The organism is Ruegeria sp. AD11(2025), from assembly GCF_056542405.1.
Map to the genome: position 1 here is coordinate 1 of NZ_JBQFZU010000004.1, position 222,962 is coordinate 222,962.

Here is a 222,962-nt window from a genome sequence, read left to right on the forward strand (position 1 = left end):
GCACCTGAAGGGCACTTCATATGAAGTCACACAGTCTCTGGATGAATTTGCGTTGGACGTGCCGGAAAACTTCCAGTCAAGATATCTAATGGATGACCCGTGGGTGAGCATTGACAATATGTTGAAGAGATTCACGGTGTTTCCGATTGAAAACTCAATCCACGGAGTCTCGAGCGTTCTTGAAAAGGAATTTGGATGTCCTCCCGTGGAAACGGAGATTAGGAATCGGACATCAGACTTAGTGGGTGACCAGCGCCTTAAGACAAAACAAGACCTTTCGAGGGCTACACATGCCAAACTGGTCGAAAGGCACTGTGCTGACCGTGAATTGTATGAGAGGGCAGGTGGAAAGGTTGATCTCGACCCGGTGAAATCGACACTATGGTCGCGGTTCCAGAAGCGCTTTGCCGGCTGAGTTACCCTTTTGGGCATTTGCCAGCGAGTTCGGAGAAAAACGTCGAGAAATATCTGACCTGTTGAGGTTAAAAGAAAGAACGGCTGATCGTTTCCCCTGAGACTGGTTGTAATTTGTCTGACTGTACAGCCATCCCACCCATTTCATTGCGCTAGCGTGGCCGACGTCAGACTGATCGTGTGATGCCTCCGTCGACGCGGATGTTTTGGCCGGTGATGTATCCGCCACCCTCCGAGGCAAGAAAGGCGACGGTGGCGGCGATCTCGTCATAGGCCTTGCCATAGCGCTCCATCGGGATGCGGGCCTTCCATTCCGGGTTTTCGGGCAGACTGTCGATGAAACCCGGAAGCACATTGTTCATCCGCACGTTGTCGGGGGCGTATTTGTCGGCAAACAGCTTGGTATAGGCTGCAAGTCCCGCGCGCATCACGCCCGAGGTTGGGAAGACCGGGTCCGGCTCGAACGCGGCGAAGGTAGAGATGTTGATGATCGCGCCGGATTTCTGACCAATCATGATGGGCGCAACGATCCGCGTGGCGCGTACGGCGTTCAGGAAATAGACCTCCATCCCCTCGTGCCAATCTTCGTCGCTGATTTCCAGAACTGGCGCGCGGGGACCGTGCCCGGCCGAGTTTACCAACACATCCACGCGGCCCCATTTGTCCAGGACCGCATCCACCAGTATTTGCATATCTGCGCTGGACCGGTTGGTGCCGGTTACGCCAATGCCACCAAGATTGGCAGCCAGGGCTTCTCCTTTTCCTGAGGACGACAGGATCGCGACGTTGAACCCTTCGGCCGCCAGTCGCTGCGCGCTTTCCGCCCCCATGCCGCTACCGCCGCCCATGATGATCGCGACTTTCCTCTCAGACATGTTTCACCTCCGTTCGATTAATGCAAATGCTCAGGAACCAACATGGTGTGAGGCGCGACGTTTGACCAATCAGTAATTCTGCCTTAATCCTGTAGAAAATCTATTGAATAGGATGTTCGGGTAGTGCGCAAATTACCGCCCTTGAATGCGCTCAAGGCTTTTGAGGCCTCTGGGCGCCATCTGAATTTCAGCCGTGCTGCCGAGGAGCTTGGCGTCACGCAGGGTGCTGTTGCTCAACATGTTCGGTCGTTAGAGGAACTGTTGAATATCAAACTCTTCGACCGAAAGCCCAGGGGTTTATCCCTGACGGATGAAGGTCGGAAATACCTTGCTCCGATCCGCCGGGCCTTTGACGTGATGACCGAGGCAACAGCCAATCTGTCGCCGCAGAGCGCCGTTGCTACAATCAGTACGACACCATCTTTTGCTACACGCTGGCTGGTGCCAAGACTGGGAGCGTTTTCGCAGGATCATCCGGACATCCGGCTCCGTCTGGACGCGTCAAACGCGCTGGCAAACTTTCAAACGGATGGGGTGGATATCGCGGTGCGGCAAGGGAAGCCTCCGTTTGGGCCGGGGCTGATCTCTGAGCCTTTGTTTGCCGCCGACCTGATTACAGTGTGCCATCCCGATCTGGCTTCGGGAGGCAGTCCAATCCGGTCACCCGCAGATTTGCTCGACCATATCCTGCTGGAAGATACGCATGGCCAGTGGCCCCTGTTTCTGGAGGCCGCACTGGGCGAAGTGCCGCCAGCCGGTTTGAAAACCATGGTGTTCAGCCAGACCTCTCTGGCCATCGATGCCGCGATTGCCGGGCAGGGTGTGGCGTTGGCCAACCGTGAATTTGTTGAGGGTGATCTCCGGGCAAAGCGACTGTGCCAGCCCGTCTCGTTTTCGACCGAGGTGCAGGAGGGGTATCACGTCGTTATCCCGCGTGCCCCCAGAAATCTACGGATCGTTGCCGCCGTACGTGCATGGCTGCGTGCGCAGGTCTGACACACCTTGGATTAATCAGGCATCACGACGTGCGAACACCCGATCAATGACGCAAGAAAGGCCTATTGCTGCCATATCCCCGGTGCAAAACAGTGGCAGAATAAAGTGCGGTCACCTTCATCGCAGGTTTTCGGGCCGGGTTTATGTGTCGCGACGGTAACGACCCCCCGAAATCTCGCGCCAACCAATTAGCGAAAGCCGATTGTTGGGATATCAAGAGCCGCAACTAAAAGTGAAACAAAAAATACGAGCAGCCAGTTCCGAAAAAAATGCGATCTTATCGCGCGAATTCGGACGAAAAACTCGGTCGGAGGTTCAATGTTATTGTCCGTTGTCGTCCCCTGCATGAACGAGGAGGCCTCGATCCCCATGCTGGTCGAACGGTTGATCGCTGCAACCGAAGCTTGGCAGGGCGACTCCGAGATCGTGCTGGTCGATGACGGATCGACCGATGATACGTGGAACGCGATCTGCGCGCAGTGCAAGGACCACGCCGCGATCCGTGGTCTGAAACTGTCGATGAATCGCGGCCATCAGGTAGCCCTGACAGCGGGTCTGATGGCAGCCAAGGGCGAGCGGATCTTCATGCTCGACGCCGATTTGCAGGACCCGCCCGAGTTGTTGTCGGACATGATGGCGATGATGGATCGCGGCTATGACGTTGTTTACGGGCGCCGCAGTGAACGGAAGGGTGAAAGCTGGTTCAAGAAGGTGACAGCCCACGGGTTTTATCGTGTACTGAACAGGCTGTCCGATGTGCCGATTCCCAACGATACTGGCGATTTTCGTCTGGTCACCCGTCGGGCGTTGGACGCGGTGCTGCAAATGCCTGAACGCGCGCGTTTCATCCGTGGGATGTTCGCCTGGGCCGGGTTCCGGCAGATCGGCATCGAATATATCCGCGATCCGCGTGTGGCCGGCGAAACCAAATACCCGCTCTCCAAGATGATCCGGTTCGCCTTTGACGCGTTGGCAAGCTTCTCGATCAAGCCGCTTCAGATCGCGACGCGAATGGCCTTTCTTACCCTCATTGTTGCCGCCCTTATGGCCGTCTACGTGTTCGGATCACTCATTATGTACAATACGGTCGCCGGCTGGGCATCGACCGTTCTGATCATCAGCTTTTTCTCGGGCATCCAGTTGCTGACTCTTGGCATCATGGGGGAATATCTGGGACGTCTTTATGTCGAAGCCAAGGGTCGACCGCTGTTCTTTGTCGACGAGCAAGCCGGGGATTCGGTCGAGCCCGTCGTAGAACACATAGCCAGACAACAATGACCGAACGCCGCCGCATATTTCGTTTTGCGGTCGTCGGGACCGGGGTGGCTGCCTATTACATGGTGGTTTATCTGGGGTTGCTTCACCTGTTGCGTTCACCCTGGATCGCCAACCTGATTGCCTTTGGGTCTGCCATCCTGATCCAGTATGTCGGCCAGACCGCCTGGACCTTTGGCAAGCCTTTGGCGATCCCGGCACAGTTCGGGCGCTTCCTTTGCATGATCGGGGTCGGGCTGGTCGTGTCTTCGGCAATTACCGGGATCATCGGGCCACGTATGGGGTTGCCCGAGACCGTCTCGGCCGCCTCGGTTGTCGTGGTCCTGCCAATCCTCAACTTTGTGATCCTTCGCCTTTGGGTCTATCGCGAGCGAAATTCAATCTAGAGATCAGTCATGTCGCATATCTATTCCAACGAGTTCTTTGACTATATCGATCAGGGCGCGCGGCGTTCCGCCAACAGCCTGATCCGCTGTCTTCAGGCGTGGATCAAACCGGAAAGCGTTATCGATTTCGGATGCGGTCGGGGGGTCTGGCTGTCGGAATGGTCGGCGGCTGGCTGCACCGATATCGCAGGTGTCGATGGTGACTACGTGGACCGCGAAAGGCTGGCCATCCCCACAGATGCTTTTTTCGGTAAAGACCTAGTTCAACCGATTGATCTTGGGCGGCGGTTCGATCTGGCCCAGTCGCTGGAAGTTGGAGAGCACCTGCCGAATGAGGCCTCGGTCAGTCTGGTCCAAAGCCTGACGACTCATGCCGATCTGGTGTTGTTTTCGGCAGCGGTGCCGGGACAGGGGGGCGAGTTCCATATCAATGAGCAACCGCTTTCATTCTGGCAGAACCTGTTCGCCGACCGTGGGTACACGGCCTATGACTGCCTGCGCCCGGTGCTGTTCGGCGACACCAGCATCGAGCCCTGGTATCGTTATAATTCTGTGCTCTACGCCAACGAATCCGGTGCAGCAAAGCTGCCGTCCGAGGTGCTGAAGACCAAAACTGACGGGGCGCTGAAAGAGGTGGGCTCTTTAGGCTGGAACCTGCGGAAGATGGTCGTACGCCGTTTGCCGCGCACGACAGTCACGGCGATCGCACAGGCTCGGGCGTCGATCATTGCACGATCCTACGGGGGCAAGGAATGAACACCCGCCCCCTGGAGAATGAGTTCGCACGTCTGTTCGTGCTGTGCTTTTCTTTGCTGGTCCTGGTGTATCTGCCGTTGATCGAGGATCCTTTCGTTCGGCATGATGACTTTCCTGCGCTGCTTGGCACGCGCAAGGCAGCGTTGTTGAAGACGCTGGATGAGGGGCGGTGGTTGAACTACTGGTGGCAATTCCGCCCGGTTTTCCTGCCATCACCGGTCCATTTTATCCTCTATCTGACAGGATGGTCGCTTTTTTCTGCGGCAACAGCGCTGAGCCTTTTGGATCGTGAAGTTGATGGCTGGTACAAGGGGTTTCTTGCCATTTTCGTGGCTCTTTCGATCCCTGCCTATCTGATGTCGTTCTGGTTCAATACGCTGTTGCCGGGTGTTTGGGTGGTCGCGCTTTTTGCGGTGGCGGTCGTCTTTCTTCCGCATCGCACGGTGCTTGCTCTATTGGTTGTGGCAGTGCCGTTGTCCTTTATGGCCTATACGACCTATCCGTTTCTGTTGCTTACCCTGGTTCTGTTGTCCCGCAAGGCGCCCAAAACCTATAAAAGCATGGCGATCACGCTGGGAGTGTTCGTTGTCAGCCTCGCCCTGGGTGTTTTGGCGGTTTATTCGCTGAACTACATCTATCACGGGGTGTTCGGCATTCCGGTCGCCCAATGGCGCGAACCGACCGAAGTGCATTCCTTTGCCGATCTACTGGCAAACATCGAAAAACAGAAGGATTACCTCCACAAAGCTCTCCAACAGATGGGTGGGGGCGTCGCGAAGCACGGTGTCGTCATTCCGCTTATGTTCCTGGCCGCTTGGCTGGCCTTGTTCATTTGGAACCGGTTTGTTGCCGTTGCTGTTCTTGCCGCCGTTCTGGCGGGGCTGGCACCGCTTGTAGGCAAAGCCCTGATGTCAGGCGTTCAGGTGCCGCTGCGAACGCTGGGCTGGGTGTGGATTTTATTTGGGTTCTGTATTGTCTCGGTTGCTGTTCATCTGTCGAAGTCCGGCGGCAGGTGGTTGAGTCTTGCCCGCATCGCGATCCTGTGCGTGCTGTTGTTCAACATGCTGGCGATTGCGAAGACCTCGTACTTTGCTTTGCCGCCGTGGCAGTACACCACCAAGGAAATGGCCAACGCTGTACCGGAAGGTACTGAAACCATATATGTCTATGGCGACTACATGGCTATTCACGGTGCGCGGAAGGCGGCAATTCAGCAAACCCGAGGGTTGCGGCTCAGGCTGGCCTATCTGACGGGGGCCACGGTGGTCCTCTGTGACGAAATGCCAAAGGGTTGCATGGATGTTGAGCCGCCTTTCGACGCGAAAGGTTCGGAAGACGCCCCGGTCGTCCAACCCGAGGGACAAGATGTGTTCATTCTGTTGCCCGCGCCCGAGGCCGTTTCCTGAAACTGTTCGATCAGTGTCCCGTTTGTCGGGCCGGTAAAAGGCCAATTGTAACGGATTTAAGAACGATTTATGTAGAGGGCTGATTTCAGAACCATCGCCCTGACAGGCGTGCGTTTTTGGTTAACAGGACCCGGTAAATATGATTGACCTGAGTGGCCTAACTCCCTTACGGGAAAGCCGCAATTACAAGATTTTCCAGCACCCTGAGATCGAGGGAGCGTTGTTGAAGGTTCGCGTTGATGAGCCGGAACGCAGGCACCCGTTGCCGCGCTATTCGGAATGGCGCTACGGTAATCTCAGGCAATGGAACCGCGAGGCGAATGAATACCTCGCCGCGCTGAACCGGGGGTGTCCTGAAATCGAACGTCTGGCGCGGTTCGCGGGCTATGCTCCGACTTCATTGGGGCCAGCTATCGCGGTGGAAAAGCTGACCGGACCGGACGGGGGACTTGCGCCGACTCTGCAATCTGAACTGGTGAAGTTCAATAAAGACCGGGAGGGGCGTCAACGGTTGCACCAAGAGTTCATGGAGTTACTGGACGATCTTGAACGGGGCCAGATCGTCGTTGGCGATATGGGGTTTGAAAACATCGTGCGCGCGCAAGAGCGTGGTGGAAAGCTGGTCATCATCGACGGACTGGGTGAAAGGGTGATGTTCCCGCTGGCCCTGTTCAGCAATTGGGCTTTCCGCAAATCGATCCAACGCCGCCGGGAGCGCATGACCAAGGGGTTCAGGCTGGACGTCCCGTGACAAAACGCCGGGCTCAGCCTGCGATGCGCAAAGGTACGGCACTTTCAACCTCTTTGCGGATTTCTTCGATCAGTGCCGTCGCCGCAGGGTTTCGCCTTTTCAGGTGCGTCCGCGCGACATAGGCAATCCTGGGCGGGTTGGGGAACAGGCCGTCAATGATCTCCATATCCGGGGTGACGTGCAGGCCGTTCAGCAGAGCCACGCCCAGCCCCGAGCGCACCGCCGATTGGATGCCGGCTGCGCTGGGGCATTCCAGAACATTGTCGAACCTATGCGGTCCGTGACCCATGCCCCAATGCCGATAAAAGCACTGACTGTCAAAGGACAGGAACGGAACAGGGGCGGTTAGGTCGACACGAAACTCCGGCGATTTGACCCAATGCAGGTTATCTTCGAACAGGATCAAGTCGTCGGGCGTTACGTCCTGACGAAAGATCTGCATGACCGCCACATCCAGTTCACCGGCCTTGAGCCAGGCTTGCACGTTTAGGCTTTGACTGGTTCGCGTGCGAACGTGCACTTCGGGGTACAGCCGTGTGAAACGGCCCAGGATGCGGGCGATACCGCTGGTGGTGGTGTCTTCGGTCATGCCCAGACGGATGGTGCCGGACAAGGGTTTCCTGCCCAGGGCTGCCAGGGCTTCGTCATGCAGTTCAGTGATCCGGCGGGCGTATTCGCACAGCCGCTGACCGGCGTCGGTGAACAGCGGGCCACCGGCGCGGCGGGCCAGAAGATCGCAGTCCAACGCGTGTTCCAGCCTCCGTATCTTGTGGCTGACCGCCGATTGCGACAGTGCCAGATGTTCCGCCGCCCGCGTCACGCCGCCGTGGGCCGAGATGGCGAGCAGTGCGCGAAGGGCATCGATTTCCAGACGTTCATTCATGTTATTAACCATGACATATTCTAATTGAAAAATGACAATCATTCATATGAGTCACATACTAACGGCGGTCTATTCACGGGGAAAGACTAATTACCGGAGACCAACCATGTCACACCTCGTCACCGACCACGCTTTGATCAACAACACCCGCATCTCGCATGGAACCTATGGCGCGGGCGAACCCGTCGTGCTGATCCACGGTACGCCATCCTCGTCCTATATCTGGCGAAACGTGCTGCCTGAACTGGTTGCCGCTGGCTACAAGGTTCATGTCTACGACCTGTTGGGCTTTGGTTTGTCCGAACGCCCCTGGGATCCGTCAGTTGATACTTCGGTTACCGCACAAGTTCCGATCCTCGAGGGGCTGCTGGATCTGTGGGGGCTGGATGACCTGCACGTGATCTCGCACGATATCGGTGGCGCGGTTGCTCCTCGATTTGCCGTCCAGTCGCCTGACCGGATACGGTCGCTGACCATGATCGATGTCGTCAGCTTTGACAGCTGGCCCTCGAAACGGACCAAAGAGCAGATGCAAGCGGGCCTGCAACACCTGATCGATTCACCCGATACCCAGCACCGGTCGCATTTTCGCGAGTGGCTTTCCTCGGCCGTTGTAAACAAACAGCGCCTGGCCGATACGGCGTTAGAGACGTATCTGGACTTTATCAGCGGACCCATCGGGCAGGGTAGCCTGTTCCAGCATCAGGTTCGCCACTATGACCCCAAACACACCAACAGCATCGATTATGCAAAACTCGGCGCCTTGCCGGTTCAGCTGATCTGGGGGGTGAATGATGCGTGGCAGGTGGTCGACTGGGCGTACAAGCTACATGACGCCATTCCTGGCTCTGAACTGCATATTCTAGAAAACTGCGGACACTTTGCGATGGAAGACCAGCCAGAGAAGATATCGACCCTGCTGGTCGACTTCCTTAAGCGAAAGGGGTGAGTCATGACCAAGATCGAAACCCCTCGCCGCAGTCTGACGACCGTGTTTGAAGTTACCGGGTCGGTTCTGGCGATGACCTACGCACTGCTGATCGCGTCGAATACTGGGGCGGAACTGCTGGGCTTTGCACTGTTGCTTTTGTCTGCTGGCCTGTTTGCCGCTTGGGCCGTGATCGACCGGCGTTGGACCTTTCTGCTGCTTCAGGGGTTCTACGCGACCTCGGCCGTTATCGGGCTGATCCGCTGGGCATAAACTTCGCATAGGGCTACCGTGCGTTTCCTGCTAGGACAGCCCTATGCGCATGGAAAAAAGAATCGAGATAGGCTTTCTACTTTTTGACGGCTTTCCCATGGCCTGCCTCACCTCGGTGATCGAACCGTTGCGGGCGGCCAACGAAATCGCCGGGCAAGAAGCGTTTTGCTGGTCGCTGATCTCGGAACACGGTCAAAAGGTTCTATCCAGCGCCGGCGTCGGCTTTGAGGCCGAACGATCGCTGGCGGAATACAAGGACATCGACATTCTGTTCCTGCTCAGCAGTCCGACCTCGGTTTTCGACAACTCGACGTCCGGAAATGGCATGTTGCGCAGCCTTGGCCGACACGGGACGGTTCTTGGTGGCATCAGCGCAGGCGTTTTCCCCTTGGTGCGATCCGGGGTCATGCAGGGTCATCCTGTATCAGTCCATTGGTGTTATGAAGCCGCGTTCGAGGCCGAATTCCCTGACATGGATGCTCGTAGCGAAGTGATTGTCAGGACCGCCAGCCGTTGCACCGTGTCCGGTGCCGCAGCGGGTTTTGATCTGGCGCTGCATCTGATTCAGGACCGGCTGGGCGGAGATGTCGCCCATGAGGTCGCCTGTTGGTTCCAACACCCGATGATGCGCGGGGCGGGGGTCCGGCAGCAGGTGCCTAGCGCAAATGCGCCTGGTACGGGTGACAGTTTGCCGCCGCTTGTGTCGCGCAGTGTTGCGCTTTTTGCTGCTCATATGAGTCAGCCGATTTCGATTGCAGACGTGGCGCGGCAGGCGGGTGTGACACCCCGCCAGATCGAGCGCGCCTTTAAGCAGGCGACGGGGCAAAGTCCAACCCACTATTACCGCGCCATGCGTATGAAAGCGGCCCGGCAGATGGTGGTTTATACCAAGGACCCGATCCCCGAGATCGCCGAGGCTGTTGGATACAGCTCGGTCTCGCCGCTGGTAACTCATTACCGCGCGGCATTCGGGCTGAGCCCCAGCGAGGACAGGCGCCGCATAAACCGGTTTCGGGTCGAGGACAACGCGCCACTTCCCTCGGTTTGATAGTTACTTTATAGCGCCGCGCGCATTGCTGTTACGATGGCGTGGTACAGCGATCCGGCCGAGGATCGCGGACCGTATATGCTGACCATTTCGGGCGACCGGCACAGTACGAAGCAGCCCACATGATGGATCGAACAGCGCGCGGCGCTACCCTCATCAAACTTGCGCAGGTCGAGTTGGCACAACAGTTCCAGCACCGTTGGAATGCCGTCGCCGCTCAGATCAAACCGTGTCCACGCGTCCGTCTGTTCCGTGACCGAAGCCGTATTCCCGACGGTCGCCTTAACCTGATCTGCAAGCTCTTCATGGCTGTCAAATGGGGCCTCTATCATCCATTGGTCCGATCCAGCCCAAAACGCTTTGACCGTCGTTCCGGCCCAGCGGCCAATATCCGGCGTTGGCGCGTCAACCAGCTTGGCAAGCGCCTGGGCAGCGTTGGGTTCCTGTCCCATGCGCGCGGCGACCGACGCCAGCGCCACCTCGGGAACTTCGGTGCATGTGACACCCCCTACGGTGTCCACACGCGGCTCAGCTCCGCCCAGGGCGGTTATCGCAATAAGATCATGCACGCAGACGCTCTCCTTCAGGGTCGACGAAATGGGCCGAGACAATCTCGACCTCAACCGTCAGATTGGTCAGGGGAGAGACCAGACGCATTTTCTCGCCCAGCCGTGCCGAACCGTTTTTGACCAGACCCAGCCCAATATTGCTGTTCAGGATGGGCGAGTAGACAGCCGAGGTAACATAACCCTGATCATGCGCCGCATCGACCGGGCCATCGGCATTCATCAAGTGTCCGCCCGCAGTGACCTTATCCTCTGACTGTAATGGTTTGATCCCCACAAGCCGCAGGCCATCCGGTTCGACCAGAGCTTCACGTTCCGACAGGACCGAGCCGATGCTGTCCTTCTTTTTGGACACCATTTTACCTAAGCCAAGGTTCAATGCCGTGGTAGTGCCGTTCAGCTCGTTCCCGGCGGCGTGGCCTTTTTCAACCCGCATCACACCCAACGCTTCGGTGCCATAGGGGATAACGTCGAACTCTTCGCCCTCGGCCATCAGACGTCGCATCAGCGCATCGCCATAACGTGAGGGTACTGCGATTTCATATGCCAACTCGCCCGAGAACGAGATCCGGAACAGCCGTGCCCGAAGCCCGCCGCACACGGTGATGTTGCCGCAAGCCATGAAGGGGAAGGCCACGTTCGAGATGTCAAACTCCGGGTCCACGATCTTTTGCAACAGCTTGCGCGCGTTGGGTCCGGCCACCGCGTATTGGGCCCAAGCTTCGGTGGTCGAGATCAGCTGGACGTCCATGTCCGGACACAGGCATTGGCGCACAAATTCCATGTGACGATAGACACTGACGGCGTTTGCGGTGGTCGTTGTAACAACGAAGTGATCCTCGGCCAGCCGCGCCGCGGTGCCGTCATCCATAACCATGCCATCTTCGCGCAGCATCAGGCCATAGCGGGCCTTGCCCACGGCCAGTTTGGCGAAACCGTTAGCGTAGATGCGGTTCAGAAACTCGGCTGCATCGGTGCCCTGCACGTCGATCTTGCCCAGCGTGGTGCAGTCGCACACCCCGACCGAGGCGCGGGTCTGGCGCACTTCGCGATCCACCGATTGCCGCCAGTGCGTCTCACCGGGCAGAGGGAACCACTGCGCGCGCAGCCAGTTGCCGGCCTCGACAAACACCGCGCCGCGCTCCTTGGCCCAATAATGCGAGGGTGTCAGGCGGGTCGGATGGAATTCCTTTCCCTTCATCCGGCCCGCAAAGGTGCCAATCGGGACCGGTGTGTAAGGCGGGCGGAAGATGGTTGTCCCAACTTCGGGGATCGACTTTCCGGCCACTTCGGCCATGATCGCAAGCCCGGTGATATTCGAGGTCTTGCCCTGATCGGTGGCCATGCCCAGCGTGGTATAGCGTTTAAGGTGCTCGACTGAACGGAAACCCTCTTGGTAGCTCAGCTTCACATCCTTGACCGTCACGTCGTTCTGCTGATCCACCCAGGCGCGCTTGCATCCCTGAACGTACCAGAAGGGCGCCTGCGCGACCGGGGTGTCCTCGACCTCGGGTAGGGCGGGCAGGGCACCTGTCAGGTCGAGAGCTTTGGCTGCGCCTTCCGCGCCGGACAGCAAGGCGCCGTGGGTCGACATGATCCCGTTCGCCGCGCCTGCGACCGACATGCCGACAGGCAGTTCGGCGCCGGGGACAAAGGCAGCCAAGAGTTCGTTCCAGACCGGGCGCCCACGTTGATGGCAGGTCAAGTGAACATTCGGGTTCCATCCCCCGGACACGCCCAGCGCGCCGCAATCCAGCATGCGGGTCGATCCGTCCGGCATCGCAACGTCGACGAAGCTCAGCCCGAGGCGACCCCTGGTGTTGACGACTTTTGCGCCTTTAAGGACTTCGTAATCATAGCTGGAGGGTGCATCCTCGCGCACGTCCACCACAGCAGCAACCTTGACGCCCTTGGCGTGCAAATCCGATGCAGTGCGGTGGCCGTCATCATTGTTGGTGAAAATCGCCACGCGCTGCGACGCCGTAACCGCGAAACGGTTGGCATAGGTCCGCAAGGCGCTGGCCATCATGATACCGGGGCGGTCGTTGTTTTCGAACGCGATGGGGCGTTCCGTCGCCCCGGCACAAAGCAGCGCCTTTTGCGTATAGATGCGCCACAGAATCTGACGGGGTTTGCCTGCGGGCAGGGTGGACAGGTGATCCCCGGTCCGTTCCACTGCGCCATAAATGCCGTGATCAAACGCGCCGATCACGGTGGTGCGCGGCATCAGCCGGACGTTGGGCAAAGACGATAGCTCTGCAACCGCTTGAGCCGCCCAATCCGAAGCGCTGTGATCTCCCAGCGCAAAGGTTTCGCTGTTCAGACGGCCACCAAGGGCGAAATCCTCATCTGCCAGAATGACGTCAGCTCCGGCACGCCCAGCGGTCAGAGCAGCCATCAAGCCGGCAGGTCCGGCACCGATGATCAGCAGATCGCAATGACGGAACCCTTTGTCATATTCGTCCGGGTCGTCCTCTTGCGACAATGATCCCAAGCCGGCGGCACGACGGATCATCGGCTCGTACAGCTTTTCCCAGAATGCGGCGGGCCACATAAAAGTTTTGTAGTAGAATCCAGCAGACAGAAAATTCGAGAACATATCGTTCACGGCCAGCGCGTCGAATTTCAGGCTGGGCCAACGGTTCTGCGACTTCGCCTCAAGCCCGTCGAACATCTCAATCGTTGTGGCACGGGTGTTGGGTTCCTTCCGCGCACCGGTGCGCAGTTCGACCATGCCGTTGGGTTCCTCGGACCCGGCGGTCAGCAACCCGCGCGGGCGGTGATATTTGAATGAGCGTCCGATCAAGCGCATGTCGTTCGCCAGAAGGGCCGAGGCCAGAGTATCGCCGGGATGCGCGGTATAGCTGCGCCCGTCGAACCGGAAGGAGAGAGAGGTGTTGCGGTCGATCTGGCCGCCATTAAGCCGGTTTTTTTGGGTCATTTGGATCGCCCCCGTGCGCGGGCCACGTCACGGGCCAGTTCCACCTTTGAGATCTCATGTGTCAGCGTATTGCGCGTGACGACCAGCCAGGATCGGTCTCCGGCCTCGTGATACCACAACTCTTGGTGCTCACCAGCCGGGTTGTCGCGCAAATAGCCGTATTCATAAAACGCCTCAGCTGCATTCTCGGCCTGCCAGTCGGGACGGCCGATCAGCGAGGCATCACCCAGATAGGTGAACTCCGATGCATCGCGTGGGCCCAGAAGGGGATGGTTGATTATCATTGAATGGTCCCCCTCAATGCAGGTTGGGCTGGTTGCCCACGCCTTTTTCGTCGATCATTCGGCCCGTTTGGAACCGGTCGAGGCGATAAGCGGTGGCGACCGGGTGCGGCTCGTCCTTGGCCAGAAGATGCGCGAAACAATGGCCCGAGGCCGGGGTCGCCTTGAACCCGCCGTAGCACCATCCACCGTTGAAATAGAGCCCTTCGACCGGGGTGCGGTCTATAATTGGCGAGCCGTCCATAGACATGTCCATCACACCACCCCACATCCGCAGCAGACGGGCGCGACCGATCATTGGCATCAGGGCCATGCCGCCTTCACAAACATCCTCGACCACGGGCAGGTTGCCGCGTTGGGCGTAGGTGTTATAGCCGTCAAGATCGCCGCCAAAAACCAACCCGCCCTTGTCGGATTGACTGACATAGAAATGCCCAGCTCCAAAGGTGATGACGCTGGGCAGGACCGGTTTCAGGCCCTCGGAAACAAAGGCCTGCAGGACGTGGCTTTCGATGGGCAGGCGTATCCCGGCCATTCCCATCACGCGGCTGGAACTGCCGGCAACCGCGCAACCCACTTTGTTCGCGCCGATGAAGCCCTTGGTGGTCTCGACCCCCAGACATTTTCCGTTCTCGATTCGCAGACCGGTGACCTCGCAATTTTGGATGATGTCGACGCCGTGCAGGTCAGCCGACCGCGCAAAACCCCAGGCCACCGCATCGTGGCGGGCAGTTCCTGCGCGACGCTGAACCAGGCCGCCCTTGATCGGAAAGCGGGCATCGTCAAAATTCAGGTAGGGATGCTCCTTTCGCACCTGGTCGGCATCCAGCAACTCGGCATCTGCCCCATTCAGGATCATCGCGTTGCCGCGCCTTGTATAGGCATCGCGCTGTCCGTCGGTGTGGAACAGGTTGAGGATCCCGCGCTGGCTCATCATTGCGTTGTAGTTCAGGTCCTGTTCGAGACCTTCCCACAGCTTCATCGAGAACTCGTAGAACGGTTCATTCCCGTCCAGCATATAGTTCGAACGCACAATCGTCGTGTTCCGCCCCACATTGCCGCCGCCGATCCAACCTTTTTCGACAACAGCAACGTTACGCTGACCATAGACCTTGGACAGGTAGTGTGCCGTCGCCAGCCCATGACCACCGCCACCTATGACGATGATGTCGTAATGCGCCTTGGGTTCGGGCTCGCGCCAGACCGGTTTCCACCCTTTGTGGCCAGTAAGCGCCTCTTTAATAACTCGAAAGCCGGAATATCGCATGAATCGGACCTTTTTCGCCAGAATTCACTATTTCGCGGCGCTTGGATATCCTCAGATGCGACATTAACGTGGTTGAATCAGACTTGGCTGCGTGTCTCTTTCCGCTGAATTTTGGTAAACCACTGCGCAAAGGCATCAACCTCGGGCGAGCGGCGCTGAACCGCCAGAAAGTACCCTTCACTGGCCGGGGCGGAGGCTTCGGATGCAAGTACCACCTGACCGGAGTGCAGAGCGTGGTCGGCGATCAGGGCGTTGACCAGAGCAACACCATTGCCGGTCGTGGCCAGTTGCAACGCAAGCCCATAGGAATCGACATTTAACACAGGGGCACCAACTTGCAGGCCGGTCGCTTCGGCCCAAGACCCCCAATTGTCCGAAGTGCCGACAGTTCCGATAAGTGGCAAGTCTTGCAAGCCGCCCAAAAGCTTCGGTGCTTTCACCGCAATCAGGTGGTTGGGCCACAATGCCGTTGCATCCCGGCCAACCTGCTTTTCCGAGCCGAACCGGATCTCGACATCCGCGCGCGATGCGGCAAATTCATCAGGCCAGATCGTACTGACGAACCGCACAGAGGTATCGGGATTCTGTTGCTGAAATCGCGGAAGGGCTGGGGATATCACCCATTCTAGCACACTGACCGAGGCCGCAACGGTAATATGCCGCGCCCGTTCCTCGGCCAGATAAGGCGAGGCGGCGGAATGCAACATCTCAAGCGCGGCTTCGACCTGTGGCAACAGCTTGCGACCTTCGTCGGTCAGGGACAACCCACGCGCGTGGCGGTGGAAAAGCACCACCCCCAGCCGCGTTTCCAGTGATCGGATCTGCTGGCTGACGGCGGATTGCGTAAGCCCGATTTCCTCGGCCGCGGCGGTCGAACTCAGGCGTCGGGCTGCGGCTTCGAAGGATCTGAACCATGTCAGAGGGGGCAGGGATTTCGACATTGGTAACCTATATATTAGAGTCACTAATACCTAAGACCAAAGTTCTTTCGTTTGTCAAAGCGGCCCTCGGGCGTGGATAATTTGCCAACGACAGAAAAGGGGGCGTTCGTGAAGCCAAGTATTCGGAAAATCGTGACCTATGACGAAGAGGTTCTGGTCGAAGGGTTTCGCAAGGCCGAGCGTCCGTGGCGCATGTTCGCAGTGGCCGCCGTTGTGTCGAACCCCTGGGCGGGCCGCTATGTCGAAGATTTGCGGCCCGAGATTTTGAGCTTTGCCCCGATCCTGGGCGAAGAGCTGACCCGCCGGATGATCACCTTGGCGGGAAGCGGTGATGCCATCGAAGCCTATGGCAAGGCCGCAGTTGTGGGGCTGGATGGTGAAGTCGAGCACGCCTCGGGCCTGATCCATACGCTGCATTTCGGTAATCACTTCCGCCAGGCGGTGGCGGCGAAATCCTATCTGTCCTTTACCAATACAAGGGGTCCGGCAAATGCACCGATCATGGTGCCGCTGATGGACAAGAATGACGCCGGTCGCCGGTCTCACTACCTGACGCTGCAATTCGCCATTCCAGACGCCCCGCGCGCGGATGAGGTCGTGATAGTGCTGGGTGGCGCGACCTCGGGGCGCCCTCACCATCGGATCGGGGATCGCTATCAGGATTTGAAGGATCTGGGTCATGACGTGGACAACCCGGCTTCGGTCTGAGTTCAACGGTCTGGCCGCGGTAGAATTGGGCACGGGGCCGCTGGTGGTTCTGCTGCACGGCGTCGGTTTGCGGGCCGAGGCATGGGGCGGACAGATCGGACCGCTGGTCTCTGCCGGGTATCGCGTGCTGTGTCCGGATATGCCCGGGCATGGCGAAACCCCGTTCGCGGCGGTCAGAGGATTGGACAGCTATACCGCGCCAGTTGCTGCGTTGATACAGGAACCTGCCGTGGTAATCGGGCATTCGATGGGAGCATTGATTGCGACCCAGATTGCAGCCTCGGGCAATCCGAATCTCAAAGGTATTGCCGCCCTGAACGCTATATTTCAGCGATCGGAAACAGCTCGGCAGGCCGTCCTGTCGCGGGCGCATTCCCTGGATGAGCAACAACCGAATGATCCAACGGCAACTTTGCAACGGTGGTTTGGCAAGGATGCATCGGCTGAGCGCGACGCCTGCGCGCGCTGGCTGCAAGAGGTTGATCCGCGCGCCTACAAGGCCGCTTACACAGTGTTCGCCGAAAGCGATGGTCCGACCAAGGCGCAGCTGGCTGCAATTGCCTGCCCGGCCTTGTTTGTGACTGGCGCGGATGAGCCTAACTCAACCCCTCGGATGTCGCGCGACATGGCTGAGTTGGCAACACAGGGTCAGGAGGAAATCATCCCAAACGCGGCGCATATGATGCCGATGACACATGCGGCTGAGGTCAACGATATCCTGTTGCGCTTTCTGCAGGAGTGCTTGCCATGACGATGCTTGATCCTCGCGCCCTGCGCGATGCCTTTGGCAGCTTCATGACCGGTGTGACGGTGGTGACAACACGCGACACAGCCGGCACCCCGGTTGGATTCACGGCGAATTCCTTTTCCTCCGTGTCTCTCGATCCGCCGTTGTTACTGGTCTGTCCGGGGAAGTTCCTGTCCAGCTACGAGGTCTTTACAGGCTGTCGATATTTTGCAGCCAACATTCTTGCCGAGGGTCAGCAGGAGGTCTCGAATACCTTTGCGGGATACAAGGGAGATCGGTTCGCCAAGGTACCGCATCGGAATGGTACCCATGATCTGCCGCTGATCGACGGGGCGCTGGCGCAGTTCTGCTGTGAAACGCACCAAGCAATCCCAGCGGGCGACCACACCGTCCTGATGGGCCGGGTGCTTGAGTTCTCGCACGTTGCGGGTGACGGCCTCGGTTACGTGTGTGGCTCGTACTTCAGTCTTGGACTGGAACGAGAAATGGACTCGAAGGTGCCGACGCTGTGCGGGGCCATCATAACGTCAAAGGACAAAGTGCTGCTGGAACATCACGACGGCCGCTTTCGTCCGGTTCAGGTCGAAGGGGCCGAACCCGGAGGCCAGCGGAACAGGCTGGCGCAAGGGTTAGCCGAACGGGGCATCCACGCGCGGATCGATCAGGTCTATTCCGCGTTCAACGATGCGGACACCAAGCTGCACTACACTTACTTTCTGGCATCTGCCGATCAGGCCGCGCTATCCGAAAACACCCGCTGGATTGCGGTCAAAGACCTTCCCAACCTGACCTATGCCACCCCCGGCATTCACCACATGATGACCCGCTTCGCGCGTGAAGCCCAGACCGGCGATTTCGCCTTGTATCTTGGCGACGCCGAACGGGGTGACATTCACAGTTTTCGCTAAAGGAGCCGGATGATGGAGTTTTCCCTGTTTGCCCATATGGAGCGTCTGACGCCCGACCAGCCTCATGATGTGCTCTACGACGAATTTGTGGGTTTGGCGAAGATGGCCGACGAAGGGGGCATGCGTGCGATCTGGACCGGTGAACATCACGGAATGGAGTTTACCATTGCGCCCAACCCGTTCCTGCCTCTGGTCGATCTTGCGCATCATACCAAAAATGTGCGGCTGGGTACCGGCACAGTGATCGCGCCGTTCTGGCACCCGATCAAACTGGCCGGGGAGGCTGCGGCAGCGGACCAGATCACCAAAGGTCGCATAGAGTTGGGGGTGGCGCGCGGGGCGTATTCGTTTGAATACGAGCGGCTGGCGCCGGGTATGGACGCATGGGAGGCCGGGCAAAAAATGCGCGAGTCCACGCCTCTGTTGCCGAAGATCTGGCAAGGGGATTGCGCGCATGAAGGCGAGTATTATTCGTTTCCTGCGACGACGTCGGCCCCTAAACCGCTGCAGGCCGGTGGCCCACCGATCTGGATCGCGGCGCGTGACCCCAACAGTCACGAGTTCGGCGTTCACAACGGCTTTAACATTCAGGTCACCCCGTTGTGGCAGGGGATGGAAGAGATCGAAACGTTGATAGGCCGTTTCAATGATGCCTGCGACAGCTATTCCGGGCCGCGCCCCAAGATCATGCTTTTGCATCATACCTATGTCGGCAACGATGATGCAGATGTTGCGCAGGGCGTCGAGGATTTACGGCGCTACTATAACTATTTCGGCGCGTGGTTCCTGAATAAGCGACCCATTCAGCAAGGACTGATCGAACCGATCTCGCCCGAGGAAATGGACGCAAATCCGATGTACACTACCGAGAAACTGGGCCGAGACCTGACTGTCGGGACTGCGCAGCAGGTGATTGACCGGATCAAACGTTACGAGGATCTGGGCTATGATGAGTTTTCGTTCTGGGTTGACAGTGGCATGACCAACGACCGCAAACGCGCCTCTCTGGCGCGGTTCATCGACGATGTCATGCCAGCCTTTCAGTGAGGATCACTATGGGAAACCTTCCGCATTTTCAGCTGTTCATTGATGGCGAATGGACCGAGGGGTCAGATGCTCAGGTCATGACATCCGAAAACCCGGCGACCGGACAGGGGTGGGCAACATTTGCCTGCGCCTCGGCCGCCGACGTAAATCGCGCTGTCGCTGCTGCCAGACGGGTTCTGGATGATCCGGCGTGGCGCGACATGACTCAAACCGCGCGGGGAAAGCTGCTCTATCGTCTGGCCGATCTGGTGGCGGAAAACGCTGCACGATTGGGAGAGTTGGAGACCACCGACAGCGGCAAGCTGCTGGCAGAAACCTCGGCGCAGACGGGCTATGTGTCTGACTACTACAGATATTTTGCCGGGCTGGCGGACAAGGTGGAGGGTACAGTTCTGCCCATCGACAAGCCCGACATGCACGTCTTCACCACGCGCGAACCGATCGGCGTTGTTGCGGCCATCGTTCCGTGGAATGCACAGATGTTCCTGACGGCCACCAAGCTGGGCCCGGCCTTGGCGGCGGGGTGTTCGGTGGTTCTGAAAGCCTCGGAAATCGCGCCAGCGCCGATGTTGGAGTTTGCCCGGTTGGTCGAACAGGCCGGGTTCCCACCCGGTGTCGTCTCGGTCATCACCGGCGACGCCGAGAATTGCGCGATTCCACTGACCCGCCATCCAGGTATCGACCGGATCGCCTTTACCGGTGGGCCAGAGACCGCACGGCATGTGGTGCGCAACTCGGCTGAAAACTTTGCGGTCACTTCGCTGGAACTGGGTGGCAAGTCGCCGATTCTTGTGTTTGATGACGCCGATCTGGATGGCGCGGCGAACGGGTTGATTGCCGGAAACTTTGGTGCGTCCGGTCAAAGCTGCGTGGCGGGAACGCGCGGGTTGGTGCATCGATCCATTCTGGAGCCGTTGATTGAACGGATCGAACAGAAAGCCAGCGCCATTCGGCTGGGCGATCCGCTGCAACCCGATACGCATGTCGGTCCGCTCTGTACCGCCGCACAGGTGCGCAAGATCGAGGCCACATTGGCCACAGTGCAGGGTCAGGGCGCGGTGATCCGCTTTGGTGGTGCGCCTGCGGATCGTCCGGGGAATTACATGACACCAACACTGGTTCAATGCGCTTCACCCGAGAACGAAACGCTTAAGGTTGAGATGTTCGGGCCGGTCATGTCTTTGCTGCCGTTCGACACTGAGGAAGAGGCCATCGCGTTGGCAAACAGTACACCTTACGGGTTGGGTTCTGGCGTCTTCACGCAGAATCTGGCGAGGGCGCATCGGGTGTCGAAACGGATCAGGGCGGGGATTTGCTGGGTGAATACCTACCGCGCGATCTCTCCGATTGCGCCTTTTGGTGGGTTCAATCAGTCGGGTTATGGACGAGAGGCCGGGGTCGAGGCGATCCTCGACTATACCCGGACCAAAACCACCTGGATCAGCACCGCGCAAGAGCCGATGGCGAACCCGTTTATAATGCGCTAAGCCTGTGTAAACGCAGGGGAGGGCGCTAATGAAACTGGAAGAACCGAACTTCAAGGCACCTGTGGACGCGGATGAGCGCAAAGCCATTCCTCCGGTCATCTGCTACCCGCCAGAAACGTTGGATCAGCCGGATTTGGCGACACTGGCCAAACTGCGAAAGGGCGCATCCAAGACTGCCGAAGCCACCGCCACCCCTCGGGACGCCACCTGCATCGACGTGCCCGCCGGGGCGTTTGTTCGGGTGTTGTCGGTCGATGGTCCACAGGTCGGCGATCTGAACATGTGGAACAAACACGACCTGACCGAGCGGTTCTATTCCGGCAAAACCCGGGCGCTGCATGGCACGCACCTATCGACCGGAGACCGCATGTGGTCAAGCTTTCCCAACATGCGCCCCATGGCGACCATAGTTGACGACACGTTGGATTGGTACGGGTTTGATGCCTTTGGCGGCTCGGTCCATGACGTGATCGGTACGCGCTGCGATCCCTATACCGGGCGGTTGCTGTCTGGCGACGACTACCACTATTGCTGCCATTCGAACCTGACACGCGCGCTGGCCAGTCATTGTGACCTGCCACTGCACGAGGCCGAGATGCTGGTGCATGATGTGCTCAATGTCTTCATGTGCACCGGCTTTACCCGCGATACCGGTCAATACTTTATGAAGGCCAGTCCGGTGCGTCCGGGGGATTATCTTGAATTCTACGCCGAGATCGACCTGATCGTCGGGCTCTCGGCCTGTCCCGGCGGCGATTGTTCGTCCGAGCATTCGTCGGACGTCGCCGCCTGTTACCCATTGGTGATGGAGGTCTATGATCCGGATGAAGACGCCCGCGCGGCGCATGTTCAGCCGCCGCGATCCGCCTATGACCGGACACATGGAACGGGTTAAGACGTTAGGCGACGCCCCAAACGGTTCAACATCCGGCAGCACAGATCGAGCTGTTCGATCTCGACATACTCATCGGCCTTGTGTGCCTGTGTGATCGAACCCGGCCCGCAGACAATTGCGTGCACACCCAGTTGCTGGAACAACCCGGCCTCGGTAGCGAAGGCAACGACACCTGTGCCATTGGCGCCGGTCAATTCAGCAACAAGGTCTCGGGCTGCGTTGACGTCCATGGGTTCCAACCCTTCGACCTCGGCCACAGCCTCTTGCGTGATGCCGGTGTCCGGGTGAACCGCCTGCATTTCCGGCAGGAGAGTGTGCTGCACATAGTCGGACAGGGTATTGCGCACCAGTTCTGCATCGCTGGATTGAACCGGGCGCATTTCCCACGCAACTTCGGCCTTGCTGGCGATGACGTTATGGGCGACGCCGCCCGAGATGCGACCGACGTTGACCGTGGTCCATGGTGGCTCGAACGGGCTGCCCTTTGGCGCGCGGGATTTCAGGATGTGGCGTAATTCCAGCAGCTTGCCGATATAGCGCGCCGCGTATTCGGCAGCGTTGACACCGTCATCGGGGGCCGAGCTGTGCCCTTCGAGGCCGACAAAGCTGGTGGTGTATTCGAAGCACCCCTTGTGCCCCTCGATCACCCGCATCTCGGTGGGTTCGCCGATGATTGCAATGTCTGGAACAATGCCGCGTTCAGAGAGGTCATTGACGAGGTTTTGAGCGCCCAAACAGCCGGTCTCCTCATCATAGGTGAATGCGAAGTGTAGCGGTTGGGTTAGCCTGCCGGGATCCAGTGTCTCGGCAAAGGCCAACGCGGCAGCAATGAACCCCTTCATGTCGCAGGTGCCGCGACCATACAGCCGACCGTCCCGTTCAGTCATCTGGAACGGGTCTTTGGTCCAGTCCTGATCGGCCACGGGAACCACATCCGTATGGCCGGACAGCAGAATGCCGCCTTGCATGTCGGGCCCCAGCGTGGCGAAGACGTTGGCCTTGGTCCCGGTGGCATCCCGCGTTTCGATGCACCTAGCGCCGAGCGCCTCAAGCCGATCAGTTAGATATCGAATGATCTCAAGGTTGCTATCGGCGGACACCGTTTCAAAGGCAATCAGGTCGGCGAGGATTTCGGTGGTTCTGTCCAGGGTCATGGTTTTACGAATAATTTTCGGGACCGATCGCAGAAACATTCGGCAGGTCCGGTTTCGGTGATCAGGATCGTCTCTGTAATCTCAAGGCCCCAATCGTCCATCCAAAGGCCGGGCATGAAGTGAAAGGTCATGCCGGGTTCCAGAACGGTCTCATCCTCGGGGCGTAGGGAAATAGTGCGCTCTCCCCAGTCCGGCGGATAGCTGAGCCCCACCGGATAGCCGCAGCGTGCACCTCGTTCGATCCCGGCGCGTTCTAGTGGTGCGGCAAGTGCCAGGGCTATGTCGCGCGCTTGGTTGCCTGCGCGGGCAGCGTCTAAACCGGCCTCAAGACCTTCGACCAACGCCGCCTCGGCCCGCAACAAATGGTCTGGCGGCTGGCCCAGAAAAACTGACCGGCAGAACGGTGTGTGATAGCGACGGTAACAGCCGGACAGTTCGAAAAATGTGCACTCTCCGCGTTTGAAGGGCGCGCCATCCCATGTCAGATGCGGGGCTGCGGCATCCGGACCCGAAGGCAACAGAGGTACGATAGCAGCATAATCCCCCCAGTCGTTCCCAACTCCCGAGATGGCATCATGGTAAATCTGCGCGACCAACTCATTCTTGCGTAGTCCTGGTTCGACCCGCTCCAGCACCCCGTCGATTACGTGTTCCGAGATGCGGGCAGCCTTGCGCATCAGAGCGATCTCTTCACCGGATTTCACAGCTCTTTGCCAATTTACCAGCGCATTCGCATCGACCAACTCAGCCTGTGGAAGTTCCGCCAGCAAGGTTAGATGTGCTTTGGCCGAGTAATAGTAGTTGTCCAGTTCAACCCCGATCCGCCCCAAGCCCAGGCCGCAGGCTCGGATCAGCGCTGCGAGGTCCTGCATCGGGTGTCGGACAGTCGATTGCACGTAGTGGTCCGCATAACCGTATATCCGTTCATCTGACATCCAGACCGTCCGCCGCGCGCCGTTGGCATCCTGATTGCGGCCCCACCAAATAGGGTCTTGGTCATGCAGGACCAGCACGCCCTGGTGTACGTAAAAGGACCAGCCCTCATACCCCGTCAGCCACGCCATGTTCGACGGGTCCTCGACAAACAGCGCATCCAGCCCTGCCTTTGCCATGGCCGCGCGCGTCTTTGACAGCCGACGGTCGTATTCGGCCTGGCTGAAGGCCGGATCGGCATGGGCCATGGGCTGCTTCCTTCGGTGACTGAGTTTTGTTGACAGAACTAGACGAATCCGATCACGTCAATGGGCAACACAGGGAAGACGCTCAGTTGAAAATCACATCCAACCCGTATCGCGCCGGTCAGAAACTGATCGAGGGCGCACCGTTTCCGTCCACGAATGTGGCGCGCGCCTCGGAATTGATCACGCGTTGCCTGTCGGCTGACGAAACCCCTTTAACCGATGTGCACGGGTTGGCGGATGTGGCAAACCTGTGGGTGAAAGATGAACGTGGACGGATGGGGCTGGGGTCGTTCAAGGCATTGGGGGCCGCCTATGTCATCGCGCGCCATGCGGCAGAGATTGCTGAGACGCCCGACGCCACAACGCTGTCGGGTCGCACCTATGTCACGGCCAGCGCAGGCAATCACGGGCTCAGCGTGGCCTCGGGCGCGCGCAGGTTCGGAGCTGACGCAGTGGTCTATATCGCCGATACCGTGCCCGAGAGTTTTGCAGATCGCCTGCGCGAACAAGGTGCAAAGGTTGTGCGGGAAGGCACAGATTACGCCGCCAGCATGAACGCCGCCAGCAAAGCGGCGCAGGACAACAACTGGATACTGCTCTCCGACAGTTCGTGGGAGGGGTATTTCGACCTGCCGCATACTCTGATGGAGGGGTACTTGCAGATGGCGGCCGAGGCCGTTCGACAATGCCCTCAGGTGCCGACCCATATCATACTGCAGGCCGGTGTTGGTGGGATGGCTGGAGCGGTTGCGGCCTACGCGCGAACCGTCTGGGGGGATGCGCCGCAGATCATCGTGGTCGAACCCGAAGCGGCCCCGGCGTTACAAGCCAGTATCAAGGCCGGTGCCTGCGTTTTCGCCGACGGCCCCGACAGCGTGATGGGACGGCTCGATTGCAAGGAGCCGTCGTTGATTGCTCTGAACGGGTTGGCCCGCGATGCAGACAGGTTTCTGACTTTGTCGGATCAGCAAGTGACCGAACATCTTCCGGCCATGGCCTCGGCCGGTATAGCCACCACCGCGTCAGGCGGGGCGGGTGTAGCCGCCGTCATGAATGATCAAGTGCGCGAGGCTCTGGGCACCGGACCCGATGCCCGTGTCTTGTGCTTCCTGTCCGAGATCGCCGAATGAGGGGCTTTGAGTCGTCCGAACTCCGCTCGCGCGAACAGAGCGCGCGCAGCGTCGGATGGAGCAGGCGGGTCTTTCGGCGTTGTTGCGGACGACCGAGCCCGAAGTTCGTTATTTCACCGGCTACCTGACCCGTTTCTGGGAAAGCCCGACACGCCCTTGGTTCCTGATACTTCCCGTTTCGGGCAAGCCGATAGCCGTCATCCCGTTGATCGGGGCTGCACTGATGGCGCAGACTTGGGTGGATGACATCCGTACCTGGAGCGCGCCCGATCTGGACGACGACGGTGTAAGTCTGCTGACTGATACTCTGCGCGAGGTTTGTCCGGAGGATGCGGTGATCGGCCTGCCGGATGGGCACGAGACGCATATCCGTATGCCTTCGGCTGATCTGAGCCGGTTACCATACGTGCTGGGTGCGCGCCGTCTAAGCAGTGACGAGGGTATTCACCGCAACCTTCGGATGGTCAAATCCCCGGCTTAGATTACCAATATCGAAACCGCCTGCTCCATCGCCGGACGAGCCTTTCGGTGCGTGCCCGAGATTGCCGGAGACGGCGTCGCGTTGGATGAGGTCTTTCGCCGGTTTCAGATGTTGTGTCTGGACGAGGGCGCGGATTGGGTGCCGTACCTTGCTGGCGGAACAGAGCAGGGTGGATATACCGGCGTGATCTCGCCGGCCCGCGCCACCGCACTGAGCCCCGGTGATATTCTGATGCTGGATACCGGGCTGGTTTGGGACGCATATTTCTGCGACTTCGACCGCTACTGGTCGGTCGGAGCAGCCAGCCAGCAGGTTCACGATGCCTATGCGACGCTGATAGAGGCCTCGGACGCCGCATTTGATGCTGCGCGCCCCGGCGCAAAGGCGGCAGAGCTGTTTCACGTCATGAACAAGGTTCTGTCTCGCACCTCGGGTGAGACTGGCGCAGGGCGACTGGGGCATGGGATGGGGATGTCGTTGACGGAATGACCGTCTCTGGTCCCTACCGATCATACTGTACTGGAGCCGGGAATGATTCTGACGCTGGAACCCGGCATAGCGGTAGGCGGCAAAATCCTCGTTCACGAAGAAAATATAGTCATCACCGAAGGGGCGCCGTGCTTCGCCAGCCCCAGAGTCGGTCCGGAGTTGCCCGAGATATGAGCTTTTTACCCAACACGTTGGACAAAGACGATCCCGACGCCACGCCGATGGGGCTGATCGTGTTGCAAACCGACGAAACGATCGAGCCCGAGTCTTACGCCTATTTCGCCGAACCGGCGCGCACCGACCTATGTCTCGGGTATTCCCAGCAGGGCAGAGGTGACGAAAGATACGCTGGCGGAAATGGAGAATACCCTGCCTGCCGCAGCGGACCTTCTGCCCAAGATCCACCTCTACAAGGTGGTTGGGTACGGATGTACGTCGGCCAGTTCGGTTATCGGATCCGACCGGATTGAACGGATGATCCGGAAATCCTGCAACGTGGCGGAGGTCACGAACCCTCTGCGCGCAGCGTCCGCCTGTGCGGCGCATTTTGGGGTCTCGAAGTTTGCGTTACTGTCGCCTTATATCGAAGAAGTGAACGAACCGCTGCGGCAGGCTTTTGCTGAAAATGGGGTATCAATGGATGTTTTCGGCTCGTTCGGAGAGGCGGAAGAATCAAAAGTTGTACGCATTTCACAGCGTTCAGTGGTTGATGCAGCGCTGAGACTTGGGGCCGATCCAGCGGTTGAAGCTGTTTTCATAAGCTGTACGAATTTAAGAACTTTTGATGCAATTCCAGAAATCGAAAGCCGTTTGAAAAAGCCGGTTTTGTCCAGCAATCAAAGCCTTGCATGGCACATGCGGGAACTGAATTCCGCTAAATGGTAATGCAGGCACAATCGAAAATGTCTGACCTTTGTCACATTTTGGTTGCGTGCCGCGTCTCGCATGTCCTTTAATGAGGGCAATAGGTCTTTGAGATCCGGATAAACCGGGCAAACAACAGACCACACAGGGAGCCAAGTCGGTATATGTCCAATGACGCAGCGTTCGTCGAGTTTCAGCGTGTCCAAAAGTCTTATGATGGCGAAATACTCGTTGTAAAAGATCTAAACCTCTCAATGCCAAAAGGTGAGTTTCTGACAATGCTGGGCCCATCGGGGTCCGGTAAGACAACCTGCCTGATGATGTTGGCCGGGTTCGAAACCGCCACTCATGGTGAAATCATGTTGGATGGGCGTCCAATCAATAACATCCCTCCGCATAAGCGTGGTATTGGAATGGTGTTCCAGAACTACGCCCTTTTCCCGCATATGACCGTGGCCGAAAACCTGTCCTTTCCGCTGGAAGTACGGAAAATGGGCAAGGATCAGCGCGAGGAAAAGGTAAAGCGGGCGCTGGATATGGTGCAGATGGGGGCCTTTGGTAGCCGTCGTCCAGCGCAATTGTCCGGGGGTCAGCAACAGCGGATCGCGCTGGCGCGGGCGCTAGTGTTCGAACCCGAACTGGTTCTGATGGACGAACCGCTAGGCGCGCTGGACAAACAACTGCGCGAACATATGCAGTTCGAAATCACTCGTCTGGCGCACGAACTGGGGATCACTACCGTTTACGTGACCCACGATCAGACCGAGGCGTTGACTATGTCGGACAGGGTTGCGGTATTCGACGACGGCCGCATTCAGCAATTGGCGCCGCCGGACCTTCTGTATGAAGAGCCCGAAAACAGTTTCGTCGCGCAATTCATTGGTGAAAACAACACATTGGAAGGTGTTGTTAAGTCGATTGACGGCGATTCATGTGTGGTGGCTCTTGATGACGGTTCCGAGATTGATGCCAAACCCGTGAACGTCCACAAGGCGGGCGAACAAACTAAAGTTTCGATCCGCCCCGAACGCGTTGAGTTCAACAAGGACCGTCTGCACGCCGATGCGCATACGCTGAAGGCTACGGTAAAAGAGTTCATCTATATGGGCGACGTGTTCCGCTTCCGCCTGTCCGTGGCCGGAAACGATGATTTCATCATCAAGACCCGGAACGCGCCGGATGCGGTCAAGTTGCGTCCAGGTCAAGAGGTCGAGATCGGCTGGCTGGCCCAGGACTGCCGCGCGCTTGACGCCTGATACAGAAAATCCCCGTGTGATCCGCCCGGGTGCGCGGGACATCAGTTGATCGGGTTGCCCCGTGATCCGGTCTTCAAAGTTAAAATTAACGGGTAAAACAGGGAGTTAACAATGAAAGTTACCAAAACCACTCTTTTGGCGGGTGTAGTTGCCGCAGTTGCCGGTGGCGCGATGGCCGAAGAGATGACGATCGTGTCGTGGGGCGGCGCATACTCCAAATCGCAGCTCAAAGCCTATCACGAACCCTATTCGGAAAAGACCGGCATTACCATTTTGAATGACGACAGCTCGAATGAAGCGGTCGCCAAACTGCGCGCGATGAACGAAGCGGGCAACATCACCTGGGATGTGGTTGACGTTGTGGCCTCGGACGCGATCCGCCTGTGCGACGAAGGTCTGGCGCTTGAGATCGATTTCGACACCCAACTGGCCCCGGCGCCGGATGGAACACCGGCCTCTGAAGATTTCGGCGACCTGCTGGTCAGTGACTGCTTCATCCCGCAGATCGTTTATTCGACTGCATTCGGCTATCGCACCGATCTGGTTGGCGACACCCCACCCACCGATATCTGCGCTGTATTTGATCTGGAAACCTATCCCGGCAAGCGTTCGCTTGAAAAACGTCCAATCAACAACATGGAATGGGCGCTGCTGTGTGATGGCGTAGCCAAGGACGACGTCTACGATGTTCTTGCGACCCCGGAAGGGCAGGATCAGGCGCTGGCCAAGCTGGGCACTATCAAAGACAGTGTTGTCTGGTGGTCTGCTGGTGCCGACACGCCGCAGCTGCTGGCCGACGGTGAGGTTATCATGGGGTCGACTTATAATGGCCGCCTGTTCAGCGTGATCGAAGAGCAAAAGCAGCCCGTCGCCATGTTGTGGGACGCGCAGGTGTTTGATCTGGACGGCTGGATCATCCCGGCAGGTCTGAGCGAAGAGCGTCAGCAGCGTGCGCTGGACTACATCATGTTCGCGACCGACACGCAGCGTCTGGCGGATCAGGCCAAGTACATCTCGTATGGTCCGGCCCGTGCCTCGTCGGCACCTTTGGTTGGCCAACACGCCGAACTGGGTATCGACATGGCGCCGCACATGCCGACCGATCCGGAGAATGCCAAGAACACGTTCCTGTACAACTACGAGTTCTGGGCTGACTACCGCGACGATATCGACGCAAAATTCCAGGCATGGCTGGCACAATAAGCCTGTCTTTAAACGCAAGGTCGGGGCCGCCAATGGCCCCGACCCACCAAAGACCAAGGGACGCAGATGACTGACGCTACTCAATCCGGTCCGATGCTGGCCGCCGATGGCACGCCACTTAAGAAATCACTGGCGCGATCCCTTCGCCGCCGCAAACTTCGGGCGCTGGCCCTTGTCGCGCCCCTGCTGTTGTTTGTGTTACTCTCGTTTGTGATCCCGATTGTGTCGATGTTGTTTCGGTCGGTTGAAAACGGTATCGTCGCTGAAACGCTCCCGCTGACTGTGGTTGAGCTGAAGAACTGGGATGCTGAAAGCGGAGAGCTGCCCGACGAAGCCCTTTACGCCGCCTTTACCAAGGACATGGTCGCAGCTGTTGAGGAGAAAACGCATACCAGACTCGGCACGCGTCTGAACTATGAACAGACAGGCATGTCTTCGATGTTTCGTAAATCAGGACGTAATATCAAACGTCTGGACCCCGAAGCTGATGCTCCTTTCAAGGAAAAGCTGATTGAGATTCACGACGGTTGGGGTGATGTGGAAACCTGGCGCACGATCAAGACCCATGCGGTGCCAATCACCAATGGCTATTTCCTGAACGCAATCGATATGCGTCGCACGCCCGAAGGCGCCCAATCGCAACCCGAGGACAAACAAATCCTGATCAAGCTGTTCGGGCGCACGTTGTTCATGTCGCTGATTATTACCGGGTCCTGCATTCTGTTGGCATACCCGGTCTCGTACCTGCTGGCGACACTTCCGATGCGGGTGTCCAACATGTTGATGATCCTCGTGTTGCTTCCCTTCTGGACCTCGCTGCTGGTGCGAACCTCTGCGTGGAAGGTCATGTTGCAACAGCAGGGCGTGATCAACGAAACGCTGGTCTGGCTGGGTTTGGTCGCTGATGATGCGCGACTTGTGATCATCAACAACCAGTTCGGCACGATCATCGCAATGACCCACATTCTGCTGCCGTTCATGATCCTGCCGATGTATTCGGTGATGCAGACGATCCCGCCATCCTACACCCGCGCGGCCAAGTCGATGGGCGCGACCAACTGGACAACCTTCTGGCGGATCTACTTCCCGCAGTCCATTCCGGGAATCGGCGCGGGGTCGATCCTCGTGTTCATTCTGGCCATCGGCTACTACATCACGCCCGAGATCGTGGGCGGCACCAAAGGTGTCTTCATCTCGAACCGGATTGCCTATCACATCTCGTCCTCGCTGAACTGGGGTCTGGCTGCGGCGCTGGGGACGATCCTGCTGGCGGTCGTTCTGTTGCTCTACTGGTGCTACGACAAGATCGTGGGCATCGATAACGTGAAGTTGGGATAAAGATCATGGCAGCACTTACACCTATATCCCGCAAGCCCTTGTCGGTCGTTCTGCCGGCTGTCGCCATTGCCGGAGGTTTTGTCGGCATGTTCGTCGGCGCCGGGCAGGGCAATGTCCTCCTGGGCATCCTGATCGGCGCCGCGCTGATGGCGGCGCTGGCCTGGGTCTATATCACCGTGCTCGACAATGAACGAGTTGCGCGCTGGATCACCGTTCTGGGACTTGCCGCCATCGGGTTCTTCTTTGCCGGGATCACCGGTTTGATCGCCGGGCTGCTGGTCGGCTGGTTCTTTGCCTTCTTCATCTTCTGGCTGTACGAGGGCCGCTATCGGCAAAAGCTGTTGCCTTATCTGACAGGTCGGCAGGTGTTCGAGCATTACCTGTTTCGCGTGATTTGCGGCGCCATCTTTGTTTTCCTGATCACACCGATCCTTGTGGTTCTGCCGCTGTCATTCAACGCTGAGGACTTCTTTACCTTTACGCCCGAGATGCTGCGGTTGGACCCCGAAGGATATTCGCTGAAGCACTACCGCGATTTCTTCACCAACAATGAATGGCAGCGCAGCTTCAAGAACTCGCTGATCATTGCGCCGATTGCGACGATCATTTCGGTGTCTCTAGGGACATTGGCGGCCATCGGCCTCAGTCAGAGCCACGTGCCGGGGCGCCGGGCCATTATGGGCATCCTGATTTCACCGATGATCGTGCCGCTGATCATCTCGGCGACAGGGATGTTCTTCTTCTACAGCGACATCGGGCGCTTCCTTGAGGGCACGCTGGGCATGGACAAAAACTTTGTAGGCTATGTGAAGGTCATCCTTGCCCACGCGGTTCTGGGCATTCCTTTCGTGATCATCACGGTGACGGCTACTTTGGTCGGTTTCGATCAGTCATTGACGCGGGCAGCCGCGAATATGGGGGCAGGGCCGGTGCGGACCTTCTTCAAGATCCAGATGCCGCTGATCCTGCCGGGTGTGATCTCCGGCGGGTTGTTCGCTTTCATCACCTCGTTCGACGAGGTTGTGGTGGTGCTGTTTGTTGGTTCGGCCAGTCAAAAAACGCTGCCGTGGCAGATGTTCACTGGCCTGCGGGAACAGATCAGCCCGACCATTCTGGCGGTGGCGACGATCCTTGTGGTGATCTCGATTGCGCTGCTGACCACGGTTGAACTGCTGCGGCGGCGCTCCGAACGCCTGCGGGGCCTCAGCCCGGCTTGACGCGACTCGAAAGCTGATTTAGCGATTTCACCATGCACCCCGGTCACGATGGCGTCGTGACGTAGGGCGGGGTGCATGGCTCTCGGTTCCCGAGGCCGCTTGTCCTGAACGCCGGGGCTTGTGGCCGGGCGGTGCCTGTCCGGCATTGAGGAGAGACCAAATGACTGAATTGCAAAATCGCCCCGAGTTCTTCACCAGTCACAATGGCGACAAGGCTCCGTTGCCCTTCAGCAAAGCGGAATACGCCCGGCGTTTGGCCAGTCTGCGCGCGACGATGGCGGCGCGTGATATCCCGGCAGTGCTGCTGACGTCGATGCACAACATTGCTTACTACTCGGGCTTTCTGTATTGCGCGTTCGGCCGTCCGTATGGCTGCGTTGTAACGCAGGACAGCTGCACCACGGTATCGGCGAATATCGATGCGGGCCAGCCGTGGCGGCGCTCGGTCGAGGAAAACGTGATCTATACCGACTGGAAGCGGAACAACTACTGGCGCGCAGTGGCTAGTCTGATTGGCTCGGCCCGTCGGATCGGCATCGAAGGTGATCACATGACGCTGGCCATGCGGGATACGGCGCTGGACATGTTGGGCGGGCCGGATCTGGTGGATATTGCTCCGGACACGATGGCTGCTCGGATGGTGAAATCTGCGGAAGAGATCGAGTTGATCAAGGGCGGCGCGCGCACTGCGGATGTTGGCGGCGCAGCCATTCACGCCGCTATTCATGAAGGCGCGACCGAGATCGAGATTGCCATGGCCGGACGCGACGCGATGGAGGCCGAAATCGCGCGTGCCTATCCGGATGCGGAATACCGTGATACCTGGGTCTGGTTCCAGTCCGGCCTGAACACCGATGGCGCGCATAACCCGGTTACCAAACGTGCGCTGCAAAAAGGCGATATCCTGTCACTGAACACTTTTCCCATGATCTCAGGCTATTACACCGCTTTGGAGCGCACCCTGTTCCTCGGAGAACCAGATGCGGAAAGCCTGCGTATCTGGAAGGCCAACGTCGCCGCGCATGAACTGGGCCTGAGCCTGATCAAACCCGGCGCGACCTGCTCGGGTATTACGGCCGAGATCAACCGCTTCTTTGCGGATGAAGAGCTGCTGCAGTACCGTTCTTTTGGTTACGGCCATTCGTTCGGGATCCTCAGCCACTACTACGGCCGCGAAGCCGGGCTGGAGCTGCGCGAGGATATCGACACGGTGCTGGAGCCGGGCATGGTCGTCTCAATCGAGCCGATGCTGTGGATTCCCGAAGGCCAGAAAGGCGCAGGCGGTTATCGCGAGCATGACATTCTGGTTGTCGAGGAAACCGGCGCCGAGAATATCACCGGTTTCCCGTATGGCCCGGAACACAACACGATCAGTGCCTGATCGCATTGCACGGAAGGGTCACCGACCCTTCCTTTTTTCAGTGCCCATGGTGGGGTTGATTGTCCGGTTCTGAGGTGTGTATCTGGCGACACTATCGGAAAGGATATGCCGTGGGACAATTCGAACTGCCATCGGATACGGGTGTCTGTTTTATTAACCTCGACCGGGTGCCGGAACGGGCCAGCTTCATGGAAGCTCAGTTCGCCCACACAGGTTTGGTCGGTGCCCAACGGTTCAGCGCATTGGACGCGCAGAAACCCGGCGCACTTGAGGACAATGGCTATGTCCCCGGAACCGGCAGTCGCTGGGGACTGAAGCAAAGCGAAATTGCCTGTTTCGAAAGTCACCGTGCCGTGTGGCAGGCCGCTGTGGATCAGGGACTGAAGGCGGTGGCTGTCTTTGAGGATGACGTTGAAATGTCCGCGCAGGCTGGGGCGGTCATAGCTGCACTGTTGGATGGTGGAAGCGGGTTTGACCTAATCAAGCTGGATTACTCGCCGCGGTCCATGCGGTTCGGAGTATTGCAGAGGATTGCAGACGTCCCGGTCAGACCAATGCTGGAAATGGCCCCTAGCGCGGCCGCCTATATCGTGACGCAGGCGGCCTGTAGAAAGCTGTTGTCGTGGTCGGAGCAGTATTCCGATCACTTGGACGACTTCATCTCGATCCCGCGTCCGGATTGGCGCATGTATCAGTGCTTTCCGGCGATAGGAGTTCAGGTGATCTGGTCGAAACAACAGGAACAGACCGCCGAAGCCGTCAAGGTCAGTGAGCGGTCGCAGGACCAGAAAACCAACAGCGGTTTGGACAAGGGGCCATTGTGGTTCCGCGTTCGGCGCGAACTGCAGGCGGCGGTGCGCAAATTGTACTGGCGCACTGGCGGTCAGCGCCGTTTGTTGGATGATGGCGGGTTCGTAGGGTTCATTCCGTGCGCTGACGACCTGAGCGTGTGACTTATAATCAGGCTCTGAATCCCCTGATATCTGCCATGCAACGCATAAGCGTTAACAAAACTGTCGATTTGATATAATCTTCCAGTGTTTTTGTGGTTAACGTTCGGGTGTTTGGTGTGGGGCAGACTATTTACGAAAAATACGGCGGGTTCAAAACCATTAGCAGGATCGTGATGACTTTCTACGAAATGGCCTTGGAATCCGATCAAATTGGCGGCCATTTCGAAGACATCGACATGCCACGTCTGATCGACCACCAAACCAAATTCGTGTCTTCCTTGGTGGGCGGGCCTGCATCTTTCAGTGATGATCGGATCGAAGCGGTTCACCGGCACCTCAATATCTCACATGCGGATTTTGACGAAATGGCTGAGCTGTTTAGCGAAGCGCTGGCCATGCACGGGATGGAAGACAGCCATATCAAAATCGCCCTGAATGCCATTGAATCCAAACGTTCAATCATTGTCGCGCGTGACGCCGCATGAGTATTCTGGCCATCAATGAGCAGCTGCTTCGGGCGATCGGAGTTGGTGTTGCGGTCGTTCGCGCCTCAGATCTCAGTTTCGTATTTCACAACGGGCCGTTCGCGGAGTGGTTCGGCAAGCCAGAGGAAGGGCAGACGCTGCTGGATGTGCTTCCATCGCTTGAAGTTCGTGAATTGGAAGACGTAAAGCAATCCGGTCTGCGCTATTCTGTTGAACTGCAGATCAAACCAAAGCGCAGAACGCTGATTTTCGCGACGACTGTGTCGCTGGCAAATGGCCTGTCTGAACAGGTTTTGGTCATCGAATGTCAAAACATCACCCGCATCCGCGAGCTTGAAAGCATGATCGACAGCTACTCGACCATGGTCGAGCGCAACACGCGTGAATTGGAGCGGGAAAAAGAGCGGGTTGAACGTCTGTTGCTGAACCTGATGCCACGCGCGGTGTACGAAGAGTTCAAGACCTTCGGCGTTGTCACGCCTCAGCTATACGATCAGGTGTCGGTGGTGATGCTGGATTTCGTAGGCTTCACGGATTTTGCGGCCAAGACCGACCCGACCGTGACACTGAGCGAGCTGAACGATATTTTCACTGCCTTCGACCGCATCGTTGAACAGTTTGGGTGCGAGCGGATCAAGACCATTGGCGACGCCTATCTTGCAGTGTCGGGTATGCCCGATGCGACGCCGGACCATGCAACTGCAGTAGCGCATTGTGCAGTACGGTTCCTGCGGTATCTCGAGCGGCGCAACGAAAGCCACCCGCATAAATGGCAGGCCCGGATCGGTTTGGGAATGGGGGCTGCTGTTGGCTCGGTCGTGGGAATACAGAAATACGTCTATGACGTGTTCGGTCCGGCGGTTAACATTGCCGCGCGCCTGCAAGTCTTTGCAAACCCGATGAATATCGTTGCTCCGGAAGAGATGAAATACGCCCTGATCGACGAGTTTCAGGTCTCGGACATTGGGCGTGTGGACATCAAGGGCATGGGTGAAATGGATCTGATCAATGTGACCTCTGGCCTTAGCGTGCCGCAGCCGTTGTCGCGTTTCTGACCATTAATCGTCCTGCGGGACAAGCCCCAGACCACGCAGATAGATACCGATCCCAGATTCCAGCAAGTCCTCGGGCGGGAAGGGGGAACTAGCGCCAGTGTTGCGCGCGAACAGTTCGACAACGCCGTGGCTCATGGCCCAGATATGGGCGCTGAACATCGACGCGGGTGGGCGTTTTTCGGGCGGAATGTGCTGCGATAGATCCGAGGCTGCTTTTTCCAGTACCGCTTTTGCCCGGTTCGCCGCCAGCGACAGTTCGGGCGTGCGGTTGATGGAAATGCCGCTTTCGAACATGGCGATGTAATGACCCGGGTGCTTGCGTGCAAAGGCCAGGTAGGCGCGGCCTGTCGCCTCGAACGCGGCCAGGGCCGAGGGCTGGCCTTTGTCATAAGCGTACTGCATCAGGTCCGCGAACATCTCATACCCCTGCCGGGCGGCCTCGGCGATCAGGTCTTCGCGCCCGTGGAAATGCCGATAGACCGCAGCCGGTGTGACCCCTGCGGTTTTGGCAGCCTCGGACAAGGTAAAGCCAGTTGGGCCTTTTTCCTCGATCAAAGACAGTGCAGCCTCGATCAGAGCCTGTTTCAGGTTCCCGTGGTGATACCCGCGTTTCGTCATCCCCGTTTCAGGTGCCTTTGCTGTTTAAGCTTTCGGAATACATGACATAATCCGCGTTGTGGCCTTCGTCCACTCTTGGTCATGCATCCCAGATTTCCGGCCCGCCGCAGATTTTGGGATCATTCAGCCCAATTGCGTCCTCGTCCTTTTCATCATAGTCCAACGCATGCAGCACAGTGCGAATGGCCGCCAGCCGCGCGCGTTTCTTGTCGTCGGACCGAACGATGGTCCACGGGCAATGCTCGGAATGGCTGCGGGTCAGGGTTTCCGAAATCGACTCGCTGTATTCGTCCCATTTGTTCAGGCCCGCTACGTCGATTGGGCTGAGTTTCCACTGTTTCAGCGGGTCCGTTTCACGAGATAGGAACCGGTTCAGTTGCTCGGCACGGCCGACATTCAGCCAGAACTTGAACAAGGTGATCCCGTCATTGACCAGCCCGGTTTCCAGCGGCAGAACCTGCCGAAAAAACCGTTCGCGCTCTTCTGCCGTACAGAAACCAAACACGTTTTCAACGACGCCGCGGTTATACCAGCTTCGGTCGAAGAACACGATCTCACCGGCTGATGGAAGATGCTGAATGTACCGCTGGAAGTACCACTGGCTGCGCTCTGTATCAGATGGTTTGCTGAGCGCGACGTTGCGCGCGCCGCGCGGGTTCAGGTTTTCGCGGAACCGCTTGATTGTGCCGCCTTTGCCAGCCGCATCCCGGCCCTCGAAAATGAGGGCTACACGTCTATCAGTCTCTTTTATCCAGGACTGCATTTTGACTAGCTCAATCTGCAGTTTTTCCATTTCTTTTTCGTATTCCTTACGCTTCATGCGTTCGTCGTAAGGGTAGGTCGGGTTCAGAATGTCGTCCTTTTCAGACTTTTCAATGGCTGAACGCACCTCTTTCGGGGCATCCTTTTTGAAGTACTTTTCGATGGAACCTTTTTCGGAACGGGCCATGTGTTACCTCGCCATAAAAGCCATATCCTACTATGGATTAGCCGTGGGCCTAACGCAAACCCGCACGTTGTGCGGCGCGGTCGATGGCAGCGGCAACCTCGGGGGCAGCCACGACCTGCGGCATGTGCCCGATGCCCGGCAGCTCGATCAGTTCTGCCCCCGGGATTTCGTCGATCAAACGATGTGAATGCCATTCGAGGCCAACGGTGTCATCGGCGGTGCCGTGAACAATCTCGGTCGGAACGTCGATCTCGCCGTATCGGGGTCGCAGGGCGGTGACCTCATCCAACAGATTGGCGCGCTGCTTGGCGTTGGTGTGCATCGAATTGCGGCGCATGGTCAGACCTGGGCCGAAGTGATCGGCATAGCCCGCAGGGGCCGTCTGGGGTGCGAACACGCCGTCCAGCGCTTTTTCGACGTACCAACTGGGTACAAAAGCGGTGATCAAAGGCAGAGTTACTGCGCTGCCGACCGAGGTGGATGCCAGTTGGTTGAAACCGTCCAGAGGCGTCTCCCACGGGATCGCCGCAGGCGCGATTAGAACCATTGCCGAAATGTTGTCGGGCCGTGTCACCGCCCAGGCGAGCGACACTGATCCACCATAGCTTTGGCCTGCGACGATGGGTTTTTCGGCACCAAGCAGGGCAGCGGCCTTTTGCAGGATTTCCGCCTGTTCTTCTATGGTTTCCCCGTCTGGGTTGAAACCGGCACTATAGCCTAATCCGGGGCGATCAAATACGATCACGCGGTAGTTTTCTGCCAGTATCGGGGCCAGCGCAAAGGTCATGTCGCGCGTGTTGCCACTGGACCCGTGAATCAGCACCACGTCCGGCCCTTCGCCCATCACAACGGCATGGACGGGCACACCATCGACGTCGACAATCTGGCCTTCGGGGGGAAAGGCGGCCTCGGCGCGCGCCTCGTTCCGGGCTGAGCGCCAGATTGCGACGGCCCATAGCATGACCATCAGGGTCAGAACCATGACGCCGACGCGTAACATGGGGTCAGGCCCTCAGATCGGTTTGATCGACACCGATCCGGCTGATGTCGTAGGGGGTGGTGCCGTAAATCTCACTGATCCAGTTGCCATAAAGCAGATGCGCATGGCTGCGCCATCTGTTTTGCGGCGTTTGGGTCGGATCGTCGTCCGGATAGTAGTTCATCGGCACGTTGATCGGGGTGCCATTGGCAACGTCGCGGTCATACTCCTGTTTCAGAGTGTCGCTGTCGTACTCGAAATGGTTGAAAATATAGATAGCCCGGTGCGCCCGATCTTCGACCAGGCACGGCCCGACATCATCACTGCCCAGCAAGGTCACCAAGCCGTTCGCGGCATCAATCTCGTTTTGCTTCATCTCAGTCCAGCGGCTGACCGGGATCACGCAGTCATCTGAAAATCCGCGCAAGAAAGGCGAGGCCGGGTTGAGGTTCGAATGACGGAAACAGCCGAAGGCCTTTGCGTCCAACATATGTTTCTGCACGCCGTGGAAATGATTGATCATCGCCATCCCGCCCCAGCAGACGCCAAAGGTCGAATGCACGTTTGTCTGTGTCCATTCGAAAACCTCGCGCATTTCGTCCCAATAGGTGACGTCGTTGAAATCCAGATGCTCAATCGGCGCGCCGGTGATGATCAGGCCATCAAACTTCTCGTTCTTGACCTCCTGAAATGGGCGGTAGAACTCGGCCATATGCTCAGCGGCGGTGTTCTTGGTGCGATGTTCGGTCATGCGGATCAAAGACAGGTCAATCTGCAGCGGAGTCGCCCCGATCAGGCGCGCGAACTGGTTCTCGGTCTGAATCTTCTTGGGCATCAGGTTCAACAACCCGATCCGCAGAGGGCGAATATCCTGATGCATCGCCTGATCCTCGGCCATGACCGAGACGCCCTCTTTGGTGAGGACATCAAAAGCAGGAAGGTCGGAGGGGATCTTAATCGGCATCAGATTCAAGCCTTTGGAGTTTCAGTGTAAAAGTGGAAACTAAGCGTCGTTCGCGCGGGTCTCAAGTGTGCGTTCGATCAACTCATCGAAATCAGCGGCATCACGGACCTTGTGCATGTCGTCCGCAGTGACCGTGACGCCCCAGTTCTCGGCCATCGCCTGATAACGCGGCTGGCGATGCGCCAGTGCTTGCGCATAGGTCCAGCGGATGAACGCGTCAGGGTCCACGTCCTCGGACCGGCAGTTGTGTTGGGTCAGGTAATCGTCCCAAACACGGGTCAGGAATTCTGCCTGATAGGACATCGGCTTGGGCGCCTTGTCGAAACGGCGGATCAGTTCGGCCGTATGGTCTTCGTCCCCTTGAATCCAGATCATCAGGGTTTGGCGGGACAATTCGGATAGAACGTGATCCGTTGGGTTTGTCGGATCCACCCATTCGCAGATCGACCCGCCCGTGTCACAAATGAAATGTGGATATCTGTACAGGCGCTGCGCCCGATCGATGAAATACTCGGTGTCCAAAAGCGCGTGAATTTCAGCCTGTCGGAATTGCTCCTGCCTGCGTTTGTATTCGGGCAGATCCAGGCCACCCAGCTCTGGGTTTCCGGGCTTGCCCAGATAAGCGGCTACGGGGGTCAGGTTTTCGAAGGATATATTCGATCCAATAAAGATCGAATCCGAAAGCAGAAGCTGGCGCAGAAAAGGAATCTTCATCGCCTCGGCCTTGGCGTTATCCGCGATGTATTCGCCCATGTAACGGGTGCCTATGCGATAATCGATCGAGTAATGAAACCAGTCGCCGGAATCGCGCAGGACGTTGGACACATAAGTCTTTCCCAGACCCGACATGCCAAAAAACAGCACCTTTTTCCGCGCCGCGCCGCGCCAGTCGTTTGCCGAGCCGTAGATCATTGTCCGCTGTCCCTTTTTTCCGACCTAGCTAAAACGGGCGGCGGGCGGCGTCAATCGCGTGCGCCTGCAAGGTTGAGGATCAATAGCCCCAGCGCAAGGGTGGCGAAACCCAGATAAGCTTGCGGCGGTAAGGCCTCATCCCGCAAAACCGCGCCCAGTACGATGGCGACCGGGGGGATGACCAGCGTGACCAGCAACAGATTGCCTGCACCGGCCATAGCCGGAACCCGATAGTACAGCAGGTAGGCTCCGGCCGTGGCAATCAAAGCGTAATAGCCAATCGCCGCCCATGTGATCAGGGGCAAGTCCATACTTGGCACGCCATCGACCAGCAGTGTAATGGGCAGGATCAGCAGGGTCGATCCGGTTAGAATCCCGGCTGTCTCAACTACGGGGTAGTTTAGTCAAAGTGGCTCGCGCCCAAGCGCCGGCCAGAGCGTAGGACATCGTGCCTGTATTGACCGCCAGTTTGGCCATACTCTGCGGGTCGAAACTGGCAAAGTTCCGTATCCCGATTGCAAATGTAACCCCAAGAAGTCCAAGCCTATCTCCGATAGCGCGTGCGGCTGAGGCGTTCATCCTTGAAAAACAACACCGCGACTATGACACCGAAAATGGCCGTCATTGCATTCAGGATCGAGGTCAGGCCAGTCTCGATGTAAAGCTGCCCCGAGGTCATCAGCGAAAACGGAATTGCGTTGTTCAGCAATCCCATGATCAGGAACGCCAGCCAAACGCGAGGGCTGTGTGGAATGGTCAGCCACCGGAAACAGACCTCAATCCAAAGCGCCAGCATTGCCCATAAAACCCGATGAAGCACTGAGGTCGTCACTGGGATCGTGTCCAGCGCGAACTGGATTGACAGGAACGATGCGCCCCAGATCAGGCCCAACACAAGAAACTCGCCCTATGCTTTCGGTGAAAGATTATTTTGTGCCGCCATGCCATTTTTTCGCACTGTCTGGGCACCCTTTCGACCCGAAACCTGTGCAAAGAAAAACCCCGCCGAAACAGCGGGGTTTTTTAGATTAGGCTTGAAATTAGTTCAGAGCGTATGTGATCTGAAAGCCAACGCTCCAAGCCGAGTTGCCCGAGAATTCGCCGCCGGTTGTGGTGGTCGCGTCACCGATATCGGTATAGCGAACGCCGCCGGATATCTGTGCGTTTTCAAAGCTGTAGGTGCCACCAAGGCCCACACTCCAGAAGCCGTCGGTCGGGCCGAGGTTCGTAACCGGTGTGTCCGATGACGTTTCATATCCTGCTGTGATCGCGCCTGAGAACTCCTCGGAGAACTGGTATCCCAGACCCAGCGTGTAAGTGAACGTGTCGTCTGCATAATCGACCAGGTTTTGGTTTGCTGCGCCGACGTAAACATCCGGGGCCAGGACGGTCTGCGGCCAGTCAACCCAGCGGATCGAACCAAACAGCAAGGTCTTGGGTGCGACACCGGTCTGGAAATCCAGGTTCACCGACTGAGGCGTCTCAACCTCGGTTTCATCGTCCACCGTCACAAGCGCCGCCGGGATGGGGGGAACGCTGTTGATCGATTCCGTCGAGTCGAAATTGTGCGTGATTTTTGAGTTGTAGGTTAAAGCCACACGTGCCGCGATGTCGGGGCGCTCCCAAGCGACACCTACGACGTAACCAAAGTCAATCTCGGCGTCGGTTTCAAATTCGTAGCCGGCAACCACCGGGACTGCGACATTAGCCTTCGCCCGTTGGGCGCGGACACCGCCGATGGCGCTGAATCCCCCATCGATCTTATAGCGGAGCAGTGCCGTGATCGCGTCAACATCCGCCTTGGCACGCAGGACGTCGGAGCGACCACCAGCAGGTGCCGTAGGGTTTTGCGAAAGAGGGTAGTTTGTCGGGTACCGTACGTCTGCGCCAAAGGGTTCATCGTAAACGAGTGCGAAATCCAGACGATCGGTGAACGCACGTTTGTAGGCCAGATGCGGTGTGAAGAAGTCGTTGGCGATATTGCCGGAGTCGACGCCGAACTGCTCACCGCTGACGTCAGGGTTGGTGTAGCCGAGACGGAACTGTACGACGGACCCCTCCTCGAACAAGATGTTGACGCCTTGGCCGCTGCGATCAAGGCCACCTGCATAGGCTCCTGTCGCCCCGACACAGACTGCGCACGCCTGTAGTAGCGCTTTTTTCATTAGTTCCTCCCTTAAGGTCTCCTGTAGGTCAGGCACGGGTTATTGAGTGGTTGCGATCAACCTGACTTATGGTGCTCGATACTTTCTTAAGGCCTATTAATCCGTCAACTGGTGACGGTGCGTTATTACTGGTGATTGTGGCGTGAATCTGTTGCTAAACTGTTACGATTCTCGGCTTGGACGTTCATAAAGATGCCCGAAAAGATCACGGCGGCCCCCAGCAGGGTCCAGTGATCCAGTGGCTCGTGATACAGAATCATGCCGACCACCGCGATTGTCGGCAGGCGGGCAAAGTCGAATGGCACCACCACGGTTGCTGGGGCAATGGCCAGTGCGTTGGTGATGCAATAGTGCGCCAACAGGCCTGCCAGCCCCACCAGCAAAAGAAATGGCGCCGTGGCGAGTGTGGGCAGCGAAACCTGGCCGTCGATCCCCGCCGCGATCAGGCCCAGAACAGCCTGCATGACGGTCAACCAGAACATGATGCAGCCGATACTGGCAACCCGCGTCAGGGTTTTGGTGGAGATGGTAGTCAACGCAAAGAAAACCGCCGACAGGGCGGCCGCCAGAACGCCCGCGCTCAGTGGTACGGCACCGGGGCGGGCAACAATCAGGATACCGGCAAAGCCGATCAGGGCCGACAACACCCGGACCGGCGTCAGCCTTTCTTTCAACAACAGAGGGGACAGCAGGATAACCCAGATGGGTTGGGTAAACTCCAACGCAAAAACCTGCGCCAGAGGGATGACCGAGACTGCATAGAACCACAGGTTCTGGCCGGTGAAGTGCATTAGGTTCCGGATACCGTGCAAACCCAGCTTGAATGTCGAAACCTGATGCCATTTGCCAGTGAACGACAAGACCAGCGCGACGACGCAGATGCCGACAAGGCTGCGGTAGAACATGATCTCAAAAGTATCATGCGTGACGCTCAACTCTCGTCCGGCAACAGCCATCGATGAGAACGAGGCTATTGCCCCGGTCATCCAAAGCGCGGCCTTGCCGATCTGCGGTTTACTGCTGTCCATTAATCTGCCTGAGGGAATTGCGGGTTTCCGGCTGAACTTAAACAAAAAAGCCGGGACAGTGCCCGGCTTTTTTATTCCCACTCGATTGTTCCCGGAGGTTTCGAGGTGATGTCATAAGTGCATCGGTTGATGCCCTTTACCTCATTGATGATCCGCGTGGCGGTTTCGCCAAGGAATTCGTGGGTGAACGGGTAGTAGTCGGCAGTCATGCCATCGACCGAGTTTACCGCACGCATGGCGCAGGCATAGTCGTAGGTCCGCCCGTCTCCCATCACGCCTACGGTGCGGACCGGCAGGATGGCGACAAAGGCCTGCCAGATCTCGTCATATAGCCCGTGCTTACGAATCTGGTCGATATAGACCGCATCGGCCTCGCGAAGGATTTCCAGTTTCTCGCGGGTGATCTCGCCGGGGCAACGGATCGCCAAGCCCGGCCCGGGAAAGGGATGGCGACCGATGAAGCTCTGGGGCAGGCCCAACTCACGACCCAGCGCGCGGACCTCATCCTTGAACAGTTCGCGCAGGGGTTCGACCAGTTTCAGGCCCATCTTCTCCGGCAGGCCGCCGACATTGTGGTGCGATTTGATGGTGACCGACGGACCGCCCGAGAACGATACCGATTCGATCACGTCAGGATACAGCGTACCTTGCGCGAGGAACTCGGCGCCTTCGATGGTATCAGCATGTTTCTGGAACACGTCGATGAACAGCTTGCCAATGATCTTGCGCTTGGTCTCGGGGTCGGACTGGCCGTCCAGTTCGCCCAGAAACAGATCGCTTTCGTCCGCGTGAATCAGCTGAATGTTGTAGTTGTCGCGGAACATGCCGACGACTTCTTCGGCTTCGTTTTTGCGCAGCAGGCCGTGGTCGACGAACACACAGGTCAGCTGATCGCCAATCGCCTCGTGGATCAGGATTGCCGCGACCGAGCTGTCGACGCCGCCGGACAGGCCGCAGATGACTTTCTTGTCGCCGACCTGTTCGCGGATTTTGCGGATCATTTCATCGCGATAGGCGCCCATGGTCCAGTCGCCGCTGAACCCGGCCAGTTTGACGAAATTCTCATACAGTTTCGCGCCCTTGGGGGTGTGATGCACTTCGGGGTGGAACTGAACGGCATAGAAGTGACGGCTGGTATCGGCGGTGATCGCGAAGGGTGCGTTGGGAGAGGTTCCGAAGACTTCGAACCCCGGAGCGATTTCACTGACGTGGTCTCCATGGCTCATCCAGACTTGTTCGTCTCCACCGTCGAACCAGCCATCCAGAATATCCAGCTGGCCTTTCGGTGTGACAAAGGCGCGCCCGAACTCGGCGGTGCCGTGGCCGCTTTCGACCTTGCCGCCCAGCTGGTGCATCATCACTTGCTGGCCATAGCAGATGCCGAGGATCGGTACGCCATAGTCAAAAATCTCTTGTGGGGCGCGGGGGGAGTCCTCGCGCGTCACGCTGTCCGGCCCGCCCGAGAAGATCACGGCCTTTGGCGCCATATCGCGCACAAAGTCCATGGTGACATTCTGGTAGGGGTGGATTTCACAATAGACATTCAACTCGCGCAGGCGGCGTGCGATCAGCTGCGTCACCTGGCTGCCGAAGTCGATGATCAGAAGGCGGTCATGGGATGTCTGGCTCATGACTGGCTCTTAGGTCGCGCGGCGGTTATGTGCAAGCGTTATGAAGGCGTTTCCAGCCAGATACAGAGGGAGATCGGATCAATGACCGCCATTCGTTTCGTGAACGCGACACCAGATGACGCTGGGGCGATCACCGAGTGCATCGCAGCGGCCTATGCTGAAGCGCGCAAAACAATTGCTGATCTTCCGGATGTGACGGCCGGGATCGCAGAGGAAATCACGGAACATCGGGTGGTGTTAGCTCTTATAGAGCCCGGGTTGGCCGGGGTGATCATTTTTGACCAGCTGGGCGACGAGATGAAGGTTTTTAACTTGGCCGTTTCACCACAGGTGCAAGGACAGGGGATCGCCGGGAAGCTGCTGGCAACGGCCGAGGTTGAAGCGCGCGAGGCAGGATGTACGCGCATGATTTTGCGCACCCATCGGCTGATGGGGGAAACACGCGCGATTTATGCGCATCTGGGTTGGGTAGAAACGGAAATGAGCGGCAATTCCGTCGCAATGGAAAAAACACTCTGAGCCTGTGTCTAACCCATTGATTCCGACTTTTCACTGCCACGGTGAGAGGCGCGGCTGACATCTGCCCGGTAGCTCCAGATCGCGATGATTGACCAGCAAAGAATGTAAAATGCGCCCGTAAGGATAAGCGCCTCACCAGGAATTGGACCTACATCGGCCCGTTCGATGGCCTCCGCGAAACTCTCGGCCGGGGTCGGATGGACCGAGATTTTCACGCAGAATGCCAGGCTCTGGATCAGCAGAATCCAAAGATAGTTCCTGCGGATTCGGCGCCCGATCGCGATCATCTGGGTGACATGGTAGCGCGGGTGCAGATAGTCCTGCGCCAAGACTTTTTGCCAGTTCTCCTCCATATGAAGATCACCATCATAAAGCAGCGGTGCATAGAAATGGGTCTCCAGCCATCTGGCCCGTGCGCGCCATACGTTGAAGTATCGGTAGCGCCGCGCCTCAAGCATAAGGAACAAGATGATCAGAACGCCCACAAGCACCAGGGGCAGGGGTGAGGCCTCGGGCGAAGAAAATGAAATCGACAACGCAACACCCAGTGTGACAACCGCCCAGTTCGTCGTTGTGTCCAATCGGGTGCGCCAGATCGTGCTGCGATAAACCTCACCTCGGTACAGGTGCGCTACGGCGCCGATTTCCGCCGCATCAAGGGATTTTCTTTCAATTAAAGTGGAAGGTGCTTTTTGCGTTTCCGATTCCATGCTCCTATCATCAACATTAGGAAAAACGGGTCAAAGCAATTTCGAAGTGGCGATCATGTCGCTTTTACCCCTATTGCGCCGCAATCCACGTCTGGTGTGATCGGCGGTTCCGGTAACACGATTTGCAACGTGAACATGACTAACGGGATTATCTCATGGCAGAGGCAAACACCCGACGCAGAGCTAGAGGCGGTGGCGGAGCCGCCCGCCGGGCCGAGCGCACCGCGGTTCGAATCGAAACGGCGAAGTACATCGAACGGAATATTCCGAATTTCGAGGTTCTCAACGAAGAAGCGTTGGAGATTATCGAGGCAAATGCGGAAACCATTCTGGCCGAGGTTGGCGTCAACTTTGTTGACAACCCGGCTGCGTTGCAGCGTTGGAAAGACGCTGGCGCTGATGTTGATGGTGAGCGCGTACGCATCCCACGCGGGTTGGCGCGTGAACTGATCAAAACGGCACCCAGCGAGTTCACCCAGCACGCCCGCAACCCCGAGAAATCGGTCGTCATCGGGGGTCGCAATCTGGTTCTGGCACCGGTCTACGGTCCTCCCTTCGTGCGCGATATCCATGGCGGCCGTCGCTATGCGACCATGGACGATTTCAACAAGTTCGTGAAACTGGCCTATATGTCCAAGTGGCTGCACCATTCGGGCGGGACCGTGTGCGAACCGACCGACATTCCTGTGAACAAGCGTCACCTGGACATGCTGATGGCGCACATGACCCTTTCGGACAAGCCGTTCATGGGCTCGGTCACCGATCCAAGCCGCGCGCAGGATTCGGTCGAGATGTGCGAAATCCTGTTCGGCAAAGAGTTCGTGCAGGAAAACACCGTCATGACCTCGCTGACCAACATCAACTCGCCGATGACTTTCGACGACGTGATGATGGGCTCGCTTGAGGTGTATGCGAAGAACAATCAGGCCTGCATCATCTCTCCGTTCATTGTCGGCGGCGCGATGGCGCCGGTTTCGGTTGCAGGTACGCTGACGCAGGTTCTGGCCGAAGTTCTGGCCGGTGTGGCGTACAGCCAGATCGTGCGCCCCGGCGCACCTGCGATCTTTGGTGCCTTCGTGTCGTCGATCGACATGAACTCGGGTGCGCCGACTTTCGGTACTCCTGAGGCTTCGATGGTCACCTATGGCGCGGGTCAGCTGGCGCGACGTCTGAACCTGCCGTTCCGCTCTGCCGGATCTTTCTGTGGCTCGAAGCTGCCGGATGCGCAGGCGGCATATGAAACAGCAAACTCGCTGAACATGGGTCTGATGTCTGGTGTGAATTTCATGCTGCATTCGTGCGGCTGGCTGGAAGGCGGTCTGGTTGCCGACTTTGAGAAGTTCGTCATGGATGCCGATCAGTTGGGTGTTCTGCACGGTCTGGCCAAAGGCATTACCTATGACGAAAACGCGCAGGCGATGGAGGCGATCCGTGAAGTCGGTCCCGGTGGCCACTATCTGGGTTGCGCCCATACGCAGGCCAATTTCAAAGAGGCATTCTGGAAAAGCGAAGTGCTGGACTACAAGCCTTTCGAGACCTGGGAAGACGAAGGCGGGCGTGACACACGGACACTGGCCGCCGCGCGGGTCGAGCATCTGCTGGCCAACTACCAGCAGCCTCAACTCGACCCGGAAATCAACGCCGCGCTGAACGAATACGTGGCGGAAAAGAAAGCATCCATGCCGGATGCCTTCACCTGATCACTGATATTGCGAGGCGCGGCTGGCTTGATACAGCTGCGCTTCGCCCAGCAACGCAATCAGCAGGTCAAGATGGCGCACCAGCGAATAGGTCGCGTCTTCCTCTGACCGCTGCGCGTTAACCTCTCGTTCCATTTCCATCAGTCGAACCAGTGCTGCACCCGTTCCGGGCAGTGAGCCGTATCCCAGAATACGTTGCAGATGTCGTTCCCGATTATAGTTCTGCGCCCCGAATTTTGCGGCCCGTGCCAGCAGGCGGGGGCGGCGGAGGGTGGTAATCATAGTCATCAGGTCCTGCATCTCGGGAGTTCCTCGTTCAAGTGGAAGTTGTCCCTTTTGTCACACAACTTAAGCGGGTGTTGCCTTGATTAGGTTCGCTCCGAACTCTGACTTCATGAGTGTTTATGATTTTGAATCAAATCTGGTTCTTGTCCCTGCGGGTTAACGAACGAGTAACGAAAGCAACTCTAGTTAGAATTGGTTAACAAACTCATCGGGGGCGATTGAGAACAGATTGTTGTGTCGACGAGGGCAAGGAACTATGCAAAATAACATGGCTTTCACCATTCCGGCTTGGGTACCTGAAGGGGCGCAAAGATATCTTGCCCACACAGAGACCGGCCAGTCGATCCGCGATATCGCGCGATCCGCCGGGTGCCATGCTTCGACCATTCTCAGGCAAATAAGACGGATCGAAATGCGCCGGGACGACCCTTTGGTGGATGCTGCGCTGCGATCGCTGGCGGAAACACATTTCTCCGATCCCGGTGGCCGTAAGATTAGGACCGTGCATGGGATTCTGCCTGTCGCTAAAGAAGAAACGGCCGCCGCAAAAGATGAGGAGTTCAATCGCGAGGCCCTACGGATTCTGCGCCGCTTGTGTGAAACGGGGTCGGTCTTGGCAGTGGCCGAGGAAATGGACAAGGCCGTTGTGGTTCGCGACACCGGCGACGCTGGGGCCACCAGAACGGCCGTGGTGGAATGCAGGATCGCACAGGCGCTTGCTCTTAATGATTGGATTTCTTGCGATAATCCGGCTCGGATTTCGCGGTATCGAATATCGTCAGCAGGCCGGACCGCACTGAGCCGTCTGGTCGCCGAGGTTGAGAACAAGGCGCGCGAGCGCAGTGAGTTTGGAATGGCCGAGGCGCAGGCACACTTCAAGGCTCAAATGGTGCAGGGGCAGGGCGCGGCTGGGAAACCCGACCGACCAAGGCGCATTCGCTACAGCGCTGCAGAAAGTCCCCTGATTGCGCTGGCGCGTAGGCGGGACCGGGATGGCAAGCCGTTCCTGGATGAATCGTTGGTTGCTGCAGGCGAACGTCTGCGTGAGGATTTTGAACTGGCGCAAATCGGTCCCCAGGTTGCGCAGAACTGGGACCACTTTCTGACTGCTGGTGGACGCGGCAGTTTCAAAAGTGAGACCCATGATGGGCGTGGCTCGTCCGATGCGCGGGATCGCGTTGAGCACGCCTTGTCGGATCTCGGGCCGGGGTTAAGCGATGTGGCGTTGCGTTGTTGCTGCTACCTTGAAGGGTTGGAACTGGCCGAAAAACGTATGGGTTGGTCGGCGCGGTCGGGTAAGATCGTTCTGCGGATCGCGCTGCAACGACTCAAGCGGCATTACGAATGCCAGTCAGAGCGCAATCGTATGATCGGGTGATATGTTTTGATTGCACTCGCGACGCCAAGTGATAGTCACAGATTATGAATTTCACCCTCAGACAGTTGCAATACTTCAGCGCCGTTGCCGAACAGCGCAATTTCGGTCGGGCGGCGCAGACCTGCCATGTGTCGCAGCCCGCCTTGTCGGTGCAGATCAAGGCGCTGGAGGAGAGTTTGGGCGGCCCGCTTTTCGAACGTCAGGCCCGCGACATACTGCTGACGCCGCTGGGGCGCGATGTGCTGGATCATGCACGCAAGGTTCTGGGCGCCGCCGACAGACTGGACCAGTTTGCCAGGGACCGGTCCGGTGGGCACAGATCGCTGGCGATTGGCATCATTCCGACAATCGCGCCTTATTTGCTGCCTGGCGTTCTGGCCGGACTGCGCGCCTCAGACGTTTCGTTGCGCGTGCAGGTGCGCGAAGCTAGAACCGAACGTCTGCTGGCCATGCTGCGCGCCGGAGAAATCGACGCCGGTGTTGTAGCCCTGCCGGTTGGTGGAAATGAGCTGTTCGAACTACCCTTGTTTCAGGACCGGTTCCTTCTGGCCGGCAGCACAGCGCGCCTGCAGGGCATGGCAACGAACCCCGAGGCCCTTCGCCCACTGGATCTGAAAACCGCACAATTGATGTTGCTGGACGATGGCCACTGCCTGACGGATCAGGCACTTGAGGTCTGCGGTCAGGACCGCAGTAGCGGACTCATCAATATGGGCGCGTCGTCGCTGGCCACCTTGTCGCGACTGGTGGCCGAAGGCTTTGGCCTGACCCTGATGCCCGAGCTTGCGGCGCGGTCGGAATCCGAGGCCGTACCCGGGCTGAAGCTGATGCGTTTCAGCACGCCTCAACCGGCGCGCACGGTTGGTCTGGTGCGGCGTGCTTCAACTGGGGGAGAAGGCTGGTTCGACGGTCTTGCCGAGGTCATCCAACGGGTCGGCGAAGGCATCGTGACTGCCACCCGAGCCTAAAAACGAAAAGACCCGCCGATGGCGGGCCTTTTTTGTTTTGGATCGCAAAAAGGCTTAGGCCAGAGCCGGTTCCTTGGCTTCGTCCAGGTGCTTTTTCAGGTTTTCCGGCGACGAAACGCCATAGGGGTCTTCGGGGCAGTTGTCCATCAAGCCGGGCTCTTCGAACCATGCCTCGACCACACCGTTGTTGACGATCGCGGCATAGCGCCACGAGCGCATACCAAAACCAAGGTTGTCCTTGTCGACCAGCATACCCATCTTGCGGGTGAACTCGCCCGAACCATCCGGGATGACCTTGACTTTATCCAGGCCCTGATCCTGCGCCCATTTGTTCATGACAAAGCTGTCATTTACGGACATGCAGTAAATCTCGTCGATTCCTTTTTCTTTGAATTCGGCATAACCGTTTTCAAAACCGGGCAACTGGTAGGTCGAACACGTGGGGGTGAACGCACCGGGCAGCGAGAACAGGATCACCCGTTTGCCGGCAAAGTAATCTGCGGTGGTCTTATCTTCCCAACGGAACGGGTTGGGGCCTTCGACGGCCTCGTCACGGACGCGGGTGTGAAAGGTTACGTCAGGCAGTCTGGTACCGGATTTCATGCTAAAGTTCCTGTGATTCATGTGTGAACTGCCGATGATTTAAAACAGTTCTAAATTGGCTTCAACGCCATTATTGCCGCAAGTGCGAGTTCCGATGGATGCCGCAAAATGCGCTGTTTTCAATGGGTGTTTGTCGAGATTTGTCAGGTTTTTTCTGCAAATGCATAGTGCGCTGTTATGGCAGCTATGCACGGGTGGCGTAGCTAAGCGCTGCAGTTTATATTATGTCGAAGCAAAGTGACCCAAAGTCAGGAAAGCCGACCGTGCGTGATCTGAAGATCCCCGAACAACGTCATCCCGAAAAGGCGCATCGCCAGGACAATGCGCAGCCGAAAAAGCCGAAATGGATTCGGGTGAAGGCCCCGGGTGGGAAAGGGTATGCCGATACCCACAAGATCATGCGCGAGAACAACCTCGTGACCGTCTGCGAAGAAGCCGGGTGCCCGAATGTCGGTGAATGTTGGAGCCAGGGTCACGCCACCATGATGATCATGGGCGAGATCTGTACTCGTGGCTGTACCTTCTGCAATATTGCGACTGGTCGCCCAGACGATCTGGATGCATTCGAACCCGGGCGCGTGGCGCATGCGGTGCAGAAACTGGGGTTGAACCACGTGGTTATCACCTCGGTGGACCGGGATGACCTTGCGGACGGCGGGGCGGAGCATTTCGCGCAAACTATTCGCGCGGTACGTCACCGCTCGCCCAAGACGACGATCGAAATTCTGACGCCTGACTTCCTGAAATGTGACCCGTCCGTTCTGGAAGTTGTGGTCGAGGCGAAACCCGACGTGTTCAACCACAACCTCGAAACAGTCCCCGGCCTGTATCCCGAAGTGCGCCCCGGTGCGCGCTATTTCCACTCGCTGCGCCTGTTGCAACGGGTCAAGGAAATGGACCCGTCGATCTTTACCAAGTCCGGCATCATGGTCGGCCTCGGGGAAGACGAACAGCAGGTCAGGCAGGTCATGGACGACATGCGCGCCGCCGATATCGATTTCCTGACCATTGGCCAATATCTGCAACCGACACCAAAACACCACGGCGTTGATCGGTTTGTCACGCCCGAAGAGTTCGCGTCTTACGAGAAGGCGGCCTTTGGCAAGGGATTCCTGATGGTGTCCGCAACGCCTCTGACCCGGTCCTCCTATCACGCAGGCGACGACTTTGCCCGTTTGCGCGATGCCCGACAGAAAAAGCTGGAGCAAGGGTGACACCCGAAGCAATCGCCCGGCTGACCCGGCTGCGCCAAGAATTGCATCAATATCCTGAGGTTTCCGGGCAGGAGGAACAAACCGCTGCTCGGATCGCAGATGAGCTGCGCGCCCGTGGTGCCGATCAGGTACTGACGGGTATCGGCGGGCATGGTGTGGCGGGCGTCTTCGACGGCCGTCAGGCCGGGCCAACCGTCGCTATTCGGTGCGAGTTGGATGGACTGCCGATTCAGGAGATTTCTGACGCGGCCTATGCCTCGCGTATTCCGGGAAAAGGACATCTGTGCGGGCATGATGGCCACATGGCGATGGTTTTGGGTGTTGCCGAATATCTGGTGCACACCCGCCCGGAAACGGGCCGTGTGGTTCTGGTTTTCCAACCGGCCGAGGAAACCGGGCAAGGTGCCATCGCATTTCGGGCTGACCCAAAATTTGCGGGAATCGCGCCTGACTTTGTGTTTTCCCTGCACAACTTGCCGGGATTGGCGCAGGGTGAAGTTTTGCTGTGTGAAGGACCTGCCAATTGTGCCTCGCGCGGGATGAAGATTGTTCTGACCGGCAAGACGTCACACGCGGCAGCGTCACAGGATGGTATATCTCCGGCTGGGGCGCTGGCGTCCCTGATGCCGCAATTGGCGGGGTTGGGAAAGGGTGGTTCTTTGGACGCCGACTTTGCCCTGACGACGGTGACACATGCAAAACTGGGAGAGCCGACCTTCGGCGTTGCCCCTGGACAGGCCGAACTATGGGTGACCCTGCGCACCGTCGCGGACGCGCGGATGCAGGACCTGATGAACGCGGCTGAGGCATTGGCAGCGCGGGCTGCATTGGATCAGGGGCTGGATTTTGAGATCAGCTATGAGGATGTATTCGAAGCTTGCGTGAACGCGCCCGAGGCTGTCGATATCCTCAGCCGGTCTTGTTTCGAAACAGGCGTGCCCTGCGCGTTGACGTCCAGTCCGCAGAAATTCTCGGAAGATTTCGGGCAGTTCGGCAAGGGCGCCAAGTCCGCGATGTTCTGGCTTGGCTCAGGGGGGGATCACCCGCAATTGCACAACCCGGATTACGATTTCCCGGATGCCCTGATCCCGGTCGGAACCGGGATTTTCCTGGCAGCGATTCAGCAGGTGTTGGGCCCGCTTAGCCCTCGGTAAACCGTACCTTACCGATGAAAGGCAGGTTGCGATTGCGCTGCGCGTAGTCAATTCCATAGCCCACGACAAACTCGTCCGGAATTTCGAACCCGATCCAGTCAGACCGGAAATCAACCTCGCGGCGGCTGGGTTTGTCCAGCAGAGCGATGGATCTCAGCCGCGCGGGTTTACGGCTGAGCATCAGCTTGGTCACGTGGTTCAGCGTGTGGCCGGTATCGACTATATCCTCGACCACGAGAACGTCGCGCCCTTCAATTGCTCCGCGTAAGTCTTTGAGAATACGTACTTCACGGCTGCTCTCCATTGAATCTCCATAGGAGGACGCCTCAAGGAAATCCACTTCGATCGGCAGGTCCAGTTCACGTACGAGGTCAGCGATGAAGACGAAACTACCACGCAACAGGCCAACCACGACCAGCTTGTCGGTGTCGGCGAATTCGGTACTGATTTCACGGCAAAGTTCCTCGATCCGGGCGGCAATGGCCTTGGCCGAGATCATCTCATCTATCACATATGCGCGGTCGCTCATCGCTGCCCCCTTGATCTTTGGCGCGCAACATACGAAATCACGCGCCATTGTCACCTGTTAATACCGGACGCCATGCCTACTCATTCGGAAACCCGCCTCCTGCCGTATTCGGCTCAGCAGATGTACGACCTGATTGCGGATGTGGCGAAATACCCCGAGTTTCTGCCCTGGTGTGCCGCCGCCCGTATCCGCCGGACCTATGCCGCAGGTGAGGCGCAGGTGATGGAGGCAGATCTGGTCATTTCCTTCAAGGTGTTCCGCGAACGTTTCGGTAGCCGGGTGACGCTGTTCCCGGATCAGATGAAGATCGACACGGAATATCTGGACGGCCCGTTCAAATACATGAAATCAGATTGGCAGTTCGAGGACTCGCCGGAGGGGGGCTGCAACGTGTCCTTTCACGTAGATTTCGAATTCAAGAACGCCATCTTGCAAGGCATTATAGGCGTGGTGTTCAACGAAGCCATGCACCGGATCGTACAGGCATTCGAAATCCGTGCTGCCGATTTGTACGGCTAGGTCTTTACCCGCAAACGGCGCACGCTAAACTGCGCCCATGAGCGATTTTTCCACTTCTCTGGCTGCGTTTGCAGCTGGGCCTATCGAGACGACATTGCAGACGCGAGTCGTCACCTCTCTGTCCGTTCTGGATTGGATCGCCGTGGGACGCGCCGGGGTCGACGAGCCGGTATCAAAAGCCGTGCGTGATCTGGTGCTGAGCGAAGACGGCACGGCGCAGGCGCATCTGTTTGGCGGTGGCGCGGCTCCGATGCGCGGTGCGGCTTTGGTCAATGGCACCGTCTCGCACGCACTGGACTATGACGACACCCATTTCGCCCATATCGGGCACCCCTCGGTTGCTGTATTGCCCGCCGCTTTGGCGCTGAGTGAATGGGACGACCGTATTCTAGTTGATTTTCTCGAGGCTGCGCTTGTGGGGATGGAGGTTTCGATCCGCATGGGCCTCTGGCTGGGGCGCGACCACTATCAGGCGGGGTTTCACCAAACTGCGACGGCAGGAGCGTTTGGTGCAGCCGTTGCAGCGGGCCGCGTTCTGGGCTTTGAGGCCGGGCGGATGCGCAAAGTGTTGGGTCTGACGGCGACTCGTGCGGCAGGGCTCAAGACCCAATTCGGCACGATGGGCAAACCGTATAACGCGGGTCTCGCGGCCTCGGCCGGAGTGGAAGCTGCCTTGCTGGTCGCAAGGGGCTTTGAACCCAACGCGAATGCGTTGGAGGGGCCGTACGGGTTTGGTGCGACACACAGTGGTGAAGGTGATGCGCCGACCGCTTTGGCCGGGCTGGGCGAGGAATGGTTGTTCGAAACCGTCAGCCACAAGTTCCACGCCTGCTGCCATGGCCTGCATGCGGCTCTTGAGGCCGCGCGTGATCTGGACATCGCAGAACCCGAGGTGGCCGAGATCAAGATCAAGACCCACCCGCGTTGGATGAGCGTGTGCAATCAGATGTCTCCGATCACTGGTCTGGGGGCCAAGTTCTCGTATAGGACGGTGATCGCCATGCAGGCGCTTGGATATGACACTGCGTTGCCAGGCAGTTACACAGACAAGGTTTGCGCAGATCCGCGCGTGATATCCCTGCGGGACCGGGTGTCAGTCGTGGCGGATGACTCCCTGTCGGAAACGCAGGCACACCTGACACTGTTGCGCCGTGACGGTGCCCGACTTGAGGCGACGCATGACCTGATGGCGCCGATGAGCTTGTCGAACCGCGAAGACCGCGTGCGCGGTAAGGCCAGCAAACTGATCGGTAGCGAAGAGTCGGACGCAATCTGGTCGATGTTGCGCACCGGCGGCCGCGCCCACGATCTGGCAAAGAGGCTGGTGGGTTAAACCACGCGCCAGTGCAGCGGGAAGCCGGGGTCAAAGACAGTTACCGGACCATCTCCGGTTTGGATCTTGTCGGGATAAACCTCGGGCTCGCCCTTGGTCAGCGTGATGGTGTCCTCGTTCACTGGCAGACGGTAGAAGGCAGGTCCGTTCAGCGAAACGAAACCTTCCAGCTTGTCCATCGCATTTTCACGATCAAACATCTCAGCCACCAGAGACATGGTGTTTGTCGCCGTGAAGCACCCGGCACAGCCACACGCCATTTCCTTGTTGTCATCCGTGTGCGGTGCACTGTCGGTGCCCAGAAAATACCGCGCGTCGCCTGATGTAGCAGCGGCCAGCAGCGCCAGCCGGTGCTCTTCGCGCTTGGCGACGGGCAGGCAGTAATAGTGCGGTTTGATGCCGCCAACCAGAATGTGGTTGCGGTTGATGATCAGATGGTGCGCAGTGATAGTCGCGCCCAGATCCGTGTCGTTGGCCTTCACGTAGTCCACGCCGTTGGAAGTGGTGATATGCTCCATCACCACGCGCAGACCCGGTGTCGCTTTGCGGATCGGGTCCAGAACGCGGTCGATAAACACGGCCTCGCGGTCGAAGATGTCGATATCGGGATCAGTGACCTCGCCGTGGACACACATGGGCAGACCGATCTCGGCCATCTTTTCCAACACCGAACGTACTTTGTCGAAATCCTGAACGCCCGAGGCCGAGTTGGTTGTCGCCCCCGCAGGGTACAGCTTGACCGCCTTGACCAGACCGCTGGCATGGGCCGCGGCTACATCATCGGCATCCGTATCCTCGGTCAGGTACAGCGTCATCAATGGCTCGAACGTCATGCCCTCGGGCAGCGCGGCCATGATGCGGTCGCGATAGGCGGCGGCTTGATCACCTCGTACCACGGGCGGAACAAGGTTGGGCATGATGATCGCACGGGCAAAGTGGCGCGCTGTTTCGGGCAGGACGGCCTGCAACATTGCGCCATCGCGCAAGTGCAGATGCCAGTCGTCGGGGCGGCGGATCGTGATGCTTTCGGTCATGGCGCCTCCGCTATCACACAGGCCGCCGCCGGAAAAGACCTTGTCAACGCTCCGGATCGTCGTAAGTCCCGGAAAGGCCATGGCCTTGACGTGCACGCGCTGCCGTGACCTGTTGTGCCGAGGGAGAATTGCAGATGACACAGCCAGACACCATTGATGCCGTTCAGAAAATGTTGGGCGCGCAGGGTTATGTCTGCGGGCGGGCACTGGCCACCGTAGTCTTTCTGTCGCTGAAACTTGGCCGCCCTCTGTTTTTGGAGGGGGAGGCGGGTGTCGGCAAAACCGAGATCGCCAAAGCGCTGGCCGCAGGGTTGAACCGCCGCCTGATCCGACTCCAATGCTACGAGGGCCTGGACGCATCCTCGGCTGTGTATGAATGGAACTTCCCGGCGCAGATGGTGGCAATCCGTACAGCCGAAGCATCAGGTGGCGCGGATCGTGGCTCGCTGCAGTCCGAGCTGTTCTCGGACGAGTACCTAATTGAGCGCCCGTTGCTTCAGGCCATGCGCCCGGATGAAAACGGCGCGCCCGTGCTGTTGATCGACGAACTGGACCGTACCGACGAACCCTTCGAGGCATTCCTGCTGGAGGCGCTCAGCGACTTTCAGGTGACTATTCCCGAACTGGGCACCATTACAGCCCCGGAACCACCGATCGTCATCGTCACCTCGAACCGCACGCGCGAGGTGCACGACGCGCTGAAACGCCGTTGCCTCTATCATTGGGTCGACTACCCCGATTTCGATCGCGAGATCGAAATCCTCCACGCCCGCGCCCCCGAGGCAGCCGCGGAGCTTAGCCGCGAGGTTGTGGCCTTCGTTCAGCGCCTGCGCACCGAAGACGTGTTCAAGAAACCCGGCGTGGCCGAGACCATCGACTGGGCCAAATGTTTGCTTGCGCTGGACGTGATCAACCTCAGCCCCGAGGTGATCGGCGACACGCTGGGCGCGATCCTGAAATACCAGGACGACATACAGAAACTTCAGGGATCCGAAGCGAAGCGGATTTTGGATCAGGCGAAAGCGTCACTTGAGCCGATTTGATGGTCGAACAATTCCCCCTCGATATTCCCGACAACCCCAAGCTGGCGCATAATATCACTCATTTCGCGCGGGCCTTGCGCAAGGCGGGGTTGCCGATTGGAACGGGGCGGGTGGTTGATGCCATTCGGGCCGTGCAGACCGCCGGGTTCACGGAGAAGCGGGATTTCTACTGGACGCTCCACGCCTGTTTTGTCAGCCGCCCCGAACATCGGACGGTGTTTGCACAGGTCTTTCGCATGTACTGGCGCGACCCGCGCTACATGGAGCACATGATGTCCATGATGCTGCCCGCCATCCGTGGAGTGCAAGAGGAACGCATGGCCGATCCTGCCGAAAAACGCGCGGCCGAGGCGTTGCTGGACGGGGTCGAACGCGATCTGCCCGAGGCGGTCGAGCAGGAAGATGAGACCGAGCTTGAGATTGACGCCTCGCAAACCGCGTCCTCCGAGGAAAGATTGCGCAGTCTGGATTTTGAGCAGATGAGCACCGCCGAGATCGTACAGGCCAAACGTATGCTGGCGCGGTTGACGTTGCCGGTGAAACCCATCGACTCGCGGCGCGGGCAGGCCAGCCATCTGGGTCATCGCATCGACCGTGCTCGGACCCTGCGCGCTGCGATGCGTCAGGGCGGAGAGCTGCGCGATATCGCGCGCCTGAAGCCTAAATCGCGTTGGCCCAACCTCGTGGTGCTTTGCGATATCTCGGGGTCTATGAGCCAGTACAGCCGGATCATCCTGCATTTCCTGCATTCGGTTTCGAACGCCAAGGGCGCCGGTTGGGCAAAGGTTCATGCGTTCACCTTCGGCACACGCCTAACCAATATAACCCGTCACTTGCAGCAGCGCGACGTGGATGCCGCGCTGGCGGCTGCCGGGGCCGAAGCGCAAGATTGGGAGGGCGGCACCCGGATCGGAGAATGCCTTCACGCGTTCAACCGCGACTGGTCGCGCCGGGTCATGGGGCAGGGGGCGGTGGTGCTGCTGATCTCGGACGGGCTGGACCGGGGCGCTCCCGACGCTTTGGGAAAAGAGATGGAGCGTTTGCACCTCTCGGCGCGCCGTCTGATCTGGCTCAACCCGTTGTTACGTTGGGATGGGTTCGCGCCCAAGGCGCAGGGCGTTGCTGCGATGCTGCCGCATGTCGACAGTTTCCGCGCGGGTCATTCAATTACGTCTTTGGAGGATCTTGCCGCTGTCATCTCACAACCCGACGACGTGGGAGAGAAAGCGCGGCTGATGACCGCGCTTTCGGGGTGATTAGCCACCCACCTGTTCTTCGTTGCACTTGCGCGCCATTTCCATGGCTTTGTAGGTGCCGGTCAGATCAACAGTGAAGGCAAATTCCTTTTCGGGGAACACGACCATAACCTTTTGCTTGGCGATATCCTCGGCGAATTGAGGGTCGTCGGACAGAACATAGCCGCCGGAATACCCTTTGGTAATGTTGCCCTTCATGCCGGTAGCTTCGCCCAGGTAGATGTTGTCCCCTAGTAGGATCGCCACGGCTTCTTTCTCGCCGCGTTTGATGTCTGTTTTGGCCTTGGTGAACACGCCCACATAGCCGACGCTGCGGTCCTCGGTCAGCCCCATCTGAACCACGTTTTCCGAGTCATCAACTGCTTCGATAAGACAGGACTTTTTGTCCTGATCGATAAAAACTTTCCATCCCTCGACCTCACCGTAGCGCAGGAAGGTATCCGCGCTGACTGCGGTCGATGCCAGTAGTCCAATTGCCATTCCGAGTGTAAAAATGCGTTTCAACTCTCTGTCTCCCTTGTGAAAAATATATATGCGCATACCGGAATGCACCAGTTGCGCGTGTAGGCTAGAATCAGGGCCGATGACAATCAATCCTTTGCCTAAACTGTGGGAATTCGGGCTTCTTCGTGCCGAAGACCCGGTATTTGGGGCCGGTGGAGCGACCCTCGGCGCATGGGTTCCTTTTCATCCCGCCAAACCTGCCTATGTTGGGTTTGAACACTCCGGGAGGGTGCAATGGACAGATTCGACAACAGCCCCGAAACGGCCTTGCGCTGGTACCGAGACGGAAAACCTGTCGCAATAGCCACGGTGGTCGAGACCTGGGGCAGCGCGCCTCGGCGTGTAGGGGCTCAACTGGTTATTGGCGGGGACGGTCGCATCGAAGGGTCGGTCTCGGGCGGTTGTGTCGAAGGCGCGGTCGTGGTCGAAGCGCTGGAGGCTATCGACGAAGGTGAAGCACGGCTGTTGGAATTCGGGGTCAGCGACGAGGACGCCTTTGCCGTGGGGCTCGCCTGTGGTGGCACCATCCGCGTTCTGGTCGAGCCGGTGGGCAAGGTGCTGCCCGAACCGATGCTGCGGGAACTGGTTGACGCCCGCGCCCGTCGGGAGGCTGTGGCCTATGAGGTGAATATTGAAACAGGTCAACGCGCCCTGCGACGCAATGCTTATGCAGACCGTCTGCGCATGGATCGATCCGGGTTTGAAGTGGACGGTCAGACCTTTGTCGCGGTGCACAACCCGCCTCTGCGGCTTATCATCGTTGGCGCAGTTCATATCGCACAAGCTTTGGTGCCAATGGCGCGGATCGCCGGTTACGATCCGGCCATCATTGACCCGCGCGATGCTTTTGCATCCAGTGCGCGTTTTCCTGGTGAGACGATCCTGACCGATTGGCCAGACGAAGCCGCTGCCAAGCTGGGGATGGACGCACGGACGGCGGTGGTACTGTTGACCCATGACCCCAAGCTGGATGACCCGGCTTTGCAATCTGCTCTGCGGGCCGGAGTTTTCTATATCGGCGCATTGGGTTCGACACGAACCCATGCCAAACGGGTGGTGCGGATGAAAGAGGCCGGGTTCACTGATGAACAGATTGCGCGCATCCACGGGCCGGTTGGTCTGGACATCGGCGCTGCGGACCCTTCGGAAATTGCAGTGTCCATTCTGGCGCAAATGACAGCCGTTTTGCGGGGTAAGGCGTGAAGTTCGGTCCCGTTCCCGTTGATCAGGCCGACGGAGCGATACTGGCGCATTCCGTAAAGGCCGGAAAGACCAAACTGCGTAAGGGCCTCTTGCTGACGGCCGAGCATCAGGAGGCATTGGTCGCAGCCGGGTACAGTTCGATCACAGTTGCCCGGCTGGAGCCGGGAGATTGTCATGAAGACAAAGCGGCCGGGATGCTGGCCGACGCTCTGGTGCCAGACCCCAAGTCGGCCACGTTGCGGGTGACGAAACCGTTCACCGGCCGCGTGAACCTGTTGGCGGAGGGACCGGGTGTTGCCGTGCTGGATGTTGCCGCACTTGAGGCGTTCAATCAGGTCAACCCGATGATCACCGTGGCCACCGTGCCGCAACTCCAGCAGATGACTGTCGGCGGCATGGTTGCGACGATCAAGGTGATTTCCTACGCCGTTCCGGGGGGGGACGTTCTTGAAGTGTCACGATTGGCAAAGGGGGCGATCCGCCTTGCCACGCCCGTCTACCGAAACGCCGGGCTGGTTGTGACCGACATTCCCGGCGGGCCGCCGAACGAGAAAGGCATCGCGGCGATTCAGGGGCGGGTGGAGGCCCTCGGATTGGAACTGGCCGATGTGCGGGTTGTACCGCACCAGACCGAAGCGCTTGCGTCGGCAATCAGGGAAACGCGGGGGGATGTGTTGATGATCCTGACCGGCTCGGCCACCTCGGATGTGTCGGATGTGGCCCCTGAGGCGGTGCGCGCTGCAGGCGGGCAGGTGGACCGTTTCGGAATGCCGGTCGATCCGGGGAACCTGCTGTTTCTGGGGTCTCTGGACGAACGCCCGGTGATCGGACTGCCGGGTTGCGCGCGGTCTCCTGCGTTGAACGGGGCGGATTGGGTCCTGTCCCGCGTGGCCTGCGGTATCGAAACGACCGGCGCGGACATTGCGGCGATGGGGGTCGGCGGGCTGCTGAAGGAAATCCCGACGCGCCCGCAGCCAAGGGCCGGGCGCAAGGTGTAGCACAGCGGTTATTTGCCTTTCCGGTTCAACGATATAGGTGTTAGCGTTTGGCCGAGTGACCGACCAAAACAATCGCTAAATATTTTTGTTCTCAAACAAAAACTCCCGTGTTTAACTCGGCCTAGGGAGAGTTTCATTTTGGGAGGAACATATGACACAGGTCTCAATGACCGTGAACGGGAAATCCGTGAGCGGTGATGTCGAGGGCCGGACATTGCTGTCCAGCTTTCTGCGTGATCACCTGTCGCTGACCGGAACACATGTGGGCTGCGACACCGCACAATGTGGCGCGTGTGTGGTGCACGTGAACGGTGAGGCGGTGAAGTCCTGCAATATGCTGGCGCTTGAGGCGGACGGGGCCGAGGTCGGCACGATCGAGGGGCAGGCGAACGCCGATGGCTCGTTGAACGTCATCCAACAGGCGTTTCAGGATCACCACGGTCTGCAATGCGGTTTCTGCACGCCGGGCATGGTGATGAGTGCTGCGGCCCTGCTGAAAGACAACCCACGTCCGACCGAGGCCGAGATCCGCAAATATCTGGAAGGCAACCTGTGTCGCTGCACCGGTTACCACAACATCGTCAAGGCGATCATGGCTGCATCCGGCCAGGACGTCAGCAGCATCGCTGCCGAATAACATGAAGCGATTAAAGATCATCTTTCCTTTCTTCGCTCTGGTAGTTGCTTGTGTTCTGCTGCTGCGAGGGTGGACCTTGGTTGTGGAGTGGAACGATCCAGTTCCACATCACGTGCAACCATGGATGCTCTTAGGAAAGCTGATTGTTTTGGCCTTTGCTCTCTTTATCGGGTGGTCGGTACGGAAAAGCACGGTCAGAATTGGTGGAAAGTGACAAACGCTTCCGCCATTCGAGTATTAGGGAGGAGAACAAGCAATGCCCAAAGACAGTGGCATCGGAGCCAGTTCCAAGCGGCGCGAGGACGTACGCTTTCTGACCGGAGCGGGCAATTACACCGACGACATCAACGTACATGGCCAGGCCTATGTGCATTTCCTGCGGTCCGACATCGCGCATGGCCGGATCAAATCCGTGGACACTTCGGCAGCCGAGGGTATGCCCGGTGTGGTCAAGGTCTTCACCGGCAAGGATTTCGAAGGCGTGGGTGGGATGCCCTGCGGCTGGGAAGTGACCGACAAGCACGGCGCGCCGATGCAAGAGCCGCCGCACCCCATTCTGGCGCAGGGTAAAGTGCGCCATGTGGGCGATCCCATCGCCGCAGTTGTGGCCGACAGTCTGGAACAGGCCCGCGACGCGGCCGAAGCGATCGATGTTGATATCGAGGAACTGCCCGCAGTGATCGACATGAAGGCCGCCGCGCAGGATGGCGCAACGCTGGTCCATGACGATCTGAAGAACAACATCTGTTATGACTGGCAATTGGGTGAGACCGACGACGCCAAGGTGAATGAGGTCTTTGCCAATGCAGCCCATGTCACCACTCTGGATTTGGTGAACAACCGCCTGGTCGCAAACCCGATGGAACCGCGCGTGGCGGTTGGCGAATACAAGCGCGGCACAGATGAATACACGCTGTTTACAACATCGCAGAACCCGCATGTGATCCGGCTGTTGATGTGTGCCTTTGTTCTGGGCCTTCCCGAACACAAGGTGCGCGTGGTGGCCCCGGATGTGGGCGGCGGCTTTGGCACCAAGATTTTCCATTATGCGGAAGAGGCGTTCTGCACCTTCGCCGCCAAGGCATGCAACCGTCCGGTTAAGTGGACCTCCAGCCGGTCCGAGGCGTTCATGTCGGACGCCCATGGCCGTGACCATGTCAGCAAGATCGAACTTGCGCTGGATGCGGACAATAACTTTATCGGTTTGCGGACGAACACCTTTGCCAATCTGGGTGCTTATCTGTCGACTTTTTCCAGTTCGGTTCCGACCTGGCTGCACGGCACGCTGATGGCAGGCAACTACAAGACGCCGGTCATTCAGGTGAACGTGAAGGCGATGTTCACCAACACAGTACCGGTGGACGCCTATCGCGGCGCGGGCAGGCCCGAGGCGACCTTCCAGTTGGAGCGCGTCGTGGACAAGGCCGCGCGCGAACTGGGCGTCGACCCGATTGCCTTGCGCCGTCAGAACTTTGTCACCCAATTCCCCTATGACACGCCGGTGGCGCTGACCTATGACACTGGGGACTACAATGGGACGATGGACAAGCTTGAGGCCGCCGCCGATCTGGCAGGCTTTGCCGCGCGTCGGGCGAAAAGCGAGGCCAATGGCAAGCTGCGTGGTCTGGGCGTCAACTGCTACATCGAGGCTTGCGGTATCGCGCCTTCGAACATCGTTGGCATGTTGGGGGCTCGGGCGGGTCTCTATGATGCAGCGACTGTGCGTGTAAACGCCACCGGTTCGATCAGCGTCATGGTTGGTGCGCACAGCCACGGGCAGGGGCATGAGACCGCCTTCCCGCAGGTTGTGGCCGACATGATCGGCATCGACGAGTCGATGGTCGAAATCGTGCATGGCGACACTTCGAAGATCCCATTTGGTATGGGCACCTATGGTTCGCGTTCGCTGGCGGTATGCGGCTCGGCGATGGTCAAGGCGACCGAGAAGGTGATCGAGAAAGCCAAACGGATTGCGGCCCACTTGTTGGAGGCGTCTGAGGCCGATATCGAGCTGAAGGACGGTCAGTTCAGCGTCGCGGGCACCGACAAGTCGGTGGCCTGGGGCGATGTGACCCTGACGGCTTATGTGCCGCACAACTATCCGCTGGAGGTCGAGCCCGGACTGGAGGAGACCGCGTTTTACGACCCGGCCAACTTCACCTTCCCGGCCGGAGCCTATGCCTGTGAGGTCGAGGTTGACCCCGAGACCGGTCAGGTCACCATCGAGGCCTTCACCGCCGCGGATGACTTCGGAAACATCGTGAACCCGATGATCGTGGATGGTCAGGTGCATGGCGGCATCGGTCAGGGCATCGGGCAGGCGCTGCTTGAAAACTGTGCCTATGACGAGAATGGCCAGCTGCTGAGTGCATCCTACATGGATTACGCCATGCCGCGTGCGGATGACGTGCCGTTCTATGGTGTGGATCACTCCAGCCAAACGCCTTGTACCCATAACCCGTTGGGCGTGAAGGGTTGTGGCGAGGCCGGTGCGATTGGTTCGCCGCCAGCGGTGGTCAATGCGGTGCTGGATGCGCTGAACTCGGGTGGCAAGGCCGTCGATCACATCGACATGCCGGTAAGCCCGTCGCGCGTCTGGGCGGCGATGAACAGCTGACTGGTTGGGGTGCGAGGGGCCGGCCCCTCGCGCTACCCGGAGTATTTCCAAAAAGATGAAGGGCAGCAGAGTGCCTTTCGGAAAGGAAGACGAAATGTACAATTTCGAGTTTGAGAAACCCTCGACCATTGCGGACGCGGTTGCCGCTTTGGGGTCCGAGGATGCGCAAGCGCTAGGGGGCGGACAAACCCTGATCCCGACGCTGAAGCAGCGGCTGGCGTCCCCGTCGTCGTTGGTATCGCTGAGTGGGATTGCCGAGATGAAAGGGGTTTGTGTCGAGGATGACGGATCGGTGGCCGTTGGCGGGGCGACGACCCATGCAACCGTCGCCGCCGATGCGGCCAGCAGCTATCCGGCTCTTGCGGCGCTGGCAGGTCAGATCGGTGATCCCGCGGTGCGTAACCGGGGCACCATTGGCGGGTCGATTGCCAATAACGATCCGGCGGCCTGTTATCCGGCTGCTGTGTTGGGTTCAGGCGCGACCGTCGTCACCAATGCACGGCAGATCGAGGCGGACGACTTCTTTGAGGGTATGTTCTCCACCGCGCTGGACGAGGGGGAGATCGTCACTTCGATCCGATTCCCGGTGCCGGGCGCGGCGAGTTATCAGAAGTTCCTGCAGCCGGCCTCACGGTTTGCCCTTGTGGGCGCCTACGTGGCGAGGTTTGCCGATGGCGTGCGTGTTGCCGTCACCGGTGCAGGCGAAGATGGCGTGTTCCGCTGGTCCGAGGCGGAAGAAGCGCTGAACAAAGAATTCCGTTCGGATGCGCTGATGGATTTGCGCATCAACCCGGCCAACATGATCGCGGATCTGCATGGCAGCAAGGAATACCGTGCGCATCTTGTCGGAGTCATGACCAAACGGGCCGTCGAAGCCTGTTTATGAGACTCGGTAACTGAGAATTGCCCCGGTTAAAGGCCGGGGCTTTTTACGTGCGGCGCAGTCTTGGTGGTTTGGCGGGTTGCCAATAGGCTCCGGTGTCCTCACGCGCCTTTTGATAGGCTTCGATCCGCTGTCGGGCCGCGTCGCCTCCGGCATCGAAGAGGTGGCCCAGCAGGCACTCCAGAACGGCCATCGCTCCGGTGAAACAGGAAAACGGGTACAGGGCGCGGGTGCTGACGGTAAAGGCGACGTCGGGCTCGACCCCGGGCGCAATCACGTCGCTGTCCGAGATCAGGATCAGGCGCAACCCTCTGTGTTTCGCGAACCGCATCGATTGAATGGTGTCCGCGGAATAGGGGTGGACGGTGATGGCGACCAGGCAGTCCTTTTGATCGGCATCCAGTAGATCATCGGCGGCAGACCCGATATGGCGCGGCACCAGTTGGATGCCCGGGTGCGCCATGCGGCCGGTATAAGAGAAGTAGTACGCCAGCGCGTAGCTTGCGCGTGTCGCGGTGACGAAACACCTGCGGGATGTCGTAATGTGCCGGATGGCCTTGCGTGTCATGTCGGGCTTCATCAGACGCAAGGACCGGGTGACCACGTTTTGCTCATTCTGGGCCAGTTTGGACTGGATGTTACTGAAGGCGTCCTCGGATTGTAGTGTGTTCAGCCAATCCTGACCCAGTTCGCCTTCCCGGTCCGTGACCAAGGCGTTGCGGAACGGGGTGCGGAAGGCTTCGAAACCGTCAAATCCCATGCGCTGCGCAAGCCGGACCAGAACATTCGAACTGACGCCGATCCGGGTGGCCGTTGTACGGATCGGGTCCAGACCGAAATCTCCGGGGTGATCGATGATGTACTTGGCGGCGGCTTGTAGGGCCGAAGGCATCCGTTCGATATCCTGACGCAGGCGGTCAGTGATCTGGTTGGGTGTGTTTTCCATCGGAAAAGAAAAAACATATGTTTTGTGTTTAGCAAGTAAAAAACGACCAAGGTTAGATTACATGGCAGGTGTCATCCAAGGTATGAGCATGTCAGACACGCGAATAGATAACGAATCCTCCCGACGCCCTTATGTGCTGGTCGCTCCAAATGGTGCACGGCGGGGGGCTTCAGATCACTTGGAATTGCCGGTCTCAATTGATCAGATCGCGGACACGGCGCGTGCCTGTTTCAAGGTCGGGGCGCATGGGCTGCATCTGCATGTTCGGGACAAGCTGGGGCGGCACTCGCTGGACGCGGGTCAATACCTTGAAACGATGGCCGAACTGCGTCGGGGCGTTCCGAAGATGGATATTCAGATCACGACCGAGGCTGCCGGCGTGTTCGACGTTTCCGCCCAGTTCGCCTGTCTTGAAAAGGTGCGGCCGGATTGGGCTTCGGTGTCTGTCCGGGAAATCTCGCGGGCGCCCGAATTGGCACCACAAGTGTATGGGCTGTGCGCCGAACAGGGAACGCGGGTGCAGCATATCCTGTACGACGCGGATGACGCGGCCTTGTTGACACAGTGGCAAAAGGCCGGGATCGTGCGGGATAGTCAGGTGGATCGTATTTTGGTTCTGGGCCGATACACTTCAGGTCAACAATCCTCACCTCAGGATTTGGATCAGTTTCCCCAAGCCCCATCGCCTTGGATGGTTTGCGCCTTTGGTGCGCAGGAACATGCTTGTCTGGCGTATGCTGCCCGGCGGGGCGGAGACGTTCGGGTTGGCTTTGAAAACAGCCTGACCGATCAAAACGGAAAATTCTGGAAAGACAATGCCGCGTCGGTGACGGCGCTTGTTGCCATGTTGGAAGGGACAGTCGAATGAGCCACGTATTCCCGCGTCACACGAAATCAGACCTGCCTGTCGCCGCAGGGGGGGACGGATGCTATCTGATCGATGCGCAAGGCCGTCGTTACCTGGATTGTGGTGACGCCGCCGTGTCCTGCCTTGGCCATTCCAATCCGGCGGTAATCCGGGCGGTACAGGAGCAGGTAGAGAAAATCGCTTTTGCACATACGGGGTTCATGACGTCGGAACCGGCTGAAGCGCTGGCGGATTTGCTGGTCGAGCAGGCTCCGGGCGATCTGGATCGTGTGTACTTCGTCTCGGGCGGGTCCGAGGCGACAGAGGCGGCAATCAAACTTGCGCGGCAGTATTACCTGGAGATTGGTCAGCCCGAGCGGCGGCACGTGATTGCCCGGAGGCAGAGTTACCACGGCAATACTCTGGGCGCCCTGTCGGCTGGAGGGAACGAATGGCGGCGGGCGCAGTTTGCGCCGATGTTGATCGACATGACCCATATCGCGCCTTGCTATGAATATGCCGAGAAGCCAGAAGGCGAGAGTAGCCATGACTACGGTCAGCGTGTCGCCAACGAGCTGGAGGCTGAAATCCTGCGGCTGGGTTCCGAGACCGTGATGGCCTTCATGGCTGAACCGGTTGTCGGGGCCACCTTGGGCGCAGTGCCTGCGGTTGAAGGGTATTTTAAGCGCATCCGCGAGATCTGCGACCAGTACGGCGTGCTGCTGATTCTGGATGAGGTGATGTGTGGCATGGGTCGTACAGGGCATCTGTTTGCCTGCGATCATGACCGAGTCGCTCCGGATATCCTGTGCATCGCCAAAGGGTTGGGGGCTGGGTATCAGCCGATCGGGGCGATGATGTGCACCGGCAGGATTTACGATGCGATCCGCGACGGGTCCGGGTTCTTTCAGCACGGCCACACTTACATTGGCCACCCGGTCGCTACTGCGGCGGCATTGGCCGTTATCAGCGAACTGACCGGGCGTGATTTGCCCGCGAGGGCAGGTGTCATGGGGGAGAAACTGCAATTGGCGCTTGAGGCCGCGTTAGGACAACATTCCAACGTCGGAGATATTCGGGGCCGTGGCTTGTTCCGAGGCATTGAGCTGGTTGCGGATCGCGACAGTAAAACACCGTTCGACCCAGCGCTCGGCGTGGCAGGAAAGATCAAGAAGGCTGCGCTGGCCGAAGGTCTGATCTGCTACCCGATGTCCGGCACACGGGATGGGCGGTTGGGCGATCACATCCTGCTGGCACCGCCGTTCATCATTGAAGAGGCACAGATCGACGAGTTGGTCGGAAAGCTGAGCAAGGCAATATCAGCGGTGATCTGACGGACGAAAAAGAAAAGCCCCCTCGGATGATGATGCATTCCATAGGATGGAACACAAAATCGCAAGCTTTACAGTAAGCGAAGATGCTTAAGATATGGCCGCCTCGACACCGGACGCGGCCATATTTGGTTCAGTACATCGAACACCTTCGCGCATTAAGTGTTTCGAGGCTCCTCCCTTGGGATTTTTGCTATCCGATCGGACCTTCTCAAAATGGTGGTAAGTCTGCCTAAGGATCCGTTTTAAGGAGTTCCAGGCGACTTGCGATTAAATGACTCCAAGAGACATCGTAAGATGCGGTTTTAACGTCTAAAAATCGGTATTTCGGACTTATACACCAGCCAGAAGAAGCCTGTGAACGAACCCATCCTCTTTGGTTTGATCGTAGATTTCCATGTCGGGGTGGGCTTTAGGTTGCCAGGTGCGGCCGAATTCAACCGCGCAGGAAACAGGGATTGCTGGAAACACCATCACCTGACATCCATGCCATGCTCATTCTTGATTTCGTCAAGGGTTGAGAGGACTATCGTTCCAAAACGGCCCAAGTCGCCTTTTTGCCGGATAACTCCGTGTCGTTGCATATTGCTGCATATCTCCCAGATGGAAACGTCGCTACCAACTGCAGCGGCGATCCGATCGTCAGAAACGTGCGAGGTGATCGAGAGTTGCAGGGCAAGACATTTGGCCGCCTGAGTTCCCTTCGAACAAGAGAATTCGACTTTCGGGCCATCCTCAGGCTATGCCCATTGCGCAGGTTCACGGTGGCGCTCGTTAACATCGGCTTCCGAAACCTCAGAGGTGAGGCGCCCCGAGTCCATCAGGTGGGGGACCGGAGCCGGGCCAAACACCGACAGACGGCGAACCTCACCACTTTCGAAGCGGCCTTGGATCAACTTTGAAAATCCCTCTCGCAGAACTTCAGGATGAATGGACCAGTATGTCGGGTCACTGTCATTGAAGTGCATACCTCGGACCTCGATCTCGGCCAGCCGCCTTTCAGCCGGTTCCCGGTTCGGAATGATTGCATCCAAGCAATCTTCGAAAGGCACAGCTGTTTCGTTTGGACCAATCGGCGCCGAGAACTGTAAAATGTGGGACCTGCTGTCAAGTCCGGCCGAAAGCACTGTATCAACCCATTCTTCATGCTCTCGCTTCATTTTTAGAAGCAGTTTTCAGGGTAATCGCGCCATGTCATTTTGTCGTCGATGATGCGGCGGTGTATACCGCACATCAACATGAGGTTTTCGACACGGGCAGTGAGATGGTGCGATCGTTTTTCGTCGCCTTTGGGTCCGTTTGGATCAGGTGAAACGATGTGCGCGAGAAAATACTTGGTTCGAACAAATTTTTTCGCGTAGATTAACAGCTTTCGGTGCCCGAGAAAGTTCTCTCAGGAATTTCGCGTTGTGGTCCTGTCAGCGGTACATCAATTTCCTCTTCAAAATTAAAACCCTGCCGCGACTTGCGCGACAGGGTTTGTTGTAGGCGTGTCCCACCCCACGGAATCCGTCACTCGGATGAGGGGGTTTTGAATTTTCGGTCGATCAAGACCTTATTTCTGCGGCAGAGGCCCGATCATCATGATCATCTGACGGCCTTCCATCTTGGGCATGTTCTCGACTTTGCCCAGATCCTTTATGTCTTCGGCCACACGTTCCAGCAGCTCACGGCCCAGATTCTGGTGCGCCATCTCGCGACCGCGAAAGCGCAGAGTCACTTTGACCTTGTCGCCCTTTTCCAGGAACTTGAAGACATTCTTCATCTTGACGTCATAGTCATGGGTGTCGGTGTTGGGCCGGAACTTGACCTCTTTCACCTCGATGACTTTTTGCTTTTTGCGGGCTTCACTTTCGCGTTTCTGCTGTTCGTACTTGAACTTGCCGAAGTCCATGATCTTGCAGACCGGCGGGTTCGCGTTGGGCGAAATCTCGACAAGGTCAAGGCCGGCATCGGCCGCAAGTTGCATGGCTTTGGCGGGATGAACCACCCCGACGTTTTCACCTTCGGCGCCGATCAGGCGAATTTCGGGGGCACGGATCTTTTCATTGACGCGCGGGCCGGTGTCTCTCTGCGGCGGCGCGTTGTGAGGTCTGCGGGCTATGGGTTCATTCCTTTGATAATTGCAGAAATTCGAGCCCGGAATTTAGACTGCTGCGCGTCTTGATTCAAGCTCCAACCTTGCCGAAAGGGCTCAATTAATCAGGTTTAACAGCAGGTTTATGCGCGGGCCGCGGCCATTCCAGGGGCCCGCGCGAATGTATCAGCCGACAAAGGCCTTTTCGATCACGAATTCCTTGGGCTCGGAATTGGCGCCTTCGCGCAGACCGAACTCTTCCAGAATGGCTTTGATGTCCAGGTTGAAGGCCAGCGAACCGCAAACCATGGCGCGGTCGGTTTCCGGCTTGATGCCGCCCTCTATACCCAGATCGGCAAATACGGTGCCGTCTTTCAGCAGGTTTGTGATGCGGCCCATCTTGGGGCTGTCTTCCCGTGTGGTGGTCGGGTAATAGCGGATCTTGTCCGCAAAGCCTTCGCCCATCAGTTCAGCCAACATTTCATCCTGGCGGATGCTATCTATCAACTGGCGGCCATATTCCAGTTCCGCCACCTCGCGGCAGGTGTGAGTGATGATGACCTCGTCATAGTCTTCATAGGTCTGCGGCTCGCGCAGCAGTGAGGCGAAGGGCGCAAAGCCGGTGCCGGTGGCGAAGAACCACAGACGCTTGCCGGGCAGCAAGGCGTCATGGACCAGCGTGCCAACGGGCTTGGGGCGCAGGATGATCTGATCGCCCGGCTTGATGTGCTGCAGTTTCGAGGTCAAAGGGCCGTCCTGCACCTTGATCGAGTAGAACTCCAGCTCTTCGTCCCAGGACGGCGAGGCAATCGAATAGGCGCGCAGTAAGGGTTTGCCGTTGTCGCCAAGCAGGCCGATCATTACGAACTCGCCCGAGCGGAACCGCAGCGAGGCTGGGCGCGAAACCTTGAAGGAAAACAGGCTGTCGGTCCAGTGTTTGACGTCCGTTACGGTCTGGGCGTCCGGCAGAACGGGGGCCTTTACGGCGGTTGCTTCGGTCACGGGCTTCATCTCTGTCATCGTTTCACTGCCGGTCTGCTAAACCGACATCTCCGTTTAAGCTTTGATCCACATCAGGAAAAGGGGCAGATTGCCCCTTTCCTTAATTTAAGCTGGCTGTTGGCGGTCTTAGCCGCGCAGGCGAGCCTGATAGCTGTGGTCTTTCCAGTTTGCGCGGGCCAGCCACTGATCTTCGGGTTGACGGGCGGCCAGAGCATCGTCGATCTCGACTTCGTCAAATCCGCTGCGGCGCGCCATGGCGTATTGATCAGCCAGGACGTGTCCTTTGGCGCGCAAGCGGCCGGTATAACCTTTCAGGCGCAGTACACGTGCGATTGTAAAGCCACGACCATCGGCTGAGGACGGAAAGTCAACGCGCACCATCTGGGCATTGCCCAGACGGTCAATCAGCTCATCCGGGTCAATGTCCGAGGCCACATCCAGCGCGACCACATCATTGGCCGCGTCTTCCAGCGTGACAAAGCCGTCGGTCCAGTCATCGGGGGCAAACCCCGTATCCGATACGATTACGTTCATGTTTTCTCTCCGGCGCGCACCATCTTGCCATCGACAAAATGGATACCGCATTCTTCTTTGTTCTGATCGCGCCAGCGTCCGGCGCGGGGGTCTTCGCCCTCTTTGACCGGCGAGGTGCAGGGCGCACAACCGATCGAAGGGTATCCTTTGGCCACCAGCGGGTGCCGGGGCAAGTTGTTTTCGTCCATATAGGCGCGCACGTCCTCGGGCGCCCAATGGGCCAGCGGGTTGACCTTGATCCGGCCTGTGCCGTCCTCAACTTCAAAGAAGTCGAGCGTGGCGCGGGTGCCGGACTGGAACCGTTTACGCCCTGTGATCCAGCCGTCATACCCTGCCAGTGCCCGCTGTAGCGGGAAGGTCTTACGCAGGTTGCAGCACGCATCCATGTCCCGCAGACGCAGCGCGCCATAGGGGTCGTCGCGCTGCAAGTCTTCATCATCGGCGCGGATGATGTGAACATTTTTAAGGCCCAGACGTTCGCTCACCTCCTGCTGGTATTCCAGCGTTTCGGTAAACAGCATCTGAGTGTCCACGAACAGCACCGGGGTCATCTTGTTGACCACCGCCGCCATGTGCAGCAACACCACCGATTCCGCACCAAAGCTCGAAACCAGCGCAAGCTCGTCAATCTCCTCCAAAGCGCCATGCATAACGTCATGGGCGCTGTGGTGGCGGAACTGGGCGTTCAGCGCCTCGACCCTTTCGGTCAGTTCGCTTCGGTCTTTACCCAGTTCCGTCTGGATCAGGTCAAGCGGCATTAGCCTGCGCCTCGGGGTAGAGGGCCGCCTTGAACGGCGCCATGCCTACCCGACGATAGGTCTGCAGGAATGTTTCCTCGTTGCTTTCGCGTTGCTCCAGATACGTGTCGACGATGCGCTCAACGGCGGGCACGATCTCGTCATAGGCAAAGCCAGGACCGGTGCGGTCGCCAATGGCTGCATTCTCGGTGCCGTCGCCACCCAGAGTGATCTGGTAGTTTTCGACGCCTGCACGATCCAGACCCAGGATGCCGATATGACCCACGTGGTGGTGACCACATGCGTTGATGCAGCCCGATATCTTGATCTTCAGGTGACCGATATCATGCTCCAGCTTCAGGTCTTCGAAGCGGGTCGCAATTTCCTGCGCGACCGGGATCGAGCGTGCGGTGGCCAGCGCGCAGTAGTCCATGCCGGGGCAGGCGATGATGTCGCTGATCAGGCCGATATTGGCGGTCGCCAGTTCGTACTCCTTCAGCTTCGCGTGGATCGCGGGCAGGTCCGACTTGTGGACATGCGGCAGGATCACGTTCTGCTCATGGCTGATACGCAGCTCGTCATAGGCGAACTCTTCGGCCAGATCGGCCATTACGCGCATCTGCTCGGCAGTTGCATCACCCGGCGTTGCACCGTGCTTCTTGATCGAGATCGTGACAATCGCGTGGTCCGCATTTTTGTGCGGCGCGATGTTGGTGTCGACCCACGACCGGAAGACCGGGTCATTGGTGTAGGCGCTCTCGAACGACGCAACCGAGCCTTCGCGGAAGGCAGGTGCCGCGAAGTGGCTCTTGATCTCTTCCAGCAGGTTCATGTCGGCGCCTTTGAACTGCGGGCGAACCTGCAGGAAGCGCTCGTTAACCTTGGCGCGGATGGTGTCGATACCGTTTTCGTGCACGGTGATCTTGATACGCGCTTTGTATTTGTTGTCGCGGCGACCGATCTGGTTCCACACGGAAACGGTGGCTTCCAGGTAGGCCAGCAGGTCGTCAAAGGCGACGAATTCGGACAGCTCTTTACCGATCATCGGGGTACGGCCCAGACCGCCACCCACGATAACGCGGGCACCCAGAATGCCGTCACGCTCGACCAGTTGCAGGCCGATGTCATGCGCCTTGATCACGGCGCGGTCGTTTTCCGAGCCGGTGATGGCGATCTTGAACTTACGCGGCATGAACTGGAATTCCGGGTGGTCGGTCGACCACTGGCGCAGCAGTTCGGCATAGGGGCGCGGATCGGCGACCTCATCCGCGGCGGCACCGGCGAAATGGTCGGCGGTCACGTTGCGGATGGTGTTGCCCGAGGTCTGGATGGCGTGCATGCCAACCTCGGCCAGCGCGTCCAGCATATCAGGCACGTCATTCAGTTTCGGCCAGTTGTACTGGATGTTCTGGCGGGTGGTGAAGTGGCCATAGCCCTTGTCCCACTTTTCAGCCAGCAGGGCCAGTTGGCGCATCTGCGCGCTGTTCAGGGTGCCATAGGGGATGGCGACCCGCAGCATATAGGCGTGCAGCTGCAGATACAGGCCGTTCATCAGGCGCAGGGGCTTGAATTCGTCTTCGGTCAGCGAGCCGTCAATGCGGCGCTCGACCTGCGCGCGGAACTGCGCGTTACGTTCTGCCAAAAATGCTGTGTCGAACTCGGAGTAGCGATACATGATTAGCTGTCCTTGATTGCAGCCCCGAACCTTGGGGCCTTGAAGGGGAGAGAGAGGGCCGAGGGTCAGGCCCGGGGCTGCGTTGCTGTTTCCTGCTTGCCATGGGCATAGTTCGAGGGTCCGGTGCGGCGGAACTCCTCACGGAAATGGGTGGGTTCGGGGCCGTTTTCGCCTGCGGTGGCATCGGCCAGATAGGCACCGACGATCTTGCTTGCCTGACGGGTGGCATCCAGCAGACGGACCTGTGCGTGGGCCTCATCCGTGATCAGCTCAGCCTCGGAGAGTTCACGCGACCAGCGATCATCTTCAGTCAGGTAGATAACGTCGCCTTCCAACAGATCGTTGGCGGTGACCACTTTGGGGGTAAAAGCGCGGGCCATCAGGCGTGCTCCTTCTTGAATTCGGTCAGGGCCTTGGCCGCTTGGCGTGGGGCGAGGCCGTAAAAGGTCAGGGTGGGGCCGTCCATTTCGGCGGCGTTCAGATCGGTGGGCAACTGGTCCAGCGTCGTGGCCAGAATGCGTTGATCGGGGCGTGAGGCGTTTTCCACCAGTGTCACCGGCGTATCGCGGTCGGCGCCATGCATGATCAGGCGACCCTGAATGAAACGGGCGGATTTCTTGCCCATATAGATCGCCGCGACAGAACCAGCGCGCGCTAGCGCGGTCCAATCGTGATCAGCAAAGCCTTTCATGTCGTGGCCGGTCAGAAACCGCACCGAGGAATTGCGTCCACGGCGGGTCAGGCTTTGACCGATCCCAGCAACCGCAGCCGATGCCGCGGTGATGCCGGGTACGATCTGCCAAGAGATGCCAGCAGCCTCGACCGCTTCGATCTCTTCATCCAGACGGCCAAACACAGTGGGGTCACCGGATTTCAGGCGCACGACGTGGTGGCCCTTCACGGCGTAGTCGACCAGCAGTGCGTCAATGTCTTCCTGTTTCCACGAGGGGCCGAACCCAGCTTTTCCCACGTCAACCAATTCAGCTGTTCTGCCGGCTAGTTCCAGAACCTCGGCGCTGATCAGACGGTCATGCAGAACAACATCAGCACGCTCTAAGGCATTCAGCGCCTTGAGCGTCAGCAATTCCGGATCGCCCGGACCCGCGCCGACGAAGTCGACGTGACCTGTGCCATCATATGAATGCGTAGCTTGCATGTTACGTTCCGCTTGGTTTGACTTGACCTGCAATATAGGAAATATTCCCGGTATTACGCCATATGGGCGCTCAAATAAGAACAAACGTTCCGTCATTGCTTTGATCTGGGACGCGAGTTTCGAAACGAAGGAAAAATTGGAATGTCGGTGCGGATTGATGACACGGATCGGAAAATTCTGGTCGAGCTACAGCGCGATGCCAGCCAGTCGCTGGACGAAATAGCCGCCCGCGTCGGCAGTTCCAAGACGCCGGTCTGGAATCGAATCCGCAAGCTGAAAGGAGCCGGAGTCATCGGTCAGCAGACCGTTTTGCTGGACGCCGAGGCGCTGGGTTTCGAGGCGACATTCTTCGTTCTGATCCGCACCTCGGAACATGAGGCAGAGTGGCAACGCAAGTTCCTCAAAGCCCTGCGGGATCGACCGGAAGTGCAGGAGGCGCACCGGCTGGCCGGGGACATTGATTATATCCTCAAGGTCCGGGTCAAGAATGCGCGGGCCTATGACGAATTCTACCAGACCCTGATTTCCGAAGTGCGTGTGCACAACGTGACCGCACTGCTATCGATGGAAGAGATAAAGTCCACCACCATGCTGCCGCTGAACGCGCTGATCGAAAGCTGAAACAAGTCAGACCTGTACCATCAACCGGGTCAGGCCGTGGAAGTGGTAGGTGTTCGAGTATTCCGGTTCCGCTACAAGGCGCAGGTTCGGGTGGCGTTCGAACAGCGCCCTCAGGGCAATCCGCATTTCCAGCCGTGCCAGCGGGGCACCGACACAGAAATGCAGCCCGCCGCCGAAACTGGTATTGGTCACGATCGGCCGAGCGGGATCAAAGCGGTCTGGATCGTTCCAGACCGAAGGGTCTCGGTTGGCCGCCCCTAGCAACAGCGCAACCTCATCGCCGCGTTTGATTCTGTGGCCGAATAACTCGACCTCCTTATAGGCATAGCGGGTAAACATATGCAGCGGAGGGTCGAAGCGCAGGATTTCCTCGACCAGACCGTGCAGTTCCCAGGACCGAGGGTCGAGGCCCAATTGCAGAACCGTCTTCACGCCGTTGCCCAGCGAATGAACAGTGGCTTCATGCCCAGCGTTCAGCAGCAGAATGCAGGTGGCGACGAGCTCGTCGCGTGAGAGTTTCTCGCCATCCTCTTCAGCGGAAGTCAGGCGGGTGATCAGGTCGTCCTGAGGGTCAGCGCGACGTTTTTCGACGTAGTCGCATAGGAAAGCGGTGAAATCCTGTGCGGCGGTTGCGGCGGTGTCCTCGGTTTCTCGCGTGCGGCTGGCCTGATACATCGCCACCATGGCATGAGACCAACGTAACAGATCGGGGGACATCTCCTCGGGCACGCCCAACAGGCGGCAGATTGTGATCACGGGAACCTGCGTACAGAATGCACTCAGCAGGTCAAAGCGGGTATCCGGAAAGTGGTCGATCAGGTCGTGACTGAGATCGCGAATGGACGGCTCAAGCGCAGAGATAGCGCGTGATGTAAAGGCCCGCATGACCAGCGCCCGCAGGCGTGTGTGGCGGGGCGGTTCAGCTTCCAGTAACGAATGCGCCTCGACATTCAGCCACGGCGCCAGATGGGCGGGGCCGGGGCGCTGCAACTCGGCAGGGGCCTCGCGGCCGAAACGGCGATCCTTCAGCAGAGCCTGCACAGCCCGGTGTGAGACAGCCGCGACTTTTTGGTAATCTTCCCAATAAACAAGGTCCCCATACGCGCGAGCCTTGTTATAAAAGGGGTAGGGGTTTTGCACGAAACCCGGATCTACCGGGGATTGGAGTACCGTCTTCATGCGGTGCAGACTTGCCATGCGGCGCGCTGAATGCAAGACCCTATACTATGCAACGGGTTTGGGTGATCCTGGGATTTCTGTGTGCTGTCGGGCTGTTGTCCGCCGGGGTCTGGTCCTATGGCTATAGGCAGGCGCTGTCTCAGCTGAGCGAAAAGGCCGAGGCCGATCTTGAACTGGCCGCTGACCGGCTGAGCACGCAGATGCAGGTTTATCAGGAACTGGCTGTGCTGATGGCAAAGCACCCAGCCCTTCGAAAGCTTGAAACCCTGGAACAGCAAAGCACGGCCCGGGAGATACTGTTGGATGTGGCGGACAAGACTGCGGCTGTGAACATGATGTATCTGGACCGAACCGGAGAGGTTCTGGTTTCGGCGCAGCCCGTCGAACAGGACAACATGACCGGGCACCCCGCTTTTCAGCGTGCATTGCAGGGGGCGTTGGGCAGCGCGCATGGTGTGATGCCAATCAGCGGCGACCGGATCTACTCCTATGCGGCCCCGGCGTTTGATACCTCAGGCCGGGTCGAAGGCGCGCTGATGGTAGTAGCCGATGTACAGGATGTGGAACAGACTTGGCGTGGCAGCACCGAGGCCGTGTTCTTTATTGATGGGAACGGTGTGGTCTTTATCTCGAACAGGTCTGACCTGTTGTTCTGGCACCGTGCCGATGGGCAACAGGGGCTGACACCGCCAGAGGGCGGTAAGGTCGATTTTTCCTCGACCCAGGTCGGGCCACATGAACTGTGGAAGCTCAACTGGGGTCGCTACCTGCCAAGCCGCGCGTTGCACCTGATGCTTGATTTGCCGGTTATCGACATGACGGCTGAGGTGTTGGTGGATGTTGCGCCCGCCCGGCGTCTTGCTGGATTGCAGGCCGCAACCGTCGCTGCGATCTGTCTGGCTTTCGGAGCGTTGCTGTTTCTCGCAACCGAGCGCAGGCGTACATTGACCGAAGCCAACGCGGTTCTGGAAAGTCGAGTCGCGCAGCGTACCCGCGCCCTGACCGCCGCAAACACGGCCCTGCGCCGCGAGGTTCATGAACGGCAGGAAGCGGAAACAGCACTGAAGCATGCGCAGGAGGAGCTTATTCAAGCTGGCAAGCTGAGTGCTTTGGGGCAGATGTCCGCGGGCATCAGTCATGAGTTGAATCAACCCTTGATGGCGATCCGGCAGTTTGCCGACAACGGGGCGGCGTTCCTGTCCCGAGGGCGTGAAGAAAAGGCCGCTGAAAACCTGACTCGCATTTCCGACATGGCCGCTCGGATGGCACGGATCATCAAGAACCTGCGCGCCTTTGCCCGCAACGAAAGTGAGCCGATGGGCAAGGTTGATCTGGTGCAGGTGATCGAAACGGCTGTGGAGTTGACCGAGGCGCGGCTGCGCGCTGAAGGAGTGACCTTGGACTGGCATCCGCCCAAAAAACCGGTCTATGCGTGGGGAGGCGAGGTACGGCTGGTTCAGGTCTTTGTGAACCTGATCAACAACGCTGCAGACGCAATGAGCCAGCAGGATAAGCGCCTAATCCGCATTGCGATCGAGGCTGGTGAAAGGCTGACCGTTACGGTGCGCGATATCGGTCCGGGCATCGAAAACACCGAGAAACTGTTCGAACCCTTCTATTCGACCAAGGCGGTAGGATCGTCCGAGGGGATGGGGCTTGGTCTTTCGATCTCCTACGGTCTGGTCCAGAGTTTCGGGGGGAATATTCGCGGTTCCAACGCGCCGACCGGTGCAATGTTTACCGTTGAACTTGAATACTACCGTGAAGATGAGGTGGCATGACCCGCAAGGTTTTATTGGTTGACGATGACGCCGCTGTGCGTGAGGCACTGGCGCAGACGCTGGAACTGGCCGACTACGCGCCGGTCACAGCGGGATCGTTCGTTGCCGCCAAAGATCAAATCCGTGCCGATTTCCCCGGTGTCATCGTGTCGGACATCCGTATGCCCGGGCGGGATGGCTTTCACCTTTTGACCTACGCCCGCGAAATTGACCCTGAACTGCCCGTCATCCTGTTGACCGGAGAAGGAGATATTCCCATGGCGGTTCGGGCAATGGGACAAGGTGCTTTCGATTTTCTCGAAAAGCCATGTGCCGCAGCCGACCTGTTGGAGGTTTTGAACAGGGCTTTTGATGCGCGTAAGCTGGTACTGGAACAGCGCACGCTGAAACACGAATTGGAACGCGGCGACCCCGCCGCGCGCCTGTTGTTCGGATTGTCCGCTCAGGCCGAAGCATTGAGAGAGCGGGTGCGGGCCGTTGCCCCGACCGGGGCCGAGGTTCTGGTCACCGGCCCTGCAGGCAGCGGGATTTCCAAAGTGGCCGAAGTTATGCATCTGATGTCGCCGCAGGGACAAGGCCCTTTTGTAAAAAGGCCGTCGTCCGGTCTGACCCCCGATGCGTTAGTTCAGGTTTGTGAGGATGCGGCCGGAGGATCGCTGTTTCTGGACGAGATCTCTGCGATGCCCGAAGCCACTCAATACGCCGCGCTGGAGGCGGTCGAGCAAGGTATTGGCGCGCGGATACTGGCCGGCACAACTGCTGATCTGGCCGCCTTGTCGGCAGAGGGGCGGTTTCATGCGGACTTGTTCTATCGGCTGGACGTGATGCGGGTGCGTATCCCGTCTTTGGCTGAGCGACCCGAGGACATTCCGGTGATCTTTCGACACTATGTAGAGCAGGCGGCCGAACAGGCAGGCATCGCGGAACCCGAGATTTCGTCCGAGCATCTGGCGTTGTTGATGACCAGCGATTGGCCCGGGAACGCCCGGTCGCTGATGTCCGCGGCCATGCGGTTTGTACTTGGGATGCCGGAAGAGGTTGCGCAGGCCGCCGATCTTGGGTTGAGCGAGCAGATGGCACGGGTGGAACGGTCTTTGCTGATTGCTGCACTGGGGCGGTTTAACGGTAAGGCCTCGGACGCCGCCAAGGCGCTGAAGCTTCCGCGCAAAACTTTCTATGACAAGCTGGCCCGGTATCAGATTCGTCCTGAAGACTACCGCAGATGATCGAAGGGCTTCAGCCACTTTGATCGCATTTTCATGCGGTTAGTAGTGTCCGAAAAGGAAGGCCACAGGCGTGGGCTGCAGCTGACGCAATGTAGCAGGCGAGTGATTCTGTGACTCGATTCAGAAGGCGTGCGGAAATCCGCACAGCGAGCTTCTTGCATGTGCGAAAATTCGCACATCGAGTCATGGTGCCGAAAACGTGACGATGCGAGACGGCTTTTATGCGATTGTTACAAAAGGAAAAAACAGAACACAGCGAGAGTCGTAATAAATCGTTGAGCCGCATCCACTGATTCGGTTCACTTCCCGGCACGAGGCGCTGTTTCGGCGCCCTTTGGAAAATTGAGGAAGTCTGGGAGGAAAAACAGATGAAATTCCTGACAACGGCTGCAACCGCAGTCGCGCTCACCGTAACTGCGACCGCCGGTATGGCCGCCTGTGATGACGGCGAGATCGTCGCAAAGTTTGCGCACGTAACAAACAGTGACAAGCACCCCAAAGGTATCGCGGCATCGCTGCTGGAAGCGCGTGTCAACGAAGAGATGAACGGTGTCTTATGCGTAGAGGTCTATCCGAACTCGACGCTCTACAACGACGACAAGGTGTTGGAAGCAATGCTGCAGGGCGACGTCCAACTGGCCGCTCCGTCGCTGTCCAAGTTTGAGAAGTTCACGAAACAGTTCCGTCTGTTTGACCTTCCGTTCATGTTCAAGAACATCGATGCCGTGGATGCGTTCCAGGCCTCGGCTGAAGGACAGGCGATGAAAGACAGCATGCAGCGTCGCGGCCTTCAGGGGCTGGCTTTCTGGCACAATGGCATGAAGCAGATGTCGGCCAATAAACCGTTGGTAGATCCTGCCGATGCAGAGGGTTTGAAGTTCCGCGTACAGTCTTCGGATGTTCTGGTGGCGCAAATGGAAGCCATCGGCGGCAGCCCGCAGAAAATGGCATTCTCGGAAGTTTATGGCGCACTACAACAGGGCGTTGTAGACGGGCAGGAAAACACCTGGTCGAACATCTACGGCAAGAAGTTCTTCGAGGTGCAGGACGGCATTACCGAGACCAATCACGGTATCATCGACTATCTGGTCGTGACCTCGGTTGACTGGCTGGACAGCCTTGACCCCGAAGTGCGCGAACAGTTCCTGACAATTCTGGCCGAGGTCACTGAGACCCGGAACAAGGAAGCCTTTTCTGTGAACGAAGCCGCCAAAGCCTCGATCACAGATGCTGGCGGTATCATTCGCGAACTGGATCCTGAACAGCGTCAGGCTTGGGTCGATGCGATGAAACCGGTTTGGGACAAGTTTGCCGACGACGTTGGTCAGGACAAGATCGACGCTGCTCAGGCGATCAACGCCGGGTTCTGATCCTGAAAAAAGCCGCGTGTCCGAAGACCGGATGGTCACCGGAGCGAAGGTGGGGCGGGCCCCCCGAAGGCCCGCCTGAAATCACTCTCATCACATAAATTGCGGGGACAATGAGATGTCTGGTGCGAAACCCGGCCAAGGCGGGCTGACCGACCATATCGAAGAAACCCTGATTGCGTTGCTGCTAGGCCTCATGACGGCCGTGACATTTGCCAACGTAATCGCGCGGTTCGTTTTTAACTCCAACATTCTGTGGGCGCTTGAGCTGACAGTGTTTACCTTTGGCTGGCTGGTTTTGCTGGGCGCGTCTTATGCGGTGAAGAAACACGCGCATCTGGGCGTCGATGCCATACTAAACATGCTGGCCCCGGCACCGCGCCGGATTTTGGCGCTGATAGCTGTTGGCTGCTGTCTGGTGTTTTCGCTGCTGATGCTCAAAGGTGCGTATGACTATTGGGCCGTGTTTGCCGATCTGCCGCCCACTTCGGGCCGCTGGTTCCCGACCGGGTTTAATTTTGATGCACGAAGCCAGAGTTTCTACGAAGTTGACGACATCCCCATGGTCGCCCCGCTGCGGTTTCTGGAAGAAATGATCAACTACGGCGAGTCCTACGAGAAGCTGCCCAAGGTTGTTCCCTATTTCATTCTGCCGCTGTCGATGCTGCTGTTGGTGATCCGTTTCGCGCAGGTCGCTGTACAGATCTGGCGCGGTGAGACCGACCGTATCGTCGCCAGCCACGAAGTCGAGGACGAGGTCGAAGAGGTCCGGGCTCAGCAAGGAGAGCATGACTGATGGACGTAGTACTTCTTTTCTCGATGGTCATTGGCCTGCTGCTGATCGGCGTTCCGATTGCGGTGGCTCTGGGCCTCAGTTCGACGCTGTTCCTGCTGATTTATTCCGATAGTTCGCTGGCATCTGTCGCGGGTACGCTGTTTGAAGCGTTCGAAGGGCACTTTACCTTGTTGGCGATCCCGTTCTTCATTCTGGCCTCGTCCTTCATGACGACGGGCGGTGTGGCGCGGCGGATCATCCGGTTCTCGATTGCCTGTGTTGGGCATCTGCCCGGTGGTCTGGCGATTGCGGGCGTGTTTGCCTGTATGCTGTTCGCGGCACTGTCGGGGTCGTCCCCGGCGACTGTGGTCGCCATCGGTTCAATTGTCATCGCCGGTATGCGGCAGGTTGGCTATTCCAAGGAATTCGCTGCTGGCGTGATCTGTAACGCCGGTACGCTGGGCATTCTGATTCCGCCGTCGATTGTGATGGTTGTCTATGCGGCAGCCGTTGAGGTCTCGGTCGGGCGCATGTTCCTGGCGGGCGTCATTCCGGGCCTGATGGCCGGTCTGATGCTGATGATCACCATCTATGTCATGGCCAAGGTCAAGAACCTGCCAAAAGGCGAATGGAAGGGCTGGGGCGAGGTCATAACCTCGGCACGTGAAGCCGGTTGGGGCCTGTTCCTGATCGTTATCATTCTGGGCGGTATCTACGGTGGTATCTTCACACCGACTGAAGCTGCTGCGGTTGCGGCGGTCTATGCCTTCCTGATTGCAAGCTTTGTCTACAAGGACATGGGACCGCTTAGTACGGAAGAGGGAACGGAAAACGTTCCGCTGCTTAAGAAACCCTATGCGCTGATTACTGCATTCATTCACCCGGACACAAAACACACGCTGTTCGAAGCCGGCAAGCTGACCGTCACGCTGCTGTTCGTGATCGCCAACGCGCTGATCCTCAAGCACGTGCTGACGGACGAGCAGGTACCGCAGCACATCGCCAACGCGATGCTGTCTGCGGGTTTGGGTCCTGTGACTTTCCTGATCGTGGTCAACGTGATCCTGTTGATCGGTGGCCAGTTCATGGAACCGTCAGGCCTGCTGGTGATCGTGGCCCCCCTGGTGTTCCCGATTGCGATCGAGTTGGGTATCGACCCGATCCATCTGGGTATCATCATGGTGGTGAACATGGAGATCGGGATGATCACACCTCCGGTCGGACTGAACCTGTTCGTGACGTCGGGCGTGGCGGGAATGCCGATGATGAAGGTGGTGAAGGCGGCGCTGCCGTTCCTGGCCGTGCTGTTCGTCTTCTTGATCATGGTGACGTATATCCCGTGGATTTCGACCTTCCTGCCCAACACATTCATGGGGCCGGAAATCGTGACCAACTAACGGGTTTCGACAAACCAAGATTGAGCCGGGTCCGTGCAAGGGCCCGGCTTAATTCGTTCAGGTGTCATATTTCTGCAATTAGTGCTGAACCCTGCCAACAGCTTCGAACGCGCGGCGGCGGCCACAGGGGTGCTAGTACCCGGGACATTTTAGGTATGTGACTGTTTTCAGTCAAAAGCGCTTAGACCCTTGAACGCCGTGTGCGAGTTCTTATCTCTGGGTCAGAGGACGACCTCCCCACAATGGGTGATCATTCGGGACGACCCGAACAGGATTGAGGTGTCCTGATGTCTTGGATTTTCCTGTTATTTGCTGGCCTGCTTGAAATTGTGTGGGCGGTTGCCATGAAACAATCGGCCGGTTTCACCCGGTTGTGGCCAACTGCCATCATGGGTGTGTCCATGATCGGCTCTTTCGGGTTGCTGGCGCTTGCGATGCGTACGTTGCCGCTTGGAACGGCATACGTCATCTGGACCGGTATCGGTGCGGTGGGTGCGTTTCTGGTTGGCGCGATGTTCCTGGGGGAGGCTCTGACCCCATTGCGTATCGGTGCCGCGATCCTGATCGTGTCCGGCCTGATCGTCATGAAGATCGCGTGATCGGGCAGGTTGTATCAGACATTCCTGCTGCCCGTTCGGGCTATTGGCTGCCAATGATACCGAAGGCGGGTCTGAGCCAAAACAGTACAGACCCGGACCTTCAGTCAACAAGGATGTTATTTGCGTTTTCTGAACAAGCGGGAAAAACCTCGTTTTTTCCTTGATTTGGCACTGTCTGTTCGTGTCGTTTCAGTCGGCTCAATGCGTTCCGGGGGGGACGGTTCTTTGGTTGTCGGTTGGTAGTTGTGCCATTTGTCGATGGAAAATCCACCTTTAAGGACATCCACATAGTCGGCAGGCGCGTATTTTGGGTTGATGAACACAAGGTCCACTTGAAAGAGGTAACCGCTGTAATAGCACAGGTCGATTATCTCCAAGAGCTCAAAACCGGCGGCCATCGCCAGCTGCATTCGCTCGAATATTCTTTCTCGCGGAGATTCAAGGATCAGGACCGAGCAGTGCTCCAATGCTTCTTGCGCACCTTCCAGAATCATTTCTTCGGCCCCGTCGACATCGATTTTCAACAGGAAAGGGGCAGCCGGGGCCTGTTCGAGGACAAAGGTATCAAGCTTCAGCGTCGGCACTGTGCGTAGCGTTTCGGTCGGTGCTTCGCCGTGCGCGAACCTTGCATGTGTGACGTCTTGTCCTTGCATGACGGTGGAGACCGTCAGTTGCGCAGTCCCGTCAGAATTGGAAACCGCGACTTTGTTGAGCTCGTAATCTATGTTTGCGTCGCTGTAGACTTTTTCGATGGATTCGAAATGCTCTTCGATGGGCTCAAACAGATAGTGCTTCTTTTCTGGAAATGCGGCCATCAATTCATGTGTGCCAAAGTGGATGCCAACATCCAGCACGCATTCGATGGGAAATTCGGCATCGCGAAGCTGTTGAAGAAGCGAAATCTTGCTCGGGTGACGCTGACTACTTTTCATAACGTTCCTTAAATCGGCGAAAGTGTGTGGTGTCTGGTTGGTGTGCCGGGACACACGACTGCTACTGATTGAGTTTGATTCTGGTCCGGGTAATTTACCTCGCGCGAGAGTTTGACGATGAGGCGAGCGAATTCAACAAGTTCTTTTCCCGCCGAATAAAATCAGACGAGAAGCGCTCAGGCTTGCTCCAATGCCTCGACAATTGCAGAGAAGTCTGCAGCCTTCAGGCTAGCGCCGCCAACCAGTGCGCCGTCCACGTTTGATACACCAAAGATTTCGGTCGCGTTGGACGGTTTGACCGAACCCCCGTAAAGTAGCCGCACCGAGCGACCGACGCCTTCACCGAAACGCCGTTCCAGACGGGTGCGGATAAAGTCGTGAACCTCTCCGATTTCGTTCAGCGTGGGAACTTTGCCGGTTCCAATGGCCCAAATCGGTTCATAAGCGACGATCAGGTTCTCGCCGGTCGACTGGTCGGGGATCGAGCCCGACATCTGTCCGCCGATGATGTCCAGTGTGTTGGCGGCTTCGCGCTGTTCCAGGCTTTCGCCGACGCAGATTATCGCCTTCAGCCCGGCATCCATTGCAGCGCGGGCCTTGGCGCGAACGTCTTCGTTCTGCTCGTCGTGATCCTCGCGGCGCTCGGAATGGCCCAGAATGACCGCGTTTGCACCGGCGTCCACCAGCATGTCTGCGCTGATATCGCCAGTATGCGCGCCCGAAGTCGCCGCATGGCAATCTTGCCCGCCGACAGTGATCCCCGTTCCACGCACGGTCTCGGCCGCGCGGTGCAACAAGGTTGCAGGCGGGCAGATCAGCACATCTATGGCCGTAGAGGGGAATGCCCGGGCCAAAGCCTCCAACTCGCTCAGGGCTGCCGTGGTTCCGTTCATTTTCCAATTGCCAGCCGCCAGCTTACGCCGCATGTCCCATTCTCCCTGAAGTATAGTTGTTCTTTGAACCGGATAGCACCGCCAGTCCAGACTGACAATTCCGGTTGCAGAGCAGACCGCAAAACGGCAGTGTCCGGGCGCAGAAAGGAACGGGCGTATGATCGAAAACCTTGATCTGACAAAACTGGACCAACGCGATCCGGTCGAACTTGGCAAGCTGCTGCGCGCGATGGGTGAAGTAGGTTTTCTGACCGTTTCGAACACCGGGCTGAACGCTGACCGCGTGCGCCAGGTTCTGGGCGCGTATCGTGGGTTCTTTCATCTGCCCGAGGCCGAGAAGAAACGGGTCGATATGGCGCTGACCGGGTCCAACCGGGGCTGGGGCGCGTCGCGATCCGAGCAGGTCGACCCGGAGGCGAACGCCGATTTAAAAGAGGTGTTCGATTGCGGCTTTGAGTTGCCTGTGAACAGTCCCTATGCCGATGCAGGGCTTGGCGTCTATGCCCCGAATCTGTGGCCGGATAACCAGCCCGCGTTCAAGGAAAAAATCCAAGCCTATTACACGGATGCCTGCGCGGTTGCGATGCGGGTTCTGCGCGCGATTGCGGTGGCGCTGGGGCGTGCAGAGAACAGCTTTGATACCACGTTTGATACGCCGATGGCGTTGCTGCGCGGCAACTACTATCCTCAGCGCCCGGACTGGGCCGGAGATCGCGACTTTGGCATCGGCGCGCATACAGATTACGGCTGCCTGACTTTGCTGGCCACTGACGGGACCTCGGGGCTTGAGGTGCGAATGCCCGATCATAGTTGGGTAAAGGTTGAGGCCGCGCCTGGGACCTTTATCATCAATTTTGGTGAAATGCTGGAGTTCTGGACCGCAGGGCAGGTTAAGGCCACTCTACACCGTGTGGTTGGTGGCCCGCACGAGCGCCTGTCCGTGCCGCTGTTTTTCAACCCGTCATTTGACACCAACGTGGCACCACCGAACTCAGGTCGGATCATTCGCGCCGGCGAGCATCTGACCCGACGGTTCAATGAGACCTACGTCCACCTACAGGCATCTTAGGATTGGGGCGTCAGCCCTTCGTCAAACTTGATCGACTCGCCGCAACCGCAAGCGTCGACAACGTTTGGGTTGCGGAATTTGAAACCGGCCTCGAGCAACGAGACTTCATAGTCGATCTCGGTTCCGAACAGGAACATCTGCGCCATCGGAGCAATCATGATCCGCGCGCCGTCCTGTTCGACGACCTCGTCATTCGTAGCGGCTTGATCGACATAGTCCATGGTGTATTCCATGCCGGCACAGCCGCCTTTCTTGACGCCGATGCGCAGGCCGGCGTGACCACCTGATTTCATCAGGCGGACAATCTGCTCTGCCGCTTTGGGCGTCATGGTCACGGCCTGTTTGCCGGGAATGCCGAACATTGTGATCTCCGTTGTCGCACGTAGCCTTCAATTTAGTGCTGACAGGGCAACGGCTCAAGACATAGCAGCGCTGCTTACCTAACTTTTCTGCCATCCCAGGAATGATGCTTGCCTTTTGAAATCAGGTGACTTTAGCTGAGCCCAAGGGTTTTCAGACAAGGTGAGATGAGATGGCTGACAATAAAGTTTTTCGCAAAAACATGGCATTGGCGTCAATTCTTGTGGTGACCGCCGGTATGGCGTCGGCCGAAACCGCGCAAAAAGTACATCCAGTCAATTGCACAACTGCCGAAGGCGATTTGCGCGCGATTGCGGCAGAGAAGAAGCACGCGCAGGATCAGCAGGTCGAAAGCGTGGTCGCACTTACACCTGCAGGCGCGCTTTTGGGATTGGCGACCGGCACCGAAAACAAGAGATTGTCCATGCTGTCAGGCGACTATGTTAAAGCGTTGGATGAAAGAGCCGCCGAGATCAAGTCCAAGTGCGGTGTTCAGTAACCTTTTGGTTAAGATAAGAAAAGACCGCTCTCGGGCAAGAGCGGTCTCTTATTCAGGCCGTCCGGCCGGGACTACGGGGGACGTGTAATTCCTTCCGGCCTGTACTGTGTACTTATTGGGATGCATGTACCAGCACGCCGGGACTATTCGCGGACCATGTAACGGTATTTCGACAAGTCGGTGACAGAAAAATAAATCTTTTGCGACAAAGGATTATTTTGCTTGGCTTACATAAAGCCAAGTTCCAGCCGCGCTTCGTCCGACATCATCTCCATGCCCCAGGGTGGTTCCCATGTCAGTTCGACGTCAACCTCTTTGACACCCGCGACGGGTTCGATTGCTTCGACGATCCAGCCGGGCATTTCGCCGGCGACCGGACAACCGGGCGCGGTCAGCGTCATGATGACTTTCACCGCGTTTTCCTGCGTGATGTCAATCGTGTAGATCAAACCCAGATCGTAGATATTCACCGGGATTTCCGGATCAAAGACCGTACGGCAGGCTTCTACCACTGCGTCGTAAAGGGGATGCTCAATGGACGAAGGCGCAATCAGTGGTGTGCCTTCCAGATGTTCACTCGGATGAGTCATTCGTGCCTCGGGTCTAGTTCCTGAGCAATTATATAGGGAAAGCCTGTGGCAGCGTCCAGTGGCGCAATGACGCCCCCTAAGGGGCGCCCGCAGGTCTTAGTCGTTGATGTCGTGCCGGAAGGTTTTCACCTGACCATGGGGCAGGGAATAAACTCGCCGCAAAACCAGCCATGCGATCAGGGACAATGCCGCAAAGATCAGCAGCAAAACCGGCAGCGAGGGCGTCATTCCGGGGATGACAAGAAGCAACCCGGTGATAGCCGCCCCGATCGCAAAGCCCAGAAAGATAAATCCGGGCAACACGATCTCAAGGATTCCAAGTGCTAGCGCCGCGGCCAGCCAGATCCACCAGGTCAGCCAGAAGGGATCGGCCATTACTTACCTCCTCTCAGCATCTTGAAGGCATCGCCAAAGGCCTCGAGCGCGTTGGCGGGCACAACGATGGTTTGAGAGCCGGTGCCATTGCCCAATGCATTCAATGCCTCGACCTGTTTCAGGGCAACCTGATACTGTGCGGCCTCGATACCGTTATCCTGAATGGCCTTGGCAACCACGCCGGTAGCATAGGCTTCTGCTTCGGCCTGAATTCGGCGGGCCTTAGCGGTCTGTTCGGCCGCATAAAGTTCCGCATCGGCGCTCAACTCAACCGCACGTTTCTGGCCCTCGGCTTCGGTCACCTGTGCGCGACGCGCGCGCTCGGCGTTCAACTGCTGCAGCATCGCGTCGCGGGTGGCCTGATCCAGGTTCACGTCCAGAATCTCGGCACGAGTCACTTCGATCCCCCAGTCATCAACGGCGGTTTCTACGCTTTCCTGGATGCGTTCAATCAACTGAGCGCGGTTCGACTGGACTTCATCCAGATCCATCTTACCAATTTCAGCCCGGACGATACCGGCAACGGTTGTTGCAATCGCTCCGTCAACGTCACGAATACGGTACACCGTCTTTTCCGGTTCGAGAATGCGATAAAACACCGAGGTGTCAATCTGTACCAGAACGTTGTCCTTGGTAATCGCGTCCTGCGTTGCGTTAGGCAGCTGGCGTTCAAGAATGGATATCTTGTGGCGGGCAACGTCAAGAAAAGGCACGATAAAGTTGATACCCGGGCCAAGCACCGAGTGCAGACGCCCGAACCGCTCGACCACGTATTTTTCGGATTGCGGTACGATCTTGATGCCCTTGAAAATGACAACGACGATCAACACCGCCGCCAACACATAAATGATGTTTGATGTCAGCAATCCAATGATCTGTTCTTCGTTCATGCCTATCATATCTGTCCTCTTTTATTGTGTACTATAGTATACATGTGGGGATTGAGTCGCCCGTTTTCAATTCTGGTATGGGGTGATCTGGCGTGGATGCAAATCTCTGAAATCGTAGATGAGCAGTGGAAAATGCGGATTGTGACCGCTTTGCATCCCACCGTGTTTGCGTTATCGGGCAGGGATGAAACTGATCATCGATACAGACCCCGGCATCGACGATGCCATGGCGATTGCCTATGCCGCCGCCGCGCCCGAAATTGACCTTATCGGGCTGACCACAGTTTTCGGCAATACGCATGTACATCAATCCAGCCGCAACGCGCGTTTTTTGCTGCATAAACTTGGGTTGGACGCGCCAGTGGCCGAGGGTGCTGCATTCGCGTTGGGTCAAAGCCGTCACGCTCCGTCCGATCACGTGCATGGCTCGGAAGGCTTTGGAGATATTACTGAAATCCCTGACATCGGTGCAAACCACGGCATGTCGGCGGCCGAGTTTTTGGTCGATACAGCGCGTAGCCATAAGGGAGAACTGGTCGTCTGTGCGGTTGGCCCTTTGACCAATATCGCCCTGGCTATGCAACTGGACCCTGAGTTTGCGCGCAATATAAGGCGCTTGGTTATCATGGGTGGCGCGGTCTTTTGCCCTGGTAATGTGAATCTTCATGCAGAGGCCAACATCTATCACGACGCCCGTGCCGCGGATATCGTCTTTGCCACGCCACCGGAAACCGTGCTGGTAGGGTTGGATGTGACGTTGAAAACTCTCTATGAAACCGCCGATTTCGAGGCGCTAGCCGGACAGTCGCCTGATATGGGTGGGTTTCTGCGGGATATCTCTCGGTTCTATCTGAAGTTCTACAAAGAGGTCGGCGGGTTGGAAGGGTGCGGCCTGCACGACTCAACAGCGGTGATCGCCTGCACGCATGAACCGATGTTCGAAATGGTCGAAACCGGTCTGAACGTGGTAACCGAAGGGCCAGAGATCGGCGCCACGCGCCCCGATCCGTCGCGCCCTGCGGTCCGCGTGTGCCGGGATGTGGACGGGGCAGGGGTCGTCCATCTGTTTACCGAGCGCGTCGCGTCACTGCCCTGACGGGTTGCAATGGCTGGGCAGATCGGGCACATCCCACCCGGTTCAGCGACCCCGAGGCAACCCCATGACCGAGCGTTTTTCTTTTGATCTGAAAGCTACTGACGGCAAGGCCCGAACCGGTGTTATCAACACGCCGCGCGGCGATGTGCGAACGCCCGCTTTCATGCCCGTGGGTACTGCGGCGACGGTCAAGGCGATGATGCCCGAAAGCGTGCGTGCGACAGGGGCGGATATCCTGCTGGGCAATACCTATCACCTGATGTTGCGTCCCACGGCCGAACGCATTGACCGGTTGGGCGGGTTACATAAGTTCATGAATTGGGAGCGCCCGATCCTGACCGACTCGGGCGGGTTTCAGGTCATGTCGCTGGCTGGGTTGCGAAAGCTGACCGAAAAGGGTGTGACGTTTAAGTCCCATGTCGACGGCTCAAAGCACGAGCTGACGCCGGAAAGGTCGATGGAGATCCAGCGCCTTCTGGGCTCCGACATTGTCATGTGTTTTGACGAATGCCCGGCCCTGCCTGCCGACCGGGATCGCATTGCCGAGTCGATGCGCTTGTCGATGCGGTGGGCTGATCGCTCGCGTGAAGCGTTCGGCGATCGCCCCGGCCACGCACTGTTCGGCATCATGCAGGGCGGGCTGGAACAGGATCTGCGCGAGGAAAGCGCCGAGGCGCTCAAGCAGATAGGGTTCGAAGGCTATGCGGTCGGTGGTCTGGCCGTGGGCGAGGGGCAGGAGGCCATGTTCGATTGTCTCGACTACGCGCCGGATTTCCTGCCGACAGATAGACCGCGGTATCTGATGGGGGTTGGCAAACCCGACGACATCGTCGGCGCAGTCGCGCGCGGCATCGACATGATGGATTGCGTTCTGCCCTCACGCTCGGGCCGCACAGGTCAGGTGTTTACTCGCCACGGTGTCGTGAACATCAAAAACGCCCGCCACGCTGACGATCCGCGCCCTTTAGACGAGCATTGCACTTGTCCGGCCTGTTCGAACTACTCCCGCGCGTATCTGCACCATGTGTTCCGTTCGAACGAGATGATCTCGGGCATGCTGCTAACCTGGCACAACCTGCACTACTTCCAGGAAATCATGCAGGGTATGCGCGACGCGATTGCAGTGGGCAAGTTCGAGGCATGGCAGGCCGAGTTCCACGCGCAGCGTGCACAAGGCGATATCGAGCCGCTTTAGTCATTTCGCGACAGCGCCATTGTGCGAAAACGGTGGATATGTCGGCGCGATACCTTGCAGTCCGGAAAACCTCGGGTCATTCTGAACCGCGATACACGACGGTAAGGTTGAAAAAGGGCGATGAGGCCCCACCTTTATCGTCCAAGACAGGAGATGGCCAAGCGTTGCCTTATTCAGGGACCGGAGCCATCTTGCCAACGATAAGGATTGAGCATGCAAGAGCCTCTGAATTCCTCATACCCCGTACTTCCGCTGCGCGATATCGTGGTATTTCCACACATGATCGTGCCGTTGTTCGTGGGTCGGGAAAAATCCGTCCGCGCATTGGAAGAAGTGATGCAGGACGACAAGCAGATTCTGCTGTCCAGCCAGATTGACCCGGGAGATGACGACCCGGTCGAAGAAGGAATTTACCGATCTGGTGTTCTGGCCAATGTTCTGCAATTGCTGAAGCTGCCCGATGGCACCGTAAAGGTGCTGGTCGAAGGGCAGGCACGCGTGCAGATCACTGAATTTCTCGAAAACGAAGATTTCTTCGAAGCCCGCGCCGAATATCTGACCGAAATTCCGGGCGACGTCACCACGACTGAGGCGCTGCTGCGCACCGTCGCGGATGAGTTTGAGCGCTATGCCAAAGTGCGTAAGAACATCCCCGAAGAAGCCCTGACTGCAGTTGGTGAAACCGCCGAACCGGCCAAGCTGGCCGATCTTGTGTCGGGTCATCTGGGCATCGAGGTCGAACAAAAACAGGAACTGCTGGAGACGCTCTCGGTCAGCGAGCGGCTTGAGAAGGTCTATGGCCTGATGCAGGGCGAAATGTCGGTTCTGCAGGTCGAGAAAAAGATCAAGACCCGCGTCAAATCCCAGATGGAGAAAACCCAGCGCGAATACTATCTGAATGAGCAGATGAAGGCCATTCAAAAGGAACTTGGCGATGGCGAGGACGGCAGCAATGAAGTTGCCGAACTGGAAGCCAAGATCGCCGAGACCAAGCTGTCGAAAGAGGCGCGCGAAAAGGTCGAGGGCGAGCTGAAAAAGCTGCGCAACATGAGTCCGATGTCTGCCGAGGCGACCGTCGTGCGAAACTATCTGGACTGGATTCTTTCGCTGCCGTGGGGCACCAAATCCCGTGTTAAAAAGGATCTGGGCCGTGCGCAGGAGATTCTGGATGCTGATCACTATGGCCTTGAAAAGGTAAAGGAACGAATCGTCGAGTATCTGGCGGTTCAACAGCGTTCAAAAAAACTGAAAGGCCCGATCTTGTGCCTCGTTGGCCCTCCGGGTGTGGGTAAGACCTCGCTTGGTAAGTCGGTTGCCAAAGCCACGGGGCGCGAGTTCATTCGCATCTCGCTGGGTGGTGTGCGCGACGAATCCGAGATCAGGGGTCACCGTCGGACCTATATCGGCTCGATGCCCGGTAAGATCATTCAGGCGTTGAAAAAGGCGAAAACCACGAACCCGCTCATCCTGCTCGATGAAATCGACAAGATGGGGCAGGACTTCCGTGGCGACCCGGCTTCGGCCATGCTTGAGGTGCTGGACCCGGAACAGAACAACACGTTCATGGACCACTACCTTGAGGTCGAATACGACCTGTCAAACGTGATGTTCCTGACCACGTCGAACAGCTACAACATGCCTGGGCCTCTGTTGGACCGGATGGAAATCATCCCGCTGGCCGGCTACACCGAAGAAGAAAAGAGCGAGATCGCCAAGCAGCACCTGATCAGCAAGCAGGTCAAAAACCATGGTCTGAAAGCCAAGGAATTTGAACTGACCGATGAGGCACTGCAGAAGATGATCCGTACCTACACCCGCGAGGCGGGCGTGCGGAACCTCGAGCGTGAAATCGCCAAGGTGGCTCGGAAATCGCTGACCAAGATCATCAAGAAAGAGGCGGATTCGGTTACCGTTACGCCGGATAATTTGGATGAGTTCCTGGGCGTGCCCAAGTTCCGTTACGGTCTCGCCGAGCAGGACGATCAGGTTGGTGTTGTCACCGGCCTGGCCTGGACCTCAGTTGGCGGTGATTTGTTGCATATCGAGGCGTTGAAACTTCCCGGTAAAGGTCGGATGAAGACCACCGGTAAGCTGGGCGATGTGATGAAAGAATCCATCGATGCGGCCTCGTCTTATGTGCGGTCGATTTCGCCTCAGATCGGGGTGAAGCCACCGAAGTTCGACACGCTGGATATCCACGTCCACGTGCCGGATGGGGCAACGCCCAAGGATGGCCCGAGCGCCGGTCTGGCGATGGTGACCTCGATCGTGTCCGTGCTGACCGGTATCCCGGTGCGCAAGGATATCGCGATGACCGGTGAGGTTTCGCTGCGCGGCAACGCCATGCCGATCGGCGGTTTGAAGGAAAAACTGCTGGCGGCCCTTCGCGGTGGCATCAAGACCGTCCTGATCCCGGAAGAAAACGAAAAGGATCTGGCCGAGATTCCGGACAATGTTAAAGAAGGGTTGAAGATCATCCCTGTCACGCATGTCTCGGAAGTGCTGAAACACGCGCTGATCCGCGAACCGGAACCGGTTGAATGGGATGAGGCCGCGGAAGAGGCCGCGGCAGCTGCCGCCAAAGCGACCGAAGATGCGGGGCGATCCGCAACAGCACATTAAACAAATCAAAGGCGGGGGAGACCCCGCCTTTTTTACAACCCGATGATGGGCTTTTTCGGGTCCAGAATCTCTTCCTCGGCGATGTATTCCCGAAATTTTTCCGCAGGCAAGGCAGAGCGCACCGCCAGGCCAAAAATCACTGCGGAAAACAACACGCATAGCGCAATGTCCCATCCGAACGGAATTTGTTTCTGCGCGCCGTCCCCGAATTGACCGAGATAGGAAATCAACCCGATTCCAATAAGGTACGGCAACAGCCACAGTGCTTCGGTCACGTCCATTTCGTCCAGCCGGTTGTGAAACCGTACCAACAGCAGAATCACTCCGATGGCCAGCGCGATTCCCAGTCGCCAGACCGTGTCCCAGCCACTCCAGTAAACGACAAGGGTTGCGATGGCGAAGGCTAACACCGCGACCAGTCTTACCGCCGGGATACGGATGGACCGGGGGTGATCCGGCATCAGATGGCGCAGGCAAACGACCGCAATCGGGCCAACCGCAAAGGACAGCACGATTGCGGCACCGTTGAGCGCGATGACGGTGGTGAACGGCACAGTCAACAAAAACAGCACTCCGATCAGGAAGTTCAGCGCCAGCGCCCATAACGGAACACCGAATGAGGAAAGAACCATCAGCCGTTTCGGCAGAAATCCGTTTTTCGAGAGGGCCATGGCGATCCGGGCGTTCGATCCCGTTGCAACCAACCCGTTTCCGAATGGCCCGATCACTGACCCGATGTTCAGAACGCTCAGGAACCAAACAAAACCGACCGAGATTATGACGCCGTCCAGCGGGCCTTGGCCGCCGAAACTCAGGTTGGCCCAACCGTTTTTAAGCATGTTGGAATCCAGTGCCCCGACAAAGGCGACTTGCAGGCCCAGGTAAATGGCCGCGCACAGCACAATGGACAGGACCAGCGCTGTGGGGATGGCGAATTTTGGGTTTCGAACCTCACCGGCCATATCGACCACATGGCGAAACCCGATAAAGGAGAAAATGACCCCACCTGTCGAGACCGCAGCCATGATGCCTTGCAAACCGTAGGGAGCGAATCCGTCTGGCTGCGTGAAGTTCTGCGCGTCGAAGCGGTTGACGATCAGCAGGGCGGACAAAATGACCGGGATTGCGATTTTTGCCCATGTCAGGGTTGCGTTTACCTGAGTAAAGAACTTGACGCCCAACGCGTTGAACGAGACGAAAAGCAGCATGAAGAACAGGGCGACGGTGATGCCCGCTCCGGTCAGGTTTCCGGTTTCGGCCGTGTGTAACCACGGAGCATAGGGGGAGAGGTATTTCAGCATGGCCTCAACCTCGATCGGGGCGGTTGTGTTGTAGCCAATCCAGGCCGTCCAACCCATCGCCATCGAGACGATATTGCCATGCGAAAACTGCGGCACCCGCGCAATGCCTCCGGGGATTGGCAGCATGGCTGAGATCTCGGCAAATGTGATCGCCAAAACGAACATGGCCGCGGCGCCGATGACCCACGAGATTACGGCAGCCGGACCGGCATGTTGCACCGCGAGTAGGGGGCCAAACAACCAGCCGGACCCAATGATGCCACCGACCGAGATGAAGGTCAGGCCGAGCAGCCCGATATCCCGTTTCAGTCTGGCCACGACCGTGCCCCATCCATCATCGCCGCATAAAGATGCGGCCGTTCAAAACAGGATACGCAGTTGTGGCGATTTCTGGCAAGCACTTGTCAGGGAAGGGCAAAACCAATGTAGGCAGCCAAAAAGGGGAATGGTGGGTGATAAGAGATTTGAACTCCTGACATCTTCGATGTGAACGAAGCGCTCTACCACTGAGCTAATCACCCGTGAGGACGCGTAATACAGAGAGTTCTGGTGGCTTGCAAGAGCGCCCGACGCGCAATTTTTGTAATGCAAGCACAAAAAAAACAGGCAGCAGATACCCGCTGCCTGTTGCTAAGAAAGCAGGACCTTAAAGGATGAAGTCGTTTGCGGTCAGATCGTGCAAACCGACAAGTTTGAACATCATTTCGGGTTCTTCGTCACCGTCAGTGTCCACATAGACGAAGGTTCTGTCATACAGGGTGCCTTCGTAGTCACTGTGTACGAAATAAACCTCGCCCTGATCGGAATTCGTTGCCGGGGTTTCCCCGTTGAAGACAAAACTGTCGTTGCCGGCCAGAACCGTACTGGCATCAATAGTGCTCAGGTCGATCTTGTCCTGTCCGCGCGTAAAGTCGCGGATCAGATCGGCGGTCTGACGAATGGCGGAGCCTTCGTCGATCGAGTTGAAGACGAAAGTGTCATTGCCGGCGCCACCGGTCATGTCGTCCCGCCCGACACCGCCGACCAGAGTGTCTGTGCCTTTGCCGCCGTAAAGCGTATCCCAGCCTCGGCTGCCGAGCACGGTATCGTTGCCGGCACCGCCTCTCAGGACGTCGTCTTTAATGCCGCCGTCCAGAAGGTCGTTGCCAGCATTGCCCACCAGATAGTTGATCAGTTCGTCCCCGGTGATGACGTCGTCCTGCGCCGTACCCATAACATGCCCGATGTTCTGGATGGTGTCGGTGCCATAGCCGGTATTCTGCGCGCCGGTGTTGGACAGGTTCACAGTTACACCATTGGTGCCTGTATATCGCAACCAGTTATCGCCCTGACCGCCGTTGATCGTGTCGTCGCCGTCCCCGTCTTTATTCACAAAGGTGTCGTTGCCATTGTCACCCGACAGGGTGTCGTTGCCTTTGCCGCCGGTAATCCAGTCATTGCCGTCGCCGCCGAAAATCCTGTCGTTACCAGCACCCCCGGCAAGGGTGTCGTTGCCATAGGCACCGTTCAGGTAGTTGTTGTGTTCGTTGCCAACCAACCAGTCATTGCCATACCCGCCAAACGCGTTTTCGATAACAACTGTGTTGGCGATGGTGAACCCGCCTGCAATGCCAGAGGCGGACGAGATCTCTCCACCTGCATTGTGGCCCTCAAGATCGGCGTCGTTGAGGTTGATATACACGTCGCGCCACACGCCAACGGCAGAGATCGCATCGTTCCCACCGGTGTCCCAAATGGCCTTCCAAAACGTCCCCGCGCCGTTTACGCCCTTGATTTGGTAGATGTCGTTACCAGTTGCATTTTCAGCCGTCCCGTAAATGGCTTGGAGAGCCGCAATGTCCAACGCCATCGGGGTTGCCGAGTCACCATAGGTGTAGCTTGTCACAGGGACCTTAGATGCACGTCCTGAATTGTAGGACATGATCGTATAGACGCCCTGGTTTTGACCATCCGTTCCGAAATCGCCGAACGGTTCGGATACGCCATCGAAGATCGTCGAAGTGCCGCCGCCGTCGTGCGGGTGGGCCAAGCCAAGTCCGTGCAGAATTTCATGTAGGATTGTTGAGAAACCCGCGCCGCCATCTTGCAGTCCTTGATTGTCAAAGATTACCGAATCATAGGCAAGCACTCCAAAAAGTGAGGGAATTCCATTTTTCTGTAATAGGGGCTTATCACCAGGAACCTGATGAAAACCAACATACCCAGGACCACCAAGTGTTTCTTGTGTGGCCACTGCATAGACCAGGTTTACTCCCGACCACGATGACTGTACGAATGTGATAGGAATAATGGACTCGATAACGTCGAATGCTCTTTGAATTGCAGTTTTCATCTGAGTTGGAATAGGGGCTTGTCCTAAAGATCCGTCGTCAAACCGATATGTGATTTCTACCGGGCCATACGATGAAGTCCAACCTGCCCCCCACAACAAGCCGTCGACGTAGGGTTTACCTGTCTGAATTCCTTCGGGATATACCGCTGCAAAAGCCATTTTCCTACTTTCATCTTTCACAACACAACCAGAGGGCAGTCACGAAGCGATGCCATAGATTGCATTAGCCTTCCATTTGACCCCTTAAAGTCAGGGCCTGTTTTTTCTTGTGTACTTTCACTTCGAAACTTGCGGGTGCAAGCCGATAGTCAAAACTTATTAAGTTTTGGTACTTTATGTCGCCTCTTGCACACGCAATGTGGCCTAAAAATGACGACCGGGTTGGGTGCTCAGGATGACGTTGCGACCGGGAATGGTTCTATTAATCTTTATGTACAAATTTTACGAAAACCTACATCTTATGCGTGTCTTTTGCGGAATCGGTCAGCGGCGAATCCGTAGAGTTTTGTCAGGGTGTTTTGAGGGCGTGATTCCCTCCGCCAGACAGGGCAAATCCGGATACGCGGCCAGTGCATGAATGGGAAGCCTGGCAGGGGATGGGTCCCTGTTGAAGCGAACATTTTTTACGATCTGGAAAAAAACTTCAAAACGCCGCTTGACGATGTCGGGGCGTGGCCATAATACACCCCAACGTTCAGCAACGAACGGGCAGCGGGCGGTTGTAGCTCAGTTGGTTAGAGTACCGGCCTGTCACGCCGGGGGTCGCGGGTTCGAGCCCCGTCAACCGCGCCATCGCTGCCATCCTTGGTCCAGGGTAAAGGCCACAAAATAGATGCGCGGTTGTAGCTCAGTTGGTTAGAGTACCGGCCTGTCACGCCGGGGGTCGCGGGTTCGAGCCCCGTCAACCGCGCCATTTTCCTTCCGATGCCTATAAATCTCACCCCTTGCAAGGGGCGCGTATTGGATCTGGGTTACGATGTCAGGAGATGTCGGCAATATTCTGGTCGTTCACATTTTGTTCTAACTTTCTTGTTGGAGACTCAGTGCCGCTCGCCTATTTCTAGGACACTTGTGTTTTGGGGGCCAAAATGGCTGAGCTGAAGAATATCGAGGTGCGCGGTGCGCGCGAGCATAACCTCAAGGGCATCGACGTCGATATCCCACGGGATCAACTGGTGGTAATCACCGGACTGTCGGGCTCGGGCAAGTCCTCGTTAGCGTTCGATACGATCTATGCCGAAGGCCAGCGCCGATATGTCGAAAGCCTGTCGGCCTATGCGCGCCAGTTCCTTGATATGATGGAAAAGCCCGATGTGGATCACATCAGCGGCCTGTCCCCGGCAATTTCCATCGAACAGAAAACCACGTCGAAGAACCCGCGCTCAACGGTCGGTACGGTCACCGAGATCTATGACTATCTGCGCCTTTTGTTTGCCCGCGCAGGGACACCCTACAGCCCTGTCACCGGTCAGCCGATTGAGGCGCAGCAGGTGCAGGACATGGTCGACCGGATCATGACGATGGAGGAGGGCACGCGAGGTTACCTTCTGGCGCCCATCGTGCGGGACCGGAAGGGGGAATACAAAAAAGAATTTCTCGAACTGCGAAAACAGGGCTTTCAGCGGGTGAAAGTGGATGGCGAGTTCTATGAGCTTGATGAGCCACCCACGCTGGACAAGAAATTCCGCCACGATATCGACGTCGTGGTCGACCGTCTGGTTGTGCGCGAAGGAATGGAGACGCGGCTGGCCGACAGCCTGCGCACGGCTCTGGATCTGGCAGACGGCATCGCGGTTCTGGAGACCGCACCGCGCGAGGGCGAATCGGAGCGGATCACGTTCAGTGAGAATTTTGCCTGCCCGGTCAGTGGTTTCACCATCCCCGAGATCGAGCCCCGTCTGTTTTCGTTCAACGCGCCCTTCGGGGCTTGTCCGGACTGCGATGGTCTGGGTGTCGAGCTGTTCTTTGACGAGCGGCTAGTAGTGCCGGACCAGACGCTGAAGCTCTATGACGGGGCCTTAGCCCCGTGGCGCAAAGGCAAGTCTCCGTATTTTCTGCAAACCATCGAGGCCATCGCGCGCCATTACGAGTTTGACAAGAATACGCCCTGGAAAGATCTGCCAGCCAAGGTGCAGCAAGTGTTCCTGCGTGGGTCGGGTGATGAAGAGATCCAGTTCCGTTACGACGAGGGCGGGCGGGTGTATCAGGTCACCCGCAGCTTTGAGGGCGTGATTCCCAATATGGAGCGGCGCTATCGCGAGACCGACAGCGCCTGGATCCGGGAAGAATTCGAACGGTACCAGAACAATCGACCATGTGGGGCCTGCGATGGTTACCGCCTGCGGCCCGAAGCTCTGGCCGTTAAGATCGCTGGCCTGCATGTCGGTCAGGTGGTTCAGATGTCGATCCGCGAGGCTCTGGCCTGGATCGAAGACGCGCCGAACCATCTGAGCATTCAGAAGAACGAGATCGCCCGTGCCATTTTGAAGGAAATTCGTGAGCGGCTGGGATTCCTGAATAACGTTGGTTTGGAATACCTTACGCTGTCCCGTTCAAGTGGTACCCTGTCCGGAGGTGAAAGCCAGCGTATCCGTTTGGCCAGCCAGATCGGCTCGGGTCTGACCGGGGTTCTTTACGTGCTGGACGAGCCTTCGATTGGACTGCATCAGCGTGACAATGATCGGCTGCTGGGCACGCTCAAGAATCTGCGCGATCAGGGCAACACCGTGATTGTCGTGGAACATGACGAAGAAGCCATCCGCGAAGCGGATTACGTCTTCGATATTGGCCCGGGTGCAGGTGTGCATGGCGGACAGGTGGTCAGCGAGGGCACACCCGATAAGATCGCGGCCGACGCGGCCTCCATGACCGGTCAGTATCTCGCTGGCACCCGAGAGATCCCGATTCCGTCGAAACGACGCAAGGGAAACAAGAAGAAAGTTTCGGTGGTCAAGGCGACCGGGAACAACCTGAAAAACGTCACCGCCGATTTCCCGTTGGGCAAGTTCGTGTGTGTGACTGGTGTGTCCGGGGGAGGTAAATCCACGCTGACAATTGAGACGCTGTTCAAGACCGCCTCAATGCGTCTGAACGGAGCGCGGCAAACTCCGGCGCCCTGTGAAACGATCAAAGGGTTGGAGCATCTGGATAAGGTCATCGACATTGACCAGCGACCCATCGGGCGGACTCCGCGTTCGAATCCAGCAACTTACACCGGGGCCTTTACCCCGATCCGAGACTGGTTCGCCGGTCTGCCCGAGGCCAAGGCGCGCGGTTACAAGCCGGGACGCTTCAGCTTCAACGTCAAAGGTGGCCGATGCGAGGCCTGTCAGGGTGACGGTGTCATTAAGATCGAGATGCACTTTCTGCCGGACGTCTATGTGACTTGCGAAACCTGCAAAGGCGCGCGTTACAATCGCGAGACGCTGGAGATCAAGTTCAAGGGCAAGTCCATCGCCGATGTCCTTGATATGACTGTGGAGGACGCGCAGGAGTTCTTTAAGGCGGTGCCCTCGATCCGTGACAAAATGGACGCCTTGGCGCGGGTTGGGCTTGGCTACATCAAGGTCGGCCAGCAGGCGACCACGCTGTCCGGTGGTGAAGCGCAGCGGGTCAAGCTGTCCAAGGAACTGTCCAAACGCTCGACCGGGCGGACGCTGTATATTCTGGACGAGCCGACCACCGGGCTGCATTTCGAAGATGTGCGTAAGTTATTGGAAGTTCTTCATGAATTGGTCGATCAGGGAAATACGGTTATTGTGATCGAACACAATCTGGACGTCGTGAAAACCTCCGACCATATCATCGATATAGGCCCCGAAGGTGGCGATGGTGGGGGTGAGATCGTAGCAACCGGAACACCCGAGGACGTGGCTGCGGTCGAGCGCAGCCATACCGGACGTTACCTGAAACAAATGTTGGATGGTCGGGCGGTAGCGGCGGAATAGGGGGCTATCCTCAATTGAGGATATCTGCCACCGCTCCGATCAGGTTCAGCACCTTTCGCGTGTCAGGATCAACGCGATAGACATAGTCACCGGCGCGGATGTAGCTGCCGCGATTCAGCCCATAGCGGTACGGATCATTGATCCAGCGATAGTCGCTGTTGATGTAGTCGCCCGTGCGATACAGGTTTTTGACCTGTCCCGGCGGCACGCAAGGCACGGCTTTCTTCGCCAGACCTGGCGGGCAGTGACCGGCCTTACCTTTGCTATTCCCGGCCATGGCCACGCCAGAGCTGAGCGCAAGCGCTAGGATCGCCGTCGAAATGGTCAAAACGCGCGACATCTTAAATCCTTTCGCGTGAAAACTGTGGCCAAGGATAGATGGCCGTCGCTGCGTTTTGGGTCAACCCCATGGGCAGGAAGCTGCTCACTGGGAGCGCTCTTAGCCTCGTCCGCGTTTTTCGAACCGTGGCAGCATGGCCGAAAAGTCCATTCCCAGCCCATCTTCGGCTTCGACGAATTTCTCATAAAGTGAGGTTGCCACCTGTCCCATCGGCGTGTCGGCATCCGCGCTTTCGGCAGCCTGTTGGCTGAGCCGCAGGTCCTTCAGCATCAGTTCGGCGGCAAAACCGGGTTGATAGTCGTTATCTGCCGGGCTGGTCGGTCCGACGCCGGGGGCAGGGCAATAAGCGTTCATCGTCCAGCTATAGCCCGAAGATGTGCTGACCACGTCAAACATCTTTTGCCTGTCCAGTCCAAGTTTGTCAGCCAGCGCAAAGGCTTCGCATGTGGCAATCATGGTGACGCCCAGGATCATGTTGTTGCAGATTTTCGCGGCCTGACCGGCGCCGGACTCGCCGCAATGCACGGCCTTTTGGCCCATGATGTCAAACAGGGGCTCCGCCTTGGCAAAGGCGTCGTCACTGCCGCCTGCCATGAAGGTCAGCGTGCCAGCCGCCGCGCCGCCGATTCCACCCGAAACCGGAGCGTCGACCGCTAGGACGCCTGCCTCTTTCGCCTGATCCGCGACGGCGCGGGCGCTGTCGACGTCGACGGTTGAACAGTCAATCCACACTGATCCAGACTGCATCGCGGGGATGACCTCATTCGCGACCGCGCGCAGAATCTGACCGTTCGGAAGCATAGTGACAACGATGTCGGCACCAGCGGCAGCATCTGCACCAGAACCGGCCATGGTGACACCCGCAACATCGACATCAGCCATGTCAAAGCCCGTCACCTCATGCCCAGCTTTGGCCAGGTTGGCGGCCATTGGATTGCCCATGTTGCCAAGCCCGATAAACCCGATTTTCATTTCTTATGTCTCCTCAAAAGTCAGCATGTCTTTACCCAGAGGCTGCAGCATCTTTGAAACCGCGACCGCAGGCACGGTTTGATCGGCAAACTGCCAGCGCGGCGTGCGGTCTTTGTCGATGATCTGGGCGCGAATGCCTTCCAGAAAATCCCCGTGTTCCATCGCGCGGAAGGTATAGCGATATTCCAACTCCAGCGCTTTGCGCTGGGTCAGGCTGGGGGTGCGTAAGCGGTGCAGCATCTCAACCGTACACGCCATCGAAAGCGGTGAATTGCGGTCCATGAGTTTGCGCGCATCTGCCGCCATATCGTGTTTGGAATTGGTCAGGGTGTTCAGGATGTCCCCAAGGCTCTCTCCGGCAAAACACGCGTCAATCTCGGCCTGCTGACGCCCAAGTTCGCTTTCAGGTGGCACCGCTGAATGCTTCTGCAGCATTTCAGTGTCACCCGACGCCTCAAGCATCTCGATCAGATCGGACCACTCGGCGAGCGGTATGTAGTGATCGGCAAAACCGGCAAAGATCGCATCACCGGGTCCCATGCGGTGGCCGGTAATACCCAGATACTCGCCCAGCCGACCGGGGGCCAGCGCCAACATCAGGGTGCTGCCGACATCCGGCACCAACCCTATGGAACACTCCGGCAGCGCAATCCGAGAGCTTTCACCAACAATGCGATGGCTGCCGTGGCAACCGATGCCAACACCGCCGCCCATGGTGAACCCGTGCAGGAAACTGACGACCGGTTTGGGGTATTCAAAGATCAGCGCGTTCAGACGGTATTCGTCCTGCCAGAAGGTGCGACCATAGGCATAGTCGCCCTTGATACCGGTTGCATAAAGGTCGGCAATGTCCCCGCCAGCACAAAAGGCCTTTTCGCCTTCGGCATCCAGAATCACCAGATCCACGGCGTCGTCTTCGCGCCAGTTGCGCAGCGCCGTGTCGATCGCCATGCACATGTCATAGGTCAGCGCGTTTAACGCTTTGGGGCGTGTCAGGGTGATACGCCCGGCGCGGCCAGTTATACGGATGTCGATGTCAGGCATGGGCCCCTCAGCGTTCGGCAAGCATTTGTCGGGCGACAATAACCCGCATGATTTCATTCGTGCCTTCCAGAATCTGATGCACGCGGAGATCGCGGACCAGTTTCTCGATCCCATAATCCGCCAGATAACCGTAGCCACCATGCAATTGCAGGCACTGGTCCACAACCTTTGACCCGGTCTCGGTCACGAATTTCTTGGCCATGGCGCAGAACTTGGTCGCATCCGGCGCGCCCTGATCCAGTTTCCACGCGGCCTGCCGCAGGAAGGTTCGTGCGGCCTGAAGTTCGATCTCCATATCGGCCAGCCGGAACTGCAACGCCTGGAACTGGTCGATGGATTGGCCAAAGGCCTTGCGTTCCGACATGTATTGCAAGGTCATGTTCAGCCCGGCCTGCGCGGCCCCCAACGAGCAGGAGGCGATGTTCAACCGCCCGCCATCCAGACCCATCATCGCGTATTTGAAGCCGTCGCCCTCGGTTCCCACAAGGTTGCCCGCCGGGATTTTGCAATCATCGAACTGCACCTGCGCCGTCGGTTGGCTTTTCCAACCCATCTTCTGTTCAAGTGCCCCAAAACTGAGGCCGGGTGTGCCGTCCTCGACATAAACAGTCGAGATGCCCTTGGGGCCATCCTGCCCGGTGCGTACCATGCAAACATAGGCGTCGGAATAGCCGCCGCCCGAGATAAAGGCCTTGGTGCCGTTCAGCGTGTAGCCTTCATTGGTGCGGTCTGCGCGCGTTTTCAGCGCCGCGGCGTCCGAGCCTGATCCGGGTTCGGTCAGGCAGTAACTGAGGACGGTATTCAGGCTCAGCACGTCGGGCATGATGCGGGATTTCAGATCGTCGCTGGCGAAATTGTCCAACATCTTGGCGCACATGTTGTGGATCGACAGGAACGCCGCGACCGAGGGGCAGGCCATCGAAAGGGCCTCGAACACCAGCGTTGCATCCAGACGGGTCAGGCCAGACCCGCCGCTGTCTTCCGAAACATAGAGCCCGCCGAACCCCAACTCGCCGATCTGAGGCCAGAGTTCCTTGGGGATGGTCCCGTCGGCCTCCCACTGACGGGCGTTGGGTGCGATGTTGTCCTGCCCGAAATCATAGGCCATATCGAAGATCGCGGTCTGCTCTTCTGTCAGTGCAAAATCCAAGGCTTGCCTCCCACGTTGCCGAATGAATTGAACGAGTGTTTATTTCTGAATTCTTACAGAAATTTTGCACGGTCAGCAATCACCGGTATGAGGCATTCCGGGGTATCAAAGGTCCAGGTGGTATTCTTCGATCAGATGTCGGACAACAGCCTTGCCGGGGTCGTCACCCTTTGCCACGGCCTCGGCATAGACGCGGCGTTGTCGCGTAGCAGAGGTACCCGTTTGCGCGATCTGCTGCAGGCGGGCCAATTCTGTCATGGTGCCTAGTGCCTCGGCATCTTCGGCCAGCAGGCCCATCAGTTCGCCCATCAGCTCGGGCATCGGTTTGATTGAACGATCCCCAAAATCGATCAACCCTTCGCCGACACCGTAACGCTGCGCGCGCCAGCGGTTTTCGCCAATCAGAAACTGGTCGTAATGCCGCCAGCGAAGGTTCCGGTCTTTCAGACGACACAACATGCGGGTCAGGGCCTGTACCAGAGCGGCTAGCGACAGCGTGTGTTCCAGCCTCGGCTGCACATCCATGATCCGGGTTTCCAGCGTCGGAAACCGGTGTGAGGGGCGCAGGTCCCACCAAATCTTCGTCGTGTCCTCGATCACCCCCAGTTCGACCAGAATGCCTGTGGTGCGTTCGTAATCCGACCAACTGGCCAGAACCGGAGGTAGCCCGGTGCGTGGCAGATTGTCAAAGACGGTCAGGCGATAGGAAGACAGGCCCGTATCCTCTCCGTTCCAATAGGGCGAGGATGTCGAAAGCGCCAGCAGGTGCGGCAGGAAATACGAAAGCTGTGGCATCAGGTCGGCGCGCAGGGCCGGGTCCTCGACCCCGACGTGAACATGCATGCCGCAGATCAGCATGCGCCGCGCGACGCCGCCCAAGGCGTGCTGCAGCGCGTCATAGCGATCCTTGCGGGTGTGGTGCTGTTTCTTCCAATCGGCGAACGGGTGGCAGGACACCGCAATTGGGGCGAGGTTATATTCAGCGGCGCGTTCGGCCACACAGGAGCGCAGGCGTTTCAAATCCTCTCGGGCGGACTTGACCGTTGTGTGGGGCCGGGTGCCGACCTCGATCTGGCATTGCAGAAATTCGGGGCTGACCTGTCCTTCGAAATCCGACTGGCAGGCCTCCATCAAGGCGGCGGGGGCTTCGGCGAGTTCAAGGCTGTCGCGATCGACCAGCAAATATTCCTCTTCGATGCCCAGCGTGTATTCTTGCTGCATGGCGGCCCTCGTTTAACTATTCCGACCAGTGAATACGGAAATTCCTGTTTTGCCAAGCGTTTGACGCAGCCCTTCTTGCAGAGGCCCGTCAAGCGGCGGTAATGAACAAGCGAGTCGAAAGTGGAGCCGCCCGTGAAACCCAGAAAATTCCCCAAGATCAACGAAGCCCTGGATGAACTGGGTGTGAAGCTGATCGACAAGGCCGCTGAAAACGACGAGCGCGCCCGGCTAGAGGCGTTCGAACGGGCAGGGGGATTGACCCGCCCGGCCTATGCTTTGTCGCCGGGAATGGAAGGGTTCGATATCGGCCAACTGGTTGCTGAATACAGCCAACATGCCGATGCGCTGGACGCCCTGAAGGACCCGGCACGCAATCAGACCAGCTATCGGATCGGCAACGGTTACTACGACAGCCCTGATGCCGACGCGCTGTACCTGATGATCCGACGGTTTGCGCCGAAGCAGGTGATCGAGGTCGGCTGTGGCAACTCGACCCGCGTAACCCGTCAGGCAATCATTGACGGTGGGCTGGACACGCGGATCACTGCAATTGATCCATACCCGCGGGCAGATATCGCGCATGTTGTGGACCACTTCGAACAGAAACGGCTCGAGGAAGTTGATCCGGCGCTGTTCGATCAGCTTGAGGCGGGCGATGTTCTGTTCATCGATTCCAGTCATGTGGTTCGGATGAGCAACGACGTAGCGCATTTGTTCTGCCGGATCATTCCGTCGCTGAAACCGGGCGTGGTGATCCATGTCCACGATGTTTTTCTGCCCTATGAATACCCTAAGCGTTTCTTCTACGACTGCCCGGGTTGGGGTGAGCAGTACGTGCTTCACGCCTTGCTGCAATCCGGCGCGTTTTCAATGCTTTGGCCCGGGTACTACTTGCAAAGGGACCGCCCTGATGCGGTTGAGGCGTTGCCATTTCTGAAAGAAGGACGGGCGCAAAGTATCTGGGTGCAAATCAAGGAAAAGTGATCCGGGCAGGCTGAGGCTCCGTACCCCTTTCCATAACAAGCTGGAGAGGAGAGAACAGCCATGTTTCGCCGCACATTCATGGGCGCCGCCGCCGCACTTGCACTTGCCCTGCCTGTAAAAGCGCAGGCCGCTGATATCGTGGACACCGCCGTTTCGGCCGGATCGTTCAACACGCTGGTTGCAGCTGTACAGGCCGCGGGTCTGGTCGACACGCTGAAAGGCGATGGTCCCTTCACCGTATTTGCGCCGATCGACGAAGCCTTTGCCGCGTTGCCCGAAGGTACGGTGGAAACCCTGTTGCTGCCGGAAAACAAGGATCAGCTGGTCGAAATCCTGACCTATCACGTGGTGCCGGCCAAGGTGATGTCGGGTGACATCGCAGGAAAGCGTGCCAAGGTTCTGACCGTACAGGGGGATCGTCTGAGCGTGAATGCAAGGAACGGTGTTAAGGTCAATGACGCCGAAGTGGTGCAGGCCGATATCGAAGCCAGCAACGGTGTGATTCACGTAATCGACGCAGTAATCCTGCCGGAATAACACCGTCCAGAACAGAAAAAAGCCCCGGTCTGACGGCCGGGGCTTTGTGCGTCAAACCAGTCTGACCTGAGTTCCGATCTGGACCAGAGGATACAGTTCCTCGACATGCTGATTGTAGAGACCAATACAGCCGGACGAACTTTGACGACCGATTTTGCGCGTATCATGGGTGCCGTGCACCAGATAAGCCGGCCAGTCCAGATACATGGCACGGGTGCCCAGTGGGTTGCCAGGATCGCCGCCTTCCATTCGAACAGGCAAAGAAGGATCACGCTCCCGCATAGATGCGGTTGGAGTCCAGCTTGGGAATTCGGTTTTGCGCACGATCTTGGTGTACCCGCGCTTGGTCAGTTCCTCGCTCATCGGAACTGAACTCGGGTACAGTTTATATGCCCCGTCCGGGCCCCAATAGTGCACTGCGCGGCTGGTGATATCGGCCAGCAGACAGCCAACTCCCAGTTCGTCGAAATGATCCTGCCAGTTCTGTTGTGAAAAGGAAGACACGTTGCGTCGCACCGGAAGTTGCGTGCTGATGGCATCTTCATCGGTTGGGAAAGCGTCGCTGCTTTGCGCACGCACGATAGCTGGCGTCGCCAGAAGTGACGCTGCGCCCAACAATGCAGTGCGGCGGTTCATGCGGGTATTTGACAAATTGGCCTCCGGTTCAGGAACTGCTCGAGCAATAATTTGCCATAAAGTATTGACCCTTGCCCCCGTTTTCTAGGGCGCTTGCTCTGAATTTATCGTGAAATCGAGAGTTTTGGCGGTGCTTCGCCGAAAAAAAACCCGACCTGTAAAAGGCCGGGTTCGGGATTTTCGCGTTTCAGCAGTGGATCAGTCCATTGCCTTAAAGTTGAACTCGCCACCTTCCTTGATGCCCGAGGGCCAGCGTGCGGTGACGGTTTTGGTGCGGGTGTAGAACTTGAAGCTGTCCGGACCGTGCTGGTTCAGGTCGCCGAACATCGATTTCTTCCAGCCGCCAAAGGTGTGGTATGCCAGCGGAACCGGGATTGGAACGTTGATACCGACCATGCCGATGTTGATCCGGCTGGCAAAGTCGCGCGCGGTGTCACCGTCGCGGGTAAAGATCGCGGTACCGTTGCCATATTCATGATCCATGGCCAGGCCAATCGCCTCTTCGTACGAACCAGCGCGGACAGTCGACAGAACCGGACCGAAGATTTCCTGTTTGTAGATGTCCATGTCGGGCGTGACGTTGTCGAACAGGTGCGGACCGACAAAGAAACCGTCCTCATAACCCTGCAGGCTGAAATCGCGATTGTCGACAACCAGCTTCGCGCCTTGCTCGACACCCGAGTTGATCAGGCCGAGGATACGCTCTTTCGCGGCGGCGGTCACAACCGGACCCATGTCCACGTCGTCACCTGCGGTGTAGGGGCCAACCTTCAGTTTCTCGATGCGCGGGATTAGCTTGTCGATCAGCGCGTCAGCGGTCTCTTCACCAACCGGCACGGCGACCGAAACGGCCATGCAGCGTTCACCCGCCGCGCCAAAACCTGCTCCGACCAGAGCGTCAGCCGCCTGATCCAGATCCGCGTCGGGCATGACGATCATGTGGTTTTTGGCGCCACCGAAACACTGAGCGCGTTTGCCATTGGCGGTTGCGCGGCTGTAGATGTACTGCGCGATTGGGGTCGAACCCACAAAGCTGACGCCCTGGATGATCTCGCTGTCGAGGATGGTATCCACGGCCTCTTTGTCGCCGTTCACAACCTGGAAGACGCCCTTGGGCAGACCGGCTTCAACGAACAGTTCGGCCAGCATCAGCGGAACAGAGGGGTCACGCTCGGACGGTTTCAGAACCACGGCGTTGCCGCAGGCCAGAGCCGGACCGACGTGCCACAGTGGCATCATCGCCGGGAAGTTGAACGGCATGATCGAGCCGACCACACCCAGAGGCTGACGCATCGAATACATGTCGATGCCGGGGCCTGCGCTGTCGGTGAATTCACCTTTCAGCATCTGCGGTGCACCTATGCAGTATTCGATCACTTCCAGACCGCGCTGCAGGTCGCCTTTTGCGTCCGGAATGGTTTTACCGTGCTCGCGGCTCAGCGCCTCGGCCAGCTTGTCCATGTCGCGGTTCATCAAGCCAACCATGGCCATCATCACGCGCGCACGCTTCTGCGGATTGGTTGCGCCCCATTGAGGCTGTGCTGCGGCGGCTGCCTCGATGGCGGCGGTGGTCTCTGCAACACTGGCCATCGGACAGCGGTACTGAACCTCGCCGGTTGCCGGGTTGAAAATGTCGTCGAAACGACCAGAGGTTCCGGCGGTCATCTCGCCATTCAGAAAGTGGGTCAGATCTTGCATCGATAGCTCCTCCGATAGACTTGAGCGCACAATAGGCTTGCAGAAATTTCGTGAACAGAGGCAATATCTCAAAAGAGCTTTGCAAAAATGCAAAAGGTGACACATGAACCCAAACTGGGATGACATGCGGGTTTTTCTGGCAGTCGCGCGCGAGGAAAGCCTGTCTTCCGCCGGGCGCATCCTGAAGATAGACCCGGCCACGGTCGGACGGCGCATTGCCCGGCTTGAGGCGACTCTGGACGCAACATTGTTCACAAAGTCCCAACAGGGATATGTGCTGACAGCGACGGGGGAACGTCTGCTGGATCACGGTCTGCAGGCCGAAGAAGCGATGCGTGCGGCGGCGGGTGCCGTGGTGGGCTCGACCAAGTCGCTCAGTGGTCAAATCCGGATCGGCGCGCCTGACGGTAGCGCGAATTACCTGTTGCCGCAGGTCTGTGCGAAAATCAGCGATGCCAATCCCGATCTGGACATTCAGATTCTGGCCTTGCCGCGGATCATCAACCTGTCCCGGCGCGAGGCGGATATGGCCGTGACCGTCAGTGCGCCAACCGCTGGAAAGCTGCTGGTCAAAAGGGTCAGCGATTACAAGCTGCATTTGGTGGCGACGCAGGATTACTTGGACCGCCACGATCCCATCTACACCGTCGCCGATCTGATGGGGCACCGGTTGATTGGGTATATCCCGGACATGATCTTCGATCGCGAATTGGACTATCTCAATGATATCGGCATTGACCGTGTCGCGCTTGCATCGAATTCCGTCTCGGTTCAGTTGCGTCAGGTAACGCTGGGCACTGGGGTGTGCGTGGCCCATGACTTCACTTTGCCGTTTCACCGAAACCTAAAGAAAATCTTGACGGATCAAGTGAGTTTAACCCGAAGTTTTTATCTTGTCCGGCATCAGGGGGATCAGCGCAATGAACGGTTGAACCGATTTGCCGACGCTCTGACACAGGGCATCCGTGACGAAATTGCGCGGCTTGAAGCCGATGCTGATGCTTGACAGGTCGACCCAATCGCGCAACGCTTTGGAATAAGATTATTATTTCGGAGGTGTTCTTCATGCTCGTACAGGCCATTCTGACATCTAAGTCTACAGAAGGCGTGGTGACGGTCGAACCTTCGGCGACAGTCTCAGAAGCTTCGAAGATTCTAGCAGAAAAACGTATCGGTACCGTTATCGTGTCGGAGGACGGTGGGCAAACGGCATCGGGCATTCTGTCCGAACGTGATATCGTTCGCGAATTGGCCGCAAGTGGTAGCGGATGTCTGAACCAGCCGGTCAGCGCCTACATGACGCAAGACCTGATCACGACGACGCGGCAGGCAACAGTTCAGGATATCATGGCCCGCATGACCGAAGGCCGCTTTCGCCATATGCCCGTGGTTGAAGACGGCAAGCTGGTTGGAATTGTGACGCTTGGCGACGTGGTCAAGGCACAACTGGCGGAATTGGCGATGGAAAAAGATGCGTTGCAGGGCATGATTATGGGCCATTGACGGCCCGGACCACCGAACTGATAGCTTGCACCTGCATCAAGTTTATGTTTGCTTGCGCAGAAATTTTATTGCGCAGGAGGGCGTGATGCGGGTGGGATTATATCCTGGAACCTTTGACCCGATCACTTTGGGCCATATCGATATTATTCGCCGCGCCTCGGCACTAGTGGATAAGCTGGTGATCGGCGTCGCCATCAACCGCGACAAGGGGCCGATGTTTGCTCTGGAAGAGCGCGTTGCCATGATCGAGGCGGAGTGCGCGTTTCTGTCCGAACAGACCGGGACCGAGATTGTTGCCCATCCCTTCGAAAACCTGCTGATCGATTGTGCCCGTGATGTCGGGGCGCAGATCATCGTGCGCGGTCTGCGGGCCGTGGCGGATTTCGAGTATGAGTTTCAGATGGTTGGCATGAACCGTGTGCTGGATAACTCGATCGAAACCGTGTTCCTGATGGCTGAAGCCCGGCATCAGGCGATTGCCTCGAAACTGGTGAAAGAGATTGCGCGGCTGAACGGGGACGTGTCGAAATTCGTCACGCCCCAGGTCAATGACGCGCTGCGAGAAAAGCTAGGCTAGGGCACCCATCGCGGCGGCCGTGTCCAGCATCCGGTTCGAGAAACCCCATTCGTTGTCGTACCACGCCAGCACGCGCACCAGCGTGCCGTCGGTGACTTTGGTTTCTGCCAAGGATACGGTCGAACTGTGGGCATCGTGGTTGAAGTCCACTGATACCAGCGGGCGGTTTTCCGCGGCCAGAACGCCGGGGATTTTGGCAGCGGCTTCAACAAACAGCGCGTTGACCTCGTCTTCGGTGGTGGGGCGCGAAACCTCGGCCACCAGATCCACAACCGATACGTTGGGGGTAGGGACGCGGATCGCCTGACCGGTCAATTTTCCTGCCAGTTGCGGCAGAACCAGACCCACGGCTGCAGCGGCACCTGTTGTGGTCGGGATCATCGACAAAGCTGCAGCCCGCGACAAGTAGGGGTCCTTGCCCGCAGTATCGTGAACCGGTTGGCTTGCAGTATAGGCGTGAACGGTGGTCATGTTGCCGTGCACGATGCCCAGCCCTGCATCCAGTGCGGCGGCAACGGGGGACAGGCAGTTCGTGGTGCAGGAAGCGTTCGACACCACGGTGTCTTCGGCTGCCAGTTCGTGTTCGTTCACACCGAACACGACCGTTTTGACTGCTCCATCTCCGCGAGCGGGAGCCGAGATCAGAACTTTTTTCGAGCCGTTTTTTAGGTGACGTTCGGCGGCCTCGCGCGTGCGGAACACGCCAGTGCATTCCAGAACCACGTCGACATCCGACCAGTTCAGCGCCTCGGGGTCGCGCTCGCTGGTTAGGCGGATGGGGCCGGCGCCAACGTCCAGGCCCGCTTCGGACAATGTGACCGTGTTGGGATAGCGGCCATGCACGCTGTCAAATTCGAACAGATGTGCGTTCATTTCCGGCTTAGCCAAGTCGTTGATCGCGACGATTTCCACGTCTGTGCGCCCCGTCTCCATCACCGCGCGCAGCACGCCGCGTCCGATCCGTCCGAATCCGTTGATTGCCAGCTTGAGTGTCATTTTCTGCTCCGTCCGAATGTCGGCTAAATATGGTTAGCGCTAACATCGTCAGATAAACGGAAATGTCAAGAAAAACCTCTGTCAGCGCCAGATGGCGACCCAGTCCAGAAAGGCGTACAGCTTTTTTCCGAGGAAGATCAAATGCTCGGGGCCAAAGAATGCGTAGTCGATAATGATCGCACCGAGGATCAAGAGGCCGAGCCAGATAGCGATTTGGTTGGTCATTGCGGCCCCGAACGAAAATGCCCGCCCAGATAACCTGAGCGGGCAAAAAGGTTCAAGATTTCAAACCGGTCTTAGTTAAGGCGGCCCATCGCAACGGCGACGTCAGCCATACGGACCGAGAAGCCCCATTCGTTGTCATACCAAGCCAAAACGCGAACCAGTCGGCCATCGACAACGCGAGTCTGATCTGGTGCGAAGATGGAGCTTTCCTCGGTGTGGTTGAAATCGGTCGAGACCAGCGGAGCGGGTTCATAGCCCAGAACACGCTGCATCGGGCCTTGTGCGGCTTCGCGGGCAATTTCGTTGACTTCCTCAACGGTGACGTCGCGCGAGGCGCGGAAAGTCAGGTCCACGGCCGAGACGTTCGGGGTGGGTACGCGGATGGCGGAACCGTCCAGGCGACCTTTCAGGTTCGGCAGAACCTCACCCAGAGCCTTAGCGGCACCAGTCGAGGTCGGGATCATCGACATAGCTGCAGCGCGAGCGCGGTACAGGTCGCTGTGACGACGGTCCAAAGTAGGCTGGTCGCCGGTATAGGCGTGGATCGTGGTCATGATACCGTTTTCGATGCCGACACCTTCGTCCAGCACCTTGGCAAGCGGAGCAAGGCAGTTCGTGGTGCAGGATCCGTTCGAGACCATATTATCATTTGCAGTCAAAGTGTTGTGGTTCACTCCGAACACGATGGTCTTGTCGACATTCTTGCCCGGAGCGGACAGTAGAACTTTGCCAGCGCCACGTTCAAGGTGCGTTTTCGCCTTGGTGCCGTCATTGAACTTACCGGTGCATTCCAGAACGACGTCGCAACCTTCCCAGTCCAGCTCGTTCATGTCGTAAGTCGAGAACATTTCCATCGGGCCGCGTCCCAGATCCATGGTGTTGCCATTGATGGCGATGTCGCGGGGAAAACGGCCATGAATGCTGTCATACTTCAATAGATGCGCGCTTGTTTCCAACGGGCCGGTCGCATTGACCTTGATCACTTCGATGTCGTTACGGCCTGACGCGGCGATGTGCGACAGGGTGCAGCGGCCGATGCGGCCAAAACCATTAATACCGACCTTTATGGTCATGTGACGTCTCCAAATGCGCTTGCGTTGCAGGCCATATAGCGGCGATTTCTGAATCTCAAAAGAGTAAAAGCGGCATAATTTTAAGGTGTTAGCGCAAACCTCACGAGATTGCGCTAACGCTTGCGCTAGCTGAGGGATCGGGTAGGGTCCGTTTGCGGCAGGAGACAGGAAAGGATGCGCGATGAGCGGTCTGTTGGCCCTTTTGGATGATGTGGCGGGGATCGCCAAGGTCGCGGCGTCCTCGGTGGATGACGTCGTTGCGGCGGCGGGCAAGGCCGGGGCCAAGACGGCGGGAGTGATCATTGACGATGCGGCGGTTACTCCGAAATACGTTCAGGGCTTTGCACCGGCGCGTGAGTTGCCGATCATCTGGCGCATTGCGCGGGGCTCGGTGTTCAACAAGATCGTGCTGTTGTTGCCGGTGGCGCTGTTGCTGGCCAATTTCGCGCCGTGGCTGATCACGCCTTTGCTTATGTTGGGCGGGTCGTATTTGTGTTTCGAGGGGGCCGAGAAGATTTTCCACGTCCTGTTCCCGCATGGAAGCCATGCCATCGACGAAGACATGAACGTGCGCGACCCCGGACATCTGGAGGAACAGAAGGTCAGGGGGGCCATCAAAACAGATTTTATCCTGTCGGCTGAGATCATGACCATTGCACTGGCGGCCATTGAAGCTCCGAATCTGTGGATGCAGGCCGCGACGCTGGCGGTTGTGGGGATTGGTGTGACAATTGCGGTTTATGGATCGGTCGCGCTGATCGTGAAGATGGACGACGTAGGCCTGTACCTGGCGCAGAACGCGCCGACACCTATTGGGCGTGGATTGGGGCGCGGTCTGGTCAAAGCGATGCCGGGCGTGATGAAAACTCTGTCGATTGTCGGAACTGCTGCAATGCTGTGGGTCGGCGGATCAATTGTCATTCACGGGATGGAAGTTCTGGGCTTTGGCTGGCTCGGCCATCACATCCACGACTGGGCCTATGCGATTGGGCATTCGGTTTCGGAACAGTGGGTGGGCGCTGTGGAATGGATTTCCAAAGCTGCGATGGACGGCGTGTTTGGTCTGGCCTGGGGGTTTGTTTTGATCCCGGTTGCAACCAAGGTCATGGGGCCGTTGTTCAACAGGAAAGCTGAACACTAAGATGCAGCATTTCCGCTTAGAAACCTTAATAGATGGGCCTATCATCCGAGAAATTGGATCACGCGGGTCCTCTCGGAGCGGTGCATCTTCGCTTCTCTCTGCACTGAGCATTGCCGCCGACGAAGTGCCGTTTGATGAAGAAGAACTCTACGGATTCTTACATTTTCGTATTGATACCGCACTCAAGGTACAGAAGCGTAGTCATTGGTCGGGCGGACGAGTTTACAACACTTTGACCGGGCAATCGGCAACTTACGTTCCCCTTTCAGGTACACATCTTCGCCAAGCGTTGTCTTGTATCGGCTTGGAACCACCCAAGAAAGTGGTGGTGCAAGGACGGTATGAGTTGCGATTGGATTACGCTCTGAAAGCCTATGATGCGCTCAAACTGAAGGTTAAGACTGGATCCAAATGAAAAGGGCGGCCAAAGCCGCCCTTTGCTCTGTTCTTCGTGATTGGCTTACAGGCCCAGCAGTTCCTTGACTTTGGCAACCGTTGCCTCTGCGGTGATGCCGAAGTGCTTGTAAAGATCACCCGCCGGAGCAGACGCGCCAAAGCCCGACATGCCGATGAAACCGGCCTTGGCTTCGCGGCCACGCTCGCCCAGCAGCCAGCGGTCCCAGCCACCGGCGCGAACTGCGGCCTCGATACCGACGCGCACGGCACCTGCGGGCAGAACGCGCTTGCGGTAGGCTTCGTCCTGCTCGGCGAATAGTTCCATACAGGGCATGGAGACAACGCGGGTGCCAATGCCTTCGGCCTCGAGCATGGCCTTGGCTTCCATCGCCAGCGAAACTTCCGAACCGGTCGCAATCAGGATGGCCTGACGCTTGCCTTCGGCTTCGGCCAGAACGTAAGCGCCTTGTGCAACTAGGTTCTTGGCTTTGTGCTGGGTCCGTACGGTAGGCACGCCCTGACGGGTCAGCGACAGGACCGAGGGGCTGTCCTTGAAGGTCAGCGCCAGCTCCCAGGCTTCGGCGGTCTCAACCGTGTCGGCAGGGCGGAACACATAGGTGTTCGGCGTTGCGCGCGAGATGGCCAGATGCTCGACCGGCTGGTGCGTCGGGCCGTCTTCGCCCAGACCGATCGAGTCGTGGGTCATCACGAAGACCGACGGTATTTTCATCAGCGCTGCCAGTCGCATGGACGGACGGGCATAGTCGGTGAAGGCCATGAACGTACCGCCATAGGGGCGGATGCCGCCATGCAGCGCCATGCCGTTCATCGCGGCGGCCATGCCGTGTTCACGAATACCGTAGTGGATGTAACGGCCCTTGCGGTTTTCCGGCAGGAACACGCCCATATCGGCCGACTTGGTGTTGTTCGACCCGGTCAGGTCAGCCGAGCCGCCAACGGTCTCGGTCATGATCGGGTTCACGACGTTCAGAACCTTTTCAGACGAGGCGCGGGTGGCCAGTTTCGGCTGGTCTTCCGACATCTGTTTCTTGAACGCGCGAATGGCACCGGCCAGTTTCTTCGGCGCTTCGAACGAATAGGCGCGGTTGAACTCGGCCTGCTTGCGCTCGGACAACTGCGCGAAACGCTCTTCCCACGCGGCGCGCTCAGCGACACCGCGGGTGCCGATGGCCTCCCACGCGGATTTCACGTTGGCCGGGACTTCGAACGCGTCATGAGGCCAGCCATAACCGTCTTTGGCTGCTTTCAGCTGTTCCTGATCCGTCAAAGCGCCGTGGCCTTTGGACGTATCCTGCGCCGCGTGACCCAGAGCAATGTGACTTTCACAGGCGATCATGGTCGGCTTGTTCGACTTTTTCGCCTGAACAATGGCCGCGTCGATGGCTTTGGGGTCGTGGCCGTCGATCTCAATCACATGCCAGCCCGAGGCTGCGAAGCGGCGCACCTGATCAGTGCGGTCGGCCATATCGACGGTGCCGTCGATGGTAATGTTGTTGTTGTCCCAGAATACGATCAGCTTGCTCAGCTCATGACGACCCGCCAGAGTGATAGCTTCTTGGCTGACGCCTTCCATCAGGCAACCGTCGCCCGCGATCACGTAAGTATAGTGATCCACGACCTTCTTGCCGTAATGCGCGCGCTGAATTTCTTCGGCCATGGCAAAGCCCACAGCGTTTGAGATGCCCTGACCCAGCGGACCGGTTGTGGTTTCGATCCCATCGACCAGGAAATTTTCCGGGTGGCCTGCGGTTTTCGCTCCCAGTTGGCGGAAGTTCTTGATCTCGTCCAGCGTGACGTCAGCATGACCCGTGAGATAGAGCAGCGAATAGATTAGCATCGAGCCATGACCCGCCGAAAGGATGAATCGGTCGCGATCAGGCCAGTTCGGGGCCGAGGCATCGAATTTCAGGTGCTTTTCGAACAGCACGGTCGCAACGTCGGCCATGCCCATCGGCATGCCGGAATGGCCGGAATTGGCGGCGGCGACGGCGTCAAGGGTCAGGGTGCGGATGGCCGCAGCTTTGTCCCAGTGTTCAGGATTGGCATTGCGCAGCGCAGTCAGGTCCACGGGCGTTGTTCCTTTGGATTACAGGCAGATGGGCGCTCAATACCATCCGGCCCCCAAAGTGCAAGCAGAACTGGGCAATCTGGCCGAGGTGTGGTTCAAGAAAGTGGCCCAAGTTGTTGAAAGCAAACAGTGGGTATTTTCTGTCTCGTTGGGTTAGACTAGGGCAAGACGCGGCTTGTGTTGATTCGGACACAGGCGCAATACAAGGAACCTTGGTTAAGAGGTGGCAGGGGCATGAGCCAGATCGAAGAACTACAGCGCCGTATCATTGCCGCAATGGATCGGATCGGAACGGGTGTCGAGGCGCTGCGGGATGTAGCACCGGCCAGCGGCGGTGCGGATGACACCCTGCGCGCGGCACTGGACGATGAACGCGTTGCAAATGCGCAGTTGGAAGAACGTCTGAAATCGCTGAAGGAACGCCACGAGCAGGAAGTCGATGCCATGCGCGCCGATATGGAAAACCTGCGGACGGCGCCGATAGAAGATCCTGAAAATGGCGCGTTACGGGAACAGTTGGCTGCAGCAACTGCAAAGCTGGCTTCGGTCGAGGCTGCCCGCGCTGAATTGGCGGCGGCTAAGGCAGCGTTGGAAAACCAGGATGAACTTGCAGCGCTCAAGGCTGAAAACGCACAATTGGCAGCCGCCGTCAGCGCGGCGCAAGAGGTCGAGGCTGAAAATGCGCGTCTTCGGTCAGAACTGGCCGACAGCGAGCGGGTGGCCGAGTTGAGCGCCGAGTTGGACATGCTACGCGCGGAACGCGCCAGCCACGGCGCGGCGATGTCGCGTCTGGATGACGATCTGCAGCGGATGCGTAAGGCGAATGAGCAATTGCGCCAATCGGTCGACGAATTGCGGGCCGCGGCCGAAGACGGCTTGCCCGATGCCGATCTGCTCAACCGCGCCACGGTGGCCGAGCTTGAGGCGACGCGCGCCGCGCAAGCGACGGATGCGGCCGAGGCACACGCGGTTCTGGCTCGGCTTGAACCGCTGTTGTCGCAGGCGAAACTGGCGGAAGGAGAGGTTGAATAATGCCCGAAGTGACCATTCAAATCGGTGGGCGCGGCTTTGAAGTCTCGTGCCAGGAAGGCGAAGAGGCGTTTCTGCATTCCGCAGCCAAGATGCTGGATGATGAGGCGCAGGTCCTATCCGATCAGATCGGCCGAATGCCGGAATCCCGGATGTTGCTGATGGCCGGTCTGATGCTGGCGGACAAGACCGCTGGAACGGATGAAAAATTACATGCTCTCGAAGGTAAACTGGCCGCGGTTGAGGCAGAGTTGCAAGCGCTCAGAAAAATGCCGCAGCCAGAACCCGAACGGATTGAGGTGGCAGTGGTGCCACCCTCGGTGACAGACACTCTGGCGGAGTTAGCCGCACGGGCCGAAGCCCTGGCTTCGGTGGTCGAAGAAAGGTCTTCGGAATGAACGCCGTCAGAACTCTGACTTTTGCTGCGATGATGACACTGCCCGCCGGAGTGGCTGTGGCTGAAATCGACATTCTACCGGTGACATTTACCTGTGAAAACGGAGTTCCGCTGGAGGTCGCCTATTTCAATGCGCCAGACGGGTCCAGTGCGGCGGCGATGATCGTCGACAATCAACTGGTCACGCTGCGGCAAGCCCAAAGCGGGTCCGGTATCCGTTACGAGTCTGCGGGAGAGGTAGGGACTTACATCCTGCGTTCCAAAGGCTGGGACGCCACGGTGAGCTTTCTGGCGACAGGTTCGGATGCCGCCAGTGAGCAAATCATTTTACAAAACTGCAGCAGTCGCTGATCAGGCGTTCGCCTCGCGGATTTTGTCTGCGGCTTCTTTGTTGTAGCCGACGCCGTTGTCGTCAAACAGCGTATCCAGCTCGCCCGACAGGGTCATTTCGGTGATGATGTCGCAACCGCCGACGAATTCGCCTTTGACGAATAGCTGCGGCACGGTTGGCCAGTCGGAATAATCCTTGATGCCCTGACGCACATCTTCATCGGCCAGAACGTTCACGTCGGTATATTCCACACCCATGTAGTTCAGCACACCGGCCACGCGGGACGAAAACCCACACTGCGGCATTTCCTTGGTGCCTTTCATGTACAGCACCACGTCGTTGGCTTTGACGGTTTCGTCGATCTGAGTTTTAACGTCGCTCATCTTGCTTGTCCTTTTCACCCGCATCCGGGTCGGTCGTTTCATTCTGTGACGGGTCAGAGGACCATCCTTCTTCCTCCAACCGTCGGTGTTCGGCTTGCGCCAGGGCCAGCGGATCCAGCCCGTATCTTTCGATGCCGCCGATCTTGCTGATTTTGTCCGGATCGGGACGCATGTCGGCGAGGTTACGTTTTCTGTTCCGCTTCACATAGGCTTCGATCAGCGCGGCGGCAACTACCAATGCTGCGGGTACACCTATCCAGAACAGCCAGCCACTCATTTTAGGCACTCACCTTTTGCGTCGTTCGTACTCGCGCCGCCTCATTTTCCTTGCGACACGCCAATATCTGGGCCCGTATTTTAGCAGTCTTGGTAGATCACAAAACAAGATCGCTAACGAGTAGACTATGTCGAAGACCAGATAAGTTAGTCGTAGCAGAACCCATCCGATCGGTTCGTCCACTATTCAGGCGCTTTCGTCGTCAGTGCCAGTGCGTGCAGATCGCCATCCGGGCCGTCCATCTTACCTTTCAGCGCTGCATAGACCGCACGTTGCTGCTGGACTCGGTTTTTGCCGCGAAAGCTCTCATCCACGACCATGGCAGACATATGCACGCCGTCATGCCCGCCGACTTGAATTTCCGCATCCGGAAAGGCTTCGCGCAGCAGGTGTTCGATTTCGTGGGCGCTCATCGGCATGTAGGTAACTCCTGAAGGTCTTTCCCAAGATGTAGAGCGCCAGGGCGGGGCGTGCAAGGGTGTGAAAGGGGGCTGAAAACGACAAAACCCGCGTCTATCGGGACGCAGGTTTTGCGATCAGTAGGTGATCAGCGTTCAGGCCACGGCCTCAGCAAAGCTGTTACGGAAAGTGGCGGTCAGTTCCTCGAGCGAAGCCTCGGAGTTGCCAATACGCACGCTGTCGCCGGTAAAGCGGCCAACAGAGACCAGCGGTACGCCAGCCTGACCTGCTGCGATCATCAGTGCCTCGGCCTGATCGAAGTTGCAGGCCACCAGGTAACGGGCCTGATCCTCTCCGAACAGAAATGCAGTAGAAGCCTCATCAAGGTGAACCCCCACGCCGGCGGCCTCGGCCAGCTCGAACGCTGCCAGTGCCAAACCGCCATCGCCCAGATCGGTACAGGCCTTGATCATCTTGCGATTGGCGCGGATGAACTCGCCGTTACGCTTTTCCGCGTCCAGATCGACATGCGGCGCGTCGCCGTCTTCGCGGTTGAACACTTCGGCCAGCAGGGCTGACTGACCCAGATGGCCATGGGTTTCACCGATGACCAGCGTGACGTGGCCTTCACGGACTTCATTGCCGATGATTTCGTCGGTGTGATTCAGCAGACCAACCGCACCGATGGTCGGGGTGGGTAGGATCGCCTGACCGTCGGTTTCGTTATACAGCGACACGTTGCCTGACACGATGGGCATGTCCAGCGCGGCAACCGCCTCGCCGATACCCTGAATGGCGCCGACGAACTGGCCCATGATTTCGGGCTTTTCGGGGTTGCCGAAGTTCAGGTTGTCGGTGGTTGCCAGTGGTTTCGCACCCACGGCGGTCAGGTTGCGATAGGCTTCGGCGACCGCCTGCTTGCCGCCTTCGACTGGGTTGGCGCGCACATAGCGCGGGGTGACGTCACTGGTGAATGCCAGCGCCTTGTCGGTGCCGTGCACGCGAACCATGCCCGCACCCAGACCCGGCGTGCGGGCGGTGTCAGCCATGACCATCGTGTCATATTGTTCGTAGACCCACTGTTTGCCCGCGTAGTTGGGCGAGGCGAGCAGGGCGCGCAGGCCGTCGATCGGGTCGATCTGAGGCACCTCGGCAAGTTCTTCAGCCTCGGGCGTTGCCACCCAAGGGCGGTCATATTCCGGTGCGGTCGACGAGAGCTTGGACAGAACCAGATCGGCTTTGACCTCTCCGTTATGGACAATCAGGAAGCGGTCTTCGGCAATGGTTTCGCCTACGATGGCAAAGTCCAGGTCCCATTTTTCGAATACAGCGCGGGCCTCGGCCTCAAGCTCGGGCTTTAGAACCATCAACATGCGTTCTTGAGATTCCGACAACATCATCTCATAAGCGGTCATGTTTTCTTCGCGCTGGGGGACGTTCTCTAAGTCCAGACGCACGCCCAGACCGCCTTTGTCACCCATTTCCACCGCGGAACAGGTCAGACCCGCTGCGCCCATGTCCTGGATTGAGATTACGGCCCCGGTCCGCATCAATTCCAGCGTGGCTTCCATCAGGCGCTTTTCAGTGAATGGGTCGCCGACCTGAACTGTGGGACGCTTTTCTTCGATTGTGTCGTCGAACTCAGCCGAAGCCATGGTTGCGCCGCCCACGCCGTCACGACCGGTCTTGGCACCCAGATAGACGACAGGCATACCGACGCCCGAAGCTGCCGAGTAGAAAATCTTATCGCTGTCGGCCAATCCTGCAGCAAACGCGTTCACCAGACAGTTACCGTTATAGGCCGGGTGGAATCTCACCTCACCACCTACGCAGGGCACGCCGAAGCAGTTGCCATAGCCGCCGATGCCTTCGACCACACCGTTTACCAGTTGGCGGGTCTTGTGATGGCCGGGCTCGCCGAAGGACAAAGCGTTCATAGACGCGATGGGACGCGCGCCCATGGTGAAGACGTCGCGCAGGATGCCGCCGACACCCGTCGCCGCACCCTGATAGGGTTCGATGTAGGACGGGTGGTTGTGGCTCTCCATTTTGAAGACCACCGCCTGACCGTCGCCAATGTCGACAACACCCGCGTTCTCACCCGGTCCGCAGATCACCTGAGGGCCCGAGGTGGGCAGGGTACGCAGCCATTTCTTGGACGACTTATAGGAACAATGCTCGTTCCACATGGCCGAAAAGATGCCCAGTTCGGTGAAGGTCGGCTCGCGCCCGATGATCTCGAGGATCATGTCGTATTCGTCGGGCTTGAGCCCGTGTGCGGCGATCAGATCGGGTGTGATTGCGGGCTCTTGCATCTTCTGTCCTGTGTCCAAGTGGGCCGAGATTGCGCGCCTTTTAGGGCAAGGGCGCGCCCGTGGAAAGGGTTAAGACCCGCAAGGCATAGTTTGACGCGGGCCAAAGGTAAAAAAACGGCCGCCCGGTGCGTTGAGCAGGGCGGCCATTATGGTCTTTCAGGTATCTTCGTTTTACTCCGGCGCGCCGTGAGCGGAACCGGTTTTTTGACCCTGCTGTTCGGCTTGCTGGTTGGCGGCTTCACCGGCAGCAGCCCCGATGGCGGCTTTTTGTTCCTCAGTGAGGTGATCGGCGTCGTCCAGTCCAGGGATCGCTACGCGCACCTCGCGGCGGGCAAAGTCGATGCCGTTTTCCTTGAACGCGGCCTTCACGCGATTGAAGATTTCCTTGCGCAGGGTGAACTGCTTGCCCGGCTTGGCCATGAACTTGCCACGGATGATCATGCCAACATCGTCAAAGTCAAACACGCCTTGCGACTTGAAGGGCTGCAGGAACCCATCCTTGTGGGTTTCGTCTTCCATCATCTCAGCACCGATCTTCTTGAAGATCTTCTTCACCTTGTTGGGGTCGGTGTCGAATGGCACGGTGAACTTCAGTTTCATGATGACCCAGTCGCGGCTGTAATTGGTCAACTTCTGGATTTCACCGTAAGGGATGGTGTGAACCGGACCGCGGTGGTGACGCAGTTGCATCGAGCGGATCGAGATTTTCTCGACCGTTCCGGTGGTGCCTCCGACATCCACATATTCGCCAACCCGGAAAGCATCATCCACCAGAAAGAAAATGCCGCCGACGATGTCAGCCACCAGTTTCTGGGCGCCAAAGCCGATGGCCAGACCCAACACACCAGCACCGGCCAGAAGCGGGGTGATATTGATTCCCAATGCCCCAAGGGCAAGCAGGACAAAAATCACCGCGATGGCAGCCTGCGCGGTCACTCTCAGCAGCGGCAGAACCGTTGCCAGACGCGAACCGCCTGAACCACCGCCTTCACCAGCCTCTTCGTCAGGGCTTTGCTCGGCTGCAGTTTGTTCTTTCGCCAGACGTCGGTTGATCCAGAGCGAGACGACCTCGTTCAGGATGTAGCCGACAGCGATGATGATGAAGAACTGGATCAGCTTGCTACCGGATTCGGCGCCTCCACCTGCGATTTCCTGCAGGTCCAGATCCCATGCCCTGGCAATCATCAGGATGACCAGAATGCCAGCCAAAACCCGGCCAATGCGGATATAACTGCGTTTGGTGGATTTATACGCCCGCTCGGCCACGGGGCCTTCGCCCTGCATCGGAGGTTGAAGATGGCGCACCAAACCGCGGATCAACGTGTCCAGCGCTGGCGCGATCAGCAGCCAGAACATGGTGGTGTAGTGAGCGCCCTGAACCAGCATATGCAGGTAAACCGGGTTGCGCTGTGCGACAAGGAATTCGACAAGCAACCAGATCACCGCCGACACGCCGATGGCGAAATAGGGGTAATAATGAGCAACTTCTTCGTCGAACTTGGTGTGATCGGGGTCTGTGCCCAACATCATTTGCGAAAGCCCCTCACGGGCTTTCCAGGCTATTACGCCAATATAGATGTGGGTCGCAGCGTTCAGCCAGAATCCGATACGTGTTTCACGGCCGGTAATGCCGTTCAGTTCGTTGAAATGAAGAATGAACAGCGTGAAACCGATCAGGAACAGAAGGCCAATCAGATTACGGTGCAGGTATTTCGCCCAATGATCATCAATATTCACCAGCCGATAGTGCGGTTTGTTCGGAGCCAGAATGAACCGCGAGGCGGCAGCTCCCAATCGGGGAATCCAGATCAGGTAGAAAACAAAGGGCGCGGCGTAGATGATTTGTTCGGGCGTCAGAAGGCCGCGTCCCAGCGCTCGGATAACGACGTAAAACACGACAAGTCCTGCGATTTCGCGGCAGAAACGGCGGAACAGGTATCTGACTGCCCCCCACAGGTCGTTTTCATCGGCCGCTTCAACCCCGCGAAGCCAATTGCGGGTAAGGAAGCCGAACAGCTTTTCCGCAACGAACCCGACGACTAGGACGCTTAAGATCAAGCCCAAAAGAGATAGTGCGCCGGTGGTCCCAAAGGTGCCGACAAAGGTCTCGACCGCTTGAACCTGCGCTGTGAAAAGGTTCGGTATGGTGACCGCAACATGCGTCCACGACGCCACCATTTCGGCCCAAATCTCGTTGATTTCAGTTATCGGGTCTTCACGATCCGCTGCCTCAGCGGCGTGTTTTTCTGCGACCGCATCCAGACGCTCCAACAAAATGGCGCGAACTTGATCGTCAGACATACGCGCGACCAGATCGTCGACCTGTTCAGGTGTCAGGTCTTCGGGAATGCTCACAGGGGCTGTGGAACCGGTCGAGCCGTTGCTCTGCGCCAAAACAGGCCCGGTCAGGCAAACAACGGAGATTATCACCAGCAATAGGCGAAAGGGCTGAAACATCGAATCTGTCCTCGAACACAAGTCTTCGTGATTTTTTTCGTGATCATAGGTCTAAGTGCCCGGAAATCACAGAAGTTTTGGCAATCGGACTGGCACAAGTGGCCTTAAGCCAAAAAAAAGGCCGAGCACTAAGCTCGGCCGTAGTCCAACAGGGAGGTATGAAGATGATGAGCGTTTCAGCATCACCGCCTTCGAGTGCTCATTTAGGGATCAGTTTGTGAACGATCAAGATTTTTCAGACTGATTACTTGTCATGCCCGCTATGCTGCGTGCGCATAGCTAGAGTTTTCCCATCTGCTTCAACTGCTTGCGTTGGGCGATGATCTCATCCTGAACAAAGTCACGGAAGGCTTCGACGCGTTTGGAATGGCGCAATTCTTCGGGGTAGGCGAGATAGACGGGAACGTCTGCGGTTTCGATATCTGACAGGATCGGAACAAGATGCGGAAAATCCTGCGTCACGTAATCCGGCAGCACGCCGATGCCCAGATTATGAAGCACGCCCTGCAGAACACCGAAATAGTTGTTCACGGTCAGCAGCGAACCGGGGTTATACGTCATCAAGTGCCGTACCATCGAGGCGCTTGCACCGACCTGTGGGGCCGAGGGCGTCTGACAAATTAGTCGATGGTCCTTGATTTCGTCCAGTGACTCCAGCATCCCGCCATGCGTTTCGATGTATTCCTGGGTCGCGTACAGCATCATCTGCACGGTCATCAGCCGCTTGCGGACCAGATCGGCCTGGCTGGGTTCTTTCATGCGAATAGCGACGTCGGCTTCGCGCATGGGCAGGTCCAGCACACGCTCTTCCAGCATCAGGTCTATGTTGAGGTCAGGATACTGCTCGTACAGTTTCGGCAGGCGAGGGGCCAGCCAGAGCGTACCGAAGCCAAAAGTGGTGGTGACCCGCAGCACGCCAAAGACTTCTTCTTCGCTGTCGCGGATACGGGCGGCAGCGGCGTCCAGTCTTTTTGACATGGCCGAAGTTGCATCGAACAGCAACTCACCCTGTTCGGTCAGGATCAGACCGCGTGCGTGTCGGTGAAACAGAGTCGAATCGAGCGACTCTTCCAGTGCTCTGATCTGTCGGCTGACGGCCGATTGTGACAGATTCAGCTTGTCACCCGCATGAGTCAGGCTGCCTGCATCCGCCACCGCGTGAAATATTCTAAGCTTGTCCCAATCCATCGCCGCAACTTTCGTTATTCCTCGGAACGCCTATATGAAATAGGTAACAACTTCCACATTCAAACGCTGAAATCCTTAGGATTCAGAGGATAAAACCTATGCAGGTCAGATATTATGACCTAAAATGGGTGAAAAAGTAGCACACTGATCTGACGAGGGGAGGCGTCTGATGAGTCAGCCACAAATATCGTTGAGTGACCGGTTCGATCTGGAAAAGAACCCAGTCCTTTTGAACGGGACGCAAGCGCTTGTGCGTCTGATGCTGATCCAAAAGGCGCGGGACACGCGGGTGGGGTTGAACACGGCGGGTCTGGTGACCGGTTATCGCGGGTCGCCGCTGGGTGCCGTGGACCAGCAGATGACGAGAGCGCAAAAGCAACTGGCCGAAAGCGACGTCACGTTTCAATACGGATTGAACGAGGATCTGGCTGCCACCGCCCTATGGGGTAGCCAGCAAGCGGGGTTGCGCGGGGACGGACGGTTCGATGGCGTATTCGGCCTATGGTACGGCAAAGGGCCTGGGGTAGACCGGTCCGGCGATGCGATGCGCCACGCCAACATGGCGGGTACGGCCAAGCATGGCGGCGTGCTAGTGGCCATGGGAGATGATCACACCGGCGAAAGCTCAACCGTACTGCACCAGTCCGAATGGTCGCTGGTCGACATGTACATGCCAATTGTCAGCCCTGCGGGTGTACAGGAGGTTCTGGATTACGGTGTCTACGGGTTTGCGCTCAGCCGGTTCTCGGGGCTTTGGGTCGGTCTGAAGACGATGAAGGACACGATCGAAGTAACATCGGTCGTTGACGGAAGCGCCGATCGAATGAAGCTGGTCGTGCCTGAGTTCGACGTGCCCGACGGCGGGTTGAACATCCGCCTGGGCGACACACCGCACCTGCAGGAAGGGCGGATGATCGACTATAAACGCTTCGCTGCCGAGACGTTCTCGCACGTTAACACGATGGACCGTCGGGTCTGGGGCAAACCCGGGGCCAAAGTCGGCTTTGTCGCGGCAGGGAAAAACTGGCTGGACCTGACCCATGCGATGTCTCTTTTGAACATCGACGAGGCCGAGTCCGAACGTCTGGGCATCACCACATACAAGATCGGACAAACCTTCCCGCTGGACATGGCCGGATTCCATGACTGGGCACAAGGGCTTGACCTTATTGTTATCGTTGAAGAAAAACGCAAACTGATCGAGGTTCAGGTCAAAGAAGCCATCTTTGACGATCGCCGCGGTCGCCGTGTGTACGGTTGGTACAAAGGCGGGGCCGGGACGCTGCACCGCGAGGAACTGTTCCCGACGCGTGGCGCGCTGGACCCGATCATGATCGCCGAGAAACTGGGTGAGATTCTGATCGAGGAGGGCTGGGATACCGACGGTATTCGCGCCGGCCTGGCCAGCCTGTCCGATGCTCGCCGGGCTGACAATGCCGAGGAAATCGCAACGCGACTGCCGTATTTCTGTTCGGGCTGCCCGCATAACAGCTCGACCCGGTTGCCCGATGGCAGCCGTGCTTATGCGGGCATCGGTTGTCACTACATGGTGCAGTGGATGGACCGCGAAACCACCGGCTTCACGCAAATGGGCGGTGAGGGTGCAAACTGGATCGGTGAGGCGCCATTCTCGACCACCAAACATGTGTTCCAGAACCTCGGCGACGGGACATATAACCACTCGGGTGTGCAGGCGGTCCGGGCGGCTTTGTCGGCGGGCACGAATATCACCTTCAAGATCCTGTTCAACGACGCCGTCGCTATGACCGGCGGGCAGGAAAACGAAGGCGGTCTGACGGCAGAACGGATCGTGGCCGAAGTCAAAGCCATGGGCGTTCAGCATGTCGCGGTGGTTTACGATGAAAAAGAAGATTTGAATTTCAAGGCTCTGCCCGCCGGAGTTGAAACCTTTGAACGAGCCGAACTGATTCAAGTGCAGGAACGTTTTCGCGAGATTGAGGGCGTTTCGGTCATCGTCTACGTCCAGACCTGCGCGGCTGAAAAACGGCGTCGTCGCAAAAAAGGTACGTTCCCGGATCCGGACAAACGGGTCTTTATCAACACTGATATCTGCGAAGGATGCGGTGATTGCGGTGTGCAGTCGAACTGCGTCTCGATTGTGCCCGTCGAGACCGAGTTGGGCCGCAAGCGGGCCGTCGACCAATCCAGCTGCAACAAGGACTTCTCTTGTATCAACGGGTTTTGCCCGTCGTTTGTGACGTTGGAAGGCGCGCAAATCCGAAAGGAGGCAACCACCGAAATCGACCTGCCGGATTTGCCTGAACCCGTGCTGCCAGAGATTAAGGGCACACATAACGTGGTCATCACCGGAGTTGGGGGTACCGGCGTCGTGACCTTGGGTGCCATACTGGCGCAAGCGGCACAGATCGACGGCAAAGGCGCCGGGATGATGGAGATGGCAGGTTTGGCCCAGAAGGGAGGCGCTGTGCATATCAACTGCCGCTTGGCCAACCGCCCCGAAGATATCAGTGCCATTCGCGTCGCCACAGGCGAGGCACATGCCTTGATCGGTGGCGATCTGGTGGTGTCCGCCGGGGCCAAGACGTTGGGCCTGACACGGGCCGGCCAAACCGGGGCTGTCGTCAACAGCCATGAAACCGTCACCGGTGATTTCACCCGTGATACTGAGTTCAGAATTCCGGGCGACAGACTCAAATTGTCATTGCAGGCGCGGTTGAAAGAGGATGTCTCGCTGTTTGATGCTACCGATCTGGCGCGCGCAGTGATGGGAGACTCGATCTATTCCAACATGATGATCTTCGGCGCGGCATGGCAACGCGGTCTTCTGCCTGTCAGCCATCAGGCCATCGTTTCGGCCATTGAATTGAACGGCACGGCGGTTGAGCGCAACAAACGCGCTTTCGAAATAGGGCGTTGGGCCGTCTTGCATCCGCAAGAGGTTACAGGGATTCTAGAGCCTAATACGGCTGAATTGCCGAAGACTCTGGACGCGATTATTGGTTTTCGTGTGCAACACCTGACCGCTTACCAAAGCGGTCGTCTGGCTAAACGGTATCTCAAATTGGTCAATGCGTTTGACGATGAAGGCATCCGCAAGGCCGTGGCGAAAGGATATCACAAGCTGTTGTCCTATAAGGATGAATACGAGGTTGCCCGCCTGATGCTGGACAGTCGGGATAAGGCGGCGGCAGAGTTTGATGGGGTTTTCAAAATGACCTTCCATTTGGCCCCGCCCATTCTGGGTGGCACCGGATCGGACGGTCGGCTAAAGAAACGTGCGTATGGGGAATGGTTGCTGAAGCCTATGAAAGTTCTCGCCAAACTGAAAGTCCTGCGCGGGACACCGCTGGACATTTTCGGTTACAATGCCGAACGGCGGATGGAACGGAAGCTGATCAAGCAATATGAGCTGGATATCAAAGAGATAATCCCTCTTGTTACACCTCAAACGCGGGATGCGATTATCGCCCTTGCGCAATTGCCGTTGGACATTCGTGGATTCGGGCCGGTTTTGCGTGCAAACGAGGCTAAAGCGGCCAATCGGCGCGAAGAACTGCTATCCTCGATCCGCAACGGAGGGCCCGAACTGCGCGCGGCGGCGGAGTAAATCGTCACTGTCTTGTCACGGAACCTAGGCAAAATTGTTGCTTAAACCTATCTTGCAGGCAGTAAACTCGGAGATTCGAATGCCCTCGCGCCGTCATGTCGCTCGTGACATTTCCTACGCTTATTCCGCCGAAACCAAAGGCGGGCAGATGGTGATCAAACTGATGGAGAACACCACCGGTCGTATGCGCCTGATCAAGCGCGCGGATGGGTATGAGAAAGAGGTGGCTAACGGGCGCGATTTCTGGTCGGTGATGGTGGAACGCTACGGGCTGTCTCTGGATGTGGTCGGCGGGGCGTTGTCGAATGTTCCCAAAGACGGTCCACTGATCCTGATTGCCAATCACCCTTATGGCATTCTCGACGGGATGATGATGGGCCACATCCTGTCTCAAACCCGGGGTGATTTCCGTATTCTGGCCAACCATGTTTTCCGCAAGGCTGAGGATCTGAATCGCATCATTCTGCCGATCTCGTTTGATGAGTCGAAAGAGGCTATGAAACTGAATCTGGAAACCCGCAAGACCGCGCTGAACTATCTGAGCGAGGGCGGGGCGATTGGTATTTTTCCCGGAGGAACGGTCAGCACAGGCGTCAAGCCGTTCTCACATCCGATGGACCCGGGCTGGCGCGGTTTCACGGCGCGAATGGTGGCCAAGTCGAGCGCCACAGTGGTGCCGGTTTTCTTTGATGGACACACCTCGCGGCTTTTCCAGATTGCTAGTCATTTGCACAATACCCTGCGCATGGGTTTGCTGATCAAAGAGTTCAAGAAACGCGTCGATACGCCGGTCAAAGTGGTGATCGGAGACCCCATCTCGCGCGACGTTCTGGACCCTCTGGCGAAGGATACGCGCAAGATGATGGATTTCTTGCGCAAAGCCACGTATGAGCTGTCCCCAACGCCGCTGAAGTCTTACGACTACGGCTATGAATTTGAGGAACGGCATCGCGCCTAAAGGGGCAAATGGCAGTAGGTATCTTTGATTCTGGATTGGGCGGTCTGACCGTTCTGGACGCCGCGCAGAAACGTCTGCCGGACGTGGATTTCCTGTATTTCGCGGACAGCGCACATGCGCCCTATGGTGTGCGCGATGCCGAGAATATCTATGACCTGACACGGCGTGCCGTTTACGATCTTTGGAACCGCGGCTGTGATCTGGTGATTCTGGCCTGTAACACTGCCAGTGCGGCTGCTTTGCGCCGGATGCAGGAAGAAGGCGTGCCAGATGGCAAGCGCGTTCTGGGTGTCTTCGTACCTCTGATCGAAGCCCTGACCGAGCGTCAATGGGGCGACAACAGCCCTCCGCGTGAGGTCGCTGTCAAACACGTGGCGCTGTTTGCAACGCCTGCGACGGTGTCCAGCCGGGCCTTCCAGCGGGAACTGGCGTTTCGCGCAATTGGTGTGGATGTCGAGGCGCAGGCTTGTGGCGGTGTGGTCGACGCAATCGAAGACGGCGACATGATTCTGGCCGAGGCGCTGGTGCGCAGCCATGTGGATGCGCTAAAACGGAAAATGCCGGAACCGCAGGCCGCGATTTTGGGCTGTACTCACTATCCGCTGATGGCCGAAACCTTTCAGGCTGCCTTGGGTTCGGATGTGCAAGTGTTCAGCCAGGGGGCTTTGGTGGCTGAAAGCCTTGCGGATTACCTGCAGCGGCACCCGAAGATGCAGGGTGTGGGCAAAGGTGGGTTTCTGACCACCGGAAAGCCCGGCACGGTCAGCGACCGTGCTACGCAGTTCCTCCGACGACAAATCACGTTCGAGGCCGCCTGACTTAGGTCAAGGACGGCTTAACGCATTCTCCTTTATTCGAAGGCCGTCACATCGGCGGTCGTGATATGTGACACTATGGAACAAGAGGTCTGACATGACCCATAAAATCGCAATTCTGGGTGCCTCCGGCTATACCGGCGCCGAATTGGTGCGGTTGATCGCCGAGCACCCGAACATGGAAATCACGGCTTTGGGTGCCGAGCGGAAGGCCGGGATGTCGATGGCGCAGGTTTTCCCGCATCTGCGCCACATGGATTTGCCAGACCTTTGCAAAATCGCTGAGATTGATTTCTCGCAAATCGATCTGTGCTTCTGCGCGCTGCCCCACAAGACCAGCCAAGAGGTCATTCGCGACCTGCCGAAAGACCTAAAAATCATCGATCTCTCTGCGGATTTCCGTCTGCGGGACGCGGATGAATACGAGAAGTGGTACGGCAATCCGCACGTCGCTTTGGAGCAGCAGGAAGAAGCAGTTTATGGCCTGACCGAGTTCTACCGGAATGATATCCGCAACGCGCGGCTCGTTGCGGGCACGGGATGTAATGCGGCCACGGGGCAGTATGTACTGAGGCCGCTGATCATGGCGGGCGTGATCGATCTGGACGATATCGTGCTGGACCTGAAATGCGCCGTGTCGGGGGCAGGGAGATCGCTTAAAGAAAATCTGCTGCACGCCGAGCTTAGCGAGGGGTACAATGCCTATGCCGTGGGTGGTACTCACCGACATCTGGGCGAGTTTGATCAGGAGTTTTCGGCTCTGGCTCGTCGCACCGTGCACGTGCAGTTCACGCCGCACCTGATCCCGGCCAACCGGGGTATTCTAGCGACCACTTACGTCAAGGGCGATCCGGCCAGTGTGTACGAAGCGCTGGGTAAGGCCTATGAAAATGAACCATTTATCCGGATGCTGCCGTTTGGCGAGACGCCTTCGACCCACCATGTGCGGGGTTCGAATTTCTGCCATATCGGTGTGGTTGGCGACCGGATTGAACGGCGCGCCATCGTAATCGGCGCGTTGGATAACCTGACAAAAGGTAGCAGTGGCCAAGCCTTGCAGAACGCTAACCTGATGTTAGGTGAGGATGAAACCGCGGGCCTGATGATGGCCCCGCTGTTCCCGTGAGGACGAAATGAAAACGCTCAAGAAACGCCGTCGTGTACAAGTTATTCTGCTGGCCGTCGTGGCTCTTTTCGTGGCCACGGGGTTGATTGGATATGCGTTGCAGGACGGTATAAACTTCTTCCGCTCACCCAGTCAGGTGATCGCCGAGCCGCCGAAACCGACTGAGGTTTTCCGCATCGGCGGTCTTGTCGAGGAAGGCTCGATCATACGAGGGCAGGGCGAGACGGTGCATTTTGTCGTGACCGATGGTGGCGAAAGTGTGCCGGTGGCATTCACCGGTGTTCTGCCTGATTTGTTTGCCGAAAATCAGGGTATGGTGGGCACGGGTTCATACGTGAATGGTGTTTTTGAAGCCACTGAAATTCTTGCCAAACACGATGAAACCTACATGCCGAAAGAGGTCGTGGATGCTCTGAAAGAACAAGGCGTTTACCAGGAAGCAGACGAAAGCTGAACTCAGCTGCCCTGCGGGCCTGTGGCGGGAATTGATTTGGAATTAATAATGCAGGGCGTTGCGCGCAACCGGCGGGCAGCGCCCTGTTTCGTTGGAGGAATTTAACCGGGTTGGGAAACTGTGTGTCGGACCAAATGCGGAGGGTGCGATGCAGACGGTGCGACAGATTGCAACTGAGATTGTGGCCCGCGAAGGCGGGTTTGTGGACGATCCAGACGATCCCGGCGGAGCGACCAAGTACGGTGTGACCATTCACACCATGCGCCGCCTTGGGCTGGACCTTTCGGGCGATGGGGTGATCAACGGTGCCGATGTACGTATGCTCAGCAAATCACAGGCTGTCGATATTTTTGTGCAGCATTACTTTGAGCTGCCCCGGCTGAGCCTGCTCCCGACGATTTTGCACCCTTCGGTGTTTGACATGTACGTCAACGCCGGTGGGCAGGCCGTCAAGATTCTTCAACGTCTGCTACGTGAAATGGGGTTCGGGGTCACCGTTGACGGAATCGTTGGGCCAAAAACTGCGCGGGCCTGCGAGAACGCGGCGGACCCTGATCCGGTGGCTTTGCGGGATTCCTATGGTGTCGCGCGGCGTAACTTTTACTTTCGGCTTGCCGACAACAGGCCCGCATTCCGCAAATACGCCCGGAGCCGGGCGGGTGGCAAAGGCGGGTGGATTCGCCGGGCCGAGGAATTTGTCTCTCCGGCATATCACTTAAGCGATGCAGATTTTCAAAGGAGAGTTGCGGGATGGGGCTGATCTCGAACGTCTTGACGTTTCTGTTCGGAGGCGGTCGCAACGTCGTGCGCGAAACTGCTGAAATATTTCGGGAAAATGCCGAGAACGGGGCTGCGCGCAGTCTGACGTTACAGCAACAGGCGATGGTTCAGTTCGGTCAGGAGTTTCAGGTGCCTCGCAAAGGCGCATTTGATCGGGTCATGGACGGGCTCAACCGGTTGCCGCGCCCGGCGATGGCGCTGGGGACGTTGGGTTTGTTCGTTGCCGCCATGGTCGATCCGTTGTGGTTCGCGGCGCGGATGCAGGGGATCGCCTTAGTGCCCGAGCCGTTGTGGTGGCTGCTTGGTGTAATCGTGTCGTTCTATTTCGGTGCGCGTCATCAGACCAAGGTTCAGGATATGCAACGAGAGATTACGGCCACGATGCAGCGCGCGCCCCAGGTGCTGGAAAACCTTCAAGCGCTGAAAGCCCTGCGCAGTGATGGAATCGGGGCTGCCGACCCGGGGACCGACGTTGCACTGGCCGAAAGTGCCAGCCATCCCGGCAACAACCCGGCGTTGGAGGACTGGCGGCGCAAACGCACAACCTGACCCGCGACACTATGCTCGCCCCAGAGGGGCGAAAGTGATTGGTGCTTGCCCGGTAACGGGATTATATCCGGGGCCATGATTACAGAACTTGGCCACTTTGCCCTGATCCTCGCTTTTCTAGTTGCCATCGTGCAGTCAGTGGTTCCGCTGATTGGTGCCGCCAAACGGTGGCCCGGATGGATGTCCTTTGCCGAACCTGCGGCCATCCTGCAGTTCCTGCTGGTTGGGTTCTCGTTCTGGGCACTGGTCTGGGCGTTTGTGACGTCGGATTTCTCGCTGCGGGTGGTGGTTGAAAACAGCCATTCAGCTAAACCGATGCTGTACAAGATCAGTGGCACATGGGGGAACCACGAAGGCTCGATGCTGTTGTGGGTTCTGATCGTGTCGTTGTTCGGCGCCATGGCCGCGTTCTTCGGGGGCGGCCTGCCACCCACACTGAAAGCGCGGGTTCTGGCGGTTCAGTCCGCGATTGCTGTGGCGTTCTTTGCCTTCATCCTGTTCACGTCGAACCCGTTCGACAGGCTGATCGTGGCGCCATTTGACGGGCGCGATCTGAACCCACTGTTGCAGGACCCCGGTTTGGCCTTTCATCCACCGTTCCTGTACCTGGGCTACGTGGGCCTGAGCATGGCCTTCAGCTTTGCCGTCGCCGCCCTTATCGAGGGACGCGTCGACGCCGCATGGGGACGCTGGGTGCGCCCCTGGACTCTGGCCGCGTGGGTTTTTCTGACCATCGGCATCGCGTTGGGATCCTGGTGGGCATATTACGAGCTTGGTTGGGGCGGGTTCTGGTTTTGGGACCCGGTCGAGAACGCCTCGTTCATGCCGTGGCTGCTGGCTGCTGCACTGCTGCACTCGGCCATTGTGGTGGAAAAGCGCGAGGCTCTGAAAAGCTGGACCATTCTGCTTGCGATCATAGCCTTTGGTTTCTCGCTGATCGGTACGTTCATTGTGCGATCGGGGCTGTTGACCTCGGTCCACGCTTTCGCCAATGACCCCGAACGCGGCGTGTTCATCCTGTTCATTCTTGTGATCTTCATCGGCGGGTCTCTGACCCTGTTTGCCGCGCGTGCGCAGGCGATGGAGGCCAAGGGCGTCTTTGGTATGGTCAGCCGAGAAAGCGCGCTGATTCTGAACAATATCCTGTTGGCCGTCAGCTGTTTCGTCGTGTTTGTCGGGACGATGTGGCCGATGGTGGCCGAGATGGCGTTCGATCGCAAACTCTCGGTTGGAGCGCCGTTCTTCAATTCGGCCTTCACGCCGTTCATGGTCGCATTGGGCATTGCTCTGCCGGTGGGCGCGATGCTTCCGTGGAAACGCGGCAAACTTGGCAAAACGGCTTTTTCCCTGCGCTATGCCTTCCTGCTGGCACTGGCTCTGGCCTTGCTGGTCTGGGCGATGCAGACCGGGCGCAGTGCGCTGGGGCCGGTTGGTCTGTTCCTGGGCGCATGGATCACCTTTGGAGCGGCCGTTGACTTGTGGAGTCGCACTGGGCGAGAACGCAGCCTCAAGCGCCTGTTCCGTCTGCCGGGCGCAGACTGGGGCAAGGCTGTGGCGCATACCGGTCTGGGTGTAACCATTTTCGCCATTGCTGGCCTGACTGCGTGGGAGGTCGAAGACATCCGCGTTGCCCAACCCGGTCAGCCGTTCGAGGTCGGGCAGTTCACCCTGATGCTCAATGATGTCCGGCGTGTACAGGGGCCGAACTATTTCTCGACCATGGCTGATGTTGTGGTTGAAAAGAACGGGCGGCCTATGGGCACGCTTCATCCTGAAAAACGAGACTATCCGGTCGCTCGGATGCCTACAACCGAAGCGGCGATAGACTATCGGTTCCTCGGCGATCTCTATGTGGTTATCGGTGATCAGCAGGCCGATGGCGGCTGGGTCATGCGGACCTATATCAAACCGCTGGCGAACTGGATCTGGGGCGGCTGTATCCTGATGTCCCTGGGCGGGTTGCTCAGCCTGTCGGACCGCCGGTTCCGTGTAGCAGCCGGTGCGCGCAAGACGCCAGCGGGCGGAGTACCTGCGGAATGAAACGTCTGATCCTGATCCTGATCCTGACGCTGATTGCGTCGCCTCTGTTTGCTGTACAGCCCGACGAAGTTCTGGACGATCCGGCGCTGGAACAACGGGCGCGGGACCTCAGCACCGGGCTGCGTTGTCTGGTTTGCCGCAACGAAAGCATCGATGAAAGCAATGCCGAACTGGCTCGCGATTTAAGGATACTTCTGCGGGAACGTCTTGTGGCGGGGGACACGGATGAAGAGGCAATAGCCTTCATCGTGGATCGTTACGGCGAGTATGTGTTGCTGAAACCGACCACATCGGGCTCGAACCTGATGCTGTGGCTGGCCGGTCCGGTCATGTTGCTGATTGCCGCCGCGATGGGCTGGAGTTTTCTGCGCAAGCGGGCTCAGGTTCAAGTCAGCGGTGATAAGGACAAGCTGACCGAAGCCGAAAAAGAGCGTTTGCGCCAAATTCTTGAAGACTGACCCAGGGTTCCGCTTTTCCTTCCCCTGTATTTCAGTCAGGGTTTCGAAAAGTACGGAATTTTGGTGAGGGGTTCATGGAATACGAAACGATCCTGTTGGACATCACGGACGATTTGGCGGTTGTGACCCTGAACCGTCCCGACAAGATGAACGCGATGACAGCGCAGATGCGGGCTGAGGTCACGCACGCGATGAAGCACGCCGCCCGCCACGCGCGGGCGATTGTTCTGACCGGATCCGGCGGTGCCTTTTGTTCGGGGCAGGATCTTGGCGACGCGTCCAGCACAGGCAAGATCGATCTGGAACGGACGCTGCGCGATGAATACGAGCCGATGCTGGAGACGATCTATGACAGTCCGGTTCCCACCATTGCCGCCGTCAACGGCCCGGCCGCCGGGGCGGGGGCAAACCTTGCGCTGAGTGCAGATGTGGTGATTGCAACCGAAAGCGCCTATTTCCTACAGGCGTTTGCCCGGATTGGCCTGTTGCCCGACGCAGGTGGTACGTGGTTCATGCCGCGTCAGATGGGGTTTGCCAAAGCCATGGGGGCCGCCTTGTTTGCCGACAAGATCAGCGCGCGGCAAGCGGATGACTGGGGCCTGATCTGGGAAGCCGTGCCCGACGATGTGTTCGACGCCCATTGGCGCAAGCGCGCAGCTTATCTGGCCAAAGGTCCCACGGCCGGATTCGAAGCGATCAAAAAGGCGATCCGCGGGACATATGAGAAAACACTGCCGCAGCAACTGGCGATCGAGGCGCATCTGCAGGGTGATTGTGGCCGCAGCCGCGATTTCGCCGAAGGCGTCGTGGCCTTCATGGAAAAACGCCCCCCGAAATTCGAAGGGCGCTGAAGCTCAGGCACGGCGGCGACGGCGTGTACGACGCTCCGGTGCGCCATCGTCGCCAGTGCCATCCGATGCAGAGGAGAACGGCCCCAGGGCATCGGTGATCTGATCCAGTGTCGGGCGCGAGCCGCGCGGGCGCGTGTCCAGTGCTTCGCGCATTTTGTGCAGATGGTCGGGCATGGTGCCGCAGCAACCGCCTATGATCGTGGCCCCGGCATCCCGGGCCATTGCCGCGTAATCACCCATCAGTTCGGGCGTGCCGTCATAGTGGATGTGGCCATCGACATATTTCGGGATACCGGCATTGCCTTTCGAGATCACGGGACGCTCGGTTCCTTGTGCAGCAAAGCCCAGCACCGTGCGCAGAATGTCCGAGGCGCCGGTGCCGCAATTGGCTCCGAAAGCAACCGGTGGATTGGGCAGGGTTTCGACCAACTGCGCCAGTTCAGCCGAGGTGACGCCCATCATGGTACGCCCGGCGGTATCAAAGCTCATGGTGCCGCACCAGGGCATGTCGGCCAGGGCAAAGGCCTCGGCAGCCGCGCGGAACTCCTCCGGGGCGCTGATGGTTTCCAGCCACAGGACATCCGCACCGCCAACCTTGAGTGCCTCTGCCTGTTCGTGGAACATCTCGACTGCTGCGGCGTGGGAAAGGCTGCCGACAGGTTCCATGATCTCACCGGTCGGACCGACTGAGCCAGCCACCACGACAGGACGTCCGGCTTTGTCGGCGACCTCGCGGCCGAGTTCCGCGCCAATGCGGTTCAATTCGGCCACACGGTTCTGCGCATCATGCAGTTTCAAGCGTGCCGATGTGCCACCGAATGTGTTGGTCAGGAACAGATCGCTGCCCGCATCGACCGAGCCCTGATACAACGCGCGAATCTTGTCCGGGGCGTCCACGTTCCACAGCTCGGGCGCATCACCGGACTGCAGACCCATGTTGAAAAGGTTCGTACCTGTTGCGCCGTCTGCCAGAATGGCATCTTTGATTTCGAGAAGCTTGCTCAGTGCATTTGTCATTGGGATATTCCAAAAAAAGGCGCAATCGGCCTGACAATTATTAGAGACGCCCCGTGTCTCATGACCGGGACGTCAAATCAAATTCATAAATCTCATGAAGATCATGAGGTGGTCAAACAAGCCTTAGTCCGTTTCGCTGAGAACCTGGGCTTTGGCTTCGGGAAGAAGCTCGGCCATCTTGGCGCGGATTTCGTCATCCGAGGAAAGCGAACCCAGATCGCCCGAGACTTTGCGCACAACGTCTTCGTGCCCGGCTTCTTCCAGATCGGCTGTGACGACGGTTTTTGCGTAGTCTTCAGCCTCTTGGCCGGATTTGCCGAGTTTCTCTGCAGCCCAAAGGCCAAGCAGCTTGTTGCAGCGGGCCTGTGCCTTGAACTGCATTTCCTCGTCATGCGCAAACTTTGCTTCAAAGGCGTATTCGCGTTCGTCAAACGTGGTCATTGGTTGGGGACCTCTTGGATAACAACTTCTTTCCTGATGATATGACTATACGTGCGGCTGTTCGCAAGGTATTTGCGCTGCGTCAAAGCCCCTCGGGTCAGTAAACTTGCGGGAAAGGGGGGCTTGCACTATGAGAACGCCAACGTGAGGGGACTCATTCCCTCTGTTCTGAGTGGAAAGGTCGCTTATGGCGCGTCGCAAGAAAATCTATGAAGGTAAGGCCAAGATTCTGTACGAAGGTCCCGAACCGGGCACTATTGTACAGTATTTCAAGGATGACGCCACCGCGTTCAACGCCGAGAAAAAAGACGTGATCGACGGCAAGGGCGTACTGAACAACCGCCTGAGTGAATTCTTCATGAACGGGCTGGCTCAGATCGGCGTGCCGACCCATTTTATCCGCCGTCTGAACATGCGCGAACAACTGGTGCGCAGCTGTGAAATCGTGCCTCTGGAAGTGATCGTGCGCAACTATGCTGCCGGTTCGATGTCGAAACGTCTGGGCATCGCAGAGGGCACGCAACTGCCGCGTCCGATCGTGGAATACTGCTACAAGGACGATGCGCTGGGTGATCCTCTGGTTACCGAAGAACACATCGCCGCTTTTGGCTGGGCCAGCCAGCAGGACATGGAGGACATCCTGAGCCTCGCGTTGAGGGTGAATGACTTCATGAGCGGCATAATGCTGGCCGTGGGCATCCGTCTGGTTGATTTCAAGATCGAGATCGGCCGTGTCTATGACGGCGACTACCAACGACTGATCATCGCGGATGAGATCAGCCCCGACAGTTGCCGCCTGTGGGATATCGAGACCGGCCAGAAACTAGACAAGGACGTGTTCCGCCGCGATTTGGGCAGCCTGACCGATGCCTATTCCGAGGTTGCGCGCCGTCTGGGTGTTTTGCCCAAAAGCAACGTGACGAAACCGACGCTTATCAACTGAGCAGTATTTCGGTCCAAAAAATGCTGAAAGCGCTGTCTGCACCGACGGCGCTTTTTTCTTTTGCTCTAGTGGTTTGACAGCGCGTCCGGTCCTTCGCATTGTCGGGCAGGTGCAACCAGGGTGGTCCCGATATGGCCGAATTGTTTGATCAGGCTGTTTTTCTCAAATTCCTCGCGGCGCTGCTGGCGATCTTCAACCCGCTTTACGGCATCCCGATATTCCTAAGCATGACCGAGGGCTACTCGGCCTCGGAACGCAAACGAGTGGCGCTGATCGTAACGGGCACTGTTGTGATTGTCGCCCTGATCGCCGTACTGGTGGGCGAAGAGGTTCTGGCCATCTTTGGCATCGATATTCCATCGTTCCGTATCGCCGGTGGATTGATCATTCTGGGGGTCGGCATGTCGATGCTGAATGCCTCTGACCGGCCACAGGGCGATCAGCAGGCGGTGGAAGAGGGGGCCAAGAAGAAAAGCAATATCGCCGTTGTTCCGCTGGCGATACCTCTGACCATCGGTCCGGGCACTATCGCGACCACAATTGTCTTTGCCCACACGCTGTCCGACGGGGCCGAGATTGTCACCTTGGGGTCCGCAGTGTTGATTGCCTGCGCCATTGTGGGGCTGGGATTGCTGTTCGCGGACCCGATTTCCCGGTTTTTCGGGCCGACCATGATCAATGTGATTACCCGCGTCATGGCTATTATCCTTGTCGCTGTGGCCGTTGAAATGGTGCTGACCGGCACATTCAACGCCATAGATGCGCGGTACCCGGGACTGATCGGCGGAAGCTGATCGGCTCGCCTGCGTCAAACTGTATGCGGACAAGGGTTGTCGAACGCCGCTTCGCACGCTATCCCCCGCGCAACGGAACGGGCCCGGAACCACGGCCCTCAGCTGGAGTTGCAGGAATGAAAGCACGGGTGCATGTGATGCTGAAGAACGGGGTCCTCGACCCGCAGGGCGAGGCCGTGCGGCACGCTTTGGGCGCCATGGGCTTTGATCAGGTCGAAGGGGTGCGTCAGGGCAAGGTGATCGACCTGGAACTGGCTGAAGGCGCGACCGAGGCGGACATCACCGAGATGTGCGAAAAGCTGTTGGCCAATACCGTCATCGAGCGCTACGAGATCGAACTGGTCTGACTAGATGCGGGCCGCCCGTCTGATCACCTATCGTCAGCCACTGGAGCTGACAACCATTCCCGACCCCGAACCGGCCGAGGACGGCGTTGTCGTCCGGGTTTTGGCCTGCGGCGTTTGCCGGTCGGATTGGCACGCGTGGTCGGGGTCTGACCCGGATGTGGTCTTGCCGATGACACTCGGGCATGAGTATTGCGGCGAGGTTGTCGCGGTTGGGGCGCGTGTGTCTCTGTGGAAAGCCGGGGATCGGGTGATCGCGCCGTTCATTCTGGCCTGCGGTCATTGTCCCGATTGTGCGCAAGGTCATCAGACAATCTGTGCAGATCAGGTCGTGCCCGGTTTCACCTGTGATGGCGCCTTTGCCGAGTACATCGCTGTCGCGCATGCCGACGCCAACCTGACGGCCTTGCCGGACACGCTTGCACCCGAAATTGCGGCTGCCCTGGGTTGCCGGGTAACAACCGCGTGGCAGGCTCTGGTCGGTCGGGCGCAGATACAGGGCGGCGAATGGCTGGCCATCTTTGGCGGCGGTGGCGTCGGTCTGTCCACGCTGTTGCTGGGCAAGGCGCTGGGGGCCCGTGTCGTTGTAGTCGATATCGCCGACGACAAGCTGACCTATGCCCAAAGCCTTGGTGCTGACGCGGTGGTCAATGCGGCCACCAGCAATGCACCTGAAGCAGTGAAAGAAATCACCGGCGGCGGGGCACATGTGGCGATCGAGGCGCTGGGGGTCGAAACCACCACCGTCGCGGCGGTGAAATCCTTGCGCAAACTGGGTCGGATGGTACAGATCGGGATGCCAACAGGGCAGCACTCGGACATGTCCCTCCCGATGGACGTGCTGTATTCAGGCCAGTTGGCCGTATATGGAACACGCGGGATGCCAAGCTGGCGCTATCCGTCGCTGTTGTCACTGATTTCAGGGGGCAGTGTTGATCTCGGCCCGCTGGTAACGCGAAAAATAAGTCTGAACCAGGTAAGTGACGAGCTTGCCGCCTTTGACCACCCAGCGCCGCCAGGTGTTGCCGTGGTCACCGATTTTGTCTGTTAGGAGGGTCCGCAATGCGCGCAGCCGTCATCGTTTTCCCCGGTTCGAACTGTGATCGGGACCTTGCAGTGGCCTTTGAGCAGGCTGGATTTCAGGTCGATATGGTCTGGCACAAGGATGCCGCGCTGCCCGAGGGCGTCGACATCGTGGGCGTGCCCGGCGGGTTTTCATATGGCGACTACCTGCGCTGTGGTGCAATCGCCGCGCAATCACCGATCTGTAAGGCCGTGGTCGATCACACCAACCGGGGCGGTTACGCCGTGGGGGTGTGCAACGGGTTCCAGATTCTGACCGAAACCGGCATTCTGCCCGGCGCGCTGTTGCGCAACGCAGGCTTGAAATACATCTGCAAGACCGTGGGCCTGAAGGTGGAAACCAGCGACAGCGCCTTTACTCAAGGCTACAATGCGGGTGACGTGATCGGAATTCCGATTGCGCACCATGACGGAAACTATTTTGCCGATGACGCGACATTGTCTGCGCTTCGGGATCAGGACCGGATCGCATTCACCTATACCGAGAATCCGAACGGCTCGGTCGGGGACATTGCCGGCATCCTGTCCGAAAATCGCAGGGTTCTCGGTATGATGCCGCATCCGGAACGTGCAGCGGATGATGGGCATGGTGGCACCGACGGTACGGCATTGTTCCGCGCATTGTCGGGTGTCCTCGCGCCTGCGTGACTTGAGGTTGTGCCGAACCCCGCGTAATTTTCCGGGATGAGCTCCGATCTTCGTTCCGGCTGGTCCAACCTGACAAAACCGTTCCGCGGCGCGCCCCTTGGGTGGCGCCTGCGGCTTGCTGTGATCGCCTTGTTGGTCGCTGCCTTCGCGACGATATGGATCACGAACCGTCTGCTGACGGACAGATTCACTGAGTCAACTCGCAACCGGGCCGAGGTGCGCCTTGCGCTGTATTCCGGTAACCTGCTGAGCGAACTGCGCAGAAACGCGATTGTACCGCAACTGCTGTCGCGTGATCCGGCGTTGATCTCGGCGCTGCAATCCGGTGACTTTTCGCTGTCTACACAACGCCTGATCTCATTTGTCGAAGAGATCGGGGCAGCGTCCCTGATGCTGTTGGATGGGGACGGGCGGCTGGTCGCGTCCACCGATCGCAACCGTTTGGGTGAAGCGCACCGCAGTTCGCCCTATTTTATTGATGCGGTACGTTCTAACGCCACGATCTTTACCGTTATTCCGAAGGAATCCGGCGGCTACAGTTTTGTCTACTCGCGCCGGATCGATGCCAATGCCGATAACCTTGGCGTGATTGTTGTCGAGGTCGATCTGCACAAGTTCGAGCTTGCGTGGGCCGGTATTTCCGATGCTGTGATGGTCACCGACAGCACCGGGGCGATCATCCTGTCGACCGAACCACAGTGGCGCGGGCTGGACGAAAACTCAGCCATGTTGCGGCAACCTCCGGAAGGTGCAATTCAACGCGCGATCCGCGCCACGGCGGATTGGACTGCTCTACCGCCCGATGCCTATCTGCAGGGCGAGGCTGTGATGCGGATGGAAACACGCATACCGTTCCGTGGCTGGCAGATGACGTCCTTCACGACCTACGCTTCGATCCGTGAAAAGGTAAACAGCGTTCTCGCGCTTGAGATCATGGGCTTTGCGATTCTGTTGGCACTGGCCTTCTACGCACTCAGCCGAAGGGCAACGCTACGGATGGCCTTGTTCCAGCGCGAGTCGGCAGAGCTTCGCGCATTGAATGCAAGGCTGCAGCGGGAAATCGCTGAGCGCGAAAGGGTTGAAAAGACGCTGGAAGTTGCCGAGCAGACGCTGGCACAAAGCTCGAAACTGGCCGCGTTGGGCGAGATGTCAGCCGCCGTCAGTCACGAGTTGAATCAACCGCTGGCTGCAATGAAAACCTATCTGGCCGGCGCGCGTTTGCTGCTGCGCCGAAACCGACCCGAAGAGGCATTGGCCAGCTTTGGCCGCATCGACGGTTTGATCGAGCGGATGGGCGCGATCACCCGGCAACTTAAATCCTACGCGCGTAAGGGAGCGGATGCGTTTTCGCCCGTAAATCTTGGCGAAGCGCTGGCCTCGTCCCTGTCGATGATGGAACCGCAACTGCGTCAGCGGCATGTGAAGATCACACAGATTTTGCCCGAGGAACCTGTCATTGTGATGGGGGACAGGATGCGGATTGAACAGGTGATGGTGAACCTCTTGCGCAATGCGCTTGACGCCACCAAATCAGTATCAGAGCCGGATGTGGAAATCATTCTGGCAGCAGGCGATATGGCGGTGCTGACAGTCCGTGACAACGGCTATGGTATCGAGGACATCGAGAACCTGTTCGAGCCGTTTTATACAACAAAGCAGCCCGGAGACGGGGTCGGTTTGGGACTTGCCATATCTTCGGGTATCGTAAACGACCATGGGGGGCGGTTGACCGCCCGCAACAGCCAGCACGGTGGCGCGGTGTTTGAGATGCAGCTGCCGATACTGGGAAGCGACGGCCTCGAGGCCGCTGAATAACAAAGGAATTACTATGGCACAGGCCATGAAAATCGCCATTGTGGATGACGAACAGGACATGCGCCAGTCGATCAGCCAGTGGCTGGCACTGTCGGGATATGACACCGAGACCTTTTCCAGCGCCGAGGACGCGCTGAAAGTGTTGGGGCCGGATTATCCGGGTATCGTGATCTCGGATATCAAAATGCCCGGCATGGACGGCATTCAGCTCCTGAAAAAGCTTATGGGCGCCGACAGTACGTTGCCGGTCATCATGATCACCGGTCACGGTGACGTGCCCATGGCGGTTGAGGCGATGCGCGTGGGCGCGTTCGATTTCCTTGAAAAACCATTTAACCCGGATCGGATGTCCGAACTGGCCAAGCGCGCCAGCAATGCCCGCCGTCTGACACTGGACAACCGGGCACTGCGGCGCGAGCTGTCAGGTGGCACGCAGATAATGAACAAGCTGATCGGCGCCAGCCCGGTGATGGAGCGTCTGCGCGAGGATATCCTGGACCTGGGGCAAGCGGACGGTCATGTCCTGATTGATGGTGAAACGGGCACCGGTAAAACGCTGGTCGCGCACGCGCTGCACGCGGTTGGCAGCCGGGCAGGCAAGAAATTCGTTCTGGTGTCCTGCGCGGCGCTTGAGGAAGACGTTCTGTCGAAACGCCTCTTTGGCCCGATGATGCCCGAGGATACGCAGTTGCCCGCCATTGAAGAGGCGCGCGGGGGGACGCTGGTTCTGGAGGATGTCGAGGCGCTGAGTGACACGCTTCAGGCCCGCTTGCTGAGTGTCATGAATGATCAGGGCACGCCGGCGGAAACGCGGATCGTTGCGATTTCCAACCTGCAAGAGGCCGGAAAGACCAGCGAAGACGTACTACGCCCGGACCTGTTCTATCGCCTGGCCGCGCTGCGGATCACCATGCCGCCCCTGCGCCAGCGGGGCGAGGATATCCTGACGCTGTTCACCCGTCTCAGCGAGCAGTTTGCCGAGGAATACGGATGTGATGCGCCTCAGGTCAGTGCTCAGGAAGCTGCGCAACTGTTGCAGGCCCCGTGGCCGGGCAATGTACGCCAGTTGATCAACATCGCAGAACGCGCCGTGCTACAGTCGCGCCGCGGCTCGGGCACGATTGCGTCGCTGCTGATGTCGGATCACGAGGAAATGCAGCCGGTGATGACGACCGAGGGCAAACCGCTCAAGGAATATGTCGAAGCGTTCGAGCGGATGCTGATTGATAACACGATGCGCCGTCACAAGGGCTCGATTGCCTCGGTGATGGATGAACTGTGTTTGCCGCGGCGAACGCTGAACGAAAAGATGGCTAAATACGGTCTGCAGCGTTCGGATTATCTGTGATCAGGCAGGGGGCTCTGCCCCCGCCGCCCTTCTGGCGCTCCCCCGGGAAAATATTTTACCAGATAAAGAGATCCTGAGCAGTGTTCAGGACCTCTGATGCAGTTTGCCCATTGTCTTTTCCACAGGACTGCTTTTATTGTGTCCGAACGGGCCGGGCCTTTTTGTGCCCCTAAGCCCCGAATCTTTGAGTTTCGCTGCTTTGCCGCGGATGGTGACAATCCCACGAGGCAAAGCAGACCGATTGTGCCCCAGATTGGGGCAGATGAACGCCTGAGCCCGTTTTTTCGGGCAAAAGGAATAAATGGGCAGGTCGCGGCAAACCGCGCCTGTCGGAGAAGAACCGCGATGACGCGCGCGCAACGAACGAATATACGGGCAGGGGGCCACAGCGCCAAACCCTGCCGCGCGCCGTCCGATATCGCCCTGACAAGACACCACCCCAAAAGCGCCTGTCCTCCCGGACGGGCCAGGACAACGCGTTTGGCGCGGTGCACCAAGGACACATGGCTAAGAAAATGCTTATCGATGCCACCCACGCGGAGGAAACCCGCGTTGTGGTGGTCGACGGAAACAAGGTTGAGGAGTTCGACTTTGAATCCGAAAACAAACGCCAGCTTGCCGGCAACATCTATCTTGCAAAAGTAACACGGGTCGAACCGTCGCTGCAGGCGGCTTTTGTTGATTATGGCGGGAACCGGCACGGTTTCCTCGCGTTCTCGGAAATTCACCCGGATTACTACCAGATCCCTGTCGCCGACCGCGAAGCGCTCATGGAAGAAGAGCGCGCCTATGCCGAGGCGATGAAGGCGCGGGATGAAGCCGAAGAGAGCAAGCCCAGGAAGCGCCGCTCGCGGTCGCGCACCAAGGCGGCGGACGTGAAATCCGACGATCCGGTCGAAACAATTGAAGTTTCCTCCGAACCGTCGGGCATGGAAACAATCGACCTGGATGAAGGTGAAGAGGGCGCTGATCTGACGGTTCCCGAAGGCACCTCTCCGATGGACCATGTCGCTGAGACGCCGGTTGAAGAGCCTGTTGATGAAGCGGAGGTGTCGGAAGAAGCCGAAGCTCCTGCTGTGGAAGTTGAGGTTGCGGAAGAACCCTCTGCCGAGGCTGAGGAAGACGTGACTGGCACGTCGGAAGAAGCGTCTGCGGAAGCCGAAGAGTCTCAAGGTGAAGTGGTTGGGGCATCTGCCGACGCTGATGCCGAGAGTGCCGCAGATGATGTGGACGTTGCCGAGGAAGCAGCGGCTGACGAAGTCGCAGCGGACGAAAGCAAAACTGAGGCTGACGACGACGAGGCGGAAGTAGAGTCTCGCCCGGACGCGACCGCCAAGGATGACAGCATCGAGTCGGTGGCCGATGAGGATGACATCGAGGACATTCGCCCGCCGCGCAAGCCGCGTCCGCGCCGCTACAAGATTCAGGAAGTCATCAAGGTGCGTCAGGTTCTGCTGGTGCAGGTCGTCAAGGAGGAGCGCGGCAACAAAGGTGCAGCGCTGACCACTTATCTGTCGCTGGCTGGTCGCTACTGCGTTCTGATGCCCAACACCGCACGCGGGGGCGGGATCAGCCGCAAGATCACCAATGCGCCGGATCGTAAGAAGCTGAAGGAAATCGCCTCGGAAATCGACGTTCCAAGCGGTGCAGGCCTGATCATTAGAACAGCCGGTGCCAAGCGCACCAAATCCGAGATCAAGCGCGATTATGAATACCTGCAGCGCATGTGGGAGCAGATCCGCGAACTGACGCTGAAATCCATTGCGCCCGCCAAGATTTATGAAGAGGGCGACCTGATCAAACGCTCGATCCGCGACCTGTATAATCGCGAGATTGACGAGGTTCTGGTCGAGGGCGAAGGCGGTTACCGTATCGCCAAGGACTTCATGAAGATGATCATGCCGTCCCACGCCAAGAACGTGAGACGGTATGAGGACGCGCTGCCTCTGTTCGCGCGCTATCAGGTTGAGAGCTACCTGACCGGTATGTTCAACCCGACGGTGCAGCTTAAATCCGGCGGCTACATCGTGATCGGCGTCACTGAGGCGCTGGTGGCGATCGACGTGAACTCGGGTCGGGCGACGAAAGAAGGCTCGATCGAGGAAACCGCGCTCAAGACCAACCTTGAGGCCGCTGAAGAGGTAGCCCGCCAATTGCGTCTGCGTGACTTGGCCGGTCTGATCGTGATCGATTTCATCGATATGGACGAGCGCAAGAACAACGCAGCCGTCGAAAAGCGTTTGAAGGATAAGCTCAAGACCGACCGCGCGCGAATTCAGGTCGGCCGGATTTCCGGCTTTGGCTTGATGGAGATGAGCCGTCAGCGCCTGCGTCCAGGTATGCTTGAAGCGACCACGCAGCCTTGCCCGGCCTGTCATGGTACCGGTCTGATCCGTTCGGATGACAATATGGCACTGTCGATCCTGCGACAGATCGAAGAAGAGGGCACCCGCCGCCGCTCGCGCGAAGTTCTGGTGCGCTGCCCGGTCAGCATTGCCAACTTCCTGATGAACCAGAAGCGCGAGCATATCGCGCAGATCGAAGCGCGCTATGGACTTTCGGTCCGGGTCGAAGGTGATGTGCACCTCGTCAGCCCCGATTTCTCGATGGAGAAGTTCAAGACCGCCAGCCGTGTTGTGCCCGAGGCCAGTGCGCCGGTTGTGTCGGTGGACGCCTCGTTGATGGATTTGGTGGACGCGGACGAAGAAGAGGCTGTCGTCGAAGAAACCGTTCAGGCCGAGGAAGAATCCAAGCCCAAACGCAAGCGTCGCCGTCGTCGCCGCAAGAAGAGCAATGCTGGCGGAGAAGGCTCCGAGACCGACACCGGGATTGAGGAAGAGGCCTCAGCTGAGGCGGCGGATGAATCCGCGTCCGAACCCGAGGCGGAAGAGGCCGTTCAGGAAGAGAAGCCGGAAAAACCCAAACGTCGCCGGGCTCCGCGCCGCAAGAAGAAGGACGCGGAACCTGTGGAAGCGGTCGAAGAAAGCCCAGCAGAGGCCGAAGTTGAGGCGGCAGAGGAAGCCGTCGCGCCTGAAGGCGAGCCGGTGACTGAACCCGAAGCGGAACAGGTGAGCGAAGAACCCGAACCGGTTGCGGCCACGGCGGAGCCGGCTGCGGAAGAAGTCCCGGAACCTGAACCTCAGGAGACAAGCGAACCAGCAACGGAAGAGGTGTCTGAAACCGTTTCTGAAAATGTGGAAACGTTAGAGATCGAAACCGCGGTGGAAGTGGAAGAAGTGGTCGAGGAGACCCCCGAACCCGTGCTTGAAGTTGTCGCGGAAGAGCCCGAACAGCCCGGCGAACCGGCCAAACCGAAACGGCGTGGCTGGTGGTCTTTGGGGCAGTAAGAAAGCCGTCAGTGGGGTTACCCACGCAATAATCTTCGAGAACGCGTTGGCTTACGTCGACGCGTTTTCTTTTTATTGTTCTGTGGGTTGCAGGAGATTTCGAATTAGTAATGGAGCGAGCGTGTAATGGCGTATTTGCAGGGTCACACAACGCAAAAGGTCAAGCAGAACCAGCGGAGCCTCAAGGATGCTTACGCTCACTTCAATAAACTGTTTCATGAGCGGAATAAACTCGAGGATGAGCTTGAGAACGCTCAGACTTTTTTGGCTTCCCGCCAATGCGCTATGGAGGCACGCATGGCGCGCGAGGACTTCCAGATGTCGTTGCTGGATGAGGTCTATGGGGAAGCTGAAAACCCTGCACGGCAATCGGCGTACACCGACGATGTGGAATTCAAAATTCCAATTGGGGATCGGAAGGGAGAGATCGTCACGCAAGCCGACTTTGTATTCCTGACAAAATACGCGAAAGTTTGAAACGACAAGTTCGCGTCAAAATGGAAGGAAGATGCAAAGAACTAGGTCGAATTCCTGCAGGAAAAGATTCCAATCTAATCGGTGGGCCGAAGTTTCGGAACGTGAGGCTCCCCTGAACTTTTGCCTCAGCCGGCTTTTTGAATGAGATACACCTGATGCCCGTCCACGTCCTCTTGCGACAACAACTGGTGCCCGCTTTCGGCGCAGAAATGCGGAACGTCGATGATGGCGGCCGGATCGTCGGCCATAATGCGCAAAACAGCCCCTGAGGGCATGGATTTAAGGCGTTTTCTGGCTTTCAGGACGGGCAAGGGACACAAAAGACCCAGCGCGTCCAGCGTTTCGGTGGGATTTGACATGAGGGTCAGATATTTCCACTTTGCCGGACTGTCCAGCGCCCATGCACGGGGATGTGACCGAATGGCCCCGTGACGTGGCCGGTTTGATACCCTATGTGCTGATCCATGTTCGGAATTGATATCATCGACGCGGGCTTGCTGCCTGCCATGTTCATCGCGATGCTGGGTGGGCTGATCAGCTTTCTGTCGCCCTGCGTGTTGCCCATCGTGCCGCCCTATCTGGCGTACATGAGCGGCGTGACGATCAACGAGATGCAGGATGAGGCAGCGGCGCGGCGCAAGGCGACCCTTTCCGCGTTGTTCTTTGTTCTGGGCCTGTCGACAGTGTTCCTGCTGCTTGGGTTCACGGCTTCGGCCTTTGGGGCGTTTGTGCTGCAGAACCAGGTTCTGTTTGCCAAGTTGTCCGGCGCGGTCGTGATCATCTTTGGCCTGCATTTCCTGAACGTGTTCCGCATTCCCTTCCTGGATCGCGAGGCGCGGATCGACGCGGGCGACTCAGGTGGCTCGGTCTTTGGTGCCTATATTCTGGGTCTGGCCTTTGCATTTGGCTGGACTCCGTGCATCGGGCCTCAGCTCGGCGCAATCCTGTCGCTGGCGGCGTCAGAGGCCTCGGTTGCGCGGGGAACTCTGCTGCTGGGTGTTTATGCCGCAGGGCTGGGGATTCCGTTCCTGCTGGCGGCCATGTTCCTGAACCGGTCGATGTCGGTCATGAACCGGATCAAGCCCCATATGGGTACGATCGAGAAGGTCATGGGTGGTTTGCTTTTGTTCGTCGGCATTATGCTGATCACCGGCCTGTTCACCGAATTCAGCTGGTGGCTGCTGGAGACCTTCCCGGCGCTGGCCAATTTCGGGTGATGTGTTGACCCGACTTACCTTGGCGGTAAGGCTGCGCTAACCTGCGCCGCAGAAGGTAAGGGCATGAGCGGTCACACAAATCAGCCTCGGGTATGCAGGCGTCGGGTGTTTTATATCCCCGGCTATGATCCGATTCACCCACGCCGATATCGTGAGCTGTACCGCAAGGAAAGTCGGGCTCAGGCCGAGATTTCCGGTTATGAGATTTCGATTTCTCCAAAGTCCGGTGAAGAACCATACGGTTGGCATGTCCGATCACATCAGGACGGCGCGGACATCGAGGCGGATATCGACGTTCTGGTCTGGTCGGATATCGTGCGCGAGAGCATGTCAAACTCGATCCCTGCGACCTATGTGCAGCTTTTGCGCACAGCATGGACTTATATCGGATCAGGTACATTGTGGCGCCTTATGCGGCTGCGGAAGGGGCCGGTGATCGCCGCGCTTTATCCCGTTGGGATGCTGATTGTGCAGTTGGCTTTGGCGTTTCTCGTACTCTGGGCAATGACCGCACTACTATGGGCCATTGCGGGGTGGCTGGCCTTGGTGCCAGCAGTTGCGGCGGCATATGCCTTGCTGCAATGGTTCCGAAAAATCGACAACCGCCTGTTTGCCTATTACCTGATGCATGACTACGCCTATTCGGCAGCGCAGAAAGGGGCGGTTCCAGCCGAACTGAAGGCCCGCTTGGGCGGGTTTGGCGCACATATTCGGAACGCACTTGAGGCGGATGTGGATGAGGTTCTGGTTGTCGGTCATTCCTCGGGCGCGCATCTTGGGGTGATGGTTCTGGCCGATCTGATCCGCGAAGGCGGGATGTTTGATACTGGGCCGGCATTGTCCTTCCTCACATTGGGGCAAGTGGTGCCCATGGTTTCGTTTCTGCCCGAAGCCGAAGACCTGCGCACTGATCTGCAATTCCTGTCCGAACAACCAGGCATCACCTGGGTCGACGTGTCTGCGCCGGGCGACGGCTGCGCGTTTGCCCTCTGTGATCCGGTGGGTGTCAGCGGTGTTGCAACCGACCAGAAACGTTGGCCTTTGGTTCTTTCAGCCGCCTTTACGCAAACCTTGTCGCCGGAACGCTGGCAAGAGCTGCGCTGGCGCTTTTTCCGGCTGCATTTCCAGTATCTTTGCGCGTTCGATCGCCCCAAAGAGTACGACTATTTCCGCATTACTGCAGGTCCTTTGACTTTGGGACAGAGGTTTGATGGCCGCGTTCCGTCGAAATCGCGCATCGAACAATCAGTCTCGAAATACAGGTCGGTACGTATATGAAGCCGCCAAAGCCAAAACCCCGCCCGGACAAGGTTTCGCTATGGCGGTACCTGAAACTGTTCCGCAAGGATTTGCTGTCGGCGCAGCCACAGCGGCTCTATCGCGCGTGGATGGCCGAATTTCGCACGCCGTTCTTCCGGTCCTACATGATCAACCAGCCCGAGCTTGTGGATACGGTTCTCAGGAAACGTCCCGATGAATTTCCCAAATCCGGTCGTATCAGCGAGGGGTTGCGGCCGCTGCTGGGTGACTCGGTCTTTCTGACCAATGGAGAGACGTGGAAACGGCAGCGACGGATCATCGACCCGGCCTTTGAGGGTGGTCGGTTGAAGGATACCTTTCCGGCCATGCTGCAGGCCGCCGAAGCGTGCGTTGCACGGTTGCGAGGGCAGGCGGGGCAGATGATCGAATGCGAGGAACTCACCAGCCACGCTGCGGCGGATGTGATTTTCCGAACCTTGTTCTCGGTTCCGATCGAACATGAGGTGGCCGCGCAAGTGTTCGAGAAGTTTCGGGCCTATCAGCGGCAGCAACCCTTGTTGAATCTGGCGGCGTTTGTTCCCTTGCCGCGTTGGGTGCCGCGCTTGCACGCACGGAATACGCGGCGGAATGCCAAGGCTATTCGCGCGTTGATCACGGGTCTGACGGCAGAACGAGCCAGGCTGATCGCCGAGGGGGAGGCACCCGACGATCTTGCCACCAAGATCATGACCACGCCCGATCCCGAAACCGGGCAGTGCTTTGACACCCAAGAAATGGTCGATCAGGTTGCCATCTTTTTTCTGGCAGGGCACGAAACCAGCGCATCGGCGTTGGCCTGGACCATGTACCTGATGGCGCTTTACCCCGACTGGCAGGAAAAGCTGAGCGCTGAGGCGCAGGTTTTGGATGATCCCGATTTTGGCACCGTGTCCAAGCTGCGGCTTAGCCGGGATGTGTTTCGCGAAGCGCTGCGCCTTTACCCACCCGTACCGATGATGGTGCGCGAAGCGACCTGTCCGGAACAGTTCCGGGGTAGGGATGTGGCCCGTGGATCGCAGATTGTCGTAAGTCCATGGCACCTACACCGGCAGGAACGCCTTTGGAACCGTCCTGACGAGTTCGATCCGACCCGTTGGAGCACCGAAAACGGCAAGACCTGTCAGCGGCAGGCATTCATTCCGTTTTCTGCAGGGCCCCGTGTTTGTACCGGCGCCGGGTTCGCCATGGTCGAGGGGCCTCTGTTATTGTCGATGCTGCTACGGCACTTCCGGTTCGAGGTGGTAGAAGGGCGCATTCCCATTCCGGAGGCACATCTGACGGTGCGGTCGAAGGAAGGGATATGGTTGCGCGTGGTTGAGCGCTAACAAACTACCATCGCCTTGCGCCTTGCTGTATGCGATGGAAAAACGCGGAATCATTATTGAACGGGAAAGTCTTATGTCCAAAGCAGAACAGCGCGAGCAGATGTCCAACGGCGCGGGTTTCATTGCAGCCCTGGATCAAAGTGGCGGCTCGACACCCAAAGCGCTGGCGCTTTATGGGGTAGAGGCTACTGAGTATAACTCAGACGAAGAGATGTTCGGTGAAATCCAGAAAATGCGCGCTCGCATCATTCTGGCTGACGACTTTACCAAGGACAAAGTGATCGGTGCGATCCTGTTTGAACGCACCCTGGGCGAGGAAATCGATGGCCGCAAAGTTGCTGATTACCTGTGGTCGCAGAAAGGTATTGTACCGTTCCTGAAAATCGACAAAGGTCTGGAAGATCAAGCCAACGGTGTTCAGATGATGAAACCTATCCCTGGGCTGGCGGAAACGCTGGCCAAAGCGGAAGGCGTGTTTGGCACAAAAGAACGGTCGGTGATCCATGAGGCCAACGCGGAAGGCATCGCAGCTGTGGTTGCACAGCAATTCGATGTCGCGCGCGAGGTTGTTGCCGCGGGCATGGTTCCGATCGTCGAACCCGAAGTAAACATCAACTCGGCCACCAAGGCCGAGGCCGAGGATATTCTGAAGACCGAAATCCTGAAGAATCTCGATCAATTGGACGAGGGGCAGGACATCATGCTGAAGCTGACGCTGCCCACCAAAGCTAACTTGTTTGACGAAGTAGCGGACCACCCACGCGTTGTCCGCGTTGTAGCCTTGTCTGGTGGTTATTCGACCGAGCAAGCCTGCGATCTGCTGAACCAGAACGGCAAGATGATTGCATCCTTCTCGCGTGCGCTGACCGAAGGCCTGTCAAAACAGCAATCAGACGCCGAGTTCAATGCGGCACTGGGCGGCAACATCGACAAAATTTTCCGCGCCTCGATCTAAAAGGCGCTATTCCGGCTTGGTGAATTCGCGGCGCATCTGCGCCGCTTTTTCACGCATGGAACACCCAATGGCGTGGTCGTTCACCAACCCCATGGCCTGCATGAAGGCAAATACCGTTGTCGGCCCGACAAACTTCCAACCGCGTTTCTTCAAGTCCTTCGACATCGCGATTGATTCCGCCGAGGTCGATGCGGTTTGTGGATCGGGCGGGTTGTCTGCCTCGTATCGCCAGACATAAGCGGCAAGCGATCCTTCCGTCGCTACAAGCTCTTGCGCGCGGCGCGCGTTATTGATGACAGCCTCGATTTTTCCGCGATGTCGAATGATGCCCGCGTCCTGTAACAGGCGTTCAACATCAGCTTCACCAAACGCAGCTACAGCATAGAAATCGAATTGGTTAAACGCTTTGCGAAAGTTTTCGCGTTTTGCCAGGATCGTGCGCCAACTGAGGCCCGATTGAAAGCTCTCCAGACACAGTTTTTCGAACAGGCGTCGGTCATCTGCTACCGGGTAGCCCCATTCAGTGTCGTGGTATTGAAAGAACTCGGGGGCTGCCTGACACCACGCGCAGCGCGGTTGCCCGTCCGGACCGGAAACGATTTTGGACATGGAAACCTCAGTTCAAAAGAAAGTTCAGGCGGTTGTCTGCGCGGGCCGGTTCCATCTCAAGAATTTCGGCCGTCACCACATTGGCAACAACAAAAGGATCCTGATTGACGAAATTGGAAACCTCATCTTGACTGTTCCCAACGGCCAAAACGCCACCACCTATGCCAGGTTTCAAACTCCCTGCGAGCAGGAACATACCCGTGTCGAATCCCTGCTTCAGCCAGGCGCGGTGTCCATCCATATATTCAGGGGCAAGATTTTTGTTCTCGGAAAAACGCAATAATATTATATACATGAGAAGCCCTATTCAGGTTGCATCAATTTGAGGTAGTAGATCGTTCAACCAGATATTCAGCTGCCGAACCTCACGGTCTAAGAAGGCTTCGTCTTGATAAGCCTGTGCGAGGGACGAGATTCCCTGGGTTTGTGCCAACAAACGCATAGCCAGTTCCGGCGCATCTTCCGAAAGGCCGGCCATAGAAAACTGTCGTTCCAGCCAGTCTCGAAACAGGTCGAACAACAGGTTGGCGTCGTCTTGCGCAGCATGTTCTAGCTTGGACAACTCGGTACACAGTGTTCCGACCGGACAGCCATAACGCACTATCTTTGCGCGGTTCATGATCATAATTCCGATAAACTGTCGGATGCGCTGTTTCGGATCCGGGAAGTCCTGCTTCCAATCGTCCAGCATCTGTTTTGTCCTGCTTAACCGCAGGTCTATCACAGCCTTGAGAATTTGATCCTTTGTCTTGAAATGATAATAAAAATTTCCGCGAGAGATGCGGACCGCCTTGGCGATTTCGGCAAATGACGTCTGTGCGAAACCGTTTTGATAAAACAGTTCATCCGCGACCTGAACAATTTGCTCGCTGGTACTGCGATCTGGCATTTAACGGCACTCTCCCGCTCTAGGACACTTGTCCTAAAGTGATGTTAGGACAAGTGTCCTAGAGCGTCAACTCAATTCGAATCTACGAAGATGAGGCGTCACGATAGCAATTGAGGATGTAAACCCGTATGGCCGAAGCCAATCCCACCTCAGGGTCTCGTTCAACGTCAATCTCAGCTGCCAAGGCGTTAATTGCAATACCTTTAGACTTGGCGATGTTGCGAAAGGCATGCCAGAATTCGTCCTCAAGGGACACTGAGGTTCGATGACCTTTCAGAGTTAATGATCGTTTGACCGGGCGACCGCTCATTCTTCCAACTCTCGATCATCCAACTCGCGGCGCTGTTTTTCCCGCTCGAACTTGGCCTTGGTCTTTTCGACCTTGCTGCGGCCGAATTCGACAGAGTTCCGATCAGCACGGGCCTTTTTTTCGGCCCGCGCTTTTTCTTTTCGATACCGGTTCAGATTGACCGGTTTGCTCATTTGTCTTTCGGGCCGATCATATGTTCGGGGCGGACAACGGCGTCAAAGGTCTCTTCATCGACAAAGCCCAGCGCGATGGCCTCTTCCTTGAGGGTCGTGCCGTTCTTGTGCGCCGTCTTGGCGACAGTGGTGGCGTTGTCATAGCCGATGGTCGGTGCCAGAGCGGTCACCAGCATCAGCGATTCCTTCATCAGCTTGTCGATGCGCGGCTCATTGGCCTTTATGCCCAGCAGCATCCGCTCGGTAAAGCTGTCGGTGGCGTCGCCCAGCAGCTGGATGGACTGCAGCAGGTTGTAAGACATCATCGGGTTGTACACGTTCAACTGGAAGTGCCCCTGCGATCCGGCAAACTTCATCGCCGCGTCGTTACCCATCACATGAGCAGCGACTTGCGTCAGCGCTTCGGCCTGCGTTGGATTCACCTTGCCGGGCATGATCGACGAGCCGGGTTCGTTTTCCGGCAGGATCAGCTCACCCAGACCCGAGCGGGGGCCCGAGCCCAGCAAGCGGATGTCGTTGGCGATCTTGTAGCAAGAGCCCGCGACGGTCGCCAATGCGCCCGACAGGAAGACCATGGCGTCATGGGCTGCCAGAGCTTCGAACTTGTTCGGTGCGGTTACGAAGGGCAGGCCGGTGATGTCTGCCATGTTCTTGGCCACGGCCGCATCCCAGCCGTTGTGGGTGTTCAGACCGGTGCCAACGGCCGTACCGCCCTGAGCCAGTTCGTAAATTCCGGGCATCGAGGCGTGAACGCGGGCAATACCCTGACGGATCTGGTGCGCGTAGCCACCGAATTCCTGCTCCAGCGTCAGTGGCGTTGCGTCCTGCGTGTGCGTGCGACCAATCTTGATGATGCCTGCGAACTCTTTCGCTTTGGCTTCCAGCGCTGTGGCGAATTTCTCAAGGCCCGGTAGCAGCACGTCACGAACGCTCATCGCGGTAGCGATGTGCATGGCAGTTGGGAAAGTGTCGTTCGAAGATTGACCCATGTTGCAGTGGTCGTTCGGGTGCACCGGGTCTTTTGATCCGATCACGCCACCCAGGATTTCAATCGCGCGGTTGGCGATGACCTCGTTCGAGTTCATGTTGGATTGGGTGCCCGAACCGGTCTGCCAGACGACCAGAGGGAAGTTGTCGTCAAACTTGCCTTCGATCACCTCACCAGCGGCTTGAATGACGGCATCCGCAATTCTCGCATCCAGTTTGCCGATAGCCTTGTTCTCTATTGCGCAGGCTTTCTTGATCACGCCCAGCGCGCGCACGATGGCAACGGGCTGCTTTTCCCAGCCAATGGGGAAATTCATGATCGAACGCTGTGTCTGGGCACCCCAATACTTGTCGGCAGGGACTTCCAACGGGCCAAAGCTGTCGGATTCGGTGCGGGTCTGAGACATCGGTCACTCCGTAGTGTATGCAGTCGCATGCCGTTTACCCGTAACAATGTCATCGTGCAATCGGCCAGTTGCGCGCACCATAAACTCAAGGGGGCCAGAGGTATAGCCGGAAGGGATTAGTAAATTCGGTCGGAAACACATTGTGTGCGCTATCGGGTCAGCTACAATAGGTGGATCAACTTGTTGGAGGCTAAGGTGGGCACATTGGTTCGAACTTATCCCCTGAAAATCATGGCCTTTTTATTGGGCATCTTGATTTCGTCCGCTTTAACTGGACTGAAAGCCCACGCGGCGGATATTGCCCCCTTTGTGGGCAGTTACGTAGGGTCTGCAAATGTCGTGGATGAAGACGGAAGCGAAACGCCCCGCGACATGAGCGTGTCGATTGAAGAGTTGAAAAACGGCTTCAATGTCAGTTGGACGACCACAACCTATAAGGCGGACGGTCGGGTAAAAGATCAGAAATTTTCAATAGATTTCAAGCAGTCGGACAGGTCCGACGTGTATTCTGCCGCCATGAAGCGCAACGTGTTCGGGCATGAGGTTCCGCTGGACCCGATGCAGGGCGAACCGTTTGTCTGGGGGCGGATCGAAGGTGACACCCTGACTGTGTTCTCGCTGTTTATCGGCGAGACGGGGAATTATGAGCTCCAGCAGTTCGACCGCACTCTGGCAGAGGGCGGTCTGGACCTGTCGTTTTCGCGGTTCCGGAATGGGGTAAAATCGCGATCGGTCGAAACGTTTCTGAAAAAGCAGTAGCGCCCGCCAGGTAGTTACTTGCGGAAACTGTCCAGCGAGACCACTTCGGCATCGTGGTGATCGGCTTCTTCTTCTACCTCGATCGATTCTTCGACGACGGGTTCGATTTCATCCTCATCCTCGGGGCTTTCAAAGCGCAACCCGAATTCAACCGAAGGGTCGACGAAGGTTTTAATCGACGCATAGGGGATATACAGCGGTTCCGGCGCATCGCCAAAATTCAGTGTGATCGAAAATCCGTCCTCACCGACCTCAAGGTTCTCGAACCAGTGTTGCATAACGATGGTCATTTCCTCTGGGTACCGCTCACGCAGCCAGTCGGCCAGTTTGACGTCCTCCTGGCGGGTGTCGAATGTGATGAAGAAATGATGCGCCCCGGGCAGGCCATTATCGGAAACGCTGGTCAGAACGGTCTTGATGAGCCCGCGCATGGCGGTGTGCATCAGGTTCCCATAGTCGATGTCTTGCGACATGTGTCATCCTCGAAAGTGGTTACCCTCAGCATAGGGGATTTCATCGGAAACGAAAGACCGCCTGTGTGAGGATTGTTTAAACGAAATGCAGTCCCGTTCCTATCGCTGCCATAATCGCCAATGTTGTTGCCATTCCAAATTTGAACTTAAAAATCAATAGCCCAGCGAGCAACGTCAGGACCATGGCGACTGGGTTTAGGCTGGTTAGATTGGGCCAGGGCAGTGTCACCGGTCCCCATGATGCTTCGGGGATTTCCTGAAACAGAACGTTCAGGCTGAACCACAGGGACAGGTTGAGAATCACACCCACAACAGCCGCAGTAATCCCGTGCAGGGCGGCGGACAATCTGGGACGGGCGGCCAGTTGGTCCAGATAAGGGGCCGCAAGAAAAATCCATAGAAAACAGGGAACAAATGTGGCCCATAGGGCAACGGCTCCGGCTGCGATCGCCAGGGATGCACCACCGCTCATCTGTCCGGTCAGCATGGCGACGAACTGGGTTACCAGAATCAGCGGTCCCGGAGTCGTCTCAGCCAGTCCCAGCGCGTCGATCATCTGGTCCGTGCTGACCCAGTGGTATTTGTCCACGACGGTCTGGGTCATATAGGCCAGTACGGCGTAAGCTCCGCCAAAGGTGACAACGGCGAGGCGGGCGAAGAACCAGCCCAGATCGCTCAGAAGTTTTTGCCCCGTTAAGGTCAGTGCCAGCAGCGGGCCCAGCCACATCGCCAGCCAGAAGGCGGCAGTTTGGAACGTACCGGTGACTTTGGGGGCAGGGGGAAGGTCGTCCGCCCGTGCCTGACCGTCAAAAGTTACGTATCCCCAAATCGCTGCGGCCAGAATGATCAGCGGAAAGGGCAGGTTCAGCGCGAAGATGGCGAGGAAACCAAGCCCTGCGATGGCGCGGTGCTGTGTATCCGTCAGCGCCTTGCGCGACAGGTTCCGAAGCGCCTGCAGGACGATCACGATTACCGTGGCTTTCACCCCCAGAAACCCGGCCTGAACCAAAGGCAAATCACCGAAGGCGGCGTACAGACCGACCAGAATTGCGATGACGCAGGCTCCGGGCAGCACGAACAAGGCCCCGGCGATCAAACCGCCGTTTACTCCGCGCAAACGCCAGCCTGCATAGGTTGCCAGCTGCATTGCCTCGGGACCCGGCAGCAACATGCACAGCGACAAGGCTCGCAGATAGGTCTGCTCGTCCAGCCAGGGGCGTCTTTCGACCAGTTCCTGGTGCATAAGCGAAATCTGTGCTGCCGGGCCTCCGAAGGAAAGCAGGCCGATGCGGCTGAACACCCGGATGAGCTCCGCAATTGATGGCGTCATGATCTGCGATCCGTCGGCCAGTCGTGATGTTCGTCAAAACCGTCCCTTGCCCAACGATACAGGGCGTCATAAAGGTGCAGGCCCGCCTCTAGGTTCTGATGGTCGTCCCGGTATTGCCGCGACAGGCCCACCGATATCGCCAGCAAGCCGGCGGCCTCAGGCGCCAAATCATGACGGTTGGTGTCCGCAGCGCGGATCACCGTGGCCAGCCGGTCGAGGGCAGGGGTGTGCAACTGAAACTCGTCCAGCATGGTGTCAAAGGTGCAGCGGTCGTTTCGATGGGACCAGAACGCTTCCTCGATATCGAACGGTGTCGCATCGAAGGCTTGAGCGGTTGCTTCGACCTCGGACGGGGCTACGAACAGGAACTGCGCGTTGCAGTCCACGAAGCGGCGGATCAGCCACGGGCACGCGATCCGGTCGATTTTTGGCCGGTAGCGTGTTACCCAGACAGATCGCCCATCTTCCGTCGTTGGTAAAGCTGAGGCCGGTATCCGTGGGGTCTTCGCCATGTCGCGCCAACCATACATTCCGCCTTCCAGAAATTCGGCCTCACATCCTTTGCTACGCAGCCAGGACACGACGCCTTGGCTAAGCTTCTTGCCCTTTTGGCAAATGATGACGGCGTTACGATTGCCAATTCGGCGGGCAATGCCGTCGATATCCATGGCCGAATGGCGAACGGCACCGGGGATAAGATAGGGGTCGGCCTCAAAATCCGGGTCCAAGCAAATATCGATCAAGACCGGTGCCTGCGGTGTTCCGATCAGGCGTAGCAACTGTTTTGGAGTGATTGAACTGGGCGCGGGCATAGCATGTCTCCTGATGCAAACGGATACATGCGAAACTTGGGCTGGCGCCTCACGGGGCGTTCGCAATCTTACCCCATGGCCATTGCTTACGACCAAGCGCCTTAGGGGTCAAGATTGCGCTGCTGGTGTCAGGCCCAATCCAACCTTTGTCCGGTCATGCAGACAGGCAGGGTGTCTTGCGGAAACTGCCCGAGTTGTTCGAACAGAGAGATAAAGTCAAACTGGTTATAAGCCTCGACCATGCAGCCATCATTGATCCGGGCGATAACACTGCCGGTTGCCTGTAACGGAGCCCCATTATCTGCGCGGGTGGTGCTGACGTGAAGGATCGCGGAGACCCAATCACCGTCTTCGATAATCTTCGGAAGATCGACCTTGATATCCCCCAGCACATGCCGAAAGGCCATGACCAGATCGCGAAAATCATCCGCGCCGACCTGCATTTCTGGGATCAGCCCCTCGGCCATGGTGTCGGGGGCAAAGAACTGGTCGATGGCATCTGTGTTCCCGTTTTCCCAAACCTCGGCATACCAGTTTCTGAGTATATCTGCGTGTGACATCCCAGCTCTCCTTTTCCTGTTTGGCTGAGAATGAAGCGAAAGGATGAAGAAACCCTGAACGTGAACAAGATCACAGATAAACCGCAGACAAAAAGGGGGAAATGCAGGTTTCTGTTGCCAGGTACCTGCGAACCCCGCCTTACGCGGCTAGGCGCAAGGGCTTAAGTTTCGGTCTTGTTACTGCTTACGCAGCAACTGCAACCGGAGCACGATTGTCGTTTGCAATTGTACTGTTTTCGCCGGTAACGGTGGCAGACAGCCGAGACAAAGCTAACCCCTTTAGACGTTCGTCGATCCTGTTTCGGCCCCCCGATTCTGAAAGAGTTCCTCAAACGAAGGATACTTCCAGAAGGTATATGGTGGAGCCGCCGGGTACCGCCCCCGGGTCCGATCCGCTTATTACGAGCGCGTTTATGTCCATAGTCCCGAAGGACATATCCTATATAGGTGAGCACACGCGCGGATGCAAACCGGGAAATTTCGGGAATGGTTAGCGTGAAAACAAACGATTAGGCGGATCTGTTAAAGTTTGCCAGAATCAACCACAACGCCAAGGCCAGTTCGATTCCCCCGAATGTCACCGCCTTGACCACAGGTGGGTTGTCCAGAATGACTGAAACGAACCGACCCAGTGCTGCACCTGCGTAGACAACCCCAAGCATGGCATAACCCATCGGATTGTTCAGCGACAGCACGACTGCACCGGTCACAACGAACAGCCCACCGACCGAGGCGCGCATCTCGCTTAGCCCCATGTTGCTGTCGGTTGGTGTCAGATCCAGCGATGCGGCGGTAAATGCCGGGGCGAGGAAGCCGAACAAACCAAAGCCAATCGTTAGAAGAGCAGCAATCACGTTCAGCGTTGTAACCATTATACCTCCGTCATGCTGGCTTACGGTGTTGCTGTGCTACATCCCGCGCCAGTTTACGCGTGTAGTTTTCCAACTCGATCAGCGCTGCGTCTGCTTTTACTGCATCGCGCGCTTCCAGTGCGTCGGCGATGCGATTGTGCAGGTCAATGATCTCTTGGCGGGATCGGGCCGTAAAGGTGATCATGTTCATCAGCGGCTGCATCGCCTCAACGGCACCGGCTAGTTGATAGGACAGAACCGGGTTCCCGGCCGCATCGACCAGTGCACGGTGAAAGGCGACATCCGAAGAACAGAACGCTTCATCCGTCAGGCCGGGTTGTGACTGACGGAAAATCTCGGTCCGCATGGTGGCGAGTTGATCGGCAGTGCGGCGTTGGGCAGAGAGCGGGGCGCAGGCACGTTCCAGCGCAAAGCGAGCCTCGCATGCAGTGTCGAAACTGATCGCATTCATCGACAGCAGTAAGGTCGAAGTTGTGATTTGCTGCGAATAGGCGTCCTCAAAGCTGATCCGGTTCACAAAAGCGCCACCGCTGGCTCCGCGCTGGGTTCGGATAAGTGATTGCGCCGCAAGGCGTTTGAGGGCCTCGCGCACTGTAGGGCGCGAAACCTGGAACTGATCGGACAATTCAGCCTCGGATGGCAACCTTTCGTCCACGATCAGTTCGCCCGATATAATAGCGTCGCGTATGGCCTGAGCGATCTGCGCGGATAAATCTGAAGGTTTTTGAGGTACGATTTTCATGTTCCTGGGATCGCCGGCGAAATTTTATTTGTCTGACATTTAAAAGTCTGACATTTGAAATGCAAGGACTGAGTCGGGAGGGAAACGTGAGTCGCGCAGTTCTACGCAGCGGATTGTGGCTGGGATTCTACATTCTGATCCTGTGGGCTTGGTGGGTAATGTTCACCATGAGCCGCGACATGGATCTGGATTGGATCGGCAGGCCCGGTCCTATGGGTCAGGCTATGGCCGCCATGGATCCCCGTATGGACATGTATATGCCCATGGCCGAATTCGGCCCGCTGTTCTGGATGTGGGCGATCATGATGGCTGCGATGATGCTGCCGACATTGGTGCCGACCCTGCGCAGCTACGACGACCTTATCCGCAGCGCCAATGGCACCCGAGCAGGTTGGGTCGGTGTGCTGGCTGGGTATTTCATCGTCTGGGTGGGTTTTGCCGCTTTGATCACCAGTGTTCAACTGGGTCTGCTTTTCGGCGGCTTCGTCGATATGCTGGGCATCGCCAAGTCCGCTTTGTTTGCAGGCGGGCTGATGATCTTGGTCGGAGCTTTTCAGTTCACCCGCGCGAAAGAGGTTTGTCACGGCGTATGTCACGCTCCTATGACCTATTTCCTGGGCCACTGGAAAACCGGGTTTACGGGCGGTCTGCGTATGGGGCTTGCGCTTGGCGCGTTCTGCGTTGGGTGCTGCTGGGGCTTTATGGCGCTTGGGTTTGTTGGTGGTGTCATGAGCTTGCTCTGGATGGGCCTCGCGACACTGTTCATGGTTTTGGAGAAACTGCCTCAAATCGGGCACGCGGTGACGCGGCCAATGGGGTTTGCACTGATCACAGGGGGGGTTGCCCTGCTGGTCTATCCCTTTGCTTACGGAGGATAAGTATATGGCTAAAAACAGGAAACCTGAGGCCGACAGGCTGCCAATCAGCCAACGCATTGACAGCCGTATGCCCAACCCCAAACGGCGCGAAATGAGCCCGACGGACTGGGCCATCAAGGGTGAACTGATCCTGAACTGCTCGTGCGATGTGTTCTGTCCCTGCGTTGTGTCTCTGGGCGCGCACCCTCCGACTGAAGGGCATTGCCACGCCTGGATGGGGGTCATCATCGACGAAGGCCATTACGAGGGCGAGGATCTGTCGGGCCTGAACGTGGGTCTGCTTGTCGACATTCCGGGCCGCATGGGAGAGGGCCAGTGGAAAGTCGCGGCCTATGTGGACGAACGCGCCAGCGGAAAGGCTTATAACGGGTTGCTGCAGATTTTCAGCGGCCAGGCAGGTGGCACAACCGGTCTATTCACCATGCTGGTGAGTGAAATCATCGGGGCCGAGCGGGCTCCGGTCCAGATCGAGCGTGACGGCAATAAGCGTCGAATCGTGATTGGCCGCAAGATTCAGGGTGAGATTGAGATGTTGGCTGGCAAGGACCCTGAGCATCCGGTGATGGTATCGAACTCGAAATACTGGATGGGTCCCGACATCATCGTGGCACGCGGCACCAAGTCCAAGGTGCGCGACTATGGCCGTGTTTGGGATTTCGGTGGCAAGTCTGCGGAGATCTGCCCGATCGACTGGCACGGTCCAAAATGATGATCACAGGCGCCTATGCACAGGAAATGGCGCGGTACAACCGATGGCAAAACAAGCAGTTATTGGGGTTTCTGCAATCACTCGCGCCCGAAGAACTGACTAAGGAACGCGGTGCATTCTTCGGCTCGATCATGGGAACGGCCAACCATTTGCTGTGGGGCAATTGGATTTGGGTGTCCCGTTTTGACAAAGGCGCAGGTCCGGGAGGCGGTATACCTGATAGCGTTTCGCTATGTGCCGATCTGGTTGATTGGTTGCCTCTGTGTGAAACAGTGGATGCCCGTATCGCTGAATGGGCGGGATCGTTGGTAGATGCGCCATTGACCGGTGATTTCACCTGGTTCTCGGCCGCAAAAGAAGCTGATGTTACATTGCCTTACGCGCAATGTGTGATCCACATGTTCAACCACCAGACCCACCATCGTGGACAGTTGCACCAGATGCTGACCGAAACCGGATCAGCCGCGCCTGTCAGTGATCTGGTCTTTATGCCGAAGGAGGCCTGAATGCCGCAGATTTCCATGTCACGCCGGTTGCGGCGGACACCGTTCTCTGACGGGGTCGAGGCCGCCGGGGTCAAGGGATACACGGTTTATAACCGAATGCTGTTGCCGACGGTTTTTGAAAGCGTCGAGGCGGATTACCGTCACCTGAAGTCCCATGTACAGGTTTGGGATGTGTCTTGCGAAAGGCAGGTCGAGTTGCGTGGTCCGGATGCCGCCAGGCTAATGCAAATGCTGACGCCGCGCGATCTGCGGGGGATGCTGCCGGGGCAATGCTTTTACATACCCATCGTCGATGAAACCGGTGGGATGCTGAACGATCCGGTCGCGGTGAAACTGTCTGATGATCGCTGGTGGATTTCCATCGCCGACAGTGACCTCTTGCTGTGGGTCAAAGGCATCGCCAACGGGTATAGACTGGATGTTCTGGTGGACGAGCCGGACGTGTCGCCGCTAGCGGTACAGGGGCCGAAGGCGGATGACCTGATGTCACGCGTCTTTGGCGATCGGGTGCGCGATATCCGGTTCTTCAAGTTCGACATGTTCGAATTCGAGGGCCGCGATCTGGCGGTGGCGCGATCAGGGTATTCCAAACAGGGCGGGTTTGAGATTTACGTTGAGGGTTCCGACATCGGGATGCCGCTGTGGAACGCTCTGTTTGCTGCAGGCGAGGACCTGCAGGTGCGTGCGGGCTGTCCCAACCTGATTGAGCGGATCGAGGGCGGGTTGTTGTCTTATGGCAATGACATGACCGACGATAACACACCGCATGAGTGCGGTTTGGGTAAGTTCTGCAACACGCATACGGCTATTGGGTGCATCGGGCGCGATGCCTTGCTGCGTGTGGCCAAGGAAGGCCCGGTACAGCAGATTCGTCCGATTGCCATCGAAGGCGATGTCGTGCCGCCCTGTGACCGTCCGTGGCCGGTAGTTGCCGGTGGAAAACGGGTGGGGCAGGTGACCTCGGCAGCTTGGTCTCCGGACTTTTCGATCAACGTGTCGATTGGAATGCTGCGGTTGAGCCATTGGGACGCCGGAACAGTTGTTGAGGTCGAAACGCCTGACGGTATGCGCCGCGCAACAGTGCAGGAGCGGTTCTGGATTTGATTGCGGTAGGGGGCGCTGCCCCGTCGCTGTGCGACGCCCTCGGGAATTTTTAGCCAGGTGAAGATTGCGATCTGGCCATGAAAAAACGAAAGGAAATAAGATGTTCAACGCATTGGTCATGGAGAAGGATGAAGAAAGCGGACTGGCCAGCCCGTCGGTGAAACAGCTTTCGCTTGAGGATCTGCCTAAGGGTGAGGTCACGGTGGCTGTCGAGTACTCGACGGTGAATTACAAGGATGGATTGTGCACGTCCGCCAAGGGTGGCGGCTTGGTGCGCTCTTACCCGCACGTGCCGGGGATAGATTATGCCGGCACGGTCGAGGCGTCCTCGGACGATCGCTATAAGCCCGGAGACAAGGTGGTTCTGACCGGCTGGCGCGTGGGTGAGGCTCATTGGGGTGGCTATTCGCAAAAGGCGAATGCCCGGGCCGATTGGCTGGTTCCTTTGCCTGAAGGGTTGGATGCGCGGCAGGCGATGGCCGTGGGCACGGCCGGTTTTACGGCGATGCTGGCGGTCATGGCGCTGGAAGATCACGGCATGACAACCGACCACGGTCCTGTTCTGGTGACTGGGGCAGCGGGTGGCGTGGGCTCGGTGGCAACTGCCATTCTGGCCAATCTGGGTTATGAGGTTGCGGCCGTCACCGGGCGCCCTGAAACGGGTGACTACCTGAAGTCTCTGGGGGCCAGCACCATCGTGCCGCGTGAGGAATTGAACGAGACCACCAAACGCCCGCTGGAAAGCGAAACCTGGGCCGGTTGCGTCGATGCGGTTGGTGGCGAGATGCTGGCGCGTGTGCTGGGACAAATGAAATACGGCGCGTCGGTTGCGGCCGTGGGTCTGGCCGGAGGTGCGGCTCTGCCTGCAACGGTGATTCCGTTCCTGCTGCGCGGGGTCAATCTATTGGGCATCGACAGCGTGATGCAGCCTTATGAAAACCGCGTACGCGCCTGGCAGCGCATCGCAACGGACCTACCCATGGACAAGCTGGAAGCGATGGTTCACCCTGCAACCCTAAGTGATCTTCCGCAATTGGGAGCCGATATCCTGAAAGGTCAGGTTCAGGGTCGCGTCGTTGTCGACGTAAACGCCTGATCGACAGGGCTTGCACCCGGACCGGTTGCCCTGAGCGCAGATCGGTCCGGGTGTCATTGAAACTCCCAGAAAATGCCGGAAACACCTCTGGTCATTGGCGCAATTCCGCATCATCATTGCTATACATCCCAACTGCGATGGCTTATGAGCCATGCAAACAGCACCTGAAGACGGGGGAGTGAGCAGCATGTCTGATGATTTCGAACTGGATACTGATGATCTGAAACGGCGCATGGAAGGCGCCATGTCCAACCTCAGAACCGAATTTGCCTCGCTTCGGACTGGTCGGGCGTCAGCCTCTATGCTGGAACCGGTTATGGTCGATGCTTATGGCTCGATGACACCGATCAATCAGGTTGGAACGGTCAACGTGCCCGAGCCGCGTATGGTTACGGTCAATGTCTGGGACAAGGGTTTGGTCGGCAAAGTCGAAAAGGCCATTCGTGAAAGCGGACTGGGAATCAACCCTCAGCTGAACGGAACTATCATCATGCTGCCGATTCCGGAGCTGAACGAAGAGCGTCGCCGCGAGCTGGGTAAGGTCGCCGGCCAATACGCCGAGCACGCGCGGGTTTCGATCCGCAACGTTCGCCGTGACGGAATGGATCAGGTCAAGAAGGCCAAGGCAGACGGCATGTCCGAGGACGATCAGAAGTTTTGGGAAACTGAAGTTCAGGATCTGACTGACGAGATGATCAAATCTGTAGATGCCGCGCTTGAGACCAAGCAGGCAGAGATCATGCAGGTCTGAGACCGGGATATGCTCAACGCCCCACATACTGAGCCAGCGAACGGGCCGCGCCATGTCGCTATTATCATGGACGGAAACGGTCGCTGGGCGCAGGCGCGTGGTCGGCCGAGGCTGTTCGGCCACCACGCCGGGGCGCGACGTGTACGCGAAGTGGTCGAGGCCTGCCCGGGGCTTGGGATCAAATACCTGACAGTTTTTGCCTTTTCGACAGAGAACTGGAAGCGCACGCAGGCGGAGGTCGCTGGGCTAATGAGCCTTTTTCGGCGCTATATCATCAAGGAAACCCGAACCCTGAAAAAAAACGGGATTCGGGTACGCTTTATCGGGGACCGGGTGCGGCTCGATAAGAAGCTGACCGAGTTGATGGATACGCTGGAAGAGGAAACCAAAGAAAACGACCTGGTTCATCTTACTGTTGCCCTGAATTACGGCGGGCGGGATGAGGTAGCGCGCGCCACCAAACGTCTGGCGCGGGACGTGGCCGAAGGGCGTCTTCTCCCAGAAAATGTGGATGAGGAAACGCTGCCCAAGTATCTGGATACGCACGTTCTTCCTGATCCGGACCTGGTCATCCGAACCAGCGGAGAGGCGCGGATTTCAAACTTTCTGCTCTGGCAGTCGGCCTATTCCGAATATGAATTCATTGACACCCTGTGGCCAGATTTCACTGCGGCTGAGTTAGAGCACTTGTGCCGTAATTTCGGTTCCCGTGAACGTCGTTTCGGGGCAGTTCCGGCATGAGTGACGGCCGATGGTCTGACCTGACCGCCCGGGTTCTATCGGCTGTTGTGCTGGTCCTTGTAGGCTCGGTCGAGGTCTGGCTGGGCGGGCTATGGTTCGAAACCTTCATCGCGATAGCCTGTGGTCTTATGATTTGGGAACTGGTGCGGATGATTGACCCGGACAAAACCGGGGCGGCCTTGCAGCTTGGTATTCTGACCGGGGTTGCAGTTCTGCTCAGCTATCATCTGCCGCCGCTTTACAAATTGCCGATCTTGATTGCTCCGGCCCTTGTTGGGGCCGGGCAGATCAGCCGATCCAAAACGACCTATGCGCTGTTTGCGATCTGGATTGCAGCGGCTGGGCTAGGCTTCATCTCGATCCGCGAGAACATGGGGTTTGGCTGGATGGTGTGGCTAATCTCGGTGGTGGTCGCAACGGATGTGGCCGGGTATTTTGTTGGCAAAACATTAGGTGGCCCGAAATTCTGGCCCAAGGTCAGCCCCAAGAAGACATGGTCGGGGACCGCTGGCGGATGGGCTGCGGCGGCCATTGTTGGCACAATTTTCGCGATCCATGCTGGCTTCGGTATCATGTTCGTGGCGATCTCGGTGCTTGCCTCGATGGCCAGTCAGGCCGGGGACATCGTCGAAAGTGCAACCAAGCGGAAGTTTGGGGTTAAAGACAGCTCAAACCTGATCCCGGGCCACGGCGGCTTTCTGGATCGGTTCGACGGCATGATGGGCGCGGCCCTGTTTGTTCTGATCGCGGGCCTGATCTATTCCCCCGGGGGCATGTAATGCGCAAAGTTTCGATTTTTGGTGCAACCGGCTCGATCGGGCAGAACACCATTGATCTGATCGACCGGGATCCGTCGGCCTATGACGTTGTGGCGCTGACCGGCGGGACGAATATCGAAAAACTGGCCGAAGATGCACGTCGCCTGAAGGCCGACGTGGCCGTGACCGCGCATGAAGATCGGCTTGAGGATTTGCGTGTCGCACTGTCCGGAAGCGGTGTCGAGGCCGCGGCGGGGCAGGCGGCCTTGACCGAGGCTGCGGCGCGGCCAGCCGATTGGGTTATGTCCGCTATTGTCGGAGCCGCTGGGTTGCCGCCGGGGCTTGAGGCGCTGAAACAGGGCGCGACGCTGGCACTTGCCAACAAGGAAACACTGGTTTGCGCCGGGGCGCTGGTACTGGAAACAGCGCGGGATCACAATGCGCGCCTCCTGCCGGTAGACAGTGAACATTCGGCGGTGTTCCAGGCTCTGGTCGGCGAAGATATGGACGCTGTAGAGCGGATCATCATCACCGCCAGTGGGGGTGCCTTCCGCGATTGGCCGCTGAGCGATCTGGCCAGCGCTACGGTTGAACAGGCCTCGAACCATCCGAACTGGAACATGGGACAGCGGATCACCATCGACAGTGCATCGATGTTCAATAAAGCGTTGGAGCTGATTGAAACCAAAGAGTTCTTCGGCGTCTCGCCGGATCAGATCGAAGTGCTTGTTCATCCTGAATCCATCGTGCACTCGCTGGTCGGATTTAATGACGGGGCTGTCATGGCCCATATGGGCGCGCCTGACATGCGGCACGCGATTGGGTACGCGTTGCACTGGCCGGACCGACGCGATCTGCCGGTTGAACGCCTTAACCTTGCCAAACTGGGTCAATTGCGGTTTCAGGAGCCGAACGAGGCACGTTATCCGGCCTTGCGTCTGGCCCGCAATGTGATGCAGCGGGGCGGCCTGTCCGGCGCCGTTTTCAACGCCGCCAAAGAGCGCGCCTTGGATCACTTTATCGCGCGTCGTGTCGGCTTTCTTGAAATGGCTGATATTGTCGAGGCGGTTCTGAACAGGTTTGAGGCGTCAGACGGCCTTCTTGATGCCCAATTAGACCTTGATAACGTGCTGCAAACGAACCATTTGGCACGTAAGTGGGCCGACGAGGCCGCCATCCAGTCTGCAGGATAAAAACTTGGACCTAATCTCTCTGATCCCTCAATTCGGCAACCTGCTGTATACCATCTTCGCCTTTGTGATTGCGCTGTCCGTCATCGTCGCGGTGCATGAATACGGCCATTATATAGTGGGGCGGTGGTCCGGCATCCATGCCGAGGTGTTCTCGATCGGGTTTGGTCCGGTGCTGTGGAGCCGCGTCGACAAACGCGGCACCCGATGGCAGATCGCCGCGCTGCCATTTGGCGGTTATGTCAAGTTTCTGGGCGATGCCAACGCCGCGTCTGGCAAGGACGAACAGGCGATGATGGAAATCATCGAGCAAAGCCCCGAAGAGTTGCGCCGCACTATGCATGGCGCGCCATTGTGGGCGCGTGCGGCCACGGTTGCAGCGGGTCCTGCGTTCAACTTTGTGATGTCCATTCTGGTGTTCGGCTTGATATTCTTTTCTCAGGGCGTGACCCGCGAACCCTTGACCGTTGGCAAGCTGTATTCTCTGCCGGGTACGGAACAGCAGCTGCGGGACGGGGATGAGATCGTTGCCGTCGCGGGCGTTCCTGTGCCTAATTTCGATCAGCAGGGGGCCTGGTCCGATTTCACCGACGCTTTGCCGGTTGAGCCCGAGCTGGATTACACAGTGATCCGCGACGGGCAAACGATGGATGTGTCCGGCCCCTGGCTGTTCCCGCCGCTGATCCAGCAGGTTGCCCCGCGCAGCGCAGCTATGGATATCGACCTTAAATCCGGCGATGTGATCACGGCGATCAACGGAGAACCGGTTTTCGCCTTCGAACAGCTCAAGGAGCATGTGGAAGGCTCGGACGGTAAGGTTCTACTGCTGGATGTCTGGCGCGACGGGGCCGAACTTGAGTTCGCGCTGGCCCCACGCCGCACCGATGAGCCAAAGCCCGAAGGTGGATTTGTGACCCATTGGCGCATCGGGATTGTTGGTGGGATGGCCCTGGAACCGGCGACCGAACCAGCGGGCCTGGTAGCCTCCCTGTCCGGTGGCGTGCGGCAGACTTGGCGCATCATCGACGGATCGTTGTCGGGCGTCTGGCACATGATCACCGGGGCGATCAGTACTTGTAACATGTCCGGTCCCATCGGTATTGCCGAAACCTCGGGCGCAATGGCCAGTCAGGGTGCGCAGAACTTCATATTCTTTATTGCGGTTCTTTCGACTGCCGTTGGATTGCTGAACCTGTTCCCCATTCCAGCGTTGGATGGTGGCCATCTGATTTTCTACGCCTATGAGGCCGTGGCGGGTAAACCACCCAGCGACGCCGTGCTACGGGTTCTGATGGGGGTCGGCGTGTCACTGATCCTTGGGTTGATGGTCTTTTCAGTGACGAACGATTTGTTCTGCTGATTGTGGCGCGCGTTGCATGAAGATGCCGCAATTCCGCCCCATTTCGGGCGTAAGTTCTGCTGCGAAAGGTAAATGTGTCAGAGGTTGTAATGTCAAAGGCTCTGCGTAAATCAGCCGAAAGTGTTGGATACCTGTTCGTGTTGAACTGGGACATGCTGCTGTTTTTCGGCGCGACCGCTGTTGCGATGGGCGGCTGGGCTTACCTGATAACGATGTGATTCTCAGCACCAGTCGTGAAAACCACTTGAGGCGGCCCTTTCGGCCGCTTTGTTTTTTGGTCTTTTGACAAGGATAAATATTCTCGCTACTCAGCATTAAAGTCCAAAAATATTGGGTAGTGAAAAAAATGACTGATAGGCGAGGCGCGGGCACATCCTGCGGGGGGCAGAAGCCGGAAAACAAGATTTTGTGGCGGTCACTAACGTATATTTTCCTTCTGGCATTGATAGGTTTTGTGCCATTTCCGCAGGTTGCGTGGGCGCAAAACTTTGTCATCAATTCATTCGATGTCGAAGGTAACCGGCGCATCGAAACGTCGACGATTATCGCGCGCACAGGCATCGAACCGGGGCAGTCCGTAACTGCCGGCGAGCTGAACGATGCCTATCAGCGTTTGCTTGACAGTGGTGTTTTTGAGACAGTCGAACTAACCCCGCGCGGCAGTACGCTGCTGATTGAAGTCGAGGAATATCCGACGATCAACCAGATCAGCATCGAGGGCAACCAGCGCGTCAAGGATGAAGTGCTGCTAGAAGCGATCACCTCGCAGTCCCGGCGGGTCTTCACGCCTCAGGTCGCGGAAACCGATGCGGATCTGATCGCCGAGATCTACTCGTCGCAGGGGCGTGTATCCGCCACGGTCATTCCGCGCATCATCCGCCGCAGCGACAACCGGGTCGATCTGGTTTTCGAAGTCGCCGAAGGTACCACGATCGAAGTTGAGCGCGTCAGTTTTGTCGGCAACCGCGCCTATTCCGATCGTCGTCTGCGCCGGGTTCTGGAAACCAAGCAGGCCAACATTCTGCGGACATTCCTCAGCGGTGATACTTTCATCGCCGACCGGATCGAGTTTGATAAACAGGTCATTCGGGATTTCTACCTGTCCCGCGGCTATGTGGATTTCCGCATCAACAGCGCGAATGTTGAGTTCACCCGTGAACGGGACGCCTTTTTCCTGGTGATGAACATCACGGAAGGGCAGAAATTCTCGTTTGGACAAATCAGCACGGTCAGCGAGATCCCGGGTGTGGACCCCGCTCCGTACCAGGCTGCGCTCAAGATCAAACCGGGTGTGACATATACTCCGTCTCTGGTTGAAAACTCGATCGCCCGGATGGAGCGTCTGGGGATTAAGCAGGGTGTAGATTTCCTGCGGGTCGAACCCCGCGTGACCCGCAACGCGCGGGATCTGACGCTGGATGTTCAGTTCGTACTGACCCGCGGACCGCGCATTTTCGTTGAACGGATCGACATCGAGGGCAACACCACAACGCTGGACCGTGTGATCCGTCGTCAGTTCGATACGGTTGAGGGCGACCCCTTCAACCCGCGTGAAATCCGCCAAGCTGCCGAGCGTATTCGCGCGCTGGGTTTCTTTGCGGTTGCAGATGTGGAGCCGCGTGAAGGGTCTTCGCCCAGCCAGGTGATTGTGGACGTTGACGTAGAAGAGCAACCGACCGGCTCTCTGAGCCTGGGTGGTAGCTACTCGGTTTCCGATGGTTTCGGGGTCGCGATCGGACTGCGAGAAACCAACTTTCTGGGACGTGGACAAACGGTTGGTCTGACCCTGTCGACTGCACAGGATTCGGAGCAATACACGCTGGACTTCACCGAACCCTATCTATTAGGGCGCAAACTGCGCTTCGATGTGGGGCTAGGCCTTTCGACGACCAACTCGAGCTTTGCCAGCTATGACACTGAAACGTTGTTCTTCCGGCCTCAGCTGAGCTACGCCATTGGTGAGTTGTCCGCGCTTCGGTTGCGTTATGGCTGGGAAAACAGCGAGATGACTCAGCAGGATGATGAGGTCAACGGCGCGGTCATTTCCTCGGAAATCGATCAGGGTGAGCGCACGACCAGTTCTTTGGGATTGTCCTATGTATATGACAGCCGCCTCGGCGGCCTGAACCCGAATGCAGGCGTGCTGTTCGAAGCCGGTGTCGATGCGGCCGGGCTGGGTGGTGACAATGAGTTCTACAAAACCACCGCCCGCGGCATCGCTCAGACCCGTGTCTGGAACGAGGAAGTCGTTTTGCGCGCATCCGTCGAAGTAGGTGCGCTGCACTGGCGCGGCGATGACTTTAGCCGGACCCTCGACCGCTTTGTTCTGGGACCCAGCATCTTCCGCGGCTTCGAGCCCGCAGGTATCGGTCCGCGCGATCTATCTAACGGACAGGATGATGCGATCGGGGGCAACTACTACTGGGTTGCGCGTCTGGAATCAGACTTCCCGCTGGGTCTGCCCGAGGAACTGGGTCTACGGGGTGGTGTGTTCTATGACTTCGGTAACCTCTACAACCTCAATGACGTGAACACTGCAGGCGCGGACATCGTTGGCGAAGATGGCTCGATCCGTCACGTGATCGGTGTGTCGGTTCTGTGGGAAACGCCCTTCGGTCCGCTGCGCTTTAACTTCTCGAAAGCGTTGAAGAAAGAGGACTTCGACAAAGAGCAGAACTTTGACCTGACTGTTCAGGCCCGGTTCTGATCCTCAATGTTGAAACATGTATTCATGAAACCGCAGGGCCCTTTTCGGGCCCTGTGTGTTTTTCTAACTATTGCCTTTGCAGCCCCGGTCGTGGCGCAGCAACTGGGGGTGCCGCAAAGCAGCGTTGTGACTCTGTCCAGCGAACGGTTGTTTTCCGACTCGGCCTTTGGGCAGCGAATCCTGCGCGAGATCGAGACCGAAGGTATCCTGCTGGGAGAAGAAAACGAGCGGATCGTGGCCGAGCTGAGCCGGGAAGAAAGGCTGTTGACCGAACAGCGCGCGACCATGACCGCGGATGAATTCCGCCCGTTGGCTGATGCATTTGACGAAAAGGTTCAGTCTCACCGGGAAGGGCAACGCGCCAAGCTGGACGCATTGGCACGCCGTAGCGAAGAAGCCCGGCAAAGGTTCTTTGAGTTGGTGCAACCGGTTTTGATTGATCTGCTGCGAGAATCTGGCGCGTCGATCATCATTGAACGGTCCAGTGTCTTTCTCAGCTCGGACCGCACTGACATCACCGATGCGGCCATTACGCGGATCGACACGGTGATAGGCGACGGCAGCACTATCGAAAACGAGGCCAGCGAATAGGTTTGCTTGCCCTTGCGGCGCTGTATTGCTACCACGCCGCAAACAGAAATCCAGAACGGGACGACGACATTATGAGCACGGAAACCAAAAGCGCCGACATTCAGCTGATCCAACGGATCTTGCCGCATCGCTATCCGTTTCTGCTGGTCGACAAGGTGGTTGATATCTCGGGCTATCAGTCGGCCGTTGGCATCAAGAATGTCACCATGAACGAGCCGCATTTTCAGGGCCATTTCCCCGGCACTCCGATCATGCCGGGCGTGACCATTGTCGAGGCGATGGCGCAAACCGCAGGCGTGATGCTGGGCGTGGGTATGGATGTAATCGACAGCGAGCTGCTGATCTATTTCATGAATATCGACAAGTGTAAGTTCCGCCGCAAAGTGATCCCGGGTGACGTGCTTGAGATGCATGTTGAAACCGTGCGCGGCAAAAAAGGCGGCAAGATCTTCAAGTTCAGCGGCAAAGCTACCGTTGAAGGCGAGATCGCAGCAGAGGCCGAATTTTCGGCCTATGTCGATTGGGACATGGAAAAAACAACATGAGCGGTATCCACCCAAGCGCAATTATCGAAGACGGCGCTCAGATTGGTGAAGACTGCATCATCGGGCCGTTCTGCTATATCGGCGCGCAGGTCAAGCTGGGCGATCGGGTTGAGTTGAAGTCGCATGTTGTCGTAACCGGCGATACCTCGGTTGGCGATGAAACGGTGATCTTCAATTTCTCGGTGATCGGAGAGATTCCGCAAGACCTGAAATTCGGCGGTGAAGATACGCGGCTGGAGATCGGCAAGCGCAACCGTATCCGCGAGCATGTGACAGTGAATACCGGAACTGAAGGTGGCGGTGGAGTGACCCGGATCGGTGACGATTGTCTACTGATGGCCGGTGTCCATGTGGCGCATGACGTTCAGATCGGCAATCGGGTGATCATGGTCAACCATGCCGGCGCGGCGGGTCATTGTGTCATCGAAGATGACGTGATCGTCGGTGGCATCTCGGGTCTGCACCAATGGGTGCGCGTGGGTCGTGGTGCGATCATCGGCGCGCTGACCATGGTTGCCAATGATGTGATCCCCTACGGTCTGGTTCAGGCCCCTCGGGGTGAGTTGGACGGCCTGAACCTGGTGGGTCTCAAACGGCGCGGTGTTTCGCGCGAGGATATCGCGGCTCTGCGGGCTGCGTTCCGCGAATTGTCATCGGGTGAGGGGACGTTCATGGAGCGCGCTCATCGGGTGGGTGCCGACAACGAAAGCGAATACGTGCAACGGATCGTGGATTTCGTGACCGGAGAGTCTGATCGCTCTTTCCTGACACCGAGGAAGTAGACCGATGTTGGCCCTGATTGCTGGAACAGGCGCGCTGCCGGGCGAAGTGTTGAAACACCTGGCCGACCGCCCGGTGATCTGTGCGATGGAGGGGTTCACGCCCGACACCCTGACCGCGGACATCGTATTTCCGCTGGAACGGCTGGGCAGTTTTATCGCCGATCTGAAAGCGCGTGGCGTGACCGAGATTTGCCTGGCAGGCGCGGTGCGGCGTCCGGTGATTGATCCAACACGTATCGACGCGGCGACGATGCCCCTGGTCCCGGTGCTGCAACAGGCGCTCATGTCCGGGGATGACGGAGCCTTGCGTGCCGTAATCGGCATTTTCGAGGAATCCGGGTTGACCGTTCGCGCGGCCCATGAGATCGCGTCCGCATTGCTGCCGCAGCTTGGGTGCCTGACCGAGGCGCAACCATCGGAGGATGATCTGGCCGATGCGGACAGGGCTGCGGGTATCCTCCGGGCCATGGGTGCGGCGGATATCGGGCAGGCCTGTGCCGTGTCCAAAGGGCAGGCATTGGCGGTGGAAAGCATCTTTGGCACAGACTGGATGTTGCAGTCTTTGACCCAACGCCCGGATGCGGGGGGCGGGGTTCTGTTCAAAGCCCCGAAACCGGATCAGGATCGCCGCGCCGATTTGCCGACGATTGGTCCGGGTACAGTGTCCTCAGCCGTGGCCGCGGGATTGACCGGGATCGTCATCGAAAAGGGTGGCGTCATCGTTTTGCAGCAGGATCGCGTCCTCGACGAATGTAACCGCCTTGGCCTGTTTCTTTACGTGCGAGAGCGGGCCAGCTGATGCGGGTGTTCGTGGTCGCCGGTGAACCTTCGGGCGACCGATTGGGCAGTTCATTGATCGAGGGGCTTCGAACCCTCGTTCCCGAAGTTCAGTTCGATGGCGTTGGCGGCCCCTTGATGCAGGCGCAGGGTTTGGAAAGCCGTTTCCCGATGGCCGAGCTTTCGGTGATGGGCCTGGTCGAGGTTCTGCCCAAGTTCTTCCATCTCAAACGCCGGATTGCCGAAACTGCACAGGCGGTTCTGGACACGCAGCCGGATGTGCTGATCACCATCGACAGCCCTGACTTCTCGCTGCGCGTTGCCAAGATCGTCAAGGCGCAGAGCGATATCCGGACGGTGCATTACGTGGCCCCCAGTGTCTGGGCGTGGCGGCCGGGTCGGGCCGACAAGATGGCCAAGGTGATCGATCACGTTCTGGCGCTGCTGCCCTTCGAACCGCCCTATATGGAACGCGCGGGCATGGAATGTGATTTCGTTGGCCACCCGGTTGCTAGTGAACCGGTGGCGACCGAAGGCGATATCCGAGAGTTTCGCGCCGCCTATGATCTCGGCGCTGCGCCGATCCTTCTGGCGCTGCCGGGCTCGCGCGGGGGAGAAATTGATCGACTGGCCCCGGTCTTTGGCGAGGCGCTGCAGCAATACCTGCAAAACCGGTCGGACGTGCGGGTTGTAGTGCCCGCGGTGGCGCATATGGTCGATACCGTCGCACAGCACGTGCAAAGCTGGCCGGGCGATCCGGTGGTTGTAGATCCGCGCAACCTGCCCTCTGATCAGGCTGTCGCACAGAAGCGGGCCGCTTTCGCAGCGTCTGAACTGGCGTTGGCGGCTTCGGGCACTGTCTCGCTGGAACTGGCGGCGCAGGCCACGCCGATGGTGATTGCTTATAACCTCAACTGGCTCACAACCCTGATCGCCAGGCGCATGGTCAACCTCGACACGGTGACACTGGTCAATCTGGTGTCGGAGACCCGCACAGTTCCCGAATGCCTGCTGGATGACTGCCAGCCGGGCAGGATCGCTGACGCTCTTTCAAAGGTGACTGCAAACCCGAATGCGCAGCACGAGGCCATGGAGACAACGATGTTGCGGCTCGGACGCGGCGGCGAGGCGCCCGGACTGCGGGCGGCCAAAGCGGTTCTGTCCCGGATGAACGCGTGATGTTGGATTTTGCGCTTTTTGGGCTGTCGGCCTTCATGGCACAGATCCTGACAAATCTGGATAATCTGGCGGCGCTGCTGGCGCTGTCGTTGGTCTCAGGGGCAAAGCGGTCGATCTTCGGGTTCCTGATGGCGCAGGCGATTGTGATCGGTGCTGCGCTGTTGCTGGCTTTGGGGGTCGAGGATGTAGTACCGCACTGGGCGGGATATCTGGGGGTGATCCCGCTGAGCCTCGGCATTCTGGCATTGCTCCGGAGGAAAAGCGGGAAAGAAACCGAGACAAATCCCAATCTGGAAACCGGGGCATCGGTGATCATGGTCACGCTGCTGTTCATCAGCCTGTCGATGGACACATTCGCGGTACTGGCGCCTCTACTGGCCGACTCGGCCCCCAGCTTTCGGACTGCTGGCGTGATCGGCGCAGCGCTTGCTGCAGCCAGCTTGGCCACGGTCGCACTGTTTGGATCAAAAGCGCCGTTCATGAGCGGCGCTCTGGCCCGACGACTGGAGCGACTGGTACCTTACGTTATGATCTGCGCCGGACTTTACATCCTCAGTAATTCGTGGACCGACGCGGTTTAATAGCCGCGCCAGATCCAGCCGCCGCCAAAGATGCGGCTGCCTTCCGAAGCATAGAACACGCAGGCCTGGCCCGGTGAAACACCTTCTTCGGGCGTTAGCAGTTCGACTTCGGCCATGGTGTCGGACAGGGGGCGGATGATCGCCTCGCGCGGGGGACGGGTCGAGCGGACCTTGACCGACACATGCCATTCATCGCGTGAGGTGAAGGGCTCATCCCCCAACCAGTTGATCTCGCGCACCGGAATGGTGCGCGTAGCCAGCATCTCTTTCGGACCGACAACAACCTGCTGTTTGTCAACATCCAGCTTGACCACGTAGAGCGGCTCGCTCAGGCCGCCGATCCCCAGACCACGCCGCTGACCGATTGTGTAATGGATGACGCCGTTGTGTTGTGCCAGTACGCGGCCATCGGCATGCACGATCTCACCAGGCTCCGCAGCACCAGGGCGCAGTTTCTCGATCACACTGGCATAGTTGCCATCGGGCACAAAGCAGATGTCCTGACTATCGGGCTTGTCGGCCACAGCCAGCCCGTATTGCGCCGCCATCTCGCGGGTTGCGTCTTTCGAGGGCAGATGGCCCAGCGGAAAGCGCAGGAAGTCCAGCTGCTCGGGCGTGGTCGAAAACAGGAAGTAGGACTGATCCCGGTTTGCATCTTCGGCACTGTGCAACTCCGGACCATTCGGCCCCATCTTGCGCTGGATATAGTGACCGGTTGCCATGCAGTCGGCCTCAAGGTCCTTGGCCGTTTCCAGCAGGTCCTTGAACTTCACCCGTTCGTTGCAACGGATGCACGGCACTGGTGTTGCACCGGCCAGATAGCTGTCCGCAAACTCGTCAATCACCGCGTCCTTGAAGATGTTCTCGTAGTCCAGGACGTAATGGGGAAAGCCACGTTCCTCGGCCACGCGGCGCGCATCATGAATGTCGATCCCCGCGCAGCAGGCACCCTTTTTGGCCAGCGCTGCTCCGTGATCATAGAGCTGCAGCGTCACACCCACCACGTCATAGCCCTGATCGGCCAGATGGGCCGCCACAACGGAACTATCCACGCCGCCCGACATGGCAACAACCACCCGAGTTTCCGACGGGGGTTTGGCAAAGCCAAGCGAGTTCAGCGGTGTCTCGGTGTCGAGTGCCATGACGATTCCAGTGCGGGTTAAGAAAGACCGGCAGAATATAGGAAAATTCTACACACTCTCAAGGGGCGGTTTCACTCTGCATTAAGTAGGCTGGTGTCAGCTTTGTCGCAGCACGAAGAGGACCGAAAGATGTATTTGCACAAAGTAGAAGGACCAAGGTCGGTAACCCTGCCGGATGGAACGGTTTTATCGCGCGCCGACCTGCCGCCAGAAGATACGACCCGATGGGTGGCCTCGCGCAAGGCGATTGTCGTTCGGGCTGTGGTTTATGGGCTGATTACCCTGTCTGACGCCAAGAACCGATATGGGCTGAGTGATGAGGAGTTCAACTCGTGGGTTTCTGCGGTCGCGGACCACGGTACGGATGCTCTGAAAGTCACCGCGCTAAAAAAATATCGACAACCTATAGGCGAAAGTGAATAAATGATTCAACGGTAACGTCAGATTAACCATTTTTGAGCAGGCTCAATTTGAAATTGGTAAATTGACCCGAATTGGAGCAGTAAATGCGTATACTTCTTGTCGAGGATGATCCGACCACGTCGAAAAGCATCGAACTGATGCTGACGCACGCCAACCTCAACGTCTATGCAACGGACCTCGGCGAGGAAGGTATCGATCTGGCGAAGCTCTATGATTACGATCTGATCTTGCTGGATCTGAACCTGCCGGACATGAACGGACATGAAGTACTGCGCCAGTTGCGTATTGCGCGGGTGGAAACGCCAATCCTGATCCTGTCGGGCGCGGATGATACTGAAAGCAAGATCAAGGGTTTCGGTTTCGGCGCGGATGATTATATGACCAAGCCTTTCCATCGCGAGGAACTAGTGGCCCGTATTCACGCCATCATTCGGCGATCGAAAGGGCATTCCCAGTCCATTATCCAGACGGGACAAGTGGCTGTGAACCTGGATGCCAAAACGGTTGAAGTGGAGGGCAAGGCCGTTCATCTAACCGGCAAGGAATACCAGATGCTCGAGCTGTTGAGCCTGCGCAAGGGCACCACGCTGACCAAAGAAATGTTCCTCAACCACCTATACGGCGGCATGGATGAACCCGAGTTGAAGATTATCGACGTATTCATCTGCAAACTGCGCAAAAAGCTCAGCAACGCGACCGGTGGCGATAACTATATCGAAACCGTTTGGGGCAGGGGGTATGTCTTGCGCGATCCGCAAAGCAACGGCCTGGACGAAACTCGGATGGTCGTCGGCGCCTGATTTGAACACGGTCGCCTGTGGTCCGGGGCGACCTCCTTCACTCACTGAACAGCACGTCTGGACCTGACCATGACCTCGCCCTATCACTGAGGTCCAAGAATACGTGACAGGGCGAGGCCATGAGCAAATTGATTCCGGTATCTGATCTGACTGAGGACGCCGCGCGGGCGGAATTGGCGCAGCTTGCGGAACAGCTTGCGCGGGCGAATACACTGTATCACGCCAAAGACGCGCCAGAGATTTCCGATGCCGAATACGATGCGCTCAAACGCCGAAACGCCGAGATCGAGACGCGTTTTCCGCAGCTGAAACGGACCGACAGCCCTTCGGATCAGGTGGGTGCGCGACCGGCTGACGGGTTCTCCAAAGTTACCCACGCCGTGCGCATGATGTCGCTGGGCAATGCGTTTGACGACGAAGACGTTCAGGATTTTGACCGCTCAATCCGAAAGTACCTGGGACTGGCAGTAACACAGCCTTTGCCCTTCACTGCCGAGCCTAAGATTGACGGTTTGTCACTGTCATTACGCTATGAGAACGGGCAACTGGTTCAGGCCGCCACCCGCGGGGATGGAGAGGTCGGAGAAAACGTCACCGCCAATGCCCGGACGATTTCTGACATTCCGCAAACCATAGCTGATGCACCAGAAGTGCTTGAAGCGCGTGGTGAGGTCTATATGTCTCATGAAGACTTCGAAAAGCTGAACGCGCGGCAAGAAGAGGCTGGTGAAAAGCCCTTTGCCAACCCGCGAAACGCAGCTGCGGGTTCGCTGAGGCAATTGGATTCAGCGGTTACGCGCATGCGACCGCTACGGTTCTTTGCCTATGCGTGGGGCGAATTGTCTGAGCCATTGTCCGACACCCAAATGGGTGCGATTGATAGGTTGCGCGCTTTTGGGTTTTCTACCAACCCGCTGACCCGGCTTTGTGAAGACGTCGGGCAGATGTTGGCGCATTATCGGGATATTGAGGCTCAGCGGTCTACTCTCGGCTATGACATCGATGGTGTTGTTTACAAGGTGAACGATCTGTCGCTGCAGGCACGTCTTGGGTTTCGGTCCACGACGCCTCGCTGGGCGATCGCGCATAAGTTTCCCGCCGAGTTGGCCTGGACCCGGCTTGAAGCGATCGACATTCAGGTGGGCCGGACCGGTGCGCTCAGCCCGGTTGCCCGGCTGCATCCGGTGACTGTGGGCGGCGTAGTCGTATCGAATGCCACGCTACACAACGAGGATTATATCGCGGGTCGCGATGCCAAGGGCGGTACGATCCGTGACGGTAAGGACATCCGCGTCGGTGACTGGGTGCAGGTTTATCGTGCCGGTGACGTGATCCCGAAACTGGCCGATGTGGATATTTCAAAGCGCCCCGAAGGGGCTGAGCCTTTCGATTTTCCCACGACCTGTCCCGAATGCAACAGCGATGCTGTGCGCGAGGAAGGCGATGCTGTCCGGCGCTGTACCGGGGGTGTGATCTGTCCAGCGCAGGCTGTTGAAAAGCTGAAGCATTTTGTTTCGCGCAAGGCTTTCGATATCGAAGGCTTGGGGGCAAAGCAGATCGAGATGTTCTATGACGACCCTGACTTGCCGGTCAAAACACCGGTCGATATTTTCACCTTACAGGCGCGTGATGCTGCGAACCTGAACAAGTTGGCCAATCGCAAGGGATGGGGTGCGCAGAGCGCCAGCAACCTGTGGAGCGCGATTGATGAAAAGCGCAGTATACCGTTTGGACGGCTGCTGTTTGCTTTGGGCATCCGGCACATGGGTGAGGCCGCATCGAACCTGATCGCAACCCACTATGGCGCGTGGTCGGATTTTGAAACCGCCGTGACCGCCGCAGCAAGTTTCGAGGGGGCCGAATGGGAAGATTTGCTGAGTGTCGACGGTGTTGGTGAAGTCATGGCACGCGCCCTCGTGTCCGCCTTTGCGCAAGAGGCCGAACGCGCCAGCATCGATGCGCTTGTCGAACAACTGGACGTGCAGGAGGCCAAACGCCCGGACACCACCGGAAGTCCGGTCGCAGGCAAGACTGTTGTATTCACCGGTACGCTGGAAAAGATGACCCGTGCCGAAGCCAAGGCCCGCGCCGAGGCGTTAGGGGCCAAGGTTTCAGGCTCGGTCAGCAAAAAAACCGATATTCTGGTGGCGGGACCCGGGGCGGGGTCCAAGGCGAAAAAGGCTGCTGAGTTGGGGATTGAAACGCTGGATGAGGATGGCTGGCTGCAGCTGATCGGAACCTCATGAGCGGTCGACCTGAACAGTTATTCCCGCTGTTCGCGGGTTTGGAAACGCTGGACGGTGTAGGGCCGAAGACGGCTCAGGTTTTAACGCAGGCGGGTACGGAGTCGCCGCGGGACGTTTTGTTCAGCCTGCCTTACGCCGTTATCGACCGCAGACGCCGCGACACCATTCAGGGTGCCGACCTGCCCAGGACATTGACGGTTGAGGTGACGGTTGGGGTTCACCGACCGCCGCGCAACAAGGGGGGTGCGTATCGGGTGCATGTCGAGGACAGTCAGGCCGATTTTCAGCTGGTGTTCTTCCATGCACGCGGAGACTATCTTAAGCGGGTCTTGCCTGAGGGATCACGGCGTGTGATTTCGGGCAAGCTGGAACTGTTCGATGGCATGGCGCAGATGGTCCACCCGGATCACATGCTGCCACCAGAAGAGGCTCAGGACATTCCGGACTTTGAACCGGTGTATCATCTGACACAGGGGATCACGCAAAAAACGGCATACAAAGCTACGCGCAGCGCCTTGGCGCGTGCGCCGGAATTGGAGGAATGGATAGACCCGGCTCTTGTAACGAAACAAGATTGGCCGGGCTGGTCGGTGTCCATTTTGGCTGCGCATAACCCACAGGGGGCGGATGATGTTGCGGCTCATGCACCCGCACGGGAGCGACTGGCTTATGATGAACTCTTTGCGCACCAACTGACGCTGGCGCTGGCGCGTCAACGTGAGCGGAAAGTCCGGGGCATTGTCAGCGTCGGAACAGGAACGTTGCAGGCGAAGGTCCTGGCCAGCCTTCCTTACAAGCCTACCGGTGCGCAATTACGGGCGATTGATGAAATCGCTGCCGACATGGGCGCGGACGCGCGGATGAACCGGTTGTTGCAGGGGGACGTGGGCGCGGGAAAAACTCTGGTGGCGTTCATGGCGCTGCTTGTTGCAGTCGAAGCAGGCGGACAGGGTGTCATGATGGCCCCGACCGAGATTCTGGCCCGGCAGCACCTGGAAGGCCTGAGGCCTTTGGCCGAGGAGGCCGGAGTTGTTCTGGACATTCTCACCGGTCGCGACAAGGGCGCTGAAAGACGCGCCAAACTGGCGGCATTGAAGAACGGCGATATTCACATTCTGGTCGGCACCCATGCCGTCTTTCAAAGCGATGTGGAATTCAGGGCGCTCCGCCTTGCCATCGTTGATGAACAGCACCGGTTTGGTGTCCGGCAGCGGATGGAGTTGTCGGAAAAAGGGAAGGGCGCGGATGTCTTGGTGATGACGGCCACGCCGATCCCGCGCAGTCTGGCGCTGGCACAATACGGCGATATGGATGTCTCGGTGCTGGATGAAAAACCGCCCGGGCGAAAGCCTATCAAAACGGCCATTGTCAGCACCGAACGTATGGATGAGGTCGTGTCCCATCTGCGCCGCGCCATTGCCGAAGGGCGCCAGTGCTATTGGGTCTGTCCGCTGGTCGATGAATCCGAGGTGTCAGATCTGACGGCTGCTGAGGAACGGTTTAAACGCTTGCGCGCGATTCTGGGCGAAGGAACGGTCGGTCTTGTGCACGGCCAGATGCCCTCGGCCGACAAAGATGCGGCAATGAAAGCGTTTCAGGAGGGGCAAACCAAGGTCTTGGTCGCCACGACCGTGATCGAGGTCGGGGTCAACGTTCCCAATGCCTCAATCATGGTGATCGAACGGGCCGAGATTTTCGGGCTGGCGCAACTGCACCAGCTCCGTGGTCGAGTAGGGCGTGGCGAGGCGGATTCCACCTGTCTGCTGATGTATCAACCGCCGCTCAGCGAAGGTGGGCGGAAACGACTTGAGGTTCTGCGCGAAACCGAAGACGGGTTCATAATCTCGGAAACCGACCTGCAAATGCGCGGTGCGGGTGATCTGATCGGCACGGCGCAGTCCGGTCTGCCGAAATTCCGGATCGCGGACCTTGAACGTCAGGCCGGATTGATGGCCGTCGCCCAAACGGACGCCCGTGCGCTGCTTTCAGCTGACCCGCAACTGAACTCGGACCGAGGCCAGGCGGCGCGCGTTCTTTTGTGGCTGATGAAACAGGATCAGGCAATACGTTTGATTTCAGTGGGTTAGGAATTTTGTTCTTGTAAGTTCACAAATGTTCTCAAAAAGTTCTTTACCGACTCACCGAAATATGAGAACAAAAGGTCAACAAAGGATTAAAGCTTTGACCGGAGGTGAGACCATGCTGAACCAGATCAAGACCGCCCTGAGCCGCTCGCAGTCGACGATTTTGCAAGATGCTGCGGGCGCCGTATCTTTGGTGGTGATGCTGATGGTTGCCCTTCACCTTCCCGGAACGTTCTGACCCTTTCTGCCTGCGATCTCGTGCCGATCATACCGCTCTGTCATACCCATTTCAGTCAAGGGTGACCTGCCTGTCCCATTTCCCTTGAGGGGCCTGCCTCGGCCCCGCGCGGCTATCCGGACCCCACGCGAGACACGCACAACCTGCCGCCGCCCTTTCCGCCCGGAAGGTGCGGCGGTTTTTTCTTATAGTTCGCCCGTTTTGATGATCTCAATCATCGCCGACAGCACGGAATTGACCGCGACCGAAGCCAGGATCATCCCCATGACACGGCTGATGATGGCAGCACCCGAATATCGAATAAGGCGGATGATCGGGTCCGCCAGCAGCATCAGAACAAAGGCGATCAGCACCACAGACAACATCACCAAGGCCGTAATGCCCTGATCTGCGGCACTGTACCGATTGTTGTCGGTCAGGATGACAATGGCCAACATCGCCCCAGGTGAGGCAAGGGAGGGAACTGCCAGAGGAAATATAGCCGGATTGGGGCGTTGCGACGGCCTTTCGAGTTCTTCTTCGGCCTCGTGTTGTTCCACGACCTGTTTGCTTTCGCCAAAAATCATCGTCAGCGCGAAAAGAAAGAGAATGATGCCGCCCGCAACCTGAAAAGAATTCAGACCGATATCCAGTGCTTCGATAAGCAATTGTCCGAAAACAAGGAAGAACAACAGCACCCCAGCGCTGACCAGAGCAGCAAGAAGTGCCGTTTTGCGACGGGCGGATGCGGTCAGAGTTGCCGTGACCGCGATGAAGACGGGGATTGTTCCGATGGGGTCGATAACAACCCACAGGGTAACGAAATGCTCAAGCAAATTGTTCAAACCAGACACTCCCCAAAAGTTCGGCTGAGGTTAGACAGGTTTGCCTCAGAAAGCCACGTTCAGGCGCAATTGGCCTGTTCGGCCTGCTCCATGGCTTCGGCCGTGGCCTCAAGTGCAAGCAGGATCGAGGCATGACGGTTCTTATAATCACGCGCAGGAATCAGAACTTCGAGCCCGTCAAAAGGGGCGTCGGGTGCCGTCCCGTCTTTTTTCAGCATGGCCGACAATTGATCACGCGCGGTTTCCACCTGCGCCCGTGTTGCGCCGATAATGGCACCGCCGACAACTGCAGCCGAGGCCTGACCCAGCGCGCAGGCTTTCACATCCTGCCCGTAATCTGAGACCTTTCCGTCCTGCATCTTCACATCCACGGTCACAGTCGACCCGCAAAGGGGCGAGCGCTTTTTCACGGTGGCATCAGGGTTGTCGAGACGGTCCAGATGCGGAATATCCGCGGCCAGCGCCAGAATGCGGCCGGAATAGAGCTTTATCAGATCGTTCTCGCCGGACATGGCTTTCCCTCGTTGTCTGTTCCCCATACATAGTGAGCATCCACCGGGATGCAAAAGGTTTTTCTCATGTCCTCTACTGTAACATTTGACCCGACCAAACTGAAATATGACGAGTCCGGTCTGATCCCTGCCATCGCTCAGGATGAAGGCTCGGGCGAGGTATTGATGATGGCCTGGATGAACGCCCAAGCTGTTGAGAAAACGCTGGAAACCGGGCGCGTCACCTATTGGTCGCGGTCCCGCCAGTCGTTCTGGATTAAAGGTGAAACTTCGGGCCATGTGCAGCAGCTGGTAGATTTCCGCTTTGATTGTGACCGCGATTGCTTGCTGGTTCTGGTGCGTCAAACCGGTGCCGCGTGCCACACCAACCGCCGCTCGTGTTTCTACACTGCCGTTCGTGAAGGGGCCGAGGTTGAGTTGATGTCACCGATCAAGTGACCTGGTTACAGCCCGACCATTGCCCGGATATCTGCTGGTGAGGCGCCCTCGGCCCGGTATTTCGAGATTGCCCGCGCATCATCACGTTTTGCCAGACGCTTACCTGCGTCGTCCCGGATCAACCGGTGATGGAGGTAGCGCGGTGTCGGCAATCCAAGCAGGGCCTGCAATACAACATGAATACGTGTCGCCTCAAACAGGTCCCGACCGCGTATGACATCGGTGATGCCCTGCGCGGCGTCATCCAATACCACGGACAGATGGTAGGACGTGCCCATATCGCGCCGGGACAATACGACATCGCCGATGGTTTCTGTCAGTTCTTCCAGCGTAAAACCAATGGGCCCGGTTTCGCCGTCCGGCCCCATGCCGGTTTCCTGAAATGATCCAACTATTGCGCCTGTATTCCCCGAACTCAGAAGCAACCTGCCAGCCGCAGCCATGTGTAGACGTAACGGAACATCCTTGGGTCGCGGGCTGTCCGTTGCGGTATTTTTCCATTTTTCTCGGCACGTACCAGGGTAGATGATCCCGTCCGGCCCATGCAAAGGCGCGCCTTCCTGCGGCGCGCTGGCGGCGGCTACGATATCTTTGCGGTTGCAAGTGCACGGGTAGAGCAACCCGCGCGCCCACAGATCGTCCAACACCTTGTCGTACGAGGCCATACGATCAGATTGCCGCATTACTGGTTTAGGCCACTGAAGGCCCAGCCATTGCAAGTCGTCAAAGATCTGATCTTCCCAATGGAGCCGCGACCGCGAACGGTCGATATCCTCGATCCTCAGCAGGAACTGTCCGTTCTCAGCCATTGCAAGATCATGAGCCAGTAATGCCGAATAGGCATGGCCCAAATGCAGGGGGCCAGTAGGAGATGGCGCAAATCGGGTTTTAAAAATCACGCTTTTTCAACAACATATACGTCAGATTTCAAGTCCATGCCGGGCAGATGGGGACCATATTCCCGGAACAGAAGTCGCGCGGCCCCCATATCCAGCCAGTCATTCAGCCGAACAGTATAGGACTTATCCGCAAGCGTATGATCGTTAAAGGAAAAAGCCAGCAGACCATTTCTGGGCAGGGCGCGCATCAGCATATCAAACACCTCGGGCGGTGCTGTGCCAACACTGATGACGCCAATGGCGGCAATCGCCTTGTAGGCACCTTCCTCCAATGGGTTTGGGTCCGAGATCTCGAAAGAGGAAAGCTTGCGGTAGATTCCCTTGGCCTCGGCTCCTTCCAGCATTTTGGGGGTTGGGTCCATCCCGTCAATCACCTGAAAACCGGCGGCGTGCAGGGCTTCACCCGACAGGCCGGTGCCACATCCATAGTCCAATACAGGTGTTTGAGGTTCGGGCATCTTGGACCAGAGCGCCTCGGCCACGCGTCCGGGGGTCGCGTAGCCGTGTGCACCGACTTCGGCATCATAGGAGGAAGCCCATTTCTGGTAATGAGCCCGCGATGCCTCGGGCGTATCTAAACCGTAGCTTTCTTTGATTTTATTGTCGCTCATATACCGATGTTAGGACTTCAGGCAGGGGTGCGTCCAGTCAGCAATGCCTCAGCCAGTTTGTCCATTCGGCCTTGGCCCGATCGGTATAGGCCTTGTAACGATCCTTGCGGCCTCGGCGCCCTCCCTTCAGACCGTCCACAGGGCGGAACAGGCCGAAATTGACGTTCATCGGTTGGAAGGTCTTGGCTTCGGCACCGCCGGTGATGTGGTGGATCAGGGCACCCATGGCGCTGTCCTGCGGCACTTCGGGCAAGGAATGGCCCAGAATTTCGGCCGCAGCGAGACGACCGGCCAGAAGTCCCATGGCGGCGCTTTCGACATACCCCTCAACACCGGTGATTTGCCCCGCGAAACGAATGTTTGGCTTAGATTTCAGACGCATCTGCGAATCCAGCAGGGTGGGCGAGTTGATAAAGGTGTTTCGGTGAATACCGCCCAGACGTGCGAAGCTGGCGTTTTCCAGGCCGGGGATCATGCGGAACACCTCGGTCTGCGCGCCGTATTTCATCTTGGTCTGAAAGCCCACGATATTGAACAGTGTGCCAAGGGCGTTATCCCGGCGCAGCTGTACCACAGCATGAGGTTTCACGTTTGGCTGGTGCGGGTTGGTCAGGCCAACGGGTTTCATCGGGCCATGGCGCAGGGTTTCGCGCCCCCGTTCCGACATCACTTCGATCGGCAGGCAGCCATCGAAATACCCAGCAGTTTCCCCGTCGTGAAACTCGGTCTTGTCGGCGGCCAGCAGGGCGTCGATGAACGCCTCATACTGATCGCGGTCCATGGGACAATTCAGATAGGCAGTGCGTTCTTCTTCGGTTTCGCCCTTGTCATAGCGTGACTGCATCCACGCTTTGCTCATATCGATACTGTCGGCATAAACGATGGGAGCGATGGCATCAAAAAAAGCCAGCGACTCGGCGCCGGTCTCGATCCTAATAGCCTCACCCAGCGTGGCCGAGGTCAGGGGGCCGGTGGCAAAAATCCAATGGCCATCATCGGGCAGGGAGGTCACCTCTTCGCCCGTGACCTCAACGCGGGGATGGGCGCGCAGTTTCTCGGTGACCGCTTCAGCAAAAGGATCGCGGTCCACGGCCAACGCGCCACCAGCGGGCAGACGGTGCGCGTCCGCCGTCGTCATGATCAAACCGTTGGCTTGGCGCATCTCCCAATGCAGCAGGCCTACTGCATTCTGTTCGTCGTCGTCCGATCGGAACGAGTTCGAACACACCATCTCGGCCAGGTTGCCAGTCTGGTGCGCAAACGTGCCCACTTTGGGCCGCATTTCGTGGATCACAACATCCACGCCCATTTCCGCCGCCTGCCACGCGGCCTCGGACCCGGCCATGCCGCCGCCCACGATATGCAAATTCTGTGTCATGCGCTGCCACATAGGGCACAGCACCGCTCAACGCAACACGAGGCGTATCGTTTGTGAATTAGGGGGATTTTGGGGTCACCGCTGCGGGAATGTCGACGCCGGTGAGAGAAACCAGCTTGGAGGGACCTTCCGCCCACGGCGACCCAAAAGTGTCTCCAGAGCATATGCTCTGACCCAGCTTTGCCACAGTGTCGCCTTTTTGGAAAGTGCAAAAATGAGGACAGTCTTTAAAAATGTTGGCAACAATCGCCTTATTGATGCCAATTTGGCGGTCTTTTTTCGATAAATGCAGATATCCCTTCTTCGGTATCCCGGTGCAGCATATTCTGTGCCATTACCTCGCCGGTATAGGCGTAGGCCTCCTCAATCGACATATCCAACTGCTTGTAGAAAGCCTGCTTGCCGATCTTCACGGCTGATCCCAGCTTGTCCGCAAGCTGACCGGCAAGGGTTGCCGTTTCGTGTTCCAGCAACATTTCAGGCACCACACGATTGATCAGCCCCAGCTCAACCGCTTTTTCGGCCGAGATGAAGTCGCCGGTCGTCAGCATCTCGAACGCGCGCTTGCGTGGGATGTTCCGGCTGAGCGCAACCATTGGAGTGGAGCAGAACAGTCCGATGTTAACTCCGTTGACTCCAAATCGAGTGCCCTCAGCGGCAACAGCCAGATCGCAAGTAGCGACCAACTGGCACCCCGCAGCAGTCGCGATACCATGGACCTGCGCGATGACAGGTTGGGGCAGAGACTGGATCGACAGCATCATCTGCGCGCATCGGGCAAACAGGTCCTGGAAATAGGCCTTGCCACCATCTTCGGACTGACGCCCGGCCGTCATCTGTTTCAGGTCGTGACCCGCGCAAAACGCTTTGCCTTCCCCAGACAGGATCACGGCGCGAATCGACCTGTCATCCCGCAAGGCGTCAAACTCGGCCTGTAGCGCGGCCAGCATTTCATCACTCAAGGCATTCAGGCGCTCGGGCGCGTTCATTTTAAGGGTCGCGACCGCGTCTGTGTCGTTACGTTCCAGAATTGCCATCTTGCCCTCCGATCTGATGTCGGGCCAACTCTAGGTCGGCAAGTCGAGGAGGGGAAGCATGGCGTTGGTAATGGGCCGGAAAGATCTGATGGATTACATGAAACAGATCTTTCCGCAGGTGCATCGGGATTTTGTCGTCGAAGAATTGGAAGAAGATTCGATTGTCATGCGACTGGTTGTCGAAGACAGGCATCTGCGCCCCGGTGGAACCGTGTCCGGGCCGTCCATGTTCGGATTGGCCGATGTTAGCGTCTATGCGTTGGTTCTGGCCCGCAAGGGACGACAATCACTGGCGGTGACTACAAACAGCTCATTAGACTTTCTGCGCAAACCCGAGGGCGGTAAGGATTTGATAGCTCATTGCCGCTTGCTGAAACTTGGGCGCAGTCTGGCGGTCGGAGATGTTCTGATGTTCTCGGATGGGTCTGACAAACCAGTAGCCCGGGCGACCATGACCTACTCGCTTCCACCCGAGGGGTCTGCGGCTGCGGCTTTTGGGTAAAAAAGGGCCGGGCAGAGCCCGGCCAGGAAGAGGTCCCGTCAAGGGACTGGGGAATTTTTACTCCTGCCAGAAGTAGCGGATATACTCATTCCGGGCCTGATATTTGGTCAGGCCGACATCTTTCAGAAGTCTGTCATCCAGATTGGATAAATTAACACGGCTGCGGCGTTGGCGTTCCCACTTTGTCACTGTCGCCGCAAACCGCACGGCCAGCGCGGCGATCAGCGGCAGCCGTGGACTGTCGTTCAGCAGCATGAGGGCGGGGTTGTGCATTGCGCGTGTCATAGTAGGTATCCTTTCAAATTGTATTGACACAAAGCATGTATGTTCGGTATATGTGATTGATACATTCAGGATTGTGTCAAAATCAAAGGAAGAATTGTAATGGATACAATTTGGCCAGAGGCGCTGCCGAAATCCAAGGGTCCGAAGTACACTCTGGTTGCCGACACAATCCGAAAAGCCATTGATAACAAGCTGCTCGAGGTCGGCACGAAGCTACCTCCGGTACGGGAACTGGCGTATCGACTACAAATTACGCCGGGCACTGTCGCAAGGGCTTATACGATTCTGACCGATGAGGGATTGTTACAAGCCGAGGTCGGGCGTGGTACATTTGTTGCCCCACCGAAATCCCCAATTTTGGATGACGTGTGGGCCAGACAACTGCATCTGCGGGATGACAAATACAACGCCAATGTCAGCCTTTTCAGCCCGCGTTTGGCGGATATGGGGCAGGTGTCTCTGATCCGGGAGTGTTTGCAGAAGGTGTCACAAGCCGATCCGGGCTTGTTTCTGAACTATCCGACCCGCGATGCATATCAGCCGATGCGGCAGGCAGTCGTCGAATGGCTGTCGGATCTGCCGTTGGGTGCGCTGACCCATGACGACATTGTACTGACTCATGGCGGGCAAAATGGTCTTTGCCTTGTGTTTCAAACCATTCTGCGTGGGCCTAAGCCCGTGGTGTTGGTCGAAGACCTGTCTTACGCCGGATTCCGCCGCGCTGGTGAACTGATGCGCGCCGACGTGATTGGTGTGAAAATGGACAAATGGGGGATCGACCCCAAGGCAATGGAGAATTTGTTGCGCCAAACTGCGGCGCAGGCGGTTTGTGTTTCGCCTGAAGTACAGAATCCGACAGGTTCACACACGCCGCTTGAACGCCGGAAAGAGGTTGTTGAGGTCGCCCGGCGCTTTGACCTGCAGATCATCGAGGACGACTGCTATCGCATGGGTGACGCGCGTGAGCCCAGCTATCGGGCTCTGGCCCCTGAACGGGGGTGGCATGTGTCCTCGATCTCGAAAATCCTGACACCGTCACTGCGCGTCGGATTTGCCATCGCGCCCCGAGAGAGAAGCGTCGATCTGCGGCGTTCGGCTGAATACGGTTACTTCGGTCTGGCGCAGCCGCTGGCTGAACTCACCCGGTTACTGCTGTCCGATCCCCGGACTCTTCAGATCGCCAGGGATGTGCGTGTTCGGATGGGCGACTATGTCCGAGTGGCGGTGAATGCGCTGGGTGGGTTTGACCTCAACTGGGCGCCCGATGTGCCCTTTGTCTGGCTCAACCTTCCGTCCGGCTGGCGCGCTGGTTCGTTCACACGCGCGGCTGAGAGGGAAGGAATACAACTCAGGTCCGCTGATGAATTTGCCCTGCGGGACGGGCGGGCGCCAAACGCAGTGCGCATTGCGATGAATGGACATGTGTCACTGGAACGATTCGAGGACGCGATGCAGCGGTTGCGGCGACTGCTGGACAATCCGCCTGAACAGATCAGCGTTTGATCCTTCAATTTAATGGGGCAGGGTCGCCAAAGAAACCCGCCAAGTAAGCGATTTTACCGTCGACATCCAATTGAACAAAATCGTGGCCTGACACAAAGATTCTACCGTCCGGACCGATCATGTGCCACGTGAAGTGGACAACATCGTGGTGATTGGAGGGTTTGCTCGTTAACTCAACGCGACCACCTGAGCTTTGAAGAACCTCACCTATATGATCGCACAGGTTCGCGCGGCCACTCACATTTGCGGTCGGGTCGACATAGCGACCATTTTCAGCAAAGCACTTCGCCAAAAGCATGAGGCGCTTATCCGGGTCCGTTTCTTGCCAGGATGCACCGTAATCAGCGATGGTTTTTTGCCACTCCATATTGTCCGCGCTCCCTTAGTCGGTTTGCTCTATCACTATAGCGGGTAAGGCAGGGCAGGGGTAAAGGCCCATATAGTTGGGGTAAAATAATACCTATTTTTTAAGTCGTTGAAATTACACGATTTAAAAGACATTACTGTTGTTGACCTGCGCAGCACTCCCCTCTAAATACGCTCCATCGAATTCGGGCCGCTCTGTCTTTGGGCGGTCTTTCACATCAAACAGGACTATCCTGCCATGAAAACCTTTTCTGCAACACCTGCAGACATCGACAAGAAATGGATCCTGATCGACGCCGAGGGCGTTGTTCTGGGCCGTCTTGCTTCGATCGTCGCCATGCGTCTGCGTGGCAAGCACAAAGCGTCGTTCACCCCGAACATGGACATGGGCGACAACGTCATCGTGATCAACGCTGACAAAATCCAGATGACCGGCAAGAAGCGCGAAGAGAACTTCTACTGGCACACCGGCCACCCGGGCGGCATCAAGTCGCGCACCAAGCAGCAGATCCTCGAGGGCGCACACCCCGAGCGCGTCGTGACCCAAGCGGTCAAGCGCATGCTGCCGGGCAACCGTCTGGCACGCCAGCAGATGACCAACCTGCGCGTCTACGCCGGTGCCGAGCATCCCCATGAGGCGCAAGCGCCCGAAGTTCTGGACGTTAAGTCCATGAACAAGAAAAACACCCGGAGCTAATGACCATGGCTGATCAGATCAATACTCTCGAAGAGCTGAGCGCCGTTGCAGGCGTTGAAGCCGTGGCCGAAGAAGTCATCGTGCGTGAACCCGTACGTGACGAGCTGGGTCGCTCCTATGCCACCGGCAAGCGTAAAGACGCTGTTGCCCGCGTTTGGATCAAGCCGGGTTCCGGCAAGGTCACCGTGAACGGCAAGGATCAGGACAAGTATTTCGCGCGTCCCGTTCTGCAGCTGATCCTGCGCCAGCCGTTTCAGGTTGCCGGCGTAGAAGGTGAGTTCGACGTTGTTGCGACCGTCAAAGGCGGCGGCCTGACCGGTCAGGCCGGTGCGGTCAAGCACGGCATCTCGAAAGCTCTGCAGCTGTACGATCCGTCGTTGCGCGGCGCGCTGAAAGCTGCTGGCTTCCTGACCCGCGACAGCCGCGTTGTGGAACGTAAGAAATACGGTAAGCGCAAAGCGCGTCGTTCGTTCCAGTTCTCGAAGCGTTAATCGCTGCGGAATACGAATTTCAAACGGTCGCAAGAAATTGCGGCCGTTTTGCTTTGTCGGGTCAAACGACGACCTATGATAATAAAGCTCCTATGCCTCGGTTTTCTCAGCCGACATTTTGTTCAACGCCGTCTCGGCAACACTGATGAACCTTTCCCTGATCTGATTGATCTTGCGTCTGTTCAAGAACCCAAACCAGCGGCGCACTGGAATGATCTGCTTGCAGCCGAAACTGTCTATCCAAACCCATCGTGCCGATCCGTCAGGAAACGTCTGGTACACAATGTTACCGGTGTTCTTGTTGCTGATCAGAACTTGTTGCTCGATCAACTGGTCAAAGTGTTTGTGCAGTGCGGTCAGATGCACACGTGTGAGGCGCCCACTATCTGCCAGTTCTTTCAGGCTGGGTGACAACTGCCCGTCCGGCTCGGAAATCCGTTCATACATAAGCGCAAGGCCCATATCCGTTTGAACGACGCCACGAACCTCGCAAACCGGAATAGGATCATCTCGGTTCTGATACCGAACCATCAGGTCAAATGACTCGTGAAACTCGCGCAGGAACCCTTTGAAAACCGTTGATCGACGAAATGTTCGATCAAACCACGTGTCCGTCACAAGATTGGCCCGACCATCCATTGTGTCAGGCTGAGGTATCTTCAGAAGCGTATCCGGCGCGTCAGGATGTTGGTAAACAAACTGCCGGTTCCCTTGCGCAATGACTTCGCAATTGGTGAGCTTCAACATGTTTTCTATTCCAGCGGTTGTCATGCTGCCTGATTATAACAGTTTTGTGACAGCGTAAACTGAGCCGACGCTCGGACAGGCGCCATGAACGCACTGGCAATCCCGCCGGGGATCGACGGGCGCAGTTTCCTGGAAAAGACTTTGAGTGCTGGGACTTATTCCTCGTAAACCAACTTCCAGGCCCCGTCTTCCACCACGTTGACAAAGACAATGTCCGCGCCCTGGTGATCATCCGGACCGTAGGTGAGGCGGTTTCCAACCAAATCGTCGTCATAGTCCAGACTTTCCATGGCCGCGATAAAGCTTTCATGAGTCAGATCGGGGCCTGCGGCCTCCAGCGCCCTGACCATCATTTCAGCGGAGGAGTAGCCCAACATGGAAAACCCGACGGGGTCTTCGCCGGTTGCGGCTTTGTATTCCTCGATAAACGCGGCCGGGGCGGGATCATCGGCACGCGCCCACAGATCCTGCCAGGAGGCGGCCGCGTAGAACCCGTCCGTCACACCACCCGGAACCTGCGCCACAACAGTCAGGAAACTTGCAGCTGTGCCAAGAAACTTCATATCTGTCAGGCCCATCTTTTTGGCCGTACCCACAACCGTGATCGCCTGACGCACACCCAGCGCTATCGTGACTATATCGCAGCCTTCTTCCTTGAGCTTGCTCAACGAGCCGACAAAGTCGGTCTCATCCGGTTTGTGCGTGGTCTCAGCGACAAAGGCGATGCCGGCCTCTTCGGCACCGGCTTTGCTGCCTTCCAGAATTTCTTCGCCGAAATCCGTCGGCAGATACATGGTGCAGACGTTTTGCGAGCCGAACTGATCGGCCAGATATTTCACGCCAATACGGCTTTGGTCGAAATAGGTGGAAAACGAGATGAACTTGTTTTTCATCGGTTCCTGCAACATCAAGCTTGAAGCCGTCAGGGGGGCGACGTTCGGAATGCCCTTGGGATCCAGCAGCTTGAACCCGGCAAGGTTCATAGGGGTGCCTAATGATTGCAGCATGGCGAACACCTTGTCGCGGTTCAGCAGCTTGTTATAGCCCTGCATCGCGCGCGGCATCTGATAACCGTTGTCCTCGACCACATAGCGGATGGTGCGGCCGTGTACGCCGCCGGCCGCGTTGACCCGATCAAACACCACATTTGCGCCCTTGGTTGCCGGAACGCCAACGGCGGCAAAAATTCCGCTCAGGTCATTGACCGAACCGATGACGATCTCATCATCCGTGACGCCCTGCGTCTGCGCATTGGCCACGGTTGCGGTCACTACCAGAGCGGTCGCGGTTGCCAAGCCTTTGATCCCATTGATCATGATTACTCCTCCCTGTGAATTTCATTATTTATACATGTCTTCAATAAGATGCGCGTGCTTCTGTTCCACGAAGCTGCGTTTCAGCTTCATCGTCGCGGTCAGTTCGTCATCATCAGCGGTCAATAACACGTCGATCAGGCGGAAATCCTTGATCTGCTCAACGCGCGCGAACTCTTTGTTGACCGCCGAGACTTCGACCCCGATCTGATCTTTGACCTCGGGTGCCGCGCAGAGCGAGGCGAAATTTGAGAATGGGATTTTCTGATCCTGCGCGTATTTCTCGACGTTTTCCTGATCGATCATGATCAGGGCGGTTAAGTATTTCCGGGCGTCCCCGATGATCACAGCGTCCGAGATATAGGGGCTAAACTTCAACCGGCTTTCGATCTCGGCCGGAGTGATGTTCTTGCCGCCCGCGGTGATGATGACATCTTTAAGCCGCCCGGTGATGGTGACATATCCCTGATCGTCGATATGCCCCAAATCACCGGTCCGCAGCCAGCCATCGGCGGTGAAGGTCTCGGCTGTTTTAGCATTGTTGCGCCAATAACCCTGAAAGATGTTCAGACCTTTCAGCTGAATTTCCCCGTCGTCCGAGATACGGATGTCATTGCTGGCGATGGCCTGCCCGACAGTGCCGATCTTGTTGGTCTCGACGCTGTTTATCGTCGCCAGCCCCGAGGTTTCGGTCATCCCGAACCCTTCGATCAACGGTACGCCGATGGCCCAGTACCATTTCAGTAAATCGGGTGAGATCGGCGCCGCACCGGTACCGCCCCGCCGAATTTTGTCCAGCCCCAGCATTCGCCGCAGGTTTCGCAGCACAAGACGATCCCACAACCAGAACCGCGCCGAAACGCCTACCGGAACGGATTGGCCCGCGCACAGATACTGAGCCCGCGCAACCCCGGCCTTCAGCGCCATCTGATACGCGGCAAGGCCCGTTGGCGTCGCGTCCTGCGCCATGATCTGGACGTAGGAATAGATCTTCTCCCACACGCGTGGCACGGCAACGAAGGTGGTGGGGGAGACCTCTTGCAGGTTGGCAAAAACGGTCTCGGGGCTTTCGGCGAAATTAACGACGCATTTCGCGGCCAGAGGGAAATAGATCGAAACCGCACGTTCCAGGATATGACAGAGCGGCAGGAAACACAGTTGTTCGTCGGTTTCAAAGGCGGGCAGGGCGCGGGCACCGCTTTCAATGGCGGCCAGAATGTTCTCGTGGCTCAGCATGGCGCCCTTGGGTTTGCCGGTGGTGCCCGAGGTGTAAATCAGCAGGGCCGTGTCCTGGGGGGATGCCAGCGCAAGTTCCGCCTCGAACCGCGTTGGATCATCGGCCTCGGCCTGTTGGCCCAGCTTATAAAGATCGTCGATCATCATGCAGCGGGGATGGGTCAGGTCGTGCAGGCCCTCATCCTCAAGTATGACAACTTTGCGCAGACCGGGCACCTCGGATTCGATCTCAAGAAACTTGTCCAGCTGCTCTTCGTTTTCGACGATCAGGAAGCGGCTGTCGCTGTCATTGATCAGGTATTCCAACTGGTGGCACGAGTCTGTTGTATAGACGCCCGAGGCGATACCACCGACGGCCTGAATGCCCATGTCGAACCACGCCCATTCCTTGCGGTCTTCGGACAGGATCGAAACGACCTCGCCGCGTTTCAAACCTAGTTTGCGCAGGGCTAGCCCGATCCATTTGGCGTGTTGCCAATAGTCAGTCCATGAATAGGACTTCCAAATCCCAAGGTCTTTTTCGCGATGCGCGGTGCGGTCAGCCAGCGCGGTGCAGCGTTTCTGAAACAGTTGAGTGATGGTGGTGCACTCATCCACATGCACCGGACGCTGACCAGCGGTGGCGTTGAACCAGACGCCGTTGATATTGGCCTGAGGGGGCAGGGTGCTGATATTCAACCGCTCACCTCCACGTCTTTCTGCGTTTCCAGCGGCGGGTTTCCCGCGCGCCTTCCTCCTGTATGCCCAGATAGAAGTTCTGGATGTCCTCGGACTGCATCAACACATCCGCCGCGCCGTCCATGACGATTCGGCCGACCTCCATCACATATCCGTGCTGAGCCAGTTCCAGCGCGGCCTTTGCGTTCTGCTCGACCAGCATCATGGTCATGTTCTGCTCGTCGTTCAGACGCTTCAGGATGCCAAAGATTTCCTGCACCAGCAGCGGGGACAGGCCCAGTGACGGCTCGTCCAACAGCATGATCTTAGGGTTGGCCATCAGGCCACGGCCAATGGCCAGCATCTGTTGCTGGCCGCCCGACAGAGTGCCAGCCTCTTGCCTCCGGCGTTCTTTCAGGATCGGGAAGTAGGTAAAAACCAGCTCTTGGTGGTGATCGATCCGGGATTTGTCGGCCAATGTATAAGCGCCGAGGTTGAGGTTTTCTTCAACGGTCAGAAGGGGAAAGACCTCACGTCCTTCGGGGACGTGGACGATGCCCATTTCGACAACATTGTGCGGCTCCGACCCCTGTATTTCGATGCCATCAAACGTGATTTTGCCCTTTTCAGGGTCCATCACACCAGAGATGGTTTTCATCAAGGTCGTCTTCCCAGCACCATTGGCCCCAAGGATCGAGACGATTTGCCCGTGATGCACGTCCAGAGACACACCCCGGATCGCCATGATGGGACCGTAAAAGCTCTCGACATTTCGGATGGTCAGGACAGGATCGCTCATGAGGCTTTCCCCAGATAGGCCTCGACCACCGCAGGGTGGGATTGCACCTCTGCGGGCGTGCCAAGCGCCAGTTTCGCGCCATCGGCCATGGCCAGAACCCTGTCGGACACGCCCGAAACCAGTCCCATATCATGTTCGACCATCAGCACGGTGATGCCCATTTGCCGCCGAATGTCGTCGATCCACCAACGCATGTCCGTGGTTTCTTCGACCGACAGCCCCGAGGCCGGTTCGTCCAGCAACAGCAGTTTGGGATCGGTGGCCAGTGCGCGGGCGACCTCAACCACCTTGCGCACGCCATAAGGTAGGCCCGAGATCATCTTGTCGCGATAAGCCTGCAGATCTAGGAAGTCGATAATCTCTTCCACCTTTTCTCGGTTTTCGACCTCTTGCCTTCGGGCGGAGGGTAGGAACAGCACCTCTGACACCATGTTGGTACGGCGATGCCGGTGCCGCCCGACCAAGAGGTTCTGCAGGACGGTGGCGTGTTCGAACAGCTCGATATTCTGGAATGTGCGCGCCACGCCATAGGCCGCCACGCCCGACGGTTTGACCTGCAACAGGTCGTGGCCGTCAAAACGGATCGCCCCCACAAAAGGCTCATAAAACCGCGATATCAGGTTGAAGACGGTGGATTTGCCCGCACCGTTCGGGCCGACGATGGCAAAAACCTCACCTCGGTCAACCGAGAAGGACAGGTCGTTGACGGCAATCAAGCCCCCGAACTTCAGGGTGACGTTTTCGAACTCCATCAGGCTCATCGCAGACGTTCCGTCTTGAGGTAGGATTTCTGTCGTTTGAACATGTCCTTTCGGTAGAAGGGGAACAGCTCGAACCATGTGCGAATTTTCAGCCAGCGACCATAGAGGCCCATCGGTTCGAACAGGATGAAGGCAATCAGGATCATCCCGAAAATGCCGAACTCCAGCCCCGGAATGGCGACCGTGTTGCCGCCAAACAGTGCGCCCACGTATTCCTTCGAGATCGACAGGAACTGCGGCAGAAATCCGATCACGATAGCGCCCAGAAATGCGCCGTGGATCGAACCCAGCCCGCCGATCACAATCATCATCAGCAACTGGATTGAAATCAGGACGCTGAAAGTTTCGTTGTTGAACGCGCCCGCGTACATGCCCATAAGCGCACCCGCCCAGCCCGTGACGGCGCAGGAAAGGGCAAACGAGACCATCTTGGTGCGCGCGATATCGATGCCCATCGCCTGCGCCGAAATCTCGGAGTCACGCACCGCGATGAAGGCCCGCCCCAACGGTGCGCGCAGCAGGTTGATATAGCCGAGGGTGACCAGAACGGCCACGCCCAGAACCAACCAGAAAAACTGATCGGGTGTGGCCCAACGATCGACCAGATAGCCGAAAATCTCGACACCGCCCAGATACTTGCCCGCCACGCCACCGGTGAGCGGTTCCGCCAGAACGATCACGTCATCCATCAGGATCGACAGCGCAAGGGTGAAGATCGCCAGATAGATTCCGTGCAGTCGCAGGGCAGGGATAGCGACCGTCACACCGGCAATCCCCGTCAGGACACCGGCCAGAGGGAAGGCGACCAGAAATGGAACACCCGCTTCGATCAGGATGGCGTTCGCATAACACCCAAAGGCCAGAAAGGCGGCATGGCCCAGGCTGACCTGCCCGGTATGGCCGGTTAGAACCATCAAACCCAGCCCGGCGATGGCCCAGATCAGGACGTTCGTCAGTTCTCCGAGGTAGAAATCATCCAGCCACCTCGGCGCCAGGGCGACGAGTGCCAGCAGGATCAGGTAGAGGATGAGCTGATAGCGATCCTTCCAGGGGCGGATATCCTGCATATAGTCGGTTTTGAACACGATCCGCATGGGCCTAGACCTTCTTGACCCGAACCTGACTGAACAGCCCGTTGGGGCGGAAAATCAGTACCGCCAGCAGCAGCGCGTATGGTGCGATCTGACTGTAGCCCGCAGCGATATAGCGGCTGGCAAAGGGTTCGATGACGCCGACGATCAACCCTCCGGCTAACGCGCCCGGAAGGCTGCCTAACCCGCCAATTACAGCGGCAGCGAAGGCTTTGATCCCCAAAAGGCCGGTTGTCGGGTCGACCGCGCCCTTGGCGGCGAATAACACGCCCGCAATACCGGCCACCACTCCGGCCAAGGCCCAGATGAACCCCTGAACGCGTTTGACAGGAATGCCCATGTAGTAGGCCGCTAACTGGTTCTGCGACGCACCCTGCATTGCCAGCCCCAGCTTGGTTCGGTTGAAGAACACGTACATTCCCCAAGTCAGCAATACGGTGACAATGATGACCGCCACATCCTCCATTCCCAGAACAATGCCTCCGAAACGGAACTCCTTTCCAGCCAGAGGGTTCTGCAAAGTTTGCGGCTCATGTCCCCAAATCAGGCCTGCAGCAAACCGGATCACGAAGCCCAAAGCGATTGTCAGGATCACCACTGCGGTCTGGCTTTCCCCAAACAGGCGGCGGATGATCAACCGGTCTAAAAGATACCCCAGCGCCCCCATGATCCCCAGCGAGATCGGAAGGGCCAGCCAGAAGGGCAGTCCCATATATTCGGTATTGGTAAGCCCTATGGTGACAAAAGCGCCCAGCATCATAAAATCGCCCTGCGCGAAGTTCACCGCCTCGGTTGCTTTGTAGATCAACACGAAACCAAGCGCGATCAGGCCATAGACACAGCCATTTGCCAGCCCGCTGATCAGCAGCTGCGCGTTGTCCAATTTCACCCTCCCACGCCGGTGCGCCCGGCGTATTGAACGCCCCGGGGGTCCTCCGTCACCCGGGGCTTTGTTCTACTATGGCGTGATAATCACCTTCCCGTCACTCTTTTTCAGCGCTTCGGCCAGATTTGGGATTAAATCCTTCAACGCAAGTCGTTCGGATATATCGGTTTTCCAGCGACCATCAGCAAACCGGGCCTGCACCTCGGCCACGACACGCGCCTGATCTTGCGGTGGGGTTGAGGTGACCCAATTGGTAAGCCAGAACCCTTCGATCTGCTTGCCCATAAAGATCAGCTGGCCCATCTGCGTCAATTGCGGCAGTTTGGCGCTGAGCTTACCGTAACAGACCCAGCGCGCCTGGTTGGGCATGGCGCAGAACACCTGCTCGGATAATTGGTCGGCCACGGCATCCAGGAACACGCGGGGTTTCAGTGCCTGGCTGACTTTGGCAAAGTTCTGCGCAACGTCCGGATCGGTGGTCACCAAAACCTCAGCAGCTCCGAGATCTTTCAATGTGTCGACAGTTTCCCCGCGCCGGACCAGCGCGATAGGTTTCAGCCCGAGGTCGCGCCCGAGACCGCACATCAGCTTGCCCAACTGGCTGGTGGCGGCCGAGATCACAAATGCATCCCCGGCGCTCCGCGCGATGTCAACCATGGCCATGGCGGTCAGAGGATTCACGATCTGCGCCGCACCATCTACGTCGGAAATCTCGGGGCGCAGAGGGATGCACATCATTGCCGGAGCAAGAACGTATTCCGCCCAAGCGCCGGAACTGGCGGTGATAAATGAAACGCGGTGACCCTGCAGCGCCTCTGCGCCTTTTCCGGTTGCAACCACGTCACCGCAGCCCTCAAACCCGGCGGCGGCCCCTTTGAGGCGAGGCTGCCCGTATTCACCTTTGATAAAGTGGATATCGGACGGGTTCACCGATGCCGCGCGCAGCTTGACCAGAACCTGTCCGGGGCCGGGTTCAGGAACCGGCAGCTCGGCCTCGGCCAGCCAGTCAGCAGCGTCACGGATATAAGGGCCGGTGGCTTCGCCGGAATAGCCGTCGTGCAAAAGAACAGTTGCGAACATAGTCGAGGGCAGGGTGGTCATAGTCGTTCCTTGTTTCTGAACTGATCGTATCGTTGATGAAACCCGGCCACTGGCGGCTACTCATAACCGCGTCGTCAAAAGCATGGATTTGGGTTTGTTCCAACTTGATGACAGCCAAACAAATGAGCCGTTGCGCGTCAATCGGCCGACGCCCTGACGTGGATGGAACCTGCGCCACGCCCGCAAGGTGGGCCGCCCGAACCGGGCGACCCTTCTGCTTCACTGTCCCGACAGCAGGTCGCGGAGTTCCTGAATCTTCACCGCGATTGTCTCTGGCGAAGCCTTGATGTCGTCCAGAATCTTGATGGCCTGGGTTTTCAGGTCCTGCGCCAGCTCGCTTTCCTGAATCGAAGCCACCATCGTGTCATAGTCGAAATTCTCAAGGCTCAGCGCGCCGTTCTCGACCCACGAATTCAGCAGGTCCTGACCCTGGTTCGCCAATGCAGCAACTTCTTCACCGGCCTGATTGGCCAGATCCGTGGCCGCTTGACCGGCCTGCTCGGCCGCATCATTGGCCTGTTCCGCGATGGATGAGGCGCCTTCGGTTGCTTGATCCGCGACCGAGCTTGCGGCCTCGCTGACAGCATCGGTTGCATCCTGGGCTGCCTCGCTGACCGCGTCGCCAGCGTCTTGTGCCGCCGATTGCAATTGCTCGGCTGGTGTGGGTTCAGGTTGAGTAAAGTAATAATACGCGCCAGCGCCGATGGCGGCGATGGCTACAGCTAATAGGATAGTGCGCGACATGTGTCTCTCCTTTGGAAAATGTGTCGCCGAGATGGGTTAAATCTAACCGGATGCAAAGGGGAAATCCCGGAAGTTCTTTTCAAATCCGTGGATTGAGCCATGCTATGCCTATCCGTTGAACCGCAATGGCAATAACATGCCACAACACTTTTGTCCGAGCACGGGCTGCTTGTGATTGTTAGAAATGTCCTATCGGTTCCGTTGCCACTTTGGTGATCGGAAGCGCCGTTCTTCTCGAAGACTGCGCAAACTTACTGCGCGCTTGGACGTCAGCCGATCTCAGAACGGTGTTCAAAGTGAGTGTTCCTGCCTCGAACAAGCAGCTTTGGCTTGATGCCTTTCGTACGAGCGTATTGCGCATAGTATGGATAGCCTGTTTTGATCGAGTAAACTCAGAATCTATTCCTGACTCAGCCCGCATACTTCCTCGATTTCGAAGCCAGTTCACTAAGCGCGATCAGTTAGCCAATTGAGGTTGGCATTGCACGCGTAGTCAAAGGCAAAGTGATCACCGGATCGCGTCTCATCAAACCCCATCCTGATTGGGGCGCGGCGGGCTGGTCGGACGCCAGTGTACGAATCCACGGATTAAGCCGCGCTTATCTTGAAGCAGAGGGCGACGATCCCCAGAGGGTTGCGCAATGGTTCAAGGCAAAAAGCACCGGAATTGCTGTAACGGACAATCCAGAGTTTGAGCGGCGGTGGCTCATACGGCTGCTGGAACCGGATACCCTTCTCTGCATCTGTTGCCTTGCGGTTCCTGTCGGGCCTGATGCTTATGGGCGCCGCGCGCCGAACGGCGGGAAACACAAGCCATGATCAAGATGACGGTGCGACCCTACAGATCATCGGTCTGTTCATAATCGCCCTGATCTATCAGCTGTCCTTCCGTTGGTTTGGCTACTTGCCGCCCACGGCCGTGGTTGCACCGATCATCCTTTACTTCTTCGGTGTACGCAGCTGGATAGGGCTGGGTTTGTCTGTTGTTCATTGCCCGCTGGTCTTCCACTTCATCTTTTTCGTCTTGCTTGGCGTCTTCCCGCCCTACGGCAAGGTTTTTGACCTGCCCACCTGGATACACCATGGAAATCTTTCCTGCACTTCTTTCGCTGATTACCGATCCCACGCTGCTCATTGCCATCGTCCTCGCCGCAGTTGTGGGCAAGATCGTCGGTGCCACGCCCGGCCTGACTGCTTCGACGGCTCGATCGCAGCCATTCTGTTCAATACGCCCGGGACGGCGGCCAGCGCCGCAACGCAGATCGACGTTTATCCGCTTGCGCGTGCCAGTAAAGCTGGCAAGGCAATGAAGGTCGCCACGATCTCGTCGATCATCGGTGACCTGACGGGGGATATTCTGCTGGTCATTGACGACGGTTTCATCGCGGCCATCGCCCTGAAATTGCGAACGCCCGAGACCTTTGCAATATACTTTGCCGCCTTCGTCGTCATCGGCTCTGTCATCGGGAATTTCATCGTCAAAGGTCTGGCATCGGCGCTGATGTGTATCCTGATCGCCATGGTCGGGATTGATCCCATCTCGAGCCAGGAGCGCTATACGTTTGGGTCGTTCGAGCTGTCCAACGGCATTGGCCTTGTGCCGCTGATGATCGGCGTGTTCGTTCTGGGCGAAGTCTTTGTCCAGCTGGAAACGCGCCGCAATTCTACAGGCGAGACCGAAGTGAATGAAAGCACCGAAGACGGTAACACACCGACCTGGGAAGAATATCGGCCTTGCCTGCCGCACGCTAATCGTGGCGGCTTCATCGGTGCTGGCATCGGTGTATTGCCCGACCTGGGCTCGGCCATCGCAGCATTCATCTCTTACGGTGAAGGCAGGCGGCGCGCAAAAAATCCCGAGATGTGGGGCAGGGGTGCACTGGAAGGTGTCGCCGCGCCCGAGGCCGCCAACAACGCGGTTTCCGGTCCTTCGATGGCGCTGCTGCTGTCGCTGGGCATTCCGGGCTCGACCATCGGGGCGATCCTGCTGGGTGTTTTCCTGATCCATGGTTTTCAAGTCGGCCCGACCCTGTTTTTGACGGACAAGGAACTGGTCTACAAACTGTTCGCCTGCGGTATGCTGGGAATCCTGGCCTACGGTCTGATCGGCTATTTCGGCGCTACTCAGGTCGCGCGTCTGATCTTAAGGATACCGACCAATGTTTTATATCCACTGATCTTCCTGACAGCCTTTGTCGCGGCGTATTCGGCGCGCGGGTCCAAGTTCGACTTGACGGTCATGACAATTGTGGGATTTGCCTGCTGGTTGATGCGATAATACGACTTCAACATCGCGGCTTTCGTGATCTCGTTCGTGCTGCCAAAGGGCCGAGGAGACCTTCCGCCAGTCGCTGCTGATGTCCGAGGGCGGCGCAATGATCTTTGTTAAGCGCCCGATTGCCTTGGCCTTCCTGATTGTCGGGCTTGCCGCCATGGCGTTCCGAATCCGTGGGGTCCTCAAGGAACGGCAGATCGCACAAGGAGGACTGGAAGATGCTTGAGTATGGTATCTATCGGGACTGTTTTTCCAGTGCCTACACGCGCGCCATCTGGTCGGAACACGCCACGATGTCTGCCTGGCTCAAAATCGAACAGGTTCTTGCCTCGCATCAGGCCTCATCCGGGCTGATCCCGAACGAAGCTGCTAAGGCGATCGAAGCGGTTTCAATCTGTGAGCTAAACCAGGCCGAGTTGCAGGCAGAGATGAAGCTTGTCGGTCGCCCAATCGTTGGGCTGGTCCAGCAGTTGCGCAAATTGCTGCCGGATTATGCGGCCCATGTACATTTTCGCGCGACAACGCAGGACATTATGGACACCGCGATGGTCCTGCAGATGAAACTTGGGCTTGAGCAAGTCCAAAGCTGTCTTTCCACCGTTGTGGCGTTGATCGACGATCGCATCTCAACCAGTCAGGGCACGATGATCATGGGGCGCACCAACGGTCAGCACGCTTGTCCAATCTATTTGGCGACGAAGTTCAAGGTTTGGCGATCCGAACTGGAATGCCGACCTCAGGCGTTGGAATCAGCGGCGGAACGTGGCTTGAGTATTCAGATCGGTGGCCCCGTGGGTGACCTGCGCGGGTACGAAAACGGCACTGGCCCGCAAGTCAAACAGGGTGTTGCGGCCTCACTGGGGTTGAACGTGATCGAGCCACATTGGCAGAACGCGCGAGACGGGGTGGCTGACATCATCAAGGCTATGGGGGGGGCTGTGCGGGACTCTTTGCAAAATCGCTCATAACGTCAATCAGCTTTCATCGTCCGACATTGGTGAGTTTACCGAAGTGTGTGAGCCGGGCAAAGGTGCATCCTCTGCGATGACACACAAAAAAACCATCGGGCTTCGGAATTCGGCGAAGCGGTTGCCCGTCTGGGACGCCAACGTGCTGAACAGATTGGGGAACTGACCCTGCAAGAACATGAGCGGTCTGGCGGCGTCTGGATCGGAGAGCGGGTCGTCGTACCTGAGACGTTTCTTTTGACTTCGGGCGCATTGCAGTGGTCCGAACGGATGTTGAAGTCGCTGGTTGTCGACCCCGTCGCGATGCAGAGGTTGGTAGCAGGTAAACCTCGCTTGAAAACCTCCAATGCATAGTTTCGGCTTAGCTTAGCAGGACTTTTCTGTTCCTAGGACGGTTTCGCCTTAGTAGCTGGTTCAAGAAGTTTATTGTCACCATTGACAAAGTAGCATTGATCGTTATTTGTCAATGGTGACAGTTTATGAGGCCGAAATGCCAAGACCTTCGCTGAAAGACCAAAGATCACAAGAGATTCTGGACGCTTACCTCACATGTGTAGCGCGGTTCGGGCTCGATGGAGCGACACAGGAACGGATTGCAGAGGAAGCTGGCGTCAAGCGTCCTCTTTTGCGTCATTACCTTGGAAACAAGGATGAAATGATAACCGCACTGGCCGACCACACCATCGCCGGTTTTGCCGCTTCGCTGGAAGGGCTACGTCAGGCACTGCCAAACAATGCAACGCCTTCAGATCTTGTGGACGCTCTGTTTTCAGAAGGGGTTGGAACCGATCCCCGATTGATGCTGGCCTATCAGGCGTTGGTAACTGTGGTTCCTGACCGGCCGGATCTTCGCCACGGCCTGATGGACAGCCTCACGGGTTTCTTTGATTTGGTCGAAGCAATCCTTGCGCGGGCAGCCCCTACGGTGCCTGACACACGCATTCGCGCGGTCACTCAGGGAATATCGGCGATCTTTGTGAGTATGGATGCTCTGACCCCACTGAATCCGCCTGAAAAATGGCGCTCTGAATTGAGACAAGCCGCCACGCTTCTGGCTTCGGTTCTGGAGGCCAAGCAATGAGTCTCGCGAGAACCACGAACTACATTGCCTTGCCCATCCTGTTGGTGGCCTCAGCGCTTGGTCTCTACTGGGTATGGGGGTTGCTTTTCCTTTGGTGGGTCGTCCCGTCACTAATGAGCGGACGGGCTTTTTTGATGTTTGAGATTAACCGGGACGACGACCCGTTTCTCTACTGGGCCATTGTCTGCCTTTGGGCTTTGTCGGGGGTGATGATGATCGCCGCAAGCCTGTTTCCCCAATACGCCTATCTGCTTACCTGAGGGACTGAGATGACCAAAATGTACCACCACCTACCGGTCGAGGCCTACACCTCGCAGGATTGGTTCGAGAGGGAACAAAACCTAATCTTCTCGCGAACCTGGCGGTTTGCCGGTCTCGTCGAGGATATTGAGGGGCCGGGGAACTACCTGTCGGTTCAGGCAGGCCTGAACAACCTTTTCATCGTAATGGGACGCGACCACCGCCTGCGCGCCTTTCACAATATCTGCCGCCACCGGGGCACCCAGTTGATCCGGGCGGTTGGCAAAACGCAAAAGGCGCTGACATGTCCGTATCACGACTGGACTTACGATCTGGAAGGCAACCTGATTTCGGTTCCCGATGAGCCATCCGAGTTTCCAAACGGTATCGATAAATCCTGCCTTGGCCTCAAACCGGCCAGCGTTGATGTCTGGCGCGGAATGTTGTTCGTTCACCCCGACCCGGATGCGCCGACTTTGGCGGAATGGTTCGGGGAAATTGACCCGAATCTCGGGCCTCACAAGCCGGAAGAACTGGTCGAATTTGCCGAAGGGCGAAATACCTACGAGATCAAGGCCAACTGGAAAATTGTCGTCGAGAATTACATCGACATCTACCACCTGAGCCATCTGCATTCGAATACGCTGCACATGTATGACCATGCCAAGGCCGAATACGGGTGGAAGGGGCCGCACTATCATTTCTGGGAGCCCCCATCGGCCGCTTATGCGAAGGGACACGAAGCCAACCTGCCGATGCCGCGCACGATCCCCGAACCTCATGTCGGTGCTTGGGTTCCGATGCTTTTTCCGGGCATTGGCATCGGTGCAAGTGAGGAAAGCTGGAACCTGTTCATCATCACACCGCTGGCTCCCGATCTGACACGTGTCGAGAACCGCACAAAGCTGGCCAACGTATCGGATTGGGCTTTTCAGAAGCAACAGTGGAAGAGCTTGGGCTTCTGGAAGGATTTTGGCGGTGCGAAATACCAAGAGGACGATGCCACCGGTGCAGACGACCCTATGGCTTCCGGTGACTTCACAGCTGAGGATATCTACGCCTGCGAACAGCAGCAGAAGTCTCTGAAAAGCCCTTACTTTGAGGTCGGTCCTGCCGGGATTGGCGAAGGCCCGGTTACTCAGCACCAGAAAACGGTGCTGAGTTTCATGCAGGAAAACCAGAGCCGCGGAGAGTGATCATGAAGCCTGTTCAAGCCACTCTGATTGGCGTTTTACTCGCGTCCTCTCTGGTTCTGACCGCCCAAGCAGACGCGCCCAAAGATGTTGTCGCGCGTATCCTGCAGGCAAAGGACGAACAAAGCCTGCTGGCCACGTGGGACGACTGGCACCCCGAGGCCACGCATCAAATCATCCTCAAATACGGAATGCGGCAACCGGATGACGTCTTTTCGTACAGGGTCACAGAGAAGAGCGATCTGGATGACCCCGAGACCGCAAAGGCATTGGAAGGGTATACGGAAACCGCACGATCGGCGCCCGAGATTTCATCGCGGCTCGAAGATGGCGTGTCCCATGTCACCGCCGTGACCCATGTCGATTATGACTGGCAGAGCTATTCGGGCAAAATGCGTCAGACGGACGAGTTCGTTTTTGCATCCTATCTTGGCGGGGCCGTGATCCGGTCATTGACCACGACCTACGATTACCGGTGATTGGAAACCTTCATGCAACGTGACTTTTATTCACTGACGGTATCCGAAATCCGCAAAGAGATCGGCGGCGCGGCCACCACTGTCATCTTCGACATTCCATCCTCTCTGACGGGCTTGTTCCAATGGACGGCCGGGCAACACCTGACGGTCAGGTTTCTGATCAAAGGAGAGGAGCACAGGCGCAGCTACACTATCTCGAACCTGCCGGGGGCCGCGTTGCGTATCACTGTCAAACGCGTCAAAGGGGGAGTCGTCTCGAACCACATCGGCGACACTCTTAAGGCAGGGGATAGAGTAGAGGTGATGCCCCCCTTCGGAAAGTTCACGCTGTCGCCCGGTGCCCTGAAACGGCGTACCCATTACTTTATTGGGGCCGGCAGTGGAGTTACTCCGCTCTACGCGATGATCAAGGCAGTTTTGGCAGATGAGCCGCATTCTGCAGCGCACATGGTCCTTGGCAACTCGGACGCGAACAGCATTATTTTCCGGGAGGAACTGGAGCAACTGCAAGCGCAATACCCGCAGCGGTTCACCCTCCGCCACGTTCTGTCCCGGCCTTCCATGTTCAGTTGGTTCACCCCTTGGCGTACGGGGCGGTTGGAGGCAAACGCCATTGAGGCCGCTATTGCCGAAGCGCCCCCGGTTGCACAAGACGCCCAGTACTGGATCTGCGGTCCCGGTAGCATGAACACCGATATTCGGAGGGCGTTACAAAATCTGGACGTTCCCGATGGTCGCATTCATATAGAGAGCTTCGGTGGAGATACCGAAAGCGACCTAAGCGTGTCGGGGATCGCCGCAACGGCCCGGATAAAACTAAACGGTGCTTGGCAAGACGTTCCGGTTGCTGCCGGTCAAACCATACTAGAAGCCACCCGATCAGGCGGACTAAACCCGCCATTCAGTTGCCAGTCTGGCGTCTGTGGCGCCTGCATGGCCCGTCTGACCGATGGAACCGTCCATATGCGGAGCCGCATTGCACTTGAAGACAATGACATCGCCAAGGGTTTCATACTGTGCTGCCAAAGTGTTGCCACGCAAAAGAACATCGAACTGGTTTTTGAGGGCCAAGTTTAGACAAACGAAAATAATAGTCCGTCACGTGCTGAACCTATGTGGTGATTGGAACGGCTTTCAGCATTGAGGAACGTTGGTAGCTTCAGTAACTCCAAGCCTCATACAAAAACACTATGAGGTTCTGAAGATTAGTGGCGGAGAGACAGGCAGCCATGCGGTGATCCGATGTGATCCACGAGATACCCATAAGACCTATATTTTAAACAGTTTATTTCCGTTTTAGTATCCAATGAGGTCTTGTAAGTTCCGGTGAAATCCAGCATCAATTGGGGGATAGAATGATGGACAATGATACGGAACACCCAGCATCATGACAGCAGGCAAACCCCTTACGGCAACCTATGTAAAGAACATCACCAAGCCAGGGAAATATTTCGACAACAGCCGCTATGGCTTGTTTCTAAGAATAGACAAAAAGGGTCGCAAGTATTGGGTGCAGCGGATCGTGATCTCTGGCAAGCGCCGCGAGATAGGCCTGGGGAACTTCCCCCTCGTCACACTGTCGATGGCGCGGGAACAAGCGGTCGAGAACAAGCGCAAGGCGTACATGGGCGGTGATCCCCTGGCTGAAAAACGCAAAGCCAAAATGGATACGGACTTTGCCAGCGTTGTCGAGAAATACCTGGAGGCCAAGCTTGCAGAGTTCCGCAGCGAGAAACACAAGAAGCAATGGCGCGCGACACTGGACACCTACGCCATTCCAGTGATCGGTCACAGGGCGGTGGAAACCATCGATGTCACGGATATCGTATCTGTCCTCAAACCGATCTGGGAAGAGAAAACCGAAACCGCCAGCCGGTTACGCGGACGCATTGAAAAGGTCCTGTCCTGGGCAACGGTGAACGAACTGCGCTTTGGGGACAATCCAGCCCGGTGGAACGGCAATTTGTCCGAAGTTCTGCCCAAACCCAACAAAGTTACGACCGTCAAACACCATCCTGCACTGGCGCAGAAGGACACCGGGCGCTGGTGGGCTGATCTGGCGAACCGGGATGGTATGTCAATCAAGGCATTGCAATTTGCAGCCCTCACAGCGTCCCGCTCCGGGGAGATACGGGGCATGACCTGGGATGAGGTGGACTTTGAAGCGTGTCATAGGACCATACCGGCAGCCCGCATGAACGCGCGGCGGCAGCATCGCGTTCCACTGACCCCATCCATGATTGCGTTGCTGAAAGAGCTGCCTCGGCTTGATGGCTCGGCTTACGTGTTCTTTGGAGCCAAGGGCGGCATGCTTTCGGACATGGCTTTGTCCTCCGTCATGCGGAAGATGCATAAGGCCGATCTTGCGAAAGGCGGTCCTGGTTACTTTGATGCCAAAAGCGGATCACCTGCCGTTCCGCACGGGCTGCGTTCTACTTTCCGCGATTGGGCCGCAGAAGAGGGTTATGATCACCACATGGCAGAACTGGCACTTGCGCATAATGTGGACAGCATGGTTGTGCGCGCCTACCGCAGAACCGACGCCTTGGAGCGCCGCCGCAAAATGATGGTTGCTTGGGAAAATTTCTTGAAAAAAGAATAGTTGAAAAACAGGCACTTAGGATTTCCGTCCAAAAAAAGCGCAATTCATATGAATTCCCGTACCTAATCCCCCAAACTGCCGCACAACCTGTTGCAATTTATAGGTTTTGACCTGTCATCGGGAGCCCGTTGGCAGGTGTTTTTTCCTGTGCTTATTCGAACTTACGCGGCGCTTACTGGCAGTTAGCGCTTCGTGTCGGCCCCGATGCGCCAACACCGGAACCGACGGGAAGTTAGGAATTTAGAGCAATCCCTGCCTTCCTCGATACTGCCGACAATAGGTCGCGTCAAAAGAAATGGCGCGGCGTTCGAAGGGGCATATTGAAGTGCAAGACAAAATCTATCGCAGGCCGGATGTGGAATCCCTGGTGGGTCTTTCCCGGTCCACCATCTACGCCATGATCGCAGACGGGATGTTTCCAAAACCCATCAAGCTCGGGAAACGGGCTGTGGGCTGGCGTCAGTCAGATGTTTTGACCTGGTTGGACAGCCGCACAAGCGAGGCGGTGTGAACAATGATTGATACACTGCAAGCAACAACAATCGGGCAACAAACCGATCACCGGGAAACCTCAGACGTCTATCGTGGCGAATTGTTCCGTCGCGGTCGCTACCGTATCGCGACCTGCCGGGAAGGGATGCAATGGCTGTTCCAGCGCCAGAGGTTCGAATTTACGGCTGGTGGAGCGGCTTGGGACACTTTGGGCTACTGCGTGACCCGAAAAGCCCTGATTGGACTCCACCAGGCGTATAAGGCGCCTCAGCATGAAAACCTTGGTGCCCTTCCCAAACGCTTTAAGCGGGAGGGCGTGTAATGCCAGACGCAGAAACCATCACGCAGGCATTGGATGGGCGTTGGTCTGGGCGGTCTGGCATTGCCTGCTGTCCAGCCCATGACGACCGCTCCCCCAGCCTGAGCATCGCAAACGGGCATTCAGGTCAGCTTTTGCTGACCTGTCATGCCGGGTGTAGCTTTGTGCATGTTCTGGACGCTCTCAAAGGTCTGGGACTAGCGGGCGGCCAAGAAAAATATGCGGCTCTCTCTAGCGAAGCTGTGCGCAAGAACCGTGAAGAGGAACGCCGCCAAACATTACGGCGGGCAGAGATTGCTCAATCCGTTTGGAAAGAGGCTCAACCAGTTTGCGGCACACCAGGCGAAACCTACCTGCGTAAACGTGGGATTACATGCCCGCTGCCGTCTTCCCTACGTTACCTGGATAGGTGTTGGCATCCGGCAGCCAAACGGGTGCCCGCCCTTATAGGGTATGTAGGCGGAACCGACACATTCGCCGTGCACCGGACATATCTACGTATAGATGGCGCTGGAAAAACAGACCTCTCCCCGAACAAGGCCATGCTTGGGGCAACCAAGGGCGCTGCAGTTCAACTCTCCAACGCGCCTGGGCGGCTTGTGGTGACAGAAGGCATTGAAACCGGGCTGTCGCTGCTCTCCGGCTTATTGGATGGCCCCGCAACAGTGTGGGCGGCGTTGAGCGCCAGCGGCATGAAGTCCCTACACCTGCCGGAACATCCCGGCGAATTGGTGATTGCGCCCGATGGCGATGCTGTTGGCCGGGAAGCCGCGCAAGTGCTGGCACACCGCGCCTATGCATTGTGCTGGCACGTCTCATTGCTGCCTGCACCTGACGGCTATGACTGGAACGACGTACTGATGGGAAAGGCAAAAGCGCAATGACGATCCATACAAAAGAAGAGAGTTTTGCGCCGGATTGGCCGGAACCGGCATTGCGGTTCTTGCGGGATGAACGCGGGGCAGCGCCCAGGCTGCCTCTAGAAAAGGTCTTTGGACCAAAATGGGCGCAATGGATCACGGTTGCGGCTGAGGCCAAGTCATCACCACCGGATTACATTGTGGCAGCGTTGTTGGCCGTGACCGGGTCGTTGATTGGGAATACGCGTTGGGTGTCTCCCTGGGCAGGCTGGTCGGAACCGCCAATTCTGTGGACGATGGCAATTGGCCTACCGTCGAGTGGCAAGTCTCCTGGTTTGGATGCGGTTCTGACCCCGCTACGAAAGGCAGAGCGTGAACTCCGTAAGAAATCTGAGGGCGAACTTGCTCAATGGCGCGAGGCGGCAGAGATCGCCAAGATTGCAGAAAGCACGTGGAAAGAAGCAACGAAGCCCGCAATCAAAGACGGGTCAGCGCCACCAGAACGGCCTGACGCGGCCAACACTGGTCAAGAACCGTTCCTACCGCGTCTGTGCGTAGCTGACGGAACCGTAGAGCGTCTAGCCGTGATCCTGGAAAAGCAGGCGCGCGGAACATTGGCGGCGCGGGATGAGTTGGCAGGGTGGTTGCAAGGCATGACGCGCTATTCCGGCGGTGGATCGGATCGACCCTTCTGGCTCGAAGCTTATGGAGGTCGTGCCTATACGGTCGAACGTATGGGGCGTGATCCCGTATACATAGATCGGCTGTCTATTGGCGTGGTTGGTGGTATCCAGCCAGACAAGCTAAACGGCTTGCTGATCAACTCTGACGATGATGGCTTGTTGGCGCGGTTCACGCCGATCTGGCCTGACCCCGTTCCGATACAGCGCCCGCAATCCATTCCTGATGATGCGTTTATCGAACGGGCGCTCACCAGGCTCCTATCCCTACGTATGGTAACGGACGAATACGACGTCACGCGGCCTTGGCTCATACCGTTTACGGAAGAGGCCCGCGACCACCTCGATACGTTACGTAGCTATGTAAGGGAATTGGAGGCCAAAGCAGACGGGTTGTTGCTCTCGTATATAGGTAAGCTCCCTGGCATGACCATTCGGCTTGCCCTGGTGTTGTCGTATCTGGACTGGGTAACAGGGATCGAAGATGAGGCGCACCAGATCACGGCAGCGGATTTTGAGCGGGCAGCGTTGTTTGTCACATCCTACGCTTTGCCAATGGCACAGCGCGCTTATGCAAGTGCGTCGCTGTCAAAAACTGAACGGGCTACGCGCCGGTTGGTGGCTGTAATCCGGGAACAAGCCTGGGAACGCTTCACATCACGAGAGGTCTTGCGCCTGGATCGGTCAGGGCTGGCAACCGCTAGTGAGTTAAATCCGACCCTCAAGGCACTGGAAGAAGGAGACATTATCCAATTAGTGGAACAGCCATCAGGCGCGGCAGGCGGGCGGCGTTCTCGCCTCTACATCGTCAATCCAGCAATCCACCAGGCGTACGCGTGAACCACCCAGTGACAAAACCGACAAAACTGACAGAACCCATTTGCAGACAGGTTTTGTCGGTTGTGTCGGTTTTGTCGTGCTAAGATATTCATTGCCAATGGATTCCGGGTCATCTCAGAGGCAACCAGGTGCTCTAGAGTAATGCCTGATGGCCCTCGGCTATACCTTGGAAACCCCGCAAAAGATGCGTCCGGAAGCATCACAGCTCTTGAGCCGCAATTTTTGCAGGTAAGCCGCAGAAGAGTGGAGATTCCGATCAGTCAGTTTATAATGAGACTACTCATTCGCATATTTTCTGAACAATTCTCGATGTTTAAAAACGGCTGGCTCCCAATGCACACCCCATTCAATTAACCCACTCGCAACCGCAGCCTTGCTGACGTCGTTTTGAACTTTCGATTTGGACCACTCGTCTGGTTTCCAAACCCCACCTGCTTCCTTAGTGTAGAGCAAATCTGAACTCCACATGTACTCAATGTAATACCTTATTTTATTTTGAGTTTTTACGTATCGCACACCCAGCATTGTGGGCGATAAGAAAAGACCTCGCTTGTCCGCGAATTGCGACAATGCTGCATTCATCTGGGCAGGAGAACTGGCTGTGCCGAGGTTGACTGCACGCAAATGCCAGCAAGTGGTCGATTTGTCCACGTTTGAGTACAGGACGGAGTGCAGGTACGAGGGGTCGTCGCAGTAGCGAAAACGTGTAAAGAACCCGTCATGAGGTCGTGATTGCTGCCAAATTGTTACAACCCGATCGACTACACCATTTTCAACTGATGCATATGTGATCTGCCGTTGAGGGTATCCTTCAACTTCGTTGGTAAAGCCTGTTTCGCCAACCAAATACCATTCACCTTGTGGGAGTGGGACGTCAACACCGGCAAAGTCAACGGTCTTTGCAATTGTTGGGCGCGCCTCAAACTCAGGCAGAAAATTGAGTTCTTCGGTTGATTGAACTGATTTAATTTCAGGCCCGCAAGCAGTGAGCAAGAAAGCAAAAAGAACAAAGCCAAAGCGTTTCATTTTATTCTCCTTTACCTTGGCCAGATGGCCCGTCAACTGGCGCGGCCAAGTTTCTCGTGGTCTGCTGCGCTGCCGCTCGTCGAGAAATCAGAGTTGAAAATCGCGTGTCAGGAGAAGCATCGGTAGGGCTTGTTAGCGCTACCGTGGCAGTTGATAGGCGATATGCATTTCGTATGAGAACCGGAGGAACATTTGACAAGCTCCTTGGGCGTCCGCCAATACTCACTTCGGCCGCACGTCCCGCAGTAACGGTCAAGGTACCGCCAGCCCGCCCCCTCAATTCCACTGAACCGTCAAAAACAAGAACGCGTGTCGTGCCCTGTTCGTCAACTTCAACATAAAATGATGTGCCACGCGTTTTCAGCGTACCGGATTCGGTCAATACGTTGCGCGTCTGTCCTTTATTCGAGTTCCCATACAAGGCGCCGGAGCGATAGAGCGTTAGTGAACCCTCCGGACTCCAGTGCATATGCGTCCGAGTTTTAGGGTCAATACCCCACTGCCACCTTGGGCCATCTTCCATGGTGGCTGTTCCGCGTCGCCCCGTTTCAACTGAGTCGTCTTTAAATATCCGATCTGGTTGACGCGTCTTAGACCATTTGCCGTCGCGCTCGACCCAAAGCCGCCCAGCAGACTCTGCAATAAATCCAATTCTTTCCTGCGACTGCTGAGCAATTGCGCCCTTGGGATGTAACAAACTTAAAGAGATAAACGTAATTAAGGCAAATTTCTTCGGCATATCAATCTCCTTTCAAATGATCTCTACCTTCTGGCAATTTGGACTCTTCCAATGACTTGTCTTTGGCTCCCGGGCAGTCAAAAAAAGCCTCGCCTTCAAAAAGTGGATCACTTGAACAGTAGGCATTTTTAAACACTGCTGAGACGTCATCAGCAGAAAATCTAAGCTGACCGCAGCCGACGTATGAAATCTCCGCGCCAGAAATATCTGCATGTTCAAAATTTGCACCTTGCAATTTGGCGCAGTCAAATTTGGCGTTCCTTAGGTCTGCTTGTTTGAAGTCAACGCTCCGAAGGTCGGCTCTAAGAAAATCTACGTCTCTAAGATCGGCCTTAAAAAAATCTGCGTATTTTAGGTCAGTTCCGGTAAGGTTTGCACCACGTAGTTGAGCCCGCCTGAAATTTGCATCAACGAATGTCGATGAACCTGCTATGAACTGGCGCATTCGAGAGTTTTCGAATTTTGCTTTAGGAAGAAATAGGTTGGTAAATTCTGCT

At 57.7% G+C, this 222,962-nt stretch carries 230 protein-coding genes, 3 tRNA genes, 1 other RNA gene and 2 pseudogenes (1 of these 236 running past the window's edge); 136 read left to right on the top strand and 100 right to left on the bottom strand.

The window, feature by feature from the left end; all coding sequences use genetic code 11:
- A partial coding sequence (locus ACR1XY_RS05085; RefSeq protein ID WP_480590556.1) for a hypothetical protein occupies positions 1-415 on the top strand: 415 nt, incomplete at its 5' end.
- A gap of 166 nt (positions 416-581) precedes the next feature.
- Here ACR1XY_RS05085 and ACR1XY_RS05090 read toward each other — a convergent pair.
- Positions 582-1,289, bottom strand: a complete 708-nt coding sequence (locus ACR1XY_RS05090; protein WP_480590559.1) for an SDR family oxidoreductase — start codon at positions 1,287-1,289, stop codon at positions 582-584.
- A 123-nt stretch (positions 1,290-1,412) separates the two neighbouring features.
- Between ACR1XY_RS05090 and gcvA the strand changes: the two genes are divergently transcribed.
- The 6 genes from gcvA to ACR1XY_RS05120 all read left to right on the top strand — a co-directional run bounded on the left by gcvA (position 1,413) and on the right by ACR1XY_RS05120 (position 6,859).
- On the top strand, positions 1,413-2,285 hold the full coding sequence (gcvA, locus tag ACR1XY_RS05095; RefSeq protein ID WP_480590562.1) for a transcriptional regulator GcvA: 873 nt from the start codon (positions 1,413-1,415) through the stop codon (positions 2,283-2,285).
- Positions 2,286-2,603: 318 nt separating this feature from the next.
- Entirely contained in the window at positions 2,604-3,563 is a 960-nt protein-coding gene (locus ACR1XY_RS05100; RefSeq protein WP_480590565.1) for a glycosyltransferase family 2 protein, read from the top strand.
- Entirely contained in the window at positions 3,560-3,946 is a 387-nt protein-coding gene (locus ACR1XY_RS05105) for a GtrA family protein (protein ID WP_480590568.1), read from the top strand. The genes ACR1XY_RS05100 and ACR1XY_RS05105 overlap by 4 nt, the downstream gene beginning before the upstream one ends.
- A 9-nt stretch (positions 3,947-3,955) precedes the next feature.
- On the top strand, positions 3,956-4,702 hold the full coding sequence (locus tag ACR1XY_RS05110; RefSeq protein ID WP_480590571.1) for a methyltransferase domain-containing protein: 747 nt from the start codon (positions 3,956-3,958) through the stop codon (positions 4,700-4,702).
- The gene (locus ACR1XY_RS05115; protein WP_480590574.1) at positions 4,699-6,108 is read left to right on the top strand and encodes a hypothetical protein; all 1,410 of its coding nucleotides are present in this window, start codon (positions 4,699-4,701) and stop codon (positions 6,106-6,108) included. Before ACR1XY_RS05110 ends, ACR1XY_RS05115 begins: the two co-directional genes overlap by 4 nt.
- Positions 6,109-6,247: 139 nt before the next feature.
- Complete coding sequence (locus ACR1XY_RS05120; protein ID WP_480590577.1) at positions 6,248-6,859, top strand: YrbL family protein; 612 nt, start codon at positions 6,248-6,250, stop codon at positions 6,857-6,859.
- Between the two features lie 13 nt (positions 6,860-6,872).
- Here the strand turns inward: ACR1XY_RS05120 and ACR1XY_RS05125 are convergent, their stop codons facing one another.
- Complete coding sequence (locus ACR1XY_RS05125) at positions 6,873-7,754, bottom strand: LysR family transcriptional regulator (protein ID WP_480590579.1); 882 nt, start codon at positions 7,752-7,754, stop codon at positions 6,873-6,875.
- A 94-nt stretch (positions 7,755-7,848) separates the two neighbouring features.
- On the opposite strand from ACR1XY_RS05125, the gene ACR1XY_RS05130 reads away from it, so the two are divergent.
- Genes ACR1XY_RS05130 through ACR1XY_RS05140 form a run of 3 tightly spaced genes read left to right on the top strand, consistent with a single transcriptional unit; the run spans position 7,849 to position 9,991 of the window.
- Complete coding sequence (locus ACR1XY_RS05130; RefSeq protein ID WP_480590582.1) at positions 7,849-8,691, top strand: alpha/beta fold hydrolase; 843 nt, start codon at positions 7,849-7,851, stop codon at positions 8,689-8,691.
- A 3-nt stretch (positions 8,692-8,694) separates the two neighbouring features.
- Positions 8,695-8,943, top strand: coding sequence for a hypothetical protein (locus ACR1XY_RS05135; protein WP_480590586.1), 249 nt, complete (start codon positions 8,695-8,697; stop codon positions 8,941-8,943).
- Between the two features lie 49 nt (positions 8,944-8,992).
- Positions 8,993-9,991, top strand: a complete 999-nt coding sequence (locus tag ACR1XY_RS05140) for a GlxA family transcriptional regulator (RefSeq protein WP_480590588.1) — start codon at positions 8,993-8,995, stop codon at positions 9,989-9,991.
- An 8-nt stretch (positions 9,992-9,999) separates the two neighbouring features.
- Here ACR1XY_RS05140 and ACR1XY_RS05145 read toward each other — a convergent pair whose 3' ends face one another.
- The 5 genes from ACR1XY_RS05145 to ACR1XY_RS05165 all read right to left on the bottom strand — a co-directional run bounded on the left by ACR1XY_RS05145 (position 10,000) and on the right by ACR1XY_RS05165 (position 15,987).
- On the bottom strand, positions 10,000-10,560 hold the full coding sequence (locus ACR1XY_RS05145) for a sarcosine oxidase subunit gamma (RefSeq protein ID WP_480590591.1): 561 nt from the start codon (positions 10,558-10,560) through the stop codon (positions 10,000-10,002).
- The gene (locus tag ACR1XY_RS05150) at positions 10,553-13,498 is read right to left on the bottom strand and encodes a sarcosine oxidase subunit alpha family protein (RefSeq protein WP_480590594.1); all 2,946 of its coding nucleotides are present in this window, start codon (positions 13,496-13,498) and stop codon (positions 10,553-10,555) included. Before ACR1XY_RS05150 ends, ACR1XY_RS05145 begins: the two co-directional genes overlap by 8 nt.
- A complete protein-coding gene (locus tag ACR1XY_RS05155) occupies positions 13,495-13,782 on the bottom strand; it encodes a sarcosine oxidase subunit delta (RefSeq protein ID WP_480590597.1) in 288 nt (95 codons plus the stop codon). Before ACR1XY_RS05155 ends, ACR1XY_RS05150 begins: the two co-directional genes overlap by 4 nt.
- Before the next feature lie 13 nt (positions 13,783-13,795).
- On the bottom strand, positions 13,796-15,046 hold the full coding sequence (locus ACR1XY_RS05160) for a sarcosine oxidase subunit beta family protein (RefSeq protein WP_480590600.1): 1,251 nt from the start codon (positions 15,044-15,046) through the stop codon (positions 13,796-13,798).
- 77 nt (positions 15,047-15,123) lie between these two features.
- On the bottom strand, positions 15,124-15,987 hold the full coding sequence (locus tag ACR1XY_RS05165; protein ID WP_480590603.1) for a LysR family transcriptional regulator: 864 nt from the start codon (positions 15,985-15,987) through the stop codon (positions 15,124-15,126).
- Positions 15,988-16,095: 108 nt separating this feature from the next.
- Here ACR1XY_RS05165 and ACR1XY_RS05170 point away from each other — a divergent pair, with 108 nt between their 5' ends.
- The 6 genes from ACR1XY_RS05170 to ACR1XY_RS05195 are packed head-to-tail and all read left to right on the top strand — an operon-like array spanning position 16,096 to position 21,780.
- Positions 16,096-16,695, top strand: a complete 600-nt coding sequence (locus ACR1XY_RS05170; RefSeq protein ID WP_480590606.1) for an amino acid synthesis family protein — start codon at positions 16,096-16,098, stop codon at positions 16,693-16,695.
- Entirely contained in the window at positions 16,667-17,446 is a 780-nt protein-coding gene (locus ACR1XY_RS05175) for an alpha/beta fold hydrolase (RefSeq protein WP_480590609.1), read from the top strand. The genes ACR1XY_RS05170 and ACR1XY_RS05175 overlap by 29 nt, the downstream gene beginning before the upstream one ends.
- Positions 17,443-18,351, top strand: coding sequence for a flavin reductase family protein (locus ACR1XY_RS05180; protein WP_480590612.1), 909 nt, complete (start codon positions 17,443-17,445; stop codon positions 18,349-18,351). The genes ACR1XY_RS05175 and ACR1XY_RS05180 overlap by 4 nt, the downstream gene beginning before the upstream one ends.
- Before the next feature lie 12 nt (positions 18,352-18,363).
- Positions 18,364-19,398 (top strand): LLM class flavin-dependent oxidoreductase, encoded by a 1,035-nt coding sequence (locus tag ACR1XY_RS05185; RefSeq protein ID WP_480590615.1) that lies wholly within the window; start codon positions 18,364-18,366, stop codon positions 19,396-19,398.
- Positions 19,399-19,406: 8 nt separating this feature from the next.
- Complete coding sequence (locus ACR1XY_RS05190; protein ID WP_480590618.1) at positions 19,407-20,885, top strand: aldehyde dehydrogenase; 1,479 nt, start codon at positions 19,407-19,409, stop codon at positions 20,883-20,885.
- A 28-nt stretch (positions 20,886-20,913) separates the two neighbouring features.
- Positions 20,914-21,780, top strand: a complete 867-nt coding sequence (locus tag ACR1XY_RS05195) for an urea carboxylase-associated family protein (RefSeq protein ID WP_480590621.1) — start codon at positions 20,914-20,916, stop codon at positions 21,778-21,780.
- Here the strand turns inward: ACR1XY_RS05195 and argE are convergent.
- A complete protein-coding gene (gene argE / locus ACR1XY_RS05200; protein WP_480590624.1) occupies positions 21,777-22,934 on the bottom strand; it encodes an acetylornithine deacetylase in 1,158 nt (385 codons plus the stop codon). The two genes, ACR1XY_RS05195 and argE, sit on opposite strands and share 4 nt — an antisense overlap.
- On the bottom strand, positions 22,931-24,115 hold the full coding sequence (locus tag ACR1XY_RS05205) for a M24 family metallopeptidase (protein ID WP_480590627.1): 1,185 nt from the start codon (positions 24,113-24,115) through the stop codon (positions 22,931-22,933). Before ACR1XY_RS05205 ends, argE begins: the two co-directional genes overlap by 4 nt.
- Before the next feature lie 86 nt (positions 24,116-24,201).
- On the opposite strand from ACR1XY_RS05205, the gene ACR1XY_RS05210 reads away from it, so the two are divergent.
- The 13 genes and pseudogenes from ACR1XY_RS05210 to ACR1XY_RS05270 all read left to right on the top strand — a co-directional run bounded on the left by ACR1XY_RS05210 (position 24,202) and on the right by ACR1XY_RS05270 (position 35,967).
- The gene (locus ACR1XY_RS05210; RefSeq protein ID WP_480591079.1) at positions 24,202-25,245 is read left to right on the top strand and encodes a pyridoxal-phosphate dependent enzyme; all 1,044 of its coding nucleotides are present in this window, start codon (positions 24,202-24,204) and stop codon (positions 25,243-25,245) included.
- Between the two features lie 55 nt (positions 25,246-25,300).
- Positions 25,301-25,726, top strand: a complete 426-nt coding sequence (locus tag ACR1XY_RS05215; RefSeq protein ID WP_480590630.1) for an aminopeptidase P family N-terminal domain-containing protein — start codon at positions 25,301-25,303, stop codon at positions 25,724-25,726.
- Positions 25,727-25,777: 51 nt separating this feature from the next.
- Positions 25,778-26,389: pseudogene (locus tag ACR1XY_RS05220) on the top strand (M24 family metallopeptidase).
- Entirely contained in the window at positions 26,386-26,685 is a 300-nt protein-coding gene (locus ACR1XY_RS05225; protein WP_480590633.1) for a hypothetical protein, read from the top strand. The pseudogene ACR1XY_RS05220 and the gene ACR1XY_RS05225 overlap by 4 nt, the downstream one beginning before the upstream one ends.
- A gap of 4 nt (positions 26,686-26,689) precedes the next feature.
- Positions 26,690-27,100 (top strand): aspartate racemase/maleate isomerase family protein, encoded by a 411-nt coding sequence (locus ACR1XY_RS05230; RefSeq protein ID WP_480590635.1) that lies wholly within the window; start codon positions 26,690-26,692, stop codon positions 27,098-27,100.
- Positions 27,101-27,243: 143 nt separating this feature from the next.
- On the top strand, positions 27,244-28,335 hold the full coding sequence (locus ACR1XY_RS05235; RefSeq protein WP_480590637.1) for an ABC transporter ATP-binding protein: 1,092 nt from the start codon (positions 27,244-27,246) through the stop codon (positions 28,333-28,335).
- 111 nt (positions 28,336-28,446) lie between these two features.
- Positions 28,447-29,538, top strand: coding sequence for an extracellular solute-binding protein (locus ACR1XY_RS05240; protein ID WP_480590639.1), 1,092 nt, complete (start codon positions 28,447-28,449; stop codon positions 29,536-29,538).
- 66 nt (positions 29,539-29,604) lie between these two features.
- A complete protein-coding gene (locus tag ACR1XY_RS05245) occupies positions 29,605-30,876 on the top strand; it encodes an ABC transporter permease (protein ID WP_480590641.1) in 1,272 nt (423 codons plus the stop codon).
- A 5-nt stretch (positions 30,877-30,881) separates the two neighbouring features.
- Positions 30,882-32,093, top strand: a complete 1,212-nt coding sequence (locus ACR1XY_RS05250) for an ABC transporter permease (RefSeq protein ID WP_480590643.1) — start codon at positions 30,882-30,884, stop codon at positions 32,091-32,093.
- Between the two features lie 160 nt (positions 32,094-32,253).
- Entirely contained in the window at positions 32,254-33,474 is a 1,221-nt protein-coding gene (locus tag ACR1XY_RS05255; protein WP_480590645.1) for an aminopeptidase P family protein, read from the top strand.
- A 110-nt stretch (positions 33,475-33,584) separates the two neighbouring features.
- Positions 33,585-34,427 carry a glycosyltransferase family 25 protein gene (locus tag ACR1XY_RS05260; protein WP_480590647.1) on the top strand — a complete coding sequence of 281 codons (843 nt, stop codon included), beginning with the start codon at positions 33,585-33,587 and terminating at the stop codon, positions 34,425-34,427.
- 116 nt (positions 34,428-34,543) lie between these two features.
- Complete coding sequence (locus ACR1XY_RS05265) at positions 34,544-34,912, top strand: group I truncated hemoglobin (RefSeq protein WP_480590649.1); 369 nt, start codon at positions 34,544-34,546, stop codon at positions 34,910-34,912.
- Positions 34,909-35,967, top strand: coding sequence for an adenylate/guanylate cyclase domain-containing protein (locus ACR1XY_RS05270; RefSeq protein WP_480590651.1), 1,059 nt, complete (start codon positions 34,909-34,911; stop codon positions 35,965-35,967). The genes ACR1XY_RS05265 and ACR1XY_RS05270 overlap by 4 nt, the downstream gene beginning before the upstream one ends.
- A gap of 3 nt (positions 35,968-35,970) precedes the next feature.
- On the opposite strand, the gene ACR1XY_RS05275 is transcribed toward ACR1XY_RS05270, so the two are convergent.
- The 10 genes from ACR1XY_RS05275 to guaA form a co-directional block, all read right to left on the bottom strand.
- Positions 35,971-36,585, bottom strand: a complete 615-nt coding sequence (locus ACR1XY_RS05275) for a TetR/AcrR family transcriptional regulator (RefSeq protein WP_480590653.1) — start codon at positions 36,583-36,585, stop codon at positions 35,971-35,973.
- Positions 36,586-36,664: 79 nt separating this feature from the next.
- Positions 36,665-37,534: a polyphosphate kinase 2 gene (gene ppk2, locus ACR1XY_RS05280; RefSeq protein ID WP_480590655.1), complete on the bottom strand. Its 870-nt coding sequence runs from the start codon at positions 37,532-37,534 to the stop codon at positions 36,665-36,667.
- Between the two features lie 49 nt (positions 37,535-37,583).
- Positions 37,584-38,534 (bottom strand): alpha/beta fold hydrolase, encoded by a 951-nt coding sequence (locus ACR1XY_RS05285; protein ID WP_480590657.1) that lies wholly within the window; start codon positions 38,532-38,534, stop codon positions 37,584-37,586.
- A 4-nt stretch (positions 38,535-38,538) separates the two neighbouring features.
- Positions 38,539-39,477, bottom strand: a complete 939-nt coding sequence (gene metA / locus ACR1XY_RS05290) for a homoserine O-acetyltransferase MetA (protein WP_480590659.1) — start codon at positions 39,475-39,477, stop codon at positions 38,539-38,541.
- Between the two features lie 39 nt (positions 39,478-39,516).
- Complete coding sequence (locus tag ACR1XY_RS05295) at positions 39,517-40,389, bottom strand: ATPase (protein ID WP_480590661.1); 873 nt, start codon at positions 40,387-40,389, stop codon at positions 39,517-39,519.
- Positions 40,390-40,439: 50 nt separating this feature from the next.
- A complete protein-coding gene (locus tag ACR1XY_RS05300; RefSeq protein WP_480591081.1) occupies positions 40,440-40,763 on the bottom strand; it encodes an EamA family transporter in 324 nt (107 codons plus the stop codon).
- Between the two features lie 170 nt (positions 40,764-40,933).
- On the bottom strand, positions 40,934-41,284 hold the full coding sequence (locus tag ACR1XY_RS05305) for an EamA family transporter (RefSeq protein ID WP_480590663.1): 351 nt from the start codon (positions 41,282-41,284) through the stop codon (positions 40,934-40,936).
- 145 nt (positions 41,285-41,429) lie between these two features.
- Entirely contained in the window at positions 41,430-42,554 is a 1,125-nt protein-coding gene (locus ACR1XY_RS05310) for an OmpP1/FadL family transporter (protein ID WP_480590665.1), read from the bottom strand.
- Positions 42,555-42,679: 125 nt separating this feature from the next.
- The gene (locus ACR1XY_RS05315) at positions 42,680-43,582 is read right to left on the bottom strand and encodes a DMT family transporter (protein WP_480590667.1); all 903 of its coding nucleotides are present in this window, start codon (positions 43,580-43,582) and stop codon (positions 42,680-42,682) included.
- A 71-nt stretch (positions 43,583-43,653) separates the two neighbouring features.
- Positions 43,654-45,213 carry a glutamine-hydrolyzing GMP synthase gene (gene guaA, locus ACR1XY_RS05320; RefSeq protein WP_480590669.1) on the bottom strand — a complete coding sequence of 520 codons (1,560 nt, stop codon included), beginning with the start codon at positions 45,211-45,213 and terminating at the stop codon, positions 43,654-43,656.
- Positions 45,214-45,294: 81 nt separating this feature from the next.
- On the opposite strand from guaA, the gene ACR1XY_RS05325 reads away from it, so the two are divergent.
- Positions 45,295-45,732 carry a GNAT family N-acetyltransferase gene (locus tag ACR1XY_RS05325; protein WP_480590671.1) on the top strand — a complete coding sequence of 146 codons (438 nt, stop codon included), beginning with the start codon at positions 45,295-45,297 and terminating at the stop codon, positions 45,730-45,732.
- Positions 45,733-45,740: 8 nt separating this feature from the next.
- Here the strand turns inward: ACR1XY_RS05325 and ACR1XY_RS05330 are convergent, their stop codons facing one another.
- A complete protein-coding gene (locus tag ACR1XY_RS05330) occupies positions 45,741-46,442 on the bottom strand; it encodes a DUF2270 domain-containing protein (protein WP_480590673.1) in 702 nt (233 codons plus the stop codon).
- Between the two features lie 155 nt (positions 46,443-46,597).
- On the opposite strand from ACR1XY_RS05330, the gene ACR1XY_RS05335 reads away from it, so the two are divergent.
- Complete coding sequence (locus ACR1XY_RS05335; protein WP_480590675.1) at positions 46,598-48,142, top strand: trimethylamine methyltransferase family protein; 1,545 nt, start codon at positions 46,598-46,600, stop codon at positions 48,140-48,142.
- Here ACR1XY_RS05335 and ACR1XY_RS05340 read toward each other — a convergent pair whose 3' ends face one another.
- Positions 48,143-48,442 carry a DUF6477 family protein gene (locus ACR1XY_RS05340; RefSeq protein ID WP_480590677.1) on the bottom strand — a complete coding sequence of 100 codons (300 nt, stop codon included), beginning with the start codon at positions 48,440-48,442 and terminating at the stop codon, positions 48,143-48,145.
- Positions 48,443-48,683: 241 nt separating this feature from the next.
- Between ACR1XY_RS05340 and ACR1XY_RS05345 the strand changes: the two genes are divergently transcribed.
- Both ACR1XY_RS05345 and ACR1XY_RS05350 read left to right on the top strand, forming a co-directional pair.
- Complete coding sequence (locus tag ACR1XY_RS05345; RefSeq protein WP_480590679.1) at positions 48,684-49,805, top strand: DUF6456 domain-containing protein; 1,122 nt, start codon at positions 48,684-48,686, stop codon at positions 49,803-49,805.
- Between the two features lie 44 nt (positions 49,806-49,849).
- On the top strand, positions 49,850-50,773 hold the full coding sequence (locus ACR1XY_RS05350; protein WP_480590681.1) for a LysR substrate-binding domain-containing protein: 924 nt from the start codon (positions 49,850-49,852) through the stop codon (positions 50,771-50,773).
- Between the two features lie 54 nt (positions 50,774-50,827).
- Here ACR1XY_RS05350 and ACR1XY_RS05355 read toward each other — a convergent pair whose 3' ends face one another.
- Positions 50,828-51,376 carry a redoxin family protein gene (locus ACR1XY_RS05355; RefSeq protein WP_480590683.1) on the bottom strand — a complete coding sequence of 183 codons (549 nt, stop codon included), beginning with the start codon at positions 51,374-51,376 and terminating at the stop codon, positions 50,828-50,830.
- 263 nt (positions 51,377-51,639) lie between these two features.
- Between ACR1XY_RS05355 and lipA the strand changes: the two genes are divergently transcribed.
- Together lipA and ACR1XY_RS05365 are read left to right on the top strand one after the other, a co-directional pair.
- Positions 51,640-52,590 carry a lipoyl synthase gene (gene lipA, locus ACR1XY_RS05360; protein WP_480590685.1) on the top strand — a complete coding sequence of 317 codons (951 nt, stop codon included), beginning with the start codon at positions 51,640-51,642 and terminating at the stop codon, positions 52,588-52,590.
- Positions 52,587-53,744 carry an amidohydrolase gene (locus ACR1XY_RS05365; protein WP_480590687.1) on the top strand — a complete coding sequence of 386 codons (1,158 nt, stop codon included), beginning with the start codon at positions 52,587-52,589 and terminating at the stop codon, positions 53,742-53,744. Before lipA ends, ACR1XY_RS05365 begins: the two co-directional genes overlap by 4 nt.
- Here ACR1XY_RS05365 and hpt read toward each other — a convergent pair.
- A complete protein-coding gene (gene hpt / locus ACR1XY_RS05370; RefSeq protein ID WP_480590689.1) occupies positions 53,731-54,273 on the bottom strand; it encodes a hypoxanthine phosphoribosyltransferase in 543 nt (180 codons plus the stop codon). The genes ACR1XY_RS05365 and hpt overlap by 14 nt on opposite strands.
- A gap of 72 nt (positions 54,274-54,345) precedes the next feature.
- Between hpt and ACR1XY_RS05375 the strand changes: the two genes are divergently transcribed.
- Together ACR1XY_RS05375 and ACR1XY_RS05380 are read left to right on the top strand one after the other, a co-directional pair.
- Positions 54,346-54,792 carry a type II toxin-antitoxin system RatA family toxin gene (locus ACR1XY_RS05375; RefSeq protein WP_480590691.1) on the top strand — a complete coding sequence of 149 codons (447 nt, stop codon included), beginning with the start codon at positions 54,346-54,348 and terminating at the stop codon, positions 54,790-54,792.
- 37 nt (positions 54,793-54,829) lie between these two features.
- Entirely contained in the window at positions 54,830-56,125 is a 1,296-nt protein-coding gene (locus tag ACR1XY_RS05380; protein WP_480590693.1) for an MmgE/PrpD family protein, read from the top strand.
- On the opposite strand, the gene pyrC is transcribed toward ACR1XY_RS05380, so the two are convergent.
- On the bottom strand, positions 56,122-57,159 hold the full coding sequence (gene pyrC / locus ACR1XY_RS05385) for a dihydroorotase (RefSeq protein WP_480590695.1): 1,038 nt from the start codon (positions 57,157-57,159) through the stop codon (positions 56,122-56,124). The two genes, ACR1XY_RS05380 and pyrC, sit on opposite strands and share 4 nt — an antisense overlap.
- Before the next feature lie 134 nt (positions 57,160-57,293).
- On the opposite strand from pyrC, the gene ACR1XY_RS05390 reads away from it, so the two are divergent.
- Both ACR1XY_RS05390 and ACR1XY_RS05395 read left to right on the top strand, forming a co-directional pair.
- Positions 57,294-58,202, top strand: a complete 909-nt coding sequence (locus tag ACR1XY_RS05390) for an AAA family ATPase (protein WP_480590697.1) — start codon at positions 57,294-57,296, stop codon at positions 58,200-58,202.
- The gene (locus tag ACR1XY_RS05395; RefSeq protein ID WP_480590699.1) at positions 58,202-59,458 is read left to right on the top strand and encodes a vWA domain-containing protein; all 1,257 of its coding nucleotides are present in this window, start codon (positions 58,202-58,204) and stop codon (positions 59,456-59,458) included. Before ACR1XY_RS05390 ends, ACR1XY_RS05395 begins: the two co-directional genes overlap by 1 nt.
- Here ACR1XY_RS05395 and ACR1XY_RS05400 read toward each other — a convergent pair whose 3' ends face one another.
- Positions 59,459-59,962: a hypothetical protein gene (locus ACR1XY_RS05400; protein WP_480590701.1), complete on the bottom strand. Its 504-nt coding sequence runs from the start codon at positions 59,960-59,962 to the stop codon at positions 59,459-59,461.
- Positions 59,963-60,196: 234 nt separating this feature from the next.
- Between ACR1XY_RS05400 and ACR1XY_RS05405 the strand changes: the two genes are divergently transcribed.
- From ACR1XY_RS05405 to ACR1XY_RS05425, 5 genes are all read left to right on the top strand, one after another.
- Positions 60,197-61,165 carry an XdhC family protein gene (locus ACR1XY_RS05405; RefSeq protein WP_480590702.1) on the top strand — a complete coding sequence of 323 codons (969 nt, stop codon included), beginning with the start codon at positions 60,197-60,199 and terminating at the stop codon, positions 61,163-61,165.
- Positions 61,162-62,163, top strand: coding sequence for a molybdopterin-binding protein (locus tag ACR1XY_RS05410; RefSeq protein WP_480590704.1), 1,002 nt, complete (start codon positions 61,162-61,164; stop codon positions 62,161-62,163). The genes ACR1XY_RS05405 and ACR1XY_RS05410 overlap by 4 nt, the downstream gene beginning before the upstream one ends.
- 151 nt (positions 62,164-62,314) lie before the next feature.
- Positions 62,315-62,800 carry a (2Fe-2S)-binding protein gene (locus ACR1XY_RS05415; protein WP_170324758.1) on the top strand — a complete coding sequence of 162 codons (486 nt, stop codon included), beginning with the start codon at positions 62,315-62,317 and terminating at the stop codon, positions 62,798-62,800.
- A gap of 256 nt (positions 62,801-63,056) precedes the next feature.
- The gene (locus ACR1XY_RS05420) at positions 63,057-65,417 is read left to right on the top strand and encodes a xanthine dehydrogenase family protein molybdopterin-binding subunit (RefSeq protein ID WP_480590706.1); all 2,361 of its coding nucleotides are present in this window, start codon (positions 63,057-63,059) and stop codon (positions 65,415-65,417) included.
- Between the two features lie 94 nt (positions 65,418-65,511).
- Positions 65,512-66,303: an FAD binding domain-containing protein gene (locus ACR1XY_RS05425; RefSeq protein WP_480590708.1), complete on the top strand. Its 792-nt coding sequence runs from the start codon at positions 65,512-65,514 to the stop codon at positions 66,301-66,303.
- Positions 66,304-66,346: 43 nt separating this feature from the next.
- Here the strand turns inward: ACR1XY_RS05425 and ACR1XY_RS05430 are convergent, their stop codons facing one another.
- Positions 66,347-67,246, bottom strand: coding sequence for a MurR/RpiR family transcriptional regulator (locus ACR1XY_RS05430; RefSeq protein WP_480590710.1), 900 nt, complete (start codon positions 67,244-67,246; stop codon positions 66,347-66,349).
- An 88-nt stretch (positions 67,247-67,334) separates the two neighbouring features.
- On the opposite strand from ACR1XY_RS05430, the gene ACR1XY_RS05435 reads away from it, so the two are divergent.
- Positions 67,335-68,114: a beta-keto acid cleavage family enzyme gene (locus ACR1XY_RS05435; protein WP_480590712.1), complete on the top strand. Its 780-nt coding sequence runs from the start codon at positions 67,335-67,337 to the stop codon at positions 68,112-68,114.
- On the top strand, positions 68,111-69,427 hold the full coding sequence (locus ACR1XY_RS05440; RefSeq protein WP_480590714.1) for an aspartate aminotransferase family protein: 1,317 nt from the start codon (positions 68,111-68,113) through the stop codon (positions 69,425-69,427). Before ACR1XY_RS05435 ends, ACR1XY_RS05440 begins: the two co-directional genes overlap by 4 nt.
- Before the next feature lie 330 nt (positions 69,428-69,757).
- Here ACR1XY_RS05440 and ACR1XY_RS05445 read toward each other — a convergent pair whose 3' ends face one another.
- The 10 genes and pseudogenes from ACR1XY_RS05445 to cobA all read right to left on the bottom strand — a co-directional run bounded on the left by ACR1XY_RS05445 (position 69,758) and on the right by cobA (position 76,605).
- Complete coding sequence (locus ACR1XY_RS05445; RefSeq protein ID WP_480590716.1) at positions 69,758-69,898, bottom strand: hypothetical protein; 141 nt, start codon at positions 69,896-69,898, stop codon at positions 69,758-69,760.
- Positions 69,898-70,101 (bottom strand): annotated as a pseudogene (locus tag ACR1XY_RS05450) (SAVED domain-containing protein); the annotation flags it as partial. The gene ACR1XY_RS05445 and the pseudogene ACR1XY_RS05450, both read right to left, overlap by 1 nt.
- A gap of 63 nt (positions 70,102-70,164) precedes the next feature.
- Positions 70,165-70,476, bottom strand: coding sequence for an SAVED domain-containing protein (locus ACR1XY_RS05455; protein ID WP_480590718.1), 312 nt, complete (start codon positions 70,474-70,476; stop codon positions 70,165-70,167).
- A 503-nt stretch (positions 70,477-70,979) separates the two neighbouring features.
- Positions 70,980-71,570 (bottom strand): translation initiation factor IF-3, encoded by a 591-nt coding sequence (infC, locus tag ACR1XY_RS05460; protein WP_480591083.1) that lies wholly within the window; start codon positions 71,568-71,570, stop codon positions 70,980-70,982.
- A 117-nt stretch (positions 71,571-71,687) separates the two neighbouring features.
- Entirely contained in the window at positions 71,688-72,521 is an 834-nt protein-coding gene (locus ACR1XY_RS05465; RefSeq protein ID WP_480590720.1) for a ferredoxin--NADP reductase, read from the bottom strand.
- Positions 72,522-72,629: 108 nt separating this feature from the next.
- Positions 72,630-73,037: a DUF934 domain-containing protein gene (locus ACR1XY_RS05470; RefSeq protein ID WP_480590722.1), complete on the bottom strand. Its 408-nt coding sequence runs from the start codon at positions 73,035-73,037 to the stop codon at positions 72,630-72,632.
- Positions 73,034-73,795 carry a phosphoadenylyl-sulfate reductase gene (locus ACR1XY_RS05475; RefSeq protein WP_480590724.1) on the bottom strand — a complete coding sequence of 254 codons (762 nt, stop codon included), beginning with the start codon at positions 73,793-73,795 and terminating at the stop codon, positions 73,034-73,036. The genes ACR1XY_RS05470 and ACR1XY_RS05475 overlap by 4 nt, the downstream gene beginning before the upstream one ends.
- A complete protein-coding gene (locus tag ACR1XY_RS05480; protein ID WP_480590726.1) occupies positions 73,785-75,449 on the bottom strand; it encodes a nitrite/sulfite reductase in 1,665 nt (554 codons plus the stop codon). The genes ACR1XY_RS05475 and ACR1XY_RS05480 overlap by 11 nt, the downstream gene beginning before the upstream one ends.
- Before the next feature lie 65 nt (positions 75,450-75,514).
- Positions 75,515-75,829, bottom strand: a complete 315-nt coding sequence (locus ACR1XY_RS05485; protein WP_480590728.1) for a DUF2849 domain-containing protein — start codon at positions 75,827-75,829, stop codon at positions 75,515-75,517.
- Positions 75,829-76,605 carry a uroporphyrinogen-III C-methyltransferase gene (gene cobA / locus ACR1XY_RS05490; RefSeq protein ID WP_480590730.1) on the bottom strand — a complete coding sequence of 259 codons (777 nt, stop codon included), beginning with the start codon at positions 76,603-76,605 and terminating at the stop codon, positions 75,829-75,831. The genes ACR1XY_RS05485 and cobA overlap by 1 nt, the downstream gene beginning before the upstream one ends.
- Positions 76,606-76,746: 141 nt before the next feature.
- Between cobA and ACR1XY_RS05495 the strand changes: the two genes are divergently transcribed.
- Positions 76,747-77,226: an Lrp/AsnC family transcriptional regulator gene (locus ACR1XY_RS05495; RefSeq protein WP_170324770.1), complete on the top strand. Its 480-nt coding sequence runs from the start codon at positions 76,747-76,749 to the stop codon at positions 77,224-77,226.
- 6 nt (positions 77,227-77,232) lie between these two features.
- On the opposite strand, the gene ACR1XY_RS05500 is transcribed toward ACR1XY_RS05495, so the two are convergent.
- On the bottom strand, positions 77,233-78,405 hold the full coding sequence (locus tag ACR1XY_RS05500) for a cytochrome P450 (protein ID WP_480590732.1): 1,173 nt from the start codon (positions 78,403-78,405) through the stop codon (positions 77,233-77,235).
- A 47-nt stretch (positions 78,406-78,452) separates the two neighbouring features.
- Here ACR1XY_RS05500 and ACR1XY_RS05505 point away from each other — a divergent pair, with 47 nt between their 5' ends.
- The 6 genes from ACR1XY_RS05505 to ACR1XY_RS05530 all read left to right on the top strand — a co-directional run bounded on the left by ACR1XY_RS05505 (position 78,453) and on the right by ACR1XY_RS05530 (position 85,550).
- Entirely contained in the window at positions 78,453-80,186 is a 1,734-nt protein-coding gene (locus tag ACR1XY_RS05505) for a sensor histidine kinase (protein WP_480590734.1), read from the top strand.
- Positions 80,183-81,412 carry a sigma-54-dependent transcriptional regulator gene (locus tag ACR1XY_RS05510; RefSeq protein WP_480590736.1) on the top strand — a complete coding sequence of 410 codons (1,230 nt, stop codon included), beginning with the start codon at positions 80,183-80,185 and terminating at the stop codon, positions 81,410-81,412. The genes ACR1XY_RS05505 and ACR1XY_RS05510 overlap by 4 nt, the downstream gene beginning before the upstream one ends.
- Positions 81,413-81,780: 368 nt before the next feature.
- Positions 81,781-82,782, top strand: coding sequence for a DctP family TRAP transporter solute-binding subunit (locus tag ACR1XY_RS05515; RefSeq protein ID WP_480590738.1), 1,002 nt, complete (start codon positions 81,781-81,783; stop codon positions 82,780-82,782).
- Positions 82,783-82,897: 115 nt separating this feature from the next.
- The gene (locus ACR1XY_RS05520; RefSeq protein ID WP_480590740.1) at positions 82,898-83,575 is read left to right on the top strand and encodes a TRAP transporter small permease; all 678 of its coding nucleotides are present in this window, start codon (positions 82,898-82,900) and stop codon (positions 83,573-83,575) included.
- Complete coding sequence (locus ACR1XY_RS05525; RefSeq protein ID WP_480590742.1) at positions 83,575-84,951, top strand: TRAP transporter large permease; 1,377 nt, start codon at positions 83,575-83,577, stop codon at positions 84,949-84,951. The genes ACR1XY_RS05520 and ACR1XY_RS05525 overlap by 1 nt, the downstream gene beginning before the upstream one ends.
- Positions 84,952-85,238: 287 nt before the next feature.
- A complete protein-coding gene (locus tag ACR1XY_RS05530) occupies positions 85,239-85,550 on the top strand; it encodes a DMT family transporter (RefSeq protein WP_480590744.1) in 312 nt (103 codons plus the stop codon).
- 116 nt (positions 85,551-85,666) lie between these two features.
- Here ACR1XY_RS05530 and ACR1XY_RS05535 read toward each other — a convergent pair whose 3' ends face one another.
- Complete coding sequence (locus tag ACR1XY_RS05535; protein ID WP_480590746.1) at positions 85,667-86,482, bottom strand: FkbM family methyltransferase; 816 nt, start codon at positions 86,480-86,482, stop codon at positions 85,667-85,669.
- 176 nt (positions 86,483-86,658) lie between these two features.
- Positions 86,659-87,408, bottom strand: a complete 750-nt coding sequence (gene tpiA / locus ACR1XY_RS05540) for a triose-phosphate isomerase (RefSeq protein WP_480590748.1) — start codon at positions 87,406-87,408, stop codon at positions 86,659-86,661.
- Positions 87,409-87,532: 124 nt separating this feature from the next.
- Between tpiA and ACR1XY_RS05545 the strand changes: the two genes are divergently transcribed.
- Positions 87,533-88,444, top strand: a complete 912-nt coding sequence (locus ACR1XY_RS05545; protein ID WP_480590749.1) for an isopenicillin N synthase family dioxygenase — start codon at positions 87,533-87,535, stop codon at positions 88,442-88,444.
- On the opposite strand, the gene ACR1XY_RS05550 is transcribed toward ACR1XY_RS05545, so the two are convergent.
- Positions 88,441-88,806: a HesB/IscA family protein gene (locus ACR1XY_RS05550; protein ID WP_480590751.1), complete on the bottom strand. Its 366-nt coding sequence runs from the start codon at positions 88,804-88,806 to the stop codon at positions 88,441-88,443. The genes ACR1XY_RS05545 and ACR1XY_RS05550 overlap by 4 nt on opposite strands.
- A gap of 170 nt (positions 88,807-88,976) precedes the next feature.
- Here ACR1XY_RS05550 and ACR1XY_RS05555 point away from each other — a divergent pair, with 170 nt between their 5' ends.
- Entirely contained in the window at positions 88,977-89,303 is a 327-nt protein-coding gene (locus ACR1XY_RS05555) for a hypothetical protein (RefSeq protein ID WP_480590753.1), read from the top strand.
- A gap of 227 nt (positions 89,304-89,530) precedes the next feature.
- Here the strand turns inward: ACR1XY_RS05555 and ACR1XY_RS05560 are convergent, their stop codons facing one another.
- From ACR1XY_RS05560 to ACR1XY_RS05570, 3 genes are all read right to left on the bottom strand, one after another.
- Entirely contained in the window at positions 89,531-89,893 is a 363-nt protein-coding gene (locus tag ACR1XY_RS05560; protein WP_475209640.1) for an SUF system Fe-S cluster assembly protein, read from the bottom strand.
- Positions 89,894-89,989: 96 nt separating this feature from the next.
- Positions 89,990-90,268, bottom strand: a complete 279-nt coding sequence (locus ACR1XY_RS05565; RefSeq protein ID WP_170398461.1) for an NfeD family protein — start codon at positions 90,266-90,268, stop codon at positions 89,990-89,992.
- Complete coding sequence (locus ACR1XY_RS05570; protein WP_480591085.1) at positions 90,268-91,158, bottom strand: SPFH domain-containing protein; 891 nt, start codon at positions 91,156-91,158, stop codon at positions 90,268-90,270. Before ACR1XY_RS05570 ends, ACR1XY_RS05565 begins: the two co-directional genes overlap by 1 nt.
- Positions 91,159-91,342: 184 nt before the next feature.
- Here ACR1XY_RS05570 and ACR1XY_RS05575 point away from each other — a divergent pair, with 184 nt between their 5' ends.
- The 3 genes from ACR1XY_RS05575 (at position 91,343) to lon (ending at position 96,071) form a co-directional block, all read left to right on the top strand.
- The gene (locus ACR1XY_RS05575; RefSeq protein WP_480590755.1) at positions 91,343-92,254 is read left to right on the top strand and encodes a nucleoside hydrolase; all 912 of its coding nucleotides are present in this window, start codon (positions 91,343-91,345) and stop codon (positions 92,252-92,254) included.
- A gap of 64 nt (positions 92,255-92,318) precedes the next feature.
- Positions 92,319-93,449 (top strand): tRNA guanosine(34) transglycosylase Tgt, encoded by a 1,131-nt coding sequence (gene tgt / locus ACR1XY_RS05580; RefSeq protein ID WP_480590757.1) that lies wholly within the window; start codon positions 92,319-92,321, stop codon positions 93,447-93,449.
- 213 nt (positions 93,450-93,662) lie between these two features.
- A complete protein-coding gene (lon, locus tag ACR1XY_RS05585; protein ID WP_480590759.1) occupies positions 93,663-96,071 on the top strand; it encodes an endopeptidase La in 2,409 nt (802 codons plus the stop codon).
- Positions 96,072-96,103: 32 nt separating this feature from the next.
- On the opposite strand, the gene ACR1XY_RS05590 is transcribed toward lon, so the two are convergent.
- The 3 genes from ACR1XY_RS05590 to ACR1XY_RS05600 all read right to left on the bottom strand — a co-directional run bounded on the left by ACR1XY_RS05590 (position 96,104) and on the right by ACR1XY_RS05600 (position 99,401).
- A complete protein-coding gene (locus tag ACR1XY_RS05590) occupies positions 96,104-97,690 on the bottom strand; it encodes an APC family permease (protein ID WP_480590761.1) in 1,587 nt (528 codons plus the stop codon).
- Positions 97,691-97,818: 128 nt separating this feature from the next.
- Positions 97,819-97,893: transfer RNA gene (locus tag ACR1XY_RS05595), tRNA-Val, on the bottom strand.
- Between the two features lie 125 nt (positions 97,894-98,018).
- Positions 98,019-99,401, bottom strand: coding sequence for a M10 family metallopeptidase C-terminal domain-containing protein (locus ACR1XY_RS05600; RefSeq protein ID WP_480590763.1), 1,383 nt, complete (start codon positions 99,399-99,401; stop codon positions 98,019-98,021).
- A 1,018-nt stretch (positions 99,402-100,419) separates the two neighbouring features.
- Here ACR1XY_RS05600 and ACR1XY_RS05605 point away from each other — a divergent pair.
- From ACR1XY_RS05605 to uvrA, 3 genes are all read left to right on the top strand, one after another.
- A tRNA-Asp gene (locus tag ACR1XY_RS05605) sits at positions 100,420-100,496 on the top strand.
- Between the two features lie 44 nt (positions 100,497-100,540).
- Positions 100,541-100,617, top strand: a tRNA-Asp gene (locus tag ACR1XY_RS05610).
- A gap of 175 nt (positions 100,618-100,792) precedes the next feature.
- On the top strand, positions 100,793-103,651 hold the full coding sequence (uvrA, locus tag ACR1XY_RS05615) for an excinuclease ABC subunit UvrA (protein ID WP_480590765.1): 2,859 nt from the start codon (positions 100,793-100,795) through the stop codon (positions 103,649-103,651).
- A gap of 10 nt (positions 103,652-103,661) precedes the next feature.
- On the opposite strand, the gene ACR1XY_RS05620 is transcribed toward uvrA, so the two are convergent.
- The 5 genes from ACR1XY_RS05620 to ACR1XY_RS05640 form a co-directional block, all read right to left on the bottom strand.
- Positions 103,662-103,991, bottom strand: coding sequence for a hypothetical protein (locus tag ACR1XY_RS05620; RefSeq protein WP_480590767.1), 330 nt, complete (start codon positions 103,989-103,991; stop codon positions 103,662-103,664).
- Positions 103,992-104,090: 99 nt separating this feature from the next.
- On the bottom strand, positions 104,091-104,963 hold the full coding sequence (gene mmsB, locus ACR1XY_RS05625; RefSeq protein ID WP_480590769.1) for a 3-hydroxyisobutyrate dehydrogenase: 873 nt from the start codon (positions 104,961-104,963) through the stop codon (positions 104,091-104,093).
- Between the two features lie 3 nt (positions 104,964-104,966).
- Positions 104,967-106,007, bottom strand: a complete 1,041-nt coding sequence (locus ACR1XY_RS05630; RefSeq protein ID WP_480590771.1) for an enoyl-CoA hydratase/isomerase family protein — start codon at positions 106,005-106,007, stop codon at positions 104,967-104,969.
- A 7-nt stretch (positions 106,008-106,014) separates the two neighbouring features.
- Positions 106,015-107,157, bottom strand: coding sequence for an acyl-CoA dehydrogenase family protein (locus ACR1XY_RS05635; RefSeq protein ID WP_480590773.1), 1,143 nt, complete (start codon positions 107,155-107,157; stop codon positions 106,015-106,017).
- A gap of 105 nt (positions 107,158-107,262) precedes the next feature.
- Positions 107,263-108,378: a carboxylate-amine ligase gene (locus ACR1XY_RS05640; RefSeq protein ID WP_480590774.1), complete on the bottom strand. Its 1,116-nt coding sequence runs from the start codon at positions 108,376-108,378 to the stop codon at positions 107,263-107,265.
- A gap of 132 nt (positions 108,379-108,510) precedes the next feature.
- On the opposite strand from ACR1XY_RS05640, the gene ACR1XY_RS05645 reads away from it, so the two are divergent.
- Positions 108,511-109,362, top strand: a complete 852-nt coding sequence (locus ACR1XY_RS05645) for a class I SAM-dependent methyltransferase (RefSeq protein ID WP_480590776.1) — start codon at positions 108,511-108,513, stop codon at positions 109,360-109,362.
- Positions 109,363-109,422: 60 nt separating this feature from the next.
- The gene (locus tag ACR1XY_RS05650) at positions 109,423-109,899 is read left to right on the top strand and encodes a fasciclin domain-containing protein (RefSeq protein ID WP_480590778.1); all 477 of its coding nucleotides are present in this window, start codon (positions 109,423-109,425) and stop codon (positions 109,897-109,899) included.
- Between the two features lie 51 nt (positions 109,900-109,950).
- On the opposite strand, the gene ACR1XY_RS05655 is transcribed toward ACR1XY_RS05650, so the two are convergent.
- Together ACR1XY_RS05655 and ACR1XY_RS05660 are read right to left on the bottom strand one after the other, a co-directional pair.
- Positions 109,951-110,535, bottom strand: a complete 585-nt coding sequence (locus ACR1XY_RS05655; RefSeq protein WP_480591087.1) for a L,D-transpeptidase — start codon at positions 110,533-110,535, stop codon at positions 109,951-109,953.
- Positions 110,536-110,733: 198 nt separating this feature from the next.
- Complete coding sequence (locus ACR1XY_RS05660; protein WP_480590780.1) at positions 110,734-112,233, bottom strand: CoA-acylating methylmalonate-semialdehyde dehydrogenase; 1,500 nt, start codon at positions 112,231-112,233, stop codon at positions 110,734-110,736.
- A 103-nt stretch (positions 112,234-112,336) separates the two neighbouring features.
- Here ACR1XY_RS05660 and ACR1XY_RS05665 point away from each other — a divergent pair, with 103 nt between their 5' ends.
- The 3 genes from ACR1XY_RS05665 to coaD all read left to right on the top strand — a co-directional run bounded on the left by ACR1XY_RS05665 (position 112,337) and on the right by coaD (position 114,313).
- Positions 112,337-113,239, top strand: a complete 903-nt coding sequence (locus tag ACR1XY_RS05665) for a LysR family transcriptional regulator (RefSeq protein ID WP_480590782.1) — start codon at positions 112,337-112,339, stop codon at positions 113,237-113,239.
- 59 nt (positions 113,240-113,298) lie between these two features.
- Positions 113,299-113,736, top strand: coding sequence for a CBS domain-containing protein (locus tag ACR1XY_RS05670; protein ID WP_480590784.1), 438 nt, complete (start codon positions 113,299-113,301; stop codon positions 113,734-113,736).
- Between the two features lie 85 nt (positions 113,737-113,821).
- Positions 113,822-114,313, top strand: coding sequence for a pantetheine-phosphate adenylyltransferase (gene coaD, locus ACR1XY_RS05675; RefSeq protein ID WP_480590785.1), 492 nt, complete (start codon positions 113,822-113,824; stop codon positions 114,311-114,313).
- Here coaD and gap (ACR1XY_RS05680) read toward each other — a convergent pair.
- The 3 genes from gap (ACR1XY_RS05680) to gap (ACR1XY_RS05690) form a co-directional block, all read right to left on the bottom strand.
- Positions 114,305-115,309: a type I glyceraldehyde-3-phosphate dehydrogenase gene (gene gap / locus ACR1XY_RS05680; protein ID WP_480590787.1), complete on the bottom strand. Its 1,005-nt coding sequence runs from the start codon at positions 115,307-115,309 to the stop codon at positions 114,305-114,307. The two genes, coaD and gap (ACR1XY_RS05680), sit on opposite strands and share 9 nt — an antisense overlap.
- An 81-nt stretch (positions 115,310-115,390) precedes the next feature.
- The gene (locus tag ACR1XY_RS05685; RefSeq protein WP_480590789.1) at positions 115,391-115,534 is read right to left on the bottom strand and encodes a hypothetical protein; all 144 of its coding nucleotides are present in this window, start codon (positions 115,532-115,534) and stop codon (positions 115,391-115,393) included.
- Between the two features lie 71 nt (positions 115,535-115,605).
- A complete protein-coding gene (gap, locus tag ACR1XY_RS05690) occupies positions 115,606-116,607 on the bottom strand; it encodes a type I glyceraldehyde-3-phosphate dehydrogenase (RefSeq protein ID WP_480590791.1) in 1,002 nt (333 codons plus the stop codon).
- Positions 116,608-116,788: 181 nt separating this feature from the next.
- On the opposite strand from gap (ACR1XY_RS05690), the gene ACR1XY_RS05695 reads away from it, so the two are divergent.
- A complete protein-coding gene (locus ACR1XY_RS05695; RefSeq protein ID WP_480590793.1) occupies positions 116,789-117,748 on the top strand; it encodes a DUF808 domain-containing protein in 960 nt (319 codons plus the stop codon).
- A 1-nt stretch (position 117,749) separates the two neighbouring features.
- Positions 117,750-118,163, top strand: a complete 414-nt coding sequence (locus ACR1XY_RS05700) for a hypothetical protein (protein WP_480590795.1) — start codon at positions 117,750-117,752, stop codon at positions 118,161-118,163.
- 45 nt (positions 118,164-118,208) lie between these two features.
- On the opposite strand, the gene tkt is transcribed toward ACR1XY_RS05700, so the two are convergent.
- Positions 118,209-120,233, bottom strand: coding sequence for a transketolase (tkt, locus tag ACR1XY_RS05705; protein WP_480590797.1), 2,025 nt, complete (start codon positions 120,231-120,233; stop codon positions 118,209-118,211).
- 234 nt (positions 120,234-120,467) lie between these two features.
- On the opposite strand from tkt, the gene ACR1XY_RS05710 reads away from it, so the two are divergent.
- From ACR1XY_RS05710 to ACR1XY_RS05720, 3 genes are read left to right on the top strand one after another with little or no spacing between them, the layout of a single operon-like run.
- The gene (locus ACR1XY_RS05710) at positions 120,468-121,265 is read left to right on the top strand and encodes a hypothetical protein (protein ID WP_480590798.1); all 798 of its coding nucleotides are present in this window, start codon (positions 120,468-120,470) and stop codon (positions 121,263-121,265) included.
- Positions 121,265-121,660, top strand: a complete 396-nt coding sequence (locus tag ACR1XY_RS05715; RefSeq protein WP_480590800.1) for a cell division protein ZapA — start codon at positions 121,265-121,267, stop codon at positions 121,658-121,660. Before ACR1XY_RS05710 ends, ACR1XY_RS05715 begins: the two co-directional genes overlap by 1 nt.
- Entirely contained in the window at positions 121,657-122,010 is a 354-nt protein-coding gene (locus tag ACR1XY_RS05720) for an MliC family protein (protein WP_480590802.1), read from the top strand. The genes ACR1XY_RS05715 and ACR1XY_RS05720 overlap by 4 nt, the downstream gene beginning before the upstream one ends.
- Here ACR1XY_RS05720 and grxD read toward each other — a convergent pair whose 3' ends face one another.
- From grxD to ACR1XY_RS05750, 6 genes are all read right to left on the bottom strand, one after another.
- Positions 122,011-122,373 (bottom strand): Grx4 family monothiol glutaredoxin, encoded by a 363-nt coding sequence (gene grxD, locus ACR1XY_RS05725; protein ID WP_480590804.1) that lies wholly within the window; start codon positions 122,371-122,373, stop codon positions 122,011-122,013.
- Entirely contained in the window at positions 122,360-122,650 is a 291-nt protein-coding gene (locus ACR1XY_RS05730) for a hypothetical protein (RefSeq protein WP_480590806.1), read from the bottom strand. The genes grxD and ACR1XY_RS05730 overlap by 14 nt, the downstream gene beginning before the upstream one ends.
- 182 nt (positions 122,651-122,832) lie before the next feature.
- Positions 122,833-123,069 (bottom strand): BolA/IbaG family iron-sulfur metabolism protein, encoded by a 237-nt coding sequence (locus ACR1XY_RS05735; RefSeq protein WP_170324811.1) that lies wholly within the window; start codon positions 123,067-123,069, stop codon positions 122,833-122,835.
- Between the two features lie 135 nt (positions 123,070-123,204).
- The gene (gene purL, locus ACR1XY_RS05740) at positions 123,205-125,364 is read right to left on the bottom strand and encodes a phosphoribosylformylglycinamidine synthase subunit PurL (protein ID WP_480590808.1); all 2,160 of its coding nucleotides are present in this window, start codon (positions 125,362-125,364) and stop codon (positions 123,205-123,207) included.
- Between the two features lie 171 nt (positions 125,365-125,535).
- The gene (locus ACR1XY_RS05745) at positions 125,536-127,821 is read right to left on the bottom strand and encodes a mechanosensitive ion channel family protein (RefSeq protein ID WP_480590809.1); all 2,286 of its coding nucleotides are present in this window, start codon (positions 127,819-127,821) and stop codon (positions 125,536-125,538) included.
- 279 nt (positions 127,822-128,100) lie between these two features.
- Entirely contained in the window at positions 128,101-129,009 is a 909-nt protein-coding gene (locus tag ACR1XY_RS05750) for a LysR family transcriptional regulator (RefSeq protein ID WP_480590811.1), read from the bottom strand.
- A gap of 169 nt (positions 129,010-129,178) precedes the next feature.
- On the opposite strand from ACR1XY_RS05750, the gene ACR1XY_RS05755 reads away from it, so the two are divergent.
- From ACR1XY_RS05755 to ACR1XY_RS05800, 10 genes are all read left to right on the top strand, one after another.
- Positions 129,179-132,598 (top strand): indolepyruvate ferredoxin oxidoreductase family protein, encoded by a 3,420-nt coding sequence (locus tag ACR1XY_RS05755; RefSeq protein ID WP_480590812.1) that lies wholly within the window; start codon positions 129,179-129,181, stop codon positions 132,596-132,598.
- A gap of 79 nt (positions 132,599-132,677) precedes the next feature.
- Positions 132,678-133,556: a lysophospholipid acyltransferase family protein gene (locus ACR1XY_RS05760; protein ID WP_480590814.1), complete on the top strand. Its 879-nt coding sequence runs from the start codon at positions 132,678-132,680 to the stop codon at positions 133,554-133,556.
- Positions 133,557-133,564: 8 nt separating this feature from the next.
- Positions 133,565-134,374, top strand: a complete 810-nt coding sequence (locus ACR1XY_RS05765) for a glutamate racemase (protein ID WP_480590815.1) — start codon at positions 133,565-133,567, stop codon at positions 134,372-134,374.
- Between the two features lie 94 nt (positions 134,375-134,468).
- Positions 134,469-135,497: an N-acetyl-gamma-glutamyl-phosphate reductase gene (argC, locus tag ACR1XY_RS05770; RefSeq protein ID WP_480590817.1), complete on the top strand. Its 1,029-nt coding sequence runs from the start codon at positions 134,469-134,471 to the stop codon at positions 135,495-135,497.
- Positions 135,498-135,504: 7 nt separating this feature from the next.
- A complete protein-coding gene (gene ccmE, locus ACR1XY_RS05775; protein WP_421599844.1) occupies positions 135,505-135,951 on the top strand; it encodes a cytochrome c maturation protein CcmE in 447 nt (148 codons plus the stop codon).
- A gap of 148 nt (positions 135,952-136,099) precedes the next feature.
- Positions 136,100-136,711 (top strand): holin-associated N-acetylmuramidase, encoded by a 612-nt coding sequence (locus ACR1XY_RS05780; RefSeq protein ID WP_480590819.1) that lies wholly within the window; start codon positions 136,100-136,102, stop codon positions 136,709-136,711.
- Positions 136,702-137,280 (top strand): holin family protein, encoded by a 579-nt coding sequence (locus ACR1XY_RS05785; RefSeq protein WP_480590821.1) that lies wholly within the window; start codon positions 136,702-136,704, stop codon positions 137,278-137,280. The genes ACR1XY_RS05780 and ACR1XY_RS05785 overlap by 10 nt, the downstream gene beginning before the upstream one ends.
- 75 nt (positions 137,281-137,355) lie before the next feature.
- Positions 137,356-139,320, top strand: a complete 1,965-nt coding sequence (locus tag ACR1XY_RS05790; protein WP_480590823.1) for a heme lyase CcmF/NrfE family subunit — start codon at positions 137,356-137,358, stop codon at positions 139,318-139,320.
- Positions 139,317-139,778: a cytochrome c-type biogenesis protein gene (locus ACR1XY_RS05795; protein ID WP_480590825.1), complete on the top strand. Its 462-nt coding sequence runs from the start codon at positions 139,317-139,319 to the stop codon at positions 139,776-139,778. The genes ACR1XY_RS05790 and ACR1XY_RS05795 overlap by 4 nt, the downstream gene beginning before the upstream one ends.
- Before the next feature lie 74 nt (positions 139,779-139,852).
- Complete coding sequence (locus ACR1XY_RS05800; protein ID WP_480590827.1) at positions 139,853-140,629, top strand: enoyl-CoA hydratase-related protein; 777 nt, start codon at positions 139,853-139,855, stop codon at positions 140,627-140,629.
- A gap of 3 nt (positions 140,630-140,632) precedes the next feature.
- On the opposite strand, the gene bmt is transcribed toward ACR1XY_RS05800, so the two are convergent.
- Both bmt and ACR1XY_RS05810 read right to left on the bottom strand, forming a co-directional pair.
- The gene (gene bmt / locus ACR1XY_RS05805; RefSeq protein WP_480590828.1) at positions 140,633-141,646 is read right to left on the bottom strand and encodes a betaine--homocysteine S-methyltransferase; all 1,014 of its coding nucleotides are present in this window, start codon (positions 141,644-141,646) and stop codon (positions 140,633-140,635) included.
- Positions 141,647-141,769: 123 nt separating this feature from the next.
- Entirely contained in the window at positions 141,770-142,087 is a 318-nt protein-coding gene (locus ACR1XY_RS05810) for a DUF1476 domain-containing protein (RefSeq protein ID WP_480590830.1), read from the bottom strand.
- A 187-nt stretch (positions 142,088-142,274) separates the two neighbouring features.
- Between ACR1XY_RS05810 and purC the strand changes: the two genes are divergently transcribed.
- The 9 genes from purC (at position 142,275) to ACR1XY_RS05855 (ending at position 152,886) form a co-directional block, all read left to right on the top strand.
- Positions 142,275-143,030 (top strand): phosphoribosylaminoimidazolesuccinocarboxamide synthase, encoded by a 756-nt coding sequence (gene purC, locus ACR1XY_RS05815; protein WP_475209549.1) that lies wholly within the window; start codon positions 142,275-142,277, stop codon positions 143,028-143,030.
- Between the two features lie 131 nt (positions 143,031-143,161).
- Entirely contained in the window at positions 143,162-143,824 is a 663-nt protein-coding gene (locus tag ACR1XY_RS05820; protein WP_480590832.1) for a MarC family protein, read from the top strand.
- A 116-nt stretch (positions 143,825-143,940) separates the two neighbouring features.
- A complete protein-coding gene (gene purS / locus ACR1XY_RS05825) occupies positions 143,941-144,171 on the top strand; it encodes a phosphoribosylformylglycinamidine synthase subunit PurS (protein WP_109311572.1) in 231 nt (76 codons plus the stop codon).
- 4 nt (positions 144,172-144,175) lie between these two features.
- Complete coding sequence (locus ACR1XY_RS05830) at positions 144,176-145,219, top strand: zinc-dependent alcohol dehydrogenase family protein (protein WP_480590834.1); 1,044 nt, start codon at positions 144,176-144,178, stop codon at positions 145,217-145,219.
- Between the two features lie 11 nt (positions 145,220-145,230).
- Complete coding sequence (gene purQ / locus ACR1XY_RS05835; protein WP_480590835.1) at positions 145,231-145,899, top strand: phosphoribosylformylglycinamidine synthase subunit PurQ; 669 nt, start codon at positions 145,231-145,233, stop codon at positions 145,897-145,899.
- A gap of 36 nt (positions 145,900-145,935) precedes the next feature.
- Positions 145,936-147,714 carry a sensor histidine kinase gene (locus ACR1XY_RS05840; protein ID WP_480590837.1) on the top strand — a complete coding sequence of 593 codons (1,779 nt, stop codon included), beginning with the start codon at positions 145,936-145,938 and terminating at the stop codon, positions 147,712-147,714.
- Between the two features lie 13 nt (positions 147,715-147,727).
- Entirely contained in the window at positions 147,728-149,062 is a 1,335-nt protein-coding gene (locus ACR1XY_RS05845) for a sigma-54-dependent transcriptional regulator (RefSeq protein ID WP_480590839.1), read from the top strand.
- A gap of 503 nt (positions 149,063-149,565) precedes the next feature.
- The gene (locus tag ACR1XY_RS05850; RefSeq protein WP_480590841.1) at positions 149,566-152,409 is read left to right on the top strand and encodes an Rne/Rng family ribonuclease; all 2,844 of its coding nucleotides are present in this window, start codon (positions 149,566-149,568) and stop codon (positions 152,407-152,409) included.
- Positions 152,410-152,706: 297 nt separating this feature from the next.
- Positions 152,707-152,886 carry a hypothetical protein gene (locus ACR1XY_RS05855; RefSeq protein WP_480590843.1) on the top strand — a complete coding sequence of 60 codons (180 nt, stop codon included), beginning with the start codon at positions 152,707-152,709 and terminating at the stop codon, positions 152,884-152,886.
- 125 nt (positions 152,887-153,011) lie between these two features.
- Here ACR1XY_RS05855 and ACR1XY_RS05860 read toward each other — a convergent pair whose 3' ends face one another.
- Positions 153,012-153,245 carry a sulfurtransferase TusA family protein gene (locus ACR1XY_RS05860; protein WP_480590844.1) on the bottom strand — a complete coding sequence of 78 codons (234 nt, stop codon included), beginning with the start codon at positions 153,243-153,245 and terminating at the stop codon, positions 153,012-153,014.
- A 105-nt stretch (positions 153,246-153,350) separates the two neighbouring features.
- Between ACR1XY_RS05860 and ACR1XY_RS05865 the strand changes: the two genes are divergently transcribed.
- The 4 genes from ACR1XY_RS05865 to ACR1XY_RS05880 all read left to right on the top strand — a co-directional run bounded on the left by ACR1XY_RS05865 (position 153,351) and on the right by ACR1XY_RS05880 (position 157,682).
- Positions 153,351-154,103, top strand: a complete 753-nt coding sequence (locus tag ACR1XY_RS05865; protein ID WP_480590846.1) for a cytochrome c biogenesis CcdA family protein — start codon at positions 153,351-153,353, stop codon at positions 154,101-154,103.
- 63 nt (positions 154,104-154,166) lie between these two features.
- Complete coding sequence (locus ACR1XY_RS05870; RefSeq protein ID WP_480590848.1) at positions 154,167-155,381, top strand: hypothetical protein; 1,215 nt, start codon at positions 154,167-154,169, stop codon at positions 155,379-155,381.
- Positions 155,378-156,727 (top strand): cytochrome P450, encoded by a 1,350-nt coding sequence (locus tag ACR1XY_RS05875; protein ID WP_480590850.1) that lies wholly within the window; start codon positions 155,378-155,380, stop codon positions 156,725-156,727. The genes ACR1XY_RS05870 and ACR1XY_RS05875 overlap by 4 nt, the downstream gene beginning before the upstream one ends.
- 73 nt (positions 156,728-156,800) lie before the next feature.
- A complete protein-coding gene (locus tag ACR1XY_RS05880) occupies positions 156,801-157,682 on the top strand; it encodes a fructose bisphosphate aldolase (RefSeq protein ID WP_480590852.1) in 882 nt (293 codons plus the stop codon).
- Positions 157,683-157,688: 6 nt separating this feature from the next.
- Here the strand turns inward: ACR1XY_RS05880 and ACR1XY_RS05885 are convergent, their stop codons facing one another.
- The 6 genes from ACR1XY_RS05885 to fumC all read right to left on the bottom strand — a co-directional run bounded on the left by ACR1XY_RS05885 (position 157,689) and on the right by fumC (position 161,057).
- On the bottom strand, positions 157,689-158,291 hold the full coding sequence (locus ACR1XY_RS05885; protein WP_480590854.1) for a DNA-3-methyladenine glycosylase I: 603 nt from the start codon (positions 158,289-158,291) through the stop codon (positions 157,689-157,691).
- A gap of 7 nt (positions 158,292-158,298) precedes the next feature.
- Complete coding sequence (locus ACR1XY_RS05890) at positions 158,299-158,586, bottom strand: YciI family protein (RefSeq protein ID WP_480590856.1); 288 nt, start codon at positions 158,584-158,586, stop codon at positions 158,299-158,301.
- Positions 158,587-158,598: 12 nt separating this feature from the next.
- Complete coding sequence (locus tag ACR1XY_RS05895; protein ID WP_480590858.1) at positions 158,599-159,180, bottom strand: TetR/AcrR family transcriptional regulator; 582 nt, start codon at positions 159,178-159,180, stop codon at positions 158,599-158,601.
- Positions 159,181-159,262: 82 nt separating this feature from the next.
- A complete protein-coding gene (locus tag ACR1XY_RS05900) occupies positions 159,263-159,490 on the bottom strand; it encodes a ribbon-helix-helix domain-containing protein (protein ID WP_480590860.1) in 228 nt (75 codons plus the stop codon).
- A complete protein-coding gene (locus tag ACR1XY_RS05905; protein ID WP_480590862.1) occupies positions 159,487-159,663 on the bottom strand; it encodes a DUF4169 family protein in 177 nt (58 codons plus the stop codon). Before ACR1XY_RS05905 ends, ACR1XY_RS05900 begins: the two co-directional genes overlap by 4 nt.
- The gene (gene fumC / locus ACR1XY_RS05910; RefSeq protein ID WP_480590864.1) at positions 159,660-161,057 is read right to left on the bottom strand and encodes a class II fumarate hydratase; all 1,398 of its coding nucleotides are present in this window, start codon (positions 161,055-161,057) and stop codon (positions 159,660-159,662) included. The genes ACR1XY_RS05905 and fumC overlap by 4 nt, the downstream gene beginning before the upstream one ends.
- A gap of 231 nt (positions 161,058-161,288) precedes the next feature.
- Here fumC and ACR1XY_RS05915 point away from each other — a divergent pair, with 231 nt between their 5' ends.
- A complete protein-coding gene (locus ACR1XY_RS05915; protein WP_480591089.1) occupies positions 161,289-161,816 on the top strand; it encodes a hypothetical protein in 528 nt (175 codons plus the stop codon).
- A gap of 14 nt (positions 161,817-161,830) precedes the next feature.
- Here ACR1XY_RS05915 and ACR1XY_RS05920 read toward each other — a convergent pair whose 3' ends face one another.
- The 7 genes from ACR1XY_RS05920 to ACR1XY_RS05950 all read right to left on the bottom strand — a co-directional run bounded on the left by ACR1XY_RS05920 (position 161,831) and on the right by ACR1XY_RS05950 (position 166,605).
- Positions 161,831-162,289 (bottom strand): SspB family protein, encoded by a 459-nt coding sequence (locus ACR1XY_RS05920; protein WP_480590866.1) that lies wholly within the window; start codon positions 162,287-162,289, stop codon positions 161,831-161,833.
- Positions 162,290-162,365: 76 nt separating this feature from the next.
- Positions 162,366-163,619 (bottom strand): chromate efflux transporter, encoded by a 1,254-nt coding sequence (chrA, locus tag ACR1XY_RS05925; protein ID WP_480590868.1) that lies wholly within the window; start codon positions 163,617-163,619, stop codon positions 162,366-162,368.
- Positions 163,616-164,431, bottom strand: coding sequence for a chromate resistance protein ChrB domain-containing protein (locus ACR1XY_RS05930; protein WP_480590870.1), 816 nt, complete (start codon positions 164,429-164,431; stop codon positions 163,616-163,618). The genes chrA and ACR1XY_RS05930 overlap by 4 nt, the downstream gene beginning before the upstream one ends.
- Positions 164,432-164,559: 128 nt before the next feature.
- Entirely contained in the window at positions 164,560-164,991 is a 432-nt protein-coding gene (locus ACR1XY_RS05935) for an ester cyclase (RefSeq protein ID WP_480590871.1), read from the bottom strand.
- 100 nt (positions 164,992-165,091) lie between these two features.
- Positions 165,092-165,464: a transfer-messenger RNA gene (gene ssrA / locus ACR1XY_RS05940) on the bottom strand.
- Positions 165,465-165,500: 36 nt separating this feature from the next.
- The gene (locus ACR1XY_RS05945) at positions 165,501-165,863 is read right to left on the bottom strand and encodes a DUF4345 family protein (protein ID WP_480590872.1); all 363 of its coding nucleotides are present in this window, start codon (positions 165,861-165,863) and stop codon (positions 165,501-165,503) included.
- 10 nt (positions 165,864-165,873) lie between these two features.
- Entirely contained in the window at positions 165,874-166,605 is a 732-nt protein-coding gene (locus ACR1XY_RS05950) for a FadR/GntR family transcriptional regulator (RefSeq protein ID WP_480590874.1), read from the bottom strand.
- A gap of 59 nt (positions 166,606-166,664) precedes the next feature.
- Here ACR1XY_RS05950 and ACR1XY_RS05955 point away from each other — a divergent pair, with 59 nt between their 5' ends.
- The 18 genes from ACR1XY_RS05955 to ACR1XY_RS06040 all read left to right on the top strand — a co-directional run bounded on the left by ACR1XY_RS05955 (position 166,665) and on the right by ACR1XY_RS06040 (position 182,860).
- Positions 166,665-167,483 carry a DUF2182 domain-containing protein gene (locus ACR1XY_RS05955; protein ID WP_480590876.1) on the top strand — a complete coding sequence of 273 codons (819 nt, stop codon included), beginning with the start codon at positions 166,665-166,667 and terminating at the stop codon, positions 167,481-167,483.
- 4 nt (positions 167,484-167,487) lie between these two features.
- Positions 167,488-168,192, top strand: a complete 705-nt coding sequence (locus ACR1XY_RS05960) for a DUF1326 domain-containing protein (protein WP_170324851.1) — start codon at positions 167,488-167,490, stop codon at positions 168,190-168,192.
- Positions 168,189-168,698 carry a DinB family protein gene (locus ACR1XY_RS05965; RefSeq protein WP_480590878.1) on the top strand — a complete coding sequence of 170 codons (510 nt, stop codon included), beginning with the start codon at positions 168,189-168,191 and terminating at the stop codon, positions 168,696-168,698. Before ACR1XY_RS05960 ends, ACR1XY_RS05965 begins: the two co-directional genes overlap by 4 nt.
- Positions 168,699-169,802 (top strand): dimethylsulfoniopropionate demethylase, encoded by a 1,104-nt coding sequence (locus ACR1XY_RS05970; RefSeq protein ID WP_480590880.1) that lies wholly within the window; start codon positions 168,699-168,701, stop codon positions 169,800-169,802.
- 100 nt (positions 169,803-169,902) lie between these two features.
- Positions 169,903-170,898, top strand: coding sequence for an acryloyl-CoA reductase (acuI, locus tag ACR1XY_RS05975; RefSeq protein WP_480590881.1), 996 nt, complete (start codon positions 169,903-169,905; stop codon positions 170,896-170,898).
- Positions 170,899-171,085: 187 nt separating this feature from the next.
- Positions 171,086-171,649 carry a ribosome recycling factor gene (gene frr, locus ACR1XY_RS05980; protein ID WP_480590883.1) on the top strand — a complete coding sequence of 188 codons (564 nt, stop codon included), beginning with the start codon at positions 171,086-171,088 and terminating at the stop codon, positions 171,647-171,649.
- Between the two features lie 9 nt (positions 171,650-171,658).
- A complete protein-coding gene (locus ACR1XY_RS05985; protein WP_480590885.1) occupies positions 171,659-172,390 on the top strand; it encodes an isoprenyl transferase in 732 nt (243 codons plus the stop codon).
- Entirely contained in the window at positions 172,387-173,169 is a 783-nt protein-coding gene (locus tag ACR1XY_RS05990) for a phosphatidate cytidylyltransferase (protein ID WP_480590887.1), read from the top strand. Before ACR1XY_RS05985 ends, ACR1XY_RS05990 begins: the two co-directional genes overlap by 4 nt.
- A complete protein-coding gene (gene dxr, locus ACR1XY_RS05995; RefSeq protein WP_480590889.1) occupies positions 173,169-174,341 on the top strand; it encodes a 1-deoxy-D-xylulose-5-phosphate reductoisomerase in 1,173 nt (390 codons plus the stop codon). Before ACR1XY_RS05990 ends, dxr begins: the two co-directional genes overlap by 1 nt.
- 4 nt (positions 174,342-174,345) lie before the next feature.
- A complete protein-coding gene (gene rseP, locus ACR1XY_RS06000) occupies positions 174,346-175,698 on the top strand; it encodes an RIP metalloprotease RseP (protein ID WP_480590891.1) in 1,353 nt (450 codons plus the stop codon).
- 89 nt (positions 175,699-175,787) lie between these two features.
- Positions 175,788-175,916: a hypothetical protein gene (locus tag ACR1XY_RS06005; RefSeq protein WP_480590893.1), complete on the top strand. Its 129-nt coding sequence runs from the start codon at positions 175,788-175,790 to the stop codon at positions 175,914-175,916.
- A 128-nt stretch (positions 175,917-176,044) separates the two neighbouring features.
- A complete protein-coding gene (gene bamA / locus ACR1XY_RS06010; RefSeq protein ID WP_480590895.1) occupies positions 176,045-178,405 on the top strand; it encodes an outer membrane protein assembly factor BamA in 2,361 nt (786 codons plus the stop codon).
- A 24-nt stretch (positions 178,406-178,429) separates the two neighbouring features.
- On the top strand, positions 178,430-178,996 hold the full coding sequence (locus ACR1XY_RS06015) for an OmpH/Skp family outer membrane protein (protein ID WP_480590897.1): 567 nt from the start codon (positions 178,430-178,432) through the stop codon (positions 178,994-178,996).
- A gap of 71 nt (positions 178,997-179,067) precedes the next feature.
- The gene (fabZ, locus tag ACR1XY_RS06020; RefSeq protein WP_170398715.1) at positions 179,068-179,541 is read left to right on the top strand and encodes a 3-hydroxyacyl-ACP dehydratase FabZ; all 474 of its coding nucleotides are present in this window, start codon (positions 179,068-179,070) and stop codon (positions 179,539-179,541) included.
- Positions 179,538-180,323 carry an acyl-ACP--UDP-N-acetylglucosamine O-acyltransferase gene (lpxA, locus tag ACR1XY_RS06025; RefSeq protein ID WP_480590899.1) on the top strand — a complete coding sequence of 262 codons (786 nt, stop codon included), beginning with the start codon at positions 179,538-179,540 and terminating at the stop codon, positions 180,321-180,323. Before fabZ ends, lpxA begins: the two co-directional genes overlap by 4 nt.
- A 4-nt stretch (positions 180,324-180,327) precedes the next feature.
- A complete protein-coding gene (locus ACR1XY_RS06030) occupies positions 180,328-181,122 on the top strand; it encodes an LpxI family protein (protein ID WP_480590901.1) in 795 nt (264 codons plus the stop codon).
- A complete protein-coding gene (gene lpxB / locus ACR1XY_RS06035) occupies positions 181,122-182,279 on the top strand; it encodes a lipid-A-disaccharide synthase (RefSeq protein WP_480590903.1) in 1,158 nt (385 codons plus the stop codon). Before ACR1XY_RS06030 ends, lpxB begins: the two co-directional genes overlap by 1 nt.
- On the top strand, positions 182,279-182,860 hold the full coding sequence (locus tag ACR1XY_RS06040; RefSeq protein WP_480591091.1) for a cadmium resistance transporter: 582 nt from the start codon (positions 182,279-182,281) through the stop codon (positions 182,858-182,860). Before lpxB ends, ACR1XY_RS06040 begins: the two co-directional genes overlap by 1 nt.
- On the opposite strand, the gene mnmA is transcribed toward ACR1XY_RS06040, so the two are convergent.
- Positions 182,857-184,002 (bottom strand): tRNA 2-thiouridine(34) synthase MnmA, encoded by a 1,146-nt coding sequence (gene mnmA, locus ACR1XY_RS06045; RefSeq protein ID WP_480590905.1) that lies wholly within the window; start codon positions 184,000-184,002, stop codon positions 182,857-182,859. The genes ACR1XY_RS06040 and mnmA overlap by 4 nt on opposite strands.
- Positions 184,003-184,131: 129 nt before the next feature.
- On the opposite strand from mnmA, the gene sciP reads away from it, so the two are divergent.
- The 5 genes from sciP (at position 184,132) to ACR1XY_RS06070 (ending at position 189,793) form a co-directional block, all read left to right on the top strand.
- A complete protein-coding gene (sciP, locus tag ACR1XY_RS06050; RefSeq protein ID WP_480590907.1) occupies positions 184,132-184,425 on the top strand; it encodes a CtrA inhibitor SciP in 294 nt (97 codons plus the stop codon).
- A gap of 83 nt (positions 184,426-184,508) precedes the next feature.
- Entirely contained in the window at positions 184,509-185,225 is a 717-nt protein-coding gene (gene ctrA, locus ACR1XY_RS06055; protein ID WP_480590909.1) for a response regulator transcription factor CtrA, read from the top strand.
- Positions 185,226-185,344: 119 nt separating this feature from the next.
- Entirely contained in the window at positions 185,345-187,471 is a 2,127-nt protein-coding gene (gene ligA, locus ACR1XY_RS06060; RefSeq protein ID WP_480590910.1) for an NAD-dependent DNA ligase LigA, read from the top strand.
- Positions 187,468-189,558 (top strand): ATP-dependent DNA helicase RecG, encoded by a 2,091-nt coding sequence (gene recG / locus ACR1XY_RS06065; RefSeq protein ID WP_480590912.1) that lies wholly within the window; start codon positions 187,468-187,470, stop codon positions 189,556-189,558. Before ligA ends, recG begins: the two co-directional genes overlap by 4 nt.
- Before the next feature lie 112 nt (positions 189,559-189,670).
- Positions 189,671-189,793, top strand: coding sequence for a hypothetical protein (locus ACR1XY_RS06070; RefSeq protein WP_480590914.1), 123 nt, complete (start codon positions 189,671-189,673; stop codon positions 189,791-189,793).
- 185 nt (positions 189,794-189,978) lie between these two features.
- Here the strand turns inward: ACR1XY_RS06070 and ACR1XY_RS06075 are convergent, their stop codons facing one another.
- Positions 189,979-190,617 carry a MarC family protein gene (locus ACR1XY_RS06075; RefSeq protein WP_480590916.1) on the bottom strand — a complete coding sequence of 213 codons (639 nt, stop codon included), beginning with the start codon at positions 190,615-190,617 and terminating at the stop codon, positions 189,979-189,981.
- A 59-nt stretch (positions 190,618-190,676) separates the two neighbouring features.
- Positions 190,677-191,129, bottom strand: a complete 453-nt coding sequence (locus ACR1XY_RS06080; RefSeq protein ID WP_480590918.1) for an iron-sulfur cluster assembly scaffold protein — start codon at positions 191,127-191,129, stop codon at positions 190,677-190,679.
- A gap of 48 nt (positions 191,130-191,177) precedes the next feature.
- Between ACR1XY_RS06080 and hisI the strand changes: the two genes are divergently transcribed.
- Positions 191,178-191,567, top strand: a complete 390-nt coding sequence (hisI, locus tag ACR1XY_RS06085) for a phosphoribosyl-AMP cyclohydrolase (protein WP_480590920.1) — start codon at positions 191,178-191,180, stop codon at positions 191,565-191,567.
- Positions 191,568-191,572: 5 nt separating this feature from the next.
- On the opposite strand, the gene gluQRS is transcribed toward hisI, so the two are convergent.
- From gluQRS to ACR1XY_RS06105, 4 genes are all read right to left on the bottom strand, one after another.
- Positions 191,573-192,466, bottom strand: a complete 894-nt coding sequence (gene gluQRS / locus ACR1XY_RS06090; protein ID WP_480590922.1) for a tRNA glutamyl-Q(34) synthetase GluQRS — start codon at positions 192,464-192,466, stop codon at positions 191,573-191,575.
- On the bottom strand, positions 192,463-193,077 hold the full coding sequence (locus ACR1XY_RS06095; protein ID WP_480590926.1) for a class I SAM-dependent DNA methyltransferase: 615 nt from the start codon (positions 193,075-193,077) through the stop codon (positions 192,463-192,465). Before ACR1XY_RS06095 ends, gluQRS begins: the two co-directional genes overlap by 4 nt.
- A 37-nt stretch (positions 193,078-193,114) precedes the next feature.
- Positions 193,115-194,455: a methylenetetrahydrofolate--tRNA-(uracil(54)-C(5))-methyltransferase (FADH(2)-oxidizing) TrmFO gene (gene trmFO / locus ACR1XY_RS06100; protein ID WP_480590928.1), complete on the bottom strand. Its 1,341-nt coding sequence runs from the start codon at positions 194,453-194,455 to the stop codon at positions 193,115-193,117.
- 251 nt (positions 194,456-194,706) lie between these two features.
- Entirely contained in the window at positions 194,707-195,492 is a 786-nt protein-coding gene (locus ACR1XY_RS06105) for an enoyl-CoA hydratase (RefSeq protein WP_480590931.1), read from the bottom strand.
- A 58-nt stretch (positions 195,493-195,550) separates the two neighbouring features.
- On the opposite strand from ACR1XY_RS06105, the gene ACR1XY_RS06110 reads away from it, so the two are divergent.
- The gene (locus tag ACR1XY_RS06110; protein WP_480590932.1) at positions 195,551-195,994 is read left to right on the top strand and encodes a PaaI family thioesterase; all 444 of its coding nucleotides are present in this window, start codon (positions 195,551-195,553) and stop codon (positions 195,992-195,994) included.
- 57 nt (positions 195,995-196,051) lie between these two features.
- Here ACR1XY_RS06110 and ACR1XY_RS06115 read toward each other — a convergent pair whose 3' ends face one another.
- The gene (locus tag ACR1XY_RS06115; RefSeq protein WP_480590934.1) at positions 196,052-196,279 is read right to left on the bottom strand and encodes a DUF1127 domain-containing protein; all 228 of its coding nucleotides are present in this window, start codon (positions 196,277-196,279) and stop codon (positions 196,052-196,054) included.
- A 99-nt stretch (positions 196,280-196,378) separates the two neighbouring features.
- Between ACR1XY_RS06115 and ACR1XY_RS06120 the strand changes: the two genes are divergently transcribed.
- Positions 196,379-197,782, top strand: coding sequence for an aminotransferase-like domain-containing protein (locus ACR1XY_RS06120; protein WP_480590936.1), 1,404 nt, complete (start codon positions 196,379-196,381; stop codon positions 197,780-197,782).
- Positions 197,783-197,786: 4 nt separating this feature from the next.
- Here ACR1XY_RS06120 and ACR1XY_RS06125 read toward each other — a convergent pair whose 3' ends face one another.
- Positions 197,787-198,149 carry a nuclear transport factor 2 family protein gene (locus tag ACR1XY_RS06125; RefSeq protein WP_480590938.1) on the bottom strand — a complete coding sequence of 121 codons (363 nt, stop codon included), beginning with the start codon at positions 198,147-198,149 and terminating at the stop codon, positions 197,787-197,789.
- Between the two features lie 237 nt (positions 198,150-198,386).
- Here ACR1XY_RS06125 and rplM point away from each other — a divergent pair, with 237 nt between their 5' ends.
- Positions 198,387-198,845 (top strand): 50S ribosomal protein L13, encoded by a 459-nt coding sequence (gene rplM, locus ACR1XY_RS06130; protein WP_039536983.1) that lies wholly within the window; start codon positions 198,387-198,389, stop codon positions 198,843-198,845.
- Positions 198,846-198,850: 5 nt separating this feature from the next.
- A complete protein-coding gene (gene rpsI / locus ACR1XY_RS06135; RefSeq protein WP_480590939.1) occupies positions 198,851-199,336 on the top strand; it encodes a 30S ribosomal protein S9 in 486 nt (161 codons plus the stop codon).
- Between the two features lie 90 nt (positions 199,337-199,426).
- Here rpsI and ACR1XY_RS06140 read toward each other — a convergent pair whose 3' ends face one another.
- The 9 genes from ACR1XY_RS06140 to ACR1XY_RS06180 form a co-directional block, all read right to left on the bottom strand.
- Positions 199,427-200,083 (bottom strand): YrbL family protein, encoded by a 657-nt coding sequence (locus tag ACR1XY_RS06140; RefSeq protein WP_480590942.1) that lies wholly within the window; start codon positions 200,081-200,083, stop codon positions 199,427-199,429.
- 155 nt (positions 200,084-200,238) lie between these two features.
- Positions 200,239-201,399, bottom strand: a complete 1,161-nt coding sequence (locus tag ACR1XY_RS06145) for an ABC transporter substrate-binding protein (RefSeq protein ID WP_480590944.1) — start codon at positions 201,397-201,399, stop codon at positions 200,239-200,241.
- A 24-nt stretch (positions 201,400-201,423) separates the two neighbouring features.
- Positions 201,424-203,310 carry an AMP-dependent synthetase/ligase gene (locus tag ACR1XY_RS06150; protein WP_480590946.1) on the bottom strand — a complete coding sequence of 629 codons (1,887 nt, stop codon included), beginning with the start codon at positions 203,308-203,310 and terminating at the stop codon, positions 201,424-201,426.
- Positions 203,311-203,314: 4 nt separating this feature from the next.
- A complete protein-coding gene (locus ACR1XY_RS06155; RefSeq protein ID WP_480590949.1) occupies positions 203,315-204,088 on the bottom strand; it encodes an ABC transporter ATP-binding protein in 774 nt (257 codons plus the stop codon).
- Positions 204,085-204,849 carry an ABC transporter ATP-binding protein gene (locus ACR1XY_RS06160; protein ID WP_480590951.1) on the bottom strand — a complete coding sequence of 255 codons (765 nt, stop codon included), beginning with the start codon at positions 204,847-204,849 and terminating at the stop codon, positions 204,085-204,087. The genes ACR1XY_RS06155 and ACR1XY_RS06160 overlap by 4 nt, the downstream gene beginning before the upstream one ends.
- Complete coding sequence (locus ACR1XY_RS06165; RefSeq protein WP_480590953.1) at positions 204,846-205,943, bottom strand: branched-chain amino acid ABC transporter permease; 1,098 nt, start codon at positions 205,941-205,943, stop codon at positions 204,846-204,848. Before ACR1XY_RS06165 ends, ACR1XY_RS06160 begins: the two co-directional genes overlap by 4 nt.
- A gap of 4 nt (positions 205,944-205,947) precedes the next feature.
- On the bottom strand, positions 205,948-206,823 hold the full coding sequence (locus tag ACR1XY_RS06170; RefSeq protein WP_480590956.1) for a branched-chain amino acid ABC transporter permease: 876 nt from the start codon (positions 206,821-206,823) through the stop codon (positions 205,948-205,950).
- A 75-nt stretch (positions 206,824-206,898) separates the two neighbouring features.
- On the bottom strand, positions 206,899-207,927 hold the full coding sequence (locus ACR1XY_RS06175; RefSeq protein WP_480590958.1) for an alcohol dehydrogenase catalytic domain-containing protein: 1,029 nt from the start codon (positions 207,925-207,927) through the stop codon (positions 206,899-206,901).
- 219 nt (positions 207,928-208,146) lie between these two features.
- Positions 208,147-208,671, bottom strand: a complete 525-nt coding sequence (locus ACR1XY_RS06180; protein WP_480590960.1) for a hypothetical protein — start codon at positions 208,669-208,671, stop codon at positions 208,147-208,149.
- 691 nt (positions 208,672-209,362) lie between these two features.
- Between ACR1XY_RS06180 and ACR1XY_RS06185 the strand changes: the two genes are divergently transcribed.
- The 13 genes from ACR1XY_RS06185 to ACR1XY_RS06245 all read left to right on the top strand — a co-directional run bounded on the left by ACR1XY_RS06185 (position 209,363) and on the right by ACR1XY_RS06245 (position 220,700).
- A complete protein-coding gene (locus ACR1XY_RS06185) occupies positions 209,363-210,949 on the top strand; it encodes a tripartite tricarboxylate transporter permease (protein ID WP_480590962.1) in 1,587 nt (528 codons plus the stop codon).
- 97 nt (positions 210,950-211,046) lie between these two features.
- Positions 211,047-211,172 (top strand): hypothetical protein, encoded by a 126-nt coding sequence (locus tag ACR1XY_RS06190; protein ID WP_480590964.1) that lies wholly within the window; start codon positions 211,047-211,049, stop codon positions 211,170-211,172.
- Positions 211,165-211,914 (top strand): lyase family protein, encoded by a 750-nt coding sequence (locus tag ACR1XY_RS06195; protein ID WP_480590966.1) that lies wholly within the window; start codon positions 211,165-211,167, stop codon positions 211,912-211,914. The genes ACR1XY_RS06190 and ACR1XY_RS06195 overlap by 8 nt, the downstream gene beginning before the upstream one ends.
- Positions 211,915-212,404: 490 nt before the next feature.
- Entirely contained in the window at positions 212,405-212,995 is a 591-nt protein-coding gene (locus ACR1XY_RS06200) for a TetR/AcrR family transcriptional regulator (protein WP_480590968.1), read from the top strand.
- Entirely contained in the window at positions 212,992-213,255 is a 264-nt protein-coding gene (locus ACR1XY_RS06205) for a hypothetical protein (RefSeq protein ID WP_480590969.1), read from the top strand. Before ACR1XY_RS06200 ends, ACR1XY_RS06205 begins: the two co-directional genes overlap by 4 nt.
- Positions 213,256-213,264: 9 nt before the next feature.
- Complete coding sequence (locus tag ACR1XY_RS06210) at positions 213,265-214,431, top strand: aromatic ring-hydroxylating oxygenase subunit alpha (protein WP_480590971.1); 1,167 nt, start codon at positions 213,265-213,267, stop codon at positions 214,429-214,431.
- A gap of 2 nt (positions 214,432-214,433) precedes the next feature.
- Entirely contained in the window at positions 214,434-214,907 is a 474-nt protein-coding gene (locus ACR1XY_RS06215; protein ID WP_480590973.1) for a hypothetical protein, read from the top strand.
- A 12-nt stretch (positions 214,908-214,919) separates the two neighbouring features.
- Positions 214,920-215,984, top strand: coding sequence for a 2Fe-2S iron-sulfur cluster-binding protein (locus ACR1XY_RS06220; RefSeq protein WP_480590975.1), 1,065 nt, complete (start codon positions 214,920-214,922; stop codon positions 215,982-215,984).
- A 310-nt stretch (positions 215,985-216,294) separates the two neighbouring features.
- On the top strand, positions 216,295-217,509 hold the full coding sequence (locus ACR1XY_RS06225; protein ID WP_480590977.1) for a tyrosine-type recombinase/integrase: 1,215 nt from the start codon (positions 216,295-216,297) through the stop codon (positions 217,507-217,509).
- Between the two features lie 325 nt (positions 217,510-217,834).
- The gene (locus ACR1XY_RS06230) at positions 217,835-218,020 is read left to right on the top strand and encodes a helix-turn-helix transcriptional regulator (RefSeq protein WP_480590979.1); all 186 of its coding nucleotides are present in this window, start codon (positions 217,835-217,837) and stop codon (positions 218,018-218,020) included.
- A 3-nt stretch (positions 218,021-218,023) separates the two neighbouring features.
- On the top strand, positions 218,024-218,323 hold the full coding sequence (locus tag ACR1XY_RS06235; RefSeq protein WP_480590981.1) for a hypothetical protein: 300 nt from the start codon (positions 218,024-218,026) through the stop codon (positions 218,321-218,323).
- The gene (locus ACR1XY_RS06240; RefSeq protein WP_480590983.1) at positions 218,323-219,204 is read left to right on the top strand and encodes a DUF7146 domain-containing protein; all 882 of its coding nucleotides are present in this window, start codon (positions 218,323-218,325) and stop codon (positions 219,202-219,204) included. Before ACR1XY_RS06235 ends, ACR1XY_RS06240 begins: the two co-directional genes overlap by 1 nt.
- Entirely contained in the window at positions 219,201-220,700 is a 1,500-nt protein-coding gene (locus ACR1XY_RS06245; RefSeq protein ID WP_480590985.1) for a DUF3987 domain-containing protein, read from the top strand. Before ACR1XY_RS06240 ends, ACR1XY_RS06245 begins: the two co-directional genes overlap by 4 nt.
- Positions 220,701-220,976: 276 nt before the next feature.
- On the opposite strand, the gene ACR1XY_RS06250 is transcribed toward ACR1XY_RS06245, so the two are convergent.
- The 3 genes in view from ACR1XY_RS06250 to ACR1XY_RS06260 are tightly spaced (at most 1 nt apart) and all read right to left on the bottom strand, a layout consistent with a single transcriptional unit that may run on beyond the window.
- The gene (locus ACR1XY_RS06250; protein ID WP_480590987.1) at positions 220,977-221,726 is read right to left on the bottom strand and encodes a hypothetical protein; all 750 of its coding nucleotides are present in this window, start codon (positions 221,724-221,726) and stop codon (positions 220,977-220,979) included.
- Between the two features lies 1 nt (position 221,727).
- On the bottom strand, positions 221,728-222,465 hold the full coding sequence (locus tag ACR1XY_RS06255) for a FecR family protein (RefSeq protein ID WP_480590989.1): 738 nt from the start codon (positions 222,463-222,465) through the stop codon (positions 221,728-221,730).
- A gap of 1 nt (position 222,466) precedes the next feature.
- Positions 222,467-222,962, bottom strand: partial view of a pentapeptide repeat-containing protein gene (locus ACR1XY_RS06260; RefSeq protein WP_480590991.1) — the end only. 1,268 nt of this gene lie beyond the right edge of the window; 496 of the gene's 1,764 nt are visible here — the last part of the coding sequence; the start codon falls outside the window, past its right edge; its stop codon occupies positions 222,467-222,469.

Excerpts from the sequence above, each read along its gene's own strand:
- ACR1XY_RS05090 (WP_480590559.1), bottom strand. The coding sequence starts at position 1,289 with ATGTCTGAGAGGAAAGTCGCGATCATCATGGGCGGCGGTAGCGGCATG.
- ACR1XY_RS05100 (WP_480590565.1), top strand. The coding sequence starts at position 2,604 with ATGTTATTGTCCGTTGTCGTCCCCTGCATGAACGAGGAGGCCTCGATC.
- ACR1XY_RS05105 (WP_480590568.1), top strand. The coding sequence starts at position 3,560 with ATGACCGAACGCCGCCGCATATTTCGTTTTGCGGTCGTCGGGACCGGG.
- ACR1XY_RS05110 (WP_480590571.1), top strand. The coding sequence starts at position 3,956 with ATGTCGCATATCTATTCCAACGAGTTCTTTGACTATATCGATCAGGGC.
- ACR1XY_RS05115 (WP_480590574.1), top strand. The coding sequence starts at position 4,699 with ATGAACACCCGCCCCCTGGAGAATGAGTTCGCACGTCTGTTCGTGCTG.
- ACR1XY_RS05120 (WP_480590577.1), top strand. The coding sequence starts at position 6,248 with ATGATTGACCTGAGTGGCCTAACTCCCTTACGGGAAAGCCGCAATTAC.
- ACR1XY_RS05125 (WP_480590579.1), bottom strand. The coding sequence starts at position 7,754 with ATGGTTAATAACATGAATGAACGTCTGGAAATCGATGCCCTTCGCGCA.
- ACR1XY_RS05130 (WP_480590582.1), top strand. The coding sequence starts at position 7,849 with ATGTCACACCTCGTCACCGACCACGCTTTGATCAACAACACCCGCATC.
- ACR1XY_RS05135 (WP_480590586.1), top strand. The coding sequence starts at position 8,695 with ATGACCAAGATCGAAACCCCTCGCCGCAGTCTGACGACCGTGTTTGAA.
- ACR1XY_RS05140 (WP_480590588.1), top strand. The coding sequence starts at position 8,993 with ATGGAAAAAAGAATCGAGATAGGCTTTCTACTTTTTGACGGCTTTCCC.
- ACR1XY_RS05150 (WP_480590594.1), bottom strand. The coding sequence starts at position 13,498 with ATGACCCAAAAAAACCGGCTTAATGGCGGCCAGATCGACCGCAACACC.
- ACR1XY_RS05155 (WP_480590597.1), bottom strand. The coding sequence starts at position 13,782 with ATGATAATCAACCATCCCCTTCTGGGCCCACGCGATGCATCGGAGTTC.
- ACR1XY_RS05160 (WP_480590600.1), bottom strand. The coding sequence starts at position 15,046 with ATGCGATATTCCGGCTTTCGAGTTATTAAAGAGGCGCTTACTGGCCAC.
- ACR1XY_RS05165 (WP_480590603.1), bottom strand. The coding sequence starts at position 15,987 with ATGTCGAAATCCCTGCCCCCTCTGACATGGTTCAGATCCTTCGAAGCC.
- ACR1XY_RS05175 (WP_480590609.1), top strand. The coding sequence starts at position 16,667 with ATGACGTGGACAACCCGGCTTCGGTCTGAGTTCAACGGTCTGGCCGCG.
- ACR1XY_RS05180 (WP_480590612.1), top strand. The coding sequence starts at position 17,443 with ATGACGATGCTTGATCCTCGCGCCCTGCGCGATGCCTTTGGCAGCTTC.
- ACR1XY_RS05185 (WP_480590615.1), top strand. The coding sequence starts at position 18,364 with ATGGAGTTTTCCCTGTTTGCCCATATGGAGCGTCTGACGCCCGACCAG.
- ACR1XY_RS05190 (WP_480590618.1), top strand. The coding sequence starts at position 19,407 with ATGGGAAACCTTCCGCATTTTCAGCTGTTCATTGATGGCGAATGGACC.
- ACR1XY_RS05195 (WP_480590621.1), top strand. The coding sequence starts at position 20,914 with ATGAAACTGGAAGAACCGAACTTCAAGGCACCTGTGGACGCGGATGAG.
- argE (WP_480590624.1), bottom strand. The coding sequence starts at position 22,934 with ATGACCCTGGACAGAACCACCGAAATCCTCGCCGACCTGATTGCCTTT.
- ACR1XY_RS05205 (WP_480590627.1), bottom strand. The coding sequence starts at position 24,115 with ATGGCCCATGCCGATCCGGCCTTCAGCCAGGCCGAATACGACCGTCGG.
- ACR1XY_RS05215 (WP_480590630.1), top strand. The coding sequence starts at position 25,301 with ATGGAGCAGGCGGGTCTTTCGGCGTTGTTGCGGACGACCGAGCCCGAA.
- ACR1XY_RS05225 (WP_480590633.1), top strand. The coding sequence starts at position 26,386 with ATGAGCTTTTTACCCAACACGTTGGACAAAGACGATCCCGACGCCACG.
- ACR1XY_RS05230 (WP_480590635.1), top strand. The coding sequence starts at position 26,690 with ATGATCCGGAAATCCTGCAACGTGGCGGAGGTCACGAACCCTCTGCGC.
- ACR1XY_RS05235 (WP_480590637.1), top strand. The coding sequence starts at position 27,244 with ATGTCCAATGACGCAGCGTTCGTCGAGTTTCAGCGTGTCCAAAAGTCT.
- ACR1XY_RS05240 (WP_480590639.1), top strand. The coding sequence starts at position 28,447 with ATGAAAGTTACCAAAACCACTCTTTTGGCGGGTGTAGTTGCCGCAGTT.
- ACR1XY_RS05245 (WP_480590641.1), top strand. The coding sequence starts at position 29,605 with ATGACTGACGCTACTCAATCCGGTCCGATGCTGGCCGCCGATGGCACG.
- ACR1XY_RS05250 (WP_480590643.1), top strand. The coding sequence starts at position 30,882 with ATGGCAGCACTTACACCTATATCCCGCAAGCCCTTGTCGGTCGTTCTG.
- ACR1XY_RS05255 (WP_480590645.1), top strand. The coding sequence starts at position 32,254 with ATGACTGAATTGCAAAATCGCCCCGAGTTCTTCACCAGTCACAATGGC.
- ACR1XY_RS05270 (WP_480590651.1), top strand. The coding sequence starts at position 34,909 with ATGAGTATTCTGGCCATCAATGAGCAGCTGCTTCGGGCGATCGGAGTT.
- ACR1XY_RS05275 (WP_480590653.1), bottom strand. The coding sequence starts at position 36,585 with ATGACGAAACGCGGGTATCACCACGGGAACCTGAAACAGGCTCTGATC.
- ppk2 (WP_480590655.1), bottom strand. The coding sequence starts at position 37,534 with ATGGCCCGTTCCGAAAAAGGTTCCATCGAAAAGTACTTCAAAAAGGAT.
- ACR1XY_RS05285 (WP_480590657.1), bottom strand. The coding sequence starts at position 38,534 with ATGTTACGCGTCGGCGTCATGGTTCTGACCCTGATGGTCATGCTATGG.
- metA (WP_480590659.1), bottom strand. The coding sequence starts at position 39,477 with ATGCCGATTAAGATCCCCTCCGACCTTCCTGCTTTTGATGTCCTCACC.
- ACR1XY_RS05295 (WP_480590661.1), bottom strand. The coding sequence starts at position 40,389 with ATGATCTACGGCTCGGCAAACGACTGGCGCGGCGCGGCGCGGAAAAAG.
- ACR1XY_RS05310 (WP_480590665.1), bottom strand. The coding sequence starts at position 42,554 with ATGAAAAAAGCGCTACTACAGGCGTGCGCAGTCTGTGTCGGGGCGACA.
- ACR1XY_RS05315 (WP_480590667.1), bottom strand. The coding sequence starts at position 43,582 with ATGGACAGCAGTAAACCGCAGATCGGCAAGGCCGCGCTTTGGATGACC.
- guaA (WP_480590669.1), bottom strand. The coding sequence starts at position 45,213 with ATGAGCCAGACATCCCATGACCGCCTTCTGATCATCGACTTCGGCAGC.
- ACR1XY_RS05325 (WP_480590671.1), top strand. The coding sequence starts at position 45,295 with ATGACCGCCATTCGTTTCGTGAACGCGACACCAGATGACGCTGGGGCG.
- ACR1XY_RS05330 (WP_480590673.1), bottom strand. The coding sequence starts at position 46,442 with ATGGAATCGGAAACGCAAAAAGCACCTTCCACTTTAATTGAAAGAAAA.
- ACR1XY_RS05335 (WP_480590675.1), top strand. The coding sequence starts at position 46,598 with ATGGCAGAGGCAAACACCCGACGCAGAGCTAGAGGCGGTGGCGGAGCC.
- ACR1XY_RS05340 (WP_480590677.1), bottom strand. The coding sequence starts at position 48,442 with ATGCAGGACCTGATGACTATGATTACCACCCTCCGCCGCCCCCGCCTG.
- ACR1XY_RS05345 (WP_480590679.1), top strand. The coding sequence starts at position 48,684 with ATGCAAAATAACATGGCTTTCACCATTCCGGCTTGGGTACCTGAAGGG.
- ACR1XY_RS05350 (WP_480590681.1), top strand. The coding sequence starts at position 49,850 with ATGAATTTCACCCTCAGACAGTTGCAATACTTCAGCGCCGTTGCCGAA.
- ACR1XY_RS05355 (WP_480590683.1), bottom strand. The coding sequence starts at position 51,376 with ATGAAATCCGGTACCAGACTGCCTGACGTAACCTTTCACACCCGCGTC.
- hpt (WP_480590689.1), bottom strand. The coding sequence starts at position 54,273 with ATGAGCGACCGCGCATATGTGATAGATGAGATGATCTCGGCCAAGGCC.
- ACR1XY_RS05375 (WP_480590691.1), top strand. The coding sequence starts at position 54,346 with ATGCCTACTCATTCGGAAACCCGCCTCCTGCCGTATTCGGCTCAGCAG.
- ACR1XY_RS05380 (WP_480590693.1), top strand. The coding sequence starts at position 54,830 with ATGAGCGATTTTTCCACTTCTCTGGCTGCGTTTGCAGCTGGGCCTATC.
- pyrC (WP_480590695.1), bottom strand. The coding sequence starts at position 57,159 with ATGACCGAAAGCATCACGATCCGCCGCCCCGACGACTGGCATCTGCAC.
- ACR1XY_RS05390 (WP_480590697.1), top strand. The coding sequence starts at position 57,294 with ATGACACAGCCAGACACCATTGATGCCGTTCAGAAAATGTTGGGCGCG.
- ACR1XY_RS05395 (WP_480590699.1), top strand. The coding sequence starts at position 58,202 with ATGGTCGAACAATTCCCCCTCGATATTCCCGACAACCCCAAGCTGGCG.
- ACR1XY_RS05405 (WP_480590702.1), top strand. The coding sequence starts at position 60,197 with ATGGACAGATTCGACAACAGCCCCGAAACGGCCTTGCGCTGGTACCGA.
- ACR1XY_RS05415 (WP_170324758.1), top strand. The coding sequence starts at position 62,315 with ATGACACAGGTCTCAATGACCGTGAACGGGAAATCCGTGAGCGGTGAT.
- ACR1XY_RS05420 (WP_480590706.1), top strand. The coding sequence starts at position 63,057 with ATGCCCAAAGACAGTGGCATCGGAGCCAGTTCCAAGCGGCGCGAGGAC.
- ACR1XY_RS05425 (WP_480590708.1), top strand. The coding sequence starts at position 65,512 with ATGTACAATTTCGAGTTTGAGAAACCCTCGACCATTGCGGACGCGGTT.
- ACR1XY_RS05430 (WP_480590710.1), bottom strand. The coding sequence starts at position 67,246 with ATGGAAAACACACCCAACCAGATCACTGACCGCCTGCGTCAGGATATC.
- ACR1XY_RS05435 (WP_480590712.1), top strand. The coding sequence starts at position 67,335 with ATGTCAGACACGCGAATAGATAACGAATCCTCCCGACGCCCTTATGTG.
- ACR1XY_RS05440 (WP_480590714.1), top strand. The coding sequence starts at position 68,111 with ATGAGCCACGTATTCCCGCGTCACACGAAATCAGACCTGCCTGTCGCC.
- ACR1XY_RS05445 (WP_480590716.1), bottom strand. The coding sequence starts at position 69,898 with ATGGTGTTTCCAGCAATCCCTGTTTCCTGCGCGGTTGAATTCGGCCGC.
- ACR1XY_RS05465 (WP_480590720.1), bottom strand. The coding sequence starts at position 72,521 with ATGACAGAGATGAAGCCCGTGACCGAAGCAACCGCCGTAAAGGCCCCC.
- ACR1XY_RS05470 (WP_480590722.1), bottom strand. The coding sequence starts at position 73,037 with ATGAACGTAATCGTATCGGATACGGGGTTTGCCCCCGATGACTGGACC.
- ACR1XY_RS05475 (WP_480590724.1), bottom strand. The coding sequence starts at position 73,795 with ATGCCGCTTGACCTGATCCAGACGGAACTGGGTAAAGACCGAAGCGAA.
- ACR1XY_RS05480 (WP_480590726.1), bottom strand. The coding sequence starts at position 75,449 with ATGTATCGCTACTCCGAGTTCGACACAGCATTTTTGGCAGAACGTAAC.
- ACR1XY_RS05485 (WP_480590728.1), bottom strand. The coding sequence starts at position 75,829 with ATGGCCCGCGCTTTTACCCCCAAAGTGGTCACCGCCAACGATCTGTTG.
- cobA (WP_480590730.1), bottom strand. The coding sequence starts at position 76,605 with ATGCAAGCTACGCATTCATATGATGGCACAGGTCACGTCGACTTCGTC.
- ACR1XY_RS05495 (WP_170324770.1), top strand. The coding sequence starts at position 76,747 with ATGTCGGTGCGGATTGATGACACGGATCGGAAAATTCTGGTCGAGCTA.
- ACR1XY_RS05500 (WP_480590732.1), bottom strand. The coding sequence starts at position 78,405 with ATGAAGACGGTACTCCAATCCCCGGTAGATCCGGGTTTCGTGCAAAAC.
- ACR1XY_RS05505 (WP_480590734.1), top strand. The coding sequence starts at position 78,453 with ATGCAACGGGTTTGGGTGATCCTGGGATTTCTGTGTGCTGTCGGGCTG.
- ACR1XY_RS05510 (WP_480590736.1), top strand. The coding sequence starts at position 80,183 with ATGACCCGCAAGGTTTTATTGGTTGACGATGACGCCGCTGTGCGTGAG.
- ACR1XY_RS05515 (WP_480590738.1), top strand. The coding sequence starts at position 81,781 with ATGAAATTCCTGACAACGGCTGCAACCGCAGTCGCGCTCACCGTAACT.
- ACR1XY_RS05520 (WP_480590740.1), top strand. The coding sequence starts at position 82,898 with ATGTCTGGTGCGAAACCCGGCCAAGGCGGGCTGACCGACCATATCGAA.
- ACR1XY_RS05525 (WP_480590742.1), top strand. The coding sequence starts at position 83,575 with ATGGACGTAGTACTTCTTTTCTCGATGGTCATTGGCCTGCTGCTGATC.
- ACR1XY_RS05530 (WP_480590744.1), top strand. The coding sequence starts at position 85,239 with ATGTCTTGGATTTTCCTGTTATTTGCTGGCCTGCTTGAAATTGTGTGG.
- ACR1XY_RS05535 (WP_480590746.1), bottom strand. The coding sequence starts at position 86,482 with ATGAAAAGTAGTCAGCGTCACCCGAGCAAGATTTCGCTTCTTCAACAG.
- tpiA (WP_480590748.1), bottom strand. The coding sequence starts at position 87,408 with ATGCGGCGTAAGCTGGCGGCTGGCAATTGGAAAATGAACGGAACCACG.
- ACR1XY_RS05545 (WP_480590749.1), top strand. The coding sequence starts at position 87,533 with ATGATCGAAAACCTTGATCTGACAAAACTGGACCAACGCGATCCGGTC.
- ACR1XY_RS05550 (WP_480590751.1), bottom strand. The coding sequence starts at position 88,806 with ATGTTCGGCATTCCCGGCAAACAGGCCGTGACCATGACGCCCAAAGCG.
- ACR1XY_RS05555 (WP_480590753.1), top strand. The coding sequence starts at position 88,977 with ATGGCTGACAATAAAGTTTTTCGCAAAAACATGGCATTGGCGTCAATT.
- ACR1XY_RS05560 (WP_475209640.1), bottom strand. The coding sequence starts at position 89,893 with ATGACTCATCCGAGTGAACATCTGGAAGGCACACCACTGATTGCGCCT.
- ACR1XY_RS05565 (WP_170398461.1), bottom strand. The coding sequence starts at position 90,268 with ATGGCCGATCCCTTCTGGCTGACCTGGTGGATCTGGCTGGCCGCGGCG.
- ACR1XY_RS05570 (WP_480591085.1), bottom strand. The coding sequence starts at position 91,158 with ATGAACGAAGAACAGATCATTGGATTGCTGACATCAAACATCATTTAT.
- ACR1XY_RS05575 (WP_480590755.1), top strand. The coding sequence starts at position 91,343 with ATGAAACTGATCATCGATACAGACCCCGGCATCGACGATGCCATGGCG.
- tgt (WP_480590757.1), top strand. The coding sequence starts at position 92,319 with ATGACCGAGCGTTTTTCTTTTGATCTGAAAGCTACTGACGGCAAGGCC.
- lon (WP_480590759.1), top strand. The coding sequence starts at position 93,663 with ATGCAAGAGCCTCTGAATTCCTCATACCCCGTACTTCCGCTGCGCGAT.
- uvrA (WP_480590765.1), top strand. The coding sequence starts at position 100,793 with ATGGCTGAGCTGAAGAATATCGAGGTGCGCGGTGCGCGCGAGCATAAC.
- ACR1XY_RS05620 (WP_480590767.1), bottom strand. The coding sequence starts at position 103,991 with ATGTCGCGCGTTTTGACCATTTCGACGGCGATCCTAGCGCTTGCGCTC.
- mmsB (WP_480590769.1), bottom strand. The coding sequence starts at position 104,963 with ATGAAAATCGGGTTTATCGGGCTTGGCAACATGGGCAATCCAATGGCC.
- ACR1XY_RS05630 (WP_480590771.1), bottom strand. The coding sequence starts at position 106,007 with ATGCCTGACATCGACATCCGTATAACTGGCCGCGCCGGGCGTATCACC.
- ACR1XY_RS05640 (WP_480590774.1), bottom strand. The coding sequence starts at position 108,378 with ATGCAGCAAGAATACACGCTGGGCATCGAAGAGGAATATTTGCTGGTC.
- ACR1XY_RS05650 (WP_480590778.1), top strand. The coding sequence starts at position 109,423 with ATGTTTCGCCGCACATTCATGGGCGCCGCCGCCGCACTTGCACTTGCC.
- ACR1XY_RS05655 (WP_480591087.1), bottom strand. The coding sequence starts at position 110,535 with ATGAACCGCCGCACTGCATTGTTGGGCGCAGCGTCACTTCTGGCGACG.
- ACR1XY_RS05660 (WP_480590780.1), bottom strand. The coding sequence starts at position 112,233 with ATGCAAGATCTGACCCACTTTCTGAATGGCGAGATGACCGCCGGAACC.
- ACR1XY_RS05665 (WP_480590782.1), top strand. The coding sequence starts at position 112,337 with ATGAACCCAAACTGGGATGACATGCGGGTTTTTCTGGCAGTCGCGCGC.
- ACR1XY_RS05670 (WP_480590784.1), top strand. The coding sequence starts at position 113,299 with ATGCTCGTACAGGCCATTCTGACATCTAAGTCTACAGAAGGCGTGGTG.
- coaD (WP_480590785.1), top strand. The coding sequence starts at position 113,822 with ATGCGGGTGGGATTATATCCTGGAACCTTTGACCCGATCACTTTGGGC.
- gap (WP_480590787.1), bottom strand. The coding sequence starts at position 115,309 with ATGACACTCAAGCTGGCAATCAACGGATTCGGACGGATCGGACGCGGC.
- ACR1XY_RS05685 (WP_480590789.1), bottom strand. The coding sequence starts at position 115,534 with ATGACCAACCAAATCGCTATCTGGCTCGGCCTCTTGATCCTCGGTGCG.
- gap (WP_480590791.1), bottom strand. The coding sequence starts at position 116,607 with ATGACCATAAAGGTCGGTATTAATGGTTTTGGCCGCATCGGCCGCTGC.
- ACR1XY_RS05695 (WP_480590793.1), top strand. The coding sequence starts at position 116,789 with ATGAGCGGTCTGTTGGCCCTTTTGGATGATGTGGCGGGGATCGCCAAG.
- ACR1XY_RS05700 (WP_480590795.1), top strand. The coding sequence starts at position 117,750 with ATGCAGCATTTCCGCTTAGAAACCTTAATAGATGGGCCTATCATCCGA.
- ACR1XY_RS05710 (WP_480590798.1), top strand. The coding sequence starts at position 120,468 with ATGAGCCAGATCGAAGAACTACAGCGCCGTATCATTGCCGCAATGGAT.
- ACR1XY_RS05715 (WP_480590800.1), top strand. The coding sequence starts at position 121,265 with ATGCCCGAAGTGACCATTCAAATCGGTGGGCGCGGCTTTGAAGTCTCG.
- ACR1XY_RS05720 (WP_480590802.1), top strand. The coding sequence starts at position 121,657 with ATGAACGCCGTCAGAACTCTGACTTTTGCTGCGATGATGACACTGCCC.
- grxD (WP_480590804.1), bottom strand. The coding sequence starts at position 122,373 with ATGAGCGACGTTAAAACTCAGATCGACGAAACCGTCAAAGCCAACGAC.
- ACR1XY_RS05730 (WP_480590806.1), bottom strand. The coding sequence starts at position 122,650 with ATGAGTGGCTGGCTGTTCTGGATAGGTGTACCCGCAGCATTGGTAGTT.
- ACR1XY_RS05735 (WP_170324811.1), bottom strand. The coding sequence starts at position 123,069 with ATGCCGATGAGCGCCCACGAAATCGAACACCTGCTGCGCGAAGCCTTT.
- purL (WP_480590808.1), bottom strand. The coding sequence starts at position 125,364 with ATGCAAGAGCCCGCAATCACACCCGATCTGATCGCCGCACACGGGCTC.
- ACR1XY_RS05745 (WP_480590809.1), bottom strand. The coding sequence starts at position 127,821 with ATGTTTCAGCCCTTTCGCCTATTGCTGGTGATAATCTCCGTTGTTTGC.
- ACR1XY_RS05750 (WP_480590811.1), bottom strand. The coding sequence starts at position 129,009 with ATGGATTGGGACAAGCTTAGAATATTTCACGCGGTGGCGGATGCAGGC.
- ACR1XY_RS05755 (WP_480590812.1), top strand. The coding sequence starts at position 129,179 with ATGAGTCAGCCACAAATATCGTTGAGTGACCGGTTCGATCTGGAAAAG.
- ACR1XY_RS05760 (WP_480590814.1), top strand. The coding sequence starts at position 132,678 with ATGCCCTCGCGCCGTCATGTCGCTCGTGACATTTCCTACGCTTATTCC.
- ACR1XY_RS05765 (WP_480590815.1), top strand. The coding sequence starts at position 133,565 with ATGGCAGTAGGTATCTTTGATTCTGGATTGGGCGGTCTGACCGTTCTG.
- argC (WP_480590817.1), top strand. The coding sequence starts at position 134,469 with ATGACCCATAAAATCGCAATTCTGGGTGCCTCCGGCTATACCGGCGCC.
- ccmE (WP_421599844.1), top strand. The coding sequence starts at position 135,505 with ATGAAAACGCTCAAGAAACGCCGTCGTGTACAAGTTATTCTGCTGGCC.
- ACR1XY_RS05780 (WP_480590819.1), top strand. The coding sequence starts at position 136,100 with ATGCAGACGGTGCGACAGATTGCAACTGAGATTGTGGCCCGCGAAGGC.
- ACR1XY_RS05785 (WP_480590821.1), top strand. The coding sequence starts at position 136,702 with ATGGGGCTGATCTCGAACGTCTTGACGTTTCTGTTCGGAGGCGGTCGC.
- ACR1XY_RS05790 (WP_480590823.1), top strand. The coding sequence starts at position 137,356 with ATGATTACAGAACTTGGCCACTTTGCCCTGATCCTCGCTTTTCTAGTT.
- ACR1XY_RS05795 (WP_480590825.1), top strand. The coding sequence starts at position 139,317 with ATGAAACGTCTGATCCTGATCCTGATCCTGACGCTGATTGCGTCGCCT.
- ACR1XY_RS05800 (WP_480590827.1), top strand. The coding sequence starts at position 139,853 with ATGGAATACGAAACGATCCTGTTGGACATCACGGACGATTTGGCGGTT.
- bmt (WP_480590828.1), bottom strand. The coding sequence starts at position 141,646 with ATGACAAATGCACTGAGCAAGCTTCTCGAAATCAAAGATGCCATTCTG.
- ACR1XY_RS05810 (WP_480590830.1), bottom strand. The coding sequence starts at position 142,087 with ATGACCACGTTTGACGAACGCGAATACGCCTTTGAAGCAAAGTTTGCG.
- purC (WP_475209549.1), top strand. The coding sequence starts at position 142,275 with ATGGCGCGTCGCAAGAAAATCTATGAAGGTAAGGCCAAGATTCTGTAC.
- ACR1XY_RS05820 (WP_480590832.1), top strand. The coding sequence starts at position 143,162 with ATGGCCGAATTGTTTGATCAGGCTGTTTTTCTCAAATTCCTCGCGGCG.
- purS (WP_109311572.1), top strand. The coding sequence starts at position 143,941 with ATGAAAGCACGGGTGCATGTGATGCTGAAGAACGGGGTCCTCGACCCG.
- ACR1XY_RS05830 (WP_480590834.1), top strand. The coding sequence starts at position 144,176 with ATGCGGGCCGCCCGTCTGATCACCTATCGTCAGCCACTGGAGCTGACA.
- purQ (WP_480590835.1), top strand. The coding sequence starts at position 145,231 with ATGCGCGCAGCCGTCATCGTTTTCCCCGGTTCGAACTGTGATCGGGAC.
- ACR1XY_RS05840 (WP_480590837.1), top strand. The coding sequence starts at position 145,936 with ATGAGCTCCGATCTTCGTTCCGGCTGGTCCAACCTGACAAAACCGTTC.
- ACR1XY_RS05845 (WP_480590839.1), top strand. The coding sequence starts at position 147,728 with ATGGCACAGGCCATGAAAATCGCCATTGTGGATGACGAACAGGACATG.
- ACR1XY_RS05850 (WP_480590841.1), top strand. The coding sequence starts at position 149,566 with ATGGCTAAGAAAATGCTTATCGATGCCACCCACGCGGAGGAAACCCGC.
- ACR1XY_RS05855 (WP_480590843.1), top strand. The coding sequence starts at position 152,707 with ATGGCGCGCGAGGACTTCCAGATGTCGTTGCTGGATGAGGTCTATGGG.
- ACR1XY_RS05860 (WP_480590844.1), bottom strand. The coding sequence starts at position 153,245 with ATGTCAAATCCCACCGAAACGCTGGACGCGCTGGGTCTTTTGTGTCCC.
- ACR1XY_RS05865 (WP_480590846.1), top strand. The coding sequence starts at position 153,351 with ATGTTCGGAATTGATATCATCGACGCGGGCTTGCTGCCTGCCATGTTC.
- ACR1XY_RS05870 (WP_480590848.1), top strand. The coding sequence starts at position 154,167 with ATGAGCGGTCACACAAATCAGCCTCGGGTATGCAGGCGTCGGGTGTTT.
- ACR1XY_RS05875 (WP_480590850.1), top strand. The coding sequence starts at position 155,378 with ATGAAGCCGCCAAAGCCAAAACCCCGCCCGGACAAGGTTTCGCTATGG.
- ACR1XY_RS05880 (WP_480590852.1), top strand. The coding sequence starts at position 156,801 with ATGTCCAAAGCAGAACAGCGCGAGCAGATGTCCAACGGCGCGGGTTTC.
- ACR1XY_RS05885 (WP_480590854.1), bottom strand. The coding sequence starts at position 158,291 with ATGTCCAAAATCGTTTCCGGTCCGGACGGGCAACCGCGCTGCGCGTGG.
- ACR1XY_RS05890 (WP_480590856.1), bottom strand. The coding sequence starts at position 158,586 with ATGTATATAATATTATTGCGTTTTTCCGAGAACAAAAATCTTGCCCCT.
- ACR1XY_RS05895 (WP_480590858.1), bottom strand. The coding sequence starts at position 159,180 with ATGCCAGATCGCAGTACCAGCGAGCAAATTGTTCAGGTCGCGGATGAA.
- ACR1XY_RS05900 (WP_480590860.1), bottom strand. The coding sequence starts at position 159,490 with ATGAGCGGTCGCCCGGTCAAACGATCATTAACTCTGAAAGGTCATCGA.
- ACR1XY_RS05905 (WP_480590862.1), bottom strand. The coding sequence starts at position 159,663 with ATGAGCAAACCGGTCAATCTGAACCGGTATCGAAAAGAAAAAGCGCGG.
- fumC (WP_480590864.1), bottom strand. The coding sequence starts at position 161,057 with ATGTCTCAGACCCGCACCGAATCCGACAGCTTTGGCCCGTTGGAAGTC.
- ACR1XY_RS05915 (WP_480591089.1), top strand. The coding sequence starts at position 161,289 with ATGGCCTTTTTATTGGGCATCTTGATTTCGTCCGCTTTAACTGGACTG.
- ACR1XY_RS05920 (WP_480590866.1), bottom strand. The coding sequence starts at position 162,289 with ATGTCGCAAGACATCGACTATGGGAACCTGATGCACACCGCCATGCGC.
- chrA (WP_480590868.1), bottom strand. The coding sequence starts at position 163,619 with ATGACGCCATCAATTGCGGAGCTCATCCGGGTGTTCAGCCGCATCGGC.
- ACR1XY_RS05930 (WP_480590870.1), bottom strand. The coding sequence starts at position 164,431 with ATGCCCGCGCCCAGTTCAATCACTCCAAAACAGTTGCTACGCCTGATC.
- ACR1XY_RS05935 (WP_480590871.1), bottom strand. The coding sequence starts at position 164,991 with ATGTCACACGCAGATATACTCAGAAACTGGTATGCCGAGGTTTGGGAA.
- ACR1XY_RS05945 (WP_480590872.1), bottom strand. The coding sequence starts at position 165,863 with ATGGTTACAACGCTGAACGTGATTGCTGCTCTTCTAACGATTGGCTTT.
- ACR1XY_RS05950 (WP_480590874.1), bottom strand. The coding sequence starts at position 166,605 with ATGAAAATCGTACCTCAAAAACCTTCAGATTTATCCGCGCAGATCGCT.
- ACR1XY_RS05955 (WP_480590876.1), top strand. The coding sequence starts at position 166,665 with ATGCAAGGACTGAGTCGGGAGGGAAACGTGAGTCGCGCAGTTCTACGC.
- ACR1XY_RS05960 (WP_170324851.1), top strand. The coding sequence starts at position 167,488 with ATGGCTAAAAACAGGAAACCTGAGGCCGACAGGCTGCCAATCAGCCAA.
- ACR1XY_RS05965 (WP_480590878.1), top strand. The coding sequence starts at position 168,189 with ATGATGATCACAGGCGCCTATGCACAGGAAATGGCGCGGTACAACCGA.
- ACR1XY_RS05970 (WP_480590880.1), top strand. The coding sequence starts at position 168,699 with ATGCCGCAGATTTCCATGTCACGCCGGTTGCGGCGGACACCGTTCTCT.
- acuI (WP_480590881.1), top strand. The coding sequence starts at position 169,903 with ATGTTCAACGCATTGGTCATGGAGAAGGATGAAGAAAGCGGACTGGCC.
- frr (WP_480590883.1), top strand. The coding sequence starts at position 171,086 with ATGTCTGATGATTTCGAACTGGATACTGATGATCTGAAACGGCGCATG.
- ACR1XY_RS05985 (WP_480590885.1), top strand. The coding sequence starts at position 171,659 with ATGCTCAACGCCCCACATACTGAGCCAGCGAACGGGCCGCGCCATGTC.
- ACR1XY_RS05990 (WP_480590887.1), top strand. The coding sequence starts at position 172,387 with ATGAGTGACGGCCGATGGTCTGACCTGACCGCCCGGGTTCTATCGGCT.
- dxr (WP_480590889.1), top strand. The coding sequence starts at position 173,169 with ATGCGCAAAGTTTCGATTTTTGGTGCAACCGGCTCGATCGGGCAGAAC.
- ACR1XY_RS06005 (WP_480590893.1), top strand. The coding sequence starts at position 175,788 with ATGTCAAAGGCTCTGCGTAAATCAGCCGAAAGTGTTGGATACCTGTTC.
- bamA (WP_480590895.1), top strand. The coding sequence starts at position 176,045 with ATGACTGATAGGCGAGGCGCGGGCACATCCTGCGGGGGGCAGAAGCCG.
- ACR1XY_RS06015 (WP_480590897.1), top strand. The coding sequence starts at position 178,430 with ATGAAACCGCAGGGCCCTTTTCGGGCCCTGTGTGTTTTTCTAACTATT.
- fabZ (WP_170398715.1), top strand. The coding sequence starts at position 179,068 with ATGAGCACGGAAACCAAAAGCGCCGACATTCAGCTGATCCAACGGATC.
- lpxA (WP_480590899.1), top strand. The coding sequence starts at position 179,538 with ATGAGCGGTATCCACCCAAGCGCAATTATCGAAGACGGCGCTCAGATT.
- ACR1XY_RS06030 (WP_480590901.1), top strand. The coding sequence starts at position 180,328 with ATGTTGGCCCTGATTGCTGGAACAGGCGCGCTGCCGGGCGAAGTGTTG.
- lpxB (WP_480590903.1), top strand. The coding sequence starts at position 181,122 with ATGCGGGTGTTCGTGGTCGCCGGTGAACCTTCGGGCGACCGATTGGGC.
- ACR1XY_RS06040 (WP_480591091.1), top strand. The coding sequence starts at position 182,279 with ATGTTGGATTTTGCGCTTTTTGGGCTGTCGGCCTTCATGGCACAGATC.
- mnmA (WP_480590905.1), bottom strand. The coding sequence starts at position 184,002 with ATGGCACTCGACACCGAGACACCGCTGAACTCGCTTGGCTTTGCCAAA.
- sciP (WP_480590907.1), top strand. The coding sequence starts at position 184,132 with ATGTATTTGCACAAAGTAGAAGGACCAAGGTCGGTAACCCTGCCGGAT.
- ctrA (WP_480590909.1), top strand. The coding sequence starts at position 184,509 with ATGCGTATACTTCTTGTCGAGGATGATCCGACCACGTCGAAAAGCATC.
- ligA (WP_480590910.1), top strand. The coding sequence starts at position 185,345 with ATGAGCAAATTGATTCCGGTATCTGATCTGACTGAGGACGCCGCGCGG.
- recG (WP_480590912.1), top strand. The coding sequence starts at position 187,468 with ATGAGCGGTCGACCTGAACAGTTATTCCCGCTGTTCGCGGGTTTGGAA.
- ACR1XY_RS06070 (WP_480590914.1), top strand. The coding sequence starts at position 189,671 with ATGCTGAACCAGATCAAGACCGCCCTGAGCCGCTCGCAGTCGACGATT.
- ACR1XY_RS06080 (WP_480590918.1), bottom strand. The coding sequence starts at position 191,129 with ATGTCCGGCGAGAACGATCTGATAAAGCTCTATTCCGGCCGCATTCTG.
- hisI (WP_480590920.1), top strand. The coding sequence starts at position 191,178 with ATGCAAAAGGTTTTTCTCATGTCCTCTACTGTAACATTTGACCCGACC.
- ACR1XY_RS06095 (WP_480590926.1), bottom strand. The coding sequence starts at position 193,077 with ATGAGCGACAATAAAATCAAAGAAAGCTACGGTTTAGATACGCCCGAG.
- trmFO (WP_480590928.1), bottom strand. The coding sequence starts at position 194,455 with ATGACACAGAATTTGCATATCGTGGGCGGCGGCATGGCCGGGTCCGAG.
- ACR1XY_RS06105 (WP_480590931.1), bottom strand. The coding sequence starts at position 195,492 with ATGGCAATTCTGGAACGTAACGACACAGACGCGGTCGCGACCCTTAAA.
- ACR1XY_RS06110 (WP_480590932.1), top strand. The coding sequence starts at position 195,551 with ATGGCGTTGGTAATGGGCCGGAAAGATCTGATGGATTACATGAAACAG.
- ACR1XY_RS06115 (WP_480590934.1), bottom strand. The coding sequence starts at position 196,279 with ATGACACGCGCAATGCACAACCCCGCCCTCATGCTGCTGAACGACAGT.
- ACR1XY_RS06120 (WP_480590936.1), top strand. The coding sequence starts at position 196,379 with ATGGATACAATTTGGCCAGAGGCGCTGCCGAAATCCAAGGGTCCGAAG.
- ACR1XY_RS06125 (WP_480590938.1), bottom strand. The coding sequence starts at position 198,149 with ATGGAGTGGCAAAAAACCATCGCTGATTACGGTGCATCCTGGCAAGAA.
- rplM (WP_039536983.1), top strand. The coding sequence starts at position 198,387 with ATGAAAACCTTTTCTGCAACACCTGCAGACATCGACAAGAAATGGATC.
- rpsI (WP_480590939.1), top strand. The coding sequence starts at position 198,851 with ATGGCTGATCAGATCAATACTCTCGAAGAGCTGAGCGCCGTTGCAGGC.
- ACR1XY_RS06140 (WP_480590942.1), bottom strand. The coding sequence starts at position 200,083 with ATGTTGAAGCTCACCAATTGCGAAGTCATTGCGCAAGGGAACCGGCAG.
- ACR1XY_RS06145 (WP_480590944.1), bottom strand. The coding sequence starts at position 201,399 with ATGATCAATGGGATCAAAGGCTTGGCAACCGCGACCGCTCTGGTAGTG.
- ACR1XY_RS06155 (WP_480590949.1), bottom strand. The coding sequence starts at position 204,088 with ATGAGCGATCCTGTCCTGACCATCCGAAATGTCGAGAGCTTTTACGGT.
- ACR1XY_RS06160 (WP_480590951.1), bottom strand. The coding sequence starts at position 204,849 with ATGAGCCTGATGGAGTTCGAAAACGTCACCCTGAAGTTCGGGGGCTTG.
- ACR1XY_RS06165 (WP_480590953.1), bottom strand. The coding sequence starts at position 205,943 with ATGCGGATCGTGTTCAAAACCGACTATATGCAGGATATCCGCCCCTGG.
- ACR1XY_RS06175 (WP_480590958.1), bottom strand. The coding sequence starts at position 207,927 with ATGACCACCCTGCCCTCGACTATGTTCGCAACTGTTCTTTTGCACGAC.
- ACR1XY_RS06180 (WP_480590960.1), bottom strand. The coding sequence starts at position 208,671 with ATGTCGCGCACTATCCTATTAGCTGTAGCCATCGCCGCCATCGGCGCT.
- ACR1XY_RS06190 (WP_480590964.1), top strand. The coding sequence starts at position 211,047 with ATGATCTTTGTTAAGCGCCCGATTGCCTTGGCCTTCCTGATTGTCGGG.
- ACR1XY_RS06195 (WP_480590966.1), top strand. The coding sequence starts at position 211,165 with ATGCTTGAGTATGGTATCTATCGGGACTGTTTTTCCAGTGCCTACACG.
- ACR1XY_RS06200 (WP_480590968.1), top strand. The coding sequence starts at position 212,405 with ATGCCAAGACCTTCGCTGAAAGACCAAAGATCACAAGAGATTCTGGAC.
- ACR1XY_RS06205 (WP_480590969.1), top strand. The coding sequence starts at position 212,992 with ATGAGTCTCGCGAGAACCACGAACTACATTGCCTTGCCCATCCTGTTG.
- ACR1XY_RS06210 (WP_480590971.1), top strand. The coding sequence starts at position 213,265 with ATGACCAAAATGTACCACCACCTACCGGTCGAGGCCTACACCTCGCAG.
- ACR1XY_RS06215 (WP_480590973.1), top strand. The coding sequence starts at position 214,434 with ATGAAGCCTGTTCAAGCCACTCTGATTGGCGTTTTACTCGCGTCCTCT.
- ACR1XY_RS06220 (WP_480590975.1), top strand. The coding sequence starts at position 214,920 with ATGCAACGTGACTTTTATTCACTGACGGTATCCGAAATCCGCAAAGAG.
- ACR1XY_RS06225 (WP_480590977.1), top strand. The coding sequence starts at position 216,295 with ATGACAGCAGGCAAACCCCTTACGGCAACCTATGTAAAGAACATCACC.
- ACR1XY_RS06235 (WP_480590981.1), top strand. The coding sequence starts at position 218,024 with ATGATTGATACACTGCAAGCAACAACAATCGGGCAACAAACCGATCAC.
- ACR1XY_RS06240 (WP_480590983.1), top strand. The coding sequence starts at position 218,323 with ATGCCAGACGCAGAAACCATCACGCAGGCATTGGATGGGCGTTGGTCT.
- ACR1XY_RS06245 (WP_480590985.1), top strand. The coding sequence starts at position 219,201 with ATGACGATCCATACAAAAGAAGAGAGTTTTGCGCCGGATTGGCCGGAA.
- ACR1XY_RS06250 (WP_480590987.1), bottom strand. The coding sequence starts at position 221,726 with ATGAAACGCTTTGGCTTTGTTCTTTTTGCTTTCTTGCTCACTGCTTGC.
- ACR1XY_RS06255 (WP_480590989.1), bottom strand. The coding sequence starts at position 222,465 with ATGCCGAAGAAATTTGCCTTAATTACGTTTATCTCTTTAAGTTTGTTA.